Below are 229,357 nucleotides of genomic sequence, written 5' to 3' on the forward strand. Positions count from 1 at the left end.
GGCGCTGCCAGCCAGTGCCGTAGCCCCGCAGTGAAGCTTTTTGCAGCAAGGAGAACAGCATGAGCAAACCTGGCGCCCTGGCGCAACTGATGGCCTGGCGGCGCCAGGTCGGCCGCACCCTGAACCTGATGGTGGGCATGCCCGAATACGATACCTATGTGGCCCACATGAAGGCCTCTCATCCGGATCACTGCGTGATGACCTATGAAGAATTCTTCCGCGAGCGCCAGGAAGCGCGCTATGGCGGCAAGGGGCGGGTGGGGCGCTGCTGTTGAACTGTGCTGACTTCCCGCGGGCCGGAAGCATGGCCCGGGCCGATGAGAAAGAGACCTTCGGGTCTCTTTTTTTTCGATGTTTCCATGATGCAGGTTATTTCATATCAGGAATTCCCTAATACGAAGCATGTTGCTTCTGACTTATCATTTTTGAACGCATGACAGGAAGTCAGCATTCTTCAGTTTTTTGATGGTCAAGGTGATTCAAGATGGCAAGCAACGACAACAGCAAGACTATCCTCATCGTCGATGACAGCAAGGTTTCGCGGATGGTGATCAAGGCCAACGTACTGGCCGTGCATCCGGACTGGCAGGTGATGGAGGCCGGTACTGGCGAGGAGGCCATCGCCCAGGTGCAGCAACGCGTGCCCGACTACTGCACGATGGACATCAACATGCCCGGCATGCTGGGCACCGAGGCTGCCGCACAGATCCTGCAGGCGCATCCGTCGATACGCATTGCCATTTTCTCGGCCAACATCCAGGAAGCCGTGCAGACCCGCGCCCAGCAACTGGGGGCACTGTTCGTGGCCAAGCCGGTCACGGAAAAATCGATTGGCCAGGCGCTGGTGCATTTCCGGGGCCAGCCGTGAGCATCCTCAACGAGATCGAACGCGATGCCCTGACCGAGATCTTCAATGTGGGCGCAGGGCGCGCCGCGCAGAGCCTGTCTGAAATCGTGGGCGACGAAGTCCGCCTGTCAGTACCCTCCGTGGAAGTGCTGCGTACGGCCGCCATCGACGAACAGGTGCTGCCGCGCACGCGCGGCCGCTTTGCCACCGTGAGCCAGAAGTTCGACGGCCCCTTCGATGCCGAGGCGGTGCTGCTCTTCACCGAGGACCGCGCGCTGTCCATCGTGCGCGACATGATGGGCTCGCAGATGAGCCTGGACGAGCTGGCCGAGTTCGAGCGCGAAGCCATGTGCGAACTGGGCAACATCATCCTCAATGCCTGCCTCTCGGCCATGGCCGACATGCTGGAGATCACCCTCAACAGCTCGCTGCCGCAATACCTGGTGTCTTCCCCGGAAGACATTTCGGAGCGGCTGGCCGCCACCCGCAGCGACGACAGTTACGTGCTGGTGCTGCATATCGACCTGGTCATCGAGAAGCACCAGACCGACGGCCACCTGATCTTCCTGCTCAGTTCTTCCTCCTTGCATGCCCTGGTGGAGAACGTGCAGCGCTACCTGGGCAAGATCGGATTGGCATGAGCATCGCCGTAGCACCGCGCTTTCGCGCAGAGGATGTGCTGGAACAGCTCCATGGTGGCCTCATCATGCTCGATGCCCGGCGCCAGGTCCTGCTCTGGAACGCCTGGGTGGCGCGCTGTAGCCGCGTGCCTGCCGCGCAGGCCCTGGGGACGCACTTTGATGCCTGCTTCGACCAACCGGTGTCGCCAGCCTTGCTGCGGGCGATCGACAGTACCCTCAATTACGGTCTGCCGGCGGTTCTCTCCAGTGCCTTGCACCGCTCGCCACTGCCGCTGTATCCGGACCATGCCTCTGCGGCAGGCGCGGCGCGCATGGTGCAATCGGTGGTCCTGACGCCCTTCGACAATGAAGAAGGGGAGCGCCTCTGCCTGATGCAGATCAGCGATGCCAGCAACTCGGTGCGCCGCGAAAAGATGCTGCAATCCCGTTCCGACGTGCTCAAGCGCCAGGTGGCGACGGACGGCCTGACCGGCATTCACAACCGCCGCCATTTCGATGAACACTACGCCCAGACCTTGCAGCGCATGGGGCCGACCGGCGGATCGCTGTCGCTGTTCATGGTGGATGTCGATTTCTTCAAGCAGTACAACGATTATTACGGCCATGGGCCTGGCGACCAGGTCCTCAAACGCGTGGCCGCGGCGCTGCAGGCAGGCTTGCAGCGCCCGGGCGACCTGCTGGCGCGTTATGGAGGTGAAGAATTCATCCTCCTCATGGAGGGCTTGACGCCCTCGCAAGCCGCCGAGACGGCTGAAACGCTGCGCGAAAGCGTCCTTGCTCTGGCCGAACCGCATGCCAAGTCGCTGGTTGCCCATCGCGTCACCATCAGTGTGGGCGTGTGCACGCGTCGCATCGAGGGCGAGGCGGATGGGCGCCAGCTCATGGCGACCGCCGATGCCGCGCTGTACCGCGCCAAGCTGGGTGGGCGCAACAAGGTGGTGGCGACCGACTGAATTCCCCAGCGTCATGCTTCAGGGAAATTTCTGCACTTTTGTACAATTCAAGAGCAATTTATAGGAAACCCTTGCTGAGCAAGCATGTCAGAAAATGGCAGCTTGCTTATCAACAGGCTTGTTCACAGCTTTTGTGGATAACTTGCCTGGCGGCTTGGTTTCCAGGGGGGAACCAGCCGGCACGGAGCGGGGGCGAATTTGCGTATAATGCGCATCCGTTCATGCTGACAAAAGCCTGACGCGCCGGGGAAGTCGAGGAGATTCCTGGAACCTCCACACCCCGTCCACCATGTTTGTTTTTTCTTCACCAAGGGTTTGATGCGCCGACTGCTGCTCCTGCTGCTGACTCTGCTGATCCCGCTGCAATTGCTGGCAGCCACGGGAGAGGTCCAGCTGCGCGAGCAGTTGCGTGAACAGTTGCAGGTCCCGGCCACCTCATCATCGGCTGCGCACCTGCACGCGTTTGCCAAGGGCAGCGGCCATGCCTGCCCGGCCGCCGTGCCTGCCGCCTGGCCGGCCGCCGCAGTCGATGCGTTGGCTGCGGGCAGCCTGACGGGCGATGAAGTGCCCGCCAGCGACGATGACGACCAGCCTGGTGCCCAGGGCGAGCTGGAAGATCCCGCGTTGCCCGCCGCCATTGCCACGCCCGGACTGCACTGGTTTCCGTTTCCCCATGCCTTTGCGGCAAGCCTGAACTGGTCGTCCTTCCTGCGCGACCAGCTGCGTCCCCCGCCATTGGCATAAGCCCTCCGTCGTGCGCACCTGCCGCGGGGCAGGGCGCAGGTGCGGCTGCAGTGTGCTGCCTTGCCGCGCACGCCTGACCATTGACTCCCATTGTTCCATCCGCCGTGCTGCGCTTGCGCACGGTACCTTTTCGTTCATCAGGAAAAACCATGAAACGCATTGTTCTGTTCCTCGTCACCAACCTCGCCGTGATGTTGGTCCTGAGCTTCACCGCCAGCCTGCTCGGCGTGAACCGCTACCTCACTGCCAACGGCCTCAACTTCGGCATGCTGCTGGTGTTCTGCGGCCTGATGGGGTTTGGCGGCTCCTTCATTTCGCTGTTCATGTCCAAGACCATCGCCAAGTGGTCCACCGGTGCGCGCGTGATCGAGCAGCCGCAGAATTCCACCGAACTGTGGCTGCTGCAAACCGTCCAGACCCTGGCTACCCGCGCCCAGCTGCCCATGCCGGAAGTGGCGGTCTATGACGGCCCGCCCAATGCCTTCGCCACCGGCGCCAGCAAGAGCAATTCGCTGGTGGCGGTTTCCACCGGCCTGCTGCAAGGCATGACCAAGGAAGAAGTGGAAGCCGTGCTGGCCCACGAAGTGGCCCACATCGCCAACGGCGACATGGTCACGCTGACCCTGATCCAGGGCGTGGTCAATACCTTCGTGATGTTCTTCGCGCGCATCGTCGGCTATTTCGTCGACTCTTTCCTGCGCAGGAACAACGAAGAAAACAGCGGCCCCGGCATCGGCTACATGGTGACCGTGTTCGTCTGTGAAATCGTCTTCGGCATCCTGGCCAGCATCATCGTCATGTACTTCTCGCGCCAGCGTGAATACCGCGCCGATGCCGGTGCCGCAGCCCTGATGGGCAGCAAGGTGCCGATGATGAACGCGCTGCGCCGCCTGGGTGGCCTGCAGTCCGATGGCCTGCCGCAGAACCTGCAGGCCTCCGGCATTTCCGGCCGTGAATCGTGGCTGGGCCTGTTCTCCAGCCACCCGCCGCTGGAGTCGCGCATCGCCGCCCTGCAGGCTGCACGCTGATGCCATGCTGGCGGACCGCACCGCGCCAAGTGCGGCCCGCCAGCGGCGGCACCTGCGTGGCTGTCATGCCCGCGTATTCACGCGCGTGTTAGTCTTTGTGACGCTTCGTTCCCGCGTTTCGCGCGCAGGCACGAAGCCGTCCGGCCGCCAGTGTCACAGTCATCTCCGACAAATTCATCCACCTTAGAAAGGAACCCTGACTGATGCCCCATCACACTCCCCTGATCGCCACCATTGTCGCCGGCCTGGTCCTGGCCTTCATCTTCGGGACCCTGGCCCATCGCCTGAAAATGCCGCCGCTGATCGGCTACCTGGTGGCCGGTATCGCCATCGGCCCGTTCACGCCCGGCTTCGTGGGCGACGCCGACCTGGCCCAGGAGCTGGCCGAGATCGGGGTGATCCTGCTGATGTTTGGCGTCGGTCTGCACTTTTCGCTGAAGGACCTGTTGTCGGTCAAGAACATCGCCATTCCAGGCGCAGTGGCGCAGATCGCCATCGCCACCTTGCTCGGCATGGGCCTGGGCTGGCTGCTGGGCTGGCCTGTCGGGGAGGGCTTCCTGTTCGGCCTGGCGCTGTCGGTAGCCAGTACTGTCGTGTTGCTCAAGGCGCTGCAGGAACGCCGCTTGGTGGAGACCCAGCGCGGCCGCATCGCCGTGGGCTGGCTCATCGTCGAGGACATCGCCATGGTGCTGGCGCTGGTGCTCATTCCTGCGCTCTCCGGCATCCTCGGTGGCAAGGGCGAGGCGCTCTCGGGCAATGCCGTGCTGCTGACCCTGGGCCTGACGCTGGGCAAGGTGGTGGCCTTCGTGGCGGTGATGCTCATCGTCGGGCGCCGCGTCATCCCCTGGATCCTGGAGCGCATCGCCGATACCGGCTCGCGTGAGTTGTTCCGCCTGGCCGTACTGGCCATCGCGCTGGGCTTTGCGCTGGGGTCGGCCTATGTGTTCGGGGTGTCCTTCGCGCTGGGGGCTTTCTTTGCCGGCATGATCCTGTCCGAATCCGAACTGAGCCATCGTGCCGCCGAAGAGTCGCTGCCGCTGCGCGATGCCTTCTCGGTGCTCTTCTTCGTTTCGGTGGGCATGCTGTTCGACCCATCGATCCTGGTGCGCGAACCGCTGCTGGTGCTGGCGACCGTGCTCATTATCGTGGTCGGCAAGTCGCTGGCGGCCTGGCTGATCGTGCGCGCATTCGGTCACCCGAATTCGACGGCGCTCACCATTTCCGCCAGCCTGGCGCAGATTGGTGAATTTTCTTTCATCCTGGCCACACTCGGCCTGTCGCTGGACCTGCTCTCGCCGATGGCGCGCGACCTGATCCTGGGCGGTGCCATCCTGTCGATCCTGATCAACCCCTTGCTGTTCTCCCTGCTGGATCGCTACGAAGCGCGTCACGCCGAGCCTGCAGACGTGCAGGACGTGCCGCCCACGGTGGACCTGCAGGATCACGTGGTGCTGGTCGGCTATGGCCGTGTCGGCCGGGGTATCGGCGAGCAGTTGCGTGCGCAGGGCAGGCCTTTCGTGGTGATCGAGGCGCAGCGCGAGCATCTGGAGGCGTTGCGCCAGGATGGCGTGCCGGCGCTGTATGGCAATGCGGCCCAGAGCGAACTGCTCAAAGCGGCTGCTGTTGAGCGCGCACGCTGGCTGCTGGTGGCGATTCCGGAAGTCTTCGAAGCCGGGCAGGTGATCGAAAATGCACTGGAGCTCAATGCCGGGCTGAAGGTCGTGGCGCGCGCCCATTCCGATGCCGAGATCGAGCACCTGGAAAAGCATGGTGCCCAGCGCGTCATCATGGGCGAGCGCGAGATTGCGCGCGGCATGCTGGAGTCGGTGGGGCAGGGTGCCTGAAGCGGGTTGGGATGTTTTGCCCTGCGCGCCTGCAGCATTTTTCTTCACGTGCTAAAGTCCCGGCTGCTGTCGTGGCGGACCACAGGTCCGCTGCGCGGCAACAAGTTCTCGGGGCGGGGTGAAACTCCCCACCGGCGGTAATCAGGCGGCACCTGGCGGTGTTGCGTGTAGCCCGCGAGCGCCCGGCCTGTCGCCATGACGAGCCGGGGTCAGCAGACCTGGTGTGATTCCGGGGCCGACGGTCACAGTCCGGATGAAAGAGAACGGGATGTCCGGTGTCGTGCCGCTTTTTGGCGGCGCGCGCGGCCGCGCATTCCCACGCCCTGTTTATTCATCGAACAGGAGTCCTGAACCATGTCGCAATCGCATCAATCGCATCTCTCTGCCGTACCTTCCCACCACGCCCAACGCATCGCCTTCGTCCAGGCCAGCTGGCACAAGGACATCGTCGACCAGTGCCGCATCGCCTTCACCGAGGAGATGGCCAAGCTGGGCTGGCCGGCCTCCAGCATCGATTTCTTCGAACTGCCGGGCGCCTTCGAAATCCCCCTGCACGCCAAGGTCCTGGCCAAGACCGGCAAGTACGCCGGCATCGTGGCCAGTGGCCTGGTGGTCGATGGCGGCATCTATCGCCATGACTTCGTGGCGCAATCGGTCATCTCGGCGCTCATGCAGGTGCAGCTGGAAACCGAAGTGCCGGTCTTCTCGGCCGTGCTGACCCCGCATCATTTCCACTCCCACAGCGAACACCACGATTACTTCCACCAGCATTTCCTGGTCAAGGGACGTGAAGCCGCGCACGCTTGCGCTACCACGGTGGCCAAGCTGGCGGAAGTGCGCGCAGCCGATGCTGCGCAGCGCAGCCTGAACGCGGCCTGAGGCTTGGCCCCGGCCGCCTGCGCTACTGATGCAGGCGGTTGAAGCAGCGATTGCGGGGGATTCGTCGGAATCGCCCGCCGGGTGCGGAAGTGGCCAAATTTAGCTTCACATTGCGCTTAACATTTGTGAAGCATTTGCTTACAACCCTTACGGCTTTCGCCTAGAGTTGTCAGGTTCGGGGGGATATAGTCACGCTACGTCATTCAGAACAACGAGGAGCTATCGTGAAAAAGTCGATTTCCCTGATTGCCGGCATGGCTGTCTTTGCTGCCGTTGCCGGTCTGTCCGCAGCACCGGCCATGGCCGGACATGTGTCCATCGGCGTCAACATCGGCGTGCCTGCTTACGTGGCTCCGCAGCCTGTGTACGTGCAGCCGGCCCCCGTGTATGCGCCACCGCCGGTGTATGTGCGCCCGGCACCGGTCTACGTGCGTCCGGCACCGGTTTATTACGCACCGGCCCCGGTGTATGTGGAGCGTGAGTACCATCGTGGCCATCACCGTCACTGGCATCGTCCGCCGCCGCCCCCGGGCTACGGCTACTGGGGTCGTTGATCCCCGGGCAGCAGGCAAGAAAAATGGCGGCTTGAGGGCCGCCATTTTTTCGTTCATGCAACGCTCAGCCATCGTGCCCGGCTGAACCCGGGCAAGGCTTATTTCTTCGCGGGTGCGGTGTCGTCATCGACGTCGACCAGCAGGTAGCGTTCGGCCGCGCCGAAGAAGCGATCGTAGAAGTCCGGCGAGCGGATGGTTTCGCTGGACACGCGCACCATCGAATCATCGCTGGCGGCAAAGGGCATCGACACCGATCCCAGGACGCTCACGCCCAGGCTGGCCGAGCTGTTGCTCTTCTTGATGCCGTAGCCATCCTGGGTGGCGCTGGCGAACATGGTCGAGCTCTTGCCGTTGCCGTTGGAGGCGCACACGACATGGAAGGCGATTTCCATGTGCTTGTCGCTGGCCGGCTGGAAGCTCTTGTTGCCGTCCAGAGTGTTGTCGGTGGACTTGTTGATCACGTAGCCCTGGCCCAGCAGCGCACGGCGTGCGGCTTCGCAGACGGCTTTTTCGCTGCCGGGGAAGCTGCGCGAGAAGGCGCTGGTATCGCTGAATTCCTCTTGGTGATAGAAGGCGGTCTTGCCAGTAGTACAAGCAGTCAGGCCGAGGCTGGCGGCGGTGACGAGCAGCAGTGGAATAGAAAAACGCGGGCGCGGCATGCGGCGGATCTCCGGCAACAATGAGAAGTGGCCTGAATTGTAAAGGATTCACGAAGCTCAGAGTTTGGGCGGATGGTAAAGATCCGTAACAGATGGCGTATCAGCTGATGAGAACAGGAATGAAGACGCGCGCAGGCAGTCGACATGAAGGTAAAATCACTTGTCGAATTGCCTGACTGAAAGTAATGTTAGGAGATTCAAGGGAGTGGTCTTCCATCGGGACGATCATGAATTTGCCGGGCAAGCCGGGCACATTCGCAAACGGCCTCGTCAAGGAACATGGACAAAAATCAGAAAGCGGAATTGGAGCGCATCCAGAAGGAACTGGTGGACGCACACAATAAGGCTGCGTGGCAGATGGCCGCAACGATCATCAAGGCCTCGCTGGTCAAGAACGGCATGGACCAGCCGCCCACTCCGGCCGAACTGGCGGACCTCAACGCCACCATCACCAACCTGCGCAGTGTGGCGGAGGATGCGCTGGAGTTGCTCAAGCGCTGAGCCCTTTCGCATTCGCCATGCTTGCACCCTCAAAGGCAGGGCTTTCCGCCCGCCTCATCTGGTCTGAACGCAGCGCTTCTGCTGCCGCGTTTCCTGTGGTTTCCTAACTTGCCTTGCCTTTCTCAGCGCGTCGCTTCAGATAGAACAGCGCTGCTGTCGCGATGCTCAGTCCGAAGGCCCAATTGACCAGTTGCGAGTGGGTCTGCGTCAGCCGGCCAGGGGAACTCATGAAAACGGCGAAGGCGGTGGGGGCGACCAGCCAAGCGAAGCTTGCACACAGGTTGAAGAGCCGCTTGATGGCGCCGCTCGGGCCACCCAGTATTTCTGCCAGCAGCAGGATGGGCAAGGCGATGAATCCCAATTTGTCACGCTGGTAGGTTGCGGGGTAGATGCGGGGCAGACCCAGTATCAGTGCGTTGAAGGTCCAGACTAGATAGATGGCAGTCAGGACATAGAGGATGCTGCGACTCTTGCGTCGCAGACGCACCGTCCACGGTAGTGTCGCCGGTACTGGCAAGCCTTCGCGAAAATACCGATTGGACGGCGCGCGCGTCAGCAGGTAGAGCGCGTAGACAAAGATGAAGATGTTCAACAGCTGTGCGCTAACCGCAACTCTCAACGAGGGGGGAGCGGAAAACCAAAGGACCAGCGCTAACACGGGGCCCAGGAGTAGCAAAGGTCGGGCCCACCGCTTCGCCTTGAGCAAGGCATAGGCTTGCAAGGGTGGAACGAGAACTTGATATCAGCAACTCGCCCAAAACACTTTCAGATACAACGAGGCGTCTGGCTGCGCCAAGGCCGCCAGGTAGCTTTTGCCGTAGAGCACCAGCAAGCACGAGGACGTGCCAGCGCCGATGAGCAGGGCGTAGGCGAAGATGGTGACCACTGCAGGACGTTCTCTGATAGGCGGGGACGACGGAACCGGCGCTTGAGCGCCATCGGCGTGCAGGACATTCTCATCGGGAAGGGGCATGCTGCCCGATCGGGCGGCCTCTTGGGTAGTCATCATGGCTGGGCAGTCATATTGAGGGCGCGTCAAGCCGTGGGGTGCAACTTTTCTTGCTGGCTAAGCGCGGCAATGGGAAATAACTGCGTATGTTATCGAAATTTCCGGAAGGAAACTGATTCGTTTTCTAGCGCGTTGACGGAAAGGATTGCGCCCAATTCGATGGCGGCAATTGCTAGAGATGGCTGTCTTGTGTTCCTGAGAACACTGGTGGTGGGGGTAGTCGGAATCGAACCGACACGGCCTTGCGGCCGAGGGATTTTAAGTCCCTTGTGTCTACCAATTTCACCATACCCCCGGTCTTGCAGCTGCCGCCATGCCGCACGCTGGTGCGCTGGCCGGACTGTCTTGGTCATCGCCTTTGCTGCCGCGATGCCGGCGAGGGCCGCCGGAAAAGGGACGCATTATAGCAGCGACTTGCGCCGCATCATTTGTTTTTTCCTGCGGAAATTCCCGAATTTTTCTTGTGGGCGGAGGCGGGCACGCCTGCTGCCCCGTTTGCCGTCGACAGACAGCATTCCCTCCTGTTCCAGGGTGCCATTTCCGGCCGACAAGCTGTCTTGAAAGGGTAGAATGACGACTTCTTTCATCTGGAAAGCCCTCACCATGACTGAAGCGGTAGTCAAGACAGTGCAGTGCATTTCACCCGCCGGCCTGCACACCATGGCTTACAAGGAGTGGGGCGATGCACGCAATCCCAATGTGCTGGTGTGCGTGCACGGCGTCACGCGGGTCTCCGACGATTTCGACCGCATGGCCCGCGAGCTCTGCGACACCTATCGGGTGATCTGCCCCGACGTGGTCGGACGCGGCCGTTCCGGCCGCCTGGCCAATGCGCAGTTCTATACGGTGCCGCAATACGTGAGCGACATGGTGACCCTGCTGGCTCGCGCCGATGCCGAGATTGTCGACTGGTTCGGCACCTCCATGGGCGGCCTGATCGGCATGGGACTGGCCTCGCTGCCGGGCAACCCGATCCGCCGCCTGGTGCTCAACGATATCGGCCCCTCCATCAACGGTGCCGCCCTGGCGCGCATCGGTGACTACATCGGCCAGGACGTGCGCTTCGACACCTTCGAGGAAGCGGCCCAGTTCATCCGTACCATTTCCGTCAGTTTCGGTCAGCACAGCGATGAAGAATGGCACAAGCTGGCCAAGGACGTGCTGCGCCAGAACGAAGAGGGCAAGTGGGTGCGCCATTACGACCTGGGCCTGGCCGTCCCCTTCAAGCTGACCACGCCGGAAGCCGCCAGCGCGGCCGAGCAGATGCTGTGGGCAGCCTATGATGCCATCCGCTGTCCGACCCTGGTGGTGCGCGGGGCACAATCCGACCTGCTGCTGCCGGAAGTGGCACAGGAAATGACCCGTCGCGGCCCCAAGGCCAAACTGGTGGAACTGCCCGACGTGGGCCACGCTCCCACTTTCATGCATGCCCCGCAGATCGAGGTGGCGCGCCAGTTCCTGCTGGGCTGAGCGCCCGGCGATCCGATTGCGTTTTTCATTACCGGCGCGCATTGCCGCCGGGTTTTACTAGGAAGGAAATTTCATGTCCGTACAACGTCTGCACGTCGGCAAGCGTCTCTCCGAGGTCGCCATTCACAACGGTACCGTCTACCTGGCCGGCCAGATCGCCGAAGACGCCACCCAGAACATCGAAGGCCAGACCCGCGAAGTGCTGGGTCATATCGACCGCCTGCTGGGCGAAGCCGGCAGCGACAAGACCAAGATCCTGTCGTGCCAGATCTTCCTGTCCGATGTGAAGGATTTTGCTGGCATGAATGCCGTCTGGGACGAGTGGGTCGCCCCCGGCAATGCGCCCCCACGCGCTACCGTTGAAGCCAAGCTGGCCCGTCCCGAACTGCTGGTGGAAATCATCATCGTCGCTGCACAGAAGTAATCTATGGTTTCGGTAGCAAGCACCCAGGGCGAAGGCCTGGCGGCCATAACCGCCGGACTTGGTCCTGACGATGTCGCACGGGTCGAGCAGGCCGTGGCCGAACTCGAACCGCTGTATGCCGACAGGCAGATCCTGTCCGGGCAGAATGCACTGCAATTCGCGGTGTCGGTGGCCACCGTGCTCACTGCCCTCAATGTCGATGCCGCCACCCGCATTGCCGGACTGGCCTTCGAGGCCCAGATGCTCTATCCCGAGCTGGAAGAAAAGCTCGAAGAACGCTTCGGCAAGGAAATTGCCGAGCTGGTGGGCAATGTGCGCCAGCTGATGCGCTTTCACAGCCTGAGCTTCCAGCCCCAGAACCAGGAAGTCCTGCGCGGCAAGAATGCCGCCCAGCAGGCTGCGGCCCAGGTCGAAACCCTGCGCAAGATGCTGCTGGCCATGGCCACCGACATGCGCGCGGTGCTGGTGCGGCTGGCTTCGCGCGTGGCCACGCTGCGCTACTTCGCCGAGACCAAGCAGGAGAACGAAGCCAGCGCGCAGTATGCCCGCCAGACCTTCGATCTCTATGCGCCGCTGGCCAATCGTCTGGGCATCTGGCAACTGAAGTGGGAACTGGAAGACCTGTCCTTCCGCTTCCTGGAGCCGGTGACCTACAAGCGCATCGCCAAGATGCTGGAAGAAAAGCGGCTGGAGCGCGAAGCCTTCGTGGCCAATGCGATCACGCGCCTGCGCACCGAGATGGCGGCGCAGGATATCCGCGCCGAGGTCAGTGGCCGCCCCAAGCACATCTACAGCATCTGGAACAAGATGCGCGGCAAGTCCATCGATTTCTCCGAGCTTTACGATGTGCGCGCCTTCCGTGTCATCGTCGATGATGTGAAGACGTGTTATGCGGTGCTGGGCATCGTGCACGATATCTGGACGCCGATTCCCGAGGAGTTCGACGACTACATTTCGCGCCCCAAGCAGAACGGTTACCAGTCCCTGCACACGGTGGTCATGGCTGAAGATGGCCGGGCGCTGGAAGTGCAGATCCGCACGCACGAGATGCATCACTTCGCCGAATACGGCGTGGCGGCGCACTGGCGCTACAAGGAAAGTGGCGGCTCCAATTTCTCGGCGCAGAAGTATGACGAGAAGATTGCCTGGCTGCGTCAGCTGCTGGCCTGGAAGAACGAAGTCACCGACGCCGTGGTGGACCAGGAAGAAGTGCGCCGCGACTGGGTTCAAAAGCTCAAATCGGCCACCCTGGACGAACGCATCTATGTGCTCACGCCCCAGGCCCGCGTGATCGAATTGCCCAGCGGCGCCACGCCGATCGACTTCGCTTATCACCTGCACAGCGACGTCGGCCACCGCTGCCGTGGGGCACGGGTCGATGGCGTGATGGTGCCGCTCAATACCACGCTCAAGAACGGCCAGACCGTGGAGATCATCACGGCCAAGAGTGGGGCCGGTGTGGGGCCGTCGCGCGATTGGCTGGGGGCGGGCTACGCGGCCAGCTCGCGGACACGCTCCAAGATTCGCGCCTGGTTCAATGCCATAGAGCAGCAGGAGACGCTTTCCGTGGGCCGTGGCCTGCTGGAAAAGACCCTGCAGCGCGAGGGCAAGACTGCCGTCAACCTCGAAGAGCTGGCCCAGAAGCTGGGCTTCGACAAGGTCGATGACCTATGCCTGTCGCTGGCCAAGGAAGAATTCAGCCTGCGGCACGTGGAACAGGCGCTGCACGAGGGTGAGGAAAAGAAGCCCGAGATCGATGACGAAGCCCTCATCACCCGCAAGAGCCGTGCATCGAGCATCGTGCAGGGGGCCAAGTCGGGCGTGCTGGTGGTCGGTACGGACGGTCTGCTCACCCAGCTGGCGCGCTGCTGCAAGCCGGCGCCGCCCGATGTGATCGCCGGGTTTGTCACGCGTGGCAAGGGTGTCTCCATTCATCGGGTCAACTGCAAGAATTTCGCCGAGATGAGCTCGCATGCGCCGGAACGGGTGATCCAGACCACCTGGGGTGCGCCGGCACGCGATACCGTGTATCCGGTCGATATCTTCGTGCTGGCCAGCGATCGCCAGGGCTTGCTGCGGGATATCTCCGATATCTTCCTGCGCGACAAGATCAACGTGATCGGGGTGAGCACGCAAAGCGTGAAGGGGCATGCGCGCATGGCCTTTACGGCCGAGATCGGCTCAACCGAGCAATTGCAGAAAGCACTCACTGTGATTCGCGAGGTCAAGGGCGTGATCGAGGCCAAGCGGCAATAGCCGACTGGACTTGGGCAGCAGGTAAGGCAGGAGCAGCAAGCAAGAGGGGAGGGAGGCTGGATACTTGGCGAAATACGCTAACTATTTTTAATTTTTCATCATTTACCCCTTGGCAAATTTTGAAAAGCCTCCTATACTCTCGCTTCTTCGTTAGGCGCGTAGCTCAGCTGGTTAGAGCACTACCTTGACATGGTAGGGGTCGTTGGTTCGAGTCCAATCGTGCCTACCAATTCTTCCGGTTCCGTTCGGGATGGCTGGGTTGGGCGAAGCAAACAAAAGGAGGCGCGTTCTCGGCTTCCTTTTTTGTTTTATCAAGTTCTTGCAGTTTCGATAGGCGCGTAGCTCAGCTGGTTAGAGCACTACCTTGACATGGTAGGGGTCGTTGGTTCGAGTCCAATCGTGCCTACCAATTCATTTGCTTCCTGATGGGGCGAAAGGGTTGGTTGAAGAAATCTGCAGAATTCAACAAAAGGAAGCGCATTGGCGGCTTCCTTTTTGTTTTTCTGCCTCCCTTTTCTTTCACTTTTTTTCATCTTCCTCCTGTTCTGACTGCCGCTGACGCGGTGCTCATCCTGGCTGCGCGCGTGGTTTTGCGAAGGGTCAATGGCGGGTGTAAAAAAACGCGTTTCGTGACGGAATACGCCAGATGTTTCGCGGAAGCATCTCAAAATGCTTTACACTTGCGTCGAATTTTTTCGGCAACAACATCTCCAATCCTCATTTTCACGGTTCAGCGAATTTCCCTATGGCAGCAGATGATCAGTATTTCCTCGTGGTTGATGACTTTTCGACGATGCGTCGCATTGTCAGCGGCCTGCTCAAGGAGCTCGAATACACCAAGATGGTGGAGGCCGACGACGGTTCTTCGGCACTGAAGATCCTGGAGGCGGGCGCCTTGCCGGTGACCTTTGTGCTGACCGACTGGAACATGCCGGGCATGGATGGGCTGACGCTGCTCAAGAAAATCCGTGCCACGCCTTCTCTGGCGCACCTGCCGGTACTGATGATCACGGCCGAAGCCAAGAAGGAAAACATTGTCATGGCGGCGCAGTCGGGCGCGGATGGTTATATCGTCAAGCCCTTTACGGCAGCTACCCTGAAGGAAAAGATCGAAAAGATCCTGGCGCGGCGCGCTACGATGGCCGCCGCGTAATCGGCTGCTGTATCCGGACTGGGGTGCAGCTGGTCCCGGGCATAAAGACGGCATCCTTGGATGCCGTTTTGCTTTTGGGGGTCAAGCTTCAGTTTCGGGTGGGTGAAAAAGAAGGAGTCTGCTTTTCATCGCTGTTTCCGGCCGGTCGCACCGACCTGCAAGGCCCTGGTGACGGCGGTTCCGGCGGTGTCATGCGGGAGCGGTGCCGATGTTCGTGCAAAGTTTGCTATAATGCGCGGCCATGGCCTGATCTGCCCTTGCTGGCAGCGGCCTCCAGTATTCATCCCCTCATCTGTAAGAGCGAGAAAGGCACACCGGTTATGACACCGCGAACTACCACCGAGGTTTTCACGCGACGCTAGTCGGGTTCTTTTTCGTCCTTTGAAAAAGCGCGGCTGGTCCGCGTTTTTTTTTCGTCCTTCTTTTCGACATTACCCTCAACAGGCAAGGCAGCAAAGCTGCCGACATGGAGTGCACAATGGTTTCAGTTCGTCTTCCCGATGGTTCGCAACGCCAGTTCGACAATCCGGTCACGGTGGCGCAGGTCGCCGCCAACATCGGCACCGGCCTGGCCAAGGCGGCGCTGGCTGGCCGCGTCGATGGCAAGCTGGTCGATACCTCTTATCTGATCGATAAGGACGCCGACCTGGCCATCATCACCGACAAGGATCCGGACGGCCTGGAAGTGATTCGCCACTCCACCGCCCACTTGTTGGCCTACGCGGTCAAGGAGCTGTTCCCTGAGGCGCAAGTGACCATCGGTCCGGTCATCGACAACGGTTTCTATTACGACTTCTCGTACAAGCGTCCCTTCACCCCTGAAGACCTGCAAGCCATCGAGAAGAAGATGGCCGAGCTGGCCAAGAAGGATGAGCCGGTCACCCGCAAGGTGCTGCCGCGTGACGAAGCCGTGGCTTATTTCAAGTCCATCGGCGAAGCCTACAAGGCCGAGATCATTGCCTCCATCCCGCAGAATGAAGACGTGTCGCTCTACACCGAAGGCAGTTTCACCGACCTGTGCCGCGGCCCGCACGTGCCGTCTACCGGCAAGCTGAAGGTGTTCAAGCTGATGAAGCTGGCCGGTGCCTACTGGCGTGGCGATTCCAATAACGAGATGCTGCAGCGTGTCTACGGTACCGCCTGGGCCAAGAAGGAAGACCAGGAAGCCTACCTGCACATGCTGGAAGAGGCTGAAAAGCGCGACCACCGCAAGCTGGGCCGCGCGCTGGACCTGTTCCACTTCCAGGACGAGGCCCCGGGCCTGATCTTCTGGCATCCCAAGGGCTGGACCATCTGGCAGCAGGTGGAGCAGTACATGCGCCGCGTGTATCAGGACAACGGTTATCAGGAAGTGAAGGCACCGCAGATTCTGGATCGTTCGCTGTGGGAAAAGACCGGTCACTGGGAAAACTATCGTGAAAACATGTTCACGACCGAGTCGGAAAACCGTGCCTATGCCTTGAAGCCGATGAACTGCCCGGGCCACATCCAGATCTTCAATTCCGGTCTGCACAGCTACCGCGACCTGCCGCTGCGTTATGGCGAATTCGGCCAGTGCCACCGCAACGAGCCCTCGGGCGCGCTGCACGGCATGATGCGCGTGCGCGGCTTCACCCAGGATGATGGTCACATCTTCTGTACCGAAGACCAGATCCAGGAAGAAGTGGCGGCCTTCAACCGCGTGGTGCGTGAGGTTTATGACTGCTTCGGTTTCAAGGAAGTGGCCGTGAAGCTGGCCCTGCGCCCGGAAAAGCGCATCGGCGCAGAAGAGGTCTGGGACAAGGCCGAAAACGCCCTGCGCGAAGCCATCCGCGCCTCCGGTTCGGAATGGGAAGAGCTGCCGGGTGAGGGTGCTTTCTATGGCCCGAAGATCGAATACCACCTGAAGGATTCCATCGGCCGTTCCTGGCAGTGCGGCACCATGCAGGTGGACTTCTCCATGCCGGCGCGCCTGGGTGCTGAATATGTAACGGAAGACAACAACCGCAAGGTGCCCGTGATGTTGCACCGGGCCATCGTCGGTTCGCTGGAGCGCTTCATCGCCATCCTGATCGAAAACCACGCCGGTGCCATGCCCTTGTGGCTGGCGCCAACGCAAGTTGTCATCCTGAATATTTCCGATGCGCAGGCCGATTATGTGCAGAACGTTGCACAAACGCTGAAAAAACAAGGGTTTAGGGTTGAGACCGATTTGCGCAACGAGAAGATTACCTATAAAATACGGCAGCATTCCATTCAGAAGCCGCCCTACATCTTGGTTGCCGGCGATAAAGAACGGGATGCCAACACTGTGGCCGTGCGAGCGCGGGGCAATGTCGATCTGGGCGTGATGTCCATCGACACCTTGGTGGAACGCCTCAAGGATGAGGTGGCCGCCAAAGCCTGAGACGGGGAAGCCTAGGGCTTCCTCCCAGCGCAAGAGCACGGCTTAATTCATTGGATTTTAAAAGGAAACTGCAATAGCTACTGACAAGTCGCATCGCCTCAATCGCGAGATCACTGCGCCGGAAGTGCGCCTTTCGGGTGTCGATAACGAGCCTCTGGGCATCGTCAGCCTGGCCGAAGCCTTACGGCTTTCCGAAGAGGCTGAAGTCGATCTGGTCGAGATTGCGCCCACTGCGCAACCTCCGGTTTGCCGTCTGATGGACTACGGCAAGTTCAAGTACCAGGAGCAGAAGAAGGCACACGAGGCCAAGCTCAAGCAGAAGGTCATCCAGGTCAAGGAAGTCAAGTTCCGCCCGGGTACCGATGATGGCGATTACAACATCAAGCTGCGCAACCTGACCAAGTTCCTGGAAGACGGTGACAAGACCAAGATCACGCTGCGTTTCCGCGGTCGTGAAATGGCTCACCAGGAAATCGGCATGCGCGTGCTGGAGCGCCTGAAGGCTGACCTGGAGCCGTATGGCCAGGTCGAGCAGTTTCCCAAGATGGAAGGTCGCCAGATGATCATGGTGCTGGCGCCCAAGAAAAAGAAATAAATCGTTTGGATCGTTTCGATCGTTCATAACGTTTATATTTTTTTCGGTTTTCCGGATTGCACGTCGTAGTTTCAGTCTAGCCGTATCAGGACGACATCCCTCCGGTGTCGTCCATGCCGCAGCAGCCAGGGCAATCCAGGCGGTGGCGGCAGTGTAGGGCCGACAAAGGATTTGCAGGGCGCAGGTAAAGCGCCAGGCAAAAGCAGCGGGTTCACCCGCTGTCAAATAAGTGAGAGCAGGCATCCAAGAGCAGCGAGCGTGCTGCCACCTGCAATCATCAAAAAATGGAGCTGTCCGAAAGGACAGAGTTGCTATGCCTAAGATGAAATCGAAGAGCAGCGCGAAGAAGCGTTTTCGCGTCCGCCCGGGCGGTACCGTCAAGCGCGGTCAAGCCTTCAAGCGTCACATCCTGACCAAGAAGACCACCAAGAACAAGCGTCAACTGCGCGGTACCGAGGGCGTCCATGAGACGAACCTGAATTCCGTTCGCGCGATGCTGCCGTTCGCTTAACCTCACCATACACTAAGGAGCTACTATGCCTAGAGTCAAACGTGGGGTAACAGCACGTGCCCGCCACAAGAAAGTCCTCGCACTCGCCAAGGGTTACCGCGGCCGTCGTAAAAACGTCTACCGTATCGCCAAGCAAGCAGTCATGCGCGCTGGCCAGTACGCGTACCGTGACCGTCGTAACAAGAAGCGCGTGTTCCGCGCACTGTGGATCGCCCGTATCAACGCCGCTGCGCGTTCGCACGGCGTGACCTACAGCGTGTTCATGAACGGCCTGAAGAAGGCTGCGATCGAACTGGATCGTAAGGTCCTGGCCGATATGGCTGTCACCGACAAGGCTGCTTTCGCTGCCATCGTCAACCAGGTGAAGGCCAACATCGCTGCCGCCTAAATCGACAGCGTGTTTGCGGTAGCCGGCCGCAACATCGGACGCAAGTCAGACGAGCAGCCGGCGCTGCAAAATCCTGCGGGGCAGAGGTGATACACCGATGCCCCGTATGTTTTTGATCCACGGTTTCGTGGATTTTTTTGATTCACCTTCCGTGAATCCCTTCTTTTCGACTTCGTCGTCGGATTTTCGATTGGAGCGAGACTTACCGCATGAATCCCCTAGACCAACTCCTGGGCCAACTGGTCACGCAGGCGCAGGCTGATTTCGCCGCCGCGCCCGACGCCGCCGCACTGGAAAACGCCAAGGCCAAGTACCTCGGCAAGACCGGTCAGATCACCGAGCAGATGAAGGGACTGGGCAAGCTGGCGCCGGAAGAGCGCAAGGTACAAGGGGCGATCATCAACGTCGCCAAAGAGCAGATCGAAACCGCGCTGACCGCACGTCGCGATGCACTGGCCAATGCCCAGATGCAGGCGCGCCTGAATGCGGAAGCCATCGATGTCACCTTGCCGGGCCGTGGCCGTGGCGTGGGCGGCATCCACCCCGTGATGCGCTCGTGGCAGCGCGTCGAGGAAATCTTCCGCTCCATCGGTTTTGATGTCGCCGACGGTCCCGAGATCGAGACCGACTGGACCAATTTCACCGCATTGAACAGCCCCGAGAACCACCCGGCGCGCTCGATGCAGGACACCTTCTACATCGAAGGCAACGACACCCAGGGCAAGCCGCTGCTGCTGCGTACCCACACCAGCCCGATGCAGGTGCGCTACGCCCGCATGAACAAGCCGCCCATCAAGGTCATCGCACCGGGCCGCACCTATCGCGTCGACAGCGATGCCACCCATTCGCCGATGTTCCACCAGGTCGAAGGCCTGTGGATCGCCGAGGACATCAGCTTCGCCGACCTCAAGGGCGTGTACCTCAACTTCGTCAAGGCCTTCTTCGAGACCGACGACCTGCAGGTGCGCTTCCGTCCCTCGTATTTCCCCTTCACCGAACCTTCGGCCGAGATCGACATCGCCTTCGGCAGCGGTCCCCTGAAGGGGCGCTGGCTGGAAGTCTCCGGCGCTGGCCAGGTGCACCCGACGGTGGTGCGCAACATGGGCCTGGACCCTGAGCAGTACATCGGTTTCGCGTTCGGCTCGGGCCTGGAGCGCCTGACCATGCTGCGCTACGGGATCAACGACCTGCGCCTGTTCTACGAAGGCGACCTGCGCTTCCTGAAGCAATTCAATTAATTCGATCACGCAGGGCGCCGCGCTGTCGCGGCGTGCCTCCGGCTCATAGCTCATAGCCGATAGCTGAAAGTCTGAATCATGCAATTCTCTGAAAACTGGCTGCGTACCATGGTCAACCCGACCATGACCTCGGATGAACTGTCGCACCTGCTGACCATGTCCGGCCTGGAAGTCGAGGAAGTCGAACCGGTTGCGCCTCCCTTCACCAACGTGGTGGTGGGCGAAGTGCTGGAAGTCTCCAAGCACCCGGATGCGGACCGCCTGAACGTATGCCGCGTCAATGTTCATACCGGCACCATCCTCAACATCGTCTGCGGCGCGCCCAATGTGCGCCCTGGTCTCAAGGTGCCTTGCGCCATGGTCGGCGCCGTGCTGCCGCCGGGTGCCGATGGCAAGCCTTTCGAGATCAAGGTCGGCAAGCTGCGCGGCGTGGAGTCGCAGGGCATGCTGTGCTCGGCCCGCGAACTGAAGCTGTCGGAAGATCATGGTGGCCTGCTGGAGCTGCCCGACGATGCACCGGTCGGCCAGAATTTCCGCGACTACCTGCAACTGAACGACCTGAAGTTCACCATCAAGCTGACCCCCAACAAGGCGGATTGCCTGTCGGTGCTGGGCGTGGCACGGGAAGTGTCGGCCCTGACCGGTACGCCCCTGAAGGCGCCGGTCTATCAGGCTGCCGCCGTCAATCTGGATGAGAAGCTGCCGGTGCGCATTTCCGCGCCCGAGCTGTGCGGCCGTTTTGCCGGTCGCGTGATCCGTGGCCTCAACGCCAAGGCCGCCACCCCGCAGTGGATGAAGCAGCGCCTGGAGCGCAGCGGACAGCGGCCGATCTCGGCGCTGGTCGATATCTCCAATTACGTGATGCTGGAACTGGGTCGTCCCTCGCACGTGTTCGATCTCGACAAGATCCATGGCGGCCTGGACGTGCGCTGGGGCCGCAAGGGTGAATCCCTGAAGCTCCTCAACGGCAATACCGTGGAAGTCGATGAGTGGGTCGGCGTGATCTCCGACGACAAGGAAATCGAATCCCTGGCCGGCATCATGGGTGGCGACGCCACTGCGGTCTCGCTGGACACCACCAACATCTACCTGGAAGCCGCGTTCTGGTTCCCGCAGGCGATCCAGGGTCGTGCCCGCCGCTACAACTTCTCGACCGATGCCGCGCATCGTTTCGAGCGAGGCGTGGACTTCGCCACCGTGGTCGATCACATCGAGCGCATCACGGCGCTGCTGCTGGAAATCTGCGGCACGCCCGATACCCGCGTGGGCCCGGTAGACGACCAGATCGTCAACCTGCCCAAGCGCGAACCGGTTTCCCTGCGCACCGCACGCGCGGCCAAGGTGATCGGCGTGGAGATCACTGACGAGATGGTCTCGGACATCTTCAAGCGCCTTGGCCTGACGTTCGACTACCAGCCTGGCCTGTTCTCGGTGACCCCGCCGTCCTATCGCTTCGACATCGAGATTGAGGAAGACCTGATCGAGGAAGTCGCGCGCGTCTACGGTTTCGAGAACATTCCGGCGCTGCCGCCGGTGGCCGCCAATGCCATGCGCATCGCGCCGGAGAACACGCGTTCGCTGTTCGCCATCCGTCGCCTGCTGGCCGATCAGGACTACCAGGAAGTGGTCAACTTCAGCTTCGTGGAAAGCGCCTGGGAAGCCGACTTCGCCGGCAACACCGATCCCATCAAGCTGTTGAATCCGATCGCCAGCCAGATGAGCGTGATGCGTTCGTCGCTCATCGCCGGCCTGGTCGCCAATGCACGCTACAACGTCAACCGCAAGGCGGCGCGTATCCGCGTCTTCGAAGCGGGTGCCGTGTTCCACAAGAACGCCGCCATCAGCGATGGTCCGCTGGCTGTCGCCGGTTTCGAGCAGCCCAAGCGCGTGGCTGCGCTGGCCTATGGTCCGGTGGCCGACGAGCAGTGGGGCCAGCCGACCCGCAACGTCGACTACTTCGACGTCAAGGCCGACCTGGAAGCACTGTTCGCGCCGCGCGCGCTGCGTTTCGTCAAGGCCGAACATCCGGCTCTGCATCCGGGACGCACTGCGCACGTACTGCTGGGTGAGAAGGTGGTCGGCGTGATCGGTGAACTGCATCCCAAGTGGCAGCAGAAGTACGACCTGCCGCTGGCGCCCGTGGTCTTCGAAGTGGATGCCGAGGCGCTGCAGCAGCGTGACCTGCCGTCCTACTCGGAAATTTCCAAGTTCCCGGCGGTCAGCCGCGACATCGCGCTGGTGGTGAAACAGTCGGTCGGTGCCCAGCAATTGCTGGACGTATTTGCCGCTGAAAAGCAGGCCAATCCGGATTGCGGCATCTTGCAAGCCCTTGTTTTATTTGATGAATATCAAGGCAAGGGGCTGGAAGCGGACGAAAAAAGCCTTGCGTTCCGCTGCACCTTGCAAGATACTCAAAACACCCTTCAGGATGACAAGGTTGACCTTGCGGTGAATGCACTGGTGGCCGCGGCGAGCGCCAAGCTCGGCGCCAGGTTGCGTGCCTGATGTGATGTCCGAGAGCGAAAATAATTACAGACCGGAATCGGTTGAGGCCCAGTCATTCATCGCCATGAACAACGTGAATTCGAACGAATTTCAATCCGTGCTGGACGCCGACCTGCATCGTGCCGTACTGGAATCCCAGGCACGTTCGCAGGCCGACAAGAACCTGCCGACGCTGACCAAGGCCGAGCTGGCCGAACTTTTGTTCGAGCAGGTCGGTCTGAACAAGCGCGAAGCAAAGGACATGGTGGAAACCTTCTTCGACGAGATCCGCAACGCTCTCGAACGTGGCGAGGCCGTCAAGCTGTCCGGCTTCGGTAATTTCCAGCTGCGCGACAAGCCGCAACGGCCTGGCCGCAATCCCAAGACTGGCGAGGAAATCCCCATCACCGCGCGCCGCGTCGTGACCTTCCACGCCAGTCAGAAATTGAAGGAAATGGTGGAACTCTCCAGCGGTGACGCCGTTGAAATGTCCGTCTAATTTATGAACGATCGTGTCAACAAACCTGCGGCCATCGTCTTGCCGCCCATCCCGGCCAAGCGTTATTTCACGATAGGCGAGGTCAGCGAACTGTGCGGTGTGAAGCCGCACGTGTTGCGCTACTGGGAACAGGAATTCACCCAGCTGAAACCTGTGAAGCGCCGTGGCAACCGGCGTTATTACCAGCACCACGAAGTGCTGCTGATCCGCCGTATCCGTGAACTGCTGTATGAACAAGGCTTCACTATCAGTGGTGCCCGCAACAAGCTTGATGGCACGCACGAGGCCGAGCAGCCGCAAGAACCGCAGCGCCCCGTCATCAGCCTGGATGAAGCGGCCATCGATGCGCTGCGCGCGGAGTTGCAAGCCGTGCTGGAAACACTCAAGCCGGGAGCAGCTGCCTGAGTCCAACAGGCTAGGCCGATTTCTCTGATGCATATTCTTGGCGCCACACGCCGGTCTTGATGGCCGCCGTGTGGCGTGTTCATTTCAGGGCCATGCCGGCACACTGGCAGGCCGGGGACTAATCATGATGTGTTACCAATGGCGCCCCATGCGGGCCGATGATCTGCCGCGCGTGATGGCGATTGCCGAACAAGTTCATGTCGGTTATTTCGAAGCTGAAGAGGTCTTCGCTGAGCGCCTTACGCTGTTTGCACCCGGATGCCTCATCGCCGTGCGTGAGGAAGGGGAGAGCGAGGAAGAGGTGATCGGCTATGCCTTCATGCATCCGGCGCGCCAAGGTTTTCCGCCCGCCCTCAATACTTTGCTGCGGCATCTGGACCCGGCGGCCGATTGCCTGCATCTGCATGATGTGGCGCTGCTGCCTGCAGCGCGCGGTTCCGGTCTCGGCCGCCGTCTTGTGGACGTGCTCGCTGAACTTTGTCAGGCCCATGGCTTGTCCAAGGCTGCCTTGGTCGCTGTTCACGCGTCCAATGGCTATTGGCAGGCGGCGGGCTTCCTGGAGAATGCCCAGGTGTCGGTGCAAGGCAGAGCATGCCTGGCGAGCTATGGCGACGACGCCCTCTACATGACGAAGAATCTCACATGGTGATTACCGCTGTTGGGCAGGATGGCGATCGCGACACATGTTGCAAAAATATCACGTAAGCGCAATTGCACTTTGGTCTTGATCAAATAACAATAGTTGCATTAAAATTAATAAAAAATTTACAACTATTTGTGTAGATTTGCGTCGGTGTAACGCCATCGTTCAGTCCAGCCTCCTAGTACGACACCAACAGGCGGCATCCGTTATAGAGGTAACGATTCATGTCGCGGTTTTCGAAGTCGGTATTGTGCAGTGTCGCGGTCCTTCCCATTTTTACCTTCGCTTTGACCGATGCGCACGCGGCGACCACGCCGCTCACTGGCGCCGAGGCGCTCAGTCAGTTCAACCTGATCACGCTGGGTAACGTCAACTCCAACTCCCACGTGGACGGTCGCGCCTGGATCGGGGGCTCGGCCAACGGCGGCGACTACGTGCAGCATGTGGGCAGCACGCCGGGTTCCGACTATGCCGGATTGACCGTCATGGGCAGCGCCAACAATGTGCACGTCAACGGATTGGGTTCGTATATCGGTGGATCGTTGACCAATTCCATCGTCAACAGCGGCTCGAGCTACATCGGCGGAGCGGTCGGCAACAGCAACCTGAATGGCGCGTCCTATGTGGCGGGTGGCAGTAGCGGGACCAACTTCAATGGTCCCCGTTTATCGACCCCGAGTGCACTGATCCAGTCCAATGCATCAGCAGCTGCTTCGACCAATTTCGGCAACACCCTGTCCACCTTGTCCAATACGCTCAAGGGCGCGGTAGCCAACAGCACGGTGTCCGTCGTGGGCAACAAGGCGACGTTCAATGCCGTGGCCAACAGCAAGGGTGTAGCGGTATTCGACCTGAGCAACGCCACCAGTGCGTCGGTTTTCTCGGCGGGCGAGTTTTCGTTTGCGGCCAATGGTGCCAGTACCATCATCATCAATTCCAGCGTGAGTTCCGCCGTCATCGGTGCCAACTTCCTGGGTGGCCAGGCCCAGTCGCTGGGTGGTTCCATCGTCTGGAATTTCTATAACGCCACCAGCCTCACCATCAACAACCAGTTTGGCGGCTCCATTCTGGCGACGCACGCCAGTCTGACCAACAACCAGAACATCGAAGGCGGCGTCTTCGTCAGCAGCTTGACGCAGAATGCGGAGATTCATCAGCAGGCCTTCACCGCCAATATTGCGGCTGTGCCTGAACCTAGTACCTATGCCAGCATGATGGCTGGCTTGGGCCTGCTCGGGGTCATGGCGGTACGCCGCAAGAGGAAGCAGGGTCGCGGTTGATGTTTGCCTCAGAGTGGCGCCAGCCGTGTATAAGGCTGTGCGCGACCCGATAGCACCTGCGCCACCTGTCCAAGCAGATCCTGGGTCGGTGCTGGCTTGAAGTCGGTCGCGAAAAACAGTCCCAGCAGCAGCAATGCGGCGACGCCGCGGCGGCGCAAGGGCACTGCCGGTGGACGACGCAGCAGCCATATGATGAACAAGCCTGCGCCTGTCAAACCGATGGTCAGCCCGGTCACAATTTCCGAGGGGGAATGTGCTCCCAGCGGCAGACGCGAGTAGCCTACCGCCAGCGCCAGCAGGATGGCCGCGCTGACGCAGCAAGTGCGCAGTGTTCCCTGTGCCGGCGTGAGCAGCAAGGCTGCTACCGGCAGCAATGCCATGGCTGATGCGCTATGTCCGCTCATGCCAGTGAAATTGAGGCCGGGTGGAGCAATCTGCCACCCCATGAACAGTAGCTTGCTGAGCACTACGGCAAGCATCGTGAGGCAGTAGCACGAGGCCCAAATGAAGGCCATCCGCCACGAGGTGTTGTAGCAAAGCCATACGACAAGCAGCAGGGCGGCAGGGACTGTGAAGCTGCTGTCGCCAAAAAAAGTCACGAAATTCCACATATTTCCTGTTTTCCTACATGCACTGTCAGAGTTGTCTGCTTGACTATTTCTGCCGGGAAATTCTGATACCACGAAAATTTCCGAAACACAATAATCAGAGAGATAATTTTTTGCCTAAATATCAAAAATGATGCATGATTGTGCCTGAATTTTTGTTCTGTTGTGGTGCAGCATTTCCTGAAAGAAAATTCATTTGTTAGTACATTTATAATAAGAAAGGCCGATGGGTAGAACGAATGATGTCGCAGCTTAATTCATACTTTTCTGCCCGCTGCGCCTTGGGAATCACCGCATTGCTGGCCACCAGTTCAGCATGCGCGCAAATAGCGCCCATGCCATCGTCTTCGGATGGCCAGGTGGTTACACCTTACGCGCAATATTCGTTGACTTACGATGACAACGTCCTGCGCTTGAGGGATGCTGCAGCTGCGCAAAATTTGTTTGGTGACGCCAAGATGTCGGATAGCTATCGCACCGCCGTTGGTGGTCTGCGCATCGACAAGCAGATCAGCCGGCAGCGCTTCCGTCTGGATGCGAGTGCAAATCAGAGCCGGTTTGATCATTTCAAACAATTCGACAACAACGGGCGTGATGTCAAGGGTAGCTGGAGTTGGGTGGCTGGACATTACCTGACTGGCGATATCGGTTTCCAGAATAGCCAGGCCCTGACCCCGTTCCAGAACTTTCGGGTGTTCCAGAAAAACATCCGCACGCAGAAAAGTGAATACGCTACTGCAGCCCTGCGGATGCATCCCGACTGGACCTTGCGTGCTCAGTTTACGCGCTTTGATCAGGGCTACAGTCTGGTGTCTCAACAAGTCAATAACTTTACCCAGGACGTGTCCGAAGTAGGGTTGGATTACACCGTGCGCAGTGGGAGCGTAGCTGGTATTCAGTTGCGTCACACGAGTGGTGATTACCCTGCGTCGACTGTGGTCAACGGTGCCACCATCAACAATTCCTTCACTCAAGATGAAGTCAAGGCGAAGGTTTTGTGGCTCTACAGCGGCAAAACCCGTCTGCAATTCTTGGGTGGCTGGGTTCAGCGTACCCGCCAGATGGCAGGTGAAGGTAATTTCAACGGTTTCAATGCCAGGCTGATCGGTGACTGGTATGCGACGGGAAAAACTGCGTTCAACGTGAACCTGTGGCGAGAGCTCGGCGGAATCAGCGACCTTGATGCCAACTATGCACTCACTAACGGTGCCAGCCTGGGCGCTACGTGGCAGTCCACCGCTAAGCTGCGTTTTGACGGGTATCTCGATTATGAGAAGCGCAACTACAACGGTGCAGCCATCATTGCTGGTGTGACGCCCTCTGGCCGCCGAGACCGTTATGAAAAGGCGACGCTGAGTCTGACCTACATGCCAATCACCTCCCTCTCTCTCATCGCGGCAGTGTTCCGGGAGAGCCTGCAGTCGAACATCGATAGTTTCAGCTACGTCTCCAACGGCGTGGCACTGACCACCCGCTATGAGTTCTGATGCGCACATGAATCCCATGCAAGATCATCTCCCCCTTGCCAATATCAAGCCGCATTCCTTGGCCATGCTGTTCAAGCGTGTGGTCGAGCCGGGTTTGATTGTCTGCTACCTGTGGTTGATTACCCGCATCGTCCGCCAGCCGTTCAACGGCGAATATTGGGTGCTGGCCATTCTGACCCTTTTCATCAGTTCGTATGTATTTGCGGAGCTGCATCAGCGGCGCGTACGCAAGAATCTCAAGAGCGCCCGCTTGATCAGTGCTGTTTTCATAGACTGGGCGTTGGTGGTAATGGTCCTGGCTGCGTTGACCTACGTGTGCGAGCTCTATGGTCAACTTTCCCCGCGCGTGATTCTGCCCTGGGTGATTGGCGTGCCCATTGGCCTGATGGTGTCGCAGCATGTGCAGTTGCGCGTCATGCATGATCTGCGCACCAAGGGTGATATACACAAGGCCATCATTGTGGGCGTCAATCCGACGGCACTGAAGCTGGCGGATCGTCTGACCGACTATCCCGCGCTGATGATCAACCTGGTGGGCTTCTTCGATGATCGCGAGGTGACGCGTCAACCCAAGGGCACTTTCACGCCGTTGTTGGGCAGCATGAGCGATGTGCCGGCCTATGTCCGCGAGCAGGGAATCAACCGGGTCTACATCAGCATGCCCATCTCTGCCCAGCCGCGCGTGCTGCAGTTGATCGACGAGCTGCAGGATTCTACGGCTTCGGTCTACTTCATCCCGGACATCTACATTTTCAATCTCATCCAGGCGCGCTTTGACTACGTCGGCGGCATGGCAGTGATGGCGATCTGCGAGACGCCCTTCACCGGGATGAACAACTTCGTCAAGCGCGTCAGCGATATTGTGCTGGCCTCGATCATCCAGTTGCTGCTGCTGCCGGTGATGCTGGTCATTGCCATCTGCGTCAAGGCGACCTCGCCCGGTCCGGTCATCTTCAAGCAGCGCCGCTACGGGTTGGATGGCGAGGAGATTGTGGTCTACAAATTCCGCTCCATGACCGTGATGGAGGACGGCGGTGCCGTTACCCAGGCCACCAAGGGCGACATGCGACTGACCCGTATCGGCGGTTTCCTGCGTAGGACCTCGCTGGACGAGTTGCCCCAGTTCTTCAACGTGCTGCAGGGGCGCATGAGTATCGTCGGCCCGCGTCCGCACGCGGTGGCTCACAACGAGCTCTATCGCAAGCAAATCAAGGGTTACATGCTGCGTCACAAGGTCAAGCCGGGTATCACGGGCTGGGCGCAGGTCAATGGCTTGCGCGGAGAGACTGAAACGCTCGACAAGATGAAGGCGCGTATCGAATTCGACCTCGAATACCTGCGCCGCTGGTCGCTGGTGTTTGATCTCTGGATTATCTTCCAGACGGTACGCATCGTACTCAAGCGTGATAACGCCTATTGATTGTGATGGCTGGCCCCCGGGCCGGCGAGAAAGAATGGCCACAACATCGGACAGGATTTCGTGGCAGCAGGGCGGGTGTTCGTGTCGTACTGGCAGCCAATGGCTTGTCGGACGCCAGGACTTGGCTGACGAATTTTTTGAAACAAGAACAAAGAACAATGCACATTCAGATCCGTAAATCCGTATTGACCCGCGGCCTGGTATTGGCAGCTGCTGCGCTGGCGCTGGCTGGCTGCGAGAAGGGCAAGGAGTCGGGGCAGTCGCTCGTCAAGGTCAACGGCACCGAGCTGACCGTGCACCAGCTCAATGCCGAGCTGAAGAACTCGCCCGGCGTGTCGCAGCCGGTGCTGCTGGATGCACTGGTAACCCGGCAACTGCTGGTCGATGCCGCCAAAAAAGACAAACTTGACGAAGATCCGGCAGTGCTGGCCGACCTGCAGAAGTCGCGCGATACCATCTTGGCACAGGCCTATGTGACCCGCAAGGTAACACCGCCTTCCGCTCCGACGGACGAGGAGATCTCGCAAGGCTACAAGGATGCGCCCGACATGTTCGCGCAGCGCCGCCATTATGAGTTCAGTGAACTGGTCATCCAGCCCGGTGACATGAACGACAAGATCGATACGCTCATGCAGAGCAAGACAACCCTTGAGGATGTGGCGAACTATCTGAACAGCCAGCGCATCAGCTACCGGCGCGAAGTCGTGACCCGCTTCAGCGCCGAGCTGCCTGCGCAGATGGCGGCCACATTGCGTGCCATGGAGCCTGGCACCCTGTTCGTAGTGAAAGAGCCGCAACAGACTTTGCTGATGTCGATCAAGGAAAGCAAGCCGATGCCGGTCAGCCTGCCCGCCGCGGCGCCCCAGATCCGCCAGCTGCTCGTGAGCAAGAAGTACAACGACTTGGTTAACGCGCAGATTGACTACCTCAAGAAGTCGGCCAGCATCGAATATCTGCCGCGTGGTGAAGCCATCCGCAAAACCGCCGAGCAGGCCCAGCAAGATCAGGCGGCTCCCGTCAAGGAAAAGGCGGCTGCGCCCTCCGCGTCTGCCAATGACGAACAAATCAAGCGTGGCGTGGCCGGATTGAAGTAAGCAGCACTGAAGACTGTCGAGCCAGCTCGGCCGACAGAACGAGAATATTAAGAACACAGTCAATCAAGGTGGCAGAGATGAAGAAATGTTTAGTTTGCTTGGGCATGTTGATGATGTTGCTCACTGGATGGGCGAACGCCGGCGATGTACCGGTGGGCCCGGGTGACGTCCTCCGAGTAACCATTTATGGCGACACCAACCAGCCTACTGAAACTCGCGTCACCGAGTCGGGCAACATCACCGTGCCTTTCCTGGGCGAAGTCCGCGTGATCGGCCTTTCCTCCACCGAGGCCGAGCAGAAGATTGCGCGCCAGCTACGCGACAAGGGCTACATGAAGGATCCCCAGGTCAACGTGTTGGTGACCAACATGGTGAGCCAGCAGGTCGCCGTCCTGGGCCAGGTGGCCAAGCCGGGACGCTATGTGCTGGACGGTCCGCGTACCGTGACTGACATGGTGGCCAACGCAGGCGGCGTGACTCCTGATGGTGGCGATATCGTCACCTTGGTGCGTACCCGCGACGGCGTGACAACCCGCCAGCAGATCAATCTGTGGGAACTTAGCATGGGCGGCGACCCCAGCAAGAACGTGGTGCTGGAAAGGGACGACGTCCTGATGGTGGATCGCGCCCAGAAGTTCTTCATCTACGGTGAAGTGCAGCGCCCTGGCATGTACCGCCTTGAGCATGGCATGACGGTGCTGCAGGCGCTGTCGACCGGTGGTGGCCTGACCCAGCGCGGCACCGAACGCGGCTTGAAGATCAAACGCCGCGGTGAGGATGGCAAGATGACCGAGTTCAAGGTCACTGACGAGACGCTGCTGCAACCGGACGACATCGTCTACGTTCGCGAAAGCTGGTTCTGATTCCCTGCCGGAATCTGACCACCTGCCTGTTGCGTCATCCATCGAAACCAACAAGACCAAGAGCCTGATTATGAATTTCGCCCAGCTATTCCTCATCCTGCAAGCGCGCAAGAGTCTCATCCTCAAGGTGTTGGGAACCGTCGTTTTGCTCACGCTGATCGTGAGCTTGATCATGCCCAAGACCTACAAGGCCAGTACCAGCCTGGTGCTCAACTTCAAGGGTACCGATGCCTTGACCGGTCTGGCGCTGCCTGCGCAGCTGACGCCGGGATACATTCCGACGCAGGTGGACATCATCAGCAGCCAAGCCGTGGCGCTGAAGGTGGTGGATGCGCTCAAGCTGACGCAGAGTGCGGAGGCGCGACAGCTCTTTGAAAGCCAAACTGACGGAGTCGGCGACTTCCGTGTGTGGATGGCCCAACTGCTGATGAAAAAGCTTGACGTAGTCCCCGCTAGAGACAGCAACGTTCTCGAAATCACTTACAAAAATGCTGATCCCGCATTCGCGGCCGCTGTCGCCAATGCCTTCGCCACCGCTTATCAGCAAGTCAGCATTGACCTCAAGGTGGCCCCATCGCAGCAGGCCAACAGCTATTTTTCGGCGGAAGTGAAGCGTCGCCGTGAAGCCTATGACGAGGCCCAGCGCAAGATGTCGAAGTACCAGGAAGAAAATGGCATTGTCGCCACCGACAACCATTTCGATGTGGAGACGACCCACCTCAACGACCTATCCACGCAACTGGCTCAGGCCCAGACCCAGACCATGGAAGCGACTTCGCGTCGTGGTCAGGTGCAGGGCACCGGCGCTGGCGAGTCCCCCGATGTTACCAACAACAACTTGATCCAGAATCTCAAGGCCAGCCTGGGTGCCTCGGAATCAAAGCTGGCCCAGCTCTCCCAGCGCCTCGGTACGCGTCATCCGGACTACTTGGCAGCCAAGGCTGATGTAGACAATTTGCGCGCCGAGTTGAATCGCCAGATTTCGGTAGCGGCCAGTGCGGTGAGCAATAACGCATCCGTTTTCATCAAGCGCGAAGCGGAGTTGCGTGCTGCGGTAGCGGCGCAGAAGGCTAAGGTGCTGGAACTCAATCGCAAGCGTGATGAGCTGTCAGTCCTGCAACGTGAACTCGACAGCGCCCAGGATGCCTACAAGGTCATCTCCCAGCGTGCTACCCAGGTGAATATGGACGTGTCGGCTGTACAGTCCGATATCGGTGTTCTGACCGTGGCCTATCCGCCCACGGCGGCATGGGCGCCCAAGATTCCGCTGAACATCGTTCTGTCCCTGTTCGTCGGTACTTTCCTGGGTGTGGCAGCGGCTCTCGTACTGGAACTGACAAATCGCCGCGTTCGTTCCGTGGTGGACATCCAGGGCCTGGCCGGTGTGCCGGTACTGGGTGAGATCAAGCGCGCTAACGCGCCCGTCCGCAAGCGCCGCTTCTGGCAGCGCAAGACTGCAGCAGCAGGCGCGTGAGCGCCGCCTGCCAGGACCACGACTTTTCACGGAGCAAGAATAAATGAACGATCATCAAACACCATCCGAGAGCGTCTCTTCCGCAGGCGGCAAGCTGCCGGGCCGTTCGATCGGCGCCATCCTCGTCGACAGCGGCCTGCTGACGCCTGAAAATGCCGAACGCATCATGCGCCTGCAAAAGGAGAAGGGCCTGCGTTTTGGCGACGCTGCCATCGAGCTGCGCCTGCTCAAGCAGGAAGATATCGATGACGCGATCTCGCGCCAGTTCGAGTATCCGTACTTGCGCAAGGGACAGAGCAGTGTCAGCACCGAGCTGATCGCAGCCTACAACCCCTTCGATGCCCAAGTGGAGGCGCTGCGGGCGCTGCGCAGTCAGCTCATGCTGCGCTGGTTCGGTGTCGAGGCCGATCGCAAGGTATTGGCCATTGGCAGCTCAGGTCGCAGCGAAGGTCGCAGCTTCTTGGCCGCCAACCTGGCAGTGGTGTTCTCGCAGCTGGGGGAGCGCACGTTGCTCATCGATGCCGACATGCGCAATCCGCGCCAGCATGAACTGTTTGGTCTCAAGAATGGCAGCGGATTGTCGTCGATCCTCTCTGGTCGCGGTGAAAACCCGGTGCAGCGCGTTCCCGCTTTACTGGGCTTATCGGTGTTGCCTGCCGGCCCCAAGGCACCTAACCCACAGGAGTTGCTGGGACGTCCTGCCTTCACGCAGTTGCTAGAGGAACTAGCGCCAGAATATGACGTGATCCTCATCGATACGCCGGCCGGCGACGCCTATGCTGACGTGCAGACGGTGGCTGTGCGAGCCGGCGCTGCCATGCTGATCGCCCGTAAGCATCTGAGCCATGTATCGGCGCTGCGCGTGTTGAGCGAACAGCTGGCCCAGTCCGGCGTTGCGGTGGTCGGATCGGTTCTCAACGAATTCTGATCATCCCAGGGGGAGACTAAGCCGTCAGGGACACCTGCGAGGATGTCTCTGGTGATGCCCTGCGTCAATCGAGGGTATTGGATGTGGTCTCCCATTTCGGAAAGGCAATGGAATGTCTCTAGCAGGTGAAACCAGCATGGCGCCCCAGCGCGGCAATGCTCCCCAGGGCGGTCGGCCAGACCTGCCCTGGTTGCTTGTGTTGCTTGGCGTACTGGTGCTCTACGTCCCCAGCATCGTGGATTTGCTGCACGGGCCCTGGGGGACGGAGCGCAATGCGCACGGGCCCATCGTGTTACTGGTTTCGTTTGGATTCTTTTACATCAGGATCCGGCAACTGCTGCGGGCTGGTCAATTGGTCCGTGCACCACGTCCGGCGCTGGGTGCTGCGGTCCTCCTGCTGGGCTTGGCTGCCTACGTGCTGGGACGCTCGCAGGCCGTGCTGATGCTGGAGATGGGCTCGCTCATCCCGGTCTGCGCGGGCACAATCATCTTCTTCTACGGTTGGCAAACTTGCCGGCGCATGTGGTTCGCGTTCTTCTTCATGCTCTTCATGATCCCGTTGCCGAGTACCTTCGTTGACGCAGTCACGCTACCCATGAAGATTGCCGTCTCGGCCGCAACCCAGACCATACTGCACACGCTGGGCTACCCCGTCGGACGCGACGGCGTGATCTTGGTGGTGGGCCAGTACCAGCTGCTGGTGGCCGATGCCTGCGCCGGGCTCAATTCCCTGTTCACGCTGGAAGCGCTGGGCCTGCTCTACATGAACCTTGTGCGCCATCATTCGGTGTTGCGCAATGCCGTGCTGGCCTGCCTGATCGTGCCGATTTCCTTTGCCTCCAATACGGTGCGGGTAGTCGTCCTGGCGCTCATCACGTATTACCTCGGCGATGCGGCAGGGCAGGGCTTCCTCCACGGTTTCGCCGGGATGGTGCTGTTCCTGACGGCATTGACGCTGATCATGGTGATCGACAATACGCTGGTTTGGCTGGTGGAGCGCCGTGAACGTCGCCACGTTGCCAGCAAGCCGGTGGCGAGTCCGCCAGCGCGCAAGGAGCCGCAGGGCGAACTGTGGCGCCGCAATGCCGACCTGTTTCGCATCAGTGCGCGAGCAGCATTGCTGCTGATGTTGCCCATGACCCTGGCCCAAGGTGTGGCGCTGTGGATGACGCCCGAGCCGTTGGTTGTAGGTACGCCTCCCAACATGGAGGCACTTGTGCCCAAGCGTTTCGCTGGCTGGGTCGAAGTGCCTTCGCCCTATTTGCAGGTGGACCTGTCGGTCGGTGAGCCGGGCCAGACCAGCAATGAGCGCCCATATGATGCGGTGGCCATGAAAACCTATCGTAATGCAGAGGGTGAGCAGGTCATGCTGGCACTGGCTTACGCCCGCCAGCAACGCCAGGAGGTGAAAATTCATCGCCCTGAAATATGCTACGAGGCGCAAGGGTTTCGTCAACTTTCCCACGATTTGGCGCGGTTCGATTTGCCGGGTGTCGCAGATGTCGAAGGTGACCGCTTCCTCATGCAGAACAAGAATCGCATCGAGGCCGTCAGCTACTGGATCCATATCGGTGATGCATTTCCACGTGGTGGTCTCGATACCCGCATGAAGCTCCTGCGCGATGGCCTCGAAGGCAAAGTGCCCGATGGCATCTTGGTGCGCGCCTCCAGTCTCATGAACGATCCGGCCGAAGCGGACGAAGCCTATCGCTTGCAGGAGGACTTCCTCAGGGACTTTGTGGCGGCGCTCACTCCGCAGGGGAAGGCTTTGTTGCTCAAAGGATGGAACGACGACTCGAGGCTAGCCATGATGGGCAACGGGGAAAGCAAGTGAAGGGGTTCTTCGCCTTTTTTTCTCCGCGGTGCGTTCTCCCGGTGGACTCTCATTTCATCAATTACCCTCAGCGCCTCATGGCGTTGTGCACGCTGGTTGTGCTTGGCATGCAGCAGACGAACATTTGCATGCTCAAAGCATTTTCTCTCAAGGCCAACATCGTGGTGCTCTTTGCTGGCCCGGGAGCGGTCCGCTGGTAATCAGGCACTGGCGTGCACTTGCAGGGGATAGACCGAATAGCTTGGCTAACATGGCCAGCGACAAGTAAAAACTAGTGAAGGCAGGCTTATGAAATGTTTATGGATCGCGCGCGAGATTCCTTTCCCGGCCAACAGTGGGGACAGGATCTATACGGCACAACTTGCGCAGTCATTCGCACAAGCAAATGGCGCGCTGAGCTTCGTCGGCATTGCTGACGAACAGACTGGGCCAGCGCCCCAAGGGGGGGCGGTGCAGTGGACCACTGTCTCCGGCGGTCGCTACAGTACCGCGCGCGCATTACTGTCCACACTGCCACTGGTGGCCGCTAAGCATGCAACCAGCCGTTATCGCGGTGAACTTGAGAGCTTGTATGCGCAGGAGTGGGATGCAGTCATATTCGACCATTACGCCTCGGGTTGGGCGCTGCGCGATTTCATGCGTATTTTGCGGCGGGCAGGCCGGCGTCCGCGTTTGGCCTATATCGCTCATAACCATGAAGAGAAGGTGCTGCGGGCCGTGGCCGCTGAATCTGATGTTGGCTTCGTGAAACGTGCTGGCTTTTGGCAGAACTACTTCAAGGTCAAGGCGATGGAGCGCTATATGGTCGACACGGTCGACGTGGTCACGGCTATTACGGCCGAGGATGCTGCCGGTTTTTCCGCCCAAAGTCCGGGTGTGAAGACCCTGGTACTGACGCCTGGCTACAACGGTAAGGTTAAGGAACATCGTCGCATCGATGCCAGCGGGCCGCGCCATGTGATCATGGTGGGGTCCTTTCACTGGGCAGCAAAGCAGGAAAATCTGCGTCAGTTCCTCAAGATCGCAGACTCAATCTTCGCAGCTGCTGGCGTCACTTTTGATGTTGTGGGCGATATGCCCGCCAGTTTCCGCAAGGATATTGAACAGGGACTCAAGGCCACCGTGCTGCACGGTTTTGTGGATGACCCAACCGCGATCTATGAGCGGGCCCGCATCGCACTCGTACCAGAGGCTATTGGTGGTGGCTTCAAATTGAAGTTTCTGGACTATATTTTCCGCCGCCTTCCGGTGGCAACCCTTATTGATGCGGTGGCTGGCTTGCAGGCGGAGTTGCGCGAGCAAATGATTCAAACCCCGGACCATGCGTCCCTGGCCAGCGCGGTGGTAGCCGCCATTGACGACGTCGAAAGCTTGAATCGCATGCAGGACAATGCGTTCAACCAGGCGCGAAGCTTGTTCCGCTGGAGTGACCGCGGTCAGGCACTGCTGGCCGCTCTCTCGCGTTGAGCTGAAGACTATGAACAATATCCACCAGACATACAGGGCAGACGTCGATGGTTTGCGGGCCGTGGCTATCTTGCCAGTGGTCATGTTCCACATCGGCTTTCCCGGGTTCTTTGGCGGTTTCGTTGGCGTGGATGTGTTTTTTGTTATCTCAGGCTACTTGATCACCAGAATCATCGTGCGTGAGATGCGGGAAGGCAGCTTCTCGATCGCTGATTTCTACCGTCGTCGCGTGCTACGGATCTTTCCCGCTCTGTTCGCGATGCTGGCCGCGGTCTCGGTGCTTGCGCCGATGGTCATGCTGCCGGGTGAATTGCTTCGCTATGGCAAGTCGGTGGTGTCGACCACGCTGTTCTATTCCAACATGCTTTTCTATTCGGAAAGCGGTTACTTCGCACCCGATTCCCATACCAAGGCCTTGCTCCATACGTGGTCACTGGCGGTGGAAGAGCAATTCTATCTGTTCTGGCCGCTGATCTTGCTTGTGCTCCGGGCCCGTAGCCAGGCGGCGATCCGCTGGGGAGCATTCACGATTGCGTTGGTGTCGTTCGTTTTTTCTGCATGGCTTATCGAGCACGACGCTGCTGCGACCTTTTACCTCATCCCGACCCGGGCATGGGAATTGTTGGCCGGTGCCTTGGTGGCAATTTTTCCGAACCTTCCAGCGCAAAGGCGCTGGCTGCGTGAATTTCTGTCGGGTGCCGGTCTACTTGCCATTCTGGTGGCAATCAAGTTCTATAACGAAGGCGTGCCGTTTCCGGGCGTGGCGGCGCTATTGCCGGTGCTAGGTGCGGTCGCCATCATTCTGGCCGGTGGAAACGGTGGTTCACTGGTCGGCCGTCTGCTGTCGTGGCAGCCTATGGTATTTGTCGGCAAGATTTCGTTCTCGCTTTATCTCTGGCATTGGCCGGTGATCGTCTTCACTCAGATTGGTCTTCTACGCGAGCAAACTTGGCCGGTTAAATTCGCTGAGTTGCTTGCTTCGATGCTGATGGGATGGTTGTCCTGGAGGTATGTTGAACGTCCGTTCCGTCATGTCAGTCCCCTTCTGCCTAATCGAGTCGTCCTCGGGCGGGCCGGTTTGGCTATCGCGGCGGCGCTGTGCGTTGGTTTGGCGTATGTGCTGCCTCAAGGCTGGCCCCAACGGTTCAACGATCAGCAACTTGCTTTTGCCAAATATGAAACCTACAACGGCGACCAGCAGTACCGTGGTGGAAGTTGCTTCGTGGTCGGCGAGAACGAGCAGTTTGATGCTGAGCATTGCCTACAACGCAAGGAAGGCGAGCGTAACCTTCTGTTGATTGGCGACAGTCATGCAGCCCACCTTTGGCCTGGACTGCATGCGAGAGCGAACGGCATCAACGTGTTACAAGCCACCCATACCGGCTGCCGACCTGCACTGACTGATTTTGACCATCCCAAGAACCTGTGCGAACAGTTCGTGACCGATGTTCTCAAGCAGTGGCTTCCCAGCCATCCGGTCGACGTAGTGGTGTTGGCTGGACGCTGGACCCACTCGGACCTCAAGGGCTTGCCCTTAACAATTTCAGCAGCCCTCAAGGGGGCCAAGCGGGTCGTGGTAGTAGGGCCGATCCCTCAATACGTCTCTGCCTTGCCGCGTTTTCTGGTACGTGCATCGGCGCCGTCTCAAGAGCTTGCGGCTGCTGGGTTGACGTCTGGTCCGTTTGCGCTCGACCCGCAGATGCGGCAGGTTGCTACCGCTGCCGGAGCTCAATACTTTTCGTTGATCAACGCGCTTTGTGTCGATCATAGCTGCAAGGTAATCGTAGATGGCGGGGTTCCAATTCAATTCGATTATGGTCATCTCACCGTTGAGGGTTCAAGTTACGTGGTCGGTCTCATGATGCCGTTGATTGCGGGGACTGTTGCAGCAGTTGAACCTGCTTCAGTGACTCGTGGTGTGATCGGATCTCGCCAACCATGAGCCACCAATGTGGCGAGCCTGAAATCCAATTCAACTTTATCTTTATTCAGACATGAGTTCTTATCGCATCAAACGCATGATGGCCTTGTCGATTTCGTTGTTGCCGACTTCGCGACTGCGGATGCTGTTTTATTCGGCCCTGATGGGCTATCGCTTTGGCGCGCGCAATCGTCTCGGCTGGCAAGTGCAGATCGCCGTAGAGTCGTTTGTTGCCGGTGATGATGTGACGATTCGCCGAGGTAACCGTTTTATTGGCCCGATCAGCGTGAATCTTGGTGATCGTACTTTGCTGGGTATTAACAATCTAATTGAATGCGGAGAAGCGGCTGCACATCCGAAGTCTGCGCACATGGGCTATGCGCGCAGCTTTAAGACCGGCATCAACAGCCTCATTCATGAAGATCATCGTTTTGATGTCTATGGTGCAATCAGCATCGGTGATGGTACTTGGGTGGCCGGGTTTGCCTCACAATTTCTGACCCACGGGGCGAGTACTATGAATCGTGACATCAGTATTGGTAGCCAGTGTTACCTCGGTTCTGCGGTGCGGTTTTCACCAGGTGCCGGCGTTGCAGACCGCGTAGTGGTGGGAATGGGTGCAGTGGTGACCAAGCACATTGAGCAACCCGACGTGGTCGTGGGTGGTGTGCCGGCTAAAGTAATTTCCGAGCGAACTGCCGACGATAAATTCGTATTTGAAAAAAACTGGACCTGAGTGCTCAGGCACCTGGTCCTCTTGTTTCTGCCATAGAGAGGCGCACTGTGAAGTTCCTTGGGTACCGTCCCGATATAGATGGCTTGCGCGCCGTCGCTGTCCTATCTGTCATTCTCTACCACGCCGGTGTCGGTGTGCTCAGTGGCGGTTTTGTGGGCGTGGACATCTTTTTCGTGATCTCGGGATATCTCATCTCGACCATCATCTTCCAGGATCTGGAGGCTGGGAGGTTTTCCCTGGGGCGCTTTTACGAACGTCGTATCCGCCGCATTCAACCAGCTTTAATCGCGATGGTGCTGGTGACTCTGCTCGTCTGCGCCATCGTCTTCGTTCCCTTGGACTTCAAGCTGTTGGCGCAGAGCGTTGGTGCTACTGTCCTCTTCTCCTCGAATGTTTATTTCTATCTCAAGAGTGGCTACTTTGATCCGCTCGCAGAAACCAAGCCGCTGTTGCATACATGGTCTCTGGCGGTGGAAGACCTTTTCTTTCCGTTGCTGCTAATGCTGCTGTGGCGGCATGCACGTCGACATGTTGCTACTGTCTTGATCGCTCTGACGGTAGTGTCGTTTGCTTTTTCCATATGGCAGGCACGCGTGGCTTCAGACGCCGCTTTCTATTTGCCGTTTGATCGAGTCTGGGAGTTGCTCATCGGCGCGTTGTTGGCTATGGGCATAGTACCGCCGGCGCGTTCTGCTGCGTTGCGTAAGGCGCTGGGGATATTAGGACTGGTACTGATGGCTGTGGCAATCTTCCTGTTTGCTCCACACGACATCTTTCCTGGAGAGCGTGCCCTTGTGCCGTGCATGGGGGCTGCCTTGCTAATTTATGCAGGGCAGGGCGGTCCTGTGGGGGCCAATGCCTTGCTGGCCGCTCGCCCGATGATGTTCATCGGCAAGATTTCCTACTCTATGTATTTGTGGCATTGGCCGTTGATCGTTGTGTTGCAATACGTCCTGTTCCGCAAGCTCAATGGCTTGGAAATACTGGCGTACCTGGTTGTAGTTCATATGCTTGCCTGGGCGAGCTGGAAATGGGTTGAGCAGCCATGGCGTGACGCTAATCGCCTGGTGCTTTCCCGCCGACAGGTGTTCGGATATACCTTTGGTGTGACTGCCGTTGGCGTTGCTCTGGCCGTGTCAGTTCATGCGACAGGTGGTATGCCTGGACGATTTGCACCCGACGTGCGCCATTACGCAGCTGCCGCTCTTGACACCAATCCTCTGCGCCCTGCGTGCGACAGCCCGTCTCGCAAGCGGCTCGATGCTGGCGATGTATGTACGATAGGTACGTCCAGCAAGCCAGCTTCATTTGCCTTCATTGGTGACAGCTTCGGGGATGCGCTGGTCCCCGGCATCACTCAGGCTGCCCATGATGCCGGAAAGAGCGGGATCGTCCTTACGCATAGCGGATGCTTTCCGTTGCTGGGCGTAGTTCAGACTGATAATCCTTCCTGCGTCGGGATCATGGAAGCCAACCTGAACTTGCTCAACAAACATCCTGAGATCAGCGATGTGGTGCTTGTTGCCCGCTGGACTTCGGCCCTGCTGGGCAGCCGATACGGCCAGTTCGAACAGAGCGGCTGGTTCATTAAGGACAGTCAGACCAAGCAAGTCAGTTATCAGGAAAACCGCTATGTGTTCGAACGCGGCATGTTGCGTACGCTGGAAGCTCTAAAAGGACGCAACGTGGTTGTGTTGGCCTATCTGCCTGAGCAGCGCTTCGACATTCCTCGCGCGTTGACGCTGTCGCAGCTGTTCGGCTGGCCACGCGAGGTAGCATTGCCAGTATTCGAGCATCAGCGCCGCCAAGCTGAGTTGCGTGCCGCTTTCGCGCGTATCGAACAAGCTTCCCCTGTGATGCTTCGGGTACTCGACGTCGGTGCATCAATGTGCGACGGCAAAGACTGTGCAGTACTTCGCAATGGGGTAGTGCTTTATGCTGATGACAACCATCTGTCGCGTTCTGGTGCGATAGCGCTGTCCGACGTCTGGCGCAAGGCTCTGGTGCAAAACGAGGGTAGCAAATGAGCCCGGATCTGAAAAAAGCAAGCGAGGCACCTGCCCATCCGCCGGTTCGACGCATACATGAGCTCGATGGTCTGCGCGGGATGCTCGCGTTGTTCGTGGTTTGCTATCACATGTATGGGCCGCTGGCAATTTTGCGGACTACCTTCGCCGAGAAGTTTCCTCTGTTATTACAAGGCTGGTATCCGGTAGACGTTTTTTTTCTCATGAGCGGCTTCGTCATGATGCACGTCTACCAGCGAGCCTTCTCCGGGACATTGCACTGGGCCGCATTCTGGCAATTTATGCGAGCCCGCGTGGCCAGGCTCTATCCTGTTCACGTGGCAGCAATGTTCTTGATGCTTCTGTGCATGCTTCCCGCAATCTACAAATCTCCGGATCTGTATCAGTGGGGTGGTCGCTATAGTTTAGGGGCCTTTGCCGGATCGCTGGCCATGCTGCATGGTCCTTGGATCGACTACCGATCGTGGAACTATCCTGCGTGGTCGATAAGCGCGGAGTGGCATGCTTATTTGCTGTTTCCGCTTTTGGTGCCCTTGGCCTTACGTTGTCGCGGAGTGGTGGCGGGGCTGATGCTGGTCGCGTCTGCGGTGGTACCCTTTACTCTTTATTTGCAGCAGTTGTCGCCCGATCCTTTTCCCACCAATGGCTGGCCGGTGCTAATGCGAGTGTTTCCGTTGTTCTTCGGGGGTATGCTGCTGTATCGCGTTGCCCCGGTAAGGTGGTTCTCCTCCGGGACGGCTGCGTTGCTGTTCGTCGGCGGCACTTTGGTTGTCCTGTTTTTTGACAAGTTTTCGGCGCTGGCAGTGTTGCTGGCTCCGCCAATGATCATGGCTGCGCTCTCAGAAAATTGGTTCCAGTCACTGCTACGTCGACCAACATTGCTCTTCCTGGGCAAGATTTCCTACAGTTTGTACATGACCCACGCACTGGTCGAAACATTCTTCGTCACGCTTTTACAGCGCGTGGGCTTGCGCTTCTTTAACTATGACCTGGGCGCTCATCTGGGGCCGTCATTTTTAGTCTGGAGTGCCGGAATTGGCGTTGCGCTGGTTCTCGGCTACTGCACTTGGCGCTGGGTCGAAGAGCCCGCACGGCACTGGGTCATGCGCGTGACCACGCGCTCCCGAGGCGTTGTGCCTGTCCGCTCGAGCTAACAGCAAGAACTATCGAAACAAATCGGCAAATGAAAAATACATTACCCAACCTCCAAATCCTGCGCTTCTTGGCGGCGGCGATGGTCTTGCTCAGCCATGTGCAGCATCAGGCCGCAGGGATGAACTTCGGTGCTGCGACCTATACTCCCTGGACTGGTATCTATCTGGCAGGTGGTGTAGACATTTTTTTTGTGATTAGTGGCTTCATCATGCACGCCATCTCCAGCGGTGATTTCGGCCATGAGGGAGCATCTAGACGCTTCCTCATCCGTCGGCTGGTCCGCATCGTGCCACCGTATTGGTTATTTACACTGGCAATGATCGCCGCAGCGGTATTTTTCTCGGGCCATATTCGCCACTCTGCACTGTCTCTCTGGCATATCGTTACATCTTTCCTGTTTATTCCCTACCCGAACGCGTATGGTCAGCCCTATCCGATGCTGATGCTGGGCTGGACGCTCAACTACGAGTTTTTCTTTTATGTCGTTTTCGGCGCGGCCCTTGTGCTGCCTCGTGCAAAGGGATTGGGCTTTGTGTTTCTCACAATTGGTTCTTTGTCTGTATTGGGCATATTCGATACCTTCAAGAGCCTGCCGATGTCGTTCTGGAGCAACCCCATCATGCTGGAATTCCTTTTGGGGATCTTGCTTTCGATAGCCCATGAGAAGGGCGCCCGTGTGGGTGGCGTCACGGCTGCATTGCTGATAACAGGCGGATTCTTGGCGATGTTTGTTCTTATGGACCTGGGTATTGCTGCACACTTCTGGGCCGCCAGGGTACTGTGGATGGGCTTGCCCGCGCTTGCGATCTGTGCCGGTGCGGTGCTCTTGGTGCAACCGGTGCGATATGCCGGATTTAAGCAAGCTCTGGTATTCCTGGGAGACGCATCATACGCCCTGTACTTGTCCCATCCGTTCGCCTTGAATCTGGTGGCATTGTTATGGTCCAAAGCTGGCCTTCAGCAACCGTATCTGTACGTCGCTTTAAGTTGCGCGGTTTCGTTGGCTTTAGGCGCTGTTGTGCACGTTCTCGTCGAGAAACCCGTGACACGATATTTCAGTTCCCGTTTAAGCCCAAAGCGGGTGCCCGGCAATGCTGCTCAGGAAGTCTGCTGAGATCGTTGCGTGTTTGAAAAAGAGGTTTTTATGAAAACGAAGATAGCAAGAGTTCGTGTACGCAGCCTTCTTGGTGCCTCGTTGTCAGCTGCCGTGCTGCTGACAAGCAAGCAAGGGTTGGCTCAAGAGAGTATCAACCTGCCTCAGCCGAACCAAGCGGTGGCTTTGGGTTGCGTCGCTGTAACTGCTGGTGACTATCCCCAAGTGCAACTGCGTCGAAATTTCGTTGACGCATTTGACAAGCTGGATCTGAAGTCCAATCGATGGACCCCGCACTATGACGCCGGATACGATGACACCGCAAAACGTTGGCTGGGTTACGACTGGGTGGTCAAGCGTACGTTGCCGGGTGCACAGGAGCAGCAGATTTACGTCGATCCTGATTATCGTGGTTCGACTAGCGCTCCATTGAATCTCAACCCCTTCACTACCAGCAATGGCATCCTGACCATTACGGCGGACCGAATCCCGCCGGAGCTAAAGGCCGCGCTTCCGGGTTTTCAATTCATGTCAGGATTGCTGACTACCCGCAAGTCCTTCCTTCAGAAATATGGGTATTTTGAAATTCGCGCCAAAGTACCTGCGGGACGAAATTTGTTGCCAGCGTTCTGGTTGTTGCCGTTCGATAAGAGCTGGCCACCAGAGTTGGATGTCTTCGAGGCCCCTGGGCATGAACCTGACAAAATTGTCACCACCGTACACTGGAAAGAGCCTTCGGGACAGCAGAAAGCCTCAGGTTGTCGTACGGTCGTCCCAGGTTTCGACAAACAGTTTCACCGGTACGGCGCCTTGTGGACGCCCGAGCGGGTTGTGTATTACCTTGATCGACGGCCGATTGCTCAGATAGCCACCCCACCCGGATTCGACAAGCCAATGTACATGATCGTCAACCTCGCAGTGGGCGGAACTTGGGTGGGCCGCGCTACTGACGAGAACCCAATGCCCGTGAAGTTTGAGGTTGACGAAATCTCGGCGTACACGTTGGGTGAGCCGGATCAGTGCAACGTGGCTGCCAATGGGGTAAAGACATGTCAGGGAAATTGAGCAACCAGCCTTGGAACGATGCAGTGCCGGAGGTACATCAGACTCCGGGATACTTCGTTCGTCGAAGTTTCTGGATGCTCATGCTTGTCATGTCGGTAATTCAGTTCACCGCAGCGTGGCTTTATCCCGCCACAAGCTTCGGGGGCACCGAGTCATTGATCACGGAAAAGGCACTTGGTGTTCCATTCCAGTATTTGTTGTGGCTGATGGTGCTCACCGGATTCTTTTTGCATACGACCGGCCAAGGGTTCGACTTCCTGATGCGTGTGTTGAAGCCTTGGCTGCCACTGATAGTGGTGGGCATCGTGGCATCTGTCTTCGGGGCGCAGCCATTCGTTTCGTTGCGTAGCATGATGTTGTGGATCTTGATGGCGTTGTCTGCTGCCATGGTTGTGGGTGAAATGCCGCCGAAGAAGGCGCTTGTGGCTCTAATGCGCGGGATGTTCGCAATCGTCCTTCTGTCAGTGGTGATGGCCTTGCTGGTTCCCAAGGTCGGCACTCAGTTGTACGGTACAAGTACAAAGGTGTGGCGCGGTGTATTTACACAAAAGAACCAGTTGGGATGGGTAGCGGCGCTGACGCTGATCATCGGTGGTACGTTAATCAGTCGCCAAAGCTGGCGTCTGCCGGCAGCGATGGTAGTCCTGGCCGCCGCTTGCCTGCTGGGTTCCGGGTCTAAGGGAGCGCTGGCGGCAACCATGCTCAGCATTGGCTACCTGTTCCTGATTCATCTGCTGCGCACCCGGGTGACTCCGGCATTGGGCGTGACGACGGTGATCGTGCTGACCATGTCGATTGCAGTTTTTGGCATCTTCATCTTGCCCCCGATTTTGTCTGCCCTGGGGCACGACCCCACGTTTTCTGGTCGTACTACCGTTTGGTCAGTCTATTTCAACTCCATGCTCAATACGCCGTTCATTGGAGAGGGACCAGGCGCCTATACTTCCTTGTCTGAACTTACTTCACCACTCGCCATGCGGCTGGGAGAGTTGGGCGCTATCGTAACGCCTCACAATGCTTTTCTGGGCTCATTTGGGGACGGTGGTGTCCTCGGTTTCCTGGCCTTTTTCGGTGTTCTGTTTTATTTGGCTGTGGTAGCTCCATTCCTGCGTCAAGACCGCATCACGTTGACTTGCGCAGGAGTGGCAGCGTTCAACATGGTCCACGGGATGGTCGAAACACACGAAGTGTTTGCTGCAGGGGTCGGTTGGTATTGCATGATTTTCTTGCGTGCAGTGACACTGCGCGAATTGGCGCGGGTCCCTGTTGCAAGGATTCAGACGACCCCGTTGGCTCGGAGCTCAAGTGGCCCCGGCACTCAGTCTCTTAAGAGGTTTCCATGAGCATGCCTGAAACCATGCAGCTGCGTATCGTTATCGGAATTCCGACTTTCCGCCGTCCTGATTTGCTGCGTATCTTGCTCGACAGTTTGTTGCCGGAAATACAGGGCAGGGATGTCTATGTAGTGGTCGCAGACAATGATTGTGGTACCGAGGCGCAGGCCGTGGTAGCAGAATTTACTCAACATTGGCCTGTTGCTGAATGTATTCCCGTTCGCGAACGTGGTGTTGCGCAGGTGCGAAACGCCCTTGTTAGGCGTGCTGCTGAGGTCTGCCCAGAGTGGGACTGGCTCCTCATGCTTGACGACGATGGTCGTGTCACGCCCGGCTGGTTGGATCAGGTGCTGCAAACCGGGCAACGGTTTGACGCGCATCTGGTAGGCGGGCCTGTAGATGGCCTTTTGCCTGATAGCGCCAGTATCTTCGCTCGCAACAGTATCTTTGCCTCTCGCAAGCGCTGGCCTACCGGACTGGTGTCCACTCTGAACACTACTCAGAATCTTGCAGTGGCACGCAAGACAGTGGATTTGATCGGAATTCCGCTGTTCCGCAACGAGTACGGCGCCTCCGGAGGTGAAGATTATGATTTGTTCCGGCGCGTGGCGCGCGCAAAGGGTCGCATCGCTTGGTGCGACGAGGCACTGGTAATTGAGCCTGCCCCCAGTGATCGGCTGACCTTCATTAGCCTGCTCAGGCGCTACGCCACAACAGGCGCCTACATGGTCCGCATTGATCGCTTCTACGACGGACTGCCGTCCACAAGTTGGAATGCCTGCAAAGGCCTTGCTGTATCTCTGCTGCGTACTGTGGCGGCGGCTGTCTTGATGCGTCGGGATACTTGCGCCCGTTCAATCCTGGTGACCGCGCACTACTGTGGGCGTATCGCGGGATTAGCCGGAGCCAGGACGGCACGTTACGTTTCTTCAGAAGGAAAGAACTCATGAGCACTATTGTGGAAAGTTCCAGTGCACCCTTGGTTGCGATCGGTCTGTGTACATACAAGCGTCGCGCAGGCTTGGAACGCCTGCTTGAGCATATTGCTGTAGCCGTGGCCACGCACGGCCAGCCGGTCACGGTCATCATCGCCGACAATGATGGCAGCGATCCGCTGGTAAAGGCTTCGGTGGAGGCGTTTTCGGCACGTAGCGGAATTGCGGTACGTTACTTGATCGAAGCGACCCCTGGGATTTCCGCCGCACGAAATGCGGTTTTCGACGAAGCCACCCGCTTGGGCGTGCGTTTTATGGCCATGATCGATGATGACGAATGGCCCGCTCCCGGCTGGCTCAAGGAATTGCTCAAGACCCAAGCGTCGGAGCAGGCGGCGATCGTCGGCGGGCCGGTACGACCGGTGTTTCCCGACAGTGCAGCGCATCTGCGCAAATACGCTCGCTATTGGTCGGTGCAGCGCCAGTTCTTGGAGGGCAAGCCCTTCGTTTTCTGCTCGTGCAACTTCCTCATCGACATGCAGGCCATCGCCAGCGAGCCGCGTCCGCTGTTCGACGAGAAGTTCGGATTGTCTGGTGGCGGCGATACCGTGTTCTTCCGCAAGCTTTTCCATCGTGGCCACCCCATGGCGTGGTCCGAGGACGCATGGATCCATGAAGAAGTCCCGCAATCGCGTGCCGGTTTCAAATGGATGCGCCAGCGTCGCTATCGTGTTGGCAATCATGCCGTACGCTGGGAAAGCGTGGGGGGCAATGGGATGCGCTCGCTGCTCAAGACCCTGGGTATCACGGCGCGCCTGCCGTTCTACCCTTTGTTCCGACGTGAACCTGAGTCACCCATGATCGGCTGGCTGCTGGAGTACGACAAGATTCGCGGCCGCTGGGCCTCCCATTTCGGCGACGTGTTCGTCGAATATGCACGCCCCGACGAACCGGGCCAGAAGTCATGCCGCTGAGCATGGTTGTGCCAGCGGTCTGCCGTACCTACCGGAGCGCCTGCCATGCTTGAGCGCCTCCACGCATTGCTCGACCGGCTGGAGAGCAAATTCCGCCTGCGCACCATCGTGGCGACGATGGTGCCCACCATCGGTGCGCTCGGACTGCAACTGGTGACCTTCGCGCTGACAGCGCGGGGCCTGGGTGTCGAGCAGTTCGGCCGATATACCGCCATCCTTGCCATTGTGGCGGTGGGTGTCGAGCTCATCGGTATCGGTGGTGCTGACATGCTGGTGCGCTCCGTCTCGCGCGATCGCAGCAAATTCGCGCTGTATTACGGCAACATGCTGTGCGCCATCGGGGTGACGTTGCCCTTGGCTGTTGCCATCGGTTCGTTTGTCGCGCTTGGGCTCTTGCATGTTGAGGTAGCGGCAGGTTTCGTTGCGCTGGCGCTGTTTGCCGAGATCGGCCTGGCGCGCGTATCGGCTTCCACCGAGCTGGTGATGGTTGCTTTCGGCCATACGGCCCGTGCAGGTTGGGTACGCGTAGCCACGGTGGTGGCACGACTGCTGGTTGCACTGGTGTTCTTCGTCGTGCTGGGGCTGCGCGATCTTGATCAGTGGATCATCTGGCTGGCGGTGCAGTCGCTGGTGATGATGGCGATCTACGCCTGGCTGGCTGCCCACTTGTACGGCAAGCCGCAATGGGTGTTGCTGGTAGGGGAGATCCGCACCGGATTGATGTTCTGCATCAACCAGGGTTCGCGGGCCATGCAGGGCAATCTGGACCGCATGGTGTTGTCACGCTTTGCCGATGCCTTCGCCCTCGGGGTCTATGGCGCGGCCTCCCGCATCCTGCAATTGGGGCTGTTCCCGATGCAGGTGATGACGCGCATTTTTTATCCCAAGTTCTTCGTGCATGGGTCCAACGGCATTGCCGCCAGCCGCCGCTATGCGATCAAGGTGGCGCCTGCACTGTTCGGAACGGGGGTAGTGTCGGCCATTGCGGTAGCGGTCGCGGCGCTGTTTGCACCTACGGTGCTGGGCCATGATTTTGCCGGCAGCGTGCATACCACCATCGGCCTTGCGGCCTCCTTGCCCTTCATTGCCCTGCAATACGCAGCCGGTGATGCTCTCACCGGTGCCGGGCGGCAGGGGGTGCGGGCGAGCATTTACGGGTTTTCTGCCATCGGCTTCGGCTTCGTCTTGGTGGCAGGCGTACGGCTGGGTGGGGTGCCGGGTTTGATTGGTGCATTCGTGCTTGCACACTTCTTGCTGGCTGGGGTGTTATGGGCGGCGGCGTTCCTTTGCAAGGACCCGGCGCCCTATCCCGAGCGAGCCAACACAATAATCGGAGACAACTGACCGCACTGGCCCTTGATGGCGAGGCGGATGTCCGTTTTACAGGTTCAAATTGGTGAAGGAAAAAACATGAAAATTACAGTCATTGGTACCGGCTATGTGGGGTTGGTGACCGGCACTTGCCTGGCGGAAATGGGCAACGACGTGATGTGCCTGGATCTGGATGAGAACAAGATCCGCATCCTGCGCGAAGGCGGCATCCCGATCCACGAACCGGGCCTGCAGGACCTGGTTCACCGCAACGTTGCCGCAGGCCGGCTGCAGTTCACTACTGATATCGCCGAATCCGTGGTCTTCGGCGAACTGCAGTTCATTGCCGTGGGTACCCCGCCGGATGAGGACGGTTCGGCTGACCTCAAGTACGTGGTCTCGGCCGCCCGCAATATCGGCAAATACATGACCGACTACAAGGTCGTCATCGACAAATCCACGGTACCTGTGGGCACCGGGGACAAGGTGCGTGCCGCCATCGCCGAAGAATTGGCTGCACGCAAGCTGGAGACACCTTTCGATGTGGTCTCCAATCCGGAATTCCTCAAGGAAGGCGCGGCGGTGGAAGACTTCATGCGTCCCGATCGCGTGGTCATTGGTGCCGACAGCGAGCGCGCCATCACGGTGATGCGTGAACTGTATGCGCCTTTCATCCGCAATCACGATCGCGTCATCGTGATGGATATCCGCTCCGCCGAGCTGACCAAGTACGCGGCCAATGCCATGCTGGCTACCCGCATCTCGTTCATGAATGAACTGGCCAACTTGGCTGATGACCTCGGCGCCGACATCGAACAGATCCGTGTGGGCATCGGTTCCGATCCCCGCATCGGTTTCCATTTCCTATATCCCGGATGCGGTTACGGCGGCTCCTGCTTCCCCAAGGATGTGCAGGCCTTGATCCGCACGGCAGAGGAGAGCGGCCGGCGCCTGAAGGTGCTCAATGCGGTCGAGGAAGCCAACGATGCCCAGAAGCACGTGCTGCTCGACAAGATCCGCTCACGCTTCGGCAGCGATCTCAAAGGCAAGGTGTTCGCGGTGTGGGGCTTGGCGTTCAAGCCCAATACCGACGACATGCGCGAGGCCTCCAGCCGCGTGATCATCGAAGGCCTGTGGGAGATGGGCGCACGCGTGCGTGCTTATGACCCGGTGGCCATGGACGAGACTCGCCGCATCTATGGCAACGATGACCGTCTGTCCTATGCGAGCTCGCACCAGGATGCCCTCACCGGTGCCGATGCCCTGGTGATCGTGACGGAGTGGAAGGAATTCCGCGTGCCCAATTTCGACGTGATCAAGAGCAGCCTGAAGCAGCCGGTGATCTTCGATGGCCGCAACCTCTACGTCCCTGCGCAGATGCGCAAGCGCGGCATCGAGTATTTCGCCATCGGCCGCCGCTGATTGGCATGGTCCGCGTAGCCGCTCGGTTGCGTGGACCGATAACACCTCACTGAAAACAAAAAGGATAACGCGATATGAAGGCCATGATTCTGGCAGCAGGCAAGGGCACGCGGGTGCGTCCCCTGACCTACGATCTGCCCAAACCGATGATCCCCATCCTGGGCAAGCCGGTGATGGAGTACCTGGTGGAGCACCTCGTCAAGTACGGCATCCTCGACATCATGGTCAACGTCAGTTATCTCCACGAAAAGATCGAGCAGTATTTCGGCGAAGGCCAGCGTTTCGGTGCGCGCATCGGTTACTCCTTCGAAGGGTATCTGGACGACCAGGGCGAGGTGCATCCCCATCCCATCGGTTCGGCTGGCGGCATGAAAAAGATCCAGGAATTTGGCGGTTTCTTCGACGAAACCACCCTGGTCATCTGCGGTGATGCGCTGATCGACCTGGATATTCAGTCGGCGCTGTTCGAGCATCGCCGCAAGGGTGCCCTGGTCAGCGTGATCACCAAGGAAGTGGCGGCCGACCAGGTGTCCAGCTACGGCATCGTAGTCGCCGACGAAGAGGGACGAGTGCAATCGTTCCAAGAGAAGCCGCGCCAGGAAGACGCGCTGTCCAATCTGGCCAGCACCGGTATCTACATCATGGAGCCGGAAGTGCTGAACCTCATTCCCAGCAATACGGTGTTCGACATTGGCTCGGATCTGTTCCCGCTGCTGGTGGAGAAGAAAGTGCCGTTCTATGCCCAGAAGCGTTTCTTCAACTGGATCGACATCGGCAACGTCACCGATTTCTGGTCGGTTCTGCAAAGTGTTTTGAGTGGCAAGGTCGCGCAGATGTACGTTCCTGGTACCCAGATCGACGATGGCTTGTGGGTGGGTCTCAACACGCGCATCGACCGCGAAGGTACTGTCATTGAAGGACCGGTCTACATTGGCGCCGGTACCCATGTGGAAGCCGGCAGCCGTATCGTGGGCCCGACCTGGATTGGCCACGGCAGCCACATCTGTGCAGGCTCCGAAGTGGTGCGCAGTGTGCTGTTCGAATATACTCGCACCGCTCCTGGAACCAAGGTGGAGAACTCGGTGGTATGCGGCGATTACAGCGTGACCCATGACGGCCAGATGCGCCACATTTCGGAGTTCCAGGACAATCACTGGAATGACGCCCGGGATCGCCGCGTCAAGCAGCGTGATCCCGGCGCCGGCCAGTGATAACAAGATACCTTGAGGAAAACATGAAAATCTATCCCATCATTCTTTCTGGCGGCTCCGGCACACGGCTGTGGCCACTGTCGCGCGCGGCCCTGCCCAAGCAGCTCATTTCGGTAGTGGGTGAGCGCACCATGCTGCAGGAGACGGTGGCACGAGTGAGCGACTGGCCCGAGATCATGCCGCCGCTGTTCGTGTGCGGCAACGATCACCGCTTCATGGTGGCTGAACAGATGCGTGCCATCGGCGTGAAGCCGCTGGCCATCGTGCTCGAACCCACGGGCAAGAATACCGCCCCGGCGGTAGCTGCGGCCGCGCACCTGCTGCGTCAGCGCGATCCGGATGCGGTCATGCTGGTACTGGCGGCAGACCATGTGATCACCAATGTCCCTGCTTTCCATGAGGCCGTCTCGCGGGCTGCCGAAGCGGTGGCGGGAGGGGCACTGGCCACTTTCGGGATCCTGCCGTCGGCCCCGGAGACCGGCTACGGCTACATCCGTCGTGGTGAAGCGGTGGCAGGGGTGAGCAGCGCCTATGTCGTCGACAAATTCGTGGAAAAGCCGGACCTGGCCACGGCCGAGCACTTCCTGGCCGATGGTGGATATTCGTGGAACAGCGGCATGTTCCTTTTCAAGGCCGCTGATTTCCTTGACGAGTTGCAGGCCTATCGTCCTGACATCGCCGATCCGGTCGCCCAGGCGGTCGCGAAAGGATATGAAGATCTGGACTTCTGCCGCCTGGATCCGGCCAGTTTCGAAGCCACTCCTTCCGAATCCATCGATTACGCCGTGATGGAAAAGACGCGCCGTGCGGTCGTGGTGCTTGCCGATATCGGCTGGAGCGACGTGGGCTCGTGGAGCGCATTGTGGGCAGTGCAGGAAAGTGATGAGAACGGCAACGTCCAGCGCGGCGACGTTCACCTGCAGGATGTCACCAACACGCTGGTGCGTGCTGAAAGCCGCTTGGTATCGGCATTGGGCGTGGATGACCTGATCATTGTCGAGACGGACGATGCGGTGCTGGTGGCGCACAAGGACAAGGTGCAGGATGTCAAGAAAGTGGTCGATCAACTCAAGGCCCAGGGCCGTACCGAGCCGATCCATCACAAGCGCGTCTATCGTCCATGGGGCAGTTATGAAAGTGTGGCGTCGGGGGAGCGTTTCCAGGTCAAGCGCATCATCGTCAAGCCGGGCGAGAAGCTGTCGCTGCAGATGCATCATCACCGTGCCGAGCACTGGGTGGTCGTGAGCGGCACAGCTCTGGTCACCCGCGGCGAGGAAGTTAAACTGCTCAGCGAAAATGAATCGATCTACCTGCCCATTGGCGTGACCCATCGCCTGGAGAACCCGGGCAAGCTGCCGCTGCACCTCATCGAGGTGCAGTCCGGCAGCTACCTTGGGGAAGATGACATCGTCCGGTTTGAGGATGTCTACAAGCGGGTTTAAGAGGCAAGAACGGCACGGCTGAACCCGCTGCGAAGCAGGTTCTGTCCGGAGTGTATGTGCAATGCCGACGTTACCATCTCCGGTAGCAGCGGCAATACCCTTGCTACGGACTAATGATCTGGTTTGTTCATTGCCCGTCGGGGTGGGGCATATCAGCTAGTAAATTCAGTCCTGATATTCATGGCGCACACTGGCGGCTTGCGCTATTTTTATTTCATGTTGCCGAGTCGGCCTGCTCGCTCTTCACATGGTGCTTCTCATTGGTTGAGAAGTCACGGCTATCTCTTCAATTCGTGGTGACCAGTTCTTCATCATCAGCGGGATCGTGATTTATTGTGAATTCCAGCGCTCGGTGTCCTTTAGTGTCCGACTGTTCGGGGCAATTCTGTATATGCATCACATCCAGGCAATCTATTTTGGTGCTGGCGTGCTGATTGCGTCCGTTTTTTCACTTCGTAATCCAACGCCGTCGAGCTTTTTCGCTGGTTGTTGACAATCCTTCGCCGCGACATTTAATGTCGGGGCCGCACCCCGGTGGGGCCAGAAACTGCCTGCACGCAACGCAACAGCGCTGAATTGACCGATCTCAGGAGAGCGGTGAGGACAAAAAAACGCCCGATTACTCGGGCGTTTTCGGGGCTCGGAGTGCTGAGGCTCAGGCAGCGGCCATTGCCGAAGGGGCAAAGGACTTGCCATCTTCCTTGCGGCGACGGCGCGAAGCGATCAAGCCTACGAGAGCCAATCCACCCAGCATCATGGCGGTGGACGACGCTTCAGGCACGGGCGAGGTCAGATCCAGCGAACCGCCGTAGCTGCCCTTGCCGGTGACCTTCAGTGCATAGCTGCCTGCGCTCAGGCTGGTGGCATCGATGGCGAAGGTGGTAACGGTCTTGTTGCCAAGGGTGTTGGTGTACTTGGTACTGCCAATGGTGGTGTTGTCGGCCAGGTTTTGCAGCACGAAGGTCTGTACGCCGCCATTAGTGGTGGTGACGAAGGTTGCAGTGATCGATGCGGACAGGTCCTTCACGCTGGTGATGGTGAAGTTGTAGACGTCGCTGAAGCTTTGGTTGGCTGCATAGTTGAGCGAGGGGATGGCGGCGCTACCTTTGGTGACATCCAAGGTGAACGTGGTTGCATTGGCAGAACCGGCAGCCATTGCGAGGGCCAGGGAGATGGCAGATGTGACGAGCAGCTTTTTCATGGGATCAATCCTTTTAAGTTCAAGACAATTTATGAAGAGGATTGCGCGTGGCGCTTTCCATTCCAAACCAAATCAACTCACTTTGATGCGAGGATTGCCCTGGGACAACTGCGTCACAGTCAATCTATATTGCCTGAAATCAAACAATTCCTGACAAATTCTGACGGTTGTTACAAAAAATGCGTTGATGTCGGAACTATAACATTTGGTCTGGAGCTGAGCAATAAAATTTGGCCTGAAAATCCACTTTTCGTGATTTTTTTAAGCGGCCGGAAAGCCGCGCCAGTAAAGGATTTCAAGAGTTTCTGCAGGGCATTTACGTGCAATTGTGCGCTGCGGAAATTAACAAATCCGTGGGGCAATTATTTTGTCTAAAAAACAACACATTGAAGCTAGAAAGTTATCAAAAGAATACTGAAAATTGCAAAATTGATATTGCAATATTGAAAATATATTTTTTGCTCTCTTTACATTGCTGGTTCTCAACAAACTAGCCTTCAATTTGTCGCAATTCGCAAGAATGTTGTTTTTTAGTTAATTTGTGATTTACGGGGATTCCGAGTCATTTTTTGCTGCAATCGGCTGGGGTGATCGCAATGAAACGGGAGTAATGCTGAGGGCGGGGGAGTGGGGGGGGGCAAATTGCCGCACCAGTTAACGAGTGGGATTGGGAGGTCCAAGCGAAGCGTCCCCCCTTCTGAATCGGGGAGGGCGCTACCTTATCGGGGAAAGGCGACTCAGCGGGCGCCAGCGCCCTGCCACAAGCGTGCCAGCTGCTCGCCGCTATCCTTGAGCAGTCCGGGTGCCTGCGCAATGGCTTCCTTCAGATCCATCGGTCCGAAAGTGATGGAAAAGCATCCTGAGAAGCTGCTCTGCAGCTTATCCAGTGACTTACGGTCAATCCCGCCCGATAGCAGGGTGGTCGGCACACCAGCGCGGCGCGCGCGCTGGCTGGCGATGAAAGGTGCCTTGCCGTGCAGGGTCTGCGCGTCACTGCGGCCCTCGCCGGTAATGAGCCAGTCCGCCCCCGCCAGCGCTTCGTCCAGCCCGATATGGTCGGCCACGGTCTCCGCTCCCGAGCGGAACTGCGCCCCCAGCATGAGCAGCGCATAGCCGAGTCCACCGGCTGCACCCGCGCCAGGCTGGCCGGATGCCTGATGGCCAAGGACCTGCTCCAGCACCGTCGCGAAATGGCCCAAGGCAGCGTCCAGCGTTGCCACCTGGTCGGGATTGACGCCTTTCTGTGGACCAAACACGGCAGTCGCCCCGTCGGGGCCGCACAGTGGGTTGTCGACGTCCGACATGGCCATGAAATGTGCTTCCTTGACGCGCGGATCCAGTCCTGATGCATCCACTCGCGCCACGCGTTGCAGCTGCGCCGGTACCGGCGGCACGATCTCGCCAGCCGCATCGAAAAACTCCACGCCCAGCGCTGCCAGCAGTCCGGCGCCGCCGTCGTTGGTGCTGCTGCCGCCCAGCGCTACCAGGAAGCGGCGTGCCCCGCGATCCAGCAACTGCCTGATCGCATCGCCTACGCCCAGCGTGGTGCGCTGTTGAACTGCGACGGCCATGCCGGCGTCATCGGTGATGCCGACGATGGCAGCCGATTCCACCACCGCAGTGCCATCCTTGAGGATGCCCACCGGTGCTGATGCTGCCTGTGCGGCGGCATTGCGGCATTCAACGGTGAGGCGTTCTCCGCCTGCATGCATGAGCGCGTCCAGTGTCCCTTCGCCGCCGTCTGCAATCGGGCAGAGCCGGACTTGCGCATCGGGCAGTGCCGCCTGAATGCCGGCGCCAATGGCAGCGGCGACTTCTTCGGCAGAGAGAGAACCTTTGAACGAATCGGGGGCGATGACGACGACGGGAGCGCGGCGGGTAGGGGCAGGGGTGGTCATGATGTGCTGTTGAGGATGAAGCCTGGCGCCGAGCTGGGCAGGCCTTGGGGTCTCGTTTTGATTGTGGGCCGGAGGGTGGTCCGGCTTGGCTTGTTGCCGCGCCATTATATAAGCATGGCTCATCCGCATTATGGCAGCGCCGGTATATACAGTAGCAACGGCAGGTGAAGATTGAATCAGTTGCGGCACAAGCTGAATGAAGCGCGTAACAAATAGTAAGGGGATTGGATGGCGCGCCGGGAGCAGGGGATAGTGTCATGTTGGCGTTGTTGCGCCGGAGGAGTCCCTCATGAAACCTGACCTGCGTTCCGTTCTGTTGTTGACCGTACTGCCTGCCACGTTGCTGTTGGGCGGATGTGTGGCTGTGCCTGCCAGCCCCTACAATGGCGCGGCGGTCTATCCGGCCCAGCCGGTGTATTCGCCTTATTATGCCTACCCGGCCTATCCTTCTTATCCGGCCTACAGCTATCCCTCTTCATCGTTCTATTTCGGATACAGCAGCGGATGGGGTGGTCACCGCCGGTGGCGTTGATTGCGCGGTGCAAGAGTTGAGCACGGCAGAGTCCGTGCGCATGCCAAAACCGGCTAAAATGGCGCCTTTGTGGATAGGCAAGCAGGGCAGGAGCGGGAGGGGCGCATGAGGTGCCCGCGCCCGGGGCGCGGCGGCATGAATCGCAGGCCGTCAATTCGCCGCTGTCTTCACACCGTATGAGTTTTATCGTTTCGTCGACCCGAACAGATGTCATTTCCCGCTCTCGGCGCCGGACGGCGTTGGGAATTGCCTCGTCCGTATTGGTGCATGCGGTGTTGTTCATGTTCGTGCGTGCCAAGCTGAATGAAACGCCGCCCACGCTGCAGTCTCCCGGCCGCCCGGATGCACCCCTGCAGGTCAGTTTCATTCGTCCGGCTGCGCCGGTGGCTCAGCCGGAGCCTCCGAAGCCCCTGCCTGAGCCGAAAAAGCCCGAGCCGGTCCAGAAGAAGCCTGTGGCAAAGCCTGCGCCTCGGCACAGTGCGCCCACGGCGCGGCAGTCCGTTCCACAACGCACGCCCTTGCCTGTCACCGAGGCCCCGAGCAGCAATGCGGCAGCCTCGGCGCCCGCTGCCCCTGCTGAAGATTTCATGGCATCGCTCAATCGCAATCGCCAGAAGCGCGAGGAGGCCGAGCAGGCAGCTGCGCAAGAAAACGCCGCCGCACGCGCTGCGGAAAATCCCTCGGCCAATGACATCGCCCGGGCCAATATCGCTTTCCAGGAGCGGCGCGGGCGAGGCACCAACGGCGTCTTCCAGATCATCAGCATGGGTCCGCGCGTGGCGCAATACAGTTTCCGCGGGTGGACCACCGACCAGCGCCGCAGCCAGAACCAGTTGATCGAAGTGGATGCCGGGTTCGGCGGCAATGTGCAGCTGGCAGTGGTCAACAGCATGATTGCGCTGATCCGCCGCTACTATCAGGGCGATTTCAATTTCGATTCGCAAAAGCTGGGCAGGGTGGTTACCTTGTCAGCTCGGCTGGAAGATACCAAGGGGCTGCAGAATTTCCTGATGAATGAATTTTTTGGCGGACGCTGATGGAGGCTTCAGCCTCGCGAGGTGTCGGCAGGGCTGAGGTGGCGGCTCCGGGACTCATGGCCATCTTCCGCAAATGATTAAAAATGTTTTGCAGAAACAGTTGATTTAATAACATAGGCAGCCTATAATCTTTGTCTTCAGTCGGGGCGTAGCGCAGCCTGGTAGCGTACTTGCATGGGGTGCAAGGGGTCGTGTGTTCGAATCACACCGTCCCGACCAAAGAAAAAAGCATAGGGCTTATGGAACATTCCATAAGCCCTTTTGCCTTTATTGCGCAATTTTTTAGATGCATGGGGGGCGCGGGTTACACAAAAACACAATTCCCCGTCGACTCCCACCATATCGAGCTCGTTATCTGATCACCACGGCAAACGTGGCACCGGCGATCGGCGCCGGCCTATTCCGCCAAACAAGATCAGGAGCAAGTCCATGAAATCCCTACTATTGATACCGGCGCTGGCTGCCGCCTTTGGCCTGAGCGGCTGCGTGGTTACCCCGCCCACGGTCCGGCCTGCCTACGTGGCGCAGCCGGCCTATGTTGCTCCACCGGGCGTCGTCTACGTTCAGCCCACCTATGCCTCGCCCGGCCCGGGCTGGGTCTGGGAGTATCACTCCTATTACGGCTGGGGTTGGCACCATCCCCACTACGGCTGGCATCGCGGCTGGCGCTGAAGCAGGGCGGCAGACGTAAAGACAGCGGCCGCGGCCGCTGTCTTTTTCTTCACTTTCTCAAATACGATCCGCTGCGCAATCACCCGGCCTGCCGCAACTCCAGCGTCAGGTGGCGCAATTCATTGACTGAAGCCAGTTTCCCGCGCAATTGCGCTTCCGTGATGGCAGCACCCGTCGATACGCTGACGATGGCCGCCCGTGCAGCCGGACCGATGCGCCAGACGTGCAGATCCTCGATCTGCACCGGCTCGCCCTCCAGCGCCTGCTCGATGCGCGCCGCCACTTGGGCGTCGGTCACGTCCAGCAGCACCGCCGCACTGGCGCGCAACAGGCTGTAGGACCAGTTCGCAATCACTACCGCACCCACCACCCCCATGACCGGGTCCAGCCAGGTCCAGCCCAGATAAAGGCCCGCCAGGAGGGCAGCGATGGCCAGCACCGAGGTGAGGGCGTCGGCCACTACGTGCAGGTAGGCTGAACGCAGGTTGTTGTCATGGCCGTCATGATGATGACCATGATGGCCTTGGTGGTCGCCGTGCCCATGGTCGTGATGTTGCGCATGCCCATGATGCGTGTGCGCGCCTTCGTGAGCATGTCCATGCCCGTGATGTCCTTCCATCAGCAGCAGGGCGCTGGCGATGTTGACGATCAGCCCGACAACGGCAATCGGTATTGCCTCCCCAAAGTCCACCGCCGTCGGGCTGGCCAGGCGCCACAGCGATTCGCCGCCGATGCCAATCGCAATCACCGCCAGGACCAGCGCCGAAGCAAAGCCGGCCAGATCGCCCACCTTGCCGGTACCGAAGCTGAAGCGCCCGTCATGCGCGTGCCGGCGCGCAAAGACGTAGGCGCCGGCCGCAATGGCCAGTGCGCCGGTATGGGTGGCCATATGGAAGCCATCGGCCAGCAGGGCCATCGAACCCGTGAAATAGCCGGCCGCAATCTCGGCCACCATCATGACGGCCGTCAACGCCACCACCCACAGCGTACGGCGTGTGTTGCGGTCATGGTTGGCACCCAGGTAAAGGTGTTCGTGGCGGTAGGTGGCGGGATTGTTCATGAAGACTCCTTCAGTTTCACTTGGCATAACGGCGGATCGCTTCCAGGACTTCGGCCAGTCCCTGTTGGCGCTGCTCGTCGGTCAGCCCCGGGCGGGCCACGTGTTCGCGTGCGTGCGCTTCGATCAATTCGTCCATCAGCCCATGCACGGCACCCCGGATGGCCGCCGCCAGGTGCAGGGTCTTGGCGCACTCGGCCTCGCCCTCCAAGGCGCGCTCCAGCGCCTGTACCTGGCCGCCGATGCGGCGTACGCGCTTGAGCAGGGCGTCCGTGTCCTGTGTCAGGTGTGCCATATACCATACCCCCCTATCCTATGTAGGTGGGCATTATAGCTGCCTTGTGTCGCAAATTGGCAAGCGGCTCGCGCCGTGAGGGCGCCGGGGCTCTTGTGCTGTGGCAATATGGCTGTATGAAGCTTTGTTCATTCAGTTACGCGTAAGCTGGCCGCTATAGCCTCAGGACAATGCGGCGTGTTTCGTCCGCAATCAAACCTGTGATGGATCAGGTGAAGAAAAGCGGAAAATCCGCGAGGAGACGAGAATGGGGAAGAACACGGGGACCGGTGCATCCGCACAGGCGTGGACGGCTGCATTGCCTTGGGTGGCTGGCCTGGTGCTCGGTGGCGGTACGGCGCTGGCCTTGCAGGCTGCAGGTGCAGAGCAGTGGCTCAGTGTGCCCGGCAGCAGCGCTATCGCAGTCTTGCTGGGCCTGGTCGGTTTTGCCTTGGCGCAGCGGCGCGCACAACCCGGGAATGGGCAACTGGTCGACAAGATCAGCGGCGAGATTGATCACATCATGATCGGTGCGGCGGAAACGTCTTTCTTCGTCGATACCATCAAGAACAAGATCAGCAAGGACGTGGTGGCCGCCGACCGCATCGCCGCCAGTGCCGAGCAGAACGCGGCCACGACCGAACAGATCGCGGCCAATGCCGAGCGCGCCTCGTCGATTGCTGCCGAAGTACGCACTGAGAGCGTCAGCGGGCGCTCGGAAGTCGACCGTGGCCTGCAGCAGATCGGCCAGGCCCGTACGGATGCGCTGTCGGCCTCCTCGATGATGGCGCAATTGCAGGAAAAATCGCGACGCATCCACGGCATCACCGAAGTCATCAGCGAGATCGCTGCCCGCACCAACCTGCTGGCCCTGAATGCCGCCATCGAGGCTGCGCGCGCGGGCGAGCAGGGGCGCGGCTTCGCGGTGGTCGCCGGTGAGGTGCGCCAGCTGGCCCAGCGCACCAAGGAGGCGACCGACGACATCGGCGTGATGGTGCGCGCCATTACGGAAGAAGCCGAGCGCGCCGCCAACGGCATGAATTCTCTGAGCAGCCGGGTGCTGGAGGCGGCGCAGAACGTGGAGAAGGTGCACGGCCTGCTCAACAGCATCGAACGCTCCGCCAGCCAGTCGCAGGAGCAGATCGAAGAAATCGCGGTGGCCTCGCGCGAACACGTGCAAACCACCCAGGAGATCGCCGAAGCGATCACGGATATCCGCAACGGCATGCTGCAAACTGACGGTGAACTGCCGCGCGTGGCGGCCTCCGCCATGGTGCTCTCGGAACGCGCCGAGGCCGTCTTCGAGGCCATCATCGATGGCGGTGCGCGCAGCGGGCATGACGATATCCGGGTAGCCGCCACCCAGGCGGCCCAGGCCGTGGGCAAGCTGTTCGAGGCAGCGATCCGCTCCGGCCAGATCAGCGAGGCGGCCCTGTTCGACCGCAGCTACAAGCCCATCCCGAATACCTCCCCGCAGAAGCATTCCAGCCAGTTCGACGGCTTCACCGATCGGGTGCTGCCGGCCATCCAGGAAGGACTGCTGGCGAGCATGCCGCAACTGGCCTATGCGGGGGCGGTGGACAACAATGGTTATTTTCCGACCCACAACAAGAAGTTCTCGCAGCCCCTGACTGGCGATTACGACACCGACCTGGTCAACAACCGCACCAAACGCATCTTCAGCGATCGCACCGGCAAACGCTGCGGTGCCAATACCAAGCCCTTCCTGCTGCAAACCTACCGACGCGATACCGGCGAAGTGATGCACGACCTGTCGGTGCCGATCTACGTCAACGGCAAGCACTGGGGCGGTTTCCGCGTAGGTTATCGGTCCAGCCATGCGCCGGCACAGGCGGCACCTGCCGCCGCCACGGGCACGGCTAGCGGGGCGCCTGCGCCGGGCGCAGCGCGCTTGCCGGGGCGGCCCGTCCCACGCGGCCGGTGAGGATTTCCAAGGATTGAGAAGCCTATGCACGCCCGCCCTCGATTGACTTGCCGCAATAGGGGGGTAAAACCGTTTCATTTCCAAGGCTGATTCGCTTGACCCCGCTTGGCGCCTGATAGATTATGCGCCAAGGGGATGTCCGTCCGGATGGGGCGGGCGACAGACAGCAAGCAGCGCCGCGATGCGCTGCGCCAGGGAAGGAAAGACAGTGAAGCCGACGGTACCGGGCAAGGGCGAATCATCCGGCAAGGAGTTCGATTTCAACAGCCGCGATTTCGAGCGAGTGCGTGGCCTGATCTACCAGCGGGCGGGCATCGCGCTGGCCGACAGCAAGCAGGAAATGGTTTACAGCCGCCTGGCGCGGCGCCTGCGGGCTACCGGCATCACTTCCTTCCAGCAATATCTGGACATGCTGGAGCGCACCCATGACTCCGACGAGTGGGAAGCCTTCACCAACGCGCTGACCACCAACCTCACCTCGTTCTTCCGGGAAGCACACCATTTCCCGATCCTGGTCGATTTCCTCAAGACCTTGAAGGAGCCCGCCACCATCTGGTGTTCGGCCGCGTCCACCGGGGAAGAACCCTACACCATCGCCATGAGCGCCTGCGAGGCCTATGGCTCGATGACGCCGCCGGTGCAGATCGTGGCCACCGACATCGATACCAACGTGCTGGCCACCGGTGCCAATGGGGTCTATCCCATGGAGCGCATCGAGAAGATGTCGCCCGAGCGCGTCAAGAAATTCTTCCTGCGCGGCAAGGGTAGCCATGAAGGCTACGTGCGCGTGCGTCCCGAATTGCGCAAGCTGATCACCTTCAAGCAGCTGAACCTGCTGGCCGATGGCTGGCCCATCAGCGGCCAGTTCGACGTGATCTTCTGCCGCAACGTGATGATCTATTTCGATAAACCGACCCAGAGCAAGATCCTGTCCCGATTCGTGCCATTGATGAAGCCCCATGCCTTGCTGTTCGCCGGCCATTCGGAGAACTTCCTGTATGTCTCCGACGCACTCAAGCTCAAAGGCAAGACGGTCTATGAGCTCAATGCCAACCAGCGTGTCGCAAGGACCAAGCCATGAGCCACGCCTCGGAACAGATTGCCACCAATCTCTACTACGACCGTACCTTCGATTGCGATGCGGCCAAGATCCTGCCGGGCGAGTACTACTTCACCAGCAAGGACATGATGATCGTCACCGTGCTGGGCTCCTGCGTGTCGGCCTGCATCCGTGACCGGGTCTCCGGTATCGGCGGCATGAATCACTTCATGCTGCCCGACGGCGGCGGTGACGACGGCAGCCCCGTTTCGGCGTCGGCGCGCTATGGCACCTATGCCATGGAAGTGCTGATCAACGAAGTGCTCAAGAGCGGCGCGCGGCGCGAGAACCTGGAAGCCAAGGTGTTTGGCGGCGGCAACGTGCTGCGCGGCTTCTCGGCCATCAACGTGGGCGAGCGCAATGCCGAATTCGTGCGGCGCTACCTGAAGGCCGAAGGCATCCGCGTGGTCGCCGAAGACCTCAACGACATTTATCCGCGCAAGGTGTACTTCTTCCCGCGTACCGGCAAGGTGCTGGTCAAGAAGCTGAAGCAGATGCACAACGACACCCTGGTGAACCGCGAAAAAGCCTACGCCAGCAAGCTGGTCACCAAGCCGGTCGGCGGCGAGGTGGACCTGTTCTGATGAGGCAGGGTGGAGGCCGCCCGCAGCATCCCGGGGCAACCTGCAACATTGAGTTTGAGTGATTGAGTGATTGAGTGATGAAAATTAAAGTTCTTATCGTCGACGATTCGGCACTGATCCGCAGTGTCATGCGCGAAATCATCGGCAGCCAGCCGGATATGGAAGTGGTCGGCGTGGCGCCGGATCCGATCATTGCGCGCGAGCTGATCAAGCAGACCAACCCGGACGTGCTGACGCTGGACGTGGAAATGCCGCGCATGGATGGCCTGGATTTCCTCGAAAAGCTGATGCGCCTGCGTCCCATGCCGGTGGTGATGGTGTCCTCGCTGACCGAACGCGGTTCCGAAATCACCCTGCGGGCGCTGGAGCTGGGCGCGATCGATTTCGTGACCAAGCCCAAGATCTCGATCCAGAGCGGCATGCAGGAATATGCCGACATGATCGCCGACAAGATCCGTGCCGCCGCCAAGGCGCGCGTGCGCGCCCGCCCGTCGCGCGCGGCCGAGCAGGCCGCCACGCCCGGCGAGGCCCTGCCGCAGATCCGCAATCCGCTCACCAGTAGTGAAAAACTGATCATCATCGGAGCTTCCACGGGCGGTACTGAAGCCATCAAGGAATTCCTGATCCGCATGCCCTCGGATTGCCCGGGCATCCTGATCACCCAGCACATGCCGGAAGGCTTTACGCGCTCCTTCGCCCAGCGCCTCAACAACCTGTGCAAGATCTCGGTGGTGGAATCGGCCGGCAACGAACGCGTCCTGCCGGGCCACGCCTACATCGCGCCGGGCCACTCGCACCTGAAACTGGTGCGCAGCGGCGCCAACTACATGACCCAGCTCGACCAGGGGCCGCCGGTGAACCGCCATCGTCCCTCGGTGGACGTGCTGTTCCAGTCGGCCGCCACCTGCGCCGGCAAGAACGCGGTGGGCGTGATCCTGACCGGGATGGGCAAGGATGGCGCACAGGGCATGCTGGAAATGCGCAATGCCGGTGCCTACAACTTTTCCCAGGATGAAGCGTCGTGCGTGGTCTTCGGCATGCCGCGCGAGGCCATCGCCATCGGCGCCGCCCACGAAGTGTTGTCGCTGCAGGCCATGCCTGGCAGGGTTCTGGCGTGGCTGGCGGAACACGGAAGCCGCGCATTGCGCGTATGAAGCGTTTTTCAGCGCTTATTGTTCCGCCAATTTTGTTTTGCTGCACTACAATGCGATGCAGATGAGAGGCAGCATGGGCCAGTGGCCCGTGCTGAGGAAATAAGAGGGTTCGGTTCAAGTTAGCGCAGGCACTTGCCGATAACCAAGAATTCAATTGTTCAGATGGAGTCTTAGCATGTCCGGTCCCAATACCAAATTCTTAGTCGTCGATGACTTTTCGACCATGCGCCGCATCGTGCGCAACCTGCTCAAGGAATTGGGCTATACCAATGTGGACGAGGCTGAAGACGGTGTGCAGGCGCTGCAGAAACTGCGCAGCGACCAGTTCGACTTCGTCGTCTCCGACTGGAACATGCCCAACATGGATGGCCTGACCATGCTGCAGGAAATCCGCAAGGATCCGGCACTGTCCAAGCTGCCCGTGCTGATGGTGACGGCCGAAGCCAAGAAGGAAAACATCGTTGCAGCCGCCCAGGCCGGCGCCAATGGCTACGTGGTCAAGCCTTTCACCGCGGCGACGCTGGATGAGAAGCTGGGCAAGATCTTCGAAAAGATGGCCGCAGGTGGCTGAGGTGGATAACGCCGCCAATCCCGCTCGATCGCCTTCGGCCGAGGGCGCCGGCGTCAACGACGAGGTGCTGGTCCGTATCGGCCACATGACGCGCAACCTGCACGACAGCTTGCGCGGCCTGGGCTTCGACCGGCTGCTTGAGAAGGCCGCCAGCGACATGCCCGACGCGCGTGACCGCCTCGAATACGTGGCGCGCATGACCGAGCAGGCCGCGCAGCGCGTGCTCAATGCCACCGAGCTGGCCAGCCCGCTGCAGGAGCGCATCAATGAAGGCGCCAGCGAGCTCAAGGCGCAATGGGATGCGGCCGCCGCCGGCAGCTTTGCCGAGGCCGACTATCGCGCCCTGGCTGCCAAGACCTCGGCCTTCCTGGCCCAGGCCAGTGAAGACAGCAGCGTGACCAAGCAGCAACTGCTGGACATCATGATGGCCCAGGACTTCCAGGACCTGACCGGCCAGGTCATCAAGCGCGTGACCAAGCTGGCCCATGACCTGGAGTCGCAACTGGTGCAGTTGCTGGTGGATTACGCGCCCTCCGAGACCAAGCGCGAGGATACGGGCCTGCTCAACGGCCCGCAGATCGATCCGGCCGGCAAGGATGTCATCGCCAACCAAGGCCAGGTGGACGACCTGCTGGAGAGCCTGGGCTTCTGAGGCAGGGTTCTCCGCATTTCCCGGTCAACACAAACGCTTCGGCACTTGCCAATCAGGCAAGTCCGGGGCGTTTTGTTTTCGTTTGATGTGGCTGTTACGCGACGCCGGAAGCGCTTTCCCGCCTGCACAAGTCGGCGCAACTGCCCGTCCCGCTTGACTTTCTTCACCTCTCTCAGCTCCGATACGCAGCGTTTTGCCGCAGGCAGACCCTTGGGTTTTTGCCTAGTCCGAAATGGGGGACCTTTTCGCCCTTATTCCCCTGATGCTCAGGGCGCCTGCTCGCCAATAATCCTAGCCTATTGTTCTACAAATCCGTCCAGCGCCAGCGCTGGGGGGAAAGCGGCTTAGCAGGGGGATACGGCGGATGGCCGAAGACAGCGATATGGAGCGGACCGAACCCGCCACGGGCAAACGCATTGAGCGTGCCCGTGAGCAGGGGGATGTCCCGCGTTCGCGCGAATTGGCCACGACCTTGATGCTGCTGGTAGGCGGCAGCTGCGTCTGGCTCTTCAGCGGCCCGGTGGTGACCAGCCTGGACCGCATCCTGGTGGCGACTCTGACCTTCGAGCGGGCGGCCGCCTTTGATCCGGCGCTGCTGTTCGACATGCTCAGCGCCCACATGCTGGACGTGGCCATTTCCATGATCCCGCTGGCTTTCCTGATGACCCTGGCCGCCATGGCCGCACCGCTCATGCTGGGCGGCTGGCTCTTCAACACCAGCTCGCTGGCGCCCAAGTTCAGCAAGCTCAATCCCATCAGCGGTTTTGCCAACATGTTTTCGATCAATTCCCTGGTCGAGCTGGGCAAGGCCGTCCTCAAGACGCTCCTGGTCGGCACCGTCGCCTGGCTCGCCATTCGGGGCCAGATGGATGCGGTCATGGGCCTGGGTGTGGAGTCGCTCAAGACCGCCAGCGCGCACTCGGCGCAACTGCTGTGGATCAGCTTCATCACCATGGTGTCGGCACTGATCCTGATCGCCGCGCTGGACGTGCCTTACCAGATCTGGAACTACGGCCGCAAGCTGCGCATGACGCGCGAAGAGGTCAAGCAGGAACATAAGGAATCCGAAGGCGACCCGCACATCAAGGGCAAGATCCGCGCGATGCAGCGCGCCATGGCCCGCCGCCGCATGATGGCCGAAGTGCCGACCGCCGACGTGGTGGTGACCAACCCGACGCACTTTGCGGTCGCCCTGAAGTACACCGAAGGCAAGATGGGCGCGCCCAAGGTCGTGGCCAAGGGGGCCGATGACGTCGCCGCCAAGATCCGCGAGCTGGCGCGCGAGCACAAGGTGCCTTTGCTGGAAGCACCACCGCTGGCGCGTGCGCTGCACGCCCATACCGAGATCGGCGACGAAATTCCCGAGGCGCTCTACACGGCAGTGGCCGAAGTGCTGGCTTACGTGTTCCAGTTGCGCACCTTCGGCCAGTTTGGCGGCAACCGTCCGGTGGAACCCACTGAGCTGAACGTCCCCAAGGACCTCGACCCAGCCACCGCGCCCAAGAAGCCCCGCGGCCCCAAGAATAGAAACAGGCAGTAACGATGGCAACCAAACTCAATACCATGAAAATCCCGGCCTGGGTCCCGCTCAAGAGCGGCCGGGCGCTGGCGGCCCCGATCCTCATCGTCATGATGCTGGCGATGATGGTGCTGCCGCTGCCGGCTTTCATGCTGGATCTGCTGTTCAGCTTCAACATCTCGCTGTCGGTGATCGTGCTGATGACCGCGCTCTACACCGTCAAGCCGCTGGACTTCATCGCCTTCCCGGCGGTGCTGCTGGTCTCGACCATGCTGCGCCTGTCACTGAACGTGGCCTCCACCCGCGTAGTGCTGACCGAAGGTCACACCGGCCCGGATGCGGCCGGCAAGGTGATCGAGGCCTTTGGTCACTTCCTCATCGGCGGCAACTACACCGTCGGCATCGTGGTGTTCGTGATCCTGACCATCATCAACTTCATGGTGGTGACCAAAGGTGCCGGCCGTATCGCCGAAGTGGGCGCACGCTTCACCCTCGATGCGATGCCCGGCAAGCAGATGGCCATCGACGCCGACCTCAACGCCGGCCTCATCGGTGAACCCGAAGCCCGCGCCCGCCGCAAGGAAGTGGCGCAGGAGTCCGAGTTCTACGGCGCCATGGACGGTGCCTCCAAGTACGTGCGCGGCGATGCCGTGGCCGGCATCATCGTTACCGTCGTCAACATCGTCGGCGGCCTGGTGGTCGGCATGGTGCAGCACGACCTGGCCTTCGACGCCGCGCTGAAGAACTACACGCTGCTGGCCATCGGTGATGGCCTGGTCGCGCAGATTCCCTCGCTGATCATCTCCACGGCCGCCGGTGTGGTGGTCTCGCGCGTGGCCAACGACCAGGACGTGGGTGGGCAGCTGATCAACCAGCTCTTCGCCAAGCCGGAAGTGCTCTACATTACCGCCGTCATCATCGGCGGCATGGGCCTGATTCCGGGCATGCCGCACATCGCCTTCCTGCTGCTGGCGGCCGCCATGGCTGGCGGTGCCTACGCCATCAGCAAGCGCGTGCAAACGGCCAAGGCCGAAGCCGCCGCGACGACCCCGCAGGCCGCTGCCGCAGCCGCTGCGCCCTCGGAAGCAGAAGAGGCGACCTGGAACGACGTCATGCCGGTCGATACCCTGGGCCTGGAAGTGGGCTACCGCCTCATCCCGCTGGTGGACAAGGGGCAGGGCGGCGAACTGCTCAAGCGCATCAAGGGCATCCGCAAGAAGTTCGCTCAGGAGGTCGGTTTCCTCTCGCCGCCGATTCACATCCGCGACAACCTGGAACTGAAGCCCTCGGCCTACCGCATCACCTTGAAGGGTGTGGAAGTGGGCAATGGTGAGGCGCATGCCGGCCAGTACCTGGCCATCAATCCGGGCATGGTGACCGGTCCGCTGCCGGGCATGATGACCTCCGATCCTGCCTTCGGCCTGCCGGCCGTGTGGATTGACAGCAGCCTGCGCGAACAGGCTTCCACCATGGGTTATACGGTGGTCGATGCCGGTACCGTGGTGGCGACTCACCTCAATCACCTCATCACCACCCACGCGGCCGAGCTGCTGGGACGCCAGGAAGTGCAAAGCCTGCTGGATCACCTGGCCAAGGAAGCCCCCAAGCTGGTGGAAGACCTGGTGCCCAAGATGCTGCCGCTGGGTACGCTCCAGAAGGTCTTGCAGAACCTCTTGCTGGAAGGCGTGCATATCCGCGATATGCGCACTATCATCGAAACATTGGCCGAACACGCTGCCCGCATCCAGGATCCGACCGACCTGACGGCGATTGTCCGCATCGCGCTGGGCCGTGCCATCGTGCAACAGATTTTCCCGGGCGAGAACGAGCTGGCCGTCATGGCGCTCGATTCCAAGCTCGAACGCCTGCTCATGCAGGCACTGCAGGCCAGCGGCGACACCGGCGGCATCGAGCCGGGCCTGGCCGATTCGCTGGTGCAGCAGACCGAAATGGCGGCGCAGCGCCAGGAACAGATGGGCCTGTCGCCCGTGCTGCTGGTCGGCGCACCGCTGCGGACCTTGCTGGCGCGCTTCCTGCGCCGCGCCATGCCGCAGTTGCGCGTGCTGTCGCACGCTGAAGTACCCGAGTCGAAAACGATTAAAGTTACCAGCCTAGTTGGAGGGCAAGCATGAACGTCAAGAAATTTATCGCCAATTCTTCTCGCGAGGCCTGGCGCCAGGTTCGCGAGGCGCTTGGCCCGGATGCCGTCATTCTCTCCAACCGCAATATTCCAGATGGGGTGGAGATCCTGGCCATGGCCAACGAGGACATGACCACCCTGGTGGCGCCGACCGGTGCGCGCGACCCCAACGGCCGTGTGCAGGCGGCTTCCTTGCAGCAGCAGTCCGGCGCGCCGGCTGCGCAGGCCAAGCGTCCGGCGCTGTTGTCCTCGCCGCTGGCCCAGCAGCCGGCCCGCGCGGTGCGTCCCGAGAACGCGCCCTTGCTGGACCAGCCGGCCCATGGCCGCGCACCGGTTCGTGCAGCCGAAGCCGCCCCGGCCAGCGATGCCCGTGTCTGGCGCAGCCGCCGCGCGGAACAGGATGCCGCCCGTGCCGCCTCGGCACAGCAGGCGCAGGAGTCGGGCGACCAGGAAATGCGTCCGCGTTCGGCCCTGCCTGAATTCGATGGCAAGGATTACGACGAAATCCTGTCGGAAGTCATGAGCGAGATCCGCTCCATGCGCGGCGTGCTGGAAACCCAGCTGGCCGAGATTTCCTGGGGTGGCACGCAAAAGCGCGATCCGCTCAAAGGCATCGTCCTGAAAGAAATGCTGGCGGCCGGTTTCTCGGCCAGCCTGTCGCGCCTGATTACCGAAAACCTGCCGGCCAACTCCAAGTCGCAGGACATCATGTTCTGGGTCAAGTCGGTGCTGGCACGCAACCTCAATACCCTGGCCAACGAAAACGAACTGCTGGAAAACGGCGGCGTCTTCGCCCTGGTCGGCCCCACCGGCGTGGGCAAGACCACCACCACTGCCAAGCTGGCAGCGCGCTGCGTGATGCGCCACGGCTCCGGCAAGCTGGCCTTGATCACCACCGATGGCTACCGTATCGGCGGCTACGAACAACTGCGCATCTACGGCAAGATCCTGGGCGTGATGGTGCACTCGGTCAAGGATGAGACCGACCTGCGCATCGCCCTGGAGGAGTTGAAGGGCAAGCACACCGTGCTGATCGATACCGCCGGCGTGGGCCAGCGCGACCAGATGGTGGCCGAGCAGGACGCCATGCTGGCCGGTGCCGGCGTGGACATCAAGCGCCTGCTGTGCCTGAACGCCACCGCCACCGGCGGTACCTTGAACGAAGTGGTGCATGCTTATTCGAGTTCGGGCCTGGCCGGCTGCATCATCACCAAGCTGGACGAAGCCGCCACCATCGGCAACGTGCTGGACGTGGTGATCCGCCACAAGCTCAACCTGCATTACGTGGCCAATGGCCAGCGCGTGCCCGAAGACCTGCACGTGGCCAACAAGCTCTACCTGGCCGACCGTGCCTTCAAGCAGAAGCGCGAAACTGCCCCTTTCGAATTCCAGGAGGGTGAGTTGCCGGGCGTGATCGGACCTACTGCCATGTCCATGAATGACCGCGGACTGCGTGAGGTGAGCTTTGGCTAGTTACGATATCGACCAGGCAGCTGGCCTGCGCCGGATGCTGGAGCGCCCGGTGCCCAGGCTGTTCACCTTCTTCTCCGTGCTGGGAGAAGAGGAAAAGAGTGCGATGCTCATCAATCTGGCAGCGTCCTTGTCCCAGGCCAAGCACAGTGTGCTGGTGGTCGATGGCGACGTCGCCACGACGGGCTTGCTGACCCGTATCGGCTTGCGTCACGATGTGGCGACCCTGCAGGAAGTGGCGCGCATGGAGCGCCCCATGGTGGAAGCCACGCGGCGCTTGCCGGAAGGCTTTTCGATGGCGCGCATCGCTCGCCGTACGGTGCCCTCGGCCACCGATCCCCACGCGGGCCGTCTGGCCGAGATCTTCGACAGCCTCATCGAGCAGGCCGAGATCACCCTGGTCAATGGCGTGCTGGCGCGCGACCTGTCGCTGCCGGTGCCGACCATGGAAATGGGCGAGATCGTGATCCAGGTGTCGACCACGGCCTCGTCGATCAAATCCGCCTATGTGCTCCTGAAGAGCCTGAGCGACCGGATCGGCCGCCGTCCCTTCAGTCTCATCGTCAACGATGCTACCGAAGCCGAAGCCCGTACCGTCTACGCCAACATGGCCCAGGCGGCCAGCCGTTATCTTGCCGCCCAGTTGAATTTCATCGGGGCCATCCCGGCTGACGATCATATTCGCCGCGCTACCGGGCAGGGCCGGGCGGTGATGGACGTGTTTCCTTTCGCCGGTGCCGCGCTGGCATTCCAGCGCTTGTCCAAGCGCTTCACGGAAGGTCCGGATGCGGCGCGCAGCGCATACGGCATGGCCACCGACGGTGCCAGTCTGGGAGTGTGACGTGCATGTATAACGTCAAGGGAAAGAAGGGCAAGAACGACGTGCTGGAGCAGCATGCGCCGCTGGTCAAGAAACTGGCGCATCAGCTCAAGGCCAAGCTGCCCCCCAGCGTAGAGGTGGACGACCTGATCCAGGCCGGCATGATGGGCCTGCTCGACGCCGTCAACCGCTACGAAGAAACCCATGGCGCGCAGTTCGAGACCTATGCCGTGCAGCGTATCCGGGGCGCCATGCTGGACGAACTGCGCAGCAGCGACTGGCTGCCGCGCAGCATCCGCCAGAATGCCCGCAAGGTGGAAGAGGCCATGCAGAGCCTGCTGCAGCAGCTGGGCCGCCAGCCGCAGGAGGCGGAAGTAGCCCAGCACATGAAGATCAGCCTGACCGAATACCAGGCGTTGCTCGCCGATTGCGGCGGCCACCAGTTGATCTATTACGAGGATTTCCACGACGACGATGGCGGCCATGAGCACTTCCTGGACCGCTACCAGGCTGGCCAGGGCGAGGATGATCCGCTGCAGAGCCTGATCGACGGCGGTTTCCGGGAAGCGGTGGTGGATTCGATCAAGGCTTTGCCCGAGCGCGAGCAGCTGCTCATGGCCCTGTACTACGAGCAGGAAATGAACCTGAAGGAAATCGGTGCCGTCATGGGCGTGTCCGAATCCCGGGTGTGCCAGCTGCACAGCCAGGCGATCTCGCGCATGCGCTCTTATCTGCGCGAACATTCATGGAGCGGGGTGGCCTGACGATGCTTGCGCGCAGGGCGCATTTTCGGACCCAGCAACGACAAAGCCCGGCAACGCCGGGCTTTTTGTTGTTCGGATGCAACTCAGCAGGCGCGCAGGGAAACCTTACACCACGCCCAGACGCCGGCCGGAGGATTTGATGCTGTTCTGGCCATCCGGGCCGTAGAAATTGCCGGTGCCGGTCTTGCCTTGCAGGATGGTCAGGGCACTCTGGTTGATGGAGAGTTTCTTGCCGATCAACAGGCCGTTGACGCGGTTCAGTTCCTTGGCATCCTGCGCCAGCTCGAAGAGGCCGGCCCAGATATCGCGGTCGGCATCGCTGGCGTGTTCATTCATCCACTTTTGCATGCCGGCTTCATCTTCGCTGTAACCCAGCTTGCCCAGCAGCGCGTGGCGGTTGCCGGCCAGGGTAGACATCTCGGCCACGATATTGGCTTTTTCGGAAATGATGTCGGTCAGGCCTTCAGCCGTGGCCTCGGTCAGCAAGGCTTGCTCCTGGTTCAGCTTGTCGACCAGGCGCGAAAGGGCGGCGTGTTCCAGGGAGAGATGGCTGGCCGGATTCATGCGGAAGATCCTCGGTGCAGGCGAACGACGGTCAGGCCGGGCGGGCGCTGATGAGATTCTTGACGGTATCGATCAGGCCATCGGCGATCTTGTCCGGATCGATCTGGAAGGTGCCATTGGCAATGGCAGCCTTGATCTCGGCCACTTTCTTGCTGTTGAAGGCGCTGCTGTCGCCATTGACCTTGGTTTCCAGCGCTTGGTAGGTGCTGGACAAGCGCACGCTGTCGGAAGTGGCAGCCTTGGCAGCCGCACTGTCGCCCGCAGCAGGGCCGGTGGCCGCATTGTTGCGGGTCTGCGTTTGCGTCTGCTCGGTGTTGAGGGCAGCGGATTTGAGGGCGTCGTTAACGTTCACGGCAGTATTCCTTGTAGGGTGGGGGCGCTTCGCACCCGCCTGTCGTATGGATTATCGACCAGTTCTGGGCAAACTTTAACATTCCCGCACTTCAAATGCGCCGATTTCGGGAGATTTCTTCACATTCCCCGCCAGGCGAGCCGCTACGTTCCGCCACCCGTGGGCCTCGTCGGGAAATTGCTTCATATCAATAGTTGAGTCGCGATAGCCGGGGGGGGGGCGCTTCAATAATTGATTTCCAGGATGCCACCCGCCTTGGCGATGCCGCTGACGACCTGGCCGGCCGCCGTCCGGGCCTGGGCCATCTGGCCTTCATTGGCATTGGTCAGGGCGCGCGCCTCGGTGGAAATCTGGAAGCCGGGGCCGATCGACACCACCCGTACGGCCTGGCCTTGCTGCACCACGCGCTGGTTGCGGATGGCGTCCAGGCGCAGCGGCGTGCCGGCGCGCAGGGACATGTTGGCTACGCGCCCGACCACCTGGGATTCCTCGGTGATGACCCCGCTGGGCAGGGCCGACATGTCACCGCGAATACGCGTGATGTCGCTGGCGCTGATGGTTTGCCCCTGGGCCAGCGGGACGGCCGCGACCAGGTAATCCGAGATCACCTGAACGTTGGCGCGCAGATAGATGGTCCAGGGGGAGGGCGCGACGCACTTGATGCCGACCGTGGTGCGGCCGAACAGGCGGCCGCCATTGGGCATGAAGGCTTGCGGTTCCAGGCAGGCGGCCAGGGTCAGGCGCGAATCCGCCGGATCGACGGTGACCGTGACGCTGCCCGGCAGGCCGGAAGTCTGGCCTTTGAGGAATTGCTCCGCCACTTGTTGCAAGGCTGGCAAGTCCTGCTTTTGCGGCGTGTTGGGGTCGTTCTGGGGGAAGGCGGGCGCAACCACGCCCAAGCCCGCTCCCAGCAAGGCGAGGGCGGCGAAGGTGCGGCGCAGGGCGCGGAAAACGTGTTTCATTTTGTGCAACTTGCCCGTGATGGGCATAGGCGAATCTTGGCAGCCATGGTACGTCGCGCGCGCGAGGTCAAAAGCGCAAACAGGGGAGGCTTTTCTCTCTTTATCGCCCCTTAGAGTTAGTGGTGCGAACGTATGATCAAGCCTACGTAATTCCATCATCGGCGCAGTCCGCGAGCGGCCAGGGCAACGGCAGGCGAGAGCGGCGCAGCGACGGTACTTCCGGAGGACCTGATGGTCTCTAAGCTCGACGATTATTTCCGTTTCAACGAGATGGCGCTGAACCTGCGGGCCCAGCGCCAGCAGGTGCTGGCGTCCAACATCGCCAACGCGGACACGCCCAACTACAAGGCGCGTGACGTCAACTTTGCCGATGCGCTCAAGAACGCGCTGGACAACAAATCCAACACCATCCCGCCGCTGCAGCTGGACCGCACGGCTGCCAGCCACGTGGCCGGCACCGCGCCCGAATCGGGGCCGGGCAGCATTGGCGGCACCGCCCTGCAGTACCGCACGCCGGCCCAGGGCAGCGTGGACGGCAATACCGTCGATCTGGATGTGGAACGCAATGAATTCGTCGACAACGGCATCCGTTATGAAGCCGGCGTCACCGCCGTGAACGGCCAGATCAAGGCCATGTTGAACGCCATCCAACCGGGTTGATAAACCATGTCTCTTTCCAACATCTTCAACGTGGCGGGCTCGGCCATGAGCGCGCAGTCCCAGCGCCTCAATGCCACGGCCAGCAACATCGCCAACGCCGACAGCGCGACCAGTCCCAACGGCACGCCCTACCGGGCCAAGCAGGTGGTGTTCGAAGCCATCCCGGTGGGCAGCGTCAAGGATAGCGGTGTGAAGGTGGCGGCCGTGGTCGAGGACCAGGCCCCGCCCAAGCTGGTCTATGACCCCAAGCATCCGATGGCCGACGGCAATGGCTACGTGGCCATGCCTAACGTCAATCCGGTCGAGGAAATGGTCAACATGATCTCGGCCTCGCGCTCTTACCAGACCAACGTGGAAACGATGAACACGGCCAAGGCCATGCTCGTCAAGACCCTTACCATCGGCCAATAAGCGGCCAGTCAACAGGACCTGAACCATGGCAATCGTCTCCAATGACCTGCTCAGTGCAATGAATGGTACGAGCAGCAGCTCGTCCACCAGCAATTCTTCCAGCCTCGACAACAACAGCCCGGACGCGATCCAGAACCGCTTCCTGACCTTGTTGATCGCGCAGATGAAGAACCAGGATCCGAGCAACCCGATGGACAACTCGCAGCTGACCACGCAGATGGCCCAGCTCTCGACCGTCTCGGGCATCTCCCAGCTGAACAATTCCTTGTCCACGCTGATGAGCAACCTCAATTCCTCGCAGGCGCTGTCCACGGCCAACATGATCGGCCACAGTGTACTGGCTCCGGGCAACAGCATCCAGCTTACCAGCGATACGACCAAAGACGCCGACGGCAAGGAAACCACCAGCCAGAAGGCGGTGTTCGGCGTGAACCTGTCCGGAACGGCCTCCTCGGTGGTGGTTACCATCAAGGATTCCACCGGCGCCGTGGTCCACACCACCGACCTGGGTACCCAGGCGGCCGGCGTGGTGCCGGTGATCTGGGATGGCTCCAACGATACCGGCGGCAAGGTGGCCGACGGCAACTACACCTTCACGGTCAGTGCCTCCAACAATGGCACTGCGGTGTCCGCGTCGACCTTGTCGTTCGGTACCGTTTCCAGCGTCTCGACTGCGTCGGACGGCGTCAAGCTCAACGTCACCAATGTCGGCACCATCAAGCCGACCGACGTGGTGCAAATTCTTTAATCGTCATTACCGACAACATTCGGAACAAGGGGATATCTCATGAGTTTTCAGCAAGGTCTGAGCGGACTGAACGGCGCAGCCAAGAGCCTGGACGTCATCGGTAATAACGTGTCCAACGCCAGCACGGTGGGTTTCAAGCAGTCGCAGACGCAGTTTGCCGACATGTATGCCAACTCCATGAACCGCTCCGGCAATTCGCCGGTGGGCATCGGCGTGACCGTGGCCAACGTGGCGCAACAGTTCACCCAGGGCAACATCACTTCTTCGGCCAACCCGCTGGATATCGCCATCAATGGTGACGGTTTCTTCCAGGTGGCTGCTTCGCTGGACAACAAGTCGCCGATGTACGGCCGCAATGGCCAGTTCCAGCTGGACAAGAACGGCTACATCGTCAACCCCAGCATGAACGGTGCCTACCTGATGGGCTGGGCGGCGGGCGCATCGGGTGGTGATCCGACTGCATTGCAGATCGATACCTCGGCCATCCCGGCGACCCCGACCACGACCATCACCACCAAGGTCAACCTGGATTCCCGCGTGACCGCGATTCCTGCGACGACCGTGTTCGACGCCAACGATCCGACCACCTACAACAATTCGACCGGCGTCACCATCTATGACAGCCTGGGCAATCCGTACAGCGTGCAGACTTATTACTCGAAGGCTGCACCGACCGGAACGCCGCCGACGACGACCTGGACCGTCTATGCCAAGGTCGACAGCACCACGCTGACCAGCGGTACGCCTGCAGCTCCCTTGGCCGTGGGCACCATGACCTTCGATGCCACCGGTGCGCTGACCTCGACCACCGGCCTGACGCTGAGCACCGCCACCCTGGGGACGGTGGTCAAGGCCGGCGGCGTGTTCGCCAACCCGATCAACATCTCCTACGCCGGCTCGACCCAAACCGGCTCGGCCTTCGTCAACCTGGCGCAGAGCCAGAACGGCATGCCGCCAGGTACCCTGTCGAGCTTCTCGATCGACAAGGACGGCAGCATCATCGGTTCCTACAGCAACCAGCAGACCAAGAACTTGGGCACCGTGGTGCTGGTGAACTTCGCCAACCCGAATGGCCTGCAGCCGCTGGGCAACAACCTCTACCAGGCCACCGGTGCTGCCGGTAGCCCGCTGGTGGGCAAGCCGACCACGGGTACCTTCGGCACCCTGCAGGCGCGCGCGGTGGAAGACTCCAACGTCGACCTGACTGCCGAGCTGGTCAACATGATCGTGGCCCAGCGTGTCTACCAGGCCAACTCGCAGACCATCAAGGTGCAGGATACCGTGCTGCAGACCCTGGTCAGCCTGCGATAACAAGTTGTATCCGGCGCGCCGTAGGGCGCGCCTGTTCCAAGGTTGCCGGCGTCGCCGGCGGCCGGTTTCAACCGGGGGTGCCAGGGATGGGTGCCGCCACTAAGGGGTGATATGGATCGTCTGGTCTATACAGCGATGTCGGGCGCCAAGCACACGCTTGAGCAACAAGCCAGCGCCAGCAACAACCTGGCCAATGCCACGACCACGGGTTTTCGCGCCCAATTGAATACCTTCCGTTCGGCACCGGTGGTGGGCGAGGGCTTGCCCACGCGCGCCTTCGTGGTGGATTCCACGGCAGGCAGTGATTTCTCGCAGGGTCCGATCCAGGATACCGGCCGCGCGCTGGATGTAGCGGTGCAGGGCCGTGGCTGGATCGCGGTGCAGACCGCCGACGGCGGCGAAGCCTACACCCGCAACGGCAGTTTCAAGATCAACGAGAACGGCATCCTGCAGACCCAGAACGGCCAGTCCGTGCAGGGTGACGGCGGTCCGATCACCATTCCGCCCGATACCACCGTGGCCATCGCGGCCGACGGCACGGTGTCGTCGATCCCGACCAACGGCATTCCCAATGCGGTTAACGTGCTGGGCCGCATCAAGCTGGTCAACCCGGACGAAAAGAACCTCAAACGCGGCGACGACGGCCTGTTCCGCACCATCACCGGTGCCGCCCAGCCCGATGCCAACGTGCGCCTGGCCAGCGGTGCGCTCGAAGGCAGCAATGTGAATGTGGTGGAGGCGATGGTCAACATGATCAACCTGTCGCGCCAGTTCGAAATGAACATGAAAGTGATCCAGACCGCCGAAAGCGATTCGACCAAGGCGACCTCGATCCTCTCGCTGTCTTGATGCTGTCCACGCACCTGACCTCAACGATGCACCTGCAGCGCAAGCGCTGATTACCGGAGAAACAAATGATTCGTTCCCTGTGGATTTCCAAGACCGGCCTGGATGCGCAACAGACGCAACTGGACGTGATCTCCAACAACCTGGCCAACGTCAGCACCAACGGTTTCAAGCGTTCGCGCGCCGTCTTCGAAGACCTGCTGTACCAGACCGTGCGCCAGCCTGGTGCACAGTCCTCGCAGCAGACGCAATTGCCCTCGGGCCTGCAGATCGGTACCGGCGTGCGCCCGGTGGCCACCGAACGCATCTTCACCCAAGGCAACGTCAACCAGACCAACAATGACAAGGACCTGGCGATCCAGGGCAATGGCTTCTTCCAGATCCTGCTGCCGGACGGCACCACCGCCTATACCCGCGACGGTTCCTTCCAGACCGACAGCCAAGGCCAGATGGTGACCTCCAGCGGCTACACCCTGCAGCCGCCGATCACCATTCCGCTCAACACCACCAAGCTCAGCGTGGGCCGTGACGGCACCGTCTCGATCATGCAGGCCGGCTCGACCGCCACCACCCAGATCGGCACCATCCAGGTCGCCACCTTCATCAACCCGGCTGGCCTGGAAAGCCGTGGCGAGAACCTGTACGTGGAAACCGCCGCTTCCGGCACCCCGAACCCGAACACCCCGGGCACCAACGGCGCCGGTGCGCTCTGGCAGGGTTACGTCGAGACCTCCAACGTGAACGTAGTGGAAGAGCTGGTCAACATGATCCAGACCCAGCGCGCCTACGAAATCAACAGCAAGGCCATCACTACGTCCGACCAGATGCTGGCCAAGATTTCGCAGCTGTAATGCAGTCGTGAAGTGGTTTTTGAACAAGGCAGTCGGTAGCAGAAGAAGGACGAGGCAATGATGAAGAGCATGCTGAAATTGGCCACCATCGCGGGCGTGTTGAGCGTCACCGCTTGCACCACCGTGCCGGACAGTATCGTGACCGGGCCCAAGACGGCGCGTCCGCAACCGGCGTCCTATGCGCCCCCGACCTCCGGTGCGATCTTCCAGTCGGCGGTGTACCGCCCCCTGCTGGAGGATCGCCGTGCGCGCCTGGTGGGGGACACCATCACCATCGTCATCAACGAAAAGACCAGTGCCGGCAAGTCCGCCGGCAGCTCGGCCAGCAAGACGGGCGCAGTGGCCTCGCCCGCACCGACCATCTTTGGCACCACCATCAAGGAGTTGTCGGCCACCGGCAGCTCGTCCTCCAAGTTCGAGGACAAGGGCGCCACCAGCTCCAGCAATACCTTCACCGGCACCATCGGTGTCACCGTGGTGGAAGTGCTCCCCAACGGCAACCTGGTGGTCTCGGGTGAAAAGCAGGTGGCGCTGGACAAGGGCGTGGAATATGTCCGCTTCTCCGGCACCGTCAGCCCCGACAACATCCAGACCGGCAACACCGTTTCCTCGACCCTGGTGGCCGATGCCAAGGTCGAATACCGTACCAACACCCGCGTGGACATGGCTGACTTCATGTCTTCGCTGGGCCGATTCTTCTTCAGCGTTTCTCCTTTCTGATGTGGAGTAGTGCAATGACCCGGAAAGGATTTTTCGCCATGGACATGATCAGGATGGGCAGCAAGCTGCTGTCGGCAGCTGCCGTGGCGGCGCTGTGCCTGGCGGCGGCTGCGCCGGCCAACGCCGAGCGCCTCAAGGACCTGGCCAGCATCCAGGGCGTGCGCCAGAACCAGCTGGTCGGCTACGGCCTGGTCGTGGGCCTCGACGGCAGCGGTGACCAGACCACCCAGACTCCCTTTACGGTGCAGAGCGTCATCAGCATGCTGCAGCAGCTGGGCGTGAACGTGCCTACCGGCACCAGCAGCAACATGCAGTTGAAGAACGTGGCCGCCGCGATGGTGACGGCCACCTTGCCGGCCTTCGCGCAGCCGGGCCAGCTGATCGACGTGACCGTTTCTTCCATCGGCAATGCCAAGAGCATCCGTGGCGGTACGCTGCTGATGGCACCCTTGAAAGGTGCTGACGGCCAGATCTACGCCATCGCCCAGGGCAACATCGTGGTCGGCGGTGCGGGCGGTTCGGCAGCAGGCAGCAGCACCGTCATCAACCAGCTGTCGGCCGGCCGCATTTCGGGCGGTGCGACCGTGGAACGGGCCGTGCCCAGCTCGCTCGGCGGCGGCGACATGGTCATGCTGGAACTGAACGACAATGATTTCTCGACCGCCAGCCGGGTGGTCGATGCGCTCAACAAGCGTTTCGGCAATGACACCGCCGTGGCCCAGGATGGTCGCGTCATTCGCGTACGTGCACCGATTTCCAGCGGCGACCGGGTGGCCTTCCTCGGTGCCCTGGAAAACGTCGATGTCACCCCCGGCAAGCTGGCCGCCAAGGTGATCCTGAATGCCCGTACCGGCTCGGTGGTGATGAACCAGAGTGTCATGCTCGATACCTGCGCGGTGTCGCACGGCAACCTGTCGGTGGTGATCCAGGCCGACAATGCGGTCAGCCAGCCCAATGCCCTGGCTGGTGGCCAGACGGCCGGCGTGCAGAATGCCCAGGTGTCGATCAACAAGGAGCCAGGCAAGGTCATGCTGTTGAAGGGCGGGGCCTCGCTGTCCGACGTAGTCAAGGCGCTCAATGCCATCGGCGCCACGCCCCAGGACTTGCTGGCGATCCTGCAGGCCATGAAGGCCGCCGGTTCCCTGCGTGCCGAACTCGAAGTGATCTGACGCTCCGGGCCGATCCAACTTCCAACGCATTCCACCAAGGTCATCCATGCTCAACAAGATCAACCCATCCAATCCGACCGAGAGTCTGGCTGTCGATGCGAATGGGCTGAACGGCCTGCGCGAGGCTGCCAAACAGAACTCGCCGGAGTCCATCAAGGGGGCCGCCAAGCAGTTCGAGGCGTTGTTCCTGAACATGGTGATGAAGAGCATGCGTGATGCCACCCCGCAAAATGGCCCGTTCGACAACGAGCAGACCAAGATGTTTACCTCCATGCTCGACCAGCAGCTCAGCCAGAGCCTGGCCCAGCGCGGAGTGGGCCTGGCCGATGTGCTCACGCGCCAGCTCTCGGCTTCGCTGCCCAAGAAGCTGCCCGATGCGCAGGACCTGGAGGGTAATCCGACGCCGGGCGAAGAAGGTCTGCCGATGGGCATTCCGCTGGTCAAGGACATGAGCGACGCCGACCGTGCCAAGTTCATCCAGAGCTTCGCCAGCCAGCAGGCCGCGGAGGGTACCGACCAGGATGGCCGCAACAAGCAGCGCCGCAACTCCAACAAGCCGGCCCACGTGGAAGCGTTCCAGAATCGCCTGCAGGCCGATGCGGAAATGGCCAGCAAGATCACCGGCATTCCCGCCAAGTTCATGCTGGCCCAGGCCGCGCTGGAAACCGGCTGGGGCAAGAAGGAAATCGTTACCCGTGACGGCCGTTCGGCGCACAACCTGTTCGGTATCAAGGCCACCGGCAACTGGACCGGCAAGGTGGTCGAGGCCACCACCATCGAATACATCAACGGCAAGCCGCAGAAGCGCGTGGAGAAATTCCGCGCCTACGATTCCTATGCCGATGCCTTCAAGGACTACGCCAACTTGCTGCGCAGCAATCCGCGCTACGAGAAGGTGCTGGCCAGCGCCCAGGATGCCCATGGCTTCGCCTACGGGCTGCAGCGTGCCGGCTACGCCACCGATCCGCACTATGCGGAAAAGCTGTCGCGCATCATCCGCCAGTCGCTCTCGGCCTGATCCTGCCTCGCCAAGGGGCGGGAAGGGCTGGCAAGCTCATCGGTTCCGGCCGGAAACAAATTTGGCCCGGATCCTCTAAAGTTTTGGTCAATCCTGCCGTTGACTTGGTTATTCCGCTAAAAGCTTTCAGGGACGACAACCTAGCATGGCAACTAACATCTTCAGTATCGGGCAAAGCGCGTTGCAGGCGGCCATGGCGGCGCAAGCCACCACCAGCCACAACATCTCCAACGCCACCACTCCCGGCTACAACCGCCAGGAAGTCGTGCAAAGCTCGGCCGGCGGCATCAACTACGGCTACGGCTTCGTCGGCCAAGGTGCCCAGGTTACCCAGATCAAGCGCATCTACAACGATTTCCTGACCAAGCAGGCGCTGGCTTCGCAGAGCTCGGCCAGCTCGCTGGATTCGTATTACGCGCAGATCTCGCAGATCAACAACATGGTGGCCGACACCAAGGCGGGCCTGTCGCCGGCCTTGCAGGACTTCTTTGCGGCCATCCAGAACCTGGCCTCCAACCCGAATACCCAGGCCTCGCGCCAGTCGGTGCTGTCGCAGGCCTCGACCCTGGTGGCACGCGTGTCGAGCATCAACGACCAGCTCCAGCAGAGCAGCGCTGCCGTCAACAGCCAGATCACCTCGACCGTCACCAGCATCAACTCCTACGCGCAACAGATCGCCAAGCTGAACCAGGCCATCGTCAGCGCCGTGGGCAGTGGTGGCGGGCAGCAGCCCAATGACTTGCTGGACCAGCGCGACCAGCTGGTGGCCGAACTCAACAAGTACGTCAAGATCACCACCGTGCCCCAGGATTCGGGCGCAGTGAGCGTGTTCATCGGTACCGGCCAGTCGCTGGTGACGGGTGACCAGATCACGCAACTGACCGTGACCAATTCGCCCACCGACGTCTCGCGCCTGCAGGTCGGCCAGGTGCTGCCGGGTGGCGGCACGGCGACCATCCCGGACAGCTTCTTCTATGATGGCGGTAGCCTCGGCGGCTTGCTGAAGTACCGCAGCGAGACCCTGGATCCGACCCAGAATGCCTTGGGCCGCATTGCCATTGCCATGGGCACGGCGTTCAACCAGCAGCAAAAGCTGGGCCTGGACCAGAACGGCAATCCCGGCACCAACATGTTCAACGTCAGTTCGCCCAACCTGATCGGTTTCCCGACCAATACCGGCACGACCAACCTGACTACGACCATCTCCGACCCGTCGGCGCTGACCACCAGCGACTACACGCTGAGCTATGACGGCACCAACTACACCTTCACGCGCCTGTCGGACAACACCAAGACCGTCAAGGTCGCTGGCGATTTTCCGGTCACGCTTGATGGCGTGACCTACTCCGACGGTGGCACCCCGGCTGGCGCGCCGACCATGGCCAGCGGCAACACCTACAAGATCCAGCCGACCGCCAACGGCGCAACGGCCTTCTCGCTGGCACTGAACAACACGCAATTGCTGGCTACGGCGGCACCGATCTCGACCTCCGCCAACGCGACCAACAACGTCAACGCCAGCACGCCGGCCACCAATACCGGCAACGCGATCATTTCCAATACCTCGCTGGATCCGGCCACCTTCAAGCAGGGATCGTCGGTCTCGTTCACGGCATCGCTGAGCGGCGCGCAGGTGCAGCTGACGGCGGCATGGACGGGTGCGGCACCGGCACCGGCGGTGACCTTTACCAATCCGGATGGCACCACCGGTTCGGTCCCGGCAGGCACGGCCTTCAACTACACGCCGGGCATGACCATCAGCAGCGGTGGGGTGACGTATGCCCTGACCGGCACCCCGTCGGTAGGCGACCAGTTCAACTTCGCTCCGGTGGCAGCCAACAAGGGCACGGCGACCATCAACGCCGGTTCGGTGACTGCGCCTTACCTGACCACGACCACGCCGCTGACCAAGCCCACCACGCTGACCTACAACACTGCGGCAGCACCTCCGGCATTCACCATTTCGCCGGCCGTGCCTGCCGGCGGCGGCACCATCACCCACAAGGATGGCACCACCACCGCCATCGCCGGTGGTGCGACCAGCCTGGCCTACACGGCAGGGGACACCTACGAGATCAGCGGCGTGAAGTTCCAGATCTCGGGCCAGCCCTCCAATGGCGACCAGTTCACCATTTCTGCCAATACCAACGCGACCTCGGACAACCGCAACGCGCTGGCCCTGGCCGGCCTGCAGACGGCCAACACCATCAATGGCACCAGCTTCCAGGGTTCCTACTCGCAGCTGGTGGCCACCATCGGCAACAAGACCAACGAGATCAACGTCACCAATACGGCCGAAAAGACCCGGCTGACGGCGATCCAGACCCAGCAGCAGACCGAGTCCGGCGTCAACCAGGACGAGGAACTGGCCAACATGATCCGCAACCAGCAGCAGTACCAGGCGGCGGCCAAGATCATCCAGGCCGCCAGCGACATGATCAATGTCCTGCTCACCCTGGGCGGTTAATCAGTTAAAGGAAGAAGACCATGCGTATCAGCACCCAGATGCTTTATCAGTCGAGCAACAACGACCTGACCAGCATGCAGAGCCAGATCCTGAAGCTCACGCAGCAGGTGACGGCGCAGCAGAAGGTCTTGCTGCCCTCGGATGATCCGGTGGCCGCCGCCCGCGCCCTGGACATGACCCAGACCTCGGCCCTGAACGACCAGTTCAAGACCAATCGCCAGAACGCCAACAGCGCCCTGGCGACCGTGCAGGGTACCCTGGACAGCCTGACCAACATGCTGACCAAGCTGAAGTCCAACGTCATCACGGCCGGCAATGCCTCGTATTCGAATGCCGAGCGCATCAACATGGCTTCCGAGATCAAGGGCAACCTCAACGAAGTGCTGGGCTATGCCAATGCCCAGGACGGGCAGGGCAACTACATCTTCGCCGGTTTCAAGAGCACCACCCAGCCCTTCACCCTGGACGGCACTGGCGGCGTCACCTACAACGGTGACCAGGGCGCCATGACGCTGCAGGTGGACTCGACCCGCCAGATGGATATCAGCGCATCGGGCCAGACGGTGTTCCAGGGCAATGGCCAGGACATCTTCAAGACCATGACCAACATGATCAACATCTTGTCGGTGCCGGTCACGGAAGCTGCCAACAAGGCCGATGACGCCGCGGCCAACGCCTATGTCTATCCGGCCGGCAGCGGCCAGACCCCGATCGCCGCCTACAAGGCCGCCCAGGCCACCCTGGACGCCATGAAGCCGGACGATCCTGCCTACCAGGCGCAATTCACGTCCACGGCAGCATTGAAGCTGCAATCGGATGCGGCCAATGCGGCACGCACCCCGGTGGTGGGCAGCCAGGCAGCACTGGCGCGCAACCTGGCGCAGTTCAACACCCAGATCGATTCGCTGGCCAGCAGCGTCTCCACGGTGAAGGCCTCCATCGGCGCCCGCCAGAACGAACTGGACAACCTGGATGCAGCCGGTGAGGTCAACAAGGAAAACTACACCCAGACCATCAACAACCTGCTGGGCCGCAACCTGTCCGATACCAGCGAGCTGATCAGCGACCTGACCCTCAAGCAGACCTATTTGTCGGCTGCGCAGAAGGTCTTCGTCACTACCAGTGGCCTGACTCTGCTGAACTACCTGAAATAATGAATTTCCTTTCACGGCGACGGCGTTGCAGGCCGATCGCAGTGAAGGAAACGACAAAAAGGCGAACCTCCGGGTTCGCCTTTTTGCTTGGTGCGCTGATGCGGTGCCGTCTTCAGCGAAGCGGCTCGGCCCGGGCGTCGCCACCGAGGGCCTGGTACAGGGTCATCTGGTTCTTGAGCTGGTTCAGCCGCACCTGGGCCAGGGTGTTCTCGGCGCTGCGGCGCTTGTCCTGCTGGTCCAGCCAGGCCTGCAGGGTGGCCGAGCCAGCCCGGTAGCGCAATTCGTAGAGCTGTTCGGCGGCCCGGGCCACCTCGACATTGCGTGCCTGCAGCGCCTGCTGTCGCGCATATTGCTCGCGCGCCGAGAGGGCATTTTCGACATCGCTGAAGGCACTGTAGAGGGTCTGGCGGAACTGGGCCAGGGCGCTGTCATAGTCCGCCTGTGAAACGCCGACCTGCAGCTTCATCTGGGTCTGCTGCAGGAAAGGGAGGCTCAGTTGGGCGGCCAGCGAAGCCACCGGATTCTGGACCAGCCGCAGCAGGGCGTCGCTGCTGGTGCCCAGCGAGCCGGTCAGGCTCAGCTTGGGATAAAAGCTGGTGCGGGTGAGGTCGACATTGGCCAGGGCTTCACGCAGCCGCAATTCGGCTGCTTGCAGGTCCGGACGCCGCGCCAGCAGCTCGGCCGGCAGTCCCGCTTCGAGCGCCGGCAGGGGCTGCTGCGGCAAGGCCGGCGGCAGGCTGCGGCGCTGGCCGGGCGGGCTGTCGAACAGGATGGCCAGGGCGTTGTCATTCTCGACTTGCTGCTGTACCAGCTCGGTATAGCTCGATTGCTGGCTCAGCAGGTTCTGTCGGGCCGTGAGCAGCTCCAGCGAAGAGACGGCACCGGCGCGGTATTGGGTCTGGACCAGGTCCAGCGTCTTCTGCGCGTAGGCGATGCTCTGTTCGGCGCTGCGCAGGCGCTGGTTCAGGTAGGCACCGGTCCAGTAGAGGTTGGCGGTGGTGCCGACCAGGGAGAGGGCGGTCGCCGCCCGGTCTTGCGCGGTCGCCAGGGCTTCCCAGCGCGCCGCATCGTAGTTGGCACCCAGTCGGCCCCAGAGATCGACTTCATAGGACAGGCTCACCGAATTCTGGCTGGCGCGGCTGGTCTGGCGGCTGCCGTCCAGCGCCTTGCTGCCGCTGCTGCCCAGCTGTGCGCCCAGGGCCGGGATGAAGGCATCCTCGGCGATGCCGGCCTGCAACTGGGCACGCCTGACCTTGATGGTGGCCACGGCCAGGTCGTTGTTCTTGCGCAGGGCCTCGTCGATCAGGGCGGAGAGCGTGTCGTCGCCGAAGCCCTGCCACCAGCGGCTGGCATTGACCGTGGCGGCCTGGCCAGCCTGTTGCCAGGCCGCCGGGGTCTGGGTAACGGGTGGCGCGTAGGGAGTACGCACCAGACTGCTGCAGCCGCCCAGCAGGGCCAGTGCCAGCAGCAGTGCCAGGCGCGATGGAAGTGGAGTAGTCAGGTGCTTGGACATGGCGGGCAATTTCATTCGCGGGCGAGGGCATCCACCGGATTGAGCCGCGCGGCATTGCGCGCCGGCAGGAAGCCGAACACCACGCCGATGAGGGTGGAGCAGGCGAAGGCGCTGACGATGGAGGCAGTGGAATAGATCAGGCGGAAGCTGCTGACGAAGTGTGCAAACACCGCGCCAAAGGACAACGCCAGCAGCACGCCCAGCAAGCCGCCGGCCAGGCAGACCAGCACGGCTTCGATCAGGAACTGCTGCATGATGTCGCTCTGGCGCGCACCCACGGCCATGCGCACCCCGATCTCGCGGGTACGCTCGGTGACCGACACCAGCATGATGTTCATTACGCCAATGCCGCCCACCACCAGCGAGATCAGCGCGATCATCGATACCAGCAGGGTCAGTGTTGCCGTGGCCTTCTCGATGGTCTGGCGGATGCTGTCGGTGTTGAAGATGTAGAAGTCCTTGGTGCGATGGCGCAGCGTCATCAGCTGGGTGATGCCTTGTTCCGCCGCCGCGCTGGGCACCTTGTCGCTGACCCGCACGGTGATGCCGCTCAGGTAGCGCTGGCCGATGACGCGGCTCATGGCCGTCGTGTAGGGCACCCAGACGTTGAGCGCGCTATTGTTGCCGAAGCCGTTCTCGCGCTTTTGCGTCACGCCGATCACACGGCAGGGCACGCTACCCAGGAAGATGACTTCACCCAGCGCGTTGCCGCCGTTGGGGAAGAGCTTCTTGTAGGTGTTGGCATCGATCACCACTTCCTGTGCCTGGCGCCGGATGCTGTCGTTGTCGAAGCTCATGCCCTGCGCCATCTTCAGCCCGCGCACGCGGAAATACTGTTCACCTACGCCATTGATGGTGGCCGTCACCGAGATGTTGCCGTAGCGTGCCGAGGAGGCCGTGGCTACGCTGGGGGTGACGCTGTCCACGTAATTCTGTTCCGCCAGGGCGGCGGCATCGGCTGGCGTGAGGGTACGGATGGCGGCCGACTTCATGTCGCCGAAATCGGTGCCGGGAAAGATGTCGATGGTATTGGTCCCCATGGCGCTGATGTCGGAGAGGATCTGCTCGCGCGAGCCGCTGCCCAGCGCCACTACCGAGACCACCGAGGCGATGCCGATGATGATGCCCAGCATGGTCAGGAAACTGCGCAGGCGGTGCGCATTCATGGCCAGCAGCGACATGCGCAGCGCTTCCTTGAAACGGTCCAGCCCGGCGCGCCAGGTGCTGGCCTGGCGGCGTTGCTGGCGTTCCTGCTTGATCACGCCGTTTACCGGCGCGGTTTGGTCGGGTTCGTTGCGGCGATCCGCAATGATGACGCCATCCTTGATCTCGATGATGCGTTGGGCATTGCTGGCCACCTGCATGTCGTGCGTGACGATGATGATGGTGTGGCCCTCGGCATGCAATTCCTTGAGGATGTTCATCACCTCGTGGCCGCTGTGGCTGTCCAGCGCACCCGTGGGCTCGTCGGCCAGGATCACGTCGCCGCCATTCATCAGCGCGCGCGCAATCGAGACGCGCTGCTGCTGTCCGCCCGAGAGCTGGCCGGGCTTGTGGTGGCCACGATCGGCCAGGCCGAGCCGCGCCAGCAGCTGGGCGGCCCGTTGGCGGCGCTGCGCCGGTTCCTGGCCGGCATAGACGGCGGGCACCTCCACGTTGGCGGTGGCGTCCAGGTCCGACAGCAGGTGATAGCGCTGGAAGATGAAACCGAAATGCTCGCGGCGCAACTGTGCCAGTTCGTCCGGGGCCAGCTTGCCGGTCTCGCGTCCGGCGACCAGGTAGCTGCCGGCGCTGGGCTTGTCGAGGCAGCCGAGGATGTTCATCAGCGTCGACTTGCCCGAACCGGAGGCCCCGACGATGGCGACCATTTCGCCGGCGCAGATGTCGAGGTTGACGTCGTTGAGCACGGTGATGGTGTCATCCCCGGCCGGAAAGTCGCGGCGCAGTGCGCGCAATTGCAGCAAAGGTGTCGTCATGGCGAACTTACATGCGCGGCGGCGGGCCACGACGCTCGCTGCTGTTGTCGGCGGCGCCCGGCAGGGCGGTGCCGGTCACCACGCGTTCGCCGGCCTTGAGTCCCTCGACGATCTGCACCTGGGCATTGGTGTTGATGCCGATACGTACCTGGCGCTCCTGCGCCTGGCCTTGCGCGTCCAGCACACGTACGGTGTAGCGGCCTTGGGCATCCCTGGCGCCCAGGGCGGTGGAGGGCACCACCAGCGCCTCCTTGGCTTCGGAAAGCACGATGTTGACCTGCGTGGTCATCGAGATGCGCAGCTTGCCATCGGGGTTGGGCAGGTCCAGCAGGCCGTTGTAGTAGATCGCCGTGGAGCTGGCACTGCTGCTGGTGCTGGCCGTGGTGCTGGTGGCGGTGTCGTCCTGCAGGATTGAATCCGGTGCCGGTTCGATGGCGCGCAAGGTGGTGCGATAGCGGTGGTCGGGGTCGCCCAGGATGGTGAAGAATACCGGCAGGCCAGGCTTGACGCGCACCACGTCGGCTTCGGAGATCTGCGCCTTGATGGTGACCGTATCCATGCGCGCCACCTTGATGATGGTCGGGGTGGATTGGTTGGCGTTCACGGTCTGGCCTTCCTGCGCCACGATGGCCACCACTTCGCCGTCGATGGGTGCCGTGATCCGGGTATAGCCCAGGTTCAGGCGCGCGGTGTCGACCTTGATGGCGCCGTCCTTGATTTGTGCCTGCAGGGCCGCGATGTCGGCGCGGGTGGTATTGAGGGTGGCCTCGGCGCTCTCGAAGTTCTCGCGCGAGCTGGCGTCCCCGGCCAGCATCATCTGTTGCCGTGCATAGGCCAGCTGGGCCTGCTTCAGGCTGGCTTCCTTGGCACGCAGCTGGGCCTGCAGGTTCTGCAGCGAATACTGGGCGCTGGCCAGTGCATTGGCCTGGGTCAGGGAGTCGATCTCGGCCACCAGCTGGCCCTTCTTGACGCGGTCTCCCAGGGCCACCTTGAGCGACTTGATCTGGCCTGATACCTGGGCACCGACGCTGACCTGCTTGTAGGCCTTGACCGTGCCGCTGGCCAGTACCACGTCCTGGATGTCGGTGACCGTGGCGATGGCGCTGAGGTAGCCGGGTGGCGGCGGCGGGGTGAGCGCGCGGTGCACCAGGTAGCCGCCGGCCAGCAGGACGGCGAGACTGAGGAAGAGAATTTTTGGACGGCGGAAGTAGGCGAGGTTCATGCGAAAAAAATCAGGGTCGGCCTGACGGTGGCCGCGCGCAAAGGCGTCATTGTGGGGCTGGCGACGCCGGCCGTGTGTCAGGAGACGTAAATGTTGTGACAGCAGTCCGGCTGCTTACGGTTTGGGCAGGGCATTGACCGGCGGCACGCTGCCCAGCAAACGGACCATCTCGATGCCATCGGCAAGGAAGCGCTGCAAGGGCGTGAGCATGTAGGGCAGGGCGAAGGCGATCAGGATGAAGCCCGCCAGCATGGTAATCGAAAAACCGATCCCGAAGAGATTGAGCTGCGGTGCCGCGCGGGTGAGGATGCCCAGCGCGAAGTTGGTGATCAGCAGGGCGATCAGCAGCGGCAGCGACAACTGCAGCCCCATGCTGAACACCTTGGCGCCCCACAGGGCCAGCTCGTGGAAGCCTTCGGTGGTAATCGGCACACCCGTGATGGGCAGTGTATGGAAGCTCTCGGCCATCGCCTGCAGCAACAGCAGATGGCCATTGAGGCTGAGGAAGACCATGGTCGCCAGCAGCGAGAAGACCTGGCTGATGACGGCCGTACGGCCCTGGGTCTGGGGATCGAAGAAGGCCGCAAACGACAGGCCCATGGTGGAACTGGTCAGTTCACCCGCCGCTTCCACGGCGGCAAACACCACGCGCATGGCAAAGCCCATGGACAGGCCGATGAGCAACTGCTGCAGCAGGATCAGCAATCCCGTCATCGACATGGGGTCGATGGCCGGCGGGATCGGTACGTCCGGCGCCAGCACAACGCCGATGGCGATGCCCAGTAGGATCTTGACCAGCATGGGCACGCTGGCGCTGCCGAAGGGCGGTGCAATGGACAGCAGCCCGAGGATACGCGTGGTCGGCCAGATGAACATGGCGACCCAGGCGTAGAGTTGCTGGCTGGTGAAGGTGAGCATGGATCAGGAGCCGCCGGGCCTGCCCGGCGGACCGGCTTACTGGACCATGGCGGGAATCCCGCTGAACATGGTGTGCATGTAGTCGAGGATGACGGTCAGCATCCACGGACCGGCGATGATCAAGGCCAGGAACACGCCCACCAGCTTGGGAATGAAGGTCAGCGTCTGTTCGTTGATCTGGGTCGCGGCCTGGAAGATGCTCACCAGCAGCCCGATGAGAAGGGCCGTGATCAGCATCGGGGCAGCGATCAGGAGGGTGACTTCCATGGCCTGGCGGCCCATGGTCATGACGCTTTCGGGTGTCATACGTATCCTTGCCTTGGGCTAGTAGAAACTCTGGGCCAGGGAACCGATCAGCAGCTGCCAGCCATCCACGAGCACGAACAGCATCAGCTTGAAGGGCAGCGAGACGATGGCCGGCGACATCATCATCATGCCCATCGACATCAGGATACTGGCCACCACCATGTCGATGATGAGGAAGGGGATGAAGATGGCAAAGCCGATCTGGAAAGAAGTCTTCAGTTCACTGGTGACGAAGGCTGGGACCAGCAAGCGCAAAGGCACGTCCTCCGGACCCTGCAGGGCGGGGCCGCGAGAAAGCTTCACATACAGCGCCAAATCCGACTGGCGGGTCTGCTTGAGCATGAACTCCTTCAGGGGCGCGGCTCCCTTGTCGAGTGCTTCCATCATCTGGATCTTGTTTTCCGCAAAGGGCTGGTAGGCCTCGGTATAGATGCGGTCGAACACCGGACTCATGACGAAGAAGGTCAGGAACAGCGACAGTCCCACCAGCACCTGGGTGGGCGGGGTGGACTGCGTGCCCAGTGCCTGGCGCAGCAGCGACAGCACGATCACGATGCGGGTGAAGCAGGTCATCATCAGCAACGCCGCCGGAATGAACGACAGCGAGGTGAGGAACAGCATGGTCTGGATCGGCAGCGAATAATTCGTGCCACCGCCCGGGGCGGGCATGCTGTTCAGTGCCGGCAGGCCTTGCTGGGCCGAAGCCGCCAGCGGCAGGCACAGCAGCGCCATCCACCAGTAGCGGCTGCGCAGGAGCGCGCCGCTGCGGCGGAGAAGGGAAGAGAGGATGCCTTGCGGCTTAAGGTGTGCTGCCATCATTACCCGCACGGTCACCGCTGCCGGTGCCGCCATTTCGTTTATCCATGGTGTGCTTGAGCCAGGTGGCAAAGGCCGGACCTGTCGCGGCCGGCCGGTCCGCCACGCCTTCCTGGCGCGGCAGCGTGGCCAGGGCATTGACCCGGCCGGGGGCAACGCCGACTACGATCCACTGCTCGCCCACTTCGACGACCATCACCCGTTCGCGCGTACCGACCGAGACGCCGCCGACCACCTTGGCCACGGCATTGCCTCCCATGCTGTTGGCCAGGCCAAAGCGTTTGAAGAGCCAGGCCACCCCGGCCATCACGGCCAGTACCGCGATCAGCCCGAAGAGCATGGTGAAGACACTGCCGGAGGAAGAGGGAAGGGAAGTGCTGGCGGCGGTCGCCGCCGGGGCTGCCGCCGCTGGTGCTGTTGCGGTTGCCGGTGCCGCTACCGGGACTGCAGCGCTGCTGGCTGCCGCGGCGGTTTCGGCCCAGGCCTGGGCTGCCGTGACCATCGTGCCGCCCAGCAGGAGCCAGGCAGACATCAGCGCCGGACGGATCCGGCACCAACACTGCGACATCGATGCTGCGTCAAAACGTATCATCAAAACAGAAGCCATCCCGCTCAGCGGTTGAGCTTGCGGATGCGTTCTGCCGGCGTGATGATGTCGGTCAGGCGGATACCGAACTTGTCGTTGACCACCACCACTTCGCCTTGCGCGATCAGGCAGCCGTTGACCAGCACGTCCATCGGTTCACCGGCCATGCCATCCAGTTCCACCACCGAACCTTGCGCCAGTTGCAGCAGGTTCTTGATGGCGATCTTGGTGCGACCCAATTCCACGGTCAGCTGCACCGGGATATCGAGGATGAAGTCGATATCGTTGGGGGTATTGGTCTTGATATCGGCGGCGCTCAGGTCCTTGAAGACGGTGGCCATCGCGGGCGCCGCGCTGAGGCCTTTCTCGTCTTCCATCTCGCCCTTCTTTTGCGCTTCTTCGGCCTGGGTCTGCTCGGCCATGGCCGCGCCCCACGGATCGTCTTCCGCTGCGCCTGCGCCTGCTACGTTCTCATCAGCCATTACTAATCTCCTTGAAAGCTTTCCGGTGTTTCTTGATGGGTGATGGACAGCAGTTTTTCAACGCGCAATGCGTATTGGCCATTGGACTGGCCGTAGCTGCATTCCATCACCGGTACGCCGTCAACCTGTGCCTCGACGGTCGTATTGGTCTGCAGCGGAATGACGTCGCCGACCTGCATGTGCAGCAGATCGGTGAAATTGACTCGGGCGGTGCCGAAATTGACGATCAGTTCGACCTCGGCGGTCTGGATCTGCTGCTTCATCAGGCGGATCCAGCGCTTGTCCACTTCCAGTGCCTCGCCCTGCATGCTGCTGGTGAGGCGGTCACGTACCGGCTCGATCATCGAGTAGGGCGTGCAGATGTGGATTTCGCCCGACACCGGCCCCAGCTCGACGGTGAAGGTGGTCGAGACCACCACTTCGTTGGGCGTGGCGATGTTGGCGAACTGCGTATTCATTTCCGAGCGAATGAATTCGAATTCGATCGGATAGATCGGTTCCCACGACTTGGCGTAGGTCTCGAAGGTGATCTCCAGCACGCGCATGATGATGCGCTGCTCGGTGGGCGTGAATTCACGGCCTTCGATGCGGGTGTGGAAGCGGCCGTCGCCGCCGAACATGTTGTCGACCAGCATGAACACGAACTGCGGGTCGAACACCACCAGCCCGATGCCGCGGAAGGGCTTGATGTGGACCAGGTTCAGGTTGGTCGGCACCACCAGGTTGCGGATGAATTCGCTGTACTTGGACACCTTCACCGGACCGACCGAAATCTCGGCGGTGCGGTGAATGAAGTTGAACAAGCCGATGCGGAACAGACGCGCGAAACGCTCGTTGATGATTTCCAGCGTGGGCATGCGCCCGCGCACGATGCGTTCCTGCGTGGCCAGGTTGTAGGTACGTACCGTACCAGGAGCTTCTTCGACGATTTTTTCTTCGTCTTCATCTCCCGTCACGCCCTTCAAAAGGGCATCGACTTCTTCCTGTGATAGAAAATGCTCGGCCATGGTCGACGATCTCTGACTTCGATGCGGTGTTACTGCTGTTGGATCACGAACGAGGTGTAGAACACATCGGTGATCTGCGGTCCCTTGCCCTTGCCCGAGAACGGCTCGCCCAGTTGGTCGATGATCTCGTCGGTCAGGCGGCGCTTGCCTTCGCTGGTGAGCAGCTCCGAGGCCTTCTTGCTGGACAGCACCATCAGCAGGCGGCTGCGCACTTGCGGCATGTACAGCTTCAAGGCTTCAGCGGTCTGGCCATCCGGCACTTGCAGGGTCATTGCCACTTGCAGGTACTGGTCGCCGGTTTCCTGCTGCAGGTTCACCACGAAGGGTTCGATCACCACGAAGGTGGGGGCCTTGGCTTCGACCTTCTCTTCGGCGTGATCATCACCCTTCTTGCCCTTGCCACCCATCATGAAGAACGCTGCGGCGCCGCCGATGACCAGCACCAGCACCACGCCCACGATGATGAACAGCATCTTCTTGCTCGATTTTGCCGGTGCTGCATCTGCTTCAGCTCCCTTGGCCGGGGCTTTTCCTTTTGTTGCCATCTACTATTCCTTTCAGTTCGTCTGCGCGGGTTGAGGGCTTATCTGCTTATCGGCAGGCAAATCACATTGTTGAGTCCTGCGCGGACGAAAATTGCTTATTTTTTAAGGTTTGCGGTGCCAGGCATGTCTTGTGGCGATCAGGCGAAGGTGTCGACCAGCCCGAGTCCGCTGGTGGTCGCGCTGGCTGCCGTGGTGCCACTGAGGGCCACATCGCCTTCCTGCTCCTTGCCGAAGCTGCCCGGGCTGCCGCTGCGTGCCTGCTGCTGGCCGCTGCCGGCACCCTGCTGATGGTTGGGCATGCCGGTCTGGACATTGGCCTGGCCGAGCTGGATGCCGGCCTGGTCCATCATTTCGCGCAGCTTGGGCATGGCCGCTTCCAGCGCCTGCTTCACTTCGGGCTGGGCGGTGATGAAGGTGGCATCTGCCTGCTGGTTGTGCACGTTCAGCACCACCTGCATGGGGCCGAGGTCGGGCGGATTCAGGCTCAGCGAGGCGCTTTGCATGCCGGCGGTCGCCATCCAGGTGATCTTGGTGCCCAGGGCCTGGTTCCAGCCGGCACTGCCGACGTTGGACTGGATCTTGTCGCTGTAGGCCGGCGCAAACACGGCTTGCGGCTGGCTGGCGGCCACGGTCTGGACGGCCGGCAGGACCACGGGCGTCGGCGTGGCCTGGGCGGCATCCTGCTTGGCGGCGGGTGCGGCGACTTCGGGAGCGGCCTTGCCCAGTTGTGCGCGGGCGGACAGGGCGCTGGCATCGTCCTTGGGCTCGGCCTTGGCGGCAGCACCCAGGTCAATCGCCGCTTTTCCATCCTTGGCGGAGGCGGGCTGTGGCGCCGGATTGGCTTCGGCATTGCGCTTGCTGGCCAGTTCGCTGGCGGCGGCGTCCTGCTTGCTGCGGGCGGTTGCCAACGCATCCTGCAGGGCGGCCGGGTCGACCTTGCCTTGCTTTTCGTCGGCCAGGGCTTGCTGCTGGTCGGCCAGCGACATTTTGCCGCCGCGCTTGGCCTGGGCCAGCAGGTCGGCTTCGCTGCTCTCGCCCTTGGCCTTGCCATCGGCCGGCGTGACGGCGTTCTGCGCGATGTTGGCGACCAGGGCCAGCAGTTCTGCTGAAGCCTGGGTGGTGGTATCGGTGCTGTCCTCGTCCTCGTCCTTGTCGCTGACCTGGCTGCTCTTGTCGCTGCCATCGCCGGCAGCACTCTTGCTGGCGGCGCCGGCATTGGCGGAGGCATTCTGGGATTGCTGGGCGGCGGCGGACTGGTTGGCTGCTGCCTGCTTGGCGGCAGCCTGGTTCTCGGCGTTCTGCTGGGCCTGGCGCGCCTGTGCCTGGTTGTCCTGCACACGGGTATTGACCTGGCTGTTGAGCACCTGGTTGAAGGGCACATCGGCCGAGAAGCTGTCGGCGGGATTGCCCGAGCGCGAACCTGTGGCGGCCTGGGAGCCGGTGATCACGTTCAACAGCGGCAGGGAAGTGTTCATGATGGTGGCCTGTCGGTAAATGCGGTCTGCTGCTCTAGGATGCTGTTTGCGGTTCTTCGCTTGCGCGGTGTCTGTTTCGGTCTTGCCTGGCTGGCCGCTTCAGCGGTCAGCGCTTGTAGAAGCTGATGCGGGCAGCATGCTCGTCCATGGACTTCTGGTCGCGCTTGTTTTCCTTGCGCATTTCCTGGTCGCGCGCCCGCGTGGCCAGGGTGTCGTAGGACATGCGCTTGCGCTCGCAGGCCTGCCATGCGGCACGCGCCTCGGCTACCCGCTGCTGGCTGCTCTGCACCACGTTGACCTGGCCGTCGATGGCGTTGTCGATCTTTTCCAGGAACAGCTGGAAGTTGCGATACGCCAGGGCGGTCAGGCCATTGGTCAGGGTTTCCTGGAAGCGCGCGGCGTAATCGTCGCGGTATTGCTGCAGGATACCCAGCTTCTGTTGCGCTTCTTCACTCACGCGAATAGCCCGGCCGAGGCGTTTGGTCGCTTCGTCGGTCTCTTTGGTCGCCAATTCAATCAGCGTGTCAAGTGCGGAGGGAGTAGCCATGATCACTCTGATTATATTTTTGAGGATGCGCGCTCAATCAACCGAATAGAGCGGTAAGTTGCCTCAAGCTCTCTGATACATCGGCTTGCTCATGGATGCCCTGCTGCAAAAAGGACTCCATTCTTGGCAACAAGGCAATAGCTTCATCGAGCACCGGATCGCTGCCAGCGGCGTACGCGCCGACGCTGATGAGGTCGCGGTTGCGCTGGAAACGTGAATACAATTGCTTCAGGTGGCGCGAACGGCGTTGATGGTCGGCATCCGTGATGCTGTGCATGGCACGGCTGATGGATTGTTCGATATCGATGGCCGGATAGTGGCCCGCTTCGGCCAGCTGGCGATTGAGCACGATGTGGCCGTCCAGGATGGCGCGGGCGGCATCGGCGATCGGGTCCTGCTGGTCGTCGCCTTCGGTGAGCACGGTGTAGAAGGCGGTGATGGAGCCGCCGCCTTCATCGCCGTTGCCGGCGCGCTCCACCAGGGCGGGCAGCTTGGCGAACACGGACGGCGGATAGCCCTTGGTAGCCGGCGGTTCGCCGATGGCCAGGGCGATTTCGCGCTGGGCCATGGCGTAACGGGTCAGCGAATCCATGATCAGCAGCACATCCTTGCCCTGGTCGCGGAAATACTCGGCAATGGAGGTGCAGTACGCGGCCCCCTGCAGGCGCATCAGCGGCGGGGTATCGGCGGGCGCGGCCACCACGACCGAGCGTGCCAGGCCTTCGGCGCCGAGGATCTGTTCGATGAATTCCTTCACTTCGCGGCCGCGCTCACCGATCAGTCCGACCACGATCACGTCCGCGCTGGTATAGCGCGCCATCATGCCCAGCAACACGCTCTTGCCCACGCCCGAGCCGGCGAACAGTCCCATGCGCTGGCCACGGCCGACGGTGAGCATGGTGTTGATGGCACGGATGCCAGTGTCCAGAATGTCGCGGATGGGCGCACGGCCCAGCGGGTTGGCGGCACGCACGGCCAGCGGGGCCGAGCGTTCGGTGTGCAGCGGGCCGAGATTGTCGAGCGGGCGGCCGGCACCGTCGAGCACACGGCCCAGCAACTCGTCACCGACCGGCAGGCGGCGGCTGTGCTCGTCGGCGCGGCGCGGGGTGAAGCTGATGGGGCCGGTGCGCGGGGGAGGGCGGACCGGTTCGACCGGATAGACGCGGGTACCGGGGACGATGCCTTCGACATCGCTCTGCGGCATCAGGAACAAACGTTCATCCTGGAATCCCACCACTTCGGCTTCGATCATCATGCCGTTGGGCAGCGGGACATTGCAGGGGCTGCCCACGGGAAGCTTCAGTCCGACCGCTTCCATCACCAGGCCGGCCACGCGTGTGATGCGTCCGGCCGTGCGAGTAGGCTCGGCCATGGCGACCAGGCTGCGACAGTTGTGCAGGTAGGCTTGCCACAGGCTGCTATGGGAAGGCATCGGGGAGTTCATGCGGGTCTCCCGTTCAAGTAGAACGCATCTCACGCCTATTGATGAAATGAGTTCTAGCTATCACGTCGGGTGAATCATTCCAGCCAGTCGAGCTGCTTGGACAGCGACTCGCCCAAACGCTGCCAGCGCGTCTGGGTGGTGGCATCGATCTGGTTGGTGCGGGTTTCGACACGGCAGCCGCCGCGCTCGAGCTGGGCGTCCTCCTCGATCTTCCAGCCTTGCTGGGCCAGTTCCTCGCCCAGGTGCTTGCGCACCAAGGCCGCATCTTCCGGGTGCAGGGCCAGGCTGGCTGGCAGTTGCAGTACGGGCAGGGCGTGGATGGCGGCGCTCACGGTGGGCAGGATGAGCTCGGGGCGCACGTTCAGCGCCGTCTTGAGCATGGATTTGGCCAGGTCCAGCGCCAGGTCCAGCAGTTCGGGCGCCATCTTTTCACTGCACTGCGAGACCTCGGTGCTGAAATTGACCGCGATCTGGCGGAAGTGCTGGATGATTTCGTTGACTTCCTGCTGGCCTTGCTGGAGCCCGGCCACGTAGCCTTCGGAGCGGCCGGCCTGCAGGCCGTGTTCGCGGCCTTCGGCAAAACCCTCCTGGCGGGCGGCTTCGCGGATGGCATCGAGCTGTTCGGCCGTCAGCTGCGGGACCGGCGGCGGCTCTTCGAGGAATTCTTCTTCCTCGGGCAGCGGTTCCGGTTCCGGTTCGGGCTCTTCGTTGAATGACGCCAGCTCCCATCGCTGGTAGGGCGTCATCTCTTCCTTGGGAATGATCTTTGCACGCATGGCTTATTTGACTCCTCAGGCCGGCATGCCGACGGCACCCTGCATCTGCCTCAACCGCATCAGACGAACGCGTCCTCGCCCTTGGCACCCAGCACGATCTGGCCTTCGTCGGCCAGGCGGCGCACGATCTGCAGGATGGCCTTCTGTTGCGCATCGACTTCGGACAGACGCACCGGGCCCTTGGATTCCAGGTCTTCCTTCATCATCTCGGCCGCACGCTGCGACATGTTGGCGAAGATCTTGTCGCGCAGGCCTTGCGAGGCGCCCTTCAGGGCCACGATCAGCGACTCGGACTGGACTTCGCGCAGCAGCAGCTGGATGCCGCGGCCGTCGATGTCGATGATGTTTTCGAAGACGAACATCTCGTCCATGATCTTCTGCGCCATGTCCTCGTCGTAGGAGCGCAGGTTGTTCATCACCGCCGTCTCGTTCTCGCCCGACATGAAGTTGAGGATCTCGGCCGCGGTACGGATACCGCCCATCTGTTGTTTCTTGAGGCTTTCGTTGCCGGTCAGCAGCTTGGTCAACACGTCATTGAGTTCGCGCAACGCGGCCGGCTGCACGCCGTCCAGGGTTGCAATACGAAGGATGACGTCGTTGCGCAAACGTTCCGTGAAATTGTTGATGATGCCGCAGGCATGGTCGCGCTCCAGGTGGACCAGGATGGTGGCGATGATCTGCGGGTGTTCGTTGCGGATGAGTTCGGCCACCGACTGCGCGTCCATCCACTTGAGGCTTTCGATGCCGGAAGCATCGCGCCCGCCGAGGATGCGGTTGAGCAGGGAGGTGGCCTTGTCGTCGCCCAGGGCCTTGGTCAGGACGCTGCGGATGTACTCGTCCGAATCCAGGCCCAGCGAAGAGGCCTGGCCGGTCTCGGCGACGAAGGCTTCCAGCACTTCGTTGATTTCTTCGAAGCTGACGTTGCGCAGCGCCGACATGGCCGCGCCGAGCTTCTGGACCTCTTTCGGGCCCAGGTATTTCATGACTTCGGCGGCCTCATCCTCGCCCAAGGCGAGCATGAGGATGGCACCTTTCTGAACGCCGTCGTTACTCATTGTTCACCCATGACTTGATGATGCTTGCCACCAGCTTCGGATCATTCTTGGCCCACTGCTTGGCGGTTTCCAGATTGGCCTTGTACTGTGCGCGTTCGTCCACGGCCGGTTCGCCGGAGAGGTTGACGATGGCGTCCGGATCGTCCGGATCGAAGCCGGCGGCGACTGCTGCGGCAGCGGCGGCGGCTTCGGCCTCGGCCTTTTCCTTGGCCAGGCGTTCGCGCTCTTCGCGGCCCGACAGCTTCCAGACGATGGGGCGCAGCACACGGAAGTAGAGGAACAGCAGGACCGCAGCCACCAGCACGTACTTGCCGATTTCCTTGGCCAGTTCGATCATGCCCGGCTGCTTCCACAGCGGCACTTCCGGTTCCATGTCGGTGCTGAACTGGGTATTGACCACGTTGAGCGAGTCGCCGCGATCCTTGTTGTAACCCATCGCTTCCTTGACCAGGTCGGTGATCTGGTTGCGCTCGGCCTCGGTCAGGGGGCGCATCACGATCTTGCCGGTATTGTCCAGGGTGCGCTTGTAGTTCACCACCACGGCCACCGTCAGGCGGCGCACGCCACCCATGGGTTGCTGGGTGTAGCGGACCGTCTTGTCGACCTCGTAGTTGATGGTCTCGTCCTTGCGCGAATTGCCGCTGGCCGCCGGTGCCGGCGCCGCGCCATTGGGCGTGGCAGCCGTACCGTTCTGGTTGGCCGCGCCATTGGCCGCCGCCGGATTGACGATCTGGGCGGTGGCCGGGGCAGGGGGCTGGTTGGTCAGCGCACCCGGTACGCCCGAGGTGCCGGACGTGGCACTGTTGGCCTCGCTGCTCTGCTTGCTGCGCACGGCTGCCGTGTCGCGGGTCTGGTTGGGCTTGTAGGCCTCCGAGGCCTGCTCGCTGCGGGAGAAATCGACATCGGCCGTGGCTTCGGCGCGGACATTGCCGTTGCCGACGATGGGGGCGATGATGGATTCGACGCGCTTGACGATGTCCTGCTGCATGTCCTGGACATACTTCAGCTGGGTCGGGTCGAGCGTATTGGTTTGGGCTTGCTTGGTGGTGTCGGAGAGCAGGTTGCCGTTCTGGTCGACGATGGTGACGGCCTTGGGCGAGAGCTCAGGCACGCTGCTGGCCACCAGGTGGACGATGGCGCTGACCTGCTGCTGGTCCAGGAAACGGCCCGGGTAGAGGCTCAAGATCACCGAGGCGGTCGGCTTTTGCTGGTCGCGCACGAACACTGAGGCCTTGGGCAAGGCCAGGTGTACACGGGCGGTCTGGACCGAGGCCAGGGATTGGACGGAGCGTGCCAGCTCTCCTTCCAGCGCGCGCTGGAAGTTGACCTGTTCCAGGAACTGGGAAATGCCCAGCTTCTGGTTTTCCATCAGTTCGAAACCGACGTTGCCGCCCTTGGGCAGGCCTTGCGAGGCCAGCTTCAGGCGGGCGTCGTGGACCATGTTCTCGGGCACCAGGATGGCCGTGCCGCCGTCCGAATACTTGTAGGGCACGTTCATCTGCTGTAGCGAGGCCACGATGGCGCCGCCGTCGCGGTCATTGAAATTGGCGAACAGGACGCGGTACTCGACCTTCTGGCTCCACAGCCAGATGCCGGCCATCAGCGCCAGGGTGGCGGCCGCAGCAATGATGAGCAGGATGCGCTTGCCCTGCGGCGAGCGGGCGTAGCCCATCATGCCGCCTTGTGCAGCCTGCCCCTGGGGCAAGCCATCGGCATTGCCGAGTTCGCCCGGATTGTTGGTTTCGCCGGTCATCGTGCCGTCGGCTGCTACCGCCATGATTTCCCCTCTGGCGTTCCCTCGATTGCCAGCTTGATAAAGACTTTGATCACTGCCTACCTTTGTGAGGTTTTTGCTCAGTGTGGATTGTCCGTTGACAGGAAGAATTTGATCGCCCGAACAGAATGGCAAATTCCCCGCTTATTGGGCTGTTTTGTCAATGCGGCAGTGTTAAGGTGCTGCTGTAGTTTGCGAACGTGCGTATTGTGCTTTTGCCAAGCGGCAAAAAATGAACTCAAGAGGTGGGAAATGGCAATCGACAGCGTGATTGATACCAGCAAGATCGAGGCAATGGTCGCCCAGTTGAAGGCGGCCGCGGCGCGCGCCCAGGGTGGCGTGGATCCCGTCCAGAGTGGCGTGGCAGCGGAAAAGCCGGCGCAGCGCGTGGACTTTGCCGACGTGCTCAAGGGCGCGATCGACCAGGTCAATGATTCCCAGCAGAAAGCCGCCAAGATGTCGCAGGCCTTTGCCATGGGCGATGACAGCGTGAACCTGTCGGATGTGATGATTGCTTCCCAGAAGGCCAGCATCTCCTTCCAGACCAGCATCCAGGTGCGCAACAAGCTGGTCTCGGCTTACCGCGACATCATGACCATGCAGGTGTGAATTTTCTTTCTTTGGGCCGAACTGCTTGCCAGCTCGGCCTGCCATGACGAAACACCCCAGCGGCCGGCTATCCGGTGGCTGGGGTGTTTTGCTGTTGGGCGCAGCCGCATGGGCGCGCCGCTTTACATCATGCCGGAGGCTTTGGCGTTCTGTTCGCGTTCCAGCTTGGTGATGAAGCGCTGGATGGCGGCAAGGACGGTGCGGGGGATGTCGATGAACTGGCAGCCGAAGCGGTTGACCACCTTGCCGTTGGTCATCTTGAATTCCTTGCAATCGCGCACTTGAAGCTTGACCGAGACCAGGGTGTTGTCGCCCAGCTCAAGCTGGCAGTCCTCGTAGACGGCCCCCGGGGTAGTGGGCAGCAGCTTCTTCTCGTCGGTGATGCCGACGCCGCCGGCGCTGATGTTGTTGAGCAGCGTGACCACGGTGACAAACGAGCCATCGGCCTGGGTGATGCGGAAGGTGCAGCGCAGGGGCTTGGCAATGGGCGTGGGAATGCGGAAATATTCCCGCCGTTGCAGGCGCACCAGGCTTTCCGGGATGTCGACCTTCAGGGCCGGGCGGCTCTGGTACTCGACCTGCCGGGCGCCGTCCACGTTGAAGGTGATGCGGATGCTGTTGTAGAGGGCTTCGAAGCCGATGCGCTTGCTGGACACGATGCTCTCGTTGAGCGTGGCGCTGGGCGCGGCATCGATGATGAGCGAGTCGTCATCCTCATCGACTTCCAGAATGGAAGTGATCACGGATTCGGAGCCGCCCTTGATCAGCAGGCTCAGGAGCTGGTTCTTCTCCATCATGCTGGTCAGCAGGGCGATGATCTCCCTCCGTGAATGAACCCGGTATGGGCTGTCGTCGTCGATCTCGTCGTGGTTAGCCATCTGTGCGTCGTGTACGTCGGAATTCAGCGAGTAGGATCGCTTTCCCCAGGGGAATTATTGGAATAGTTTGACCCCGTATCATACATCACTGACCCGCTTAATTGCATATTTTCAATACGATATAGCCAGGCCAGCAATTCAGCCACGGTGCGGTACAGCGCCGGGGGAATCTGCTGATCCAGCTCGACTTGCATCAGCAGGGAGACGAGCTCCTTGGACTCATGGACATACACGCCCGCATCGCGCGCCCGCGCGATGATGGCTTCGGCCACCAGGCCGCGGCCCTTGGCCACCACCTGGGGGGCGGCGTGGCTGGCGTTGTAGGCCAGGGCCACGGCATTTTGCAGGGGAATGTTAGGTTTCTCCATCGGCTTGCTTGACGATCAGGGAGTCGAGGGAGGTGCCGGCGGCCGCCATGGCATTGGCAAACAGGCCAGTATTGCCGCGCAGGGCTGCGGCAGCCGCTTCATTGTCCGCTTTCACCTGGACGTGGATCTGCTGGCCGATCAGGCGGATCGAGGCCGATACGCTGCCCAGGTGGGCGAAATTGAAGCGCACCACGCTGTGCCAGCTGGGGGCGTTTTCTTCGTCACTGCCTTGCGGGTTGGAACTGTCCTGGCCATGTTCCTGGCTGATCTCCCATTCCATCTTCTGGCCTGGCCAGATCTCGCCGTGCCAGACTACGCGCTGCTGCTCCAGGGCATTGAGCTGCAGGTTGATGATCTGGCCCAGCTGGTTCTGCGCCGGATCGCTGTCGTTGAGCAGGTTGATCTCGCCACCGCTGCGCGCGGCTACCTGGGCTTGCGGCTCCTTCATCAGCTCTTCGGCGGGACGCTGGCCGGCGGCCCAGGCGGCGACATGGGATTCATAAAAGACACCGCTGTAGTTGATGCCATCCTTGAGCGCTGCCGCCATCTGGTCGGCAGGGACGCTGGCTTTGGGCAGCAGCGGGGCGGGCGCATTGATATGGTCGGCCATGTCGCCTTGTTGCGACGCGTGCAGCAAGGTGTCGATCAGGCGCCCCGCGTGGCTGAGCGTGGTCGTGGTGCTGGACGGTGCGCCAGACTGACCCTGGCGCGCGCCTTTGGCCTGGGCGTCGGCGGCGATGTCCTCGTTCTGCGCGATCTGGCCGGCACCGCTGTCATCCCGGGTGACGAACTGCAGCGACTTCAGGTCCTTCTGCATGGCGCGTCCAGCCGTGCTCAAGGCCACCGAGGCGCTCTCCTCATCAGGGTGGATGCTGCCTTCGTTGACCGAGAAGGTTGGGCGGGGATCCTTGGAAACCAGCGTCAGGGTCAGCGTGTCGCCGACCTTGGCGGTATTGGGCAGCACCATGCGCGCCGCCGTATTGGCGATGCGTACCAGGAAGGTGCCGTCATTGAAGTTGGAAAGGATGCGGCCCGACATTTGCTGGCCGATGGCAATCTGGGCCAGGCGGCTGAAAGCTTCCTGCCTGGCATCGGCCACCGAAACGACCGGAGTGGCCGCTTCGACTGGATTGACGGGCTGGACGGCGCTGGCGATATCGGCCCGCGGCAACATGGTCAACTACCCATGCCGTAGGTATTGAGGAGCTTCTGTTCGGTCTGGTTGCTTTGGATGAGCGCCGACAGCTTGCGCAATCCCGGTTCGGTGAGGTTGCGGATGTCGCGGTCGTCTTCCAGGATCTTCTTGATGATGTCGACCTTGCGATGGCGCAGCGGCTCGGAGAGGGTGATGTTTTCTTCGCTGTTGCGCAGGCTGGCAATGTGCTGGCCGCACTGCGCTTCAAGCGCTGCCAGCAGGTCCCAGTCGCCGGCGCGGGCAGCCGAGCGCATCTCGTCGGTCAATTGCGAGATGGACTCGTAGAGGGCGATGACGTCATCACCGGTCATGTCAGTCAAGCCTTTGCAAAGCTGGGTTGGGCGTTGTCTTGCAGGAAAGCCATCTGCGGCGCCGATTGGGCGGCGTTGGGGCCGATCTGTTCCCAGGCCGAGCGGATGTCATCGAGAAGACCGTGGATTTCGTCCAGGATGGCCGGGTTGTTGGTCGCATTGGCCTCGAACAGCCGGCGGCTCATGTATTCGTAGAGGGAGTCCAGGTTCAGAGCCAGTTCGCCGCCGACTTCCTTGTTCAGGCTGGCGCGCAGGCCGTTGTCGATGATCAGGATGGCCTTGGTGATGGATTCACCCTTGTCCTTGATGTTGCCTTCGCCCATAGACTTCTTGCCCAGGGCGATAGCGACCAATGCGCCGTCGAAGAGCATGGTGATGAGCTTGTGGGGGCTTGCGGCGATCACGCCGGTTTCCACCCCGATGTTGGCGTAGGCGTTGGCCCCGCGCTTCATGCTTCCGAACATGACGTTCTCCTATGTTCGCGGTGATGCTTCAACTGCTCTTGGCCAGGCTGGCCAATTGCTGGGTCAGGTAGCTCTGCGTGGACTGCATGCTGGCCAGGGTCGTGTTGAGACGATTGAACTGGTTGGTGTAGTCGTCCTTCAGGTTCGACAAGCGCGTCTGCACCGTGCTTTGGCGATCCTGGTTGATCTTCAGGCTGGCCTGCAGACCATTGGTCTTGGAGGCGATGATGCCGCTATCGCTCAGCAGGTTCGTCAGCAAGGTCTGCAACTTGGTGACGATACCATTTTTGGACGATGTAGTGTTGGTTGTATCCGGATCGGTGCCAGTGAAGAGATTGGCAATGCCGGCGAAATTGTTGGTGGTCGCCGTGGACAGTTTGGTGGCGTCCAGCGCCAGGGTGCCATCCTTCTGGAAGCTGATGCCGATATCGGACAGGCTGCTGATGCCGTTGCCGCCATCCACGGTGGCAAACAGGGTATTGCGCAGCTGGTTCATGATGGTCTGGACCGACGACTCGCTGGCCAGTGGCGCCGATGTGTTGGCCTGGCCCAGGGTGGTGGAGGGCGTCTGCGCGGTCATGCCCGCCACTGCCTTGGCCAGCGTGTTGTAGGCGGTCACGAAACTGTTGGCGGCGGTGCTGATGCCGGATGTGTCGTTGCTGATGTTGAGGGTGAAGTTGTCCGCCGAGGTGGTGACCTTGGCCAAGTTCAGGGTCACCCCCGAGATGACGTTTTCGACCTTGTTGCTGGTGCTGGTGACGGCCACGCCATCGATGGACAGCTTGGCATCCTGGGCCTTGAGCAATTGGCCCATGCCGCTCATGGTGAGGCCCGAATAGTCGCCGGTACCGGTCAGCGACACTGCTGCCGTGGCGCTGCTGCCGGTCGGGGTCAGGACCAGGTGGTCGTTGCTGCCGTCGTTGCTGATGGAGGCGGTCACGCCAGCGCTGGCGCCGTTGACGGCGCTCACGACCTGGTTCAGGTCGATGTTGCCGCTGCCGTTGGCGGTGGGGTTGATGGCGACCGTGGTGTCGCCCACCTTCAGGCTCAGCGTGCCGGAAGTGTAAGTCTGGCCGGTGGTGACGTTGGGCGAGATCACGGTCCCGCTCGGGTCGGCGCTGAAGACCGAATAGTTGCCGGTGCCGGTGATCTTGATGGTGTTGGCCGCGCCGCTGTCCTTGGCGGTGATGACCAGGTGATCATTGGTACCGTCGCTGACGATGGTGGCATTGACGCCCGCATCGCTGCTGTTGATGGCGTCCCGCACGCCGGCCAGGGTGTTGGTGGCGGGCTGGATGATGGCAGTCGAACCGGTGCCGGTCTTGATGGCCAGGATGCCGTTGTCGAAGGTGGTGCCCGGCGCGATGCTGGCCGAGCTCAGCTTCTGCGTCTGCGCCAACTGCGAGACCGCCACCGAGTAGGTGCCCGACGCCGCCTTGGTGGCGTCGCGCGGGGCCTGGATCTGGGTCATGGTGCTCGGCGTGGAGCTCGACGGATCGTAGGCGAACGCGGAAAGGCTGTTGTTGGACGTGACCTTGATGGTGTTGGCGGTACCGCCGGCGGTCGACTCCAGCACCAGGTGGTCGCCGCTGCCATCGGTGGTAATGGACGCAGTCACGCCGGCCTTGGAGGCATTGATCGCATCGCGCACGCCGGCCAGGGTCGAGTTGGCCTGCAAGGTGATGAAGGTCGGGGAATTGGTGCCGACCTTGATGGCGATCGAATCGCCGGCGTTGTAGGTCGTGCCGCTGCTCACGCCCGCCGACTGCAGTTTCTGCGCCAGGATCTTGGTCGAGTTGTCACTGTTGACGTCGGCCGTGAAGGGGTCGGTGGTCAGGTTGCTGCCGGTACCGGCATTGCTCACCGAGCTCTTTTGGGAGCTGAAGCTGGCTGCGGTCAGGGCTTTGATGGCGGACTGATAGCTCGACAGCGCGCTCTTGAGGCTGCCATACGCAGAGATCAGGGTGTTGTAGCTGCTGGCCTGGGTGGTCAGCGGAGTCAGCTGCGTCTGGCTTTCGGCCGAGATCAGTTGGCTGACCAGGGTGGAGACATCGAGCGGACCTGCCGATGTGGAAATGGTGCCGGTGGAAGTGGCCACGGTTCAACTCCTGAATCTTTGCGTGAGGCACAGCGCTGTGCGGTCGTCCAGCGCGGTCAAGAGGAGATGGGCTCTCAAGTACGGCGTCTGGGGGGAGGGGACGCTGTGCGAAATAACTATCTGAATCCGTTATGAACTGGGGTAGCCGAATCCGTCATGCGCAATGAGCGGGCATTGACGCATGCGGGTGTTCAGCCACTGCAGTTCGTACCAGACTCGAGGGGAAACTCAAGCCTTTTCCTTGATCAGCAAGCCTTGCATCTTGTCGATCGATTTGGCGATGGCGATCGCTTCTTCGCTGGGAATCTGGCGAATCACGGTGTCCGTAGCCGTATCGACGACCTTGATGATGGTCTTGCCGGTATCCTGGTCCTTCGAGAAATTCAACGCGGCAGCATTGGCTGCAGCGAAATCGTTCAACTTGCCCACGGCATCGTTGAGTTCGCTATCGGTGGCGCGTCGTGCTTCCGGGGTGGCCGCCGGTGCGACCGTCGATACCACGGGATCGGGCTTCTCGGCTGTCTTCGGCGCTGCATATGCAGTACCGGAGTCGCCAGCAGCAGTGATATTAAGTGGGGCAATCGACATGGTACTACTCCCTTCCTTAAAGGAACGTGCGGAGAATAAGGTCTATCCCCCGCACGTCATCCTACCTAGCTATCTGGCTTATTTCAACAGCGAGAGGACCTGCTGCGGCGCCGAGTTGGCCTGCGACAGCATCGCGGTACCAGCTTGCTGCAGGATCTGCGCACGGGTCAGGTTCGCGGTTTCCTGCGCGTAGTCGGTATCCATGATACGGCTGCGCGACGAGGTGATGTTCTCGCTCGACACTTGCAGGTTGCTGATGACCGCGCTGAAGCGGTTCTGCACGGCACCGAACTCGGCACGCTTCGAGGAGATCAGGCTGATGGCCTTGTCCAGGTTCTGGATGGCCTTCTGAGCATCGCTCTGGGCGGACGGGTTGGCAACAGCCTGGTCCAGGGACAGCTTGGCGCTGTCAACGGCAGCTTGCAGGGTCACAGCCGACGAAGCCAGGGCGCTGGCCGACAGGGACGAACCGGTGGCGAACAGGTTGTCCAGTGCAGCCTTGGCCGAGGTGTAGGTTGCTTGCGCGGTGCTCACGCCGCTGGTGTCGCCCAGACCGATCAGGCCGTTGGCGCTGGTGCCGATGACGGTAGCGATGGTCGAGTTGTTCGACAGGTCATCCAGGGTGATGGTGATCTGGTCGTTCAGCTTGTTGTCTTGCACGTTGGCGCCGACCTGGAACGACAGGGTCAGGGAAGCCGATACGTTGGCCGACGTGGAGCCCACGCCAGCCGAAGCGCCTTGGCCCACACCGGTGAACAGGTTCTGGCCGTTGAAGCTGGTGCCGTTCAGGACGCGGAACACTTCCTGCGACAGCTGGGTGTATTCGTCGTTGAGGGTCTTGCGGTCTTGTGCGCTGTTGGTGCCGTTCGAAGCTTGAACAGCCAACTCACGCATACGCTGCAGGTTGTCGCCGACGGTCGACAGAGCGCCTTCAGCGGTTTGTGCCATCGAGATACCGTCGTTGGCGTTGCGTTGTGCAACTGCCAGACCCTTGATCTGGGAGTTCATGCGGTCGGCGATAGCCAGGCCGGCGGCGTCGTCCTTGGCGCTGTTGACGCGCAGGCCCGACGACAGGCGTTGGATCGAGGTGTTCAGCGACGACTGCGACGCATTCAGGTTCCGCTGCGTATTGAGCGACGGAATGTTGGTATTAATGACTGCTGCCATGTTAATTCTCCTAAGATTTGAGACCGATGATCCGAGTTTCAGTGCCTAACGTTGGTCTTCTACCCATGAGCCCCAGGCGTTTCAACCTCTGTTGATTGCTTTATCGGGCAGTCTTGGAAAAAGTTTAGGGCTATTTGCAAAAAATCTTTTTCAAGGCTTTCCGAACTAAAACTGCGTGCTTTGAAACTCCAAGCAAATCCTTTTTCGACGGCAATTCAAAAAACTTTAGGAAAATTGCTGTTGCGGCCAAGAAAAATGTTCTGAAAAGCAAAAACCGCCCTGAGGGGCGGTTTTCTGCAGGGGCGGCGCGGTTTCCGGGCCCGCTCACCCTTGGGCTTTCTTCTGTTGCAGGAGGATCAATTCTTCGCCAACGCGCTTGAGCACGGAATCCCAGTCGCTGATGGCGGGCTGCCGGAACAGGCGCATGCCCGGATACCAGGGTGAATCCTCGCGCTCGTTGAGCCAGCGCCAGTCCGGGATGTGCGGCAACAAGACCCAGGTAGGGTGGCCCATGGCGCCGGCCAGGTGGACCACGGAGGTATCCACGCTGATGACCAGGTCAAGGTTGCTGATGGCGGCAGCGGTATCGGCAAAGTCCTGGCAATCATCGCCTAGGTTGAAGACGGGCAGATCGCCGGGCAGGGCCTTGAGGCCTTCCAGGGGCTTGCCTTTCTGTAAGGAATAGAACTCCATGTTCGGCAAGTCGAATAATTGCTTGAAGGTATCCAGCGCAATGGAACGGTGGCGATCGTTGCCGTGCTCAGGATTGCCGCCCCAGACGATGCCGATGCGCAGGTTGCGCTCGGATCTTGACATTGCGTTAATTTTTTCACGCCAGGTGGCTGCCAGGATGGGGTCGGGCGCCAGGTAGCCATCCGGGTAGCGCGGAATGTCGTCCACCGTATGGGTCTGCATCGCGTAGGGCAGGCTCATGAGCACGTACGAGCAGTCGCAGGGCGGCAAGGGGTCGCTTTCCCGCACCAGCGTGATCTCTGGTGTGAAGGATTGGAACAGGCGGTACAAGGGATTCTTCACATGCACCGCCACGCGGGCGCCCTGGTCCATCACCAGGCGCGCATAGCGCAGGAACTGGATGCTGTCGCCGAAGCCCTGCTCGTGCATCAGCAGGATGTATTTGCCTGCCAGTGATGACTTGCCGTCCCATTTCGGAATCAATTCGAAGAGCTTGTGGATCAGGCGATAGACGTGGGCGCGTTCCTTGGTGACCAGTCGGCTCTCATGGCATTCCCAGCCTTCTTCGAACTGCCCCTGCAGCAGCAGTGTCAGCGCCAGGTTGTGTTTGGCGGTCGGATAGTTGGGACGGATCGCCAAGGCCTTGCGGAAGTTGTCGATGGCCTCTTCACTGTCGCCATGATCGTGCTGGATGGCGCCGATGTTGTTGTAGGTAAGGGCGTGCTTGGGGTCCAGGGCCAGGGCCTGGTTGAACATGCGCATGGCGTCGTCGAAGCGGTCGCCGGTACTGAAATAGCTGGAGCCGAGCTTCACGTAGCCATTGGGATCCTTGGGCGCGATCTCGATGACGCGCAGCAGGTGTTCGTGGGCTTCTTGGATCCGGTTCAATTTCAGATAAGTGTCGGCAATCTTGTTGTGGGCGTAGGTGTCCTGGGGATCAAGGAGGATGGCGGTCTTATGGGACTCCACTGCCTCGTTGTACATTTCCATGGCGTGAAGTGCTTCCCCCAAGGCTGTATGCGACGGGGCGAAGTTGATCTGCAGTTCCAGGGACTTGAGAATGGTAGCGACGGCCTCGTTGAAGCGGCGCGCCTCGATCAGTGCGCGGCCCAGGTGGGACAAGGGGCCGGGCGCATTGGGCTCGCGCTTGACGGCATCTTCGAAATAGGCGACAGAGGCTTCCGGGTCGTTCTTTTCGTGAAGCGCATTGGCCAGGCCGATGCGGGCTGCGCGGTTTTCCTTGTCGATGGAGATGGCGCGCTCGTAGAGGGCGATGGCTTCATCGATGCGGTCCTGGTTCAGGATCGCCCCAGCCAGATTGCTCAGGTATTCAGCATTGTCGGGGTCGGCCTCGATGGCCTTGCGCAGATAGGTTTCTGCCTCCCCGAACCGGCCCTCCTGCATGGCCACCAGCCCACGCGCGTGGTTGGCAAAGACCAGCTTGGGGGCTCTGGCGAGTACGGCCATGCAGAGGTTTTTGGCTTCCTCGGTCTTGCGGCTATCCAGCAGATCGAGGCATTTGCGAACGTCCAGCAGATCCTGCAGATTGGACTTGGCGGCGGGCGCCGGAATGTGTTTGCCGTGCTTGTTGCTGCTCTTGCGCGTCGACATCGAAAAAGATCCTCTTGGTTGGGCGCATCGGTTGCGCCGGGCATAGCTATCCAGCAGGCATGATATGCGCAACGCGTCACCGGTGAAGAGGTGAATAGAAAGCAAAAAACCTCCGTTTTAGGCGGAGGTTCATGCAGCAACGGACAATCAATGTCCGGTCTGAGCAGGTTCGCGACAGGTGCGGGCGGCTGCGCCGCTGGTCATCAGTTCCAGCTGCGCAGCAATCCCACGGCCAAGCCTTCGAGTGCGAACTGGTCGTTTTCCGGCTTGACGATGATGGGCTCGAACTCGGGATTTTCAGGGAAGAGGGTGATGACGCTGCCGGTCTTTTGATAGCGCTTGACCGTGACTTCGTCGGCCAGGCGGGCGACCACGATCTGGCCGTTGCGCGCCTGGTCCGCGCGGCGCACCGCCAGCAGGTCGCCGTCGAGGATGCCGGCATCACGCATGGACATGCCGCGCACCTTCAGCAGGTAATCCGGTTTGGCCGGGAACATGGCCGGGTCGACCTGGTAGGTCTTTTCCACGTGTTCCTGGGCCAGGATGGGCGAACCCGCCGCCACGCGGCCGATCAGCGGCAGGCTCAGTTGCATCAGGGCAGGATGGGGCAGGGCCATCTGGCGCGCGGTGCTCGCGCCGGCCGCACTGCCCGACTCGCGCAGGCGGATGCCACGCGAGGTTCCGGGGGAAATTTCGATGGCACCCTTGCGGGCCAGGGCCTGCAGGTGCTCTTCGGCGGCGTTGGCGGAGCGAAAGCCCAATTCGGCGGCGATCTCTGCGCGCGTGGGAGGGAAGCCGGTGTTCTCGATGGCGTTCTTGATCAGGTTCAGGATCTGTTCCTGGCGCGCAGTCAGTTTGAGCATGAGGGTGGCCTTTCTCGGAGGGAAGGCTGTCTGGATGAACAGTCTGTATTTTTATACAGGTGCAATCCTTGTGTCAACGGCAACATGCATATTCCTGGGGCGAAAAGGCAAGCTTTCTTGTTTATATAGAGCGTGCCGCAGGTGAAGGTCTTGCGTGGTCTTGTGCCCGGGGCCGCATATTGTGGTCCCCCGGCTGCATCGGCTTGATGCCGGCATTGCCGCGAGAGCGGAAACCTAGTATGATCTCGGGTTTTCCTCTTCCCACACCCGTCTTGACGCCGGGGTGGGCGTCTTCAATAAGTCCATAAGGAGTCTACATGCGTCATTATGAAATCGTATTTATCGTCCACCCGGACCAAAGCGAGCAAGTGCCGGCGATGATCGAGCGTTACAAGGGCATCGTCACCACCCGCGGCGGCAAGGTCCACCGTGTCGAAGATTGGGGCCGTCGTCAACTGGCTTACCAGATCCAGAAGCTGGCCAAGGCTCACTACGTCTGCCTGAACATCGAAGTCGACAGCGAAACGCTGGCTGAAATCGAAACCGGCTTCAAGTTCAACGACGCCGTCCTGCGCCACCTGACCGTCAAGATGAAGAAGGCCGAAACCGGTCCTTCACCCATCCTGAAGGCAGTGCAAAAGGAAGACGCGGCCAAGAGCCGTACCGAAGCTCCGGCAGCTTAAGCGCTGCGAACATCGCGGAGAGTGAACCAGCTTCAAGTCATCGCCAGCCTGGCAGAACGTGATGTTTTGCGTTACACGCCGGCCGGTATCCCGATTGTCACTGCCAGGTTGCAGCACCAGTCGGAGCAGATGGAAGCTGGCATGCAGCGCCAGGTCGAATTCGAGATCGCGGCGCTGGCAGCAGGAGAAATCTCCGGTGCGCTCAACAGGGCAGCGCTGGGGGAAGTCTTCCGGTTCACCGGCTTTTTAGCCCGCAGGAATCGCAACAGCAAGAGCGTCGTGTTTCATATCGTTGATTTTGGCCCGGTCGCGCCGGATTGAGCGGCGCAAGGTAGCCAAACAGACCTTACCCAATTTTTAGATACAGGAGCCAACCATGGCATTCGGTAAAAAGTTCGATAAAAGCAAGCTGAAAAACAAGCGTCAACAGCAAAACCCGCTGTTCAAGCGCAAGAAATTCTGCCGTTTCACCGCCGCTGGCGTTGAACAGGTCGATTACAAGGACGTGGACACCCTGAAGGACTTCGTCCAGGAAAACGGCAAGATCATGCCGGCACGCCTGACCGGTACCAAGGCCCACTACCAGCGTCAAGTTGACACCGCCATCAAGCGCGCGCGTTACCTGGCCCTGCTGCCGTACACCGATCTGCACAACGCCTAATCAGCGTCGAGAAATAGGAGAAAAACATGCAAGTCATTCTGTTGGAAAAAATCGTGAATCTCGGCGGTCTGGGTGATGTCGTGCGCGTCAAGGACGGTTTCGCACGCAACTTCCTGATCCCGCAACGCAAGGCCCGCCGCGCGACCGATGCAGCCATCGCTGAATTCGAAGCCAAGCGCGCTGACCTGGAAAAGGCTGCTGCCGAGAAGCTGGCCGCTGCCCAAGCCCAAGGCGAAAAGCTGACCGGCTCCACCGTGGAAGTGTCGCAGAAGGCCGGCGTTGATGGCCGTCTGTTCGGTTCCGTGACCAACTTCGACATCGCTGAAGCCCTGGGCAAGAAGGGTTTTGCTGTCGAGAAGTCGCAAGTGCGCCTGCCCAACGGCCCGCTGAAGACTGTTGGCGAACACCCGGTGTCGGTGGCTCTGCACACCGACGTGGTGGTCGACGTCACCATCGCAGTCAAGGGCGAGCAAGCGTAATACGCCTGTTTGCTGCAATTCGTTTTGCAATAAAAAAGCCGGGTTCGCCTGGCTTTTTTATTGTCAGTTTCTCCTGGGCATCCCGGCGGCACAGTGATTGTCGAGCAGGATGTCATTGGCTTCATGTCGCATCCGTTCGCATGAAGCATCAGGTCGTGCAAAAACGTCCGGTCTGACCTACGGCTTCACATCAGCAGGTTATAATGCGCGCCATGAAAGAATCGTCCCGCGGCAATCCAGAATTTTTCCGTGGCCAGAAAGAGTCATCGGACCCCCAGATCGATGCGCTCCGCGTGCCGCCCCACTCCATCGAGGCCGAGCAATCGGTGCTGGGCGGCCTGCTGCTGGACAACGCGGCTTGGGACCGTATCGCCGATTTCGTCAGCGCTGAGGACTTCTACCGCTACGATCACCGCATCATCTTCGAGCACATCGTCAAGCTCATCAACAGCACCAAGCCGGCTGACGTCATCACCGTCTACGAAGCCATGTCCACCAGCGGCAAGGCCGAAGAGGTGGGCGGGCTGGTCTACCTGAATGCGCTGGCGCAAAACACACCTTCTGCGGCCAACATCCGCCGTTACGCGGAGATCGTCCGCGATCGCGGCATCTTGCGCAAGCTCATCACCGTGGCCGACGAGATTTCCGGCAATGCCTTCAATCCGCAGGGCAAGGATGTGAAGTCCATGCTGGACGAGGCTGAATCCAAGATCTTCGCCATTGCCGAAGAAGGGTCACGCGGCTCGCAGGGCTTCATGGAAATCCAGCCGCTGCTGACCCAGGTGGTCGAGCGCATCGACGAGCTCTACAACCGCGACAGTTCCAGCGACATCACGGGCGTTCCGACCGGGTTCATGGACCTGGACAAGATGACCTCCGGCCTGCAGCCCGGCGACCTGATCATCGTGGCCGGCCGTCCTTCCATGGGTAAAACCGCTTTCTCGATCAACATCGGCGAACACGTGGCCATCGAGTCGGGCCTGCCGGTGGCGGTGTTCTCCATGGAAATGGGTGGCGCGCAGCTGGCCATGCGTATGCTGGGTTCGGTCGGGCGCCTGGACCAGCACCGCCTGCGTACCGGCCGCCTGCTGGACGAGGACTGGCCGCGCCTGACGCATGCCATCCAGAAGATGAACGATGCGCAGTTCTACATCGACGAAACGCCGGCGCTGTCTCCCATCGAATTGCGCGCACGTTCGCGCCGCCTGGCTCGCCAATGCGGCAAGCTGGGACTGATCATCATCGACTACCTGCAGCTGATGTCGGGCAACGGTGGCAGCTCTTCTGAAAACCGCGCCTCCGAAATCTCGGAAATCTCGCGTAGCCTGAAGGGCCTGGCCAAGGAACTCAATTGCCCGGTCATCGCGCTGTCGCAGCTGAACCGCTCGCTGGAGCAACGTCCCAACAAGCGTCCCGTGATGTCCGACTTGCGCGAATCGGGCGCCATCGAGCAGGATGCCGACGTCATTTTGTTCATTTACCGTGATGAAGTTTACAATCCGGACTCGCCCGACAAAGGCACGGCGGAAATCATCATCGGCAAGCAGCGTAACGGCCCGATCGGCAGCATTCGCCTGTCCTTCCTGGGGATGTACACCAAGTACGACAACTATATCGGCAACCTGGCGCAGCCTTACGGCGGCGACTGATGCCATGGCGGCGTACCGGACCGGTGCGCCGCTGCAAGAGGACCACGGGTGGCGCGGGGCTGCCCGTGTCATGCAAGACGGACGGCTCCCGAGGCCGTGCGTGCAGGACCGGCAGGGCGGGATTCCGGCTTCCAAGGGGGCAGCCGCAGGCCGGTTCGAAACGGCGCTTCACATGAGCGCTAACCATTGATGAGAGAGAAAAATGTTTGGACGATTGATGCCGACTGAAGGCAAATTCTTTGACCTTTTCAATCAGCATGCAGAGCTGGCGGTCAAGTGCGCGAAAGAAATGGTGGCGCTGATGACCAATTTCGACGACCTTGAAATTCGCGTGCACGCCATTGAAGCCGTCGAGAAGGAAGCCGACAAGGTCACGCACAATGCCATCGAACTGCTGCACAAGACCTTCATCACGCCGTTGGACCGTGATGACATTCACCAGCTGATCACCCGCATGGACGACATCCTGGACCTGCTCGAAGACGCGGCCCAGACCATCTCGCTCTACGACATCAAGGCCATCACGCCCGAAGCCAAGCGCCTGGCCGAGCTGTGCCTGTCCTGTGCGGAGAAGGTGCAGGCCGCCGTGGGCCTGCTGTCCAACATGGACAATTCGCGCCAGATCCTGTCGATCTGCCAGGAAATCGACCGCCTGGAATCCGACGCCGACCACGTCATGCGTGCGGCCATGTCCAAGCTGTTCCGCGACGAACCGGATGTGCGCACCCTCATCAAGCTCAAGGCCATCTACGAAATCCTGGAAACCGTCACCGATCGCTGCGAAGACGTAGCCAACATCATCGAAGGCATCATCGTCGAAAACGCCTGATCTCCCGGCGTAGCGGCGATTCCCTCGATTTCCGATGGGGACGCCGCTGGTTTCATACAACGGTTTCCCCATGCAAACAATCCAAATCAGCTTACATATTCTCGCGTTGTTGATCGTCCTGGCGCTGCTGTTCGACTTCATGAACGGTTTCCACGACGCTGCCAACGCGATCGCCACCGTGGTCTCCACGGGCGTACTGCGTCCGCAGACCGCCGTGGCCATGGCCGCCTTCTTCAACCTGGCGGCCGTGTTCGTGTTCCACCAGCTGCACGTGGCGGCCTCGGTGGGCAAGGGCACCATCGAACCGGCCATCGTTGACCAGTACGTCATCTTCGGCGCCCTCATCGGTGCCATCTTCTGGAACCTGGTGACCTGGTACTACGGTATCCCGTCCTCGTCCTCGCATGCCCTGATCGGCGGCCTGGTCGGTGCGGCCGTGGCCAAGGCCGGTACCGGCGCGCTGATCTCGGCGGGCCTGTTGAAGACGATTCTCTTCATCGTGCTCTCGCCCGTGCTGGGCCTGGTGTTTGGCTCGCTGATGATGCTCGTGGTGTCGTGGATCTTCTTCCGCTCCACACCGCGCAAGATCGATGGCTGGTTCCGTCGGCTGCAGCTGCTGTCGGCCTCCATGTACAGCCTCGGCCACGGCGGCAATGATGCGCAGAAGACCATCGGCATCATCTGGATGCTGCTGATCGCCTCCGGTTATTCGTCGCCAGACGCGCCGCCGATGTGGGTCATCATCTCCTGCTACTGCGCCATCAGCCTCGGTACGCTCTTCGGTGGCTGGCGCATCGTCAAGACCATGGGCCAGAAGATCACCAAGTTGAAGCCCGTCGGCGGTTTTTGCGCCGAAACCGGTGGCGCCATCACCTTGTTCATCGCCACTGCCCTGGGCATTCCGGTCTCGACCACCCACACGATCACCGGCGCCATCGTCGGCGTGGGCGCGGCGCAGAAGATGTCGGCCGTGCGTTGGGGTGTGGCCAGCAATATCGTCTGGGCGTGGATCTTCACCATTCCCGCCTCGGCCTTCGTGGCGGCGATCGCCTGGTGGATCGGCGTGCACGTGCTGTAAGCCTTTCCCTCTGGTCGCTGCACGCGCAGCGGCCGCCCAAAAGCAAAAAGCCACGTTTTCACGTGGCTTTTTGCTTTGACGCTGAAGAAAAGTGCTTACAACACGTCGCTGGCGTGATCGGCCAGGCGCGAGCGTTCGCCGCGTGCCAGGGTGACATGCCCGCTGTGTGCCCAGCCCTTGAAGCGGTCGACCACATAGGTCAGGCCGCTGGAGCCTTCGGTCAGGTAGGGCGTGTCGATCTGGGCGATGTTGCCCAGGCAGACGATCTTGGTGCCGGGGCCGGCGCGCGTGACCAGGGTCTTCATCTGCTTGGGCGTCAGGTTCTGGGCCTCGTCGATGATCAAGAACTTGTTCACGAAAGTGCGGCCACGCATGAAGTTGAGCGACTTGATCTTGATGCGCGAGCGGATCAGGTCCTGGGTCGCGGCGCGGCCCCATTCACCGGCGTCGCCATCGGACTTGTTGAGCACTTCGAGGTTGTCATCGAAGGCGCCCATCCAGGGGCCCATCTTCTCTTCTTCCGTGCCCGGCAGAAAACCAATGTCTTCACCGACCGGCACCGTCACGCGGGTGACGATGATTTCGTTGTAGAGCTTGGTCTCCAGCACCTGCGCCAGGCCCGAAGCCAGTGCCAGCAGGGTCTTGCCGGTACCGGCCTGGCCCAGCAGGGTGACGAAATCGCACTCGGGGTTCATCAGCAGGTTCAGCGCGAAGTTCTGCTCGCGGTTGCGCGCAGTGATGCCCCAGACGCTGTTCTTGGCGTGGCCGAAGTCGCGCAGGGTCTGCAACACAGCGGTCTTGCCGTTGATCTGGCTGACCTGGCCGTAGAAGGCCGGCTCGCCATTCTTGGGCTCGATGAAGACGAACTGGTTGACCAGCAGCGAAGGCACATAGGGGCCGGTGACACGGTAGTAGGTGTAGCTGCTGCCGTGGCGGCTTTCCTGCCAGGACTCCATGCCCTTGCCGTGCTTGTTCCAGAAGTCATCCGGCAGTTGCTGGATGCCCGAATACAGCAGGTCGGTATCTTCCAGCACGTGGTCGTTGAAGTAATCTTCAGCGGGCAGTCCAATGGCACGCGCCTTCAGGCGCATGTTGATGTCCTTGGAGACCAGCACCACCGGACGTTCCGGATATTGCTGGTCCAGCGCGCGCACCACGCCCAGGATCTGGTTGTCGGCCTTGCCCTCGGGCAGGCCTTCAGGCAGCGCGGCGTTCTGCAGCTTGGTCTGGAAGTACAGGCGGCCCTTGGCATCCTTGTTGCCCAGCTTGGACAAGGGGATGCCCAGGTCAATGGAGTCCTCGGCCACGTCCGACACCAGTGCATCGAGCGAACGCGAGATCTGGCGCGCGTTGCGGGCCACTTCGGACATGCCTTTCTTGTGGTTGTCCAGCTCCTCCAGCGTGACCATGGGCAGGTAGATGTCATGCTCCTCGAAGCGGAACAGCGAGGTCGGATCGTGCATCAGCACGTTGGTATCCAGCACGAACAGCTTGGACTTGCCCAGCTTGTCGGCCACGCGGCTGGTGGGCGACTTGGGACGGGCTTCGGCGCTCTTGGGAGCGGCTTTCGGTTTCTCGGCCACGGCGGCAGTCTTGCCGGTGATGCGCGCACGGGGCGCGGCGACCTTGGTGTCGGAGACGTCGGCAACGGCAACTGCAACTTCTTGGGGTGCAACTACGGCAGCGGAGGTTTCAACGAGAGTGATGTTCGGTTTGACGGGCTTGTTGCGATCGGCCTTGGGATAGTCCTCGGGAGACAGCATCGAAGCTGGTTTGCTCGGCATTTTGGGCAGGGGCATCAGGACCTCGGAAGTGGATGAAGAAAACACCGCTTTGTCAGAGCGAACAGGTGAAGCAATACATCAGACAGCAAAGAGAGGGATCTTGCTGCAAGGCCGGGCATGCCAATGAAATCCTTGCGCCTGTGCTGCAACGTAGCGGACGTGGCCGTACGGAGGGCAGACAGGGGATGGGCGAGGGCTTGATTGGCCTGGACGGCAGGGGTGGCAAAGTAAAAAGTAAAAAAGCCGTTTCGGCAGGCCACGGGCCTTAACCTGAAACGGCTTCCAGCAAACGTTTTTCTGTTTGAATTCAATGGCTTGTATCGTTTGACCGCATGGTTGGAACGCGTCGCAGGGACTTGCCAGGTACCGGCGCCGCGGCCTGAACCGATCGCTGCTGCCGGGTACCTTGCACAGCAGCCTGGTAGGCCATTGCGCTGCAGCAACCTGACAGCCTGTCTCAGTGATCGAACGTCATTCAGGCCAGGGTATTGATGAAGGCCAGCACCTCATCCACGTGTGCAGGAACCTTCACTCCACGCCATTCTTTCACCACTTTGCCTGCGCCGTCAATCACAAACGTGCTGCGCTCCACGCCGCGTACTTGCTTGCCATACATGTTTTTCATCTTCATGACATCGAACATGGTGCACAGGGTTTCATCGGGGTCGGAGATCAACTCGAACGGCATGCCCAGCTTGCCCTTGAAGTTTTCATGGGACTTCAGGCTGTCGCGGCTGATACCGAAGATTTCGGTATTGGCGGCCTGGAACTGCGGATGCAGGTCGCGGAACTGCATGCCCTCGGTGGTACAGCCGGGCGTGTTGTCCTTGGGGTAGAAGTACAGGACCAGGTTCTTGCCGCGATAGTCGGCCAGGTTGAAGGTCTTGCCACTGGTCATGGCGGCCGAAAAGTCCGGCACGGTCTTGTTCAGGAGGGATGGTCGGTCTGTCAAAGTGGCGCCCCGTAGGTGAAGTCTTGTTGGTGGATGGTTGGCGGGCCGGCTGCTGCGGCCCTGGTAAAGCCATGGTCAAGCCCTGGTGCAGCCTACATGGCCTGCACGATCATCTCGCCCGACCGGCCCGGCAACTCGCCCCAGGCGATCGGCAGGATGGGCAGGACGTCATTCTTGATGCTCTGGTAGTAGTCGCCCATGGAGACCAGTTCATAGCCTTGGGTGCGCCAGCCGCTGAGCAATTGTTCGAAAATGGGGCCGAGTTTCTGTCCTTCAAGTTCCGCGTGCAGGGTAAACACATGGTCACGCGGTTGCTTGGTCAGCTGAAGCAAGAATTCAGCGGCATTGCCGGCATCGATCATCTTGCCGCCGATCTCGCGGCCCAGGATTTCATCCAGGGTGGGCAGGGTGGTCGGCAGCTGCACGCAGGACAGCGGCTTGCCGAACGCCGCCAGGCGATGCGGACCGGCATCGGCATCGGCCAGGCGGCCGTCTTCGCGTAGCTGCGAGCGGCCGTCCGAGCTATAGGCCATGCCGAACTGGTCCAGCTGGACGAACGCGTGATCGTTCATCTGCCAGCCTGCGGCCCCGTGCGTGCGCGGCGCTTCACCGAAGATCTCGCGGTAGCGGGCATGCGACTTGTGCATGGTCTCTACCGTCCATTGGGCGTCGGCAGTGCGGACGTCATCCTGCCAGACACGGTGGTCCCAGGTATGGATGCCGCATTCGAAACCGGCGTCCCTGGCTGCGCGCATGAATTCGGCGCAAGTCTTGCCGATGTCCGGTGCTGGCAGCAGGGTGCCGTACATCAGGGTTTTGAGGCCGTAGTGTTCCACCACGGAGGTACGCGAGACCTTGCTGAAGAAGCCCGGACGGAAGATCTGCTTCAAGGCCCAGCCGGTGTGGTCGGGGCCGAGCGAAAACAGGAAGGTGGCGCCGGCGCGGTGGCGGCGCAGCTGGTTGATCAGGTTGGGGACGCCCACGCGGGTGCCGCGGTAGGTGTCGGCGTCGATCTTGAGTGTGAGTTTGGGCAATTCGCTGGACCGGAAAGAGGGTGATGGGCGGTGGTCCGCCGTGTTCTTGCTTGCTGTCGGGGGCGTGCGCCGGGCATTGGACTGCGGCCGCCGATGACAAGTTGCGAGACTAGCATCCTGCGCCGGATAGAACAATATGCAGCAGCGCAGCATGCGGGGCAATCCAGTGTCATGGCGACGGCCTGTTTCGCCTCAATCCAGGCGCAAGGCAGCCGGAAAAAGCAAAACCGCGCCGAGGCGCGGTTTGCAGGAGAGCAGCGATCAGCGACCGGTCAGTCCATCAGTGCACGGGCCTCGGCCACCTGGCTGCGGTAGGCGTCGAAGATGTTGCGCAGGGTGTCGGCCATGGTGGTCTTGGGCGCCCAGTTCAGTTCTTCGCAGGTGTTGGTGATCTTCGGCACGCGGTTCTGCACGTCCTGGTAACCCTTGCCGTAGTAGGCGGCGGAGGTGGTTTCCACCAGTTGCACCTGCTTGGCGGAGTCGGCGTATTCCGGGTACTCGGCAGCCAGCTTGAGCATCATGTCGGCCAGGTCCTTGATGGAATAATTGTTCACCGGGTTGCCGATGTTGTAGATCTTGCCTGTGGCCACGCCGCCTTCGTTGGCGATGATCTTCATCAGGGCGTCGATGCCGTCATCGATGTAGGTGAAGGCACGCTTCTGCTGGCCGCCGTCGACCAGGGAGATGTTCTCGCCACGGACGATGTGGCCGAAGAACTGGGTCACCACGCGCGAGGAACCTTCCTTCGGGGTGTGGATCGAGTCCAGGCCGGCACCGATCCAGTTGAACGGACGGAACAGGGTGAAGTTCAGGCCGGCTTCCATGCCGTAGCCCCAGATGACGCGGTCCATCAGCTGCTTGGCACAGGAGTAGATCCAGCGCGGCTTGTTGATCGGGCCGCAGATCAGTTCGGATTCTTCCGGATCGAATTCCTCGTCATGGCACATGCCATAGACTTCCGAGGTCGAGGGGAAGACCAGGTGCTTCTTGTACTTGGCAGCCGAACGCACGATCGGCAGGTTGGCTTCGAAGTCCAGCTCGAACACGCGCAGCGGGGCGTTCACGTAGGTCGACGGGGTGGCAATGGCCACCAGCGGCAGGATCACGTCACACTTCTTGACGTGATATTCCACCCACTCCTGGTTGATGGTGATATCGCCCTCGAAGAAGTGCATGCGCGACTTGTAAGCCTCGTTTTCCAGAATGTCGGTGATGCGGTCGGTCATCATGTCCATGCCGTAGACGTGCCAGTCCGTGGTTTCCAGGATGCGCTTGGACAGGTGGTGGCCGATGAAGCCGTTGACGCCGAGAATGAGGACTTTTTTCATAATGTTGAGAGCTAGTGAATGGCCCGGATTTCAGGAGGCCATGTATTTCAGATAATTGTTGAGGGAAGCATCCTGATCATTGATCTGGATCCCCAGGATCTGCAGGAAGTTGCCATCGCCACAACGGGCGTACAACTTGCCGCCTTCGAAGAACTTGTCTTGCGTACCATGGGCCCGCTGCAGGGCAGGGTGGGCCGCTGGCGGAACCAGCCGGGTTCTCGTGACCGTAATTTTATCACCCGCGATTTCCTCGAAGGCGCCGGGATAGGGCGGAGCCACCGCGCGCACCAGGTTATGCACCTCGCCGGCGGTGCGGCGCCAGTCGATGCGCCCATCTTCAGGCTTGCGGCCACTGAAATAACTGCCTTGCGACAGGTCGTTGGGCAGGTTCGGTGTCTGGCCCGCCAGCATCGCCGGCAGCACGTTCCAGAGCGTCATTTCGGCCGCCACCACCACCTTGCCGAAGACTTCATGGGCGGTGTCGTCGGGAAGGATGGGCACCGACGTCTGCGCCACGATGGCGCCGGCATCCGGCTTGACGGTCATCTCATGCAGGGTGGCGCCGGTTTCGGTTTCGCCATGCAGTACCGCCCAGTTGATGGGCACGCGGCCGCGGTACTTGGGCAGCAGCGAACCGTGCATGTTGTAGGCGCCGCGGCGGGCGCAGGCCAGCACTTCCACCGGCAGCATATGACGATAGTAGAAGCTGAAGATGAAGTCCGGCTGCAAGGCCTGCAGCTGCGCCAGCAATTGCGGCGAACGCGGGTCGGCGGGGGTGATGCAGGCGATGCCGTGTTCGCGGCACAGGCCGGCCACGGAGCCAAACCAGATGTTCTCGGTGGCGCTGTCCTCATGGGTCACCACCAGCGACACCTGCACGCCACGGGCCAGCAGGACTTTCAGGCAGCGTACGCCTACATCATGGTAGGCAAAGACGACGGCGTTCATAAGGCTTGCTTGTCTTCTGAAGAGGATTTCTCAAGGATGGCCTGCACCACGTAGCGCGGGCGTGCCCGCACCTGCATGTAGATGCGGCCGATGTATTCGCCCAGCAGGCCAATGGAGAACAGGATCACGCCCATCAGGAAGAAGGTGATCGCAAAGAGGGTAAAGACGCCGCCCACTTCGGCGCCGATCAGCAGGCGGCGCACCACGATGAGGATGAACAGCGCCGCCGACGCGAACGACAGTCCGATGCCCAGGAGCGAGAAGAACTGCAGCGGCACCAGCGAGAAGCCGGTCACCAGGTCGAAGTTCAGGCGGATCAGGCTGTAGAAGGAATACTTTGATTCCCCGGCCGAACGTTCTTCATGTTCCACCACGATCTCGGTCGGATTGCGCGAGAAGGTGTAGGCCAGCGCCGGCACGAAGGTATTGACCTCGCTGCAGCGGTTGACCAGGTCGATGACATTGCGGCCATAGGCCCGCAACATGTTGCCCTGGTCGGTCATCTTGATGCGGGTGATCTTTTCGCGCAGGCGGTTCATGGCCTTGGAGGCATAGGTCCGCCATGCCGAATCCTGGCGCTTGCGGCGAATCGAGCCGACATAGTCGTAGCCCTCGCGCATCTTGGCCACCAGGTTGCCGATTTCTTCCGGCGGGTTCTGCAGGTCGGCGTCCAGGGTCACGACGACGTCGCCACGGGTCGCTTCGAAGCCGGCCATGATCGCCATGTGCTGGCCGTAATTGCCGTTGAACAGGACCACTCGCGTCACATCGGGACGCAGGCGGTATTGCTCGGCCAGGATGCCGGCCGAACGGTCGCGGCTGCCATCGTTGACGAAGATGACTTCATAGCTGTAGCCCAAGGCGTCCAGCGCCGGGTAGAGGCGCTCGAACAATTTGGAGAGCCCGGATTCCTCGTTGTAAACCGGGATGACGACGGACAGTTCTGGTTTCATCAAATATCAAAAAAATGCTGGAATTACGCGGCGCCGACACGCATGGATTTGCATCGGCTGCCATAAATCAAAGGCCCGATGCGCCGCGATCAGCTTCGTCGCGGCGTTCAGGCCAGGAAAATGTGCTGCTGTGAACTTGCGAAATTGCAAATAAATCGAATTATGCCGAATTTTTTGGTCAATTTCCTTGCATGATCCGCAAAAATCAACCAAGCACCGATTTTACCGTTTTAACCGAACGCTCAACGTCATCTTTACTCATGGCATTGAACATGGGCAGCGAGACGATGCGCTGGCCGACGCGTTCGGCCACCGGGAACATGCCTTCCTTGAAGCCGCGTTCACGATAGAGCTTCAGCAAATGAATGGCCGGGTAGTGGTAGCCGATACCGACCTGCTTTTCCATCATTTTTTCCATGAAGGCGGCGCGGGTGATGCGCTCGGGCAGGACCAGCTGGAACATGTGCCAGTTGGAATTTTCGAAATCTGCCACCGGCAGCTGGGCGCCGAAGCTGGCTTCGAAATCGCTGCCGAAACAGGCGAAATAGTGGCGCGCCAGTTCCTTGCGATGGGCGGTGACGGCATCGATATGGGCAAACTGGCCCAGGCCGATGGCAGCAGCCACGTCGGTCATGTTGAACTTGCCGCCCAGCACGTCCACCTCCAGGCCGTCGAAGCCGCTGCGGGTGACGCCTTGCAGGCGGTATTTCTCGGCCAGGCGGGCTTCCTCGGCATTGTTGAGCACCAGGAACCCGCCTTCGGAGCTGGTGATGTTCTTGTTGGCTTGCAGGCTGAAGGAGACGAAATCGCCAAACGCGCCGATGCGCTTGCCGTTCCAGGTCGATCCCAGGGCCTGGGCGGCATCTTCCACCACGCGCAGCTTGTGCTTGGCGGCGATGGCGTAGAGGCGGTCCATGTCCAGCGGCAGGCCGGCCAGGTAGACCGGGATGATGGCTTTGGTGCGCGGGGTGATGGCCGCTTCCAGGCGGTCCAGGTCGATGTTGCGGGTCACCGGGTCGATGTCGGCGAAAACCGGCGTGGCGCCGGTTTCCAGGATGACGTTGGCGGTGGCGACCCAGGAGATCGGGGTGGTGATGACTTCATCGCCCGCGCCGATGCCGGCGATGCGCAGCGCGATCTCCATGGTGCAGGTGCCGGAATTGAAGGTGCGCACGATGCGCCCGCCCAGGTAGTCCGACAAGGCCTTTTCGAACGCCTGCACCTTGGGGCCGCTGGTGATCCAGCCCGAACGCAGCACCTCGCCGACAGCGGTGATGGTGGCTTCATCGATGGTGGGTTTGGCAAACGGCAGGAAGGGCAGGCTCATGGTGGAATCCGGTCAGGCTAGGTTCAGGGGAGGGGCGCCAGCGAACGTGCGCGGCAAGCGCCGGCGCGGCGGGCGCAAGGCAACTCGCTATTGTAAATCAGCTTCTGGTCAGCAAGACAACGCCGACGATGATCACGCCGATGGCCAGCAGGCGCTGCAGCGAGATCGCCTCGCCCAGGAAATACCACGCGCCGATGGCGTTGATGATGTAGCCCAGCGACAGCAAGGGGTAGGCGATGGTCACATCCACGCGCGACAGGCCGATGATCCACACGCCCACCGAGATCACGTAGCAGGAGAGTCCGCCAATGATGGGCAGCTGGGTAGCCAGCTTGATCCCGGTGGAAAACCAGTTGTCGGCCGTCAGGTGGATCGCGCCGACGGCATTGGTGCCGGCCTTGAGCAGCAGTTGTGCAACGGCGTTGAGGCAGATGCCGGCGAAGATGAAGCCAAAGGTCGTCAGGTTCATTTCGCCGCTTTCTTCTCGCCGCCAGCGGCAGCGGCGGGCGCGGGATCATTGGCCACGATGACGCGGCGCGGGTCCTGGCCGATCAGGCGCATCGGCAGCTTGCGTTCCAGCAGCTGCTGATAGATGTTCGGCGCGATGATGGCGATGTCCTTCTTGCCTGCTGCATTGTCGGCCACCCATTGCGCCACGAAAGCGTCGATGGTCGGCAGCCACAGCTGCGGTTCTTGCTTGAGGCCGAATTCCATCTCATCGGCGTGCTGTACCAGGGTCATGGTGCGGCGCAGGTAGAAGGGCAGGGCTTGCTCATAGCGGCCGACCAGGTAGATCGGGGTTTCCGGCTTGAGCTCGGCCTGCAGCGCCGGCACATAGTCCACGCCTGCCGAGTAGCGGCCTTGCGGGTCATGGCCCAGCATCAGCAACTGTCCCGCCACGAAGGCGGTTGCCGCCAGCGAGGTCACCGCCCAGTCCTTGTGCTGTCGGGCCAGGCGGATGGCGGCGATGCCGCCGACGAAGAAGATCAGGGTCGCGGCATACAGGTAGGGCACATGCGCTTCGACCAGGGGCAGCGAGAAGGCGTCCTTGGCCAACGAAGGCACGCGCGGAATGAAGGCCAGTGCCACGGCCGAAGGCAGCGCCACCAGCGAGCCGGCCCAGGCCAGTGCCTTGTAGTCCGCTTCTTCCAGGTAGCAGGCGATCAGCAGGGCCAGCGCCGGGAAGATCGGCAGGATGTAGGACGGCAGCTTGGAGTCCGAGATGCTGAAGAAAACGAAGATGAACACCGCCCACACCAGCAGCATCCGCTTGGGCTGGAAGCGGCCACCGTTCAAGCTGTTGTAGCCGGCCGTGTCGCGCTGTTCGCGGGTGCCTTTCCACAGACTCTGGAAGAATACGCCCAGCCAGGGAATGATGCCCAGCACCAGGATGGGGATGAAGTAGTACCACGGCCCGGTACGGCTATGAATCTTGGTCGTGAAGCGCTGGAAGTGCTCGTGGATGAAGAAGAACTGCGGGAATTCCGGATTGCGCAGCGACACCGCCACGAACCAGGGCGTACAGATCGCGAAGAAGAGGATCAAGCCCTTGACCAGGTGCAGCCGCTTCCAGATGGCCCAGTCGCGTGCGAAGACGGTATAGAGCACCAGCACCGCGCCCGGCAGGACGATGCCGATCAGGCCCTTGGACAGCACCGCCAGCGCCATGCCGGCCCAGCACAAGAGCATCCAGTTGCGCTGGCCCTCGCGCGAGGCGCCGTCACGCTGTGCCATCAACAGCGAGCACAGGGCGATGGTCATCATTCCCGACAGCCCCATGTCCAGCGTATTGATGTGGCCCATGCCCGCCCAGAAGAAGCTGGAGGCCAGCACCAGCGCGGCATAGAAGCCGACGCGGCCATTGAAGACGCGGGTGCCGGTATAAGCGGCCAGGCCGATGCCCAGCAGGCCGCACAGGCCCGTCCACAGGCGCGCCTGCCATTCACCCAGGCCAAACAGCTCGAAGGTGATGGCATTCATCCAGGTTTGCAGGGGCGGTTTCTCGAAATATTTGATGCCATTGAGGCGGGTGGTGATCCAGTCCTGCGTGGCCACCATCTCGCGCGCCATCTCGGCATAGCGGCCTTCGTCGGTAGGCACCAGCACACGGGCGCCCAGCATCCAGAACCAGACCAGCAGGAAGAGAATGAGCAGCGTCCAGACGAACGCTTTGGATTTGTACAGTTCGCGCATTGACAGCGGTTCCTTGTTGCGTGTTCTTGGGTTTCTTGTCGCGGCAGGTGCCGGCGTCAGGCCTGGGGTGCAATGATCAGCGCCAGGGCGACCTTGCGCCCTTCGGCCATGAGGATGTTGTAGGTGCGGCAGGCGGCCTGGTTGTCCATGCACTCCACGCCGATGCGGCGCGCGGTCAGCACCGTGGTCAGCTTGGGATGGACGAAGCGCTGGCGCTCGCCGGTGCCCAGGATGACCACGTCGGGCGCGGTGGCATCGATCTGGGCGAAATGCTCGGGAGTGAGCGCTTCGAAGCTTTCCACCGGCCAGGGTACCGGCTCGGTCTCGGGCAGCACCAGCAGGCTGTTGGTGAAACGGATGGCATTGAGCTCGACGCCGTCCTCATCATAGGCGGTGACGGTCTGGTATTGCTTGGTTTCGGTCGAATGGAGCTTCATCGCAGATGGGCAGGATGGGTTGCAGGCGGCCCCGCGGGGCGAACGGCCGGGCCATGATGTCAAGCCGACATGCATCGCAGCAACGCGGTCGTAAAGTGCGCCATTGTAGCCGTTTCCGACCCCGGCGCACGCCTATTTGATTGATAAAATGCTTAGCTTTGGGCAAAATGGCCGGTTCCCGGCAAGCCCAAGAGGCAGCGCCGCAGGCCGCTTTGCAGGTGCTTTACATTGCACTGCAGCAGGCAACACCGTGCAGGAAAATGACGGCAAGCGTGGTAATGGAGGGAGCCGCAGCATAAAGGTTCCGGTCCGGCGTCCCGCGGCCGATGAAGCAGGACAGGACGGGCAGGGCCAATGCCGCCTGTGGCGAAACGATTAGAGGAAGAGCTGTGCGACCGATTCAGAAATCCAAGAAGTTGGCAGATGTGTGTTACGACATTCGGGGTCCCGTGCTGGAAAAGGCGCGCCAGATGGAGGAAGAGGGCCACAAGATCATCAAGCTCAACATCGGCAACCTGGCCGCCTTCGGCTTCGATGCGCCCGACGAGATCGTGCAGGACATGATCCGCAACATGGGCAATGCCTCCGGCTACACCGATTCCAAGGGCCTGTTCGCGCCCCGCAAGTCGGTCATGCACTATACCCAGCAAAAGAAGATCGAAGGCGTGACCATCGATGACATCTACCTGGGCAATGGCGCCTCCGAACTGATCGTCATGAGCGTCAATGCGCTGCTCAACACCGGCGACGAAGTGCTGGTGCCCTCGCCCGACTACCCGCTGTGGACGGCCGCCGTGAGCCTGTCCGGCGGCACCCCGGTGCATTACGTCTGCGACGAGCAGCAAGGCTGGCAACCCGACATCGCCGACATCAAGAAGAAGATCACCCCCAATACCAAGGCCATCGTCGTCATCAACCCCAACAACCCGACCGGTGCGCTGTATTCGGTGGAGGTGTTGAAGGAAATCATCGAACTGGCGCGCCAGCACCAGCTGATCATCCTGGCCGACGAGATCTACGACAAGGTCCTCTACGACGGCAACACCCACACTTCGCTGGCCTCGCTGGCCGATGATGTGCTCTTCATCACCTTCAACGGCCTGTCCAAGAACTATCGTTCCTGCGGCTACCGTGCCGGCTGGATGGTGGTCTCGGGCGAGAAGAAGCATGCGCGCGACTACATCGAAGGCCTCAACATGCTGGCCTCGATGCGCCTGTGCGCCAATGCGCCCGGCCAATTCGCCATCCAGACCGCGCTGGGTGGCTACCAGAGCATCAATGACCTGGTCGCGCCCAATGGCCGCCTGACCAAGCAGCGCGACCTGGCGCACAAGCTGCTCACCGATATTCCCGGTGTGACTTGCGTGAAGCCCAAGTCGGCGCTCTATATGTTCCCGCGCCTGGATCCCGAGGTCTATCCGATCAAGGATGACCAGGAATTCGCCTACGAACTGCTGGCCGAGGAAAAGGTATTGATCGTGCAGGGCACCGGCTTCAATTGCCCCACGCCGGACCACTTCCGCGTGGTGTTCCTGCCCAACACCGATGACCTGACCGAATCCATGGGGCGCATCGCGCACTTCCTGGAAGGCTATCGCCGCCGCCACGGCACGGCCTGATCCGTTTTGCAGTACCCGTCACGCCCGCTGCCTGCGGCGTGGCGGTCATTTTTCACCAACCACGAAGACAATATGAAATCCATCAAAGTAGGTTTGCTCGGCATCGGCACCGTGGGTTCCGGTACTTTCAATGTTCTCCAGCGCAACCAGCAAGAGATTGCGCGCCGTGCAGGCCGGGGCATTGAAATTACCATGGTCGCCGCTCGCAACACTGCCCGCGCGACCGAACTGACCCAAGGACAAGTCAAGGTCGTCAATGACGGCAACCTGGTGGTGAACGATCCCGAGATCGATATCGTCGTGGAGCTGATCGGCGGCGATGACATCGCCCGCGACCTGGTGCTCAAGGCCATCGCCAACGGCAAGCATGTGGTCACGGCCAACAAGGCCCTGATCGCCAAGCACGGCAATGAAATCTTCAAGGCAGCCCAGGAAAAGGGCGTCATGGTGGCCTTCGAGGCGGCCGTAGCCGGTGGCATCCCCATCATCAAGGCCTTGCGCGAGGGCCTGACCGCCAACCGCATCCAGTGGGTGGCCGGCATCATCAACGGCACCACCAACTTCATCCTCTCCGAGATGCGCGACAAGGGCCTGGACTTCGACGTGGTGCTCAAAGAAGCGCAACGCCTGGGCTATGCAGAAGCTGATCCGACCTTCGACATCGAAGGCGTCGATGCGGCCCACAAGCTGACCATCATGGCCTCGATCGCCTTCGGCATCCCGGTGCAGTTTGACAAGGCCCACGTGGAAGGCATCACCAAGCTGCAGGCCAGCGACATCACCTATGCCGAGAAGCTGGGCTATCGCATCAAGCTCTTGGGCATCACCCGCCAGACGGCCAAGGGCATCGAACTGCGCGTGCACCCGACGCTGATCCCGGCCTCGCGCCTGATCGCCAACGTCGAGGGTGCGATGAACGCCGTGGTGGTGCGGGGCGACGCCGTGGGCGAGGCGCTCTACTACGGCAAGGGCGCCGGTTCCGAACCGACCGCCTCGGCCGTGATCGCCGACCTGGTCGACATCACCCGCCTGGCCACCGCCGATCCGGAACACCACGTGCCTTCGCTGGCGTTCCAGCTCAACGCCATGGCCGATACCCCGGTGCTGCCGATGAGCGAAGTGGTCACCAGCTACTACCTGCGCATCCGCGTGGCCGACCAGGCCGGCGTGCTGGCCGATGTGACCCGCATCCTGGCCGACTCGACCATCTCCATCGACGCCATGTTGCAGAAGGAGCCGGCCGAAGGCGAACAGCAGACCGACATCATCATGCTGACCCATCAGACCCAGGAAAAGAACATCGAGGCCGCTATTGCCAAGATCGAATCCCTGGCCACGGTGGTCGGCCAGGTCACCAAGATCCGCCTGGAAGAGCTGAGCTGATCCGACCTGCTGTCATCGCATCAACGAAAAACGGAGCCCGCGGGCTCCGTTTTTCTTTAGATCGGGGAGGAGGGGTTGTTAACGCCCCCCCATGATCATTTCTTCAGTTCGAAATTGCAGACCGCCTGCAGCATGGCGTCGCCCACCGACATCGACTTGGGCTGAATGAACTGCATACCCTTCAGGGCATCACTATGGTCACGCTTGTCGCCCTTGCCATCGTTGTCGGCAAAGATGATCTCGCGCACCAGCTTCATGGTGCCGGCCTTGCAGTTGTACTGGTGCAAATCCTTGTAGGACTTCAGCGCCGGGAAATCCTTGTCGCCGCTGTTGGGGCGCGCTTCCTTGAAGTTCCACATCGACCAGGCCTCGCGAATGCCGTTGGCCTCGACGATGGAGTCGGTGTCCACCAACAGTTCGGCGGCGTCCGAACCGCCCAGCGATTGCCAGTTTTCGGCGTGTGCCGGCAGGCTCGCCAGCAGGGCGCCGAACAGGCCGGTCGTAGCCAGCAGGGTCTTGATCTTGTGGTTCATGCCGTTTTCCATCCTTTTGAGTTTGAAGTCCATCTTTGATGTGGCCAGCGTGCAAACATTCCCGCCATCCCGGCGGGCTGCACGAAGTGGCGCAGCATAGCCCGGCCATGCGCGGCTTTCAAGGGCGGTAACGTTTTATTTCAGCTTGGGCTGCTGTCATGATGATCCAGTGCAACAATTGCGCGTCCCAGCCCGGGATCGCGCACATGGCCCTGCGTGCAGGTGCAGCTTTCTTCCATGCCGCGCTTTTGTGCAAGGCCTGCTGGCCGTATAATCGTGGACTTTCCTCCCATTCCACGCTCCCGCCGCCTGCCGGCGCATCCTAATCGACATGCAATACGTTTCCACCCGCGGTCACGCTGCAACTCCTTCCTTTTCCGACATCCTGCTGGGCGGCCTGGCTCCTGATGGTGGCCTGTACCTGCCGGCCACCTATCCGCAGGTCAGCGGTGCCGAGCTGGACCAGTGGCGCACGCTGTCGTATGCCGACCTGGCCTTCGAAGTGCTCAAGAAATTCGCCACCGATATTCCCGAAGCCGACCTGAAGGCGCTGGCGCACAAGACCTATACCGCCGACGTCTACCGCAACACCCGCGCCGGTGAAGATGCCAGCCAGATCACCCCGCTGCGCACTCTGCAGGAAGAAGACGGCAAGAAGCTGGTGCTGCAAAGCCTGTCCAATGGTCCCACGCTGGCCTTCAAGGACATGGCGATGCAATTGCTGGGCAACCTGTTCGAATATGCGCTGGCCAAGAAGGGCGCGGAATTGAACATCGTCGGTGCCACCTCCGGCGACACCGGCAGCGCCGCTGAATACGCCATGCGCGGCAAGAAGGGCATCCGCGTCTTCATGCTGTCGCCGCACAAGAAGATGAGCGCCTTCCAGACCGCGCAGATGTTCAGCCTGCAGGACCCGAACATCTTCAACCTGGCCGTCGAAGGCGTCTTCGATGATTGCCAGGACATCGTCAAGGCCATCTCCAACGACCTGGACTACAAGGCCGCCAAGAAGATCGGTACCGTCAACTCGATCAACTGGGCGCGCGTGGTGGCGCAGGTGGTCTACTACTTCCGTGGCTATCTGGCAGCCACGACCAGCAACGAGCAGAAGGTGTCCTTTACCGTGCCCTCGGGCAACTTCGGCAATATCTGTGCCGGCCACATCGCCCGCATGATGGGCCTGCCCACCGACAAGCTGGTGGTGGCCACCAACGAGAATGACGTGCTGGATGAATTCTTCCGCACCGGCCACTACCGTGTACGCAAGTCCGCCGAGACCTACCACACCAGCAGCCCCAGCATGGACATCAGCAAGGCCTCCAACTTCGAGCGCTTCGTCTTCGACCTGCTGGGCCGTGACAGCGCACGGGTCAAGGCCCTGTTCCACAAGGTCGAGACCGCAGGCGGCTTCGACCTGAGCGGCCAGGCCGGCAGCGACGGCAATGAATTCGCCAGCGTGCTGCAGTATGGCTTTGCCTCCGGCAAGTCGACCCACGCAGACCGCCTGGAGACCATTCGTTTCGCCGAAAAGGCCTATGGCATCACCGTCGACACCCATACCGCCGATGGCATCAAGGTGGCGCGCGAGCATCTGGCGCCGGGCGTGACCATGATCGTGCTGGAGACGGCCTTGCCGGCCAAGTTCAATGAAACCATCCGCGAAGCCCTGGGTCGCGACGCCGACCGTCCGGCGGGCTTCGAGAACATCGAGGCGCTGCCGCAGCGCTTTGAGGTGATGCCGGCCGATGCCGCCCGGGTGAAGGACTACGTGGCCCAACACACCGGCCTGTAAGCCGCGCCTTACCCTCTCTACGCCGTCCGCGCCATTGGCCCGGACGGCGTTTTTCATGGAGCGCGCGGGCGCGGCGATTGCATTAGAATGTCGGGTCGCTGTATCGACCCGAAAACAACGCTTTACCCTTGTCCCGAACTTCGATCTTCTCCGTCAGGCCTGCCATGTCCTCCACGCCCACTCCTTCCGCAGCCCCCTCATCCGACAAGCCGGCCCGCCCGCCCATGCAAAGCGTCAGCCAGGCGCTCGACACCTTGCTGTCGGCCGCCGTGCCGGTCGTGGAGAGCGAGACCGTCGATACGCTGGAGGCGTGTGGACGCGTGCTGGCAGCGCCCGTGACGGCCTCCATCGACGTGCCCGGCATGGACAATTCACAGATGGATGGCTACGCCGTGCGTGCGGCCGATTGCGCCTCGGGCCAGGCCCGTCTGCGCGTGTCGCAGCGCATTCCGGCGGGCCATGTGGGCCAGCCGCTGGAAGCGGGTACGGCGGCGCGCATCTTCACCGGCGCGATGATGCCGCAGGGCGCCGACGCCGTGGTCATGCAGGAAGCCTGCGAGACCGAGGGCGAGTACGTGGTGATCCGCCATGTCCCCGAGAGCGGGGAATGGGTGCGCATGATCGGTGAAGACATCCGCCAGGGCAGCACCATCCTCCCGGCCGGCACCCGCCTGCGCCCGCAGGAACTGGGCTTGGCGGCCTCCATCGGTCAGGCGCAGCTGCAGGTGCTGCGGCCGGTGCGTGTGGCGGTGTTCTTCACTGGCGATGAACTGACCATGCCCGGGCAGCCATTGAAGCCGGGCGGCATCTACAACTCCAATCGCTTCCTGCTGCGCGGCCTGTTGCAAAAACTGGGCTGCCAGGTGAGCGACTTCGGCATCGTGCCTGACAGCCTTGAGGCGACCCGCCAGACCCTGCGCGAGGCTGCGCGTGAGCACGACCTCATCATCACCAGCGGCGGCGTCTCGGTGGGGGAAGAAGACCATGTGAAGCCTGCTGTCGAAGCTGAGGGCCGCATCAACATGTGGCAGATCGCCATGAAGCCTGGCAAGCCGCTGGCCTTCGGCCAGGTGCGCCGCGGGCAAGGGGAGGGAGAGCAGGGATGTGAAGCTTTCTTCCTGGGGTTGCCGGGCAATCCGGTGTCTTCTTTCGTGACCTTCCTGCTCTTCGTGCGGCCCTTCATCCTGCGCCTGCAAGGCTTGCCGCGTGAGGCCGTGCTGCCCCGGCCGGTGGCCATGCGCGCCGACTTCGACTGGCCGCGTGCCGACCGCCGCCAGGAGTTCCTGCGCGTGCGCCGCAATGCCCAAGGCGGGTTGGATCTCTTCCCCAGCCAGGGTTCGGCGGTGCTGACCTCGACCGCCTGGGCCGACGGCCTGATCGACAATCCGCCAGGGCAGACCATCAAGGCCGGCGATACGGTGCAGTTCCTGGCCTTCGATCATCTGCTGAACTGAACACGGCGGAGCATCGATGAGACTGGCGGAGATCGATCAGTACCTCAGCAGCAGCATTCCCAGCCAGGCCACAGGCTGGCGGCGCTTCGTGCTGGAGTTCCTCATGTTCGGCCTCAAGGAGGCGCGTTGCTGCCTGTTTGCAGGGCTGTTCTTTGCGGCCGTGTTCCTGATGCCGCGTGCCGGTCTGTTCGGTATTCCACGCTACGACGCCTTGCTGCTCTTCGCCCTGCTGGTACAGGTGTGGATGGTGTCGACCCGCATCGAGACCATCGCCGAACTCAAGGCCATCAGCGTCTTCCATGTGGTCGGCTTTGCGCTGGAGGTGTTCAAGACATCGGGGGCGATCCAGTCGTGGAGTTATCCTGACTTCGCCTATACCAAGCTGTTCGGGGTGCCGCTGTTCTCAGGCTTCATGTATGCCGCCGTGGGCAGCTACATCATCCAGGCCTGGCGGCTGTTCGACTTGCGCATCCAGCATCATCCCCCGTACTGGATGGCGACCCTGATCGCCTTGCTGATTTACGTCAATTTCTTTACGCATCACTACATCGGCGACTACCGCTGGTACCTGGCGGCTTGCGCACTGGGCCTGTATGCCCGCTCCACGGTGCTGTTCCGTCCGCTGGACCGCGATCGCAAGATGCCGCTGCTGCTGGCGTTCCTGCTGATCGGATTCTTCATCTGGCTGGCCGAGAACATCAGCACCTTCTTCGGCATCTGGCGTTATCCCAACCAGATGGGAGCCTGGTCCACCGTGCACCTGGGCAAATGGAGCGCCTGGTCGCTTTTGGTCATGATGACCTTTACCATCGTGGTGCATCTCAAGCATATCCGCAGCAAAATTCATATCGCCCACTAAGGGGCTGCTGCCACCCTCAAGGAAATCCCATGAAAATCGAACTCCGTTTCTTCGCCAGCGTGCGCGAAGCCCTGCAGACCTCGCAAGAAATCATCGAGCTGCCCGCCACCGTCAAGACCGTCGGCGACGTGCGTGCCTTCCTCATCGGGCGGGGTGGCATCTGGGCCGAGGTGCTCGGACCGGAAAAGAACCTGCGCATGGCCTACGACCATGAAATGACCGAGGCCGATACCGAGATCGTCGATGGCGGCGAAGTGGCCTTCTTCCCGCCCGTGACCGGAGGCTGAGGTGAGCTCCCGCCGCGATCCCGTAGCCGGCACCATTGCGCACTACAGCAGCAACGCCGAGAGCTTCCGCGAAGGGACCTGGGATCATGACGTCAGCCAGAACATGGCGGCCCTGCTCGATGCCTTGCACGCCAGGGCGGGAGAGGCGGGGCAGGGTCCGTTCACGATCCTCGATGTCGGCTGTGGCCCGGGACGCGACCTGATCGAATTCACCCGGCGCGGCCACGTTGCGGTGGGCCTGGACGGTACCGCCGAATTCGTCGAGATGGCGCGGGCGGCCAGTGGCTGCGAAGTCTTGCACCAGGACTTCCTGCAGTTGGATCTGCCGCTGGCGCGCTTTGACGGCATCTTTGCCAATGCCTCGCTGTTCCATGTGCCGGCGGCCCATTTGCCGCGCGTGCTGGGGCAGTTGCACGCCAGCCTGAAGCCGGGTGGCATCCTCTTCAGTTCCAATCCGCGCGGCAATGACCTGGAAGGCTGGAGCGGTCCGCGTTATGGCGTCTGGCACAGCCTGGAAGGCTGGCGTCGCTACCTGCAGCCTGCAGGCTTCGTTGAATTGCGGCATTATTACCGCCCTGACGGTCTGCCGCGCGAGCAGCAGCCGTGGCTGGCCAGCGTCTGGCAGAAGACGGAAGACCCGCAGCCAGCGGGCTGAGAACGGATATTCGGCATGCCGGATTCTTTGGGAGGAGACCAGGCCTGCGCCAAACAGGTCTGCGGAGGGGGTGCAAAAGACATCGTTCAATGAAGCGATGCGCATTCATCCACACCTGTAGAAGGATCTATCTTGATTTCGACGCATCTGGCCGCCTGGGCGGCCCAGGACACGCAATTGCTGCTGGTGACGCTGGCCGCACTGGTCACCATCGTGGTGCTGATCAGTTTCTTGTCCATCGCTCCTTTCCTGTCCATCCTCATCGGCACCTTCGTGGCCGGCATCGGCGCCGGCCTGCCGCTGGAAGACATCGCCAAAGCCTTCAGCAAAGGGGCCGGCAGCCTGCTCGGCGAAGCCGGCATCATCATCGCGCTGGGCGCCATGCTGGGGGCGCTCATGGCCGAATCGGGCGCAGCCGACCGCATCGTCAACACGCTGCTGCGCTATGCGCGCGGCAGCATCATCCCCTGGATGATGGCGCTGGTAGCGCTGGTGGTCGGCCTGCCGCTGTTCTTTGAAGTGGGGCTGGTGATGATGGCCCCGATCATCTTCGTCATGGCGCGTCGTTCGGAACTGCCAATCATGCGCGTGGCCATTCCCGCGCTGGCCGGCATGACCACCTTGCACGCGCTGTTGCCGCCGCACCCGGGCCCGCTGATCGCCGTGTCCGCGCTGCATGCCGACCTGGGCACGACCATGCTGCTGGGCTTCCTCGTGGCCATTCCGGCGGTGATCATTGCCGGTCCCCTGTACGGCAACTTCATCGCGCCGCGCCTGAACCTGGCCGAACCGGACCAGATCGGCAAACTCTTCAGCGCCCGTGAAGGCCAGTCGCAGCCCAGCTTCCTGGTGGCGCTGGTGACCATCCTGCTGCCGGTGGTGCTGATGCTGGGCCGCACCGTGGCGCGGATCTGGGTCACGCCCAAGACCGAGCTGTTTGAAATGCTCAATTTCTTCGGTGAACCCATCATTGCACTGACCGTGACGGTGCTCTTTGCCGTGGTGGTACTGGGCTGGGGGCAGGGCAGCAGCCGCTTTGAAGTCGGCGCCACCCTGCGCCGCGCCTTGCCGCCCATCGCCGGTCTTCTGCTGACCATCGGCGCGGGTGGCGGACTGAAGCAGACCCTGCTGTCGGCCGGTATCAGCGACACCATCACCAAGATCGCCGATGGCACCCACATGCCGCTGATCCTGCTGGCCTGGATCATCGCCGTGGCGCTGCGCCAGGCTACCGGTTCGGCCACTGTCGCAACGACTGCTACGGCCGGTATCGTAGCGCCCTTGGTAGCTGGCCTCTCTGCGACCCACAATTCGCTCATGGCGCTGGCCATTGGTGCCGGCTCGGTGTTCTTCTGCCACGTCAATGACGCCGGCTTCTGGATGGTCAAGGAATACTTCGGCCTGAACCTGAAGCAGACCCTGGCCACCTGGTCGGTGATCCAGACGATCGTCTCGTTGATCGGGCTGGGCATGACGCTGCTGCTATGGGGACTGCTGGTCTGATCCTGCTGCACTCGCGGGCGGGCTGGCGCTGGTAGAATCGCAGCCTGCATTCATTTCCTGTTGAACCATGCCCGTTCGCGTCCAGACTGCCGATTTCGATCTCTCCACTGAAGTGGCGCAGTTGCGCCTGGCCAATCCGCGCGTCGGCGCAGTCGTCAGTTTCGTAGGCACCGTGCGCGATCTGAATGAAGGTGCCGCGGTCTCGGCGATGGAGCTGGAACACTATCCGGCCATGACCGAGCGTGCCCTGGAGCAGATCGTGGAACAAGCCAAGGCACGTTGGCCCATCTTCGATGCACTGGTGATCCATCGCGTCGGTCCCATGCAGCCGCGCGAGCAGATCGTGCTGGTGGCGGTGACGTCGCCCCATCGCGGTGAAGCCTTTGCCGCCTGCGAATTCATCATGGATTACCTCAAGACCCAGGCCCCGTTCTGGAAGAAAGAGCAAACGCCTGACGGTGCCCGCTGGGTCGATGCCCGCGAGAGCGACGACACGGCGCTGGCCAAGTGGGCGCAATAAAGCAGCATCGCCCGGGACGCTGATCCGGGCGACGCCATCAACGGCACACAGGGGGATTTTCGTCTTGCCATTCACTTTCCGTTTTCCCCGCATCCCGGGTTTGCCCACGACAGCCACGGCACCGTTCTGTCCTTCCGAAGTCGCCGGTACCGTCAACGTGCCGCGCGGCGCTTCGGTCTGGCAGAAGCTGCGTATTTACGTCGGCCCCGGTCTGCTGGTCTCGATCGGCTACATGGATCCGGGCAACTGGGCTACGTCCATCCAGGCGGGTTCGCAGTTCGGTTATCAGCTGCTGTTCGTGGTGATGCTTTCCAGCCTCTCCGCCATCGTGCTGCAATGCCTGTGCGCGCGGCTGGGCATCGCTACCGGCAAGGACCTGGCAGTGCATTCGCGCGAGCACTATCCGCCGGCCGTGGGCAAGGGCATGTGGGTGCTGGCCGAACTTTCCATCATCGCCTGCGACCTGGCCGAGGTGCTGGGCTGCGCGCTGGCCTTCAACCTGCTGTTGGGGGTGTCGCTGCCGGTGGGCGTGCTGCTGACAGCGCTGGACACGCTCATCGTGCTGGGATTGAAGGGAAGGGGATTCCGCCAGGTGGAGGCCATCATCCTGGGCCTGGTCATCACCATCGCTGCCTGCCTGCTGGCGCAGCTGGCCTTCGTCAAGGCGGACTGGCATGAGGTGATGCAGGGCTTTGTCCCCTCGCTGCAGGCCATCTCCAGCCGAGAGCCGCTGTACCTGGCCATCGGCATCATCGGTGCCACGGTGATGCCGCACAACCTGTACCTGCATTCCTCCATCGTCCAGACCCGCAGCGTGCAGCGCGATCCGGCGTCGCTGCTGGAGGCGGTGCGCTACACGCGGGTCGATACCACGGTGTCGCTGCTGATCGCCATGGTGATCAACGCCACCATCCTGATCCTGGCGGCCTCGGCCTTTCACAAGAGCGGCAATACGCAGGTGGCCGAGCTGGATCAGGCCTACCACCTGCTGGATCCGATCACCGGGTCGGCCATGGCGGCCATTTTGTTTGGCGTGGGCTTGTTCGCTTCCGGACAGAGTTCGACCTTCACCGGCACCATTGCCGGACAGGTCATCATGGAAGGTTTCCTCAAGCTGAAGATTCCCTGCTGGCAGCGCCGCGTCATCACCCGCGCGCTGGCCCTGGTGCCCGCGTTGATCGGCGTGCTCACCCTGGGACCGCATTCGGTAGGCAAGCTGCTGGTCGCCAGCCAGGTCGTGCTGTCGCTTCAGCTGCCCTTTGCCATGTATCCGCTGATCCGCCTCACCAGCCGCCGCGACCTGATGGGCGACCTGGTCAATCGCTGGTGGGTGAGCGCGTTGGCCTGGCTGCTTTTCGTGACCATTTCGGCAGCCAATGTGTGGTTGGTGTGGCAGGTGTTTGCGGAGTAGCAAAAAGCCATTTCCACATCAAACTATCACTATTAGCCAATTTTTTGCGGCTAATAGTGATATTGAAGTGTGGAAATGAAGATTTTTCGCTCAATTTCAATTGAGGCTGTCTTGCAGAATTCCCCCGCGCGGATTGACTGGGCTGCCATCAACCCGAAAGCGCTCTGAATGGACAAACGCTTCAAACCCCTGAGCGCCATCGAGCAGATGGAAGACCGCCGCGCACTCTTCGATGAACTGGCCGCCGATCCCACCTTGCTGGTGCCGGCGGTGGTTCGCAAGATTCGCACCACCTTGCGCCTGACCATCGCCGAATATGCCAAGGTGTACGGCGTATCGGCCCGTACCCTGCAGGACATTGAACGCGGTCAATCCAGTCCCACCCTGGCCACGGCCGACAAGCTGCTCAAGCCGGTCGGCATGTGCGTCGGGGCCGTGATGCGCAAGCGCCCATGAAAAAAGGCGACCTGGCGACGGGTCGCAAAAAAGGCGACCCGTCGCCAGGTCGCCTCATCGTTTCATCTCACTGCAACGTCATCAATTCTTCGCTACCGCCTGCTGCTTGCCGCTGCCCGGCTCCAGCACCACCGTGCAGGTCAGTCCCGAGGCCAGCAAGACGTTTTCCGGCACCTTGTCCAGGTGGATGCGTACCGGGATGCGCTGGGCCAGGCGGACCCAGTTGAAGGTCGGGTTGACGTCGGCCGTCAGTTCGCGGCTCTGCGGGTTGTCGCGGTCATAGATGCCGCGGGCGATGCTGTCCACATGACCTTCCATGGAAGCGCCGTTGATCAGCTGGATCTTGGCGCGGTCGCCGATGGACAAGAGCGGCAGCTTGGTCTCTTCGAAGTAGGCATAGACCCAGAAAGAGTGGCTGTCGATCACCGCGATCTTGGCTGCACCGGCCGCTGCATAATCGCCCCGGCGCACGCTCAGGTTGGTGATGTAGCCATCCACGGGCGAGTAGACCTTGGTGCGTTCCAGGTTCAGCTTGGCCGTATCCCGCTGCGACAACGCTGCCTGGTACTGCGCCTGCGCCCCTTGGAATTGGGCCTGCGCAGCTTCCAGCTGGGCTTGCGAGGCGGTGACCTGGCTGCCGGCATCTTCACGGGCTTCCCGCGAGACCACCAGCGCATCCACGTCGGCGCGGCGGCGGGCTTGCGCACGGCGCATGTTCAGGTCGGCCCGGCGCGCTTCCACTTCCGCCTTGCGCACGTCCAGATCGGCCTTGCGCGCCGTGACGGCAGCCTCCGCCTGCTGCAGCGCCAGCGTGTAGCGGGCCGGGTCGATTTCCATCAGCAGGTCGCCTTTCTTGACCAGCTGGTTGTCGCGCACCGGCAAGGCCACCACCTGGCCCGACACATCGGGGGCGATATTGACCACGTCGGCGCGTACGCGGCCGTCACGGGTCCAGGGGGAATGCATGTAGTGCTGCCATAGGCTCCAGGCCAGCAGGATGGCCAGCAAGAAAATGGCCGTGGTGATGAGAACGCGGAAGATCGATTTGACCGGCATGATGAACTACTCCTGATTGTTTCTTTATCTTTTCGTAAGGGATGGGCTCGCAAGGCAGTGTGCCGGGCTAGCGATACACCGCCAGCCCCAGCAAGGCCGCCAGGCAGACGAACAGGCTGACCCGGAACAAGGCGGGGTGCCAGGTCAGCTCGTAGAAGCCGAAGCGCACCAGCACGCGGTCGGCCAACATGGCCAGCACGGCGGCCACCACGGCCAGCAGCAGGACGGTCGGAATATAGGCGTCGAAGAAGGAAATCTCACGTGGCATGGCGGGCTCCCGTTGTGTTGTTCTGGCCCCCGGCGCGCATGGTGTGCAGCGGTGATTGCTCGTCCAGCAGGGCGGTACGGATGAAGTGCAGGTAACTCAAGGTGCGTTGCAGGCGATGGCGTTCGTTGCGCTCGCGGTAATGGGGGCCGATCGCGGTCTGGACCTCGGTGATGGTGGCATCGTTGGCCGCCAGCGCCGTGGCCAGGGTCTCAGGCGACGGCCGGGCAAAGAGCGCCGGGATGGCTTCGCGCAGCCGGTCCAGGGCGGCGTAGGCCGAGGGCGGCAAGAGATCCGGCGTTTCAGTACGGATGCCGTGCAATTCGCTGCGCAGTTCGATGATGGCGTGGCCCACCTCCAGCGTGGCAAACATCCAGCCCAGTGCCTTCTGGCGCAGCAGGGGACGGCTGCTGGTGAACATGGTGATCTGGTGCATCAGGTCGCGGGTGCCGCTCTCGAACTTCAAGGCCAGATGGGCCAGCTTGCCGAAGCAGGCATCGACCACCTGCTTGCGCAACTGCTTTTCGAGCACGCGCACGGTCCAGTCGGTGGTGGGCGGCAAGAGCAGCATGAAGGCGACCGCTGTCACGATGAGCGACACCACCAGCGCCACCGACTCGTTCAGGTAACCGGCCGCATTGAAGTGTGCAAAATTGTCCGGCACCGCCAGGAAGGGGAAGAAAATGCAGATCCCCAGGCCGTAACCTGCATAGGCGGGACGCGTGGTCAGGTAGACGGCCAGCATCAGCACCGGCATCAGCGCGCTGGCCAGCATCCAGTAGCCATCCAGGCGCGGCAGGATGTGGAAGGTGTAGACGTAGCCGGCGACCGCAGCAAAGAGCACGCCGATGGCCACCGTGCGGGTCGCCTTGGCCGGATCGGGCGCGGCCGAGGTGATGGCGCAGAAGGCGGCGGCATTGAGCACGGCCACGTCGCCGCTGGGCCAGCCGCTGACGATCCAGAAAGCGGCCAGGGCCAGCATCACGATGGCGGCGCGGGCACCGGCGATCAAGGCGGTGGTCATGCTGGTCTTGGGCGCATAGGAGTGCTCCCATTGCTCGCGCTCGTGATGGCGCTGGGTCAGCGAGGCATAGGTCAGCGTGTAGGCGTGCAGTTCCTCGATGACGCGATAAAGCAGTTCGGAGGCCGTATCGAAGTCCAGCATGGCGCTGTCGCTTTGGCACTGTTCGGACAGCGTATGGCGCGTGGCCCGCACGCGGCGCGGCAGTTCACGCTTGTAGGCATCCAGCTTCAGGGCCGCATCGGCGGCGTCCAGCGCGCTCATGACCGGTTCGCCGCTGGCGCGGGTGAGCAGGGGTTGCACTTCGCGGTAGTAGGGGGAAATGGCCTCGATCACCACGCGGGCACTCGCGGCCGGGTTGGCATGCAGGCGGTTCATCAACTGGTGCAGCGCGTGCACGCGTGTCGACAAGGCCATGAACTCGCTGTTCATGCGCGAGAGGCGGCCACTGCGCAGGCGCACTTCGGGATCCTCGAAGATGGCCGAGCTGCGCATGGCTTCCAGGCCGATGATGTCGCCCACGAAGCGCGCATTGGTCGCTTCGAGCTGCTTGCGGTCGGCGGTGCCGCCCAGTGTCGCGCTGATCAGGTCGACGAAAGCGGTGAAGCGGCCACGGATGATGCGCACCAGTCCGGGGGCGCTGGCCTGCGGGAACACCAATGCGCTGACCAGGCCCACGCAGACGATGCCAACCATGATCTCGCTGACCCGCGTCATCACCGAATCGAAGGTGACGGCAGGGTGCAGGGCCGAGGGCAGGCCGATCAGCGCCACCGTATAGCCTGAGAGCACGAAGCCATAGGAACGGAAGTTGCGGTTGTGGGCCGAGCCCACGGTACACAGCCCGATCCACAGGGCCGAGGCCAGCAGGAACAGTTCCGGGGTCTGGGCAAACAGGCCGACGAAGACCACCACGGCAGCCGAGCCAACCAGGGTACCGATGACCCGGTAAAAGCTCTTGGCCAGGATCATCCCGCTTTGTGGCTGCATGACGATGAACACCGTGATCAATGCCGAGCGTGGCGACTCCAGGTCCAGGCCATAACCGATGCCCAGCGCCAGCAAGCCGGCGAAGACCATCTTGAAGACATAGACCCAGGTCGGCGCATCGCTGCGCCACCAGTCGGTGGCTGCCTCGCGCAGCTGTGCCTTCAGGGAAAGGGCAGGGGTGTTCATTTTGCCGCCACCTTGGCCGGTGCTTCATCCTCGATGCCGCCGCCCAGTGCGGTCTGCAGGGCCGCAAAGGCGGCCAGGCGCTGTGCCTGCAATTGCTGCACGATCTGCTGCTGGCGCAGCCATTGGGTCTGCGCATGCAGGATGTTGAGATAGTCGGTCAGGCCACGCTGGTAGGCACGGGTGGCGATGTCGACGTTCTTCTGCGCGGCCTGCACCGATTCCTGCGCCTGCTTCTGCTGGCGTGCCACCGACTGCAGGGTCACGACCTGGTCGGCGATGCCTTTCAAGGCTTGCGAGAGCAGGGCATTGTAGTGCTCCACCTCGATGTCGTAGCCGGCACTGGCCGCACCCAGCTGGCCGCGCAGGCGTCCGCCCTCGAAGATGGGTAGCGAGATCGCCGGGCCGTAGGTAGTCTGCAGGTTGGGGGCTGAGAGGAACGAGAACAGCCCGCCACCGGCGGCGGCCGGGCCGATGCCGGCCAGCAGGTTGATGTTGGGGTAGAAGGCCGCCTTGGCCACCGAGATGCCCTTGGCGGCCGCCTCCACGCGCCAGCGGGCGGCGCTGATGTCAGGGCGGCGGCCCACCAGGTCGGCCGGCAGTGCGCTGGGCAGGCCCAGGGCGGTCTGCAATTGCATGGCCGGCCGCGTGATGCCCTCGGCGGCACCGGGGCCGGCACCGAGCAGCGCGGCCAGCTGATTGCGGATCAGGGCAATGTTTTCCTGCAGGGCTTCGATCTGGCGGCGGGTCTCCGGCAAGGGAGATTCGGCCTGGGTGATTTCCAGCTGGGTACCGAGCCCGCCCTTGAAGCGGCGCTGCGCCAGGTCGAGGATCTTCTGTTCTTCCTTGAGCATGGCTTCGGTGTTGTCCAGCAGGCCGTACTGCAGCGCCAGCTGCACGTAGGTGCGTACCACATTGCCTTCCAGGTCGAGCTGGGCGGCACGCGCGTCGGCGGCCACGGCATGCATTTCATCCTCGGCGCGCAGGGTGGCGTTCTTGTTGCGGTCCCACAGGTCGACGTTGTAGGAGAGACCCAGGGTCGCGGTGTTGTTCCAGGTCAGCTTGTCGCGGAAGGCCGCGCCGTAATAGACGTTGTCGGACCAGTCCTTGCGGCCCACCGACACATCCAGCTGGGCGCTGGGCAGTTCACCGGCATGGGCGACGACCGCCATCGACTGTGCCTGGCGCACGCGGGCAGCTGCCACGGCCATGCTGGGGTTGCCGGCCACGGCCCGGGTCACCAGCTGGTTCAGTTGCGCATCGCCATACGCTTGCCACCAGGCGCGCTCCGGCCAGCCGGCTTCGCTGGCGGCCTGGCGGATGGCCTGGCCGGCGTCGAGCACGGCCACGTCGTGCACCTGTGCCTGCGGCTGGATGCCGCCTTGGTCGGCGCAACCGGCCATTGTCAGCGAGAGCGCAACGACGGTCAGCGCGGGCAGCTTTGAAAAGGCGATACGTGTCATGGAATTACCCAAAAAATGTGCAAATATCAGAAGTAACGTATTCTATTTTGTAATTATTTCCAAAAAAATACGGTATTCCGCAAAGGTTTATATCAGATGCAGCAACAATCATTGCTTCGTTCTGGGTAACAATGCTGGCATGGCGCATTGCGCCTGTTGCAGGCAGTCCTGGTTGGTGGACGCCTGCACCTTGTTACAGAGATAGGAACAATAGGATGGATACCCTGCAAAACATGCGCGTCTTCGCGCGCGTCGTGGAAGCCGGCAGTTTCACCCAGGCAGCCCAGCAAATGAGCCTGACCACGGCGCACGTCTCGCGGGCCGTGGCTGATCTGGAGCGGCATCTGCGCACCCGGCTGATGAACCGTACCACGCGCCGCATTGCCCTGACCGAAGCGGGCGAGCGATATTTGCTGCGTTGCCAGCAGATCATGGCCTATGTCGATGAGGCCGAGGCCGAAGCCAGCGCCGCCTACGTCAAGCCCTCCGGCCGCCTGCGCATCCATGCCATGACCAGCCTGGGCCAGCGCTATGTCATCCCGTCCATTTCCGGCTACCACAAGCGCTACCCGGATGTGGCCGTGGAACTGACCCTGGCCCAGCGCATCCCGGACATGCTCGAAGAAGGCTATGACGTCTCCCTGGTGGTGGCGCGCGAGCTGCCGGACTCGGGCCTGATCTACCGCCAGCTCGGCAGTACCTTCAGCCTGCTGTGTGCCTCGCCGGCTTACCTGGACAAATACGGCGTGCCGCAGCAGCCCGCCGACCTGGGTAATCACGCCTGCCTGCAACTGGTCAGTCCCATTTCACCGCTGGTGGAGTGGGTGTTGGAAGGGCCTGACGGCGAGGCGGTCGTCGCCGTCAGGAGCAATTTCCAGGTCAACGTGGCCGAGGCCATGCTCACCGCCATCCGCGAGGGCATGGGCATCGGCGTGCTGCCCATCTATTCGGCCGTGGATGCCTTGCGCGCCGGTACCATCGTGCGGGTGCTGCCGCAGCATCGCTTGCAGACCATGGGGGTCTATGCGCTGTATCCTTCGCGGCAGTACCTGGATGCCAAGATCAGCACCTGGGTGGACTGGATGCACGAAACAGTGGACCGGACCTTGCAGGAAGACCATCAGGCGCTGGCACGCCTGGGCAGCCTGCGTGAAGAAATGCAGGGCCTGGCCGCGCGCAGCGGGCCGCTGGCCTGATCAATCGGGGGGAATGTGATGGGATGGCTGGCGGTCGGGATGGGAGCAGCACTGGGTGCCTGGTTGCGCTGGCGCATCTCCGTGGTGTGGAATGTGGACGGGCACTTCGTGCCGCTGGGGACCCTGGCGGCCAACTGGATCGGCGCCTATGTGATCGGCTTCATGGTGGCCTATTTCGAGCAGCATCCTGCGCTGGCACCGGAATGGCGGCTGTTTGCCGTGACTGGCGTGCTGGGCGGGCTGACCACCTTCTCGACCTTCTCCGCCGAGTCCATGATCCTGCTGCAACGGGGCGATTACCTGTGGGCCATCGGGCATTCGGGGCTGCATCTGCTGGGCTCCATCGTGCTCTGCGTTGCCGGGTTTGCAAGCTATCGTGCCTTGGCTGGATGACTATTTTGGCCGACATGATGCAGATCAAAACAGACGGCACGATCATTGCTTGAAAATCGCAGGCGCTGGCCCAACTTTCATCTCATTGAAAAATTGGAGCGAACCATGCGTCTCGACAAACTCACCACCAAATTGCAGGAAGCCCTGGCTGACGCGCAATCCCAAGCCGTCGGCCACGACAATCAATATATCGAACCCGTTCACCTCATCCTGGCCCTGCTGAACCAGGACGACGGCGGTGCGCGCTCGCTGCTGCAGCGCGCCGGCGTGAATGTGAACGGTCTTTCCACCGCCTTGCAGGCCGCCGTCAAGCGCCTGCCGCAGGTCTCCGGCAACGGCGGCGAGGTGCAGGTTGGCCGCGAGCTGGTGGCCCTGCTCAACCTGGCCGACAAGGAAGCACAAAAGCATGGCGACCAGTTCGTCGCCAGTGAAATGGTGCTGCTGGGCCTGGCCGACGACAAGTCCGATGCCGGTCGCGCCGCCCGTGAAAACGGACTCACCCGCAAGTCGCTGGAAGCAGCCATCAAGGCCGTGCGCGGCGGTGCTTCCGTGTCTTCCCAACAGGACGAAGGCCAGCGTGAAGCCCTCAAAAAGTACACACTGGACCTGACCGAGCGCGCCCGCGCCGGCAAGCTCGATCCGGTGATCGGCCGCGACGATGAAATTCGCCGCGCCATCCAGGTGTTGCAACGGCGCAGCAAGAACAATCCGGTGCTCATCGGCGAACCCGGCGTGGGCAAGACCGCCATCGTGGAAGGCCTGGCCCAGCGCATCGTCAATGGTGAAGTGCCGGACAGCCTGAAGTCCAAGCGCGTGCTGTCGCTGGACATGGCGGCCCTGTTGGCCGGTGCCAAGTATCGCGGCGAATTCGAGGAACGCCTGAAAGCCGTCCTGAAGGAAATCGCCCAGGACGAAGGCCAGACCATCGTCTTCATCGATGAGCTGCACACCATGGTCGGTGCCGGCAAGGCCGAAGGCGCCATGGATGCCGGCAACATGTTGAAGCCGGCCCTGGCCCGCGGCGAACTGCACTGCGTGGGCGCCACCACCCTGGATGAATACCGCCAGTACATCGAAAAGGATGCGGCCCTTGAGCGCCGCTTCCAGAAGATCCTGGTCGACGAGCCCAGCGTGGAAGCCACCATCGCCATCCTGCGTGGTTTGCAGGAAAAATATGAAGTGCACCATGGCGTGGACATCACCGACCCGGCCATCGTGGCCGCTGCCGAGCTGTCGCACCGCTACATCACCGATCGCTTCCTGCCGGACAAGGCCATCGACCTGATCGACGAAGCCGCTTCCAAGATCAAGATCGAAATCGACTCCAAGCCGGAAGTCATGGACAAGCTCGACCGCCGCCTGATCCAGCTCAAGATCGAACGCGAAGCCGTCAAGCGCGAGAAGGACGAAGCCTCGCAGAAGCGCCTGCAGCTGATCGAGGAAGAAATCGAGAAGCTCGAGCGGGAATACGCCGACCTCGAAGAAATCTGGAAAGCCGAGAAATCGACTGCCCAGGGCGGCCAGCAGTTGAAGGAAGAAATCGAGAAGGTGCGCCTGCAGATGGAAGAGGCCACCCGCAAGAGCGACTGGCAGAAGGTGTCCGAGCTGAAGTACGGCAAGCTGGCCGAACTTGAAGCGGCACTGGAGGTGCAGAACAAGAAGGATGCCGCCGGCGTCAAGAGCGAGAAGCCCAAGCTGGTCCGCACCCAGGTAGGTGCCGAGGAAATTGCCGAGATCGTCGCGCGCGCCACCGGTATCCCGGTCTCGCGCATGATGCAGGGTGAGCGCGAAAAACTGCTGCATATGGAAGACGTGCTGCATGAACGCGTGGTGGGCCAGGACGAAGCCATCGTGGCGGTGTCCGACGCCATCCGCCGTTCGCGCGCCGGTCTGGGCGACCCCAGCAAGCCGTATGGCTCCTTCATGTTCCTGGGCCCCACGGGCGTGGGCAAGACCGAGCTGTGCAAGGCGCTGGCCTCCTACCTCTTCGATACCGAAGAAGCCATGATCCGCATCGACATGAGCGAGTTCATGGAGAAGCATTCGGTGGCCCGCCTGATCGGCGCCCCGCCGGGCTATGTCGGCTACGAAGAAGGCGGTTACCTGACCGAAGCCGTGCGGCGCAAGCCTTACAGCGTGATCCTGCTCGATGAAATCGAGAAGGCGCACCCGGATGTCTTCAACGTGCTGCTGCAGGTGCTGGACGACGGCCGCATGACCGATGGCCAGGGCCGTACCGTGGACTTCAAGAATACCGTGAGCGTGATGACCTCCAACCTGGGTTCGCACAAGATCCAGAGCATGGAAGACAGCGATCCGGCACTGGTGAAGCTGGCGGTGATGGCCGAGGTGCGCACGCATTTCCGCCCGGAATTCATCAACCGGGTGGATGAAATCGTGGTCTTCCACGCGCTGGACGCCAAGAACATCGGCGCCATCGCCAAGATCCAGCTGCGTATCCTGGAACAACGCCTGGCCAAGCTCGATATCGGCCTGAACATCAGCGAAGCCGGCTTGCAGAAGATCGCCGAGGCTGGTTTCGATCCGGTCTATGGCGCTCGTCCTTTGAAGCGTGCCATCCAGCAGGAGATCGAAAATCCGCTCTCCAAGCAGATCCTGGCAGGCAAGTTCGGCCCCAAGGATGTGGTGCAGGTCGACGTGCAGAACGGGCAACTGGCCTTCAGCAAGGCCTGATCGGCCGGGCAGGTGAAGCGGCGGAACATGTGTTCATGTTCCGCCGCTTTTTTACGTCGTTTGTGGAAAGGAAGTGCAGGCCACGGCCCGTGTTGCGTTCATGCGTTCGCAAAAGTTGCAATATATTTAATATAATTGACGAATTTTCACTAAACTGCGCCCGGCGTGGATCCCGGTTCGTTTGGCGGCTGCGCTTTCTTTCGCCGCATTGCAAAAAACCTCCCCAAGAGAAGGGGAATGTGATATTTACTTCACCCAAGGGGGACGCGCCACAACCATAAAAGATCGGTGCGCCATCGACAAGGGGCGCAAGCCCGGCCAGCAATCGCCAGGTGGTACCGGATTGCCTGGCAGCAAGGGATTCATGGTTCATTCGGCGATAAAGGGTCTGGGTGTGACGCAAAGAAGCAGGGGTTCATGGCACGGCAGGGGGCGATTCTGAAGCAATCGTCCTTGCAACGGCTATTCATCTTGCCGTTCATTTTCCTGATGGTCTGTCTGGTGCTGACCATCGGCTGGTTTCTCTATCGGGCAGGCGATGACGCCACCGAGGTACTGGCGCGCAATGCCCTGACCGAAGTGATGGGCCGCGTGAGCCAGGCCATCACCCGGCAGACCATGGGCGCGCGCGAAACCTTGAATGTGGTGGCGCCACAGCCGGTGCCGCCGGCCGAGGCGGGCCAGGCACCGGCCAACCTGCCTTTCCCCAAGAGCCGCAAGGAGCTCGAAGAGCGCCTGTGGCTGGCCAATTCGCTCTTCGATGAGCCCAGCTACGTCTACTTCGGCGGCGCCGACGGCAGCTTCCTGGGCATCAAGCAGGAGCAGCCCAGCGTCTTCATGTACAGCGTGCGTGAGCCGGGGCAGAAGAACTTCGTCTATTACCTGCGCGGGCCCGGTACCGAAATGAAACTGGTCGCCGAGCAGGACTACGAGCCGCGCAAGCGCCCCTGGTACGTGCAGGCGGTGCAGCAGGGCCGCGAGACCTGGTCGCCGGTGTATATCGATTACCGGGTCAAGAACATCGTCGGCATCAATCTCTCCAAGCCCATCTTCGATGCCGACGGCGCCCTGCTGGGCGTGGCCAACAGCAGCATCGGGCTGCAGCAGCTCACGACCTTGCTGCACCAGGTGCCGCTGTCGGCCAACGGGGTGGCCTTCGTCACCGAGATGAAGGGCGACATGGTGGCCACTTCCCTGGATGAACCCATCTACCAGGCCGGCGAGCAGGGCGGCGAACCGCTACGGCTCAATGCCAGCCAGAGCAGGTCGCCTCTGGTGCAGCAGGCGTACGACGAAGTGCGGCGCTATCTCGGCGCGCACAGCCCCGAGCCCGACAAGCTGGTCCTGCTCGGTTCGCGCAGCCAGGGCAGCAAGATCGAAGTGGCGTTCCGCCTGCATCGCGATCCCGCCGGACTCGAATGGCTGGCCATCAGCACGGCGCCGCGCTCGGACTTCCTGGGCTCGGTCACCAGCGGCGTCTACCAGACGCTCATTTTGGGCTTGCTGGCGGTGTGCCTGACCTTCGTGATCGGTTTCCTGCTGCTGCGCTGGGTGCTGCGCGATATCCGCAAGCTGACCCTGGCGGCCAAGAGCATCGGCAACGGCAGTCCGTTCCCGACGCTCAATATCGATCGCAACGATGAAATCGGCCAGCTGGCGCAAAGTTTCGTGGAAATGGAGCGCAACCTGCGCACCGACCGCCTCACCAATGTCCTGAACCGTGATTCGCTGATCGCGCAGATCGATTTCCGCCGCCGCAACAGTTCGCAGGCCGTACCGCTGCATTTCGCCTTGCTCTTCATCGACCTGGATCGCTTCAAGGCGGTCAATGACGAATACGGCCATGACGAGGGCGACAAGGTTCTGGTCGCCATTGCCGAGCGTTTGCAGCACAGCCTGCGCCACGACGATTCGGTGGCGCGCTTTGGTGGGGACGAATTCGTGGTCTACCTGCACGGTGTGACCGAGATGGAAGTGGCCCGCAGCATCGCCGACAAGATCCGCCATGCGGTCAACAAGCCCATCGAAGGGCGGGATGGCCAGCAGTACACGGTCGATGCCTCGGTGGGGGTGTCGCTCTATCCGGACGACGGGCTGGACGTGGAAACCTTGCTGCGGGTGGCCGATTCACGTATGTTCGACCAGAAGCGCCTGCATCGCATCCTGTCGGTGTGATTTGCCTTCAGCTGCCCCACCCACCATCGAACGCCCGGAGAACCCCATGACCCTTGCCAGCTTTGCCACCTGCGACCTGTGCGACGCCAATGAAGACAAGCTGGCCGCCGGCACGCTGCACGTGCTGCCGCCCATCTTCGCGTCCTTCGGCCGCAAGCAGGCCTTCGCCGGTCCGGCGCGCACGCTCAAGGTCTTCGAAGACAACGTGCTGGTGCGCAAAACCCTGGAAACGCCTGGCAATGGCGACGTACTGGTGGTCGATGGCGGCGGCAGCCTGCGCTGCGCCCTGGTCGGCGGCAACCTGGCACAACTGGCCCAGGACAACGGCTGGGCCGGCATCCTGGTCAATGGCTGCGTACGCGATGCAGCTGAACTCAATGCCTGCGAGGTCGGCATCCGGGCGCTGGCGACCCATCCCCAGCGCAGCTTCCGCAAGGGCGCGGGGGATGCGGATATCAAGGTCGGCATTGCCGGCGTGGCCGTGCATCCGGGCGACTGGATCTATGCCGACGTGGATGGGGTGCTGGTCTCGCGCACCGCGCTTTGAGCGTTTTCCTTCACCTTCGAGAGCAAACTCCCAAGCCCGCCGCGTGCGGGCTTTTGTTTGGGCATCGAGAGCCGCTCAGTCTGCGGGCTTGCGCAGCACCCGGTCGATGGCCTCGGTCTGGCTGACAATTTCCTTCAAATCCTGGTTCAGCAGGCTGGTACGGCGGCGCAGGTTGTCCCAGCCGGACCAGGCGCTGGCCTCGGCCGGCACTGGTTCCGGCGTGACCGGGCCGATCAGTTCGATCTTGCCTGACAGGGCCTTGTCCTCAGCCGCCTCGGGCGACACCACCACGGCACCGCCCCGTTTTCTCGGCTTGGGTGCCAGCAGGCGCTGGGCTTCTGCCAGGTGCTGGCTGGCTTCCAGGTAGGTCTCCTCGATCAGCCTGGCCACCGCGCTTTGGGGCATGTTTTCCTGATGCCGCCGCAGCATCAGGCGCAAGGCGGCGATATGGGCGGCCACCAGGTAGTTCTGCACGATGAAGCGGTTCAGCTCACGGACCGCGCGCTGCTTGGTGGCTGGTTCATCCATCATGCGCACCAGCGCCGAGATGAGCGCGGCCAGGCTGTCCATGAAGCCCTTGCGGCAGACCCGGTAGAAGAAGTCATCCTTGACCTTGCCCTCCAGCAGGTCGCGGCTGGCGGTGAGATAGCGCTGGCTGGACTTGAGCACGTTGCGCAGCAGCTTGGGCAGGTCGCGATACTCCCAGGCCGGCAGCACGTAGCTGAACACGGTGGCGATCACGACGCCGATGAGGGTATCGATGAGCCGCTCGCCGATCACGCCCTGGTGGCCGGCCGGCACCAGCAGGTTGAGCAGCATCAGGATCTGCACCGAGGCGGCAATGGCGGTGTAGCGGTACTTGATGTAGGTAAAGGCGGGGGCTGCCACGCTGGCCGCAAACAGCACCGCCAGCTGGCCCAGCGGGTTGTGCACGAAGCGCAGGATCAGCATGGTGATCAGGCAGCCGATCACGGTGCCGATCAGGCGGTCTGCCATGCGCTGCTTGGTGGCGCTGAAATTGGGCTTCAGGATGATGACGATGGTCAGCACGATCCAGTAGCCGTGCGCCATGTAGGGCAGCAGCCCGGCAATCCACAGGCCCGTGGTCACCGCCAGCGCCACCCGGATGGCAAAGCGGAAGATCGGCGACTGCCAGCGCAGGTTCACCAGCAGCATGTTGAACTTGAATTTCTGCTGGGTCAGGAAGGGCGTCATGTCCGAACCCGGCAGGATGGGCAGCGGATCGACCGGATTTTGCGTGGCCTGGTGCACCTGGCCGATGAATTCGATGATGTCGCGGATCTTGTTGTAGGTCACGCGCAGCAGGGTGAGCGCTTCCTGCGAGGCCTGGCGCGGACCGGGCTGGGCCAGTTCCTGCATCTCGAACTGCACCGCGCGCAGCTCGGCCTTGTAGTTCACGCTGGGTTCGGAAGCCTTTTTGCGGGTGATCGCGTAGGCGATCGATTCGATATCCTGTGCTGCCTTGGTGGCCAGGTCGCGCAGGAAGATCATCACATCGGTCTCGCCGAAGTGCTGGCGCAGGAAGGCGTAATCGGCGTGGGTGGAGAGCACCTGTTCATACAGCTCCAGCATCGACAGGTGCACCTGCACCAGCAGGCCATCCTGCTTGGTATGCAGGTCTCGCAGGATCAGGTCGCGCGAGGCCTGCTGCTTGTCGGCCACCACGATCTGCTGGCGCACCAATTGGTTGAACTGGCTGGCCAGGTCATGCTTGACGTCATAGAAATCAGCCTTGATGCGCAGGTAGCGCGCCAGCTCGAAGAGCGCTTCGGCCAGCACCTGCTGCTTGATGCGGCGGCGCAGGAACCACGATACCGCCATCGAATAAGCCAGGTAGCCCAGCCCGCCGCCCAGGAAGAGGCCGGCATGCAGGAAGGCATCGGCGATGGGGACCTGGTTTTCCATCGACAGCGTCATCACCATGAGTGCCGCGAACTGCAGCGGCATGGTCTTCTTGCCATAGACCACCATCATGCTGGCGAAGAAACTCACCACCACCATCATCGCGCTGACCAGCCACGGCACCGGCGCACAGAGGCTGATGACCAGCATGACCACCGTGCAGAGCAGCACCCCCGCCAGCATCTCGTTGAACTTGTGGCGCAGCGGGCTGGGCAGGTCCATCAGGCTGGTACAGAGCGCACCGAGGAAGACCGTCATCGTGGTCGGCATGTCAGCCACGTTGAACACCAGGAGGGTCAGGCCGACCACCCCGATCGCGATCCGCACACCCGTATAGAAATAATGACTGAAGAGGAAGGTGCGAATGTCCAGGGCGTAATGCATGTAGACGGGACGGCGTTGCATCGCCGCTTTGGAATGAGTTAGGCGCTTATTCTCTGCCTTCTTTTGCATTTAGACAACCGGACCGCATCATGAAGATAAAAGCAGTTCTGGCGGCAGAAAGATGACGGGAAAAGCGTGCTTCAGGGACTTCGGCGGGGCAGCTGCTGCTGTAGATGCTTTCACCAAAGTTCGCTTTCTTATGAACGAAGTGCGTGCAAGAGGTTTCATTTCTTCGTTTTTTTACGATACGAAATCGTCGTTTCGTATTGTGAAAAACGCCGGTGCGCTGCATCAAAATTGTTTTTCATTCTCCGGATTTTCGTTTCGTATCGCAAAATCATGAATATAAGTGTCTGTTTTTATTGATATAAAAATTTTACAGATATCTTATATAAGACATTGTTGCTCTGCTTCGCCAGGCCTACTATGAAGTCATGGAATCAACGATTTCATCCGGTTTCAAGCCACTTCATATTGACCAACAAGGAGATCCACATGAGCACACGTGAACAGCAAATCCAGGCCCTGGAACGCGATTGGGCAGAGAACCCGCGCTGGAAGGGCATCAAGCGCAACTACAGCGCTGCCGACGTGGTCCGCCTGCGCGGCTCGCTGCAAATCGAGCACACCCTGGCCAAGCGCGGTGCCGACAAGCTCTGGAACCTGGTCCACAACGAACCCTTCGTCAACGCCCTGGGCGCACTGACCGGCAACCAGGCCATGCAGCAGGTGAAGGCCGGCCTGAAGGCCATCTACCTGTCCGGCTGGCAAGTGGCCGGCGATGCCAACCTGGCCGGTGAGATGTATCCCGACCAGTCGCTGTACCCGGCCAACTCGGTGCCGATGGTGGTCAAGCGCATCAACAACACCTTCGCCCGCGCCGACCAGATCCAGTGGTCCGAAGGCCGTGACGACATCGACTTCTTCGCGCCCATCGTGGCCGATGCCGAAGCCGGTTTCGGTGGTGTCTTGAATGCCTTCGAACTGATGAAGTCGATGATCGAAGCCGGTGCCGCCGGCGTGCACTTCGAAGACCAGCTGGCCTCGGTCAAGAAGTGCGGCCACATGGGTGGCAAGGTGCTGGTGCCGACCCGCGAAGCCTGTGAGAAGCTCAACGCCGCCCGCCTGGCTGCCGACGTCATGGGCACCAAGACCCTGGTGATCGCCCGTACCGATGCCGAAGCCGCCGACCTGCTGACTTCCGACGTGGATGCCAACGACAAGCCCTTCCTGTCGGGCGAGCGTACCGTGGAAGGCTTCTTCAAGACCCATCCGGGCATCGACCAGGCGATCTCGCGTGGCCTGGCCTATGCCGAGTATGCGGACATGGTCTGGTGCGAAACCGGCAAGCCGGACCTGGCTTTCGCCAAGACCTTCGCCGAAGCCATCCACGCCAAGTTCCCTGGCAAGCTGCTGGCTTACAACTGCTCGCCGTCCTTCAACTGGAAGAAGAACCTGGACGATGCCACCATCGCCAGGTTCCAGCGCGAACTGGGTGCCATGGGCTACAAGTTCCAGTTCATCACGCTGGCCGGTTTCCATGCGCTGAACTACTCGATGTTCAACCTGGCGCACGGCTATGCCCGCAACCAGATGTCGGCCTTCGTGGAGTTGCAGGAAGCCGAATTCGCCGCCGCCTCCAAGGGCTTCACGGCGGTCAAGCACCAGCGCGAAGTCGGCACCGGCTACTTCGACGCCGTGACCCAGGCCATCCAGCAAGGCCAGTCGTCGACCACGGCCCTGCACGGTTCGACCGAAGATGAACAATTCTTCGATGACAAGGCCAAGAAGGCCGCCTGAGCCGAGGTGATGCCGAAGTTTGAGTGAATGTGTGTGATGTAACGCCGGCCCGCATCCTTGCGCGGGCCGGCGGGGAGATCCCCGAACTTGATGCCGCACTCCACAAGAGTGCGGTTTTTTTTTGTCCGTCTCCCGCGATCCAGTCGTCCAGGATCAGGGACGATGCAGGCGGCCGTCGCGCAGTTCGAATACCGTCTGCCCCAGCGCTTCCACATCGGCCGGGTCATGGGTGATGAGCAGCATCGGCACCTGCAGGCGGGTTTGCAGCTCGGCCAGCTCGGCGCGCATGCGCTGGCGCAGGGACAGGTCCAGTGCCGAGAAGGGTTCGTCCAGCAAGAGCATGTCGGGTTCGGCCACCAGTGCGCGCGCCAGCGCCACCCGCTGCCGCTGGCCGCCGGAAATCTGCGACGGGCGGCTGTGGGCGATGGTGTCCAGTTCAAAGGCTTGCAACCATTGGCGCACCGCCGGGTGCTCGGCCGGCCGGCGCAGGTTGACGCTGCCGCGTGCCAGGCCGAAGGCGATGTTTTGCGCCACCGTCAGATGCGGGAAGAGGGCGTAGTCCTGGAACAGGTAGGCGACGTTGCGCTCCTGCACGCGCACATCGATGCCTTGCGTGCTGTCGAAGAGCGTGCGGCCCTGGATGCGGATGTGGCCGCTGTCAGGGCGCATCAAACCGGCGATGGCCTTGAGGGTCAGGCTCTTGCCCGAACCCGAAGGGCCGTAGAGCACGATGCGCTGGCTGTCGGAGGCCAGGGTGATGTCCAGCGAAAAGACGCGATCGGCAGCGCGCAGTTCTTTCTGGAGGTAAAGGTCGACGCTCACGTGTTCGTTCAGGTAGCAGGAGGGAAGGTGAAGCAATCTTACCGGAGCGGCAGCTGGGTGCGGTCCGGCATCAGGCGCCCGGCCACCAGCAACAGCACGATGCAGGTGATTGAGGTCACCACGACCAGGACGGTGGCAGCCCCGTCGTCGCCCGCCTGCACGGCCTCATAGATGGCCACCGACAGGGTTTGCGTGCGTCCCGGCAGGTTGCCGGCCACCATCAAGGTGGCGCCGAATTCCCCCAGGGCACGCGCGAAGGCCAGCAGCACGCCCGCCATGATGCCGCGCGTGGCCAGGGGCAGGCTGACCCGGAAGAATACCCCGGCTTCGGACACGCCCAGCACGCGGGCGGCGTCTTCGAGCTGATGATCGACGCTCTCGAAGGCTGCGCGCGCGGCCTTGAGCACCAGCGGAAAGGCCACCACGGTAGAAGCCAGCACCGCTCCCTGCCAGGTGAAGACCAGCTGGATACCCATGCCCTCCAGCCAAGCCCCGAAGGTGCCGCGTCGGCCGAACAGCACCAGCAGGTAGTAGCCCAGCACGGTCGGCGGCAGTACGAGCGGCAGGGTCAGGATGGAATCGATGAAATCCCGCAGCGGCGAGCGCCAGCGCGAGAGCCCATATGCAGCGGCCACGCCCAGCACCAGGTTGAGCAAAGTCGCCAGTCCAGCGACCTTCAGCGAGAGCAGCAGGGGTGTCCAGACCGGATGCATCAGGCGCGCCGCGGCAAGTGATCAGGGCTTCTGGAAGCCATAGCGAGCCAGCACCGCCTGGCCGCCGGCCGAGAGTACGTGCGCCACGAACTGCGCGGCCAGTACCGGCTGCCTGGTACCGGCGGTCACCGCGATGGGATAGGTGGCCGGGGTGGTGGAGGGGATGCGCAGGGCCACCTTGACCTTGTCCGGCATGACCGCCGCGTCGGTGGCAAAGACGAAGCCGGCGTCGACTTCGCCGCGCGCCACGTAATCCAGGCTGGTGCGCACGTTTTCGGCCATCACGCCCTTGGCTTGCACTTGCGTCCACAGTCCGGCCTGTTCCAGCGCGGCCTTGGTGTAGCGGCCGAAGGGCACGGAGGCCGGATTGCCCAGGGCGATGCGCTGGTAGCCATTGCCGGTAAGGTCCGCCAGCGTCGCCGGTTGCGCTTTGGCGTCATGCGGCACGATGACCACGATCTGGTTGGCGGCGAAATTCTTGCGGGTGGCCGGATCCACGGCTTTTGCGGCGGCGGCCTTGTCCATGGCGGTCTGGTCAGCCGAGGCGAAGACGTCGGCCGGGGCACCGCGCACGATCTGCTGCATGAGGATGTCAGAAGCACCAAAGTTGGTAATGACCTTCGCTCCCGGATGCTGCTGTTCGAAACTTTGTGCCAGTTCCTTGAAGGCATTGGTGAGGCTGGCCGCAGCCGATACCACCAGGTCGGTGGCCTGCGCGGCAGAACTGGCCAACAGCAGCGCAGCGGCGCCAGCGGCACCCAGGGCGGCTTTGAGGCGGGAGGTCTTTGACATCGTGCAGTCCTCGGTCGTGACAAATGAAGAAAAGGGCAAAAAGCAGAAGCCCGGCAAGTCGGCGAAATATACGCAAGGATATAACGAACGTCAATTGCGTGCAGCCGCTTGGCCGCAGTGGACTGCCCGCTAGTACAATCACGCGCATGAATGATTCCAAGACCCTACGAGTGCGCGTGATGCAAGGCGAGACCATCGCCTTCGGCCCGGGGAAGGCCGACCTGCTGCAGGCGATTGCACAGACCGGATCGATTTCCGGGGCGGCGCGCGAGATGGAGATGTCCTATCGCCGCGCCTGGCTGCTGGTGGAGGAAATGAACCGCTGCTTCACCAGCCCGCTGGTGGCGACTGCCACGGGTGGCGCACGCGGGGGCGGGGCGGCAGTCACTGAGCTGGGCCAGGAAGTGCTGGCGCGCTATCGCCGCATGCAGAAGAAGGCGGCGGCCAGCATCGCCGCCGACCTCAGGCATCTGCAGGGCTTGATGAGCACCGCCCATCCGGAGGGCGACGACGACCATGCATGAGCTGTGGATCAAGTACCGGCTGCGGGTACTCAATGCCTGCCGCGTTTCCGAAAACCATTCCATGCTGCTGTGGGGCGCGCTGGCCGGTTTTGTCGGTGCGCTGGCCACGATCGCCTTCCGTGAATGCATCGCCCTGCTGCAGATCTGGCTGACCGGGCATGATGGCAGCTTCGTCGATATCGCCAAGGGGCTGTCCTGGCCGGTGCGGGTGCTGCTGCCAACCTGCGGCGGTGTGATCGCCGGCTTGTTCCTGGTGTGGGCCAAGCGCACCCCGGCCGGCAATGGCGGCGACTACATGGAAGCCGTGGCCATCGGCGATGGCGCCATTCCGGTGCGCAATACGCTGTTGCGCAGCATTTCCTCGCTGGCCTCGATTGCCTCCGGCGGTTCCATCGGCCGTGAGGGGCCGATGGTGCAGCTCTCGGCACTGTGCGCCTCGCTGGTGGGCAAGTTTTCGCACTTTCCTTCATCCCGCCTGCGGCTGCTGGTGGCCTGCGGGGCTGCAGCCGGCATTACCTCGGCCTACAACGCGCCGATTGCGGGCGCTTTCTTCATTACGGAGATTGTCCTCGGCTCGCTGGTGATGGAAAGTTTCGGCCCGGTGGTGGTGGCCTCGGTGGTCGCCAACATCACCATGCGCGAGCTGCCCGGTTATCGCGCCGCCTACGAGATGCCGTATTTCCCCGAGATCGGTGGCTGGGAAGTGCTGCTGTTCGTGGTGCTGGGTGTGCTGGCCGGGATCCTGGCGCCACGATTCCTGCGGGTGCTGGAACTGGGCAAGCAGGGCTTCGGCCAGCTGAAATTGCCGCTGCCGGTGCGCCTGGGCGTGGGCGGGCTGCTGGTCGGGCTGATTTCCATCGAAGTGCCGGAGGTCTGGGGCAATGGCTACAGCCTGGTCAATTCGCTGCTGCATACCACCTGGCTGTGGCAGGCGGTATTGATGGTGCTGGTAGTGAAGGTATTGGCCACGGCCATCACGGTCGGTTCGGGTGCGGTCGGCGGGATCTTCACGCCGACGCTCTTCGTGGGGGCGGCGGTGGGCTACCTGTTCGGGGATGCGGCGCAGGCCTTGCTGCCTTTCCACATGTCGCAGCCCTTCGCCTATGCCATGGTGGGCATGGGTGCCTTCCTGGCGGCCGCCTCCTATGCGCCGCTGATGGCGATCCTGATGATCTTCGAAATGACCCTGAGCTACCAGGTGGTGCTGCCGCTGATGCTCTCCTGCGTGGTGGCCTATGTGGTGGCGCGCAGCACGGACGGGCGCTCGATGTACGAGATCACCCTCAAACGCCACCGCGACAACGAAGAACGGCTGCGCCTGCGCGGTACCCACATGAGCGAACTGATCCGCCCGGCCGAAACGGTGCTGGCCGAGACGGCCAGCCTGGAGGAGGTCAGCGCGCTGTTCCTGAAATACCCGGTCAAGTACGTCTACATCGTCGATGCCCATGAGCGCTACCAGGGCGTGGTGGCCTTGCAGGACATCACTTCCTGGCTGCTGGACAAGAAGGAACCGGCAGGCCGGGTCGCACGGGACTTCCTGCGCCCGCATTTCCTGCATGAAGTCACGCCGGACATGTCGCTGGGCGAGGCGCTGCAGCTGTTCCTGGATCACCAGGGGGAGCGTTTGCCCGTCATCGCCAGCGCTGAAGACCCGCGCCTTTTGGGGGTGGTCTTCAAGACCTCGCTGCTGGACGCCTATTTCCGCCTGGATCGCGCCGGCAACTGAGGGCAGGGGAGAGCCTGCTGACTCCTGCGTTGCAGCTGCTGGCACCGCCGTTGTTTGTAACAATGGCGGAGGTGTCCGACAACTGCTCACTTATCCTTGATAAAATGCGAAACATTCCACCTCAACGGTGGTCGTGGCGCAAGGCGCAAGCAAGCTGCGCTGCCACCCGATTTCAACCCCCCATCCTAGAAGTGAATTTTCCATGCTGAGTTATCGCCACGCTTTCCACGCCGGCAACCACGCCGATGTCCTGAAGCACATGGTGATCATCCAGTTGATGCGCTATCTCGGGCAGAAAGACCCTGCCTACATGGTCATCGACACCCATGCCGGCGCAGGCGTCTATGCGCTGGATGGAGATTACGCCAGCAAGAACGCCGAATATGAAACCGGCATCGCCAAACTGTGGGACCGCAAGGACCTGCCGGCGATGGTGAAGGAATATGTCGATCTGGTCAGGTCGCTCAATCCCAGCGGCAAGATGCGTTATTACCCCGGTTCGCCCTACTGCGCCGAGAAGACCATGCGCGAGCAGGATCGGTTGCGCCTGTTCGAAATGCACCCCAGCGAAGTGAAGGTGCTGGAAGACAACTTCCGCAAGCTCGAAGCCCACGCCGCCGCCCAGGGCCAGCGCCCGGCCGCGCGCGGCAAACGGGTGATGGTGTACCGCGGCGATGGTTTCCAGGGCCTCAAGGCCTTGCTGCCGCCGCCGTCACGTCGCGGCCTGGTGCTCATCGATCCGCCCTATGAAGACAAACGCGACTACAGCCACGTGGCCCAGGTGCTGGCCGATGCGCTCACGCGCTTCCCGACCGGCACCTATGCGGTGTGGTATCCGGTCCTGCAGCGCAACGAGTCGCGCCAGTTGCCCGAGCGCTTGAAGCGCCTGGGCGCCAAGAGCTGGCTCAATGTCACGCTGGCCATCCATGGCCCGGCACCGGATGGATTTGGCCTGCACAACAGCGGCATGTTCATCCTCAACCCGCCATGGACGCTGGAAGCCCAGTTGAAGGAAGTCATGCCCTGGCTGATCGAGGTGCTGGGGGTGGATGACACTGCCGAGTATGTGCTGGAGTCCGGCGAAAACTGACGCAATAAACAGCAGATTTGTGAATATCTGTGAGTTTTTTCGCTTTGAGTAGTCTGGATGTCGCTGAAACCATGCCAAATCGGCATACAATAAGCGGATTGCTTCACGTCAAGATTGATCGCAACGCCAGGGGCCCCTGAAAAACCAACCATGTCAGACCAGTCAGCCGATCCAACCGTTTCGCCCCTTCCTGCGCACCAGGCCCTGGATTTCTTCCTGGCGCGCCAGCCCATCCTGAGCCGCGACCAAGACCTGATCGGCTATGAACTGCTGTTTCGCAGTGCTGCCTTCGGTCCGGCCAATGTGAAGGATGACGTCACGGCCACGGCGGCCGTGATCGCCCATGCATCCGAGCTGGGCTTGTCCAACGTGATCGGCAACCTGCACGGCTTCATCAATGTCGATGCGGCTGTGCTGATGAGCGACTTCATCTATTTCCTGCCGGCCGACAAGGTGGTGCTGGAGATCCTGGAGACCGTGCGCGTGACGCCCGAACTGGTGACGCGGGTGCGTGAACTGGTGGCCGCCGGCTACGTCTTTGCGCTGGACGACGTGGTGGCCGAGTCGCAGGAGATCGAAGAGCTGCTGCCGCTGGTGAAGATCATCAAGATCGACGTGATGGAAGTCGATCCCAGCAAGCTGCTCAAGCTGTCGGTGCATTTCAAGCGGGCGCAGAAGGAACTGCTGGCCGAGAAGGTCGAGAGCCTGCAGGTGTTCAATGACTGCATGACGTTCGGCTTCGATTATTTCCAGGGCTATTACTTCGCCAAGCCGATGATCCTCCAGGGCAAGAAGCTGGAAGCCTCGAAGATGATCATCATGCACCTGCTCACGCTGCTGGTGCGCAATGTCGACAACGCCGAGATCGTGCGCTACATCAAGCGCGATGTGGCCCTGTCGCTCACGCTGCTGCGGCTGGTCAACACGCCCGTCTATGGTTTCCAGAAATTCATCGACTCGCTGGGCCAGGCGCTGATCGTGCTGGGCCGCCGCCAGCTCAAGCGCTGGCTGCAGATCCTGCTGTTTGCCAATACCGACAAGGACCGCGCCCATTCCATGTCGCCGCTGATGATCCTGGCGGCCACGCGCGGCAAGATGCTGGAACTGATCACGGCCAAGATCCGTCCGGGGCGCCGCAAGATGTCGGAGATGGCGTTTACGGTCGGCATCATGTCGCTGGTGGATGCACTTTTCGGCATGAGCATGGAAACCGTGCTGCGCCAGATCACCGTCAGTACCGAGATCCGCGAAGCGCTGCTGCGCCGCACCGGTTTCTATGGCACCGTGCTGCGCCTGGTGGAGTGCACCGAACTGCGCGCGCCGGACCAGGAGGAGATGCAGCGCCTGCTGGACGAACTGCAACTGTCGGCCGATGATTTCTTCGCCGCCGAAAAGCAGGCCTTCGAATGGGGCAACAGCATCGCCAACAACAATATCGGGCAGCAGGCCAGCATGCAGATGTCGCCGCCGCCGGAGGGCTATATCGATGACGATGATGACGATGACTGAATGCGCCGCTGCACCGGGAGCGCACGTGTTGTCATGACGGGAGGGCTGCGTTTGCAGCCCTTTTCATTTTCAAGCGCGACAGGCTGAATCTACTTGCTCCGCATGCGGGCCACCAGCCGGCGCAGCAGCCGCAACAGGCGAGAGGACGGCGCGCCCGGGCGCATTGCCATGCGGGCGGCCAGCTTGCCCTTGAATTCCCCGATGGCGGACTTGACCGCCTTGATCAGGCGCTGCACCTGCTGCCAGCCGGCCGTGGCCTGCAACTGTGCGGTGAGCCTGGCTTTGAGCTCCAGCAGCCGGGTGTGATAGCGCTGGAACCAGTCCAGCGACAGCAGGCTGCGGCGGGTGAGCGCATAGATGCGCGCCACCAGCGCCGTACCCAGCACCTTGGCAGTGAGCACGATGATGAGGCCCAGGCTGGGGTGGCCATGCGCGATGGACATCAGCGCCAGGATCTTCACCGGCAAAAGCAGCAGGGTCGGTGCCAGGAAGATCAGCAGGGCGGCGTAGGGCGAGAGCCGTTCCACCCAGCGTTGCAGCCGGACCAGCCAGGGCCATTCAGGGATGCGCGCCAGGACCGCCTGGGTTGCGTCCCACAGCCATTCTTCCAGCATCAGCAGCAGGGCTGCGGTGTAGATCAGCGGTGCGAGCAGGCGCCGGCGCCAGCGGGGCGGCCGGCGCGGCGGCAGGGTCGGGTCAGTCATCCAGCAATCAGACCGCGCGCGCCTTGATGAGCGAGAGCCAGCGGTCGCCCCATTTCACGTCGCTCATGCAGGAGGCATAGCCGGTGACGGTGCGGGCGGCGCGCTCCAGCAGCTGGATGTCCGCCTCGTGCTGGCGTGCCACGTGCGGGTCTTCCAGGAACAGCACGCGGCGGCACTGGCGTTCCAGGATCAGTTCGGCGATCTGGGCATCCCCGCCCAAGGGGCCGGAGAGGAAGGGCTTGACCCAGTTGCGGCCAGCTTCGCCTTTCATCTTCACCGCCAGCTGGTTGAGCAGGCCGCCGGTGGTGCCGGTGGCACAGCGGAAGGCAAACTGGTCGAGTATCTCGAAATGCTTTTCGGCCAGCTCCAGCATGCGCGTTTTCATGGCGTCGTGGGCGATCAGGGCGATGCCTTCGTCCTTCAGATGGAAACGGTCGTCCAGGAAACTGTCGGGCGCGGCCCCGTTGGCCAGGGCTTCCAGCTCGAACCACTCCTGGGCACCGGCCAGGGTCGAGAGGAAGGGCTTGCCGTGGATCACGCACTGGCGCTTCAGGGCCACCGCTTCCGGGAAGGTGGAAGAAGGGTCGACCGGATCGATCAGGTAGATCACCGCATCGAGCGTGCGGGCGGGATCGGGATCGACCGTGCGCGACACCAGCTTCATGAGGCCACCGTGCCGGCCATAGGGAAAGCGCACCAGGTGCTCATAGCCGGGCAGAAGATTCATTTGGCCGATGGCGTCCAGCGTGCGGCCGACCACGATCAGTTCGGGTTGCAGGCTTTCGATGCGATGGCGCGATCCGGTCAGCAGCTGGACCAGGGCGGAATCCGAGGCGTCTTGGTGGGCGCGGTTGGCGATGAGACCGATGCGATAGCGGGGAGCGATGGAAGACATGGGCGCAAGCAGGCGAGTTGGAGGACCTGGCATGGACGGCATGCGCAGGTGCGAGTGGAGATTATCGCCGAGTGCGCTCCAAAGGGCGAGTCCGGCAAATGCCCCGCGCATTAATCGCCGCAACTGTACCGTTGCAGGCGCTCGCATGCGGCTACAATAAGCGTCAACCTGCATACCAACCCCACTCCAGCATGAACAAGGCTTTTGTAAAAGAATCCGACGGTGCCGACGACGATGATGAAATCGCCTTGCCGGCCATTCCCGCCGGCAGCAAGAACTACATGACCCCGCAGGGGCATCAGCGCATCAAGGATGAGCTGCTGCACCTGATCGATGAAGAGCGTCCGGAAGTGGTGCGCGTGGTGTCCTGGGCCGCCTCCAACGGCGACCGTTCCGAAAACGGCGACTACCTCTACGGCAAGAAGCGCCTGCGCGAGATCGATCGCCGCATCCGCTTCCTCACCAAGCGGCTGGACAATGCCGAGGTGGTCGATCCTTCGGTGCATCACGGCAGCGACCAGATCTTCTTCGGCGCCACCGTCACTTACGAAAATCAGCGCGGCGAAGCGCATACCGTCACCATCGTGGGCATCGATGAACTCGATCCCTTGAAGGGGCTGATCAGCTGGATCTCGCCGGTGGCGCGGGCGCTCACAAAAGCCCGCGAGGGCGATGAAGTGGTACTGCAGACACCGTCGGGGGTAGAGCAGCTGACCATCCTGGAAGTGACGTATCCGGCGCCGCAGTAGCGCTTGTCCTTTTCCCTTGTTGACGGCGGCCCGGCGTGCAAATTGCATGCGGGCAGGCTGTCGCCGCGTGCGCCACTTGCGGCGCCCGGCACACCGAATTTCAATCTTCCACGAGAACGTTTCATGTCCATCGTTTTTGCCAGCCTGAATCATCCGCAGCGCGTCGTCCTGGCTGCCGAGGTGCATTCGCGCCCCTTCTTGCAGCTCACCCGCTCGGAAACCCTGACGCACCTGGCCGTCTACGTGCGCGAAGACGGCAACAGCGGCCGTCACGCCAGCGCCCAGCATGCCCTGCTGGACGAATTGTGCGCGCACTTCGGCGTAGTCGCCCCAGGCGGCGAGGCCAAGCACTTCTATCATGACTTCGGCCGCTTCCGCCTGAAGTGGGAATGTCATACCGAGTTCGCCACCTACACCTTCGCCCAGGCGCATGAGGAAGAACTTGGTACGGACCAGGCCTTTGCCCGTGCGCCGCTGGCGCACATCCCGCAGCAATGGCTGCTGGGACTGAAGGGCAAGCTCATGGTGGCCGCGCATGTGGTGGTCGAGCCGGGGGCCGACGATACGGCTGCGACGGCGCGCCAGATGCAGCGCATCTTCGAAGGCAAGCTGATGAGTTCCAGCAAGGTCTTGCAAGGGGGCGAGATCTGGACCGATTTCCAGATCCAGTCCGATGGTTTCTCGCGCTTCGTGGTGCGCGATATCGGACTGCGCGAATTGCAGGGCGGACGCCTGGCGCAGCGCATTCTTGAAATCGAGACCTATCGCATGATGGCGCTGCTGGGTTTGCCGCACGCGCAGCAGTCCGGCCCATTGCTCAACGAGATCGAAGGCGACCTCGCTGCGCTGACCGCCGCCATGGTGCAGTCCGAGCAATCCACCAGCGGCACCCCGGAGGAGATGGCCGAGGATGAACGCATCCTGCGCAAGATCACCGGGCTGGCGGCGCGCATCGAGAAGCTGTCGTTGGAGAACAGCTATCGCTTCTCGGCCTCGCAAGCCTATTTCCGCCTGGTGCAGGCGCGTATCGAGGAATTGCGCGAGCAGCGCATCGAGGGAGTACCGACCATCGGCGAGTTCATGGAACGCCGCCTGGCGCCCGCCATGAATACCTGCCAGGCCATCGCCCGCCGCCAGGAAGCGCTGGCCGAGCGCATCGCCCATACCAACGACCTGTTGCGTACCCGCATCGGCATCGTGCAGGAGCGCCAGAACCGCCAGATCCTGGAATCCATGAATACCCGAGCCGCCCAGCAGCTGAAGCTGCAGCAGGCGGTGGAGGGCTTGTCGGTGGCGGCGATCTCGTACTACGTCATCGGTTTGCTGGGTTATGCCGGCAAGGCGGCCAAGGCGGCCGGCCTGCCGATCAATCCGGACCTGGCCACCGGGCTGGTCGTGCCGGTGGTGGCGGCCTGCGTCTGGCTGGGCTTGCGCCGCATGCACAAGGACCTGGGAAACCATTGACGATGTTGCAAAGCGAACGGGGCGCACCGCCTTGGCGATGCGCCCCGTTGCAGGGAGATGTTCAGGCGAGGATCAGACCGCAGCGTTGATCTTGGCTTGCGCATCGGCCACGGCGGCCTTGGCGGCTTCTTCGCCCATGGACACGCCTTCTGCGACCACCAGTTCCACATCGGTGATGCCGATGAAGCCCAGCGCGCTCTTGAGGTACTTGCCCTGGAAGTCCAGCGCTTCCATCGGGCCTTCGGAATACTTGCCGCCGCGCGAGAGGATGATGATGGCCTTCTTGCCGGTGACCAGGCCAACCGGGCCGGTCTCGGTGTACTTGAAGGTACGGCCGGCGCGGAAGACGTGATCGATCCAGGCCTTCAGGGTCGACGGCGGGGCGAAGTTGTACATCGGCACGCCGATGACGATGGTGTCGGCGGCCAGCAGTTCGTCCACCAAGGCGTCGGATTGCTTGATGACTTCGGCTTGCTCGGCGCTGCGGGCATCGGCCGGGGTGAAATAGGCACCCAGCAGCGATTCGCTCAGGTGCGGCAGGGCATTGGCCGCCAGGTCACGGTGGATGATCTTGCCGCCGGGGTTCTTGGCTTGCCATTGCTGGGCGAAGGAAGCGGTCAGCTCACGGGAGATGGAACCGCCGCTGCGGGCGCTGGAATCGATGTGCAGGAGAGTGCTCATGGTGTGTCCTTTCGTTGTTCGGTGGGCAAGGCCTTCGGTGAACGCCTTTGCATTGGGGTCAACGATACCCAGTTTTCATTTCTTCCAATAGATGCGAGAATCGCATTTCACTGATCCATTTTTGGTGGGAATCGATTATCGCCATGCTAGACCTCAACGACATCTGGCTCTTCGTCCACGTAGTGCGGGCCGGCAGTTTCGCCGCCGCCGGGCGCAAGCTGTCCATGCCGCCCAACACCATCAGCCGCCGCCTGCAGGCGCTGGAGGCGGCCATGGGGGTGCGGCTGCTGCAACGCTCCACGCGCCAGCTCAACATGACGGCGGCAGGGCGGGAGTTCTTCGAGCGCTGCGCGCCGGGCCTGGAAGACATCGAACACGCCAGTGCCAGCCTCACCGAAAGCCAGGGCGAGCCCTCCGGCAGCCTGCGCGTGGCCGCGCCGGTGGACTTCTTCGACAATTTCTCCATCGAGTGGATGCATGAGTTCATGCATCTCTATCCCAAGGTGCAGCTGGAGTTCGTGCTCAACGACGGACGCGCCGACCTGATCGCCGAGGGCATCGACCTGGCTTTCCGTGGCGGGGTGCTGCCCGACTCCAGCCTGGTGGCGAGGAAGCTGGTGCAGAGCCATATGGCCCTCATCGCCAGTCCGCGCTACCTGGAGCGGGAAGGCACGCCCCAGGCCCTGGCCGACCTGGTGGGCCATGCCTGCCTGGCCACTTCGCAGGCGCCCCAGCATACGGTGTGGAAGCTGGAAGGGCCGCATGGTCCGGAAAACGTGCGGGTGGTACCGCGCCTGTGCATCAACACCGCACAAGGGCAGCTGCGTGCGGCGCGGGCAGGATTGGGCATTGCGCTGCTGCCGACCATGCTGGCCTCCGAAGACCTGCGCAATGGCAGCCTGGTCAATATCCTGCCGGACTACCAGCGCGACACCATGGGCTTCTATGCCGTCTACGTGCACCGGCGCCAATTGCCCAGCGCGGTCAGTGCGCTCATCGAATTCTTCGCCGACAAACTGGAGCGCGGCATTGCCGACAAAGGCGCGCAGGCTTGCCAGGAGCAACTGGAACGCGAGAGTGCTGCGCTTTCCCTTCCGCCGAAAGCGGCCTGAGCGCAGCTCAGAATTCCACGGCCTGCTCGCCCAGGGCGTAGCGGCGGCAATGTTCCAGATAGGCGCGCTCATGGTTGGCCACCAGGTCGACCACGCTGCGCCATAACCAGGACGGCACTTCCAGCGTCTTCGAGCGTTGCCGCGCCAGTTCGGTGTGCCACGCGCGGCAGGTCGCTTCGTCCATCTGGCGGGCATGCGCCTGGCCTACTACGCGGGCCAGGTAGCGGGCCGCCCGCAGGGCTTCTTCCTGGCTGACGTGATCGATTTCCAGTTTCAGGTCCTGCGGCAGCAGTTCGCGGACGAAGACGGGACGCTCCAACAAGCGTGTGGCCAGCATGCGTGAACCCAGGTGCGGCGCCAGGTGGCGGGCCCCCGTGACAACCCGCTCGGCATTGTCGCGCGGCATGCCGGCATCGCGGTAGCGGGGTGCAGCGGCGGTGACGGCTTCCTTGATATCGAAGAGACACAAGTCGCTGCTTTCGCTGGCCTGTTTGTTCACATCCAGCAGCACGGCAAAGCGCAGCAGGCCCAGGGAGCTGCATCCCTTCATCCAATAAGCGGTATCGAGCATCTTGATCGCGGCGTCGTCTTCGCGATGCCGCAAGGAGGCGGTCAGCAGTGCCCGCGCCGGAGCTGACTCCACCAGCGCGGTGATCTCTTTTCTTTCCTGCCGCGAGGCCGACCAGAAGCGCTTGCCCAGCGGGATATGCACGGTCTTGCCTTGCATGCGTTCATGCGCCAGTTCCTTCCAGGTGCGGCGATGGGCGGTCTTCAGGGCCACGCGTACGGACTGCGGTTTCTTGCCCAGGCGCAGGTCGTCGCCGGGCCGGAAGGCAGATTCATATCCCTCCACCAGCACTTCCATCATCTTGGCCGTGATCACGCCTGGCAGGTCCGAACTGCGCGCGGCCATGGCCAGCGACAGCGCCAGGCGGATCAGGTCGTGTGAGGGGTTGCCGATGACGGTCTGGTCAAAGTCACGAATCTGGATGTCGATCTTGCCCTCGGCATTGGCCACCGGACCCAGGTTGCCGATGTGGCAGTCACCGCATATCCAAATGGCCGGGCCTTCGGGCAGGCTGCTGGCCCGGGTCTCGTTGAGCCAGTTGTAGAAGCGCAGGGTGCTGCCGCGCACGTAAGCGTGGGCGGAGCGGGCCATTTTGAGGTTCTGGGCGGTTTTCAGGATGTCCTGGCGTGCGGAGGGACGAGGCGTCCTCGTGAGCAGTTTTTTTGGCATGGCGATTTATATTATTTATATGAATTTCTTCTGCGGGCGGATGAGGCCCAAGGTCGAGTTTCCTCGCCTCTTCGCCGATTGCCTATCAGAGAAGCGAGACTTGCCTTGTCAGACTCCCGGCCATGGCCTGCTCGCAAGAGGGCTCCCGGAAAAGACAAACGCCCGCATCAGCGGGCGTTTGCAGAGGGAGCAGGGCAGGATCAGCCGCGTTCGCGCAGGATACGTGCGACGCTGTCGATCTTGCGGATGCCGCGCATCAGGCGCGCCAGGTGCACGCGATCCTCGACCTGGATGGTGAAGCGCAGATACTTCATGGACGCATTGCCGCCTTCGTCATCCATGGCCACCGAGACGATGTTGGCATCGGACTCGCCGATCTCGGCCGCGATGCGCGCCAGCGTGCCGCGCTCGTTGTGGATCAGGATGGTGATGCGGCAATCGAAGCGGCGATTGAGGTCGTGGCCCCAGACCAGGTCGATCCAGCGGTCCGGTTCCTTCTCGTGCAGGCGCTTGGCGGTTTCGCATTCCTGGGTATGCACGATCAGGGTCTGGTCCGGCTTGAGATAGCCGGTCAGGCGGTCGCCCGGGATCGGCATGCAGCAGGACGACAATTGCGCCGACGCCCCTTCGCTGCCGGTGATGACCACCGGGTCCGGCTTGTTGGGCAGCATGTGGCCTTCCGGATCCAGCTGCGGCACGCTTGCGCCGGTATCCATCATGGTCATGATGTGGCGTGCCACCAGCGGCGCCATGCGGGTACCGATGCCGATCTCGGCATACAGGTCGTCCATGGTCTTGGCGCTGGATTCGTTGAGCAGGCGCTCGACGATATGGGAAGGAAGTTCAGGCTCGATACCCAGCGTATGAAGAGCGTTGCCCAACAAGCGGCGTCCGACGGCTTGCGACTCGACCTTGTTGGCCGTGCGCAGGCGGTGCCGGATGGCCGAACGGGCCTTGCCGGTGCGCACATAGCCCAGCCAGTTGGGGCTGGGGCGCGAGGTCGGCGAGGTGATGATCTCGACGATGTCACCGTTGTGCAGCTCCGAGCGCAGCGCAGCCGGTTCGTGGTTGATGATGGCCGAGGTGGTCTGGTCGCCGATGTCGGTGTGGATGCTGTAGGCGAAATCGAGCGCCGTGGCGCCACGGGGCAGGGCGATGATCTTCGATTTGGGCGTGAAGACGTAGACCGAATCGGGGAACAGGTCGACCTTGACGTGCTCCAGGAACTCGGCCGAATCGCCGGTCTGCTTCTGGATGTCCAAGAGCGACTGCAGCCAGGCATGGGTGCGTTGCTGCAGGTCGGTGAGGCTGCCTTCGTCGTCCTTGTAAAGCCAGTGGGCGGCCACGCCGGACTCGGCCACGCGGTGCATGTCGGTGGTGCGGATCTGGAACTCGACCGGCGTGCCGTAGGGGCCGATCAGGGTGGTGTGCAGCGACTGGTAGCCATTCAGCTTGGGAATGGCGATGTAATCCTTGAACTTGCCCGGCATCGGCTTGAACAGCGAGTGCAGGGTGCCCAGCGCCACGTAGCAATTGGCGAAGCTGTCCACGACCACGCGGAAGCCGTACACATCGAGCACCTGCGAGAAGCTCAGGTGCTTGTTGCGCATCTTGCGGTAGATGCCGTAGAGGGTCTTTTCGCGGCCATCGACCTGGGCCGGGATACCGGCGGCGATCAGGGTGCTGGTGACCGATTCCATGATCTTGGTCACCACTTCGCGGCGGTTGCCGCGCGCGGCCTTGACGGCCTTGAGCAGGGTACGGTGGCGCAGCGGATGCAGGTGCGCGAAGGACAGCTCCTGCAGCTCGCGGTAGATGTTGTTGAGGCCCAGGCGGTGCGCGATGGGCACGTAGACTTCCATGGTCTCGCGCGAGATGCGGCGTTTCTTCTCGGGCGGCATGGAGCCCAGCGTGCGCATGTTGTGCAGGCGGTCGGCCAGCTTGACCAGGATCACCCGCACATCGCGGGCCATGGCCAGGAGCATCTTGCGGAAGTTTTCCGCCTGCGCCTCGACCTGGCTCTGGAATTCGATCTTGTCCAGTTTGGACAGGCCATCCACCAGCGAGGCCACGGAGGCGCCGAAGCGCTCGATCAGCTCTTCCTTCTTGACGCCCTGGTCTTCCATGACGTCATGCAGGAAGGCCGCCATCATGGCCTGGGCGTCGAGCTTCCATTCGGCGCAGATCTCGGCCACTGCCAGCGGATGCGAGATGTAGGGCTCGCCGGACTTGCGCATCTGGCCCAGGTGCATCTCGTCGGCGAAGCGATAGGCTTCCTTGACCTTCTTCAGTTCGGAAGGGGTCAGGTACTCTTCGAGCTTGGGGATCAGATGCGCGAAAGTCGCCACGCCGCTGTGGGCGGCAGGGGCGACTTCGAGGGGAGTTGCGGTGCGGCCGGAACCGGCGGCACGTTTGGAGCTAGCAGCAGCTGATAAGGTGGAGTCGGTAGTGGTGAGGCTCATACTTGTCCGTTATCAGCTTCATGGACGGACCAGGATCAGGCCGGAACCTTCTTGAGCATCTCGATACCGACTTTGCCAGCGGCGATTTCGCGCAGGGCGGTCACGGTCGGCTTGTCCTTGGCTTCCACCTTCGGGGTGTGGCCTTGCAGCAGCTGGCGGGCACGGTAGGTGGCCGACAGGGTCAACTGGAAGCGGTTGGGGATCTGCTTGAGGCAATCTTCGATGGTAATGCGGGCCATGTGATACTCCTGAATGACGGTCTTGCTTGTGGATTGATGGGTCCGGCGCCGGGTTGCTGGTCTGGCTTGTGCAGTTTAGCTCGCGTGGATGCCCAGCTGGGTGAAGAGGTAGGCATTGCGGGCGGCTTGCTGCGGGAAGCGGCAGCGGGCGGCCTGGACGATTGCCGTCAGTTCGGACAAAGCGACGGCAAACTCTTGATTAATAATAACATATTCGAACTCCGGCGAGTGAGCGATTTCGCCGCCAGCGGCCAGGATGCGGCGGGTGATGACGTGCGGCTCGTCCTGTCCGCGCTTCTTCAGGCGCTCTTCCAGTGCGGCGATCGAGGGCGGCAGGATGAAGATCCCGATCGCATTGGTAAATTGTTTCTTTACCTGCTGGGCGCCTTGCCAGTCGATCTCCAGCAGCACGTCGGTGCCGTTGGCGATCTGGTCGGCAATCATCAGGCGCGACGTACCGTAGTAGTTGCCATGCACTTCGGCCCATTCCAGGAATTCGCCTTCCGCCTGGCGCTTCAGGAAATCTTCCACGTCAGTGAAATAATATTCACGGCCATGTTCTTCGCCCGGACGCGGTGCGCGGGTGGTGTAGGAGATGGAGAGCTTGATGGCCGGCTCCTGCTTGAGCAGGGCGTTGACCAGGGTCGATTTGCCGGCGCCGGACGGGGCGACCACCATGAAGAGGCTACCGGAAGTGGGTTTTTGGACGGGCATGGGGTCCTCGCTGAAAAATGTCTTATTACTATTTAACTATTTAACCGATCAATATCGGTCGGAATGGGGCCGTGCGGCCGGCGTCATTCCAGATTCTGCACCTGCTCGCGCATCTGGTCGATCAGCAGCTTCAGCTCCATGGAGGCATCGGCCAGTTCCTTGACGGCGGCCTTGGAGCCCACGGTGTTGGCTTCGCGGTTCAGTTCCTGCATCATGAAATCGAGGCGCTTGCCGACCTGGCCGCCCTTTTTGAGGATGTGGCGGGTTTCGCCCAGGTGGGCCGACAGGCGCGCCAGCTCTTCGGCGATGTCGATGCGGATGCCATAGAGGGTCACTTCCTGGCGGATGCGCTCCAGCGATTCCTCGCGGGTGGCTACCGGTGCTGCGCCATTCTGCGTCTGCAGGGCCAGGCCCAGGGCTTCGGTCATGCGTTCGGTCGCCTTCTGCTGGAATTGCTCGACCAGTTGCGGCACCAGCGGGGTGATGCGGGCCACGATAGCTTCCATCGCATCCACCCGGGCCAGGATCACGGCCTGCAGGGCCGCGCCTTCACGGGCGCGCGATTCGACGAAGGCGTCCAGGGTCTGCTGCAGGGTGGCCAGGATGTCGGCCTGCAGGGTGTCCTGGCTGATCTCGGCCTCTTCCATCACGCCGGGCCAGCGCAGCAGTTCATTGATCGACAGCGGTGCGGCGTCGGGGAATTGCGCGCGCAGCTGGTCTTGCAGGCTGGCCAGCTGGGCTACCAGGGTGTGGTTCAGGGCCTGGCTGTTGCCGCTGGCGACCTTGCGGCCGAAGGACAGGCGGCATTCCACCTTGCCGCGCACCAGGCGGCCCATGATGGCTTCGCGCAGCATCGGTTCGACTGCACGCAGGTCATCGTTGATGCGGAACTGCAGGTCGAGGAAGCGCGAATTGACGCTCTTCATTTCCAGGGTGACCGTGCCGGCAGTGGTTTCACGGGTGGTGACGGCGTAGCCGGTCATGCTGTAGATGGTCAAGGTCGGGACTCCATAAAGCGGGCGGGCGGCGCAGCAGGGCGCGCCGGCGAAAAAGGGTTGCGGGCGGGGTGGGCAGGTTGGCCAGGCGAGACAAATGGCCGATGCCGCGACGGCGGGCATCGTGTTCCTTTACAATGCCGGACTTGAACGTTCCGGCACCGCCTTGTGCGGCCTGCCCGGGTGCCACCCGGTCGGAGCCCGCATTTTAATGAAGTTTCGCGGCGCCGCGCTATCAAAAACATCAAACGGGCGGTTTTGGGTGCCGATTGGCCACCCGCCATCCGTCCAGCTTCGCCCAGACCAAGACAAGGATCACCATGACAGCTTCCCATCGCCCCAGCGGCCGCAGCGTTTCGCAATTGCGCGACGTGCGCCTGACCCGCCAGTACACCAAGCACGCCGAAGGCTCGGTGCTGGTTGAGTTCGGTGACACCCGCGTGCTCTGCACCGCCTCCATCGAGGAAAAGGTGCCCGGCTTCCTCAAGGGTAAAGGCCAGGGCTGGCTGACCGCCGAATACGGCATGCTGCCGCGCTCCACGCACACGCGCATGGACCGCGAAGCGGCCAAGGGCAAGCAATCCGGCCGTACCCAGGAAATCCAGCGCCTGATCGGCCGTGCGCTGCGCGCCGCCTTCGACCTGGAAGCCTTCGGCGAGCGCACCCTGCAGCTGGACTGCGATGTCCTGCAGGCCGATGGCGGCACCCGCACCGCCGCCATTACCGGCGCCATGGTGGCCGCCTACGACGCCTTCAACGTACTGAAGTCGCGTGGCCTGATCGAAACCATTCCGGTCAAGCAGTTCGTGGCCGCAATCTCGGTGGGCGTTTACCAGGGTGTGCCGGTGCTGGACCTGGATTACTTCGAAGACTCGGATTGCGATACCGACATGAACGTGGTCATGACCGATGGCGGCCATTTCGTCGAAGTGCAGGGCACCGCCGAAGGCGCCGCCTTCGACCGCGCCACGCTCAACAGCCTGCTGGACCTGGCCCAGCAAGGCATCGCCACGCTCAACGGCCTGCAGAAGCAGGCCCTGGGCCTGTAATTCCCGGCCACGTCGCGGCGCAAATCGCCGTACAATGCCGCCAAGAAGCGATGTGAACAAAAACGCCATGTGCTCCACCGACATGGCGTTTTTCATTGGGGCGCAGGGGCTGTCATGCCCATCCCGCGCGCCTCGTCAAGATCAGGACCAGACATGCAACCCAAGCAAAAGATCGTGATGGCGTCCAACAACGCCGGCAAACTGAAGGAATTCGCCAGTCTCCTGGGCGACATCGGACTGGACGTGCGCCCGCAAGGCGAATTCGACGTACCCGAAGCCGAGGAACCTTTCGGCACCTTCGTCGAGAATGCCCTGACCAAGGCCCGCCACGCCGCCCGCCTGACCGGCCTGCCGGCGCTGGCCGATGATTCCGGGGTCTGCGTCAATGCCCTGGGCGGCGCGCCCGGCGTGTTTTCCGCGCGCTACGCCGGCGAACCCAAGTCGGATGCCAACAACAACGCCAAGCTCATCGCTGATCTGGCTGCCCATGCCGACAAGTCCGCCTATTACTACTGCGTGCTGGTCTACGTGCGCCATGCGGACGACCCGCAGCCGGTGATCGCCGATGGTGTCTGGAAGGGCGAGATCATCGACCAGCCGCGCGGGCAGGGCGGCTTCGGCTACGACCCGTATTTCCTGCTGCCCTCCCTGGGCAAGACCGCCGCCGAACTGACGGCGGCCGAGAAGAACGCCGTCTCGCACCGTGGCCAGGCCTTGCGTGCCCTGGTCGAGAAGCTGGCATGATCCCCATCAAGCCGATCCCGGCCGACCTCCCGGCCGGCCAGGCGGCCAGCGGTCCGGCCCAGGCCGCGCTGGCCTTCCTGAAGCCCGGCAGCCTGCAACTGACGGCCTTGCCGCCGCTGTCGCTGTACGTGCATTTCCCGTGGTGCGTGCGCAAGTGCCCGTATTGCGACTTCAACTCCCACGAGGTCAAGGGCAGTTTCCCGGAAGAGGCCTACCTGGATGCGCTGCGCAGCGACCTGGAGCAGTCGCTGCCGCTGGTCTGGGGCCGCAAGATCCATACGATCTTCATCGGCGGTGGCACCCCCAGCTTGCTCTCGGCGGCCGGGCTGGACCGCCTGCTGTCGGACCTGCGCACCCTGCTGCCCTTCGATGGCGACATCGAGATCACCATGGAAGCCAATCCCGGCACTTTTGAAGCCGACAAGTTCCGGTCCTATCGGGAGAGCGGCATCAGCCGCCTGTCCATCGGCATCCAGAGCTTCAACGGCCAGCACCTGCATGCCCTGGGCCGCATCCATGATGGCGACCAGGCGCGCAAGGCGGTGGAGATCGCCCAGGCCAACTTCGACAATTTCAACCTTGACCTGATGTATGCGCTGCCGCAGCAGACCCTGGCAGAGGCGCGGTCCGACATCGAAACGGCCATCGCCTTCGCGCCGCCGCACCTGTCGCTATATCACCTGACGCTGGAGCCCAATACGCTCTTCGCCAAGTACCCGCCGCCGGTGCCCGATGACGATGCCAGCGCTGACATGCAGGACATGATCGCCGAACTGACCACCGCCGCCGGTTACGTCAACTACGAGGTCTCGGCCTACGCCCAGCCCAAGCGGCGCGCCCGCCACAACCTCAATTACTGGCAATTCGGCGACTACCTTGGCATCGGTGCCGGGGCGCATTCCAAGCTTTCGTTCCCGCACCGCATCGTGCGCCAGATGCGTTACAAGCACCCGCAGTCCTATCTGGAGCACGCCAAGGCCGGGACCCCGGTGCAGGAAGAAGCCGAAATCGGCCGCGATGCCCTGGGCTTTGAATTCATGCTCAATGCCCTGCGCCTGACGGAGGGATTCTCACCGAATCTCTTTGCTGAACGCACCGGCATGAGCCTGAACCAGATCGAAAAATCGCTGAATCTGGCAGAGCAAAAAGGCATGTTGTATCGCGATCACGCTTTGATCCGGCCGACTGATCTTGGCCGCCGTTTCCTCAATGATTTGCAGGAAATTTTCTTGTCAGAGTAAAGCCGTGTTGCAAGCCGCCTTTTATCGGGTATATTTAGAAAAAATTTAATTTTAATTAAGTATTCTGCTGGGAAACTTGTTAATAGTTTTTTAACATTGCAGAGCGTCTCAGCAAATCAATGCGGCGCGCCACGATAAAAATATGGCTGTTCAGGATAAAAGCGTTCCATTCCCACTCGTGTTTTTGCAGCCCGTCGCGGACGTCCACCACGTCTGGACCGCGCTGTCGCTGCATATTTCACCGGCGGTCGAAGATGACAATGCGTTGTTGTCTCGCTTGTTCAACGAGTTTGACCTGCACGACGCACTGGGTGGTCTGAGCTGCATCATTCCGGTGCGCGACCCGGCGATCTTCGCGCCGGAATTCCGGCATGAGATCCCGCAAGGCCAGCTCGCATTGCGGGTTCCGGTCGAACATTGCGTGGACCCCGGCAAGATCGATGCGCTGGACTGGCTTTACAGCCGGGGCTTTGCCATCATCGCCGACGGCTTGCCGGCACAGGGCGCGAGCGTATTTCCCTTTGTCGAATCGATGGCGCTGGATGCCGGCGTGGGCCACCTGCCTGAAACCGGACAATGGCTGCATCGCCTGCGGGGCCCGCACCTGGCCGAGAACGTCGGTGATGCCATTCAGTTTGACGCCTGCCGGGCTGAAGGTTTCCGTTGGTTCTCGGGTGACTATGCGCTGCATCCCGACAGCCGCCTGTCTCAAAAGAATTCGATTTCCCGTGCCCGCCTGCTGAAGCTGCTGGAACTGGTGGCGCGCGACGCCGATGCCAACGAACTGGAATCGCTGCTCAAGCAAGATCCGGCCTTGTCATACCAGCTCTTCAAACTGGTCAGCTCGGCGGCCTTCGGTTTCTCGGCGCACATCACCAATTTCACCCAGGCCATCAACCTGCTGGGCCGCCGCCAACTGCAGCGCTGGCTGCAATTGCTGCTGTATGCCCGCTTCCCCGGCGACGAGTCGGCCAATCCGCTGCTGCCGCGCGCGGCTGCCCGCGCCGCCATGATGGAAGCGATGGCACAGAAGGTGGAGTGCACCCAGGAAGAGCTGGATCGCGCCTTCATCACCGGCATGTTTTCCCTGCTGGACATCCTCTTGGGCATGCCCTTGAACGACATCATCGAGCCGCTCAAGCTGCCGTTGGACATCGTCAATGCGCTGGTATACCGCACCGGCCGGCTGGGCAAGCTGCTCGATGTGGTGGAGCGCTCCGAAGACGGCCGCATTCCCCTGCGCCATGTCGACCTGGATGCCGCCGGCCTCGATGCCGAGGTGTATTGCCGTTGTCTCATCCAGGCCTTCAATTGGGCCACACGCGTCAGCACCGAGGCGTGATTACGATGATCTCCTCCGTGGGCACTGACGATCTGGCATGCTGTTCGGCACTGCTGGACGCCATGCAGAACCTGCAGGGCATGGCCTTGCACGCCGCGCTCGGAGGGATTGCATCCGGCTTGCTCAAGCGTCCGGGCGGACGCTTCGTGGTCAGCCTGCCCGCCGTGACACCCGATGGGCTGTGCCAGGTGGTTGAGCATGAGGATGCACAGTTCGGCTACTTCGTCTTCCCGGCCCTGATCCGTCCTTACACGGAACTGGAGCGTACGCGCCTGGCGATGCTGGCGGCCTTCCTGGGGCGCCTGATGCAACGCCGTGCCGAGACCGACAAGCGCGCCCGTTCGCTGGACCAGATCGAAGCCAAGCTGGAGCAGCAGGCCCAGATCCTGAACCAGATGCACGAGTCGGTCATCACCATGGACCCGGCCGGTTTCATCACCAGCTGGAACCGCGGCGCCGAGCAGCTCTTCGGCTACAGCGCGCTGGAAGCCATCGGCCGCAATGTGCTCTTCCTCTACGAGAACGAAGAGGAAGAGGATTCGCTGCACGACCTGTTCCTGGAGCAGGGTGGCCGCGAGATGGAGGTGCGTCGCCGCAAGAAGTCCGGCGAGGTGTTCTGGGCCAGCCTGTCGTTGTCGGTCATGCGTGACCAGAGCGGCCATCCGATCGGCCTGATCGGCTATCTGAACGACATCACCGAACGCAAGAATGCGGAAAAGCTGATCCATCACCTGGCCTATTACGATGCCTTGACGGGCTTGCCCAACCGCACCTTGCTCACCCGCACCGTGGATCAGGCGCTTACCGAAGCCCGCCATGAAAGCATGCACGGCTGCGTGATGTTTATCGACCTGAATCGCTTCAAGCCCATCAACGATACGCTGGGCCATGTGGCCGGCGACATGCTGCTGGTGGAGGTGGCCCTGCGCTTGCGCCGCGCCTTGCGCGAGCAGGATGTGGTGGCGCGCCTGGGCGCCGACGAATTTGCGGTGGCCCTGTTCGATATCGACAAGGATTACCATCCCGGCTTCGTGGCCCAGAAACTGCTGGCCGTCTTCGATGATCCATTCTTCATCGATGGCCACGAGTTGCGCGTGGGCGCCAGCATTGGCGTGAGCATGTATCCGGAAGATGCCAGCGATACCGAAACCCTGCTGCGCCTGGCCGACATCGCCATGTACCGGGCCAAGCAGGGTGGCGACAACAATGAAAACGGCTACGTCTATTACAGCGAAGAGATGAATCGCAACACGCTGGACCTGTTGCGCATCGAAACCGGTTTGCTGCACGCCTTCGAATACAACGAATTGCTGCTGTACTACCAGCCCAAGGTGGATATGAACACCCTGGCCATCACCGGTGGCGAGGCCCTGGTGCGCTGGCAGCATCCGGAGCGCGGATTGCTGCTGCCGGGTGAATTCATCCCGATTGCTGAAGAAACCGGCCTGATCGTGCAGTTGAGCGATTGGGTGCTGGACGCCGTATGCCGCCAGGCGCGCTCGTGGAAAGAAGCCGGCCTGGCACCGATCCGCATCGCCCTGAACGTGACGGCGCGCGAATTCACCCGCTCCCTGCCGGACCGTGTTCGTGCGGCCCTGAACCGGCATGCGCTCAGCGGCGACTGGCTGGAGCTGGAAATCACCGAGAGCATGCTGATGCACAGCACCGATCGCGTCATTTCCATCATGGAAAAGATCTGCAGCCTGGGCATCACGATTTCGCTGGATGACTTCGGGACCGGCTATTCCAGCCTCTCGTACCTGAAGCGCTTCCCCATCAATACGCTCAAGATCGACCGTTCCTTCACCATGGGCATCCCTGACGATACCAATGACTGCGCCATTGCCAGCGCCATCATCGGCATCGCCAAGCAATTGCGCCACAAGGTCATCGCCGAAGGGGTGGAGACTGAAAAGCAATTCAACTTCCTGCGCGAAGCCGGTTGCAACGAATTGCAGGGCTTCCTCTTCTCGCGCCCCATTCCGGCGGCGGACTTCCATGCCATGCTGCTGGAGGGGCGCAAGCTCAACGTGATGCAGCAGGCGGCTTCGTCCGCGCTGCCTGCGGCAGGTTTGCCCGGGCAATGAGGCCACCGGCCGGTGAGCGCCTTCGCGCTGCCGGTCTCCTGCGTTTTCTTCCCGATTTCCGTGTTGTCCTGCGCTGGATGCGGCCCTATGCTGGAGCTCGCCTTGTGAGAAATCCGAGACTTTCGGGCATTCTCTCGAAGTATTTCGGTCCGACTGGAGAATGCTGTCCAGATTTCATCACGGATTTCACTGATTTTTGGCGGGCTGCCGTGTCAATGCATATTCTTCACCATACAACCAACGAAGGAGAACGATCATGAAACGACGTATTGCACAGCTGGCCCTGCTGGCCTGCACCTCTGCAGCATCGCTGGCCATGGCGGCGGAGGCGCCCATCAAGGTGCCGCTGAACCTGGTCAACGGCCAGGGAGTGGTGGCTGCGGCGGGCGAGGTGACCATCAGCGAGACGCCGTATGGACTGGTGTTCCAGCCGGCATTGTCGGGCTTGCCCGCCGGTGTGCACGGCTTCCACGTACACCAGAACGCTTCCTGCGCGCCACTGGAGAAGGATGGGAAGATGGAGCCTGCCCTGGCAGCTGGCGGCCATTGGGATCCACAGAAGACGGGCAAGCATGAAGGACCCTACGGCGAGGGGCATCTGGGAGACCTGCCTGCCCTTTACGTGAGCGCGGATGGCAAGGCCGACTACCCGGTGCTGGCGCCGCGCCTGAAGACGCTGGCTGAAGTGCGGGGACATGCGCTGATGGTGCACGTGGGCGGGGATAATCACTCGGATCATCCGGCTGCGCTGGGTGGCGGGGGCGTGCGACTTGCGTGCGGGGTGATCCAGTAAGGTTTTGCTCTGCTGGCGGCGCTGCGGGATAGGCGGTCAGGCACCATGCCTTGGATTGCTCTCGTGCAGCCGCATAAATTTGGAGTGCGGAATATATTGGAATATTGGAAGGACAAATGAAAAACGGGTCCATCAGGACCCGTTTTTCATTTGAAGCTTTGGCGGAGACGGAGGGATTCGAACCCTCGATACAGGTTTAAGCCCGTATGCTTCCTTAGCAGGGAAGTGCCTTCGACCACTCGGCCACGTCTCCACACTGAAGGCTGTTATCGCATTGCTGCGTTGCCTCAGCGAAGACCGAGATAATATCTTCTCATTTGCATCCGGTCAACAGTCGTCTTGCAAATAAACACTGTTTTTTCACCGGTGCGGTCTTCGCTTTGCGCCGTGCGTGATTTACTTGGCGCTGTCCAGGTCAAATGCCTTGTGCAGGGCGCGCACGGCCAGTTCCATGTACTTTTCGTCGATCAGCACCGAGATCTTGATTTCCGAGGTGGAGATCATCTGGATGTTCACGCCTTCTTCCGACAGCGTACGGAACATCTGCGAAGCGATACCCACATGGCTGCGCATGCCCACGCCCACCACCGAAACCTTGGAGACCTTGGTGTCGCCATTGATGGCAGCCGCACCGATGTGCGCCTTGACGCTGTTGTTGAGCACTTCCACGGCCTTGGCGTATTCGCCGCGCGGCACCGTGAAGGTGAAGTCGGTCTTGCCTTCCACCGACTGGTTCTGGATGATCATGTCCACTTCGATGTTGGCGTCGGCCACCGGGCCCAGGATCTGGTAGGCGATGCCCGGACGATCGGGCACGCCCAGCACGGTGATCTTGGCTTCGTCGCGGCTGAAGGCGATGCCGGTGATGGTTGCTTGTTCCATGTTCTTGTCTTCCTCAAACGAAATCAGGGTGCCGGAGGCGGCTTCTTCGGCCAGCGGCGTGAGCGGGTCGGTCAGCGACGACAGCACGCGGGTCGGCATCTTGTAGTTGCCGGCGAATTCCACGGAGCGGATCTGCAGGACCTTGGAACCCAGGGACGCCATTTCCAGCATCTCTTCGAAGGTCACGGTCTTGAGGCGGCGAGCATCGCTCACCACGCGCGGGTCAGTCGTGTAGACGCCATCGACGTCGGTGTAGATCAGGCACTCCGCCGCCTTGATGGCAGCGGCCACGGCCACGGCCGAGGTATCCGAGCCGCCACGGCCCAGGGTGGTGATGTTGCCGTCGGCGTCCACGCCCTGGAAACCGGTGATGATGACGACCTTGCCGGCGTTGAGATCCTTGCGGACCTTGGCATCATCGATGGAGCGGATGCGCGCCTTGGTGAAGGCCGAGTCGGTCTTGATGGGGACTTGCCAGCCAGCGTAGGAGACGGCCTGCTTGCCCAGCGCCTGCAGGGCGATGGCCAGGAGCGCCACCGAGACCTGTTCGCCGGTCGAGGCCAGCATGTCCAGCTCACGGCCGTCGGGCTGGGCCATGATTTCCTTGGCCATGCCCAGGAGACGGTTGGTTTCACCAGACATCGCCGAAGGCACGACAACGATCTGATGGCCGGCGTCGTGCCATTTGGCAACGCGCTTTGCGACATTCTGGATGCGCTCGATCGAGCCCATCGAGGTGCCGCCGTATTTGTGAACGTATAAAGCCATAGGGGATAAAAAAAGGTGGCCCGACTTTGACAAGAAAACCCTTAGCTAGGCCGGAGGGAACAAACCCTTGACTTTACATGCGGTGCGCCAAAATCTCAAGGGAAAGCGTGATCTGGCAAGCATTTGCGGGGATTTTTGCATGTCGCATCGCAGCAAAAAAGCGCGCTGACAGGGCAAGGCGCGCACGATTTGCCAGACTCGGGCGATGAGAATGCGTACTCCATGCATCAAAGGCAGGGCAGGTGAGGAAATTGGGCGGGGATGGCGTGGAGGAGGGAAGACAGGCGTGGTGCACCAGCTGTCATGTGCCCGTTTGTTGCTGGCGACATGGCAGATGGTGCTGCGGTACGTATTTGCGGTACTGCTGGTAAAGCGGCTACGGTCTTGCAGGATCCCGATGCGGTGGTTCAGACGCAGGTGGCAGGCACTCGTTCGCGTTCATGCTGTGTAACGCGGGGGATGCGCCGGTGCGGAACGCTGCCGGGTTGGAATCGGTCCATCCGGGGACCGGATGCAGATCGGTTCCGATCAGGCGCCGGTGTAGAGGTTCTGTGCCGAGGTCTTGGCTTGTTGCACTTGGTTGGCGACATCCTGGCGGCTCAGCTGCGAGGGAGCCTGGTGGATGATCGGGTACTCGTTGCGCGAAGCGATTTCATGGTTGGCTTGGGCGCGTTGCAGTTCGGCCTTCACGTCAGCACGGGTCTGGGTCGACTGGAACGGGGTTTCCGGGGGATACGGGGCTTCAGCCATGGCGGCGCCGGCAGCGGCGAGCAGGGAGGCGGCAACGATGATGTTCTTGATGTTCATGATAATGTCCTTCGTTTGGGTTGATGGGGTCTTCTTCTCCAGGGGCCGGCGAGTCGTGGGACTGATCCATGCTCTCCTTGTGGGAAAGCCCACTCGTGGGCGCCTTGGCGAAGCCGGTGGGTGCGTTGCTTGTTGCTTTGTTGCATTGCGCCAACCGATGACTGAAGTGTAAATATTGCGAAGACAAAGAAAAATAGGTTTAATCGGAATTGACTATTTCTCTTTCTGGAACAATCGAGGGCTTGAAAAATGGATCGGCTGCAATCAATGCGGGTGTTTGCCAAGGTGGTGGAGCAGGGCAGCTTCGTGCGCGCCGCCGAGTTGCTCGACATTTCCAACGCCGTGGCGACCCGGTTCATTGCCGACCTGGAGGCCCATCTCGGTACGCGCCTGCTCAATCGCTCGACCCGGCGTCTTTCGCTCACCGAGGCCGGGCAGGCTTATCTGGAGCGGGTCCACATGATCCTGGCCGAGGTCGACGATGCCGAGGCCCTGGTGTCGCTGGAGACCAAGCGCCCGGCGGGAACGCTGGCGATCTATTCGAACGCCGGATTTGGCCAGTCGCAACTGGGCGAGATGCTGGCTGCCTATACCCAGGCTTATCCCGAAGTGGGGCTGGACATCCACCTCTCGGACCGTTCCATCGACCTGGTGGAAGAGGGCATCGATATCGGATTCTTCAGCAGCATGCAAAAGTTCGATGCCAGCATGATCGTGCGGCAGCTGGGGGTAGCCCGGGTGATCCTTTGTGCTTCACCTGCCTACCTGGAGCGTGCCGGTGCGCCCGAACAGCCCGAGGACCTGTCGCGCCACAGCTGCCTTAACTTCTCGCATGAATATTTGCGCCATCACTGGCATGTCAATACCGAGTCCGGCGTGATGGATGTGCCCATCGTCAGCAAGGTGGTCTCCAACAGCGGCGTGCTGTTGCGCGACCTGGCCCTGGCCGGCATGGGCATCGTGCTGCGGCCTTCCTATTCGCTCGGGGACGATCTGCGATGCGGCAAGCTGGTGCAGGTCCTGCCGGGCTTTGACATGGGCCAGGTGGTCATTTCAATGGTGTATCCGAGCCGGCGGCTCTTGTCGGCCAAGGTGCGCAGCTTTGCCGATTTCATCAGTGCGCGCTTCCCGCACCCGGAGACCGATCCCTGGCTGACCTGACGCCGCAACCTGAAGCCCCGCGCGTTGAGGGAAGCCTCAGCCGATCACATCGGCCAGCTTGTCCAGCAGGCTGCATTCTTCCTGCCAGGTGCGGCGTTCGGCGGAACTGGCGGCTTCGCGCTGCAGGTCGGCGTCACTTTTCTCAACCTGGGCCAGCAGGATGCGCTCAGCCAGGCGGGTGTCCGGTTCCATGGGGCCGAAGAAGGCCACGGTGGCGCCCCGTTCGATCAGCAGGGTGGGGAAGTTGTCGATGTCGAGATCGCCGACCAGGTCAGCCTGGTCTTCGATATCGATCCACACGAAGTGATGCTGAGGATAGCGGGCCGCCCAGGCCTGGAAGGCAGCTTCATATTCGCGGCAGCTGCCGCACCAGTTCGCACACAGGCAAGCCACGACCCAGGTGTCGTTGCGAAGCGCCTCGGCGAGCGTGCGGCGGTTGGTTTGGTCTAATTTCTGGTAGGACATGGCGGGTGTATTTTACCCCCTTCGGCGCGAAGGGTTTTGCGCTGCCGCACAAAGGATCACGATAGACGCGAACGCACCGAACAATTGCGCGCCGCACGGTAAAATAGCGGGATGTCCACGATTCTTGCCATTGAAACCTCCACCGAGCTGGCCTCGGCGGCCTTGCTCCACCGGGGCGAACTGATTGCGCGCCAGTCTGCAGGCGCCCAGACCCACTCCGACGCCATTCTCCCCATGATCCAGCAATTGCTGGCCGATGCCGGCCTGGCGCTGTCGCAGTGCGATGCGCTGGCCTTTGGCGTGGGCCCGGGCTCCTTCACCGGCGTGCGCACCGCCTGCGGCGTGGTGCAGGGACTGGCCTTTGGCTGCGACCGTCCGGTAGTTCCGGTGGTGACGCTGGAAGCGGCCGCCCAGGCCTGCCGCGATGACAATGCCCAGGCCAGCGATGTGCTGGCCATCCTCGATGCCCGCATGGGTGAAGTCTATTGGGCGCGCTACCGCGCCCGCACCGGTGGTGGTTGGGAGGTGCTGGCCGAGCCGGCCTTGTCGTCGGCCGCCCAGGTGCCGGTCGAAGGCAGGCCGCATGCCTGTGGCAACGGCTTGTCGGTGTATGCCGAGCATTTCAATGCAGACTTCTGCACCGCCGCCTTCGCCAGCGTGCATCCGCAGGCGATGCCCCACGCGCGCCAGGTGGCGGCGTTGGGCCAGGTTCATTTCGGTGCAGGCCTGGCGCTGCCGGCACAGCAGGCGCAGCCGCTTTACCTGCGCAACAAGGTGGCACTGACCACGGCCGAGCGCGAAGTGCGCGATGCCGCCAAGGGTGCGGCATGAGCATGGACGAACTGGCGCTGCCCTTGCCAGCCGTGCATCCGCGCTATGGACGGCTGCACTTTGCGGCCATGGGTGCGGCCGACCTGGATGCGGTGCTCAGCATCGAAGAGGCCGTCTATTCCCATCCCTGGACCCGCGGCAACTTCCAGGACTCGCTCTACAGTGGTTACCAGGCGCAGACCCTGCGTGACGCCCACGGCGAATTGCTGGGCTATTTCCTGGTGATGCTGGCCGTGGATGAAGCCCACCTGCTCAATATCAGCGTGGCTGCCCTGCATCAGCACCAAGGGCTGGGCCGCATGCTGCTGGACCATGCGACCTCGCTGGCGCGCCAGCACCGCATGCACACCATGCTGCTGGAGGTGCGTGAATCCAACGTGCATGCGGCGAAGGTGTACCGCCAGTATGGTTTTGCCGAAATCGGGCGGCGCAAGAATTACTATCCCGCCGCCAACCAGACCCGAGAAGGGGCTATCGTCATGAGCCTGCCCTTATGAGTGAAGAATTGAAACAAGATCCGGGCTTCGGCTCCTCCCTGGCCCTGCTGGATGCGCTGGGCATCGGCCCGGTCTGGGTGCGGCGTGAACTGGCGGTGGAGGAAGTCCAGGCCGCACATGCGCAAGTGCCTGCCCAGGACTCGGTTGCGGCCGTGCCCGCTGCAGCCGTCGAGGCGCCCCAAGTCATCGCTCCCGAGCCCGTCGTGGCCGAAGCCAAGCTGCCCGTCGCTGCGCCGGTCGCACAACCGACCATTCCTGCTGCACGCCCGGCTCCCGCCGCGCCCGCCCGTACGCGAGCACCGTCCGAGGAAGAGGGCGGTCCGCCGTCCTGGCTGGATGAGATGGACTTCGGTACCGCGCTCGAACCCATGCTGATTCCGGACGGCGATGACGAGGAAGACGCCCCCGCCGTCGACCCCCTGATCGCCCGCATCAAGACCATGGATTGGCCGCAGCTCAAGCAGCAGGTTTCCGAATGTCGCCGCTGCGGCCTGTGCGAAGGCCGCAAGAATACCGTCTTCGGCGTAGGCGACGAAAAAGCCAAATGGCTCTTCATCGGCGAAGGCCCCGGCCGCAATGAAGATCAACAGGGTGAACCTTTCGTCGGTCCTGCCGGCAAGCTGCTGGACAACATGCTGCTGTCCATGGGGGTCAAACGCGGTGAGAACGCCTACATCGCCAACATCGTCAAATGCCGACCCACTGATGACAACGGCCGCGACCGTCCGCCCTCGCCGCAGGAAGTAGCCTCCTGCCTGCCTTACCTGCAGCGCCAGATCGAACTGATCCAGCCAACCGTACTGGTGGCGCTGGGCAAGACGGCGGCCATTTCGCTCCTGGGCATGGATCCGGCCACGCCGGTTTCGCGCCTGCGCGGCACGGTGCATCGCTACCAGGACTTGCCGCTGGTGGTGACCTACCACCCGGCCTATCTGCTGCGCACGCTCACCGACAAGAGCAAGGCCTGGGCAGACCTGTGCCTGGCCATGAGCACTTACGCTTCGCAAGCCCGCTGACCCCATGCCCGGCATGGACCTGACCACGCATCAGGCGCGCTTCCACCAGCGCTGGCCCGACCTGCGCGACCCGCACGTGCGGGCATTGGCCTGGCTGCTGTATGCCCCCGATCTGCTGGCCCCGGAGGCTGCCTGCTGGGATGGACGGGTCGCCACGCTGGGCCAGCTGTCGCCCGAAGTGGCCGGCTGGCTGCATGACCTGCAATACGATCCGGCCATGAATGCGGCCTTGCACGCCCATCTGGCGCAACAGCCGTCAGGGCGCCTCGGTCGCTACGCTGAAAAGCTGCTCGGCTTCTATCTGCGCCAGCAGGACTGCCTGGTCGCTGCCAATTTGCAAGTGCGCAACCAGGGAGCGACCCGGGAGACGCTGGGCGAATTCGATTTCCTGGTCCGATCCCCCGAGGCGGAAAGCGATGCCGGCGTGGTGCATTGGGAGTTCGCCACCAAGTTCTATCTCTTGCAGGCGCGGCAGCTCGCCGCGACGGCGCAGGCGGATGCCTTCGTCGGACCCAATCTGGCCGACTCGCTGGGCCGCAAGATGCGCAAGATCATGGATCAGCAGTTGAAGCTTTCCGAACATCCGGCCGCGCAGGCGGTCCTGCCGGCGCCCGTGGTCGCGGCGCGCGCGCTGGTCAAGGGATGGCTGTTCTATCCGCTGGATGCGGCGCTGAGCCTGCCGCCGGCCATGGGCATCGCCGCCGAACATTGCCGGGGCTTCTGGTGCGATGCAGCCGCGCTGCCGGGCGTCGACGATGGCACCACAGGCTACGCCGTCTTGCCGCGCCTGTCCTGGTTGGCGCCGGCCCGCCTGCCAGCAGGGCAGTGCATGTCGCTGGCGCAGCTGCTGGTCCGGTTGGAAGAAATGTTCACGGCTGACGACAGCCCCGTCATGGTGGCGCAATGCCGCTTGAAGGAAAGTTCAGAACCGCATTGGCTGGAAGTCATGCGCGGTTTCGTCGTGCCGCCGCAGTGGCAAGCGCGTGCTGCGGCCACGGTGCAGCACGCCATCGTGCCGGTCTGAACCGCCGGTCCAGACCTTCAATCCATCGAAAAATCAGTGGTGGGGATGCTTGTCTTCGCCGATCAGCGCCAGCGAGTCATGCTCGCGCTGGTTGGCAGCATGGCGGCGCATGATGAGATACATGATGCCGGCCACGAAGGAGCCGAAGATGATGATGACGGTATTCACATCGAGATTCATGCGCACCATGAAGGCATACAGCACCAGCATGGTCAGCACGGAGAGGTTCTCATTGAAGTTCTGGACGGCAATAGAATGGCCCGCGCTCATGAGCACGTGGCCGCGGTGTTGCAGCAGGGCATTCATCGGTACCACGAAGTAACCGGAAAGCGCTCCCACGATCACCAGCAGCGGATAGGCTACCCACACCGAGGTGGTGGTGGTCATCAGCATCACCACGATCCCCATGATGATGCCCAGCGGCATCACCGTCAGCGATTTCTTCAGCGGCACGAAGCGGGCGGCGGCGACCGCGCCCAGGGCCACGCCCACGGCGACGATGCCCTGCAGGATGGCAGCCTTGTCCAGGGGCATGTGCAGTGACTTTTCCGCCCATTTGAGGACGATGAACTGCAGCGTCGCGCCCGCGCCCCAGAAGAGCGTGGTCACGGCCAGCGAGATCTGGCCCAGCTTGTCCTTCCACAGGGTGGTGAAGCAGCCGGCGAAATCGACGATGAGGCGGATGGGATTGCGTTCCTGGTGCTCGTAGCGGGCACCGGTATCAGGAATGTAGAAATTGAAGAGGGCGGCGACGATGTAGATGCAGGAGATGATGCACAGCGCCGCTTCGGTCGGGGTATCGATGGGCAGGTCGATCATCGGGAAATCGAAGCTGAGGATCACCGCCGAAATCTTGGGATTGACCAGCGCTCCGCCCAGGACTGTACCCATGATGATGGAACCCACCGTGAGCCCCTCGATCCAGCCGTTGGCAGCCACCAGTTTTTCCGGCGGCAGGAGTTCGGTGAGGATCCCGTACTTGGCCGGCGAATAGGCTGCCGCACCGAAGCCGACCACCGCATAGGCCAGCAAGGGATGCACGGTAAAGAACATGAGGGAGCAGCCAACGATCTTGATCATGTTGGTGATCAGCATGACCTTGCCCTTGGGGAAGGCGTCGGCGAAGGCGCCCACGAAGGCCGCCAGCAGCACATAGGAAAGCACGAAAAACAGCTTCAGCAGCGGGGTCATCCACGCTGGCGAATGCATTTCGGCAAGTAGGGCGATGGCGGCGATCAGCAGCGCGTTATCGGCGAGCGACGAAAAGAACTGCGCCGCCATGATGGTATAGAAACCGCGATTCATCCCTGTCCAAGATGTATAACAAATGATGTCCGGGTAGCTTTATACCATGAAACCATGCACGCGCCGTCATAAGTCAAACCATAAAGATGTTCGTCCGGTAAAATGCTTGCTTGTTCCCCGCTGGACAAAACTTCCGGGCGAACCGCGACAGGCAGGTCCATGGCGGCCTTGCCGCTCGCCGTGCGCATTGCCAGCCGAGATCGGCCGTTCGCCTGCCCGCGAACGCCCCCGTGAGCCATCTGCCCTCGTTACCGCCACTGCATATCATGCCAAGACCGATCGTCGCTTCCATCAGCATTTCCGCACTTCAACACAATCTTGCCGTCGCCCGCGCCCATGCGCCCAACGCCCGCGTCTGGGGCGTGCTCAAGGCCAACGGCTATGGCCACGGGCTGGAACGTGCCATGCGCGGCTTTGCCGCCGCCGACGGGCTGGCGCTGGTCGAGCCGGATTACGCGGTACGCCTGCGCGAGCTGGGGTGGACCAAGCCCATCCTGCTGCTGGAGGGTTTCTTTGATGCCGATGACCTGCCGGTGCTGGCCCGCCATGACATCCAGTTCGCCGTGCATTGCGATGAACAGATAGTGATGCTGGAACGATTCGTCACCGATGCCGGCTTTCATGTGCACTTGAAAATGAACAGCGGCATGAACCGCCTGGGTTTCAAGCCCGAGGCCTTTCACGCTGCCCATGCGCGCGTGAGCAAGATCGCCAGCGTACGCAGCATCACCATGATGACCCACTTCGCCAATGCCGACGATGCGCTCAACCCGTCCTTGCCGCTGTCCGAGCAGGTGCGCCGCTTCCAGGCCGGCACCGAAGGCCTGCCCGGTCCCCGCAGTCTTTGCAATTCCGCTGCCGACCTGATGCATGGCGAGCTGGCCCATGACTGGGTGCGTCCCGGCATCATGCTGTACGGCGGCACCCCGGGCGGTGGCAGTGCCGCCGATTTCGGCCTGCGCGCGGCGATGACGCTGGAAAGCCGGATCATCGGCGTGCAGGACATCGTCCCGGGTGAAGCCATCGGCTACGGCAGCCGCTTCGTGGCCGACAAGCCGATGCGTGTCGGGGTGGTCGCCTGCGGCTATGCCGACGGTTATCCGCGCCATGCACCCACCGGCACGCCCGTGCTGGTGGACGGCGTCAAGACCGGTACCGTGGGGCGGGTATCGATGGACATGCTGTGCGTGGACCTGACCGAGCTTGCCGGCGCCGGTGTGGGCAGCCGCGTCGAGCTGTGGGGCCAGCAGCTGCCCATCGATGAGGTCGCCTTTGCGGCGGGTACGATCGGATATGAATTGATGTGCGCGCTGGCCCCACGGGTGGCGGTGCGTGAAGTGGACTGAACAAAAAAAGATGAACTTCCCGGCAGATTTCCGGGAAGTGTCAGCAGGCATACCCAGGTAGAGTAGAGCAGAGAGCGGCAAGGCGACGATGGCGAAGGTCAAGACCAATTACACCTGCACCGAATGCGGCGGGGTCAGCAACAAATGGGCCGGCCAGTGTCCGGCCTGCGGCCAGTGGAATACCCTGGTCGAGACGCTGGTGGAGACGGGTGGCGGCAATCGCTATTCGTCGACCCCGCAAAGCCTGGCGCAGACCGCACCGGTGTTGAGCCTGGCTGATATCGAAGCGATCGACGTGCCGCGCTTTGGCACCGGCATCGAGGAATTCGACCGCGTGCTGGGCGGTGGCTTGGTGCCGGGCGGCGTGGCGCTGATCGGGGGCGACCCTGGCATCGGCAAGTCCACGCTGCTGCTGCAGGCGCTGGCCAATATCTCCAAACTGAAGAAGGTGCTCTATGTGAGCGGGGAAGAGTCCGGCTCGCAGATCGCCTTGCGCGCCAAGCGCCTGGCGGTGGATGCCCGTGAACTGCAACTGCAGGCCGAGATCCAGCTGGAAAAGATCCTGGCCACCCTGGCCGAGCACAAACCTGAAGTGGCCGTGATCGACTCGATCCAGACCGTCTACTCGGATGCCCTGACTTCGGCTCCCGGCTCGGTGGCGCAGGTGCGCGAATGCGCGGCGCAATTGACGCGGGTCGCCAAGACCTCCGGCATCACCATCATCATGGTCGGCCACGTGACCAAGGAAGGCGCGCTGGCCGGGCCACGCGTGCTGGAACACATCGTCGATACCGTGCTGTACTTCGAGGGCGACACCCATTCCAGCTTCCGCCTGGTGCGTGCCTTCAAGAACCGCTTCGGGGCAGTGAACGAACTGGGCGTGTTTGCGATGACCGAGAAGGGCCTCAAAGGGGTCTCCAATCCTTCGGCCCTGTTCCTTTCCCAGCACGAAAACCAGGTGCCCGGCTCCTGTGTCATGGTGACCCAGGAGGGCACGCGTCCGCTGCTGGTGGAAATCCAGGCGCTGGTGGACAGCTCGCACGTTCCCAACGCGCGCCGCCTGTCGGTGGGCCTGGAGCAGAATCGCTTGGCCATGCTGCTGGCGGTACTGCACCGTCATGCGGGCGTAGCCGCTTTCGATCAGGATGTCTTCATCAATGCAGTCGGCGGAGTGAAGATTACTGAACCCGCCGCCGACCTGGCGGTGCTGCTGGCGATCAATTCTTCGATGCGCAACAAACCCCTGCCGCGTGGGCTGGTGGTCTTCGGGGAAGTCGGGCTGGCCGGCGAGATCCGTCCGGCACCGCGCGGCCAGGAGCGCTTGCGCGAGGCCGCCAAGCTGGGCTTCTCCATTGCCGTGATTCCCAAAGCGAATGCGCCCAAGCAGGCCATCGAGGGCTTGAAGGTGATTGCGGTGGAACGTATCGACGACGCCTTGCAGAAGGCGCGCGAGATCGACGACTACGCGGCCTGAACCCCAAGCTGAGCCTGTGCTGGCACCGGATCAGCCGGGCGTGTCGAAGGTGACGATGACCTGGTTGACCTCGCCCTTGATGGGCGGCTCGCCTGTGCGGGCCGTACCACGCACGCTGTAGTGCAGCTGGAAAGGCTGGCCTGCATCGCGGCCATTGAAGAATTCGGTACTGCCGGCATTGGCCTGGCTCACGTCCCAGCATACCCCCGCATCTTTCCAGCATAGCCTGGCCTCGAAGCCAGGCGGCTTGCTGGCCAGCGTATAGCGCCAGCTGACCCTGCGGATGATCGCGCCGGCCGGTATCTGTCCCACCACCTTGAATTGCGTGATGTAGTCGGCATTGCGGGCACGGATGTCCGGGCCGGGCTCGTCGGAGGCATAGGCGCCCGTCGGGCCGCCTTGTGGCGGCGCGATGCTGAGCGGCGAGGGGCTATTGGGAATGACAGGCGAAACGATCACGATGGGACGCTTGCTGCCGTCGCTTCCTGCTGCGGGGATGCTCAGGTTGCGGTCCGCGTGGGTCTGCGCCCACGCCAAAGCGGGCATAGAGGCGCACAGGAGCCAGGGCAGCAGGCGCCAGCGGGATGCCTGCTCAGGCATGGCGGCGATGGCCCTTCAAGGGCAGGGAGATCTGTACCAGCAGCCCGCCGTGGGTTTCTTCATGGCCCTTCAGCAGCAGCTTGCCATTGTGCTTGAGTACGATGCGGTTGACGATGGCCAGGCCCAGGCCGGAGCCGTTGGCTTGCCCGCGGGCCGTATCCAGACGGGTGAAGGGGCGCAGCAGGCGTTCGCATTCGCTCTCGGGCACGCCCGGGCCATGGTCAAAGACGTCCACCACCACCTGATGGCCCTCGATACGGCTGCGTACGTGGATTTCTGCGCAATCGGTGCCGGGCGTCTTGCCGTAGCGGCGTGCGTTCTCGATCAGGTTGCTGAAGACGCGCGCCAGCTCGGTGCCATTGCCTGCGACCTCGGTGGCGGGCGTAATTTCGGTAGTGAGCTTGACGTCCGACAGACGGCCAGATTTGGCCGCCACGTCTTCCAGTACGCCTGCCAGGTCGATGCTTTCCAGGCTGTTGGCATCGAAGGGTTTTGCATAGTCGAGGAACTGGCCGATGATGCTGTCCATCTGCGCCAGGTCCGAATGCATGCCATCACGCGATTCATCGGACAGGTTGGCCATCTCCACTTCCAGCTGCATGCGCGCCAGGGGGGTGCGCAGGTCGTGCGAGATGCCGGCCAGGATCAGGGCGCGGTCCGATTCGATGCGATTGAGGTCGGCCACCATCTGGTTGAAGCTGCGGTTGGCTTCCTCGATCTCGGTCGGGCCGGATTCAGGCAGCGGTTCGGGCTGCCGTCCCTTGGCGATGGCGCGGGCCGCCGCTGTCAGGCGGGCCAGGGGCTGGTTGATGAGGGTGGAGATGAAGACCGCGCCGATCAGCGACAGGAACAGCGCAATCGAACCCCAGCCCAGCCATTGCAGGCCGGAGGTGCGGTCCAGTCTTCCCCGGTCCAGCATCAGCCAGTATTGGTCGTCGTCGATGTTGAAACTGATCCAGAAGCCTTCCACCTCATTCACGCTGGAGGCAAAGATGGTGTTCTCATCCAGCGACTGGCGCACGTAGTACTCCAATTCCGGGACGATGGGCGAATCCTCAGGCGGTACGATGCGGTCGCTCTTTTCCAGCGGGTAGATGCGGATGCCTTCATTGCTGGCCAGGTCGAACAGCAGCTCCCGGCGCATCTCAGGGGCCGAGTGCGTCAGCGCAGCGCGGGTAATGGTGACCACCGAGACGATCTGGGCGGCCAGCTGCTCCGCACGCGGTCCGCGTTCGACCATGCGAAAGCTGGCCACCCAGGCCACCATGCTGGCGGTGATCAGGAAGGTCAGTAGGAAGAAGGTGCGCCAGAACAGGCCGTTGCTGAACCATCCGGATTGAGGGCGGGTTTTCATCGGCAAACGGCCTGCAGGTCAGGGGTGAAGCGGGAGATCAGCGCGGTTTCCCTTCCGGGATGAAGACATAGCCCAGGCCCCACACGGTCTGGATGTACAGCGGGTTGGCCGGATCAGGTTCGATCAGCTTGCGCAGGCGCGAAATCTGCACATCCAGGCTGCGGTCGAAGACTTCATATTCGCGGCCGCGAGCCATTTCCATCAGCTTTTCACGCGACAGCGGTTGGCGGGCGTTGCGTGCAAATACCTTCAATACAGAAAATTCGCCCGTGGTCAGGGAAATGGTTTCGCCGTTCTTCTTCAGGGTACGGGTGCCCAGGTCAAGGATGAAATCGCCGAATTCAAAGGTCTCCGGGGTTTCCGAAGGCGCGCCCGGCAGTTCATCCGGACCCTTGCGGCGCAGCACCGCGTTGATGCGGGCCACCAGTTCACGCGGGTTGAAGGGCTTGGGGAGATAGTCATCGGCGCCCATTTCCAGGCCGATGATGCGGTCCACGTCCTCGCCCTTGGCGGTGAGCATGATGATGGGTGTCTGGTCGCCGGCACCGCGCAGGCGGCGGCAGATGGCCAGGCCGTCTTCGCCGGGCAGCATCAGGTCCAATACCAGCAGGTCGTAGCGCTCGCGGATCCAGAGCTTGTTCATGGCCTGGGCGTTTTCGGCCGTGACCACGTTGAAACCTTGCTCGGTCAGGTAGCGGCGCAGCAGGTCGCGCAAGCGGATGTCATCATCCACCACCAACACTTTGAATTGATTGGCGGATGTTGTCGTATTAGTATTGTTGCCGTGGGTCGTATTCATGGTGCCTATGGTAGCGTCTTGGCGATTTTGAGCAAGTCGGGGCTGTTGATCCATTACAAACTGTTACATACCTTACCTTAATCATCTTATACCATCGCGGCCTGCGGCCTAAACTGGAATCACGTCGGGAAAGCAACGTTGTCACCGCTTTCTCTTCCCTGATTCTCTGTCTCCGGAAAAATCGCATTATGAAGATTGCAGTCGTCAACAAGCTATGTCTGGCAGCGATGCTGGCGCTCGGTGTGGGAGCGGCCGCGCTGGCTGGCCCCCCGCAGGGCGGCCGGCCGATGCCTGGGCAGCCGGGCGACTTCAGGCAGCATGCCGGTGATTTCAACCCGCAGGATCATCGCAACCAGATCGCCAGCGACCAGGAGCAGCGCCGCAACGGCAAGCTCAGTGCTGATGAGCGCCGCGAATTGCGTCGCCAGATCAACGAAGTCGGCCAGGATATCTATCGCGTCAAACGTTGAGTTCGCAGTGAGGGAAAGATTCCCGCTCAAGTGAACAAAAAGCTAAGGAAAAAGCCCGAGTGCAACGCATTCGGGCTTTTTCTTTGGCAAGGACTGGCGATGAGGCAGCAGTCAGTGCTGATGTGCCTTGCCCAGCCGTTTCTCCAGCCGGTGCTGCAGGGCCTCGAAGCACAGGCTCAACATCCAGTAAATGGCTGCAGCAGCCAGGTAGAGCGGCAGCGGACGGAAGGTCACGGCGATGACTTCCTTGGTGGCCAGCATCAGTTCGGTCACGTTGATGACCGACACCAGCGAGGTATCCTTGATGAGGCTGATGAGCGTATTGCTCATCGACGGCACCGCGATGCGCACCGCCTGCGGCACGATGATGTAGCGCAGGGTCTGGAAGTAGGTCAGCCCGACGCTGTATGAAGCATTCCACTGTCCGTGCGTCACGCCCAGGATGGCACCGCGCAGGCTTTCCGAGAGGTAAGCCCCGGCGTTGAGACTCAAGGTCAGGACGCCTGCCGTCAGCGGCGAGAACTCGATGCCGATCCCCGGCAAGCCGTAATACACCACAAAGATCTGCACCAGCAGGGGCGTGCCACGCATCATGCTGACATAGACCGCGGCCGGCCAGTGGATAGGTCGCCAAGGAACGATGCGCGCCACCGCCAGCACGAAGCCCAGCAACAGTCCGCCGACCATTGAGGCCAGCGCAAAGAGCAGGGTGTAGCCCACGCCCTTGGCCAGGGTCGGGGCGGCTTGCTGCAGCAGTTCGAGGATTTCCATAAGCATTCGAATAAAAAAATTATCCCCGCGATGCGGGGATAAGTCGGTCCGCCCGGATCGTCCCGGGCGGGGTGCAGCGCGGGCTGGGGCGCGCCTTATTGTGCTTTCGGCGGCTGGCTCACGTCAATGCCGAACCACTTTTCGGAGGCGGCCTTGAAGCTGCCGTCGGCCTTGATGTCGGCCAAGGCCTTGTTCAGCGCGGCCTTGAACTCCGGGTTGCCCTTGCGGAAGGGGATGCCGATCTTGTCGACGGTGCCGATGGGGCTACCGGCCTTCAGCGGCAGGTTGGTCGACTTCAGGATATAGCCGACCAGCAGGCTGTCGTTGAGGGCCGCATCGATACGGCCGGCGGCCAGGTCAGCCAGGTACTCGGGCGAACCCGGATAGGTACGCACGTCGATGCCCGCCACGGCCTTGGCCTTCTGTTCGAAGTTGGTGCCCTGGCCCAGGCCCAGCTTCTTGCCCTTCAGGTCGTCCAGGCTCTTGAACTCGCGCTTTTCGTCCTTGCGCACGATCAGCTGGGCGCTGGAGAGGGTGTACGGCTCGGAGAAATCAAAAGCTTTCTGGCGCTCGTCGGTGATGCCGACCTGGTTGATGATGACGTCATACTTGCCGGCGCCCAGGCCGGCCAGGATGCCGCTCCACTCGGTCGTGGTGAACACCGGCTTGACGCCCAGCTTGGCTGCCAGCAGCTTGGCTACGTCGACTTCGAAGCCGGTCAGTTCGCCCGTCTTGGCATCCTTGAAGTTGAACGGGGGATAGTTGCCCTCCAGGGCCACCTTCAGGGTGCCGCTGCTCTTGACCGATTCCAGCAGGTCGGCCGCCGACACGCTCAGGCTGGACGCCAGCAGGGTCGCGCCGACACCGGCCAGCAGCCATTGCTTGATATTCTTCTTCATAATTTGATGTCCTTATAAAAACTTTCGCCACAAAAACTGCAGCCAGGCGGCAATGATGCCCTCGTTTTGCCGAACTGCAAGGGCTGGCTTAAGACTTTGATGTAGAAAGCTTATGCCCGACGCGGTTCCCGGTCGCCTCAGGCCTGCAATTGCTCCAGCGCCTCCTGCTGCTCCAGCCATTCATTTTCGAGCTGCTCCAGTTCCTTGCTGCAATAGGCTTGGTCGGTGATGAGGGTCTTCAGTTCTTCCTTGTTGGCGGCGTCGTAAATGTCGGGGCTGGCCAGGCGCGCGTCGATGTCGCCCTTGCGTGCATTGAGCTTGGCGATCTGCTCATCGAGGCGCTTGATGCGGGCTTCAATGGGCTTCTTCAGGGCCGACATCTTCTGGCGCTGCTCAGCCTCCAGGCGCTTCTGTTCCTTGCGGTCCACCAGCGCTGCCGGGGCCTCAGCCACCGGCTGGCTGGCCGCGGGCAAAGGCGCGGCAGCGGCCGCATCGTTGCGGGCGGCCAGCTTGGTCTTGAAGAGCCAGTCCTTGTAGTCGTCCAGGTCGCCATCAAAGGGTTGCAGCTTGCCCTCGGCCACGATCAGGAACTGGTCGGTCGTCGCGCGCAGCAGGTGGCGATCGTGCGAGACCAGGACCAGCGTGCCTTCAAACTGTGCCAGCGCCATCGTCAGCGCTTCACGGGTTTCCAGATCCAGGTGGTTGGTCGGTTCATCCAGCAGCAGCAGGTTGGGGCGCTGCCAGACGATCAGGGCCAGCGCCAGGCGTGCCTTTTCACCGCCCGAGAAGGGAGCGATGGAGGAGGTTGCCATGGTGCCGTTGAAGTTGAAGCTGCCCAGGAAGTTGCGCAATTCCTGCTCGCGCACATCCGGGGCCAGCCGCGTGAGATGCCACAGGGGCGATTCGTCATGGCGCAGCATTTCCACCTGATGCTGGGCGAAGTAGCCGATCACCAGCCCCTTGCCCAGGCGGGCCGTGCCGGACAGGGGATCGATCTCGCCGGCCACGGTCTTGATGAGCGTGGACTTGCCCGCCCCGTTGACGCCCAAGAGACCAATGCGCTGGCCGTTCTGCAGCGAGAAATCGATGCCATGGACGATGATCTTGTCCTGGTCCGGCGCACCGTTCTTGCCTTCGATGTGATAGCCGGCGTTGACCTTTTCCATCACCAGCAGCGGATTGGGTGCCGACAAGGGCTCACGGAATTCGAAGGAAAATTCGGCGGCCGCCCGCAGCGGCGCCAGCTCTTCCATCTTGGACAGGGCTTTCATGCGGCTCTGCGCCTGCCTGGCCTTGGTCGCCTTGGCCTTGAAGCGGTCGATGAAGGATTGCAGGTGCGCGCGCTGGCGCTGCTGCTTCTCGATCATGCCCGCCATCAGCTCCAACTGGGCCGAGCGCTGGCGCTCGAAGCTGCTGTAGTTGCCGGAATATCGCTTCAATTTGCGATCGTCGATATGAACGATCACGTTCACCACGCCATCCAGGAAATCGCGGTCGTGGGAAATGATGAGCAGGGTGCCTTCGTAGCGCTTCAACCAGTCTTCCAGCCAGATGATGGCATCCAGGTCCAGGTGGTTGGTCGGTTCATCCAGCAGCAGCAGGTCGGACGGGCACATCAGTGCCTGTGCCAGGTTCAGGCGCATGCGCCAGCCACCGGAGAAGCTGGCCACCGGCCGTTCCATCTGTTCCAGCGAAAACCCCAGGCCCAGCAGCAACTGCTCGGCGCGCGAGCGCACGGTGTAGGCATCGGCATCGGCCAGGGCGGTATGCAGCTCGGCGATGTGGTTGCCGTCGTGCTTGTCGTCCGGTTGTGCCTCGGCGCGGGCCAGGTCGGCTTCCAGCTGGCGCAGGTGGGCATCGCCGTCGATGGCATATTCGATGGCCGGACGATCCAGCGCCGGGGTTTCCTGCGCCACGTAGGCCATGCGCCAGCGTGCCGGGAAATCGACATTGCCCTGGTCGGCATGCAGCTCGCCACGCAGCATCGCGAACAGGCTGGACTTGCCGGCGCCATTGGCGCCGATCAGGCCGATCTTGTCGCCCGGATTGAGCGTCAGGTCGACATTTTCCAGCAGCGGCTTGACGCCGCGCTGGAGGGAAACTTGCTGGAAACGGATCATCGGTGATTCACAATCGTTGGAGCGCGCTAACGCGGATGCTGACGCTCAGGTTCAGGCCAGTTGCAGTTGTTCGGCCGTGACCAGGAACACCATGTCGTCGCCGGCGCTGGTGGTCAGCCAGGTCAGTTCCAGTTCCGGGAAGGCGGCTTCGGCGAAGGCGCGTTCATTGCCGATCTCGACGACCAGTACACCCTCGGGCGTCAAGCGCTCGGCAGCACCGGCCACGATCTTGCGTACCAGGTCCATGCCGTCCTCGCCACCGGCCAGGGCCAGTTGCGGTTCGCGCAGGTATTCCTGGGGCAGCTTGCTCATGGAGCCGGAATTCACATAGGGCGGATTGCTGATGATCAGATCGTACTTGCGCAGCGGCAGTTGCGTGTACAGGTCGGACTCGACCAGGTTGATGCGTTCCTGCAGCTGGTAGTCGTCCACGTTCTTGCGGGCCACGGCCAGCGCATCGGCGGAGATGTCGACCGCATCGATCTGCGCGTTCGGGAAGGCATCGGCCAGCAGGATCGGCAGGCAGCCGGAACCGGTACACAGGTCCAGCGCGTTGACGATGGCTTCCGGATCCTGGATCCAGGGCGAGAAATGCTGCGGAATCAGTTCGGCGATGAAGGAACGCGGCACGATCACGCGTTCATCCACGTAGAAGCGATAGGCGCCCAGCCAAGCTTCATTGGTGATGTAAGCAGCCGGGACGCGGTCCTTGCTGCGGCGTTCGATCACGCGCATGACGGAGGCGATTTCCTCGGGCAGCAGACGCGCATCGAGGAAGGGGTCGAGCTGGTCCAGCGGCAGCTTCAGGGTATGCAGGATCAGGTAGGCCGCTTCATCCAGCGCATTGCTGCTGCCGTGGCCGAAGAACAGCTGCTCGGTGTTGAAGCGGGTCACGGCGTAGCGCAGCAGGTCGCGCACGGTGGAGAAATTGTTGGGGGTCATGGTGTTCCCTTCAATGCAAGGCTGCCCGCTCAGGTGAGCAGGTTTTCCAGCGTCTTGCGGTAGATATTCTTGAGCGGATCGATATAGCGCACTTCGATGTGCTCATCGATCTTGTGGATGCTGTCATTGGGCGGACCGAACTCGATCACCTGCGGGCAGATCTGGGCGATGAAGCGGCCATCCGACGTGCCTCCGGTGGTCGACAGTTCAGTATCCAGGCCGGTCTCGTCCTTGATCGCCTTGGACAGCGCATCCGACAGGTCGCCGCGCGGGGTCAGGAAGGGCAGGCCACCGACGGTCCACTTCAGGTCATATTCCAGGCCGTGCTTGTCGAGGATGGCATGCACGCGCTGCTGCAAACCTTCCACGGTGCTGGCGGTGGAGAAACGGAAGTTGAAGTCGATCACCACTTCGCCGGGGATCACGTTGGAGGCACCGGTGCCGCCGTGGATGTTCGAGATCTGCCAGGAAGTCGGCAGGTAGTATTCATTGCCCGCATCCCACTGCTCGGCCACCAGTTCGGCCAGCGCCGGTGCGGCCTGGTGGATGGGGTTGCGCGCCAGCTGCGGGTAAGCGATATGGCCCTGGATGCCCTTGACGGTCAGCTTGCCCGACATGGTGCCGCGGCGGCCGTTCTTGATCATGTCGCCCAAGGTCTTGGCCGAGGTCGGTTCGCCCACGATGCAGTAATCCAGCTGCTCGCCACGTGCCTTCAGGGCATTGCAGACTACCACGGTGCCGTCGATGGCCGGGCCTTCTTCATCGCTGGTGATAAGGAAGCCGATCGAGCCCTTGTGATCGGGGTGGGCCGCCGTGAACTCTTCGCAAGCCACCACCATGGCGGCAATCGAAGTCTTCATGTCGGAGGCGCCACGGCCATACAGGCGGCCATCGCGCAGGGTCGGCTGGAAGGGATGCGACTGCCACTTCTCCAGCGGGCCGGTGGGCACCACGTCGGTGTGGCCGGCGAAGACCACCAGCGGCTGTGCCGTGCCCTTGCGCGCCCACAGGTTGGTGACATCGCCCGACTGGATGGTCTCGCAGACGAAGCCCAGCGGTGTGAGCAATTCCGCCAGCCTGGCCTGGCAGCCTTTGTCTTCGGGGGTGACGGAAGAAAGGGACATCAATTCCTGGGTCAGGGCCAGCGTCTTGCTCATGATCATTTCTCGAAAATGTGTTGATACTGATCGGCCTTGAAGCCGACGTGATACTGCTTGCCATCGAAGAGCACCGGGCGCTTCACCACCGAGGGGTTTTCCACCATCAGGGCCACGGCAGCGGCGTCATCGGTGATGGCGGCCTTGCGTTCGTCCGGCAGGGCGCGCCACGTGGTCCCCTTGCGGTTGACCAGCACATCGCGCTCCACGTCCTTGAGCCAGGCTTGTGCCTGTTCGGCGGTGAGGCCGGCCTTCTTGAAATCGTGGAAGTCAAAGGCGATCCCTTGCTCATCGAGCCACACGCGGGCTTTCTTGACGGTGTCGCAGTTGGGGATGCCAAAAAGGGTGATCTTGTCGCTCATGCTCATTCTTACAAAACAGGCCGCTAGAATACGACGCCGCGCCGGACAGGACGACCGGCGCGGCGCATGGGTGCTTCAGGACTTCAGGCAAGCCGCCGGTGCGAAATTATTCGCCGCGCAGCAGTTCGTTGATGGAAGTCTTGGAGCGGGTCTGGGCATCGACCTTCTTGACGATGATGGCGGCATACAGGCTGTACTTGCCATCCTTGGAGGGCAGGTTGCCCGGCACCACCACCGAGCCCGCCGGCACGCGGCCGTAGTGCACTTCGCCGGTTTCGCGGTCATAGATCTTGGTCGATTGGCCGATGTAGACGCCCATGGACAGCACCGAGTTTTCTTCGATGATGACGCCTTCGACCACTTCAGAACGGGCACCGATGAAGCAGTTGTCTTCGATGATGACGGGGCCAGCCTGCACCGGCTCCAGCACGCCGCCGATGCCGACACCGCCGGATAAGTGAACATTCTTGCCGATCTGGGCAGCCGAACCGACGGTGGCCCAGGTATCGACCATCGTGCCTTCATCGACATAGGCGCCGATGTTGACGTAGGAGGGCATCAGCACCACGTTGCGGCCGATGAAGGAACCATGGCGGGCCACGGCAGGCGGCACCACGCGGAAGCCACCCTTGGCGAAATCTTCAGCGGTGTAGTTGGCGAACTTGGTGGGGACCTTGTCGTAGAACTGCGGGTAGCCGGTACCAGCCGACATCGGCACGTTGTCTTCCAGGCGGAAGGACAGCAGGATGGCTTTCTTCACCCATTGGTTGACTTCCCACTGGCCGACGCCTTGACGGTTGGCGACGCGCAGGGTGCCATCGTTCAGGCCTGCGATCACTTCGGCCACCGCATTGCGGATGTCGGCCGGAGCGCTCTTGGGGGACAGGCTGGCGCGGTCTTCCCACGCCTGATCGATGATTTGCTGAATGGACTGTGTCATGTTGATATCTATGAACGGTTGGGTGAAAGGGGAGCGAATCTGGCTTGCTTGACCAGGCTTATGCCTGGCTGGCCAGTTTCTTGGTGAAGGCGACGATGCGTTGCGCCGCCTCCAGGCATTCTTCGACTTCGGCCACCAGCGCCATGCGGATGCGGCCAGCACCCGGATTGACGCCATGCGCCTCGCGCGCCAGGTAGCTGCCGGGCAGTACCGTGACATTATATTCGGCGTACAGGCGTTGGGCGAATTCGGTGTCGCTGATATTGACCAGCTTGTCGACCTTGGCCCACAGGTAGAACGCCGCATCGGGCAAAGCGACCTCCATCACTTCCTGCAGCAGCGGTGTGACCTGCGAGAACTTGGTGACGTACTTGGCGATGTTGTCCTGGACGTGGGTTTCGTCCTGCCAGGCCAGCACGGAGGCGGCCTGGATCACCGGGCTCATGGCCGCGCCATGGTAGGTGCGGTAGAGCAGGAATTTCTTGAGGATCGATGCATCGCCGGCCACGAAGCCCGAGCGCATGCCCGGCACGTTGGAGCGCTTGGACAGGCTGGAGAAGGACACGAGGTTGCGATAGTCGCGGCCCAGCAGGCGTGCAGCCTGCATGCCGCCCAGCGGCGGATCCTGCTTGAAATAGATCTCGGAATAGCACTCGTCGGAGGCGATCACGAAGCCATAGCGGTCCGACAGGGCGAACAGTTCCTTCCAGTCCTCCAGCGTCAGCACGGCACCGGTAGGGTTGCCGGGCGAGCAGACGAACAGCAGCTGCACGCGCTCCCACACGTCTTGCGGCACCTGGCTGAAGTCCGGCGCGAAGTTGCGGGCCGGGTCCGAATTGACGAAGTAGGGTTCGGCACCGGCCAGGTAGGCCGAGCCTTCGTAGATCTGGTAGAACGGGTTGGGACACATCACCAGCGCGCCCGGTCGGGTCGGGTCGACCACGGTCTGGGTCAGCGAGAACAGCGCCTCGCGCGAGCCGATCACCGGCAGGATCTCGGTGGCCGGGTCCGGGCGCGGGATGTCGTAACGCTTTTGCAGCCAGTCGGCGATTGCGCCGCGCAGGGCGTCGCTGCCCAGGGTGGCCGGATACGAGGCCAGGCCGGACAGGTTGTCCGTCAGTGCCTGCTGGATGAATGCGGGCGTCGGGTGCTTGGGCTCGCCGATGCCCAGGCTGATCGGGCGATAGGCCGGGTCGGGCGTGATGCCGGCGAAGAGCTTCTTGAGCTTTTCGAAGGGATAGGGCTGCAGTTTGTCGAGTAGGGGATTCACGTCGCTGGACTGGAGTAAAGCTTTCCGGGCCAGCGTCTCGCGAGGGCGTCAGCGAGATCGGGCGGCCACGGCAAAGGGCTGGGAAAGCTTGCGATTATACCGTCATTTGATGGCATTGCCGCGCTCCGGGTCGGCCTGATGTTGAGTCCATGACATGCCTGGCTGACAAGAAAACGGCTGCGGCAATCCTGGCCGGGCGCGTGTTCACCTTCTTGCAGCCTGGCAAAGAAAAGGTGCAATCCGGAAAATCAGGGACTCTTACGCGGTGTATTCAGCGGATTGTCAGGGAGAGTCAGGGAGTATTGTGGGCGCTCGCCAAAACGGGACCGTTCACAAGGCGGCCCACCCATTCCCGGAGAACAAGAATGAAAAGCCTCAGGGCGCAGCTATTGTCTGCGCTGGTCGTGATGTGGATCGGTTTGCTGGCGCTGGCCGCCTGGTCCGCCTTCAGCGCCCGTGAAAACATGATGGATGAACGCAAGGACGGCCTGCGCCGCGTGGTGGAAGCGGCCAATGGCGTGGTCAACAGCTATGTGGCCGATGTCGCGGCCGGCAGGATCTCCAAGGAAGAGGCCCAGAAGAACGCCCTGGAGCGCATCGCCGCCATGCGCTATGACGGCGACAACTATCTCTTCATCTTCGACTCCCGCCCGGTGGTGCTGATGCTGCCGTCCAACAAGGCGATGATCGGCAAGAACGTGGCCGACCGCAAGGATTCCGAGGGCAAGGCCTATTACGTCGAGATGATGAAGGTTGGCCAGGAAAAGGGGCATGGCTTCGTGCAATACATGGGTCGCCTGCCCGGCACCGACGACAGCAACCGCACCCCCAAGATGAGCTACGTGGTGCACAACAAGACCTGGGACTGGTTCATCGTCACGGGCGTGTTCCTCTCCGATGTGCAGGCCCAGTTCCGGTCTGACCTCGTCAAGCTGCTCGGCATCCTGGTCGCGGTCGGCGTGCTGGTCTCGGTGATGATGCTGGCCATCATCCGCCGCATCACCGGCAGCCTCGGTGGTGAGCCGGCCTATGCGGTGGCCATTGCCACGCGCATTGCCAACGGCGACCTGACGGTGCGGGTCGATACCCGCCCCGGTGACAACCGCAGCCTGCTCTTCGAGATGGCCAGCATGCGCGAGCGGCTGGGCGGTGTCATCAAGGGCATCCGCCAGGGTACCGATGCCATCGATATCGGCGCGCGCGAGATTGCAGCGGGCAACCTGGACCTGTCTTCGCGCACCGAAGAGCAGGCCGGTTCGCTGGCCACTACAGCCTCCAACATGGATACCCTGACTGCCACCGTCAAGCAGAACGCCGACAATGCCCGCCAGGCCGGCCAGCTGGCCAACAACGCTTCGGAAATCGCCAAGCGCGGCGGCGAAGTGGTGGGGCAGGTGGTGCAGACGATGGAAGGCATCACGGAAAGCTCGCGCAAGATCTCCGACATCATTGGCGTGATCGATGGCATTGCCTTCCAGACCAATATCCTGGCCCTGAATGCGGCAGTGGAAGCCGCCCGCGCCGGCGAGCAGGGCCGCGGCTTTGCGGTGGTGGCCTCCGAGGTGCGTTCGCTGGCCCAGCGCAGCGCCCAGGCGGCCAAGGAAATCAAGGCCTTGATCGAGGATTCGGTGCAGCGCGTGGGCGATGGCTCGGACCAGGTGGCCCGCGCCGGGGAGACCATGGGCGAGGTGGTGTCGGCGGTGCACCGCCTCACCGACATCGTCAGCGAGATCTCGGCTGCCTCCGAAGAGCAGCGTCGTGGTATCGAACAGGTCAACCTGGCCATTGGCGAGATGGATCAGGTCACCCAGCAGAACGCCGCCCTGGTCGAAGAGGCAGCGGCGGCGGCCGGTTCACTGGAAGAGCAGGCAAGGCGCCTGAAGGCGGCAGTGGCGACTTTCCGCGTCGACGGCGAGGAAGCCGCAGTCGCCCCCGTCCCCGCACCGGTGGCTGCCCCCAAGGCGGTGCCTGTCGCCGCCAAGGCGCCGGGCCCGGTCAAGCCGCTGCCCAAGCCGGCGGCCAAGCCCCTGGTCAATGCAGCAGCGCCGCTTCCGCCACCAGGCAAGCCCGCAGCCCCCGCCAAACCGGCCTCTGCGGGCAGGTCATCGCCCGCAAACGATGACGGGGATTGGGAAACCTTCTGATTCGCTCTTGTCAGAATGAAGAAATGGACGCCGTACCGGGTGCGCTCGGTGCGGCGTTTTTCATGGCGCGGGTGCATGGGCCAAAAGGGCGGAAGCAGGCATGCTGGCGCGCTTTTTGGTCTTTCCGGGGCCGTGCGATGTTATGATACCGGCCGTTCCGGAAGCAAAAATCCCGCTTCCTCTTAACTGATTCAATTTGTCGATAACGTGCGTCTAACTTCCATCAAATTATCTGGATTCAAGTCCTTCGTCGAGCCTACGCACTTCCAGGTTCCGGGGCAGCTGGTGGGTGTGGTCGGGCCCAATGGCTGCGGCAAATCCAATATCATCGACGCCGTGCGCTGGGTCCTGGGCGAATCCAAAGCTTCCGAGCTGCGCGGCGAGTCGATGCAGGACGTCATCTTCAACGGCTCCACCCATCGCAAGCCGGCCGGGCGCGCCTCGGTCGAACTGGTGTTCGACAACTCCGCCGGCAAAGCGGCCGGCCAGTGGGGCCAGTACGCTGAAATCGCCGTCAAGCGCACGCTCACGCGCGACGGCACGTCGTCCTACTACATCAACAACCAGTCGGTGCGCCGCCGCGACATCCAGGACATCTTCCTCGGTACGGGCCTGGGCCCGCGCGCCTATGCCATCATCGGCCAGGGCATGATCTCGCGCATCATCGAGGCGCGTCCTGAGGAGCTGCGCATCTTCCTGGAGGAAGCCGCGGGCGTATCGAAGTACAAGGAACGCCGCCGCGAGACTGAAAACCGCCTGCACGACACCACCGAGAACCTGACGCGCCTGGAAGACATCCTGCGCGAACTCAACGCCAACTTGGAAAAGCTGGAAGCCCAGGCCGCCGTGGCCAAGAAATTCCACGAGCTGCAGAACGACCAGGAAGAAAAGCAGAAGCTGCTCTGGCTGCTGCGCAAGAATGAAGCCAAGGCCGAGCAGGAGCGCTTCTTCAAGGAAATCGAGCGTGCCCAGATCGACCTGGAAGAGCAGACCGCCAAGCTGCGCCACGTCGAAACCGAACTGGAGCACATGCGCCAGGCGCACTACGCCGCCGGCGACCGGCTGCACCAGGCGCAGGGTCACCTGTACCAGACCAACTCCGAGATCGGCAGCCTGGAAGCGCAGATCAAGTTCGTCATCGAATCCCGCAATCGCCTGCAGGCCCAGCTCAATTCGCTGGGCGCGCAGCGTGACCAATGGCAGCGCCAGGGCACGCAGCAGCAGGAAGAACTGGCCGAAGCGGAAATCCAGCTGGAAGAATTCGGCATGCGTGTGGAGCAATCCCAGCACGCCGTGCAGGACACCAGCGACCGCTTGCCCTCGCTGGAATCGGCCTGGCGCGAGTCCCAGGTCAAGACGACCGAGTCGCGCGGCAAGATCATGCAGGTGCAGCAGCAGATCGAACTGCAGTCCACGCACCAGCGCAATGCCTCCAACATCCTCTCGGGCCTGGCCGCGCGCCGTGAACGCCTGATGCAGGAAAAGAACGGCATGGCCCTGCCCGACGAGACGCACCTGTCCAACCTGCGCATGCAGCTGGAAGAAAAACAGGCCTCGCTGGAAGAGGCCAACATGTATCTGGAAGAGGCCCAGGAGCAGTTGCCGCGCCTGGAAGAAGAGCGCCGCACCGCCCAGGAACTGGTCAGCAAGGAAACCTCGGCCAATGCCCAGCTGGAAGCCCGCCTCACCGCCCTGAAGCAATTGCAGGAAAGCGTGCAGGCGCAAGGCAAGGTGCAACCCTGGCTGGAAAAGCACGGCCTGGCCGAGCTGCCGCGCCTGTGGCAGAAACTGCACATCGAATCCGGCTGGGAAACCGCGCTGGAAGCGGTGCTGCGCGAGCGCATGTCGGCGCTGGAAATGTCCAACCTGGACTGGGCCAAGGCCTTCTTCAGCGATGCCCCGCCGGCCAAGCTGGCGCTGTACGCGCCCAACGCCGGCCTGGCCCAGCCTGAATCCCAGCCGGTGGCGGGCCTGAAGCCCTTCGTGACCTTGCTGCAGCTCAACGATCCGGGCCTGCGTGCCCTGATGAACGACTGGCTCAACCACATCTACATCGCCGACGACACGGCCACCGCCTTTGCCGAGCGCTCCAAGCTGCCGCTGGGCGGCTTGTTCGTGACCCGCCAGGGCCATGTGGTGAGCAATGCCAGCGTACGGTTCTATGCCTCCGATTCGGAGCAGGATGGCATGCTGGCGCGCCAGCAGGAAATCGAGAACATCACCAAGCAGCAACGCGCCCAGGCTATGCTGGCCGAGGAAGCCAAGGGCCGCGCCGTGCGCGCCGAAGCCGCCCTGTCGGGGGCATCGCAGCGCCTGCAGGAATTGCGCCAGCGCGTCAATTCGCTCACGCAATCGGCCCACAGCCTGCAGATCGAGGTCATGAAGCTGGCCGAGGTGCAGGAGCGCTTCAACCAGCGCAGCACCCAGATCGCCACCGACCTGGAAGAAATCTCGATGCAGGAAGCCGAGCAGCAGCAGGTGCAGGCCGAATCCGAGGCCCGCTTCGAAGAGCTGGACATCGAACTGGCCGAGCTGCAGGAGCAGCACGAGAACGGCCAGACCGATTACCTGAACAAGGAACAGCAGCTCAACGATGCCCGTACCCGCCTGCGCGAGCTGGAGCGTGCTGCCCAGGAAACCGAATTCGCCGAGAAGTCGCATCGCAACAAGATCGAGGAATTGAAGCGCGGCATCGCCACCGCCCTGGAACAGGCAGCGCAACTGTTTGCCAGCATGCAGCAAGGCTCGCTGGAACTGGAAAGCCTGGATGACCAGGCTGCCCAGGCCGGCCTGCAGGAATTGCTGGACCGCCGCAGCGAGCAGGAACGTGCGCTGGCCGATGCGCGCCACGAGCTGGATCAGCTGTCGCAGCAACTTCGTTCACATGAAGAATCGCGCATGCAGGCTGAGCGCAGCCTGCAGCCCCAGCGTGACCGCATCACCGAACTGCAACTGAAGGAACAGGCCGCGCGCCTGAACCAGGAGCAATTCTCCGAAGCGCTGGCGCAGACCCAGGCCGACGAGGCCGCGCTGTCGGAAAAGCTGACCAGCGACATGCGCCCGTCCTACCTGCAAGGCGAAGTGACGCGACTGACCAATGCCATCGCAGCGCTGGGCGCGGTCAACCTGGCCGCACTGGACGAACTGGCCACCGCCTCCGAGCGCAAGCACTTCCTCGATGCCCAGCACGCCGACCTGAACGAAGCCATCACCACGCTGCAGGATGCGATCCACAAGATCGACATGGAAACCCGGGATCTGCTGCAGGACACCTTCGACAAGGTGAACCACCACTTCTCGGAACTGTTCCCGGTGCTCTTCGGCGGTGGCCAGGCCAAGCTCATCATGACCGGCGACGAGATCCTCGATTCCGGCGTGCAGGTCATGGCCCAGCCGCCAGGCAAGAAGAACGCCACGATTCACCTGCTCTCCGGTGGCGAAAAGGCGCTCACTGCAACGGCGCTGGTGTTCTCGATGTTCCAGCTCAACCCGGCCCCGTTCTGTTTGCTCGACGAAGTGGATGCGCCGCTGGACGACGCCAACACCGAGCGCTTCGCCAACATGGTCAAGCGCATGTCGGAGTACACCCAGTTCCTCTTCATCTCCCACAACAAGATCGCCATGGAAATGGCGCAGCAGTTGATCGGGGTGACCATGCAGGAACAGGGCGTGTCGCGGATCGTGGCGGTGGACATGGAGTCGGCCGCCAACTTCTCCAGCGCCGAGCAGGCTGCCTGATGATTTGTGCTGCACGGGGCTGGAGCTTTGTCGGCTTGACAAGCAAGGGGTGTGACCGTACCCTGAAAGCCTTGCCGGCCAGCCCGCAGCGGGCGCAAGCCCCAGCTGGAACCGTTCTGATTTGGCCCCCACGGGCCATGGAAAAATAACAATATCTTGACCGCGCACTTGCCGTACCCGATCCGTTCGATTTCCCTGCATGGCTCCGTTGAGCCGGTGCAGGTGGCTGCCAGCGCTGCGGCAGCGTCGACGGAATCGCCGTGTGAGCGGCCCGCGCGGTCCAGGCCTTCTTGGATTGATAGGAATCGGATTTCTTCGATGAGCAGCTTTTCCCAGCCGACCATGCCACGCGGCGCCCATGATGGCGCCCTCCAGCCCGCCAGCCTGAAAGGTCGTGCAGCATGATGATGGATCTCCAGACCAGCCTGATCATCTTGGGCGGCGTCTTCGTCGCCGGGGTCATCACTTACAACAAGTGGCAGGAGCACAAGGCGCGCAAGACCGTGGAGCGCGCCTTTTCTTCGTCCCACGATGACGTATTGATGTCGCCGGACGAGCCCGCCGCCGAACCCGTCTTCGTGCCACCCACCGAACGCAGCGCGCCGGTGCCGCGCTCAGCCGAGCCCGTGCTCGACCCCGGTGCCGAGCGCGCCGAGCCGTCCCTGTACGACCTGCCCGAGCGCAAGCCGGTACCGGCCCCGGTGAAGGCCTACCAGGAGCAGGCCGAGTTCGAACCGCGTGAACCCTTCCTGGGCGAGCCGCCGGTCTCCGCAGCCCCTGCCACTGCGGCAGCCGATGAGGCCGTGCTGGGCGAGGCCGTGGCACAAGCGCCGCAATCGACGGTGGCCCAGGTCATCGCCGGTGCGCAAGAGCAGGGCGATGCCGTCCCGGTCTTCACCCCGCCGCCCGAAATGCAGGCCCGCCTGGCGCCCAAGCGCGAACTGCCGGTCGATGAACTGATCGACTGCAATATTCCCATCGCTCTGGACAATCCGCTGCGCGGCGAAAAGCTGCTGCCCATGCTGCAAGGCCTGCGCCATGTCGGCAACAAGCCGGTGCACTTCATCGGCCGCACCACCGACGGCGCCTGGGAAGCCATCGCCCACGGCAGCATCTACGACGCCTTGCTGGCCGGTGCGCAGTTGGCCAACCGCAGCAATGCCATCAACGAGATCGAGTATTCGGAACTGGTCATGCGCCTGCGCGACCTGACCGATGCGCTCTCGGGCGAGCCCGAATTGCCGGACATGCCCGATGTCATCCGCACCGCCCAGGCGCTGCACCAGTTCATCATCGACCATGATGCGCAACTGTCGGTGAACGTGCGCTCGCAAGGCGCACCCTGGAGCCTGGCGACCCTGCTGGCGGCATTGACGCGCCAGGGCTTCGACCGCCGTACCGAAGGCTACCTGGTGATGCAGGATGGCGAAGGTGAAGTGCTCTTCGCGCTCTCCACCAATGCCACCCCGACCGATGAAACCACCGATCGCCTCACGCTCTTGCTGGACGTGCCGCGCGTGGCTCCTTCGCGTGATGGATATGGCGCTTTGGTGGCCTGCGCCAAGTCGCTGTCGGCGCGCCTGGGTGGCGTCATCGTCGATGACAGCGACCAGCCGCTGACCGATGAAGCCCTCTCCGATATCGCCGAACAGGTGGCCGCGTTCTACAGCGCCATGGAATCGGCCGAGATTCCTGCCGGCTCCACCCGTGCCTTGCGCTTGTTCAGCTAAGGCCGCGTTTTTACTCCCCCTACGATGCAAGACGACTTGTTTTCCGCCGGACGGCCCCCGCAAGGGGAGCCGGACTGGCTGTCGCGCGCCCGTGTGCTGCGTGACGAACTGAACCGCCACAACCACAGCTATTACGTCCTCGACCAGCCCAGCATCCCGGACGCCGAATACGACCGCCTGTTCCAGGAACTGCAGGCACTGGAAACCGCCCATCCCGAACTGCTTACGCCCGATTCGCCGACGCAACGCGTCGGGGCCGGTCCGCTGCCGCAGTTTGAGCCGGTGCGCCATGACATCCCCATGCTCTCGCTGGGCAACGGTTTCGCCGACGAAGACATCGAAGCCTTCGACAGGCGCGTACGCGATGGTCTGGAGACGCTGCAGGAAGTGCGCTACGCCACGGAGTTGAAGTTCGACGGCCTGGCCATCAGCCTGCGCTACGAGAAGGGCGTCCTGGTGCAGGCTGCGACGCGCGGCGACGGTACCACGGGCGAAAACGTCACGGCCAACATCCGCACCGTGCGCGCCATTCCCCTGCGCCTGCATGGGGAAAACCTGCCGCAGGTGATTGACGTGCGCGGTGAGGTGCTGATGTACAAGGATGATTTTGCGCGGCTGAACCAGCGCCAGCGTGACGCCGGCCAGAAGGAATTCGCCAATCCCCGCAACGCCGCCGCCGGCAGCTTGCGCCAGCTGGATTCGCGCATCACCGCGCAACGCACGCTGCGCTTCTTCGCCTATGGCATCGGCGTGCTGGAAGGTGCCGAGATGCCGGCTTCGCATTCGGCCCTGCTGGACTGGTACCAGCAACTCGGCCTGCCGGTGTGCAAGGAGCGCGCCGTGGTGACGGGGGCAGCCGGTCTGCTGGACTTCTTCCGCAGCATCGGTGCCAAGCGCGAAAGCCTGCCTTACGAGATCGATGGCGTGGTCTACAAGGTCGACCGCCTGGACCAGCAGAAGCACCTGGGCTTCGTCTCGCGCGCCCCGCGTTTCGCGCTGGCCCACAAGTTCCCGGCGCAGGAAGCCCTGACCGTGGTGCAGGACATCGAAGTGCAAGTCGGCCGCACCGGAGCCATCACCCCGGTGGCGCGCCTGAATCCCGTCTTCGTCGGCGGGGTCACGGTCACCAACGCCACGCTGCACAACGAAGATGAAGTCCGCCGCAAGGATATCCAGATCGGCGACACCGTCATCGTGCGCCGCGCCGGTGACGTGATTCCGGAGGTGGTGGCCTTCGTGCCCGAGAAGCGTCCGGCCGATGCCCGCGCCTTCGTCATGCCGGCCAACTGCCCCGTGTGCGGCTCGCCGATTGTGCGGGCGGAAGATGAAGCGGTGGCGCGCTGCTCGGGCGGCTGGCTGAAATGTTCAGCGCAGCGCAAGGGTGGCCTGCAGCATTTTGCGTCACGTCGCGCCATGGACATTGAAGGTCTGGGCGAGCAACTGGTCGAGCAACTGGTGGACCGCCAAGTGGTCAACACGCCGGCTGATCTTTATCGCCTCGGCTTGTCGGCCCTGGCCGAACTGGACCGCATGGCCGAGAAATCCGCACAGAACGTGCTGGATGCCCTGCAGAAGTCCAAGACCACCACGCTGGCACGGTTCATCTACGCGCTGGGCATCCGCCACGTGGGGGAGGCAACGGCCAAGGAGCTGGCACGTCATTTCGGCGGCATCGACAAGCTGCTCGCCGCCAGCGAGGAACAACTGCTGGAAGTGGCCGATATTGGTCCGGTGGTCGCCTCCTCGATCCGTGCCTTCTTCAATGATCCGATCAATGTCGAGCTGGTCGAGCAGTTGCGCGCGGTCGGCGTGCACTGGCCCGAGAGCGAAGGTGTCGATGCCGGTGCCAAGCATCTGGCCGGGAAGACCTTCGTGTTGACCGGCACCTTGCCCAACTTGTCGCGCGATGATGCCTCGCAGTTGATCGAAGCGGCCGGCGGGAAAGTCTCCGGTTCGGTCTCGAAGAAGACCAGTTACGTGGTCGCCGGGGCCGAAGCTGGCAGCAAGCTGGCCAAGGCAGAGGAACTGGGCATCGCCATCCTCGATGAGGACGCCCTAAAGGCGCTTTGCGCCGGTCAGGATGCGTCAGAAACGTAATCACCTTGTCTTTTTATTCATATAGAATGCCGCGCATAAGCAGTTCCGTTCCCGGAACTGCGGTGCAGGACTCACCGCATAACGACATAACCACATAACAAGACCCATCCTTACCTCGGAGTCATGATGATCAAGAAGATCAAGAAAGCCGTTTTTCCTGTCGCCGGTCTCGGTAGCCGCTTCCTGCCTGCCACCAAGGCCCAGCCCAAGGAAATGCTGCCCATCGTCGACAAGCCGCTGATTCACTATGCAGTGGAAGAGGCGGTCGCCGCCGGCATCACGGAAATGGTGTTCATTACCGGCCGCAACAAGCGCGCCATCGAAGACCACTTCGACAAGGCCTACGAGCTGGAATCCGAACTGGAAGCTGCCGGCAAGAAGAAGCTGCTGGAGATCGTGCAGAACGTGGTACCCAAGAACGTCAATTGCATCTTCATCCGCCAGTCCGAGCCGCTGGGCCTGGGCCACGCCGTGCTGTGCGCGCGTCCGGTGGTGGGTGAAGAACCTTTCGCCATCCTGCTGGCCGATGACTTCATGGATACCGACGAGGGCGTCAAGCCGGTGCTGGCACAGATGACCGACATCTATGCACGTGAAGGCATGAGCATGCTGGCCGTGCAGGAAGTACCGAAGAGCGATACCCGCCAATACGGCATCGTCAGCGCCACCCCTTACCAGCCGGACCTCGAACGCATCAACGCCATCGTCGAAAAGCCGGCCCCGGAAGAAGCGCCGTCCACGCTGGCCGTGGTGGGGCGCTACGTGTTGAACAGCCGCATCTTCCACTACCTGGAAAACATCCCGCGCGGCGCCGGGGGCGAGATCCAGCTCACCGACGGCATCGCCAAGCTGATGCAGGCCGAATCCGTGCTGGCTTACCGTTACCAGGGCCAGCGTTATGATTGCGGTTCCAAGCTGGGTTACCTCAAGGCCATGGTGGCCATGGGCCTGAAGCACCCGGAAACCGGTCCGGCCTTCTCGGAATACCTGCAGGAAGTGGCCAGCAAGGCGCGCTGATCGCTGCTGCTGTCCGGCGCCCGCATCTTGCGCGGCGCCTTGCTTGCACAATGACGCCCGGTTCCTGCCGGGCGTCTTTCATGGAGAGCTTCAATGGCAATACGCGAGATTCTCAAAATGGGCGACCCGCGCCTGCTGCGCCAGGCGCAGCCGGTCACGCAATTCGGGTCGCCTGAATTGGCGCAGCTGGTGGACGACATGTTCGAGACCATGCGCGCCGTCAACGGTGCCGGGCTGGCCGCGCCCCAGATCGGGGTGGACCTGCAACTGGTGATCTTCGGCTTCGGCCACAACCAGCGCTATCCGGAGGCACCGGCAGTGCCGGAGACGGTGCTCATCAATCCGGTGCTGACGCCCTTGTCGGAGCAGGAAGAAGAGGGCTGGGAAGGCTGCCTGTCGGTACCCGGCATGCGCGGCGTGGTGCCACGCTGGAGCCGCTTGCGTTACCAGGGCGTGGACTTGCACGGCAACGGGATCGACCGTACCGTCGACGGTTTCCATGCCCGCGTGGTGCAGCACGAGTGCGATCACCTGCAGGGCATCCTGTATCCGATGCGCATCCGCGACTTCCGCCAGTTCGGCTTCACTGAAGTACTGTTCCCGGACCTGGATCCCAACCAGGACGACTGAACGACGACACTGCAAAAAAAACATCCCGGCACCAGGCCGGGATGTTCGTTTCAGGAGCGATGAAACCGCGTTCGGGGAATCAGGCGCTTTCCTTCACGCGCCTGTCGATGTGGGCCAGCGCCTCTTCCACCTGGTCGATCAGGATCAGGCACAGGTCGCCGGGTTGCAGCGTAGCGAGGGCGGTATCGATGGCGACGAATTCGCCGTTGATTTCCTTCACATCCTTCGTACGCTTGGCGCCTCCAAGTCCCTGGCGCAGCAGCGCGATCACTTCGCCGTCTTCGCGGCCGCGCTGGCACTGGTCTTGGTACAGCACCACTTCATCGAAGGCATCGCCCAGCAGTTCGGTCTGGCGGGTGATGTCGACGTCGCGGCGGTCACCGGCGCCGCTGATGACCACCGAGCGGCGGTTGGCGGGCATGCTGTCGACAGCCTTGATGAGGGCCTGGATGGCGTCCGGGTTGTGGCCGTAGTCGGCGATCAGGGTGGCACCCTTGTAGTCGAACAGGTTGAAGCGGCCTGGTGCGGTGCCGCTGTCGCTGATGAAGCTGGCCAGGGCGCCGGTGATCTGTTCCCAGTCCAGGTTCAGCGCCCAGGCGGCACCGACCGAAGCCATCACGTTCTCGACCTGGAAGCCGATGGCACCGCTGCGGGTCAACGGAATGCCGGAGAGCTTCAGGCGTTTTTCGAACGTACCCTGCGCGGCCACGATGGCGTCGCCGTCTTGATAGACGATGCGATGGCCCTGTGCGCGGTGGGTGGCCATGATGGGGTGGGTCGGATCCAGCGCGAAGAAGGTTACCGAGCCGGGGCAGGAAGCGGCCATTTTGGAAACCATCGGGTCCGCTGCATTCAACACGGCAGTCCCGGTCGGTGCCACGTTCTCGACGATGACGCGCTTGACCACGGCCAGGTCTTCCACGGTGCTGATGTAGGACAGGTCCAGGTGGTCGCCCATGCCGATGTTGGTGACCACGGCCACGGCGCAGCGGTCAAAGCCCAGGCCTTCGCGCAGCACGCCGCCACGGGCGGTTTCCAGTACGGCGGCATCCACATCGGGGTGGAACAGCACATTGCGCGCGCTGCGCGGGCCGCTGCAGTCGCCGGTGTCGGTGCGCTGGCCATCGATGTAGACGCCATCGGTATTGGTCATGCCCACGCGCAGGCCGGTCTTGGCCAGCAGGTGCGTGATCAGGCGCACGGTCGTGGTCTTGCCGTTGGTGCCGGCCACCGCTACCACGGGGATGCGGCCATCGTCGCCATCCTCGTACATGGTCGAGATGATGGCTTCGCCCACATCGCGCGCCTTGCCGTACGAGGGCGAGAGGTGCATGCGCAGGCCGGGCGCGGCGTTCACTTCGACGATGCCGCCGCCTTGCTCTTCCAGCGACATGTGCACCGAATTGCAGACCACGTCCACACCGCAGATATCGAGCCCGACCATTTGCGCTGCCGCGATGGCGCGCGCGGCCACATCCGGATGGACGTCGTCGGTGACATCGGTGGCGGTGCCGCCGGTGGAGAGGTTGGCGTTGTTGCGCAGGACCACGCGCACGCCCTGGGCGGGAATGGCTTCCGGGTCCAGGTTCTGGCCGGACAGCACCGACAGCGCGATGTCGTCCAGGCGGATCTTGGTCAGCGAAGTGGCGTGGCCGTCGCCGCGCAGCGGGTCGGCGTTGACCTGGTCGATCAACTGGCGGATGGTGTGCACGCCGTCGCCGATGACTTGCGGCGGATCGCGGCGGGCCGCAGCCACCAGGGTCTTGCCGATCACCAGCAGGCGGAAGTCGTGGCCCGGCAGGTAGCGCTCGACGATGACTTCATCGCTGATCAGGGCAGCGTTGTTGAAGGCGCGGGTGATCTGTTCCGGGGTGCTGATGTTGACGGCCACCCCCTTGCCCTGGTTGCCGTCCAGGGGCTTGATGACCACGGCCGAGCCGATTTCCTCGGCGGCCTTGAGGGCATCTTCCACGGTCTCGACCACGCGGCCGTTGGGGACCGGCACGCCAGCGGCGTGCAGCAGCATCTTGGTCAGGTCCTTGTCTTGCGCAATCGATTCGGCAATCGCGCTGGTGTTGCTGGTTTCTGCAGCCTGGATACGCTTCTGGCGGCTGCCCCATCCGAACTGCACCATGCTGCCCTGGGTCAGGCGGCGATAGGGGATGCCACGCTTGATGGCGGCATTGACGATGGAGCCGGTAGAGGGACCGAGGCGCACGTCTTCATCCAGTTCGCGGATGCGGGCCAGCGCGCCGGTGAGGTCGAAGGGAGTGTCGGCCTGGGCGGCGCGTACCAGTTCCAGCGCGAGGTCGAAGGCCAGGCGGCCGACTTCTTCTTCGCTGTATTCCACCACCACCTGGTAGATGCCGGTCTCGACGGTGGAGACGGTACGGCTGAAGGTTACCGGGCAGCCGGCCTGGCTTTGCAGCGCCAGGGCGGCAGCGGCCAGGGCATGCGCCATGGAGACGACCTGCTTGCCGCCATCGGGTTCGAGGAAGCCGATCTGCGGGAAGCGGGCGCGCAGGCGCAGTTCGAAGCCGGGCATGTCATCGATGACGCGCTCGTTTTCCGGACAGGAAACGATGGCCTCGATGGCAGTGTGTCTGCTCCAGAGATTGGGGCCGCGCAGGGCGCGAATGCGGGATACGTCCATGGACTCGTTTTCCTAGATGTCTCTTGATCTTGATTCAGTCAGTCTTGCAGCAGGGCGCGCCGGTTCAGGCGGCCTGGCTCTTGAACTTCAGGCCTTGCTCTTCGGCGCGCTCGGTGCCGAACAGCTCGATGCCGGCACGGATCACCTCAGGGCCGATGCCCAAGGCCCAGGCGGCACCGACGGCCGCCAGCACGTTTTCGACCTGGTAGGCCACCGCGCCGTTTTCGGTCAGCGGAATGGCATCGACCGAGCTGACCTTGCATTGGCGCTCGCCCTCGGCCTGGATCAGGTCGCCATCGCGCAGGAACACGGCACGGCCGCCTTCCTTCAGGTGGCTGGTCAGCAGTTCGGAGGCCGGGTCGGTGCTGAAGAAGATGACTTCGCCATCGCACAGCTGGGCCATGTCGGCCACCAGCGGATCGTCGGCATTGAGCACGGCGGCGCCTTCGGGCAGCACCAGGTCGACCTGGGTGCGCTTGACCTTGGTAGCGATCTGCTCGGCGTTTTCGATGTAGAACTCGGGCAGGCTGTCGGTGGGATCGATGTTGGCCACCACGCCGACCAGGCAGCGGTCGTAGGCCAGGCCTTCGGCCAGGATGGCGGCGCTGCCGTTCTCGAACACGGCGGCTTCCACCGCACGGTTCAGCAGCACGCGATGGGCGGCGTCCCAGGTGGCGCGGTTGCCGCGCTCGATCTGGCGTTCGCCGAAGTACAGGCCTTCACCGCAGGCCAGGCCCACGTGCTTGCCCGACAGGTGCACGATGCGGGCGATCAGGCGCGAAATGGTGGTCTTGCCATGGGTGCCGGTGACGCCGACGATGGGAATGCGGCCGTTTTCTTCCGGGCCGAACAGGTTGTCGATAATGGCTTCGCCGACCGGACGCGGCTTGCCGTCGGAGGGTTTCAGGTGCATCAGCAGGCCGGGGCCGGCATTGACCTCGACGATGGCACCGCCCTGGTACTGCAGCGGACGCGAAATGTCTTCCGCCACGATGTCCACGCCGGCAATGTCCAGGCCCACGATGCGCGCGGCCAGGGAAGCGGCGGCCGCCACGCTGGGGTGGACCAGGTCGGTGATGTCGGAGGAGACGTTGCCATTGCGCAGCAGCAGGATGCGGCGGCCGGCGGCGGGGACCGATTCGGTGGTCAGGTTCTGGCGCTGCAGTTCCAGCACGGCAGCTGGTTCGCGGTCCAGCAGCACCGGGTCCAGCAGGTGTTCTTCCAGGAGGCCGCGGCGCGGGTCGCGGTTCAGTTCGTCCAGCAGGTCCTGCACGGTGGACTTGCCGTCGCCGACGATGAAGATCGGTTCACCACGGGCGGCGGCGGCCAGCTTGCCGCCGACGATCAGCAGGCGGTGTTCCAGGCCCGGCACGAAGCGCTCGACCAGCACGCCGCTGCCTTCTTCCAGGGCGACCTTGTAGGCGGTTTCGATTTCTTCCTGGGTGTTCAGGTCGATGAAAACGCCCCGGCCATGATTGGCATCGCAGGGCTTGACCACCACCGGCAGGCCGATGTCCTGGGCTGCATCCCAGGCGTCTGCGGGACTATCCACCAGGCGGCCTTCGGGCACCGGCACGCCACAGGTTTCCAGCAGGGACTTGGTCAGATCCTTGTCACGCGAGATGCCTTCGGCAATCGCGCCGGTCTGGTCGGATTCGGCCGTCCAGATGCGGCGCGACTTGCAGCCGTGGCCCAGCTGCACCAGGTTGCCTTCGGAGAGGCGGATGGTGGGGATGCGGCGCTCGTCGGCGGCGTCCACGATGCATGCGGTGCTGGGGCCCAGGCACAGGCGGTCCACCATGCGGCGCAGCTTGCGCAGGGTGCCGTCGAGGTCGTAAGGGCGGTCTTCGATGGCGGCCATCACCAGGTCACGGGCGGCGAAGAGCGCTGCGCGGGTGACTGTTTCATGGCGGGCACGCACCACCACCTTGTAGACGCCGCGCACATTGGTTTCGCGCGCCTTGCCGAAGCCGCCGGGCAGGCCGGCCAGGTTCTGCAGTTCCAGGGTGACGTGTTCCAGGATGTGGCCGGGCCAGGTACCTTCGTGCAGGCGGCGCACGAAGCCGCCGCGCTCTTCGTAGCTGCAGCGGTGTTCGATCAGGGTGGGCAGCCAGGTGGTGAGGCGGTCGACGAAGCCGGGAATGGTATTGGAGGGAAAATCTTCCAGTTCGCCGATATCGATCCACACTTCGAGGGCGGAGCGGTAGGTCCAGATGTTGGGACCCTTGAGATTCAGAAAACGGAGGAATTCGATGTTTTTCATGTGTGGTGGATAGTCCGCTGTAATTGCCCAAGCCAGGATAGCGATGCTGGCTGCATCGCACGTGCCACCCTGCGCACGCCGGTCAGCGCTCTGTCAGAATAACGCATGGTTCACTAACGCGCAGGACGGCTTTTGGTTTACTGCATTTGCCAGATGGTAGAACTGAATGAAAATTGATATTGCCCGGAAGAAATCAAATGAAGGTTTTGTATCGTCAAAGGCGGGCAGGGTACAACGGTTGGAGCGACGGGGTGCATGCGGGCAGGGTGGTATGGAGATGAACGATATTGTCGCAGACTGTCCCGCTGCCGTGGCAATGCCGCCGAAAAATCCGCCAGGCTGCGCCCGAGATGAAGAGCTTGGCAGATCAGCCATTCGCATCATGCCGGAAAGATCATGCCGATGTGTCATCGGGTGAAGCCTCAGGTGCACCATTTGACGACCTCTCGCGTTATCGAATGGCTGCCGCAGGATGGGTGGGCAGATCGTGGATTGGCAGCGGGGGACGCTGCGCTATAATCGCGCGCTGCCCGCTGGCACATCCTTGCAGGCATCAAGACAACAAGACAACAGGTCCGGCGAGACCTGCACCTCCCAAAACAATAGCCAAACTGCTCACTTCGGGCCTCAACGCTGCCGTTACATGACTACTGACTCAATTCCTTCCGCGACCGCCAGCCTGCCCGAGCGCTGGCAAACGGAAACTGCTGCCCGCCTGGCCCAGGGGGAAACCGTGCTGGCCTGGCTGGAACTGGACCTGGACGCCCAGCTGCACTTCAAGCCCTCACTGGTGCTCGCGACTGACCAGCGTCTGCTGGCCCTGGCCCCGGACGGCCAGCAATGGCAGGAGTGGGCCTACCGCCCGGACCTGCAACTCAAGCATGTCGACCATGCCGGTGTCGGTACCCTGGAGCTGTGCGACGGCGCCGGCCGCCTGGCGGCCTGGCGTTACACCCTGGCCCAGAATCCGCAGGCGCTGCGCCTGATCAAGCTCTTCGAGCAGCAGCGCGATCTGCTGGCCTCGGGCGTGACGGCCGAGGAAGAGGGCGACGTCTGCCCAACCTGCAAGGCGGTGCTGCCGGAAGGCCAGGAAACCTGTGCCATCTGTCCGGAAACCAAGGAAGCGCCACCGTCGACCTGGGCGCTGTTCCGCCTGTCGCGCTTCGCCAAGCCCTACAAGGGCTCGCTGCTGCTGGGCTTCCTCCTGACGCTGGCTTCCACCGCCGCCACGCTGGTGCCGCCCTACATGACCATGCCCCTGATGGACAACGTGCTGATCCCGTTCCAGAACGGCACGCCCATCGATACCCACCTGGCCACGCTTTACCTGTCGGGCCTGCTGGGCGCGGCGGTGCTGGCCTGGGGCCTGGGCTGGGCGCGCACCTACATCCTGGCGCTGGTGTCCGAGCGCATCGGCGCGGACTTGCGCACGACTACCTATGCGCACCTGCTGCGGCTGTCGCAGGAATATTTCGGCGGCAAGCGTACCGGTGACCTGATGGCGCGCATCGGCTCGGAAACTGACCGCATCTGCGTGTTCCTGTCGCTGCACCTGCTCGATTTCGCCATTGATGTGCTGATGATCATCATGACGGCCGCCATCCTGATCTCGATCAATCCCTGGCTGGCGCTGGTGACCTTGCTGCCGCTGCCGTTCATCGCCTGGATGATTCACGTGGTGCGGGATCGCCTGCGCCACGGTTTCGAGAAGATCGACCGCATCTGGTCGGAAGTGACCAATGTGCTGGCCGATACGATTCCCGGCATCCGCGTGGTGAAGGCGTTTGCGCAGGAAAAGCGTGAAGTGGCGCGATTCCGTGAAGCCAACCGCCACAACCTGATGGTCAATGACCGGGTCAACAAGATCTGGTCGCTCTTCACGCCCACGGTCACTTTCCTGACCGAGGTAGGCTTGCTGGTGGTATGGGTGTTCGGTATCTGGCAGGTCTCCAGCAACCAGATCACGGTCGGTGTGCTGACCGCCTTCCTGGCCTACATCAGCCGCTTCTATACCCGCCTGGACTCGATGAGCCGCATCGTCTCGGTCACGCAGAAGGCTGCGGCCGGCGCCAAGCGCATCTTCGACATCCTGGACCATGTCTCCAGCGTGCCGGAGCCGGCCAATCCGGTGCACCTGGAAAACGTCAAGGGTGCCATCGAAGTGCGCAACATCGGTTTCCGCTACGGCAACCGCGCGGTGATCCGCAACATGAGCCTGTCCATTGCGCCGGGCGAGATGATCGGCCTGGTCGGCCACAGCGGTTCGGGCAAGTCCACCATGGTGAACCTGATCTGCCGCTTCTACGATGTCTCCGAAGGGGCGATCCGCATCGATGGCGTGGACATCCGCTCGCTGCCGATTTCCGAATACCGCCGCAACATCGGCCTGGTGCTGCAGGAACCCTTCCTGTTCTTCGGCACCATTGCCGAGAACATCGCCTACGGCAAGCCGGAAGCCACCCGCGAGGAAATCATCGCGGCGGCCCGTGCCGCCCACGCGCATGAATTCATCCTGCGCCTGCCGCAGGGATATGACTCGCTGGTGGGCGAGCGCGGACAGGCGTTGTCAGGCGGTGAACGCCAGCGCATCTCGATTGCGCGCGCGCTGCTGATCGACCCGCGCATCCTGATCCTGGACGAGGCGACTTCCTCGGTCGATACCACCACCGAAAAGGAAATCCAGAAGGCGCTGGACAACTTGGTCCAGGGCCGTACCACGATTGCCATCGCCCACCGCCTGTCGACCCTGCGCAAGGCCGATCGCCTGGTGGTGCTGGATCGCGGGCAGGTGGTCGAGGTCGGCAACCACGAAGAACTGATGGCCCGTGAAGGGCATTACTACAAGCTCTACCAGGCCCAGGCGCGCAATCCTGATGGGGATGCCGAGGTGTCGGTGAGCGAAGAAGAGAAGGGCGAATAAGCCATGAGCACCACGATCAATTCTGCCCAAACCTTCACCCTGGAGCGCAACGCTTTTGGACGCCTGGTGTTGACCGATGCCCAGGGCGGGCTGCATGAGCACGTGATTCCGGTGCGTGCATTTCCGATCACCTCGCCTGAACGCGGCCTGTCCCTGGTCAGCAGCGACGGTCACGAACTGGCCTGGATCGATACCCTGGATGAAGTGGATGCGCCGACGCGCCGCCTGATCGAGGAAGAGCTGGCCAGCCGCGAGTTCATGCCGGAGATCCAGCGCATCGTCAGCGTGTCGACCTTCGCCACGCCCAGCGACTGGACCGTGCAGACCACGCGCGGCACCACCACCTTTACGCTCAAGGGCGAGGAAGATATCCGCCGCCTGGCCGCACCGGCGCTGCTGATCGCCGACAGCCACGGCATCCAGTTCCTGATCCGCGACCAGAAGGCGCTGGACAAGCACAGCCGCAAGATCCTGGATCGTTTCCTCTGATCCTTTTTGCCTGCCGCAAAGGAGAACGGCCCTGATGGTGAATCAGGGCCGTTTTTCATTTTCATTCAGTGGATCGCGTTCAGAACTTCTCGTCCGGTCGCAGATAACGCCACTGGCCCGTGGGCAGCTCGCCCAGCTTCACCCCACCGATACGCACGCGCTTCAAGCCGATCACCTTCAGTCCGACCATGTCGCACATGCGGCGGATCTGGCGCTTCTTGCCTTCGCGCAGGGTAAAGCGCAGCTGATCCTCGTTCTGCCATACCACTTTGGCCGGACGCAGCGGCTTGCCGTCCATGATCAGGCCGTGGTTCAGGCGCTTGAGGTCCGATTCGGGCAGCTTGCCGGGACGGGTGTATTGCACGCGCACCAGGTATTCCTTGTCGACCGCCGAATCCTCGCCGATCAGCTGCTTGGCAATGCGGCCATCCTGGGTCAGCACCAGCAGGCCCACCGAATCGATGTCCAGCCGTCCGGCCGGTACCAGGCTCTTCAACTGGCGCGGGTGGAAGCGCATCTCGGTCTGGTCTTCGGCCCAGCGCGACTGTTCGTTGACCAGCACCATGGCCGGCTTGTAGCCATCCTCGGCCTGGCCGCTGACGTAGCCCATGGGCTTGTTGATCAGGATGGTCACGCGCTGGGCCTGCTCGGCGCTGGCCTGGCGTTCCACGGTCACCTTCTGGTGCGGCAGCACCTTGCTGCCCAGCACCGACACCACCTGGCCATCCACGCGCACCCAGCCCTTTTCTATCCATTCGTCGGCTTCGCGGCGCGAGCACAGGCCGAGTTCGGACATGCGTTTGGAAAGTCGTACAGGTTCAGTCATGGGGATTGCCTTGCGAAAAACGGAGGGCCGGCCAGCGGCGAGGGTGAGATTGTACGGCCAGCCGCGCCGCCGCGCCAGACTTGGGCGACAGCGCGGACAAGGTGAGGCGGGTCAGATGCGCAGGGTCTGCAGCAGTTCGGTTTCCAGCATGATCTGGTTGCGCGGCTGGGACAGGCCGGGACCGTCGATGAGGAACACGTCTTCCACGCGCTCGCCCAGGGTCATGACCTTGGCCGTATGCAGGTTGATGCGGTACTTGGCCAGCACGTTGGAGATCGAATACAGCAACCCGGCGCGGTCATTGGCCGAGACCGACAGCAGGTAGTACTGGCCGCGCTCATCGGGGCGCAGGTCCACCGAGGGATTGACCGGGAAGGTGCGCGACAGGCGCGACAGGCGGGCCTTGGAAGGCGCCGGCAGCGGAGCGTCGGACTGCAGCAGGGCGCCCAGTTCGTGTTCGATCAGGTTGATGATGTCGCGGTAGTTCTTGGCGAAGACCGGGGCATTGATCAGGAAGGCGTCCAGCGCGTAATCGTTGCGGGTCGTGTGGATCTTGGCGTCGAAGATGCTGAAGCTCTTTTCGTCGAAGTAGCTGCAGATGCGCGCAAACAGGTCAGGGCGGTCGGGCGTGTAGACCGCCACCTGAACGCCTTCGCCAATCGGTGCCAGGCGGCAGCGCACCAGCGGAACCCCGGTGTCGACCTTGTCGTAGAAGCAGCGCGTCTGCCAGGCGATGTCGGAGGCGTCGTGACGCAGGAAGTAGGCCACGTCGAGCTGCTTCCACAGCGCCTCGTGGGCGTCGGCCGGCAGGCCGTACAGGCGCAGGGTCTTGATGGCTTCCTGCTGGGTGTTCTTCAGTTCGCGGTCGGCCGAGGGTGCCTCGCCGCCCAGCACGCGCAGGGTCATGCGGTACAGGTCTTCCAGCAGCTTGCCCTTCCAGGCGTTCCAGACCTTGGGGCTGGTGCCGCGGATATCGGCCACCGTCAGCAGGTAGAGCGCGGTCAGGTGGCGCTCGTCCTTGACCAACTGCGCGAAGGCGGTGATGACATCGGGGTCCGACATGTCCTGCTTCTGCGCCACGTGCGACATGGCCAGATGCTGCTCCACCAGGAACACGATCAGCTCGGTATTGTCCGGCGAGATGCCATGCTGCTCGCAGAAGGCCCGCGCGTCGGCCATGCCCAGCTTGGAGTGGTCGCCGCCACGGCCCTTGGCGATGTCGTGGAACAGGGCCGCGATGTAGAGCACCCAGGGCTGGCCAAAGTTGGCCATGAGCTGGCTGCAGAAGGGATATTCATGCGCATGTTCGCTCATCGTGAAGCGGCGCACATTGCGCACCACCATCAGGATGTGCTGGTCCACCGTGTAGACGTGGAACAGGTCATGCTGCATTTGGCCGACGATCTGGCGGAAGTTCGGCAGGTAGCGTCCCAGCACGCTGGTGCTGTTCATCCCGCGCAGGGCGTGGGTGATACCGCGCTTGCTCTGGATGATCTGCATGAACAGGCGGTGATTTTCCGGATTGGCACGGAAGGCATTGTCGATCTTGAAACGCGCATGCCATAGCGCCCGCAGGGTACGTGCCGACATATCCTTCAGTTCCGGATGCTCGGAAAGCACCAGGAAGACTTCCAGCATGGCCGAAGGCGTCTCCTCGAAGACCTTGTCATGGGCGATGTCGACGAAGCCGTTGACTTCGTTGAAGCGCTCGTTGAGCGGACGCGGTACAGCCTGCTGCGGGAACAGGTGCGCTTCGATGTTCTGCAGCAGGATGGTGTTGAGCTGCGTGACTGCCTTGGCTGCCCAGTAATAGCGCTGCATCAGGTATTCGCTGGCGCGGCGGGTATCGGTGGTCTTGAAGCCGAAGGTCTCGGCGATCTGGGTCTGGATGTCGAAGACCAGCCG

The 229,357-nt window shown here is 61.9% G+C and carries 209 protein-coding genes, 5 tRNA genes and 1 riboswitch (2 of these 215 only partly in view); of the genes, 128 read left to right on the plus strand and 86 right to left on the minus strand.

Translation table 11 applies throughout. The features are described from left to right. The 10 genes from CEJ45_RS02580 to CEJ45_RS02625 form a co-directional block, all read left to right on the plus strand. Positions 1 to 34, plus strand: partial view of a carbon starvation CstA family protein gene (locus CEJ45_RS02580; protein WP_088753679.1) — the end only. Its footprint begins 2,036 nt before the window's first position; 34 of the gene's 2,070 nt are visible here — the last part of the coding sequence; its start codon lies off the left edge, out of view; it ends in the stop codon at positions 32 to 34. Between the two features lie 55 nt (positions 35 to 89). After that, positions 90 to 275, plus strand: a complete 186-nt coding sequence (locus CEJ45_RS02585; protein WP_370516285.1) for a YbdD/YjiX family protein — start codon at positions 90 to 92, stop codon at positions 273 to 275. 209 nt (positions 276 to 484) lie between these two features. Next, entirely contained in the window at positions 485 to 868 is a 384-nt protein-coding gene (locus CEJ45_RS02590) for a response regulator (protein WP_088753681.1), read from the plus strand. Continuing rightward, entirely contained in the window at positions 865 to 1,488 is a 624-nt protein-coding gene (locus tag CEJ45_RS02595; protein WP_088753682.1) for a chemotaxis protein CheC, read from the plus strand. The genes CEJ45_RS02590 and CEJ45_RS02595 overlap by 4 nt, the downstream gene beginning before the upstream one ends. Next, positions 1,485 to 2,441 (plus strand): sensor domain-containing diguanylate cyclase, encoded by a 957-nt coding sequence (locus CEJ45_RS02600; RefSeq protein WP_088753683.1) that lies wholly within the window; start codon positions 1,485 to 1,487, stop codon positions 2,439 to 2,441. The genes CEJ45_RS02595 and CEJ45_RS02600 overlap by 4 nt, the downstream gene beginning before the upstream one ends. A 318-nt stretch (positions 2,442 to 2,759) precedes the next feature. Further along, entirely contained in the window at positions 2,760 to 3,185 is a 426-nt protein-coding gene (locus tag CEJ45_RS02605; protein ID WP_088753684.1) for a hypothetical protein, read from the plus strand. Between the two features lie 149 nt (positions 3,186 to 3,334). Next, a complete protein-coding gene (gene htpX, locus CEJ45_RS02610) occupies positions 3,335 to 4,213 on the plus strand; it encodes a protease HtpX (RefSeq protein WP_008328006.1) in 879 nt (292 codons plus the stop codon). Between the two features lie 203 nt (positions 4,214 to 4,416). Next, entirely contained in the window at positions 4,417 to 6,057 is a 1,641-nt protein-coding gene (gene ybaL / locus CEJ45_RS02615) for a YbaL family putative K(+) efflux transporter (RefSeq protein ID WP_088753685.1), read from the plus strand. A 100-nt stretch (positions 6,058 to 6,157) separates the two neighbouring features. Then, a riboswitch (FMN riboswitch) is annotated at positions 6,158 to 6,326 on the plus strand. An 85-nt stretch (positions 6,327 to 6,411) separates the two neighbouring features. Further along, positions 6,412 to 6,936 carry a 6,7-dimethyl-8-ribityllumazine synthase gene (locus CEJ45_RS02620; protein ID WP_088753686.1) on the plus strand — a complete coding sequence of 175 codons (525 nt, stop codon included), beginning with the start codon at positions 6,412 to 6,414 and terminating at the stop codon, positions 6,934 to 6,936. A gap of 224 nt (positions 6,937 to 7,160) precedes the next feature. Next, positions 7,161 to 7,490 (plus strand): hypothetical protein, encoded by a 330-nt coding sequence (locus CEJ45_RS02625; RefSeq protein ID WP_088753687.1) that lies wholly within the window; start codon positions 7,161 to 7,163, stop codon positions 7,488 to 7,490. 98 nt (positions 7,491 to 7,588) lie between these two features. Here the strand turns inward: CEJ45_RS02625 and CEJ45_RS02630 are convergent, their stop codons facing one another. Then, on the minus strand, positions 7,589 to 8,149 hold the full coding sequence (locus tag CEJ45_RS02630) for a DUF2242 domain-containing protein (RefSeq protein WP_088753688.1): 561 nt from the start codon (positions 8,147 to 8,149) through the stop codon (positions 7,589 to 7,591). 327 nt (positions 8,150 to 8,476) lie between these two features. Here CEJ45_RS02630 and CEJ45_RS02635 point away from each other — a divergent pair, with 327 nt between their 5' ends. Continuing rightward, a complete protein-coding gene (locus CEJ45_RS02635) occupies positions 8,477 to 8,650 on the plus strand; it encodes a hypothetical protein (protein ID WP_227022621.1) in 174 nt (57 codons plus the stop codon). 103 nt (positions 8,651 to 8,753) lie between these two features. Here CEJ45_RS02635 and CEJ45_RS02640 read toward each other — a convergent pair whose 3' ends face one another. The 4 genes from CEJ45_RS02640 to CEJ45_RS02655 form a co-directional block, all read right to left on the minus strand. Beyond that, complete coding sequence (locus CEJ45_RS02640) at positions 8,754 to 9,242, minus strand: hypothetical protein (RefSeq protein ID WP_088753689.1); 489 nt, start codon at positions 9,240 to 9,242, stop codon at positions 8,754 to 8,756. A 150-nt stretch (positions 9,243 to 9,392) separates the two neighbouring features. Beyond that, positions 9,393 to 9,659 (minus strand): hypothetical protein, encoded by a 267-nt coding sequence (locus CEJ45_RS02645; RefSeq protein ID WP_088753690.1) that lies wholly within the window; start codon positions 9,657 to 9,659, stop codon positions 9,393 to 9,395. Positions 9,660 to 9,867: 208 nt separating this feature from the next. Then, positions 9,868 to 9,954 (minus strand) — tRNA-Leu (locus CEJ45_RS02650). A gap of 106 nt (positions 9,955 to 10,060) precedes the next feature. Further along, positions 10,061 to 10,246, minus strand: a complete 186-nt coding sequence (locus tag CEJ45_RS02655) for a hypothetical protein (protein WP_141106952.1) — start codon at positions 10,244 to 10,246, stop codon at positions 10,061 to 10,063. Between the two features lie 16 nt (positions 10,247 to 10,262). Between CEJ45_RS02655 and CEJ45_RS02660 the strand changes: the two genes are divergently transcribed. The 16 genes from CEJ45_RS02660 to CEJ45_RS02735 all read left to right on the plus strand — a co-directional run bounded on the left by CEJ45_RS02660 (position 10,263) and on the right by CEJ45_RS02735 (position 25,391). Beyond that, on the plus strand, positions 10,263 to 11,129 hold the full coding sequence (locus CEJ45_RS02660) for an alpha/beta fold hydrolase (RefSeq protein WP_088753692.1): 867 nt from the start codon (positions 10,263 to 10,265) through the stop codon (positions 11,127 to 11,129). Positions 11,130 to 11,202: 73 nt separating this feature from the next. Further along, positions 11,203 to 11,553, plus strand: coding sequence for a RidA family protein (locus CEJ45_RS02665; RefSeq protein WP_088753693.1), 351 nt, complete (start codon positions 11,203 to 11,205; stop codon positions 11,551 to 11,553). Between the two features lie 3 nt (positions 11,554 to 11,556). After that, on the plus strand, positions 11,557 to 13,809 hold the full coding sequence (locus CEJ45_RS02670) for a RelA/SpoT family protein (protein WP_088753694.1): 2,253 nt from the start codon (positions 11,557 to 11,559) through the stop codon (positions 13,807 to 13,809). A gap of 152 nt (positions 13,810 to 13,961) precedes the next feature. After that, positions 13,962 to 14,038 (plus strand) — tRNA-Val (locus CEJ45_RS02675). Positions 14,039 to 14,141: 103 nt separating this feature from the next. Next, a tRNA-Val gene (locus CEJ45_RS02680) sits at positions 14,142 to 14,218 on the plus strand. Between the two features lie 336 nt (positions 14,219 to 14,554). Then, a complete protein-coding gene (locus CEJ45_RS02685) occupies positions 14,555 to 14,962 on the plus strand; it encodes a response regulator (protein ID WP_088753695.1) in 408 nt (135 codons plus the stop codon). 478 nt (positions 14,963 to 15,440) lie between these two features. After that, positions 15,441 to 17,348 (plus strand): threonine--tRNA ligase, encoded by a 1,908-nt coding sequence (gene thrS, locus CEJ45_RS02690; RefSeq protein WP_088753696.1) that lies wholly within the window; start codon positions 15,441 to 15,443, stop codon positions 17,346 to 17,348. 73 nt (positions 17,349 to 17,421) lie between these two features. After that, complete coding sequence (gene infC / locus CEJ45_RS02695) at positions 17,422 to 17,943, plus strand: translation initiation factor IF-3 (protein WP_088753697.1); 522 nt, start codon at positions 17,422 to 17,424, stop codon at positions 17,941 to 17,943. 313 nt (positions 17,944 to 18,256) lie between these two features. Next, the gene (gene rpmI / locus CEJ45_RS02700) at positions 18,257 to 18,454 is read left to right on the plus strand and encodes a 50S ribosomal protein L35 (protein ID WP_006712688.1); all 198 of its coding nucleotides are present in this window, start codon (positions 18,257 to 18,259) and stop codon (positions 18,452 to 18,454) included. A gap of 25 nt (positions 18,455 to 18,479) precedes the next feature. Further along, complete coding sequence (gene rplT, locus CEJ45_RS02705) at positions 18,480 to 18,842, plus strand: 50S ribosomal protein L20 (protein WP_006712690.1); 363 nt, start codon at positions 18,480 to 18,482, stop codon at positions 18,840 to 18,842. 209 nt (positions 18,843 to 19,051) lie between these two features. Next, entirely contained in the window at positions 19,052 to 20,080 is a 1,029-nt protein-coding gene (gene pheS, locus CEJ45_RS02710) for a phenylalanine--tRNA ligase subunit alpha (protein WP_034331543.1), read from the plus strand. Between the two features lie 78 nt (positions 20,081 to 20,158). Further along, positions 20,159 to 22,585 carry a phenylalanine--tRNA ligase subunit beta gene (gene pheT / locus CEJ45_RS02715; RefSeq protein ID WP_088753698.1) on the plus strand — a complete coding sequence of 809 codons (2,427 nt, stop codon included), beginning with the start codon at positions 20,159 to 20,161 and terminating at the stop codon, positions 22,583 to 22,585. A gap of 64 nt (positions 22,586 to 22,649) precedes the next feature. Further along, the gene (locus tag CEJ45_RS02720; RefSeq protein ID WP_051057415.1) at positions 22,650 to 23,063 is read left to right on the plus strand and encodes an integration host factor subunit alpha; all 414 of its coding nucleotides are present in this window, start codon (positions 22,650 to 22,652) and stop codon (positions 23,061 to 23,063) included. Positions 23,064 to 23,066: 3 nt separating this feature from the next. Then, positions 23,067 to 23,468, plus strand: coding sequence for a MerR family transcriptional regulator (locus tag CEJ45_RS02725; RefSeq protein ID WP_088753699.1), 402 nt, complete (start codon positions 23,067 to 23,069; stop codon positions 23,466 to 23,468). 124 nt (positions 23,469 to 23,592) lie between these two features. Beyond that, the gene (locus tag CEJ45_RS02730) at positions 23,593 to 24,117 is read left to right on the plus strand and encodes a GNAT family N-acetyltransferase (RefSeq protein WP_088753700.1); all 525 of its coding nucleotides are present in this window, start codon (positions 23,593 to 23,595) and stop codon (positions 24,115 to 24,117) included. Between the two features lie 218 nt (positions 24,118 to 24,335). Further along, a complete protein-coding gene (locus CEJ45_RS02735; protein WP_088753701.1) occupies positions 24,336 to 25,391 on the plus strand; it encodes a collagen-binding domain-containing protein in 1,056 nt (351 codons plus the stop codon). An 8-nt stretch (positions 25,392 to 25,399) separates the two neighbouring features. Here CEJ45_RS02735 and CEJ45_RS02740 read toward each other — a convergent pair whose 3' ends face one another. Next, entirely contained in the window at positions 25,400 to 26,002 is a 603-nt protein-coding gene (locus tag CEJ45_RS02740; protein ID WP_088753702.1) for a phosphatase PAP2 family protein, read from the minus strand. 236 nt (positions 26,003 to 26,238) lie between these two features. Between CEJ45_RS02740 and epsL the strand changes: the two genes are divergently transcribed. The 21 genes from epsL to CEJ45_RS02850 all read left to right on the plus strand — a co-directional run bounded on the left by epsL (position 26,239) and on the right by CEJ45_RS02850 (position 53,192). Continuing rightward, positions 26,239 to 27,486, plus strand: coding sequence for an XrtB/PEP-CTERM-associated polysaccharide biosynthesis outer membrane protein EpsL (epsL, locus tag CEJ45_RS02745; protein WP_241517266.1), 1,248 nt, complete (start codon positions 26,239 to 26,241; stop codon positions 27,484 to 27,486). Between the two features lie 7 nt (positions 27,487 to 27,493). After that, positions 27,494 to 28,906, plus strand: a complete 1,413-nt coding sequence (locus CEJ45_RS02750; RefSeq protein WP_088753704.1) for an undecaprenyl-phosphate glucose phosphotransferase — start codon at positions 27,494 to 27,496, stop codon at positions 28,904 to 28,906. 137 nt (positions 28,907 to 29,043) lie between these two features. Continuing rightward, the gene (locus CEJ45_RS02755; RefSeq protein WP_158214886.1) at positions 29,044 to 30,000 is read left to right on the plus strand and encodes an EpsD family peptidyl-prolyl cis-trans isomerase; all 957 of its coding nucleotides are present in this window, start codon (positions 29,044 to 29,046) and stop codon (positions 29,998 to 30,000) included. A 110-nt stretch (positions 30,001 to 30,110) separates the two neighbouring features. Beyond that, positions 30,111 to 30,863 carry a polysaccharide export protein EpsE gene (epsE, locus tag CEJ45_RS02760; RefSeq protein ID WP_338152851.1) on the plus strand — a complete coding sequence of 251 codons (753 nt, stop codon included), beginning with the start codon at positions 30,111 to 30,113 and terminating at the stop codon, positions 30,861 to 30,863. A gap of 70 nt (positions 30,864 to 30,933) precedes the next feature. Then, positions 30,934 to 32,337 (plus strand): chain length determinant protein EpsF, encoded by a 1,404-nt coding sequence (epsF, locus tag CEJ45_RS02765; protein ID WP_088753707.1) that lies wholly within the window; start codon positions 30,934 to 30,936, stop codon positions 32,335 to 32,337. A gap of 43 nt (positions 32,338 to 32,380) precedes the next feature. Then, positions 32,381 to 33,265 (plus strand): chain length determinant protein tyrosine kinase EpsG, encoded by an 885-nt coding sequence (gene epsG / locus CEJ45_RS02770; RefSeq protein WP_088753708.1) that lies wholly within the window; start codon positions 32,381 to 32,383, stop codon positions 33,263 to 33,265. 112 nt (positions 33,266 to 33,377) lie between these two features. Next, entirely contained in the window at positions 33,378 to 35,099 is a 1,722-nt protein-coding gene (gene xrtB / locus CEJ45_RS02775) for an exosortase B (protein WP_338152852.1), read from the plus strand. A gap of 288 nt (positions 35,100 to 35,387) precedes the next feature. Continuing rightward, complete coding sequence (locus tag CEJ45_RS02785; protein ID WP_088753711.1) at positions 35,388 to 36,566, plus strand: glycosyltransferase; 1,179 nt, start codon at positions 35,388 to 35,390, stop codon at positions 36,564 to 36,566. Positions 36,567 to 36,576: 10 nt separating this feature from the next. After that, on the plus strand, positions 36,577 to 38,508 hold the full coding sequence (locus CEJ45_RS02790; RefSeq protein WP_158214887.1) for an acyltransferase family protein: 1,932 nt from the start codon (positions 36,577 to 36,579) through the stop codon (positions 38,506 to 38,508). Positions 38,509 to 38,560: 52 nt separating this feature from the next. Next, the gene (locus tag CEJ45_RS02795) at positions 38,561 to 39,223 is read left to right on the plus strand and encodes an LbetaH domain-containing protein (RefSeq protein WP_141106953.1); all 663 of its coding nucleotides are present in this window, start codon (positions 38,561 to 38,563) and stop codon (positions 39,221 to 39,223) included. A gap of 83 nt (positions 39,224 to 39,306) precedes the next feature. Continuing rightward, complete coding sequence (locus CEJ45_RS02800) at positions 39,307 to 41,250, plus strand: SGNH hydrolase domain-containing protein (protein ID WP_158214888.1); 1,944 nt, start codon at positions 39,307 to 39,309, stop codon at positions 41,248 to 41,250. After that, entirely contained in the window at positions 41,247 to 42,404 is a 1,158-nt protein-coding gene (locus CEJ45_RS02805; RefSeq protein WP_088753715.1) for an acyltransferase family protein, read from the plus strand. The genes CEJ45_RS02800 and CEJ45_RS02805 overlap by 4 nt, the downstream gene beginning before the upstream one ends. Positions 42,405 to 42,433: 29 nt before the next feature. Beyond that, entirely contained in the window at positions 42,434 to 43,519 is a 1,086-nt protein-coding gene (locus CEJ45_RS02810) for an acyltransferase family protein (RefSeq protein ID WP_088753716.1), read from the plus strand. Positions 43,520 to 43,549: 30 nt separating this feature from the next. Beyond that, a complete protein-coding gene (locus CEJ45_RS02815) occupies positions 43,550 to 44,563 on the plus strand; it encodes a glycoside hydrolase family 16 protein (RefSeq protein ID WP_088753717.1) in 1,014 nt (337 codons plus the stop codon). Positions 44,564 to 44,643: 80 nt separating this feature from the next. Then, positions 44,644 to 45,906, plus strand: a complete 1,263-nt coding sequence (locus tag CEJ45_RS02820; protein ID WP_158214889.1) for an O-antigen ligase family protein — start codon at positions 44,644 to 44,646, stop codon at positions 45,904 to 45,906. Further along, positions 45,903 to 46,847 carry a glycosyltransferase family 2 protein gene (locus CEJ45_RS02825; RefSeq protein WP_088753719.1) on the plus strand — a complete coding sequence of 315 codons (945 nt, stop codon included), beginning with the start codon at positions 45,903 to 45,905 and terminating at the stop codon, positions 46,845 to 46,847. Before CEJ45_RS02820 ends, CEJ45_RS02825 begins: the two co-directional genes overlap by 4 nt. Beyond that, the gene (locus CEJ45_RS02830; protein WP_088753720.1) at positions 46,844 to 47,806 is read left to right on the plus strand and encodes a glycosyltransferase family 2 protein; all 963 of its coding nucleotides are present in this window, start codon (positions 46,844 to 46,846) and stop codon (positions 47,804 to 47,806) included. Before CEJ45_RS02825 ends, CEJ45_RS02830 begins: the two co-directional genes overlap by 4 nt. 45 nt (positions 47,807 to 47,851) lie before the next feature. Then, positions 47,852 to 49,150, plus strand: coding sequence for a lipopolysaccharide biosynthesis protein (locus CEJ45_RS02835; protein ID WP_088753721.1), 1,299 nt, complete (start codon positions 47,852 to 47,854; stop codon positions 49,148 to 49,150). Between the two features lie 66 nt (positions 49,151 to 49,216). Continuing rightward, a complete protein-coding gene (locus CEJ45_RS02840) occupies positions 49,217 to 50,539 on the plus strand; it encodes a UDP-glucose dehydrogenase family protein (protein ID WP_088753722.1) in 1,323 nt (440 codons plus the stop codon). Between the two features lie 83 nt (positions 50,540 to 50,622). Beyond that, positions 50,623 to 51,750 (plus strand): nucleotidyltransferase family protein, encoded by a 1,128-nt coding sequence (locus CEJ45_RS02845; protein WP_088754018.1) that lies wholly within the window; start codon positions 50,623 to 50,625, stop codon positions 51,748 to 51,750. A gap of 23 nt (positions 51,751 to 51,773) precedes the next feature. Further along, positions 51,774 to 53,192, plus strand: a complete 1,419-nt coding sequence (locus CEJ45_RS02850) for a mannose-1-phosphate guanylyltransferase/mannose-6-phosphate isomerase (RefSeq protein WP_088753723.1) — start codon at positions 51,774 to 51,776, stop codon at positions 53,190 to 53,192. Positions 53,193 to 53,847: 655 nt separating this feature from the next. Here the strand turns inward: CEJ45_RS02850 and CEJ45_RS02855 are convergent. Further along, positions 53,848 to 54,393: an FxDxF family PEP-CTERM protein gene (locus CEJ45_RS02855; protein ID WP_088753724.1), complete on the minus strand. Its 546-nt coding sequence runs from the start codon at positions 54,391 to 54,393 to the stop codon at positions 53,848 to 53,850. 737 nt (positions 54,394 to 55,130) lie between these two features. Further along, entirely contained in the window at positions 55,131 to 56,291 is a 1,161-nt protein-coding gene (locus CEJ45_RS02860; RefSeq protein WP_088753725.1) for a glycerate kinase, read from the minus strand. A 289-nt stretch (positions 56,292 to 56,580) separates the two neighbouring features. On the opposite strand from CEJ45_RS02860, the gene CEJ45_RS02865 reads away from it, so the two are divergent. From CEJ45_RS02865 to CEJ45_RS02880, 4 genes are all read left to right on the plus strand, one after another. Further along, positions 56,581 to 56,823: a hypothetical protein gene (locus tag CEJ45_RS02865; protein ID WP_088753726.1), complete on the plus strand. Its 243-nt coding sequence runs from the start codon at positions 56,581 to 56,583 to the stop codon at positions 56,821 to 56,823. 110 nt (positions 56,824 to 56,933) lie between these two features. Next, positions 56,934 to 57,860, plus strand: coding sequence for a hypothetical protein (locus tag CEJ45_RS25075; protein ID WP_241517267.1), 927 nt, complete (start codon positions 56,934 to 56,936; stop codon positions 57,858 to 57,860). Between the two features lie 142 nt (positions 57,861 to 58,002). Continuing rightward, positions 58,003 to 58,079: transfer RNA gene (locus tag CEJ45_RS02875), tRNA-Pro, on the plus strand. Between the two features lie 210 nt (positions 58,080 to 58,289). Continuing rightward, on the plus strand, positions 58,290 to 58,532 hold the full coding sequence (locus CEJ45_RS02880) for a hypothetical protein (protein ID WP_034330072.1): 243 nt from the start codon (positions 58,290 to 58,292) through the stop codon (positions 58,530 to 58,532). Between the two features lie 79 nt (positions 58,533 to 58,611). On the opposite strand, the gene dmeF is transcribed toward CEJ45_RS02880, so the two are convergent. Together dmeF and CEJ45_RS02890 are read right to left on the minus strand one after the other, a co-directional pair. Then, the gene (dmeF, locus tag CEJ45_RS02885) at positions 58,612 to 59,592 is read right to left on the minus strand and encodes a CDF family Co(II)/Ni(II) efflux transporter DmeF (protein ID WP_088753727.1); all 981 of its coding nucleotides are present in this window, start codon (positions 59,590 to 59,592) and stop codon (positions 58,612 to 58,614) included. A gap of 16 nt (positions 59,593 to 59,608) precedes the next feature. After that, on the minus strand, positions 59,609 to 59,884 hold the full coding sequence (locus CEJ45_RS02890; RefSeq protein WP_088753728.1) for a metal/formaldehyde-sensitive transcriptional repressor: 276 nt from the start codon (positions 59,882 to 59,884) through the stop codon (positions 59,609 to 59,611). Positions 59,885 to 60,131: 247 nt separating this feature from the next. Between CEJ45_RS02890 and CEJ45_RS02895 the strand changes: the two genes are divergently transcribed. The 11 genes from CEJ45_RS02895 (at position 60,132) to CEJ45_RS02945 (ending at position 72,581) form a co-directional block, all read left to right on the plus strand. Beyond that, entirely contained in the window at positions 60,132 to 61,808 is a 1,677-nt protein-coding gene (locus tag CEJ45_RS02895; RefSeq protein ID WP_088753729.1) for a methyl-accepting chemotaxis protein, read from the plus strand. A 208-nt stretch (positions 61,809 to 62,016) separates the two neighbouring features. After that, entirely contained in the window at positions 62,017 to 62,889 is an 873-nt protein-coding gene (locus tag CEJ45_RS02900) for a CheR family methyltransferase (protein WP_088753730.1), read from the plus strand. Beyond that, positions 62,886 to 63,491 carry a chemoreceptor glutamine deamidase CheD gene (gene cheD / locus CEJ45_RS02905; RefSeq protein ID WP_088753731.1) on the plus strand — a complete coding sequence of 202 codons (606 nt, stop codon included), beginning with the start codon at positions 62,886 to 62,888 and terminating at the stop codon, positions 63,489 to 63,491. The genes CEJ45_RS02900 and cheD overlap by 4 nt, the downstream gene beginning before the upstream one ends. 77 nt (positions 63,492 to 63,568) lie before the next feature. Next, positions 63,569 to 64,645 carry a protein-glutamate methylesterase/protein-glutamine glutaminase gene (locus CEJ45_RS02910; protein ID WP_088753732.1) on the plus strand — a complete coding sequence of 359 codons (1,077 nt, stop codon included), beginning with the start codon at positions 63,569 to 63,571 and terminating at the stop codon, positions 64,643 to 64,645. A 175-nt stretch (positions 64,646 to 64,820) separates the two neighbouring features. Beyond that, positions 64,821 to 65,216 carry a chemotaxis response regulator CheY gene (cheY, locus tag CEJ45_RS02915; RefSeq protein WP_006712751.1) on the plus strand — a complete coding sequence of 132 codons (396 nt, stop codon included), beginning with the start codon at positions 64,821 to 64,823 and terminating at the stop codon, positions 65,214 to 65,216. Further along, complete coding sequence (gene cheZ, locus CEJ45_RS02920; RefSeq protein WP_088753733.1) at positions 65,209 to 65,868, plus strand: protein phosphatase CheZ; 660 nt, start codon at positions 65,209 to 65,211, stop codon at positions 65,866 to 65,868. The genes cheY and cheZ overlap by 8 nt, the downstream gene beginning before the upstream one ends. A 364-nt stretch (positions 65,869 to 66,232) precedes the next feature. Next, on the plus strand, positions 66,233 to 67,408 hold the full coding sequence (flhB, locus tag CEJ45_RS02925; protein ID WP_088753734.1) for a flagellar biosynthesis protein FlhB: 1,176 nt from the start codon (positions 66,233 to 66,235) through the stop codon (positions 67,406 to 67,408). A 2-nt stretch (positions 67,409 to 67,410) separates the two neighbouring features. Further along, on the plus strand, positions 67,411 to 69,519 hold the full coding sequence (flhA, locus tag CEJ45_RS02930; RefSeq protein WP_088753735.1) for a flagellar biosynthesis protein FlhA: 2,109 nt from the start codon (positions 67,411 to 67,413) through the stop codon (positions 69,517 to 69,519). Then, a complete protein-coding gene (flhF, locus tag CEJ45_RS02935) occupies positions 69,516 to 71,000 on the plus strand; it encodes a flagellar biosynthesis GTPase FlhF (protein ID WP_088753736.1) in 1,485 nt (494 codons plus the stop codon). The genes flhA and flhF overlap by 4 nt, the downstream gene beginning before the upstream one ends. Before the next feature lie 34 nt (positions 71,001 to 71,034). Then, a complete protein-coding gene (locus CEJ45_RS02940; RefSeq protein WP_088753737.1) occupies positions 71,035 to 71,838 on the plus strand; it encodes a MinD/ParA family ATP-binding protein in 804 nt (267 codons plus the stop codon). Between the two features lie 5 nt (positions 71,839 to 71,843). Next, complete coding sequence (locus tag CEJ45_RS02945; protein ID WP_088753738.1) at positions 71,844 to 72,581, plus strand: RNA polymerase sigma factor FliA; 738 nt, start codon at positions 71,844 to 71,846, stop codon at positions 72,579 to 72,581. 105 nt (positions 72,582 to 72,686) lie between these two features. Here CEJ45_RS02945 and CEJ45_RS02950 read toward each other — a convergent pair whose 3' ends face one another. The 3 genes from CEJ45_RS02950 to flgA all read right to left on the minus strand — a co-directional run bounded on the left by CEJ45_RS02950 (position 72,687) and on the right by flgA (position 74,459). Further along, positions 72,687 to 73,145, minus strand: coding sequence for a flagella synthesis protein FlgN (locus CEJ45_RS02950; RefSeq protein WP_088753739.1), 459 nt, complete (start codon positions 73,143 to 73,145; stop codon positions 72,687 to 72,689). A 31-nt stretch (positions 73,146 to 73,176) separates the two neighbouring features. Beyond that, a complete protein-coding gene (flgM, locus tag CEJ45_RS02955; protein ID WP_088753740.1) occupies positions 73,177 to 73,497 on the minus strand; it encodes a flagellar biosynthesis anti-sigma factor FlgM in 321 nt (106 codons plus the stop codon). A gap of 224 nt (positions 73,498 to 73,721) precedes the next feature. Next, positions 73,722 to 74,459: a flagellar basal body P-ring formation chaperone FlgA gene (gene flgA / locus CEJ45_RS02960; protein ID WP_088754020.1), complete on the minus strand. Its 738-nt coding sequence runs from the start codon at positions 74,457 to 74,459 to the stop codon at positions 73,722 to 73,724. A gap of 231 nt (positions 74,460 to 74,690) precedes the next feature. Here flgA and flgB point away from each other — a divergent pair, with 231 nt between their 5' ends. The 11 genes from flgB to flgL all read left to right on the plus strand — a co-directional run bounded on the left by flgB (position 74,691) and on the right by flgL (position 85,814). After that, complete coding sequence (gene flgB, locus CEJ45_RS02965) at positions 74,691 to 75,119, plus strand: flagellar basal body rod protein FlgB (protein ID WP_088753741.1); 429 nt, start codon at positions 74,691 to 74,693, stop codon at positions 75,117 to 75,119. A 6-nt stretch (positions 75,120 to 75,125) separates the two neighbouring features. Further along, positions 75,126 to 75,530, plus strand: coding sequence for a flagellar basal body rod protein FlgC (gene flgC, locus CEJ45_RS02970; protein ID WP_088753742.1), 405 nt, complete (start codon positions 75,126 to 75,128; stop codon positions 75,528 to 75,530). Between the two features lie 25 nt (positions 75,531 to 75,555). Continuing rightward, on the plus strand, positions 75,556 to 76,278 hold the full coding sequence (locus CEJ45_RS02975; protein WP_088753743.1) for a flagellar hook assembly protein FlgD: 723 nt from the start codon (positions 75,556 to 75,558) through the stop codon (positions 76,276 to 76,278). A 39-nt stretch (positions 76,279 to 76,317) separates the two neighbouring features. After that, entirely contained in the window at positions 76,318 to 77,589 is a 1,272-nt protein-coding gene (flgE, locus tag CEJ45_RS02980; RefSeq protein ID WP_088753744.1) for a flagellar hook protein FlgE, read from the plus strand. Positions 77,590 to 77,700: 111 nt separating this feature from the next. Then, on the plus strand, positions 77,701 to 78,438 hold the full coding sequence (flgF, locus tag CEJ45_RS02985) for a flagellar basal-body rod protein FlgF (RefSeq protein ID WP_088753745.1): 738 nt from the start codon (positions 77,701 to 77,703) through the stop codon (positions 78,436 to 78,438). A 65-nt stretch (positions 78,439 to 78,503) separates the two neighbouring features. Then, positions 78,504 to 79,286, plus strand: coding sequence for a flagellar basal-body rod protein FlgG (gene flgG, locus CEJ45_RS02990; RefSeq protein WP_088753746.1), 783 nt, complete (start codon positions 78,504 to 78,506; stop codon positions 79,284 to 79,286). 60 nt (positions 79,287 to 79,346) lie between these two features. Continuing rightward, positions 79,347 to 80,006, plus strand: a complete 660-nt coding sequence (locus CEJ45_RS02995; RefSeq protein ID WP_088754021.1) for a flagellar basal body L-ring protein FlgH — start codon at positions 79,347 to 79,349, stop codon at positions 80,004 to 80,006. 38 nt (positions 80,007 to 80,044) lie between these two features. Next, on the plus strand, positions 80,045 to 81,175 hold the full coding sequence (locus tag CEJ45_RS03000; protein ID WP_088753747.1) for a flagellar basal body P-ring protein FlgI: 1,131 nt from the start codon (positions 80,045 to 80,047) through the stop codon (positions 81,173 to 81,175). A gap of 46 nt (positions 81,176 to 81,221) precedes the next feature. Continuing rightward, a complete protein-coding gene (gene flgJ / locus CEJ45_RS03005; protein ID WP_088753748.1) occupies positions 81,222 to 82,193 on the plus strand; it encodes a flagellar assembly peptidoglycan hydrolase FlgJ in 972 nt (323 codons plus the stop codon). A gap of 145 nt (positions 82,194 to 82,338) precedes the next feature. Then, the gene (flgK, locus tag CEJ45_RS03010) at positions 82,339 to 84,660 is read left to right on the plus strand and encodes a flagellar hook-associated protein FlgK (RefSeq protein ID WP_088753749.1); all 2,322 of its coding nucleotides are present in this window, start codon (positions 82,339 to 82,341) and stop codon (positions 84,658 to 84,660) included. Between the two features lie 20 nt (positions 84,661 to 84,680). Beyond that, a complete protein-coding gene (gene flgL, locus CEJ45_RS03015; RefSeq protein ID WP_088753750.1) occupies positions 84,681 to 85,814 on the plus strand; it encodes a flagellar hook-associated protein FlgL in 1,134 nt (377 codons plus the stop codon). A 112-nt stretch (positions 85,815 to 85,926) separates the two neighbouring features. Here flgL and CEJ45_RS03020 read toward each other — a convergent pair whose 3' ends face one another. The 16 genes from CEJ45_RS03020 to fliF form a co-directional block, all read right to left on the minus strand. Then, positions 85,927 to 87,327, minus strand: coding sequence for an efflux transporter outer membrane subunit (locus CEJ45_RS03020; RefSeq protein WP_088753751.1), 1,401 nt, complete (start codon positions 87,325 to 87,327; stop codon positions 85,927 to 85,929). A gap of 11 nt (positions 87,328 to 87,338) precedes the next feature. Next, complete coding sequence (locus tag CEJ45_RS03025) at positions 87,339 to 89,303, minus strand: MacB family efflux pump subunit (protein ID WP_088754022.1); 1,965 nt, start codon at positions 89,301 to 89,303, stop codon at positions 87,339 to 87,341. A 7-nt stretch (positions 89,304 to 89,310) separates the two neighbouring features. Continuing rightward, complete coding sequence (locus CEJ45_RS03030; RefSeq protein ID WP_088753752.1) at positions 89,311 to 90,525, minus strand: efflux RND transporter periplasmic adaptor subunit; 1,215 nt, start codon at positions 90,523 to 90,525, stop codon at positions 89,311 to 89,313. 114 nt (positions 90,526 to 90,639) lie between these two features. Beyond that, a complete protein-coding gene (gene fliR, locus CEJ45_RS03035; protein WP_088753753.1) occupies positions 90,640 to 91,443 on the minus strand; it encodes a flagellar biosynthetic protein FliR in 804 nt (267 codons plus the stop codon). Positions 91,444 to 91,479: 36 nt separating this feature from the next. After that, on the minus strand, positions 91,480 to 91,749 hold the full coding sequence (gene fliQ, locus CEJ45_RS03040; RefSeq protein ID WP_088753754.1) for a flagellar biosynthesis protein FliQ: 270 nt from the start codon (positions 91,747 to 91,749) through the stop codon (positions 91,480 to 91,482). Positions 91,750 to 91,767: 18 nt separating this feature from the next. Further along, positions 91,768 to 92,565, minus strand: a complete 798-nt coding sequence (fliP, locus tag CEJ45_RS03045) for a flagellar type III secretion system pore protein FliP (protein ID WP_370516284.1) — start codon at positions 92,563 to 92,565, stop codon at positions 91,768 to 91,770. Beyond that, entirely contained in the window at positions 92,549 to 93,097 is a 549-nt protein-coding gene (gene fliO, locus CEJ45_RS03050) for a flagellar biosynthetic protein FliO (protein WP_088753755.1), read from the minus strand. Before fliO ends, fliP begins: the two co-directional genes overlap by 17 nt. A gap of 80 nt (positions 93,098 to 93,177) precedes the next feature. Continuing rightward, on the minus strand, positions 93,178 to 93,633 hold the full coding sequence (gene fliN / locus CEJ45_RS03055; protein WP_088753756.1) for a flagellar motor switch protein FliN: 456 nt from the start codon (positions 93,631 to 93,633) through the stop codon (positions 93,178 to 93,180). Between the two features lie 2 nt (positions 93,634 to 93,635). Further along, positions 93,636 to 94,640, minus strand: a complete 1,005-nt coding sequence (fliM, locus tag CEJ45_RS03060) for a flagellar motor switch protein FliM (RefSeq protein WP_017450944.1) — start codon at positions 94,638 to 94,640, stop codon at positions 93,636 to 93,638. Positions 94,641 to 94,669: 29 nt separating this feature from the next. Beyond that, a complete protein-coding gene (fliL, locus tag CEJ45_RS03065; protein ID WP_034338546.1) occupies positions 94,670 to 95,185 on the minus strand; it encodes a flagellar basal body-associated protein FliL in 516 nt (171 codons plus the stop codon). Positions 95,186 to 95,322: 137 nt separating this feature from the next. Then, on the minus strand, positions 95,323 to 96,660 hold the full coding sequence (locus CEJ45_RS03070; protein WP_088753757.1) for a flagellar hook-length control protein FliK: 1,338 nt from the start codon (positions 96,658 to 96,660) through the stop codon (positions 95,323 to 95,325). 106 nt (positions 96,661 to 96,766) lie between these two features. Continuing rightward, entirely contained in the window at positions 96,767 to 97,207 is a 441-nt protein-coding gene (gene fliJ / locus CEJ45_RS03075; RefSeq protein WP_088753758.1) for a flagellar export protein FliJ, read from the minus strand. A gap of 37 nt (positions 97,208 to 97,244) precedes the next feature. Further along, positions 97,245 to 98,651 (minus strand): flagellar protein export ATPase FliI, encoded by a 1,407-nt coding sequence (gene fliI, locus CEJ45_RS03080; protein ID WP_088753759.1) that lies wholly within the window; start codon positions 98,649 to 98,651, stop codon positions 97,245 to 97,247. Positions 98,652 to 98,725: 74 nt separating this feature from the next. Next, complete coding sequence (gene fliH / locus CEJ45_RS03085; RefSeq protein ID WP_088753760.1) at positions 98,726 to 99,427, minus strand: flagellar assembly protein FliH; 702 nt, start codon at positions 99,425 to 99,427, stop codon at positions 98,726 to 98,728. 59 nt (positions 99,428 to 99,486) lie between these two features. Continuing rightward, positions 99,487 to 100,482 carry a flagellar motor switch protein FliG gene (gene fliG, locus CEJ45_RS03090; RefSeq protein WP_034338562.1) on the minus strand — a complete coding sequence of 332 codons (996 nt, stop codon included), beginning with the start codon at positions 100,480 to 100,482 and terminating at the stop codon, positions 99,487 to 99,489. Continuing rightward, a complete protein-coding gene (fliF, locus tag CEJ45_RS03095; protein ID WP_088753761.1) occupies positions 100,475 to 102,259 on the minus strand; it encodes a flagellar basal-body MS-ring/collar protein FliF in 1,785 nt (594 codons plus the stop codon). The genes fliG and fliF overlap by 8 nt, the downstream gene beginning before the upstream one ends. A gap of 249 nt (positions 102,260 to 102,508) precedes the next feature. Here fliF and fliE point away from each other — a divergent pair, with 249 nt between their 5' ends. Continuing rightward, a complete protein-coding gene (fliE, locus tag CEJ45_RS03100; protein WP_088753762.1) occupies positions 102,509 to 102,865 on the plus strand; it encodes a flagellar hook-basal body complex protein FliE in 357 nt (118 codons plus the stop codon). Between the two features lie 122 nt (positions 102,866 to 102,987). On the opposite strand, the gene CEJ45_RS03105 is transcribed toward fliE, so the two are convergent. From CEJ45_RS03105 to lexA, 10 genes are all read right to left on the minus strand, one after another. After that, positions 102,988 to 103,743: a flagellar brake protein gene (locus tag CEJ45_RS03105; RefSeq protein ID WP_088753763.1), complete on the minus strand. Its 756-nt coding sequence runs from the start codon at positions 103,741 to 103,743 to the stop codon at positions 102,988 to 102,990. A 23-nt stretch (positions 103,744 to 103,766) separates the two neighbouring features. Beyond that, entirely contained in the window at positions 103,767 to 104,111 is a 345-nt protein-coding gene (locus CEJ45_RS03110; RefSeq protein ID WP_088753764.1) for an EscU/YscU/HrcU family type III secretion system export apparatus switch protein, read from the minus strand. Further along, positions 104,098 to 105,285, minus strand: coding sequence for a flagellar hook-length control protein FliK (gene fliK / locus CEJ45_RS03115; protein WP_088753765.1), 1,188 nt, complete (start codon positions 105,283 to 105,285; stop codon positions 104,098 to 104,100). Before fliK ends, CEJ45_RS03110 begins: the two co-directional genes overlap by 14 nt. Before the next feature lie 2 nt (positions 105,286 to 105,287). Further along, complete coding sequence (locus CEJ45_RS03120; protein ID WP_088753766.1) at positions 105,288 to 105,617, minus strand: flagellar protein FliT; 330 nt, start codon at positions 105,615 to 105,617, stop codon at positions 105,288 to 105,290. A gap of 5 nt (positions 105,618 to 105,622) precedes the next feature. Continuing rightward, positions 105,623 to 106,081 carry a flagellar export chaperone FliS gene (gene fliS / locus CEJ45_RS03125; RefSeq protein WP_088753767.1) on the minus strand — a complete coding sequence of 153 codons (459 nt, stop codon included), beginning with the start codon at positions 106,079 to 106,081 and terminating at the stop codon, positions 105,623 to 105,625. Positions 106,082 to 106,109: 28 nt separating this feature from the next. Further along, a complete protein-coding gene (fliD, locus tag CEJ45_RS03130; protein ID WP_088753768.1) occupies positions 106,110 to 108,179 on the minus strand; it encodes a flagellar filament capping protein FliD in 2,070 nt (689 codons plus the stop codon). Positions 108,180 to 108,407: 228 nt separating this feature from the next. After that, positions 108,408 to 108,767, minus strand: a complete 360-nt coding sequence (locus tag CEJ45_RS03135; protein ID WP_088753769.1) for a flagellar protein FlaG — start codon at positions 108,765 to 108,767, stop codon at positions 108,408 to 108,410. Between the two features lie 78 nt (positions 108,768 to 108,845). Continuing rightward, a complete protein-coding gene (locus tag CEJ45_RS03140) occupies positions 108,846 to 109,934 on the minus strand; it encodes a flagellin N-terminal helical domain-containing protein (RefSeq protein ID WP_088753770.1) in 1,089 nt (362 codons plus the stop codon). Between the two features lie 324 nt (positions 109,935 to 110,258). Then, entirely contained in the window at positions 110,259 to 112,238 is a 1,980-nt protein-coding gene (locus CEJ45_RS03145) for a tetratricopeptide repeat protein (RefSeq protein WP_088753771.1), read from the minus strand. 203 nt (positions 112,239 to 112,441) lie between these two features. After that, entirely contained in the window at positions 112,442 to 113,101 is a 660-nt protein-coding gene (lexA, locus tag CEJ45_RS03150) for a transcriptional repressor LexA (RefSeq protein WP_088753772.1), read from the minus strand. Between the two features lie 317 nt (positions 113,102 to 113,418). Here lexA and rpsF point away from each other — a divergent pair, with 317 nt between their 5' ends. The 7 genes from rpsF (at position 113,419) to CEJ45_RS03185 (ending at position 118,480) form a co-directional block, all read left to right on the plus strand. Further along, positions 113,419 to 113,784 carry a 30S ribosomal protein S6 gene (gene rpsF / locus CEJ45_RS03155; RefSeq protein ID WP_006462645.1) on the plus strand — a complete coding sequence of 122 codons (366 nt, stop codon included), beginning with the start codon at positions 113,419 to 113,421 and terminating at the stop codon, positions 113,782 to 113,784. A gap of 21 nt (positions 113,785 to 113,805) precedes the next feature. Then, complete coding sequence (gene priB, locus CEJ45_RS03160) at positions 113,806 to 114,105, plus strand: primosomal replication protein N (RefSeq protein ID WP_088753773.1); 300 nt, start codon at positions 113,806 to 113,808, stop codon at positions 114,103 to 114,105. Positions 114,106 to 114,160: 55 nt separating this feature from the next. Beyond that, complete coding sequence (gene rpsR / locus CEJ45_RS03165; protein ID WP_006462643.1) at positions 114,161 to 114,445, plus strand: 30S ribosomal protein S18; 285 nt, start codon at positions 114,161 to 114,163, stop codon at positions 114,443 to 114,445. Between the two features lie 26 nt (positions 114,446 to 114,471). Next, positions 114,472 to 114,924 carry a 50S ribosomal protein L9 gene (rplI, locus tag CEJ45_RS03170; protein WP_088753774.1) on the plus strand — a complete coding sequence of 151 codons (453 nt, stop codon included), beginning with the start codon at positions 114,472 to 114,474 and terminating at the stop codon, positions 114,922 to 114,924. Between the two features lie 203 nt (positions 114,925 to 115,127). After that, a complete protein-coding gene (locus CEJ45_RS03175; RefSeq protein ID WP_041310594.1) occupies positions 115,128 to 116,573 on the plus strand; it encodes a replicative DNA helicase in 1,446 nt (481 codons plus the stop codon). A gap of 202 nt (positions 116,574 to 116,775) precedes the next feature. Then, positions 116,776 to 117,402 (plus strand): DUF47 domain-containing protein, encoded by a 627-nt coding sequence (locus CEJ45_RS03180; protein WP_034330265.1) that lies wholly within the window; start codon positions 116,776 to 116,778, stop codon positions 117,400 to 117,402. A gap of 70 nt (positions 117,403 to 117,472) precedes the next feature. Then, positions 117,473 to 118,480: an inorganic phosphate transporter gene (locus tag CEJ45_RS03185; protein WP_039788418.1), complete on the plus strand. Its 1,008-nt coding sequence runs from the start codon at positions 117,473 to 117,475 to the stop codon at positions 118,478 to 118,480. Between the two features lie 95 nt (positions 118,481 to 118,575). On the opposite strand, the gene CEJ45_RS03190 is transcribed toward CEJ45_RS03185, so the two are convergent. From CEJ45_RS03190 to CEJ45_RS03235, 10 genes are all read right to left on the minus strand, one after another. Then, complete coding sequence (locus CEJ45_RS03190) at positions 118,576 to 120,243, minus strand: PhoH family protein (RefSeq protein WP_088753775.1); 1,668 nt, start codon at positions 120,241 to 120,243, stop codon at positions 118,576 to 118,578. Positions 120,244 to 120,739: 496 nt separating this feature from the next. Continuing rightward, positions 120,740 to 121,216: a peroxiredoxin gene (locus CEJ45_RS03195; RefSeq protein WP_088753776.1), complete on the minus strand. Its 477-nt coding sequence runs from the start codon at positions 121,214 to 121,216 to the stop codon at positions 120,740 to 120,742. A 92-nt stretch (positions 121,217 to 121,308) separates the two neighbouring features. Next, positions 121,309 to 122,250, minus strand: coding sequence for a polysaccharide deacetylase family protein (locus tag CEJ45_RS03200; RefSeq protein WP_088753777.1), 942 nt, complete (start codon positions 122,248 to 122,250; stop codon positions 121,309 to 121,311). 272 nt (positions 122,251 to 122,522) lie between these two features. Further along, positions 122,523 to 123,578 (minus strand): bifunctional UDP-4-keto-pentose/UDP-xylose synthase, encoded by a 1,056-nt coding sequence (locus CEJ45_RS03205; RefSeq protein ID WP_088753778.1) that lies wholly within the window; start codon positions 123,576 to 123,578, stop codon positions 122,523 to 122,525. Between the two features lie 30 nt (positions 123,579 to 123,608). Beyond that, complete coding sequence (locus tag CEJ45_RS03210; RefSeq protein WP_088753779.1) at positions 123,609 to 124,526, minus strand: formyltransferase; 918 nt, start codon at positions 124,524 to 124,526, stop codon at positions 123,609 to 123,611. Next, positions 124,523 to 125,479, minus strand: coding sequence for a glycosyltransferase (locus CEJ45_RS03215; RefSeq protein WP_088753780.1), 957 nt, complete (start codon positions 125,477 to 125,479; stop codon positions 124,523 to 124,525). Before CEJ45_RS03215 ends, CEJ45_RS03210 begins: the two co-directional genes overlap by 4 nt. Before the next feature lie 205 nt (positions 125,480 to 125,684). Further along, positions 125,685 to 126,806: a DegT/DnrJ/EryC1/StrS family aminotransferase gene (locus CEJ45_RS03220; protein ID WP_088753781.1), complete on the minus strand. Its 1,122-nt coding sequence runs from the start codon at positions 126,804 to 126,806 to the stop codon at positions 125,685 to 125,687. A 97-nt stretch (positions 126,807 to 126,903) separates the two neighbouring features. Further along, complete coding sequence (locus CEJ45_RS03225; protein WP_088753782.1) at positions 126,904 to 127,275, minus strand: EamA family transporter; 372 nt, start codon at positions 127,273 to 127,275, stop codon at positions 126,904 to 126,906. Continuing rightward, positions 127,272 to 128,999 (minus strand): glycosyltransferase family 39 protein, encoded by a 1,728-nt coding sequence (locus CEJ45_RS03230; RefSeq protein WP_088753783.1) that lies wholly within the window; start codon positions 128,997 to 128,999, stop codon positions 127,272 to 127,274. Before CEJ45_RS03230 ends, CEJ45_RS03225 begins: the two co-directional genes overlap by 4 nt. A gap of 56 nt (positions 129,000 to 129,055) precedes the next feature. Continuing rightward, entirely contained in the window at positions 129,056 to 129,436 is a 381-nt protein-coding gene (locus tag CEJ45_RS03235) for an Mth938-like domain-containing protein (protein ID WP_034340990.1), read from the minus strand. 389 nt (positions 129,437 to 129,825) lie between these two features. Between CEJ45_RS03235 and CEJ45_RS03240 the strand changes: the two genes are divergently transcribed. Further along, the gene (locus tag CEJ45_RS03240; RefSeq protein WP_088753784.1) at positions 129,826 to 131,055 is read left to right on the plus strand and encodes a pyridoxal phosphate-dependent aminotransferase; all 1,230 of its coding nucleotides are present in this window, start codon (positions 129,826 to 129,828) and stop codon (positions 131,053 to 131,055) included. A 72-nt stretch (positions 131,056 to 131,127) separates the two neighbouring features. Continuing rightward, positions 131,128 to 132,438: a homoserine dehydrogenase gene (locus CEJ45_RS03245; RefSeq protein ID WP_088753785.1), complete on the plus strand. Its 1,311-nt coding sequence runs from the start codon at positions 131,128 to 131,130 to the stop codon at positions 132,436 to 132,438. 95 nt (positions 132,439 to 132,533) lie between these two features. On the opposite strand, the gene CEJ45_RS03250 is transcribed toward CEJ45_RS03245, so the two are convergent. Beyond that, positions 132,534 to 132,971 carry a surface-adhesin E family protein gene (locus CEJ45_RS03250; protein ID WP_088754024.1) on the minus strand — a complete coding sequence of 146 codons (438 nt, stop codon included), beginning with the start codon at positions 132,969 to 132,971 and terminating at the stop codon, positions 132,534 to 132,536. A gap of 331 nt (positions 132,972 to 133,302) precedes the next feature. On the opposite strand from CEJ45_RS03250, the gene thrC reads away from it, so the two are divergent. From thrC to CEJ45_RS03295, 9 genes are all read left to right on the plus strand, one after another. Beyond that, positions 133,303 to 134,763, plus strand: a complete 1,461-nt coding sequence (thrC, locus tag CEJ45_RS03255) for a threonine synthase (protein ID WP_088753786.1) — start codon at positions 133,303 to 133,305, stop codon at positions 134,761 to 134,763. A 224-nt stretch (positions 134,764 to 134,987) separates the two neighbouring features. Further along, the gene (locus CEJ45_RS03260) at positions 134,988 to 136,217 is read left to right on the plus strand and encodes a molybdopterin molybdotransferase MoeA (RefSeq protein ID WP_479459565.1); all 1,230 of its coding nucleotides are present in this window, start codon (positions 134,988 to 134,990) and stop codon (positions 136,215 to 136,217) included. Positions 136,218 to 136,233: 16 nt separating this feature from the next. Further along, positions 136,234 to 137,076, plus strand: coding sequence for a DUF817 domain-containing protein (locus CEJ45_RS03265; protein ID WP_088753788.1), 843 nt, complete (start codon positions 136,234 to 136,236; stop codon positions 137,074 to 137,076). A 29-nt stretch (positions 137,077 to 137,105) separates the two neighbouring features. After that, on the plus strand, positions 137,106 to 137,363 hold the full coding sequence (gene moaD / locus CEJ45_RS03270) for a molybdopterin converting factor subunit 1 (RefSeq protein ID WP_088753789.1): 258 nt from the start codon (positions 137,106 to 137,108) through the stop codon (positions 137,361 to 137,363). A 1-nt stretch (position 137,364) separates the two neighbouring features. Then, positions 137,365 to 138,018: a class I SAM-dependent methyltransferase gene (locus CEJ45_RS03275; RefSeq protein ID WP_088753790.1), complete on the plus strand. Its 654-nt coding sequence runs from the start codon at positions 137,365 to 137,367 to the stop codon at positions 138,016 to 138,018. A 132-nt stretch (positions 138,019 to 138,150) separates the two neighbouring features. After that, positions 138,151 to 139,521 (plus strand): GntT/GntP/DsdX family permease, encoded by a 1,371-nt coding sequence (locus CEJ45_RS03280; protein ID WP_088753791.1) that lies wholly within the window; start codon positions 138,151 to 138,153, stop codon positions 139,519 to 139,521. Positions 139,522 to 139,588: 67 nt separating this feature from the next. Continuing rightward, positions 139,589 to 140,041, plus strand: coding sequence for a molybdopterin synthase catalytic subunit MoaE (gene moaE, locus CEJ45_RS03285; protein WP_088753792.1), 453 nt, complete (start codon positions 139,589 to 139,591; stop codon positions 140,039 to 140,041). A 64-nt stretch (positions 140,042 to 140,105) separates the two neighbouring features. Beyond that, positions 140,106 to 141,452 (plus strand): Nramp family divalent metal transporter, encoded by a 1,347-nt coding sequence (locus tag CEJ45_RS03290; RefSeq protein ID WP_088753793.1) that lies wholly within the window; start codon positions 140,106 to 140,108, stop codon positions 141,450 to 141,452. 168 nt (positions 141,453 to 141,620) lie between these two features. After that, entirely contained in the window at positions 141,621 to 141,908 is a 288-nt protein-coding gene (locus CEJ45_RS03295; RefSeq protein ID WP_088753794.1) for a helix-turn-helix domain-containing protein, read from the plus strand. 81 nt (positions 141,909 to 141,989) lie between these two features. On the opposite strand, the gene CEJ45_RS03300 is transcribed toward CEJ45_RS03295, so the two are convergent. From CEJ45_RS03300 to CEJ45_RS03315, 4 genes are all read right to left on the minus strand, one after another. Further along, the gene (locus tag CEJ45_RS03300; RefSeq protein ID WP_088753795.1) at positions 141,990 to 142,964 is read right to left on the minus strand and encodes an HlyD family secretion protein; all 975 of its coding nucleotides are present in this window, start codon (positions 142,962 to 142,964) and stop codon (positions 141,990 to 141,992) included. Positions 142,965 to 143,031: 67 nt separating this feature from the next. Beyond that, complete coding sequence (locus CEJ45_RS03305) at positions 143,032 to 143,232, minus strand: DUF1656 domain-containing protein (RefSeq protein WP_088753796.1); 201 nt, start codon at positions 143,230 to 143,232, stop codon at positions 143,032 to 143,034. Then, positions 143,222 to 145,426, minus strand: coding sequence for an FUSC family protein (locus CEJ45_RS03310; RefSeq protein ID WP_088753797.1), 2,205 nt, complete (start codon positions 145,424 to 145,426; stop codon positions 143,222 to 143,224). The genes CEJ45_RS03305 and CEJ45_RS03310 overlap by 11 nt, the downstream gene beginning before the upstream one ends. Beyond that, entirely contained in the window at positions 145,423 to 146,886 is a 1,464-nt protein-coding gene (locus tag CEJ45_RS03315; RefSeq protein WP_088754025.1) for an efflux transporter outer membrane subunit, read from the minus strand. Before CEJ45_RS03315 ends, CEJ45_RS03310 begins: the two co-directional genes overlap by 4 nt. A 215-nt stretch (positions 146,887 to 147,101) precedes the next feature. Here CEJ45_RS03315 and CEJ45_RS03320 point away from each other — a divergent pair, with 215 nt between their 5' ends. From CEJ45_RS03320 to rraA, 5 genes are all read left to right on the plus strand, one after another. Next, a complete protein-coding gene (locus CEJ45_RS03320) occupies positions 147,102 to 148,082 on the plus strand; it encodes a LysR family transcriptional regulator (RefSeq protein WP_088753798.1) in 981 nt (326 codons plus the stop codon). A gap of 18 nt (positions 148,083 to 148,100) precedes the next feature. Further along, positions 148,101 to 148,475, plus strand: a complete 375-nt coding sequence (gene crcB, locus CEJ45_RS03325) for a fluoride efflux transporter CrcB (RefSeq protein ID WP_088753799.1) — start codon at positions 148,101 to 148,103, stop codon at positions 148,473 to 148,475. A gap of 105 nt (positions 148,476 to 148,580) precedes the next feature. After that, complete coding sequence (gene clpB, locus CEJ45_RS03330; RefSeq protein WP_088753800.1) at positions 148,581 to 151,169, plus strand: ATP-dependent chaperone ClpB; 2,589 nt, start codon at positions 148,581 to 148,583, stop codon at positions 151,167 to 151,169. A gap of 453 nt (positions 151,170 to 151,622) precedes the next feature. Beyond that, complete coding sequence (locus CEJ45_RS03335; RefSeq protein ID WP_088754026.1) at positions 151,623 to 153,344, plus strand: diguanylate cyclase; 1,722 nt, start codon at positions 151,623 to 151,625, stop codon at positions 153,342 to 153,344. A 46-nt stretch (positions 153,345 to 153,390) separates the two neighbouring features. Continuing rightward, a complete protein-coding gene (rraA, locus tag CEJ45_RS03340; protein ID WP_088753801.1) occupies positions 153,391 to 153,891 on the plus strand; it encodes a ribonuclease E activity regulator RraA in 501 nt (166 codons plus the stop codon). A gap of 75 nt (positions 153,892 to 153,966) precedes the next feature. Here the strand turns inward: rraA and CEJ45_RS03345 are convergent, their stop codons facing one another. Next, positions 153,967 to 156,198 (minus strand): FUSC family membrane protein, encoded by a 2,232-nt coding sequence (locus CEJ45_RS03345; protein WP_088754027.1) that lies wholly within the window; start codon positions 156,196 to 156,198, stop codon positions 153,967 to 153,969. Positions 156,199 to 156,693: 495 nt separating this feature from the next. Here CEJ45_RS03345 and aceA point away from each other — a divergent pair, with 495 nt between their 5' ends. Continuing rightward, a complete protein-coding gene (gene aceA, locus CEJ45_RS03350; protein ID WP_088753802.1) occupies positions 156,694 to 157,998 on the plus strand; it encodes an isocitrate lyase in 1,305 nt (434 codons plus the stop codon). Positions 157,999 to 158,151: 153 nt separating this feature from the next. Here the strand turns inward: aceA and CEJ45_RS03355 are convergent, their stop codons facing one another. Genes CEJ45_RS03355 through modA form a run of 3 tightly spaced genes read right to left on the minus strand, consistent with a single transcriptional unit; the run spans position 158,152 to position 160,325 of the window. Then, positions 158,152 to 158,820 (minus strand): ATP-binding cassette domain-containing protein, encoded by a 669-nt coding sequence (locus tag CEJ45_RS03355; protein ID WP_088753803.1) that lies wholly within the window; start codon positions 158,818 to 158,820, stop codon positions 158,152 to 158,154. A gap of 38 nt (positions 158,821 to 158,858) precedes the next feature. Then, positions 158,859 to 159,533 carry a molybdate ABC transporter permease subunit gene (gene modB / locus CEJ45_RS03360; protein WP_088753804.1) on the minus strand — a complete coding sequence of 225 codons (675 nt, stop codon included), beginning with the start codon at positions 159,531 to 159,533 and terminating at the stop codon, positions 158,859 to 158,861. A gap of 21 nt (positions 159,534 to 159,554) precedes the next feature. Next, positions 159,555 to 160,325 (minus strand): molybdate ABC transporter substrate-binding protein, encoded by a 771-nt coding sequence (modA, locus tag CEJ45_RS03365; protein ID WP_088753805.1) that lies wholly within the window; start codon positions 160,323 to 160,325, stop codon positions 159,555 to 159,557. A gap of 146 nt (positions 160,326 to 160,471) precedes the next feature. Here modA and CEJ45_RS03370 point away from each other — a divergent pair, with 146 nt between their 5' ends. The 4 genes from CEJ45_RS03370 to CEJ45_RS03385 all read left to right on the plus strand — a co-directional run bounded on the left by CEJ45_RS03370 (position 160,472) and on the right by CEJ45_RS03385 (position 165,177). Beyond that, positions 160,472 to 160,849 (plus strand): winged helix-turn-helix domain-containing protein, encoded by a 378-nt coding sequence (locus CEJ45_RS03370; RefSeq protein WP_088753806.1) that lies wholly within the window; start codon positions 160,472 to 160,474, stop codon positions 160,847 to 160,849. Continuing rightward, on the plus strand, positions 160,842 to 162,578 hold the full coding sequence (locus tag CEJ45_RS03375; RefSeq protein ID WP_088753807.1) for a ClcB-like voltage-gated chloride channel protein: 1,737 nt from the start codon (positions 160,842 to 160,844) through the stop codon (positions 162,576 to 162,578). The genes CEJ45_RS03370 and CEJ45_RS03375 overlap by 8 nt, the downstream gene beginning before the upstream one ends. A gap of 202 nt (positions 162,579 to 162,780) precedes the next feature. Next, positions 162,781 to 163,668 (plus strand): 23S rRNA (adenine(2030)-N(6))-methyltransferase RlmJ, encoded by an 888-nt coding sequence (locus CEJ45_RS03380; RefSeq protein WP_088753808.1) that lies wholly within the window; start codon positions 162,781 to 162,783, stop codon positions 163,666 to 163,668. Between the two features lie 150 nt (positions 163,669 to 163,818). Continuing rightward, positions 163,819 to 165,177, plus strand: coding sequence for an EAL and HDOD domain-containing protein (locus CEJ45_RS03385; protein WP_088753809.1), 1,359 nt, complete (start codon positions 163,819 to 163,821; stop codon positions 165,175 to 165,177). Between the two features lie 89 nt (positions 165,178 to 165,266). Here the strand turns inward: CEJ45_RS03385 and CEJ45_RS03390 are convergent, their stop codons facing one another. Both CEJ45_RS03390 and CEJ45_RS03395 read right to left on the minus strand, forming a co-directional pair. After that, positions 165,267 to 165,881: a hypothetical protein gene (locus CEJ45_RS03390; protein ID WP_088753810.1), complete on the minus strand. Its 615-nt coding sequence runs from the start codon at positions 165,879 to 165,881 to the stop codon at positions 165,267 to 165,269. A gap of 7 nt (positions 165,882 to 165,888) precedes the next feature. After that, positions 165,889 to 166,776 carry a methylglyoxal synthase gene (locus CEJ45_RS03395; RefSeq protein WP_088753811.1) on the minus strand — a complete coding sequence of 296 codons (888 nt, stop codon included), beginning with the start codon at positions 166,774 to 166,776 and terminating at the stop codon, positions 165,889 to 165,891. A gap of 191 nt (positions 166,777 to 166,967) precedes the next feature. On the opposite strand from CEJ45_RS03395, the gene greB reads away from it, so the two are divergent. Together greB and CEJ45_RS03405 are read left to right on the plus strand one after the other, a co-directional pair. Further along, positions 166,968 to 167,525, plus strand: a complete 558-nt coding sequence (greB, locus tag CEJ45_RS03400; protein ID WP_088753812.1) for a transcription elongation factor GreB — start codon at positions 166,968 to 166,970, stop codon at positions 167,523 to 167,525. A gap of 123 nt (positions 167,526 to 167,648) precedes the next feature. Then, positions 167,649 to 168,989, plus strand: coding sequence for a DUF3422 family protein (locus tag CEJ45_RS03405; RefSeq protein WP_088753813.1), 1,341 nt, complete (start codon positions 167,649 to 167,651; stop codon positions 168,987 to 168,989). Between the two features lie 72 nt (positions 168,990 to 169,061). Here CEJ45_RS03405 and CEJ45_RS03410 read toward each other — a convergent pair whose 3' ends face one another. Further along, a complete protein-coding gene (locus CEJ45_RS03410) occupies positions 169,062 to 169,670 on the minus strand; it encodes an FMN-dependent NADH-azoreductase (RefSeq protein ID WP_088753814.1) in 609 nt (202 codons plus the stop codon). A gap of 143 nt (positions 169,671 to 169,813) precedes the next feature. On the opposite strand from CEJ45_RS03410, the gene CEJ45_RS03415 reads away from it, so the two are divergent. Beyond that, positions 169,814 to 170,782 carry a LysR family transcriptional regulator gene (locus tag CEJ45_RS03415; protein WP_088753815.1) on the plus strand — a complete coding sequence of 323 codons (969 nt, stop codon included), beginning with the start codon at positions 169,814 to 169,816 and terminating at the stop codon, positions 170,780 to 170,782. Positions 170,783 to 170,789: 7 nt separating this feature from the next. Here the strand turns inward: CEJ45_RS03415 and CEJ45_RS03420 are convergent, their stop codons facing one another. From CEJ45_RS03420 to CEJ45_RS03440, 5 genes are all read right to left on the minus strand, one after another. After that, complete coding sequence (locus CEJ45_RS03420) at positions 170,790 to 172,019, minus strand: DUF2252 family protein (RefSeq protein ID WP_088753816.1); 1,230 nt, start codon at positions 172,017 to 172,019, stop codon at positions 170,790 to 170,792. Between the two features lie 200 nt (positions 172,020 to 172,219). Further along, positions 172,220 to 174,481: a RelA/SpoT family protein gene (locus CEJ45_RS03425; protein WP_088753817.1), complete on the minus strand. Its 2,262-nt coding sequence runs from the start codon at positions 174,479 to 174,481 to the stop codon at positions 172,220 to 172,222. A 35-nt stretch (positions 174,482 to 174,516) separates the two neighbouring features. After that, positions 174,517 to 174,720, minus strand: coding sequence for a DNA-directed RNA polymerase subunit omega (gene rpoZ, locus CEJ45_RS03430; protein ID WP_008328299.1), 204 nt, complete (start codon positions 174,718 to 174,720; stop codon positions 174,517 to 174,519). Between the two features lie 75 nt (positions 174,721 to 174,795). Continuing rightward, positions 174,796 to 175,434, minus strand: coding sequence for a guanylate kinase (gene gmk, locus CEJ45_RS03435; RefSeq protein WP_039788345.1), 639 nt, complete (start codon positions 175,432 to 175,434; stop codon positions 174,796 to 174,798). Between the two features lie 83 nt (positions 175,435 to 175,517). Next, on the minus strand, positions 175,518 to 176,432 hold the full coding sequence (locus CEJ45_RS03440) for a YicC/YloC family endoribonuclease (RefSeq protein ID WP_088753818.1): 915 nt from the start codon (positions 176,430 to 176,432) through the stop codon (positions 175,518 to 175,520). Between the two features lie 317 nt (positions 176,433 to 176,749). On the opposite strand from CEJ45_RS03440, the gene rph reads away from it, so the two are divergent. From rph to sodC, 6 genes are all read left to right on the plus strand, one after another. Further along, positions 176,750 to 177,478, plus strand: a complete 729-nt coding sequence (rph, locus tag CEJ45_RS03445) for a ribonuclease PH (protein WP_088754028.1) — start codon at positions 176,750 to 176,752, stop codon at positions 177,476 to 177,478. A gap of 153 nt (positions 177,479 to 177,631) precedes the next feature. Then, the gene (gene rdgB / locus CEJ45_RS03450) at positions 177,632 to 178,222 is read left to right on the plus strand and encodes an RdgB/HAM1 family non-canonical purine NTP pyrophosphatase (protein WP_088753819.1); all 591 of its coding nucleotides are present in this window, start codon (positions 177,632 to 177,634) and stop codon (positions 178,220 to 178,222) included. Beyond that, positions 178,219 to 179,463: a radical SAM family heme chaperone HemW gene (hemW, locus tag CEJ45_RS03455; RefSeq protein ID WP_088753820.1), complete on the plus strand. Its 1,245-nt coding sequence runs from the start codon at positions 178,219 to 178,221 to the stop codon at positions 179,461 to 179,463. The genes rdgB and hemW overlap by 4 nt, the downstream gene beginning before the upstream one ends. A 142-nt stretch (positions 179,464 to 179,605) precedes the next feature. Continuing rightward, positions 179,606 to 180,805: an EAL and HDOD domain-containing protein gene (locus CEJ45_RS03460; protein WP_088753821.1), complete on the plus strand. Its 1,200-nt coding sequence runs from the start codon at positions 179,606 to 179,608 to the stop codon at positions 180,803 to 180,805. Between the two features lie 5 nt (positions 180,806 to 180,810). Next, positions 180,811 to 182,892 carry a putative bifunctional diguanylate cyclase/phosphodiesterase gene (locus tag CEJ45_RS03465; protein ID WP_088753822.1) on the plus strand — a complete coding sequence of 694 codons (2,082 nt, stop codon included), beginning with the start codon at positions 180,811 to 180,813 and terminating at the stop codon, positions 182,890 to 182,892. Positions 182,893 to 183,148: 256 nt separating this feature from the next. Next, a complete protein-coding gene (sodC, locus tag CEJ45_RS03470) occupies positions 183,149 to 183,685 on the plus strand; it encodes a superoxide dismutase family protein (protein ID WP_088753823.1) in 537 nt (178 codons plus the stop codon). A 159-nt stretch (positions 183,686 to 183,844) separates the two neighbouring features. Here the strand turns inward: sodC and CEJ45_RS03475 are convergent. The 3 genes from CEJ45_RS03475 to CEJ45_RS03485 form a co-directional block, all read right to left on the minus strand. After that, positions 183,845 to 183,938: transfer RNA gene (locus tag CEJ45_RS03475), tRNA-Ser, on the minus strand. A 143-nt stretch (positions 183,939 to 184,081) separates the two neighbouring features. Continuing rightward, on the minus strand, positions 184,082 to 185,335 hold the full coding sequence (locus CEJ45_RS03480) for an aspartate kinase (RefSeq protein ID WP_088753824.1): 1,254 nt from the start codon (positions 185,333 to 185,335) through the stop codon (positions 184,082 to 184,084). 528 nt (positions 185,336 to 185,863) lie between these two features. Continuing rightward, a complete protein-coding gene (locus tag CEJ45_RS03485; protein WP_088753825.1) occupies positions 185,864 to 186,142 on the minus strand; it encodes a DUF4148 domain-containing protein in 279 nt (92 codons plus the stop codon). 249 nt (positions 186,143 to 186,391) lie between these two features. Here CEJ45_RS03485 and CEJ45_RS03490 point away from each other — a divergent pair, with 249 nt between their 5' ends. Further along, entirely contained in the window at positions 186,392 to 187,303 is a 912-nt protein-coding gene (locus tag CEJ45_RS03490) for a LysR family transcriptional regulator (RefSeq protein ID WP_088753826.1), read from the plus strand. A gap of 36 nt (positions 187,304 to 187,339) precedes the next feature. On the opposite strand, the gene CEJ45_RS03495 is transcribed toward CEJ45_RS03490, so the two are convergent. Beyond that, positions 187,340 to 187,768, minus strand: a complete 429-nt coding sequence (locus CEJ45_RS03495) for a thioredoxin family protein (protein ID WP_088753827.1) — start codon at positions 187,766 to 187,768, stop codon at positions 187,340 to 187,342. 111 nt (positions 187,769 to 187,879) lie between these two features. Between CEJ45_RS03495 and tsaB the strand changes: the two genes are divergently transcribed. The 4 genes from tsaB to CEJ45_RS03515 are packed head-to-tail and all read left to right on the plus strand — an operon-like array spanning position 187,880 to position 191,136. Beyond that, a complete protein-coding gene (gene tsaB / locus CEJ45_RS03500; RefSeq protein ID WP_088753828.1) occupies positions 187,880 to 188,599 on the plus strand; it encodes a tRNA (adenosine(37)-N6)-threonylcarbamoyltransferase complex dimerization subunit type 1 TsaB in 720 nt (239 codons plus the stop codon). Positions 188,600 to 188,601: 2 nt separating this feature from the next. Beyond that, on the plus strand, positions 188,602 to 189,096 hold the full coding sequence (gene rimI, locus CEJ45_RS03505) for a ribosomal protein S18-alanine N-acetyltransferase (protein ID WP_088753829.1): 495 nt from the start codon (positions 188,602 to 188,604) through the stop codon (positions 189,094 to 189,096). Beyond that, on the plus strand, positions 189,093 to 190,112 hold the full coding sequence (locus CEJ45_RS03510) for a uracil-DNA glycosylase (protein WP_088753830.1): 1,020 nt from the start codon (positions 189,093 to 189,095) through the stop codon (positions 190,110 to 190,112). Before rimI ends, CEJ45_RS03510 begins: the two co-directional genes overlap by 4 nt. Positions 190,113 to 190,125: 13 nt before the next feature. Beyond that, complete coding sequence (locus tag CEJ45_RS03515; RefSeq protein ID WP_088754029.1) at positions 190,126 to 191,136, plus strand: DUF1853 family protein; 1,011 nt, start codon at positions 190,126 to 190,128, stop codon at positions 191,134 to 191,136. Between the two features lie 33 nt (positions 191,137 to 191,169). Here CEJ45_RS03515 and lplT read toward each other — a convergent pair whose 3' ends face one another. Next, positions 191,170 to 192,441 (minus strand): lysophospholipid transporter LplT, encoded by a 1,272-nt coding sequence (gene lplT / locus CEJ45_RS03520; RefSeq protein ID WP_088753831.1) that lies wholly within the window; start codon positions 192,439 to 192,441, stop codon positions 191,170 to 191,172. A gap of 266 nt (positions 192,442 to 192,707) precedes the next feature. Here lplT and alr point away from each other — a divergent pair, with 266 nt between their 5' ends. Together alr and radA are read left to right on the plus strand one after the other, a co-directional pair. Further along, complete coding sequence (alr, locus tag CEJ45_RS03525) at positions 192,708 to 193,787, plus strand: alanine racemase (protein ID WP_088753832.1); 1,080 nt, start codon at positions 192,708 to 192,710, stop codon at positions 193,785 to 193,787. Between the two features lie 88 nt (positions 193,788 to 193,875). Further along, positions 193,876 to 195,261, plus strand: coding sequence for a DNA repair protein RadA (gene radA / locus CEJ45_RS03530; protein WP_088753833.1), 1,386 nt, complete (start codon positions 193,876 to 193,878; stop codon positions 195,259 to 195,261). Positions 195,262 to 195,291: 30 nt separating this feature from the next. On the opposite strand, the gene CEJ45_RS03535 is transcribed toward radA, so the two are convergent. Genes CEJ45_RS03535 through ompR form a run of 3 tightly spaced genes read right to left on the minus strand, consistent with a single transcriptional unit; the run spans position 195,292 to position 198,014 of the window. Continuing rightward, positions 195,292 to 195,807 (minus strand): flagellar protein FlhE, encoded by a 516-nt coding sequence (locus tag CEJ45_RS03535; protein WP_241517268.1) that lies wholly within the window; start codon positions 195,805 to 195,807, stop codon positions 195,292 to 195,294. 46 nt (positions 195,808 to 195,853) lie between these two features. Then, positions 195,854 to 197,215 (minus strand): sensor histidine kinase, encoded by a 1,362-nt coding sequence (locus tag CEJ45_RS03540; protein ID WP_187697623.1) that lies wholly within the window; start codon positions 197,213 to 197,215, stop codon positions 195,854 to 195,856. Between the two features lie 37 nt (positions 197,216 to 197,252). Next, positions 197,253 to 198,014 carry an osmolarity response regulator transcription factor OmpR gene (gene ompR, locus CEJ45_RS03545; protein ID WP_088753836.1) on the minus strand — a complete coding sequence of 254 codons (762 nt, stop codon included), beginning with the start codon at positions 198,012 to 198,014 and terminating at the stop codon, positions 197,253 to 197,255. Positions 198,015 to 198,202: 188 nt separating this feature from the next. Here ompR and CEJ45_RS03550 point away from each other — a divergent pair, with 188 nt between their 5' ends. Next, entirely contained in the window at positions 198,203 to 198,484 is a 282-nt protein-coding gene (locus CEJ45_RS03550; protein WP_088753837.1) for a hypothetical protein, read from the plus strand. A 111-nt stretch (positions 198,485 to 198,595) separates the two neighbouring features. Here CEJ45_RS03550 and CEJ45_RS03555 read toward each other — a convergent pair whose 3' ends face one another. The 8 genes from CEJ45_RS03555 to dapC form a co-directional block, all read right to left on the minus strand. Then, complete coding sequence (locus CEJ45_RS03555) at positions 198,596 to 199,255, minus strand: amino acid ABC transporter permease (RefSeq protein WP_187697624.1); 660 nt, start codon at positions 199,253 to 199,255, stop codon at positions 198,596 to 198,598. A gap of 95 nt (positions 199,256 to 199,350) precedes the next feature. Beyond that, positions 199,351 to 200,154: a cystine ABC transporter substrate-binding protein gene (locus CEJ45_RS03560; protein ID WP_034338781.1), complete on the minus strand. Its 804-nt coding sequence runs from the start codon at positions 200,152 to 200,154 to the stop codon at positions 199,351 to 199,353. Between the two features lie 137 nt (positions 200,155 to 200,291). Beyond that, positions 200,292 to 202,274, minus strand: coding sequence for an ATP-binding cassette domain-containing protein (locus CEJ45_RS03565; protein ID WP_088753839.1), 1,983 nt, complete (start codon positions 202,272 to 202,274; stop codon positions 200,292 to 200,294). A 51-nt stretch (positions 202,275 to 202,325) separates the two neighbouring features. Continuing rightward, positions 202,326 to 203,216 carry a 50S ribosomal protein L3 N(5)-glutamine methyltransferase gene (prmB, locus tag CEJ45_RS03570; RefSeq protein ID WP_088753840.1) on the minus strand — a complete coding sequence of 297 codons (891 nt, stop codon included), beginning with the start codon at positions 203,214 to 203,216 and terminating at the stop codon, positions 202,326 to 202,328. Between the two features lie 29 nt (positions 203,217 to 203,245). Then, complete coding sequence (gene dapE, locus CEJ45_RS03575) at positions 203,246 to 204,373, minus strand: succinyl-diaminopimelate desuccinylase (RefSeq protein ID WP_088753841.1); 1,128 nt, start codon at positions 204,371 to 204,373, stop codon at positions 203,246 to 203,248. 2 nt (positions 204,374 to 204,375) lie between these two features. Next, positions 204,376 to 204,735, minus strand: coding sequence for an ArsC family reductase (locus CEJ45_RS03580; RefSeq protein WP_044531779.1), 360 nt, complete (start codon positions 204,733 to 204,735; stop codon positions 204,376 to 204,378). Between the two features lie 106 nt (positions 204,736 to 204,841). Next, on the minus strand, positions 204,842 to 205,675 hold the full coding sequence (gene dapD / locus CEJ45_RS03585) for a 2,3,4,5-tetrahydropyridine-2,6-dicarboxylate N-succinyltransferase (protein ID WP_006462557.1): 834 nt from the start codon (positions 205,673 to 205,675) through the stop codon (positions 204,842 to 204,844). 58 nt (positions 205,676 to 205,733) lie between these two features. Next, positions 205,734 to 206,945, minus strand: a complete 1,212-nt coding sequence (gene dapC, locus CEJ45_RS03590) for a succinyldiaminopimelate transaminase (RefSeq protein WP_088753842.1) — start codon at positions 206,943 to 206,945, stop codon at positions 205,734 to 205,736. Positions 206,946 to 207,310: 365 nt separating this feature from the next. Between dapC and CEJ45_RS03595 the strand changes: the two genes are divergently transcribed. The 6 genes from CEJ45_RS03595 (at position 207,311) to def (ending at position 218,301) form a co-directional block, all read left to right on the plus strand. After that, entirely contained in the window at positions 207,311 to 209,089 is a 1,779-nt protein-coding gene (locus CEJ45_RS03595) for a methyl-accepting chemotaxis protein (protein ID WP_088753843.1), read from the plus strand. Between the two features lie 207 nt (positions 209,090 to 209,296). After that, a complete protein-coding gene (smc, locus tag CEJ45_RS03600) occupies positions 209,297 to 212,827 on the plus strand; it encodes a chromosome segregation protein SMC (protein ID WP_088753844.1) in 3,531 nt (1,176 codons plus the stop codon). Between the two features lie 401 nt (positions 212,828 to 213,228). Continuing rightward, positions 213,229 to 214,557, plus strand: a complete 1,329-nt coding sequence (locus tag CEJ45_RS03605; protein ID WP_088753845.1) for a cell division protein ZipA C-terminal FtsZ-binding domain-containing protein — start codon at positions 213,229 to 213,231, stop codon at positions 214,555 to 214,557. A 24-nt stretch (positions 214,558 to 214,581) separates the two neighbouring features. Beyond that, positions 214,582 to 216,654 (plus strand): NAD-dependent DNA ligase LigA, encoded by a 2,073-nt coding sequence (gene ligA / locus CEJ45_RS03610; protein WP_088753846.1) that lies wholly within the window; start codon positions 214,582 to 214,584, stop codon positions 216,652 to 216,654. A 126-nt stretch (positions 216,655 to 216,780) separates the two neighbouring features. Next, positions 216,781 to 217,671 carry a UTP--glucose-1-phosphate uridylyltransferase GalU gene (galU, locus tag CEJ45_RS03615; RefSeq protein ID WP_088754030.1) on the plus strand — a complete coding sequence of 297 codons (891 nt, stop codon included), beginning with the start codon at positions 216,781 to 216,783 and terminating at the stop codon, positions 217,669 to 217,671. 93 nt (positions 217,672 to 217,764) lie between these two features. Further along, positions 217,765 to 218,301: a peptide deformylase gene (def, locus tag CEJ45_RS03620; protein ID WP_088753847.1), complete on the plus strand. Its 537-nt coding sequence runs from the start codon at positions 217,765 to 217,767 to the stop codon at positions 218,299 to 218,301. Positions 218,302 to 218,380: 79 nt separating this feature from the next. Here def and cphA read toward each other — a convergent pair whose 3' ends face one another. Continuing rightward, on the minus strand, positions 218,381 to 220,954 hold the full coding sequence (gene cphA / locus CEJ45_RS03625; protein ID WP_088753848.1) for a cyanophycin synthetase: 2,574 nt from the start codon (positions 220,952 to 220,954) through the stop codon (positions 218,381 to 218,383). A gap of 64 nt (positions 220,955 to 221,018) precedes the next feature. Further along, positions 221,019 to 223,217, minus strand: a complete 2,199-nt coding sequence (locus tag CEJ45_RS03630; RefSeq protein WP_088753849.1) for a cyanophycin synthetase — start codon at positions 223,215 to 223,217, stop codon at positions 221,019 to 221,021. Positions 223,218 to 223,860: 643 nt separating this feature from the next. Between CEJ45_RS03630 and CEJ45_RS03635 the strand changes: the two genes are divergently transcribed. Both CEJ45_RS03635 and CEJ45_RS03640 read left to right on the plus strand, forming a co-directional pair. Further along, complete coding sequence (locus CEJ45_RS03635) at positions 223,861 to 226,137, plus strand: cyanophycin metabolism-associated ABC transporter (RefSeq protein ID WP_088753850.1); 2,277 nt, start codon at positions 223,861 to 223,863, stop codon at positions 226,135 to 226,137. Between the two features lie 3 nt (positions 226,138 to 226,140). Further along, positions 226,141 to 226,626, plus strand: a complete 486-nt coding sequence (locus tag CEJ45_RS03640) for a cyanophycin metabolism-associated DUF1854 family protein (protein WP_088753851.1) — start codon at positions 226,141 to 226,143, stop codon at positions 226,624 to 226,626. 79 nt (positions 226,627 to 226,705) lie between these two features. Here CEJ45_RS03640 and CEJ45_RS03645 read toward each other — a convergent pair whose 3' ends face one another. Then, positions 226,706 to 227,452 (minus strand): pseudouridine synthase, encoded by a 747-nt coding sequence (locus CEJ45_RS03645; RefSeq protein WP_034332946.1) that lies wholly within the window; start codon positions 227,450 to 227,452, stop codon positions 226,706 to 226,708. A 111-nt stretch (positions 227,453 to 227,563) separates the two neighbouring features. Then, positions 227,564 to 229,357, minus strand: partial view of a [protein-PII] uridylyltransferase gene (locus CEJ45_RS03650; protein WP_088753852.1) — the 3' portion only. The gene runs 759 nt beyond the window's last position; only the last 1,794 of its 2,553 coding nucleotides appear in the window; its start codon lies beyond the right edge, outside the window — the gene reads right to left on this strand; it ends in the stop codon at positions 227,564 to 227,566.

It is taken from the genome of Herbaspirillum aquaticum (assembly GCF_002213425.1).
Classification (GTDB): domain Bacteria; phylum Pseudomonadota; class Gammaproteobacteria; order Burkholderiales; family Burkholderiaceae_D; genus Herbaspirillum; species Herbaspirillum aquaticum.

Bases quoted from the DNA above. Each gene is read 5' to 3' on its own strand.
- CEJ45_RS02585 (WP_370516285.1), top strand. From the start codon at position 90: ATGGCCTGGCGGCGCCAGGTCGGCCGCACCCTGAACCTGATGGTGGGC.
- CEJ45_RS02590 (WP_088753681.1), top strand. From the start codon at position 485: ATGGCAAGCAACGACAACAGCAAGACTATCCTCATCGTCGATGACAGC.
- CEJ45_RS02600 (WP_088753683.1), top strand. From the start codon at position 1,485: ATGAGCATCGCCGTAGCACCGCGCTTTCGCGCAGAGGATGTGCTGGAA.
- CEJ45_RS02605 (WP_088753684.1), top strand. From the start codon at position 2,760: ATGCGCCGACTGCTGCTCCTGCTGCTGACTCTGCTGATCCCGCTGCAA.
- htpX (WP_008328006.1), top strand. From the start codon at position 3,335: ATGAAACGCATTGTTCTGTTCCTCGTCACCAACCTCGCCGTGATGTTG.
- ybaL (WP_088753685.1), top strand. From the start codon at position 4,417: ATGCCCCATCACACTCCCCTGATCGCCACCATTGTCGCCGGCCTGGTC.
- CEJ45_RS02620 (WP_088753686.1), top strand. From the start codon at position 6,412: ATGTCGCAATCGCATCAATCGCATCTCTCTGCCGTACCTTCCCACCAC.
- CEJ45_RS02630 (WP_088753688.1), bottom strand. From the start codon at position 8,149: ATGCCGCGCCCGCGTTTTTCTATTCCACTGCTGCTCGTCACCGCCGCC.
- CEJ45_RS02645 (WP_088753690.1), bottom strand. From the start codon at position 9,659: ATGATGACTACCCAAGAGGCCGCCCGATCGGGCAGCATGCCCCTTCCC.
- CEJ45_RS02655 (WP_141106952.1), bottom strand. From the start codon at position 10,246: ATGAAAGAAGTCGTCATTCTACCCTTTCAAGACAGCTTGTCGGCCGGA.
- CEJ45_RS02660 (WP_088753692.1), top strand. From the start codon at position 10,263: ATGACTGAAGCGGTAGTCAAGACAGTGCAGTGCATTTCACCCGCCGGC.
- CEJ45_RS02665 (WP_088753693.1), top strand. From the start codon at position 11,203: ATGTCCGTACAACGTCTGCACGTCGGCAAGCGTCTCTCCGAGGTCGCC.
- CEJ45_RS02670 (WP_088753694.1), top strand. From the start codon at position 11,557: ATGGTTTCGGTAGCAAGCACCCAGGGCGAAGGCCTGGCGGCCATAACC.
- CEJ45_RS02685 (WP_088753695.1), top strand. From the start codon at position 14,555: ATGGCAGCAGATGATCAGTATTTCCTCGTGGTTGATGACTTTTCGACG.
- thrS (WP_088753696.1), top strand. From the start codon at position 15,441: ATGGTTTCAGTTCGTCTTCCCGATGGTTCGCAACGCCAGTTCGACAAT.
- rpmI (WP_006712688.1), top strand. From the start codon at position 18,257: ATGCCTAAGATGAAATCGAAGAGCAGCGCGAAGAAGCGTTTTCGCGTC.
- rplT (WP_006712690.1), top strand. From the start codon at position 18,480: ATGCCTAGAGTCAAACGTGGGGTAACAGCACGTGCCCGCCACAAGAAA.
- pheS (WP_034331543.1), top strand. From the start codon at position 19,052: ATGAATCCCCTAGACCAACTCCTGGGCCAACTGGTCACGCAGGCGCAG.
- pheT (WP_088753698.1), top strand. From the start codon at position 20,159: ATGCAATTCTCTGAAAACTGGCTGCGTACCATGGTCAACCCGACCATG.
- CEJ45_RS02720 (WP_051057415.1), top strand. From the start codon at position 22,650: ATGAACAACGTGAATTCGAACGAATTTCAATCCGTGCTGGACGCCGAC.
- CEJ45_RS02725 (WP_088753699.1), top strand. From the start codon at position 23,067: ATGAACGATCGTGTCAACAAACCTGCGGCCATCGTCTTGCCGCCCATC.
- CEJ45_RS02730 (WP_088753700.1), top strand. From the start codon at position 23,593: ATGATGTGTTACCAATGGCGCCCCATGCGGGCCGATGATCTGCCGCGC.
- CEJ45_RS02735 (WP_088753701.1), top strand. From the start codon at position 24,336: ATGTCGCGGTTTTCGAAGTCGGTATTGTGCAGTGTCGCGGTCCTTCCC.
- CEJ45_RS02740 (WP_088753702.1), bottom strand. From the start codon at position 26,002: ATGTGGAATTTCGTGACTTTTTTTGGCGACAGCAGCTTCACAGTCCCT.
- epsL (WP_241517266.1), top strand. From the start codon at position 26,239: ATGATGTCGCAGCTTAATTCATACTTTTCTGCCCGCTGCGCCTTGGGA.
- CEJ45_RS02750 (WP_088753704.1), top strand. From the start codon at position 27,494: ATGAATCCCATGCAAGATCATCTCCCCCTTGCCAATATCAAGCCGCAT.
- epsE (WP_338152851.1), top strand. From the start codon at position 30,111: ATGATGTTGCTCACTGGATGGGCGAACGCCGGCGATGTACCGGTGGGC.
- epsF (WP_088753707.1), top strand. From the start codon at position 30,934: ATGAATTTCGCCCAGCTATTCCTCATCCTGCAAGCGCGCAAGAGTCTC.
- epsG (WP_088753708.1), top strand. From the start codon at position 32,381: ATGAACGATCATCAAACACCATCCGAGAGCGTCTCTTCCGCAGGCGGC.
- xrtB (WP_338152852.1), top strand. From the start codon at position 33,378: ATGTCTCTAGCAGGTGAAACCAGCATGGCGCCCCAGCGCGGCAATGCT.
- CEJ45_RS02785 (WP_088753711.1), top strand. From the start codon at position 35,388: ATGAAATGTTTATGGATCGCGCGCGAGATTCCTTTCCCGGCCAACAGT.
- CEJ45_RS02790 (WP_158214887.1), top strand. From the start codon at position 36,577: ATGAACAATATCCACCAGACATACAGGGCAGACGTCGATGGTTTGCGG.
- CEJ45_RS02795 (WP_141106953.1), top strand. From the start codon at position 38,561: ATGAGTTCTTATCGCATCAAACGCATGATGGCCTTGTCGATTTCGTTG.
- CEJ45_RS02805 (WP_088753715.1), top strand. From the start codon at position 41,247: ATGAGCCCGGATCTGAAAAAAGCAAGCGAGGCACCTGCCCATCCGCCG.
- CEJ45_RS02810 (WP_088753716.1), top strand. From the start codon at position 42,434: ATGAAAAATACATTACCCAACCTCCAAATCCTGCGCTTCTTGGCGGCG.
- CEJ45_RS02815 (WP_088753717.1), top strand. From the start codon at position 43,550: ATGAAAACGAAGATAGCAAGAGTTCGTGTACGCAGCCTTCTTGGTGCC.
- CEJ45_RS02820 (WP_158214889.1), top strand. From the start codon at position 44,644: ATGCTTGTCATGTCGGTAATTCAGTTCACCGCAGCGTGGCTTTATCCC.
- CEJ45_RS02825 (WP_088753719.1), top strand. From the start codon at position 45,903: ATGAGCATGCCTGAAACCATGCAGCTGCGTATCGTTATCGGAATTCCG.
- CEJ45_RS02830 (WP_088753720.1), top strand. From the start codon at position 46,844: ATGAGCACTATTGTGGAAAGTTCCAGTGCACCCTTGGTTGCGATCGGT.
- CEJ45_RS02835 (WP_088753721.1), top strand. From the start codon at position 47,852: ATGCTTGAGCGCCTCCACGCATTGCTCGACCGGCTGGAGAGCAAATTC.
- CEJ45_RS02840 (WP_088753722.1), top strand. From the start codon at position 49,217: ATGAAAATTACAGTCATTGGTACCGGCTATGTGGGGTTGGTGACCGGC.
- CEJ45_RS02845 (WP_088754018.1), top strand. From the start codon at position 50,623: ATGATTCTGGCAGCAGGCAAGGGCACGCGGGTGCGTCCCCTGACCTAC.
- CEJ45_RS02850 (WP_088753723.1), top strand. From the start codon at position 51,774: ATGAAAATCTATCCCATCATTCTTTCTGGCGGCTCCGGCACACGGCTG.
- CEJ45_RS02855 (WP_088753724.1), bottom strand. From the start codon at position 54,393: ATGAAAAAGCTGCTCGTCACATCTGCCATCTCCCTGGCCCTCGCAATG.
- CEJ45_RS02860 (WP_088753725.1), bottom strand. From the start codon at position 56,291: ATGACCACCCCTGCCCCTACCCGCCGCGCTCCCGTCGTCGTCATCGCC.
- CEJ45_RS02865 (WP_088753726.1), top strand. From the start codon at position 56,581: ATGAAACCTGACCTGCGTTCCGTTCTGTTGTTGACCGTACTGCCTGCC.
- CEJ45_RS02880 (WP_034330072.1), top strand. From the start codon at position 58,290: ATGAAATCCCTACTATTGATACCGGCGCTGGCTGCCGCCTTTGGCCTG.
- dmeF (WP_088753727.1), bottom strand. From the start codon at position 59,592: ATGAACAATCCCGCCACCTACCGCCACGAACACCTTTACCTGGGTGCC.
- CEJ45_RS02890 (WP_088753728.1), bottom strand. From the start codon at position 59,884: ATGGCACACCTGACACAGGACACGGACGCCCTGCTCAAGCGCGTACGC.
- CEJ45_RS02895 (WP_088753729.1), top strand. From the start codon at position 60,132: ATGGGGAAGAACACGGGGACCGGTGCATCCGCACAGGCGTGGACGGCT.
- cheD (WP_088753731.1), top strand. From the start codon at position 62,886: ATGAGCCACGCCTCGGAACAGATTGCCACCAATCTCTACTACGACCGT.
- CEJ45_RS02910 (WP_088753732.1), top strand. From the start codon at position 63,569: ATGAAAATTAAAGTTCTTATCGTCGACGATTCGGCACTGATCCGCAGT.
- cheY (WP_006712751.1), top strand. From the start codon at position 64,821: ATGTCCGGTCCCAATACCAAATTCTTAGTCGTCGATGACTTTTCGACC.
- flhB (WP_088753734.1), top strand. From the start codon at position 66,233: ATGGCCGAAGACAGCGATATGGAGCGGACCGAACCCGCCACGGGCAAA.
- flhA (WP_088753735.1), top strand. From the start codon at position 67,411: ATGGCAACCAAACTCAATACCATGAAAATCCCGGCCTGGGTCCCGCTC.
- flhF (WP_088753736.1), top strand. From the start codon at position 69,516: ATGAACGTCAAGAAATTTATCGCCAATTCTTCTCGCGAGGCCTGGCGC.
- CEJ45_RS02940 (WP_088753737.1), top strand. From the start codon at position 71,035: ATGCTGGAGCGCCCGGTGCCCAGGCTGTTCACCTTCTTCTCCGTGCTG.
- CEJ45_RS02945 (WP_088753738.1), top strand. From the start codon at position 71,844: ATGTATAACGTCAAGGGAAAGAAGGGCAAGAACGACGTGCTGGAGCAG.
- CEJ45_RS02950 (WP_088753739.1), bottom strand. From the start codon at position 73,145: ATGAATCCGGCCAGCCATCTCTCCCTGGAACACGCCGCCCTTTCGCGC.
- flgA (WP_088754020.1), bottom strand. From the start codon at position 74,459: ATGAAACACGTTTTCCGCGCCCTGCGCCGCACCTTCGCCGCCCTCGCC.
- flgB (WP_088753741.1), top strand. From the start codon at position 74,691: ATGGTCTCTAAGCTCGACGATTATTTCCGTTTCAACGAGATGGCGCTG.
- flgC (WP_088753742.1), top strand. From the start codon at position 75,126: ATGTCTCTTTCCAACATCTTCAACGTGGCGGGCTCGGCCATGAGCGCG.
- CEJ45_RS02975 (WP_088753743.1), top strand. From the start codon at position 75,556: ATGGCAATCGTCTCCAATGACCTGCTCAGTGCAATGAATGGTACGAGC.
- flgE (WP_088753744.1), top strand. From the start codon at position 76,318: ATGAGTTTTCAGCAAGGTCTGAGCGGACTGAACGGCGCAGCCAAGAGC.
- flgF (WP_088753745.1), top strand. From the start codon at position 77,701: ATGGATCGTCTGGTCTATACAGCGATGTCGGGCGCCAAGCACACGCTT.
- flgG (WP_088753746.1), top strand. From the start codon at position 78,504: ATGATTCGTTCCCTGTGGATTTCCAAGACCGGCCTGGATGCGCAACAG.
- CEJ45_RS02995 (WP_088754021.1), top strand. From the start codon at position 79,347: ATGAAGAGCATGCTGAAATTGGCCACCATCGCGGGCGTGTTGAGCGTC.
- CEJ45_RS03000 (WP_088753747.1), top strand. From the start codon at position 80,045: ATGGACATGATCAGGATGGGCAGCAAGCTGCTGTCGGCAGCTGCCGTG.
- flgJ (WP_088753748.1), top strand. From the start codon at position 81,222: ATGCTCAACAAGATCAACCCATCCAATCCGACCGAGAGTCTGGCTGTC.
- flgK (WP_088753749.1), top strand. From the start codon at position 82,339: ATGGCAACTAACATCTTCAGTATCGGGCAAAGCGCGTTGCAGGCGGCC.
- flgL (WP_088753750.1), top strand. From the start codon at position 84,681: ATGCGTATCAGCACCCAGATGCTTTATCAGTCGAGCAACAACGACCTG.
- CEJ45_RS03020 (WP_088753751.1), bottom strand. From the start codon at position 87,327: ATGTCCAAGCACCTGACTACTCCACTTCCATCGCGCCTGGCACTGCTG.
- CEJ45_RS03025 (WP_088754022.1), bottom strand. From the start codon at position 89,303: ATGACGACACCTTTGCTGCAATTGCGCGCACTGCGCCGCGACTTTCCG.
- CEJ45_RS03030 (WP_088753752.1), bottom strand. From the start codon at position 90,525: ATGAACCTCGCCTACTTCCGCCGTCCAAAAATTCTCTTCCTCAGTCTC.
- fliR (WP_088753753.1), bottom strand. From the start codon at position 91,443: ATGCTCACCTTCACCAGCCAGCAACTCTACGCCTGGGTCGCCATGTTC.
- fliQ (WP_088753754.1), bottom strand. From the start codon at position 91,749: ATGACACCCGAAAGCGTCATGACCATGGGCCGCCAGGCCATGGAAGTC.
- fliP (WP_370516284.1), bottom strand. From the start codon at position 92,565: ATGGCAGCACACCTTAAGCCGCAAGGCATCCTCTCTTCCCTTCTCCGC.
- fliO (WP_088753755.1), bottom strand. From the start codon at position 93,097: ATGTCTGCCTGGCTCCTGCTGGGCGGCACGATGGTCACGGCAGCCCAG.
- fliN (WP_088753756.1), bottom strand. From the start codon at position 93,633: ATGGCTGATGAGAACGTAGCAGGCGCAGGCGCAGCGGAAGACGATCCG.
- fliM (WP_017450944.1), bottom strand. From the start codon at position 94,640: ATGGCCGAGCATTTTCTATCACAGGAAGAAGTCGATGCCCTTTTGAAG.
- fliL (WP_034338546.1), bottom strand. From the start codon at position 95,185: ATGGCAACAAAAGGAAAAGCCCCGGCCAAGGGAGCTGAAGCAGATGCA.
- CEJ45_RS03070 (WP_088753757.1), bottom strand. From the start codon at position 96,660: ATGAACACTTCCCTGCCGCTGTTGAACGTGATCACCGGCTCCCAGGCC.
- fliJ (WP_088753758.1), bottom strand. From the start codon at position 97,207: ATGGCTACTCCCTCCGCACTTGACACGCTGATTGAATTGGCGACCAAA.
- fliI (WP_088753759.1), bottom strand. From the start codon at position 98,651: ATGAACTCCCCGATGCCTTCCCATAGCAGCCTGTGGCAAGCCTACCTG.
- fliH (WP_088753760.1), bottom strand. From the start codon at position 99,427: ATGCGTGCAAAGATCATTCCCAAGGAAGAGATGACGCCCTACCAGCGA.
- fliG (WP_034338562.1), bottom strand. From the start codon at position 100,482: ATGAGTAACGACGGCGTTCAGAAAGGTGCCATCCTCATGCTCGCCTTG.
- fliF (WP_088753761.1), bottom strand. From the start codon at position 102,259: ATGGCGGTAGCAGCCGACGGCACGATGACCGGCGAAACCAACAATCCG.
- fliE (WP_088753762.1), top strand. From the start codon at position 102,509: ATGGCAATCGACAGCGTGATTGATACCAGCAAGATCGAGGCAATGGTC.
- CEJ45_RS03105 (WP_088753763.1), bottom strand. From the start codon at position 103,743: ATGGCTAACCACGACGAGATCGACGACGACAGCCCATACCGGGTTCAT.
- CEJ45_RS03110 (WP_088753764.1), bottom strand. From the start codon at position 104,111: ATGGAGAAACCTAACATTCCCCTGCAAAATGCCGTGGCCCTGGCCTAC.
- fliK (WP_088753765.1), bottom strand. From the start codon at position 105,285: ATGTTGCCGCGGGCCGATATCGCCAGCGCCGTCCAGCCCGTCAATCCA.
- CEJ45_RS03120 (WP_088753766.1), bottom strand. From the start codon at position 105,617: ATGACCGGTGATGACGTCATCGCCCTCTACGAGTCCATCTCGCAATTG.
- fliS (WP_088753767.1), bottom strand. From the start codon at position 106,081: ATGTTCGGAAGCATGAAGCGCGGGGCCAACGCCTACGCCAACATCGGG.
- CEJ45_RS03135 (WP_088753769.1), bottom strand. From the start codon at position 108,767: ATGTCGATTGCCCCACTTAATATCACTGCTGCTGGCGACTCCGGTACT.
- CEJ45_RS03140 (WP_088753770.1), bottom strand. From the start codon at position 109,934: ATGGCAGCAGTCATTAATACCAACATTCCGTCGCTCAATACGCAGCGG.
- CEJ45_RS03145 (WP_088753771.1), bottom strand. From the start codon at position 112,238: ATGTCGACGCGCAAGAGCAGCAACAAGCACGGCAAACACATTCCGGCG.
- lexA (WP_088753772.1), bottom strand. From the start codon at position 113,101: ATGCTCAAACTGACTGCGCGCCAGGAACAGATCCTGAACCTGATCAAG.
- rpsF (WP_006462645.1), top strand. From the start codon at position 113,419: ATGCGTCATTATGAAATCGTATTTATCGTCCACCCGGACCAAAGCGAG.
- rpsR (WP_006462643.1), top strand. From the start codon at position 114,161: ATGGCATTCGGTAAAAAGTTCGATAAAAGCAAGCTGAAAAACAAGCGT.
- rplI (WP_088753774.1), top strand. From the start codon at position 114,472: ATGCAAGTCATTCTGTTGGAAAAAATCGTGAATCTCGGCGGTCTGGGT.
- CEJ45_RS03175 (WP_041310594.1), top strand. From the start codon at position 115,128: ATGCGCGCCATGAAAGAATCGTCCCGCGGCAATCCAGAATTTTTCCGT.
- CEJ45_RS03180 (WP_034330265.1), top strand. From the start codon at position 116,776: ATGTTTGGACGATTGATGCCGACTGAAGGCAAATTCTTTGACCTTTTC.
- CEJ45_RS03185 (WP_039788418.1), top strand. From the start codon at position 117,473: ATGCAAACAATCCAAATCAGCTTACATATTCTCGCGTTGTTGATCGTC.
- CEJ45_RS03190 (WP_088753775.1), bottom strand. From the start codon at position 120,243: ATGCTGTCTCCCGAGGACTATCCCAAGGCCGATCGCAACAAGCCCGTC.
- CEJ45_RS03205 (WP_088753778.1), bottom strand. From the start codon at position 123,578: ATGAAAAAAGTCCTCATTCTCGGCGTCAACGGCTTCATCGGCCACCAC.
- CEJ45_RS03210 (WP_088753779.1), bottom strand. From the start codon at position 124,526: ATGAACGCCGTCGTCTTTGCCTACCATGATGTAGGCGTACGCTGCCTG.
- CEJ45_RS03215 (WP_088753780.1), bottom strand. From the start codon at position 125,479: ATGAAACCAGAACTGTCCGTCGTCATCCCGGTTTACAACGAGGAATCC.
- CEJ45_RS03220 (WP_088753781.1), bottom strand. From the start codon at position 126,806: ATGAGCCTGCCCTTCCTGCCGTTTGCCAAACCCACCATCGATGAAGCC.
- CEJ45_RS03225 (WP_088753782.1), bottom strand. From the start codon at position 127,275: ATGAACCTGACGACCTTTGGCTTCATCTTCGCCGGCATCTGCCTCAAC.
- CEJ45_RS03230 (WP_088753783.1), bottom strand. From the start codon at position 128,999: ATGCGCGAACTGTACAAATCCAAAGCGTTCGTCTGGACGCTGCTCATT.
- CEJ45_RS03235 (WP_034340990.1), bottom strand. From the start codon at position 129,436: ATGAAGCTCCATTCGACCGAAACCAAGCAATACCAGACCGTCACCGCC.
- CEJ45_RS03245 (WP_088753785.1), top strand. From the start codon at position 131,128: ATGAAATCCATCAAAGTAGGTTTGCTCGGCATCGGCACCGTGGGTTCC.
- CEJ45_RS03250 (WP_088754024.1), bottom strand. From the start codon at position 132,971: ATGAACCACAAGATCAAGACCCTGCTGGCTACGACCGGCCTGTTCGGC.
- thrC (WP_088753786.1), top strand. From the start codon at position 133,303: ATGCAATACGTTTCCACCCGCGGTCACGCTGCAACTCCTTCCTTTTCC.
- CEJ45_RS03260 (WP_479459565.1), top strand. From the start codon at position 134,988: ATGCAAAGCGTCAGCCAGGCGCTCGACACCTTGCTGTCGGCCGCCGTG.
- CEJ45_RS03265 (WP_088753788.1), top strand. From the start codon at position 136,234: ATGAGACTGGCGGAGATCGATCAGTACCTCAGCAGCAGCATTCCCAGC.
- moaD (WP_088753789.1), top strand. From the start codon at position 137,106: ATGAAAATCGAACTCCGTTTCTTCGCCAGCGTGCGCGAAGCCCTGCAG.
- moaE (WP_088753792.1), top strand. From the start codon at position 139,589: ATGCCCGTTCGCGTCCAGACTGCCGATTTCGATCTCTCCACTGAAGTG.
- CEJ45_RS03295 (WP_088753794.1), top strand. From the start codon at position 141,621: ATGGACAAACGCTTCAAACCCCTGAGCGCCATCGAGCAGATGGAAGAC.
- CEJ45_RS03300 (WP_088753795.1), bottom strand. From the start codon at position 142,964: ATGCCGGTCAAATCGATCTTCCGCGTTCTCATCACCACGGCCATTTTC.
- CEJ45_RS03305 (WP_088753796.1), bottom strand. From the start codon at position 143,232: ATGCCACGTGAGATTTCCTTCTTCGACGCCTATATTCCGACCGTCCTG.
- CEJ45_RS03310 (WP_088753797.1), bottom strand. From the start codon at position 145,426: ATGAACACCCCTGCCCTTTCCCTGAAGGCACAGCTGCGCGAGGCAGCC.
- CEJ45_RS03315 (WP_088754025.1), bottom strand. From the start codon at position 146,886: ATGACACGTATCGCCTTTTCAAAGCTGCCCGCGCTGACCGTCGTTGCG.
- CEJ45_RS03320 (WP_088753798.1), top strand. From the start codon at position 147,102: ATGGATACCCTGCAAAACATGCGCGTCTTCGCGCGCGTCGTGGAAGCC.
- crcB (WP_088753799.1), top strand. From the start codon at position 148,101: ATGGGATGGCTGGCGGTCGGGATGGGAGCAGCACTGGGTGCCTGGTTG.
- clpB (WP_088753800.1), top strand. From the start codon at position 148,581: ATGCGTCTCGACAAACTCACCACCAAATTGCAGGAAGCCCTGGCTGAC.
- rraA (WP_088753801.1), top strand. From the start codon at position 153,391: ATGACCCTTGCCAGCTTTGCCACCTGCGACCTGTGCGACGCCAATGAA.
- CEJ45_RS03345 (WP_088754027.1), bottom strand. From the start codon at position 156,198: ATGCATTACGCCCTGGACATTCGCACCTTCCTCTTCAGTCATTATTTC.
- aceA (WP_088753802.1), top strand. From the start codon at position 156,694: ATGAGCACACGTGAACAGCAAATCCAGGCCCTGGAACGCGATTGGGCA.
- modB (WP_088753804.1), bottom strand. From the start codon at position 159,533: ATGCATCCGGTCTGGACACCCCTGCTGCTCTCGCTGAAGGTCGCTGGA.
- modA (WP_088753805.1), bottom strand. From the start codon at position 160,325: ATGTCAAAGACCTCCCGCCTCAAAGCCGCCCTGGGTGCCGCTGGCGCC.
- CEJ45_RS03370 (WP_088753806.1), top strand. From the start codon at position 160,472: ATGAATGATTCCAAGACCCTACGAGTGCGCGTGATGCAAGGCGAGACC.
- CEJ45_RS03375 (WP_088753807.1), top strand. From the start codon at position 160,842: ATGCATGAGCTGTGGATCAAGTACCGGCTGCGGGTACTCAATGCCTGC.
- CEJ45_RS03380 (WP_088753808.1), top strand. From the start codon at position 162,781: ATGCTGAGTTATCGCCACGCTTTCCACGCCGGCAACCACGCCGATGTC.
- CEJ45_RS03385 (WP_088753809.1), top strand. From the start codon at position 163,819: ATGTCAGACCAGTCAGCCGATCCAACCGTTTCGCCCCTTCCTGCGCAC.
- CEJ45_RS03390 (WP_088753810.1), bottom strand. From the start codon at position 165,881: ATGACTGACCCGACCCTGCCGCCGCGCCGGCCGCCCCGCTGGCGCCGG.
- CEJ45_RS03395 (WP_088753811.1), bottom strand. From the start codon at position 166,776: ATGTCTTCCATCGCTCCCCGCTATCGCATCGGTCTCATCGCCAACCGC.
- greB (WP_088753812.1), top strand. From the start codon at position 166,968: ATGAACAAGGCTTTTGTAAAAGAATCCGACGGTGCCGACGACGATGAT.
- CEJ45_RS03405 (WP_088753813.1), top strand. From the start codon at position 167,649: ATGTCCATCGTTTTTGCCAGCCTGAATCATCCGCAGCGCGTCGTCCTG.
- CEJ45_RS03410 (WP_088753814.1), bottom strand. From the start codon at position 169,670: ATGAGCACTCTCCTGCACATCGATTCCAGCGCCCGCAGCGGCGGTTCC.
- CEJ45_RS03415 (WP_088753815.1), top strand. From the start codon at position 169,814: ATGCTAGACCTCAACGACATCTGGCTCTTCGTCCACGTAGTGCGGGCC.
- CEJ45_RS03420 (WP_088753816.1), bottom strand. From the start codon at position 172,019: ATGCCAAAAAAACTGCTCACGAGGACGCCTCGTCCCTCCGCACGCCAG.
- CEJ45_RS03425 (WP_088753817.1), bottom strand. From the start codon at position 174,481: ATGAGCCTCACCACTACCGACTCCACCTTATCAGCTGCTGCTAGCTCC.
- rpoZ (WP_008328299.1), bottom strand. From the start codon at position 174,720: ATGGCCCGCATTACCATCGAAGATTGCCTCAAGCAGATCCCCAACCGC.
- gmk (WP_039788345.1), bottom strand. From the start codon at position 175,434: ATGCCCGTCCAAAAACCCACTTCCGGTAGCCTCTTCATGGTGGTCGCC.
- rph (WP_088754028.1), top strand. From the start codon at position 176,750: ATGACAGCTTCCCATCGCCCCAGCGGCCGCAGCGTTTCGCAATTGCGC.
- rdgB (WP_088753819.1), top strand. From the start codon at position 177,632: ATGCAACCCAAGCAAAAGATCGTGATGGCGTCCAACAACGCCGGCAAA.
- hemW (WP_088753820.1), top strand. From the start codon at position 178,219: ATGATCCCCATCAAGCCGATCCCGGCCGACCTCCCGGCCGGCCAGGCG.
- CEJ45_RS03460 (WP_088753821.1), top strand. From the start codon at position 179,606: ATGGCTGTTCAGGATAAAAGCGTTCCATTCCCACTCGTGTTTTTGCAG.
- CEJ45_RS03465 (WP_088753822.1), top strand. From the start codon at position 180,811: ATGATCTCCTCCGTGGGCACTGACGATCTGGCATGCTGTTCGGCACTG.
- sodC (WP_088753823.1), top strand. From the start codon at position 183,149: ATGAAACGACGTATTGCACAGCTGGCCCTGCTGGCCTGCACCTCTGCA.
- CEJ45_RS03480 (WP_088753824.1), bottom strand. From the start codon at position 185,335: ATGGCTTTATACGTTCACAAATACGGCGGCACCTCGATGGGCTCGATC.
- CEJ45_RS03485 (WP_088753825.1), bottom strand. From the start codon at position 186,142: ATGAACATCAAGAACATCATCGTTGCCGCCTCCCTGCTCGCCGCTGCC.
- CEJ45_RS03490 (WP_088753826.1), top strand. From the start codon at position 186,392: ATGGATCGGCTGCAATCAATGCGGGTGTTTGCCAAGGTGGTGGAGCAG.
- CEJ45_RS03495 (WP_088753827.1), bottom strand. From the start codon at position 187,768: ATGTCCTACCAGAAATTAGACCAAACCAACCGCCGCACGCTCGCCGAG.
- tsaB (WP_088753828.1), top strand. From the start codon at position 187,880: ATGTCCACGATTCTTGCCATTGAAACCTCCACCGAGCTGGCCTCGGCG.
- rimI (WP_088753829.1), top strand. From the start codon at position 188,602: ATGGACGAACTGGCGCTGCCCTTGCCAGCCGTGCATCCGCGCTATGGA.
- CEJ45_RS03510 (WP_088753830.1), top strand. From the start codon at position 189,093: ATGAGTGAAGAATTGAAACAAGATCCGGGCTTCGGCTCCTCCCTGGCC.
- CEJ45_RS03515 (WP_088754029.1), top strand. From the start codon at position 190,126: ATGGACCTGACCACGCATCAGGCGCGCTTCCACCAGCGCTGGCCCGAC.
- lplT (WP_088753831.1), bottom strand. From the start codon at position 192,441: ATGAATCGCGGTTTCTATACCATCATGGCGGCGCAGTTCTTTTCGTCG.
- alr (WP_088753832.1), top strand. From the start codon at position 192,708: ATGCCAAGACCGATCGTCGCTTCCATCAGCATTTCCGCACTTCAACAC.
- radA (WP_088753833.1), top strand. From the start codon at position 193,876: ATGGCGAAGGTCAAGACCAATTACACCTGCACCGAATGCGGCGGGGTC.
- CEJ45_RS03535 (WP_241517268.1), bottom strand. From the start codon at position 195,807: ATGCCCGCTTTGGCGTGGGCGCAGACCCACGCGGACCGCAACCTGAGC.
- CEJ45_RS03540 (WP_187697623.1), bottom strand. From the start codon at position 197,215: ATGAAAACCCGCCCTCAATCCGGATGGTTCAGCAACGGCCTGTTCTGG.
- ompR (WP_088753836.1), bottom strand. From the start codon at position 198,014: ATGAATACGACCCACGGCAACAATACTAATACGACAACATCCGCCAAT.
- CEJ45_RS03550 (WP_088753837.1), top strand. From the start codon at position 198,203: ATGAAGATTGCAGTCGTCAACAAGCTATGTCTGGCAGCGATGCTGGCG.
- CEJ45_RS03555 (WP_187697624.1), bottom strand. From the start codon at position 199,255: ATGGAAATCCTCGAACTGCTGCAGCAAGCCGCCCCGACCCTGGCCAAG.
- CEJ45_RS03560 (WP_034338781.1), bottom strand. From the start codon at position 200,154: ATGAAGAAGAATATCAAGCAATGGCTGCTGGCCGGTGTCGGCGCGACC.
- CEJ45_RS03565 (WP_088753839.1), bottom strand. From the start codon at position 202,274: ATGATCCGTTTCCAGCAAGTTTCCCTCCAGCGCGGCGTCAAGCCGCTG.
- prmB (WP_088753840.1), bottom strand. From the start codon at position 203,216: ATGACCCCCAACAATTTCTCCACCGTGCGCGACCTGCTGCGCTACGCC.
- dapE (WP_088753841.1), bottom strand. From the start codon at position 204,373: ATGAGCAAGACGCTGGCCCTGACCCAGGAATTGATGTCCCTTTCTTCC.
- CEJ45_RS03580 (WP_044531779.1), bottom strand. From the start codon at position 204,735: ATGAGCGACAAGATCACCCTTTTTGGCATCCCCAACTGCGACACCGTC.
- dapD (WP_006462557.1), bottom strand. From the start codon at position 205,675: ATGACACAGTCCATTCAGCAAATCATCGATCAGGCGTGGGAAGACCGC.
- CEJ45_RS03595 (WP_088753843.1), top strand. From the start codon at position 207,311: ATGAAAAGCCTCAGGGCGCAGCTATTGTCTGCGCTGGTCGTGATGTGG.
- CEJ45_RS03605 (WP_088753845.1), top strand. From the start codon at position 213,229: ATGATGATGGATCTCCAGACCAGCCTGATCATCTTGGGCGGCGTCTTC.
- ligA (WP_088753846.1), top strand. From the start codon at position 214,582: ATGCAAGACGACTTGTTTTCCGCCGGACGGCCCCCGCAAGGGGAGCCG.
- galU (WP_088754030.1), top strand. From the start codon at position 216,781: ATGATCAAGAAGATCAAGAAAGCCGTTTTTCCTGTCGCCGGTCTCGGT.
- def (WP_088753847.1), top strand. From the start codon at position 217,765: ATGGCAATACGCGAGATTCTCAAAATGGGCGACCCGCGCCTGCTGCGC.
- cphA (WP_088753848.1), bottom strand. From the start codon at position 220,954: ATGGACGTATCCCGCATTCGCGCCCTGCGCGGCCCCAATCTCTGGAGC.
- CEJ45_RS03630 (WP_088753849.1), bottom strand. From the start codon at position 223,217: ATGAAAAACATCGAATTCCTCCGTTTTCTGAATCTCAAGGGTCCCAAC.
- CEJ45_RS03635 (WP_088753850.1), top strand. From the start codon at position 223,861: ATGACTACTGACTCAATTCCTTCCGCGACCGCCAGCCTGCCCGAGCGC.
- CEJ45_RS03640 (WP_088753851.1), top strand. From the start codon at position 226,141: ATGAGCACCACGATCAATTCTGCCCAAACCTTCACCCTGGAGCGCAAC.
- CEJ45_RS03645 (WP_034332946.1), bottom strand. From the start codon at position 227,452: ATGACTGAACCTGTACGACTTTCCAAACGCATGTCCGAACTCGGCCTG.